We start from the raw sequence: 230,686 nt of genomic DNA, 5'->3' as shown, positions 1-230,686 counted from the left end.
ATTGATTGGCTAGAAAATGAAACTACAGAAAAGGTAGTTTATGATGCTAAAAAGACATACGTTGTTGCGCATAGATTAGACATTGATATTAAAAATATTGTGTTTGATGTTATGTTAGCTAGTTATATTATCGATCCATCAAGAACAATTGAAGATGTTAATTCGGTTGTAAGTAACTATAAACAAAACTATGTTCAAGATGATGTGTCAATCTATGGAAAAGGAAAAAAACGACACATTCCAGAAGATTCGGTTTTAGATAAGCATATTGCATCCATTACTGAGGCAATTTATGCTTGTAAACCTGAAATGGTTGATGAACTAAAATTTCATCAACAAATAGAGTTATTGTTAAACTTAGAACTTCCATTAGCGCGCATCTTGAGTGAAATGGAAGAAACTGGCATTTACACTGATGTAAATGATTTGAAAGAAATGCAGTCTGAAATACAAGGGAAATTAGATTTATTAATCAGTAATATACATGAGGCAGCTGGAGAAGAATTTAATATTAATTCTCCTAAACAACTAGGTGTAGTCCTATTTGAAACATTGGAATTACCAGTCATTAAGAAAACTAAAACAGGTTATTCTACTGCGGTTGATGTGTTAGAACAACTACAAGGTCAACATCCTATCATTGATTACATTTTAGAATATCGTCAATTATCTAAATTACAATCTACCTATGTTGAAGGATTACAAAAAGTGATTAGTGATGATAATCGCATTCATACCCGCTTCAACCAAACGTTAGCACAAACGGGACGTTTATCAAGTGTAGATCCAAACTTACAAAATATACCTGTTCGTCTTGAAGAAGGACGTAAAATTAGAAGAGCCTTCAAACCCACTTCTAATGACAGTGTGATTTTATCAGCAGACTATTCTCAAATTGAATTACGTGTGCTTGCGCATATCACTCAGGATGAAAGTATGAAGGAGGCATTTATTCACGAAAGAGATGTCCATACTGCAACTGCAATGAAAGTATTTGGAGTAGAAGCGGAAGAGGTTGATGCGCTAATGCGTAGACAAGCCAAAGCTGTTAACTTTGGCATCGTTTACGGTATTAGTGATTATGGTTTAAGTCAAAGCTTGAATATTACGCGAAAAAAAGCGAAAGCATTTATCGATGATTATTTAGCTAGTTTTCCAGGTGTAAAACAATATATGTCTGACATCGTTAAAGATGCTAAAGCCGATGGATTTGTGGAAACATTATTGCATCGTCGTAGATATATTCCTGATATTAATAGTCGAAACTTTAATTTAAGAGGATTTGCTGAACGTACAGCTATGAATACGCCAATACAAGGTAGCGCAGCAGATATTATTAAGTTAGCAATGGTTGAATTTGATAAACAAATAAAACAAACGTCATACCATGCGCAATTGTTATTACAAGTACACGATGAGTTGATTTTCGAGGTGCCAGCAAATGAAGTAGAGGATTTCAGTTTGTTTGTTGAAGAAATTATGGAACACGCACTACAATTAGACGTACCGCTAAAAGTAGACTCTAATTACGGAGCTACATGGTATGATGCAAAATAGAAAGAGGAATTAGAAATGCCAGAATTACCAGAGGTTGAACATGTAAAGAGAGGGATTGAACCTTATATCTTAAATACGACAATTAAAAGTGTGACATTTTCGAGTAAAGTGATAGAAGGAAAACAACAAGGAAAAGAGACCATCATTAAAGGTATCAACTTGGATGGGTTCCGATTGAATAGCGAAGGGTATGCTATACAATCTGTTGAACGTAGAAGTAAATATATTGTTTTCACAATTCAAAAAAACCAAACGCAACGTATTATATTAAGTCATTTAGGTATGGCGGGAGGCTTTTTTATCGTTGATAAATTATCAGATATTAGTACACCAAATTATCGAAAACATTGGCATGTTGTATTTCACTTAGATAATGGTAAACAACTAGTATATTCGGATATCAGACGATTTGGTGAGTTAAGAAATTTGGCGTCTTTCCAAGATTACCCTGCTTTTCTTGATATTGCACCTGAACCATTTAATGATGATGCATTAAATCACTTTTTAAATCGTATTAAACTTAAAAAATATCAAAATAAACCCATTAAACAAATGCTACTTGATCATAAGATGGTAGCAGGATGTGGCAATATTTATGCGTGTGAAGCTTTGTTTAGAGCAGGTGTATTACCAGATCGGAAAGTTAAACAAACTTCAGACCAAGAACGTCAAATGTTGTTTTACTATGTTCAAGAAGTGTTAAAAGAGGGTATAAACAACGGTGGTACTAGCATTTCAGATTATCGTCATGCAGATGGTAAAACAGGAGAAATGCAATTACATTTAAATGTATATAAACAAAAGACATGTAACGTTTGTGGGCATGATATTGAGCAAAAGGTAGTGGCTACACGTAATAGTCATTTCTGCCCACATTGTCAGAAATAAAGGTGAGTGAATATTTATGCCAAAAGTAATAGGATTAACAGGTGGTATTGCCACAGGTAAATCAACAGTTTCTGAATTATTGACAGCATATGGTTTTAAGGTTGTAGATGCTGACATTGCTTCAAGGCAAGCTGTTGCAAAAGGAACGAAAGGTTTAGAACAAGTGCGTACTGCTTTTGGTGAACGTGCTATCACAGATGAAGGTGAAATGGATCGTCAATACGTAGGAGAAATTGTGTTTAATCATCCAGAAAAGCGCATCGAGTTAAATGATATCGTGCATCCAATAGTTAGAGAAATAATGGAAAAAGAGAAACAAAACTATCTTAATCAAGGTTATGATGTCATTATGGATATTCCACTCCTTTTTGAAAATGAATTACAGGATACAGTGGATGAAGTATGGTTAGTTTATACATCTGAAAGCATTCAAATAGAGAGATTGATGGAACGTAATCAATTGTCACTTGAAGATGCTAAAGCGCGTGTATATAGCCAAATTTCAATTGATAAAAAAAGCAGAATGGCAGATCATGTTATAGATAACCTAGGAGATAAGTTAGAACTTAAACAAAATTTAGAACAACTATTAACTGAAAAAGGGTTTATCAATAGAGAAATATAAATTCTATGTGACTCAATTTATAAATTATAGCTCTAGTAGGCGAAACGTGCTTAAACTTTAATTTTTGCATTATTACGTTTATTAGAGCTTTTTGCTAATTTAAAATAATCAGCTTAAAAAAATTTTTTAAAATCATCAGAAAACGCTTTCAAATTTCCGTTATTATGTTACACTAATTTTATAAAGTATAACATATAAACAAACAATCAAGGGGTGCTTTAAATGTCAACAAATATAGCAATTAATGGTATGGGTAGAATTGGTAGAATGGTGTTAAGAATCGCTTTACATAAAGAAGACTTAAATATTGTAGCGATTAACGCAAGCTATCCACCTGAAACAATTGCGCATCTAATTAATTATGATACTACTCATGGTAGATTCGATAAGAAGGTTGAACCTATTGAGAATGGTATCCGTGTCGATGGACATGATATTAAACTTGTGTCTGACCGTAACCCTGAAAATTTACCTTGGGAAGCGTTAGATATTGATATCGTTATTGAAGCTACGGGTAAATTTAATCATGGTGACAAAGCGATTGGACATATCAAAGCTGGGGCCAAAAAAGTATTATTAACTGGACCATCTAAAGGTGGACATGTACAAATGGTTGTTAAAGGGGTAAATGATAATCAATTAGATGTTGAAGCGTATGACATTTTTAGTAATGCGTCATGTACAACAAACTGTATTGGACCGGTAGCTAAAGTTTTAAATAATCAATTTGGTATTGTTAATGGACTTATGACAACAGTTCATGCAATTACAAATGATCAAAATAATATAGATAATCCACATAAAGACTTACGTCGCGCACGTTCTTGTAACGAAAGTATTATACCAACGTCAACTGGTGCTGCTAAAGCTTTAAAAGAAGTACTACCAGAATTAGAAGGTAAACTTCATGGTTTAGCTTTACGTGTACCAACTAAAAACGTTTCACTTGTTGATTTAGTGGTTGATTTAAAAGAAAACGTAACAGCAGAACAAGTTAATGATGCATTCCGTAATGCAGGTTTAGATGGTATTCTTGATGTGGAAGATGCACCTTTAGTTTCAATGGACTTTAATACTAACCCTAATTCAGCAGTCATCGATGCTCAAAACACAATTGTAATGGGTGATAATAAAGTAAAAGTGATTGCATGGTATGATAACGAGTGGGGTTATTCAAATAGAGTAGTTGAAGTTGCTCAACAAATTGCCAAATTAATTGGTTCTGAAAATGTTGCGACTGCGAAATAATAAATTTTAACAGTCGAATATCGCGAGACTATTAAATCTTTTAACTAAGATTAAATAGTCTCGCTTTTTGTTTTATATCATTTAGTTACAAACCTTTTACATAGTATTAGAAATTAAGGTATAGGTTATACGTGAATTAGAATTTTTATTAATTTTTTTTAATTTTAGTGTTTTTTTAATGCGCATTGGACTTCTTTTGTCTAGAATGCTTTTATAGTATAATGAATCATAATCTATTCAAGAGGGTGAAAGAAATGAAATGCCCAAAATGTAGTTCAACGCATTCGCGTGTTGTTGATTCAAGACATGCAGATGATGCTAATGCAATTAGACGTAGAAGAGAATGTGAAAATTGTGGCACTCGATTTACGACATTTGAACATATAGAAGTAAGTCCATTAATTGTGGTTAAGAAGGATGGGACGCGAGAACAATTTTTAAGAGAGAAAATATTGAATGGACTTGTTAGATCATGTGAGAAGCGACCTGTACGTTATCAGCAATTAGAGGATATTACGAATAAGGTTGAATGGCAATTACGTGATAGCGGCCAAACAGAAATTTCTTCTAGAGATATCGGAGAACATGTAATGAATTTATTAATGCATGTTGATCAAGTATCTTATGTAAGATTTGCTTCAGTATATAAAGAATTTAAAGATGTTGATCAATTATTAGCATCAATGCAAGGCATCTTGAATGATAATAAACGGAGTGATATATAAATGAGTTTGCACTCATATGAATATGGTTTAAGCCCGCATGACGGTTATAAAGTGTATCGTCAATTCCAATTTAATCATAATCATTTGGAGATACTTAATCGATTGTACATGCCCTTAATAGGCGCACAAGCTATAGGTACATATCACTTTATGAACCAATTTGTGAACAGTGATGAAACATTAACGCATTATACAATCATGAATGAATTAAAATTGAATTTGGCAGAATTTCGTCAATATATGGATTTATTAGAAGCAATTGGTTTGATTAAAACATATGTAAATCACGATGAACAACAATCATTTTTCATTTATGAATTAGTACAGCCACCTACGGCATATCAATTTTTTAATGATCCTATGTTATCTGTTTACTTATATAATCAAGTTGATAAACAACGTTATAAAAGCCTAAAAAATTATTTTAAAAAGCAAGAACCTGATTTAAATGGCTTTCAACAAGTTACGCGCAAATTCACTGATGTATTTAAAGTACCTCATGCTAATGTTCCTGTAGATGCATCATCAATAAAAAAAGAAAAGTCGTACAATGGTATTGATTTATCTAATGTGTCATTTGATTTTGAAATTTTAAAAGAGATGCTACGTAACCATTTTATTAGCGATGAAATTATTACTAAAGAAACCAAAGATTTAATAGTTCAATTAGCGACATTATATGGTTTAACAGAAGATGCTATGAAGCGTATTATTTTAAATTCAATTACAAGTAATCAACAGTTATCGCATGAAGAAATTAGAAAACATGCCCGTTCGTACTATTTGATTGAACATAATCAACAATTACCTAAGTTGGAACCAAAAGGTAGCAGTGAAAGCGAAAGTGAAGCTACTCATATTCGTCAAGCTACATCGTCAGAACAAGTCACTACAGATAATAATTGGTTGCAATTGTTAGAAGAAACGAGCCCGATTGATATGTTGACATCTTGGTCTGGGTCAGAGCCAACATTCCAACAAAAGAAAATGGTTGAAGAATTAATTGAAAGAGAAAAGTTAAACTATGGTGTTATAAATATTTTGCTTCAATTTGTCATGTTAAAAAATGATATGAAATTACCAAAGACATACATTTTAGAAATTGCATCAAACTGGAAGAAATTGGGCATTAAGTCTGCAAAAGAGGCATATGACTACGCATTAAAAGCTAGTGAGCAAAAAGCCGATTACAAAGGCAACGATAAATCTCAATCAAGAAAACGATATGCTAAATCTCGAGAAATCGTATCTAGAGAGAAAACGCCAAAATGGTTGAAAAATAGAGGACAGGAAAAACAGGAAAAAGCACTAACCAAAGAAGAACAGGAACGTTTTGAAAAAGAACGCGCTGCATTCCGTGAACAACTCATACGTGATTGGGAGGAGGATTAAATGAAGTCATTTAATAGTATTATCAAGGCAAATGGAGATTTAGAGAAACGAATTGCTAAGATCAAGCAGCAAGTCATAAATGACCCTGCTGTAAAAGCATTCTTAAATCAGCATCAATCTGAATTGACGAACGACATCATTGATAATGATCTGAATGTATTACAAGAGTATAAAGATCAACAAAAGATTTATGATGGTCATGATTACGAACACTGTCCGAATTTTGTAAAAGGACATGTTCCTGAATTATATGTGGAGAATCATAGAATAAAAATTCGTTATAATATGTGTCCATGTAAAATTAAACATGATGAAGAAAAATTCAATGCGCATTTAATAACTTCACACCATATGCAACGCGATACATTAAACGCTAAGATGAAAGATATCTACGATTCAGATATACATCGACTAGCTATCGCTAAACATGCGAATGATATGTGCAAGCAATTAGTTAATGGCGAGAAGGTAAAAGGTATGTATATTCATGGTCCATTTGGAACAGGTAAGTCTTTTATCTTAGGTGCAATTGCAAACCAACTTAAAGCTAAAAGTATTGCCTCTACGATTGTTTATTTACCTGAATATATTCGTACGCTTAAAAGTGGTTTCAAAGATGGTAGTTACGAAACTAAGTTACAACGCATAAGAGAAGCAAATATATTAATGATAGATGATATTGGCGCAGAAGAAGTGACACCATGGGTGAGAGATGAAGTGATTGGTCCACTGTTACACTATCGAATGGTCCAAGAACTTCCGACATTTTTCTCATCAAATTTAAATTTTGACGAGTTAGAGCATCATTTATCGATTACGCGTGAAGGAGCAGAAGAAACGAAAGCGGCTAGAATTATAGAAAGAATTAAAACATTGTCAACACCATATTATTTAGATGGTAAAAATTTAAGAAATAATTGAAATTTAAAATAACTATTGTATAATTAAGATAAATCTTAATCGTTGAAATAGTTGAAGATATGATAATTTAATCCATGTTATACAGCGAGCTAATATTTAGGATGAGAATTTAGCTAACATATTAAGTTATTACTCCTTCATTATTAGGTATTGGTAATCAATGCCCGGCTCAAGACCGTTATCTTAAGCAGAGATGTTTAGCAATTGCTAAATAACTAGGGTGGTACCACGATAAACTCGTCCCTTTTTTAGGGGGCGAGTTTTTTTATTTCAACGAAAATAGAATTTAATTACGGAGGTTTTATAAATGGATCAAATCAATGTTCAATTTCCAGATGGTAATTCGAAAGCGTTTGATAAAGGAACAACAACTGAAGATATAGCGCAATCAATTAGCCCAGGATTAAGAAAAAAAGCTGTGGCTGGTAAATTTAATAATCAAATGGTGGATTTAACAAGACCATTAGAAGAAGATGGAAGTATTGAAATTGTAACACCTGGTAGTGATGAAGCACTTGAAGTTTTACGCCATTCTACTGCACATTTAATGGCTCAAGCTTTAAAACGTTTATACGGTGATGTGAAATTTGGTGTTGGACCGGTTATAGATGGCGGTTTTTATTATGATTTTGATATGGACGAAAAAGTTTCATCAGATGACTTTGAAAAAATTGAAAAAACAATGAAACAAATTGTTAATGAAAATCATAAAATTGAACGCAAAGTTGTATCTAGAGATGAAGCCAAAGCTTTCTTCAAAGATGATCCATATAAATTAGAATTAATCGATGCTATTCCCGAAGATGAGAGTGTAACGTTATATTCTCAAGGTGAATTTACGGATTTATGTCGCGGTGTGCACGTTCCTTCAACTTCTAAAATCAAAGAATTCAAGTTACTTTCAACTGCTGGTGCCTATTGGCGTGGAGACAGTAATAATAAAATGTTACAACGTATTTATGGTACAGCCTTTTTCGATAAAAAAGATTTAAAAGCACATTTAGAAATGCTTGAAGAACGTCGTGAACGAGATCATCGCCGAATTGGTAAAGATTTAGAACTATTCACTAATAACCAATTAGTAGGGGCTGGATTACCATTATGGTTACCAAACGGTGCTACAATCCGTCGTGAAATTGAACGCTACATTGTTGATAAAGAGGTAAGTATGGGATATGACCATGTTTATACACCTGTATTAGCAAATGTGGAGTTATATAAAACGTCTGGACACTGGGACCATTATAGAGATGATATGTTCCCACCAATGAAATTAGATGAAACAGAAGAGATGGTATTACGACCTATGAACTGTCCGCATCATATGATGGTTTATAACAATCGTCCACATTCTTATCGTGAATTACCTATTCGTATTGCTGAGTTAGGTACTATGCATAGATATGAAGCGAGTGGTGCTGTATCAGGATTACAACGTGTACGTGGAATGACTTTAAATGACTCTCACATTTTTGTAAGACCTGATCAAATCAAAGATGAGTTTAAACGTGTTGTAAATATGATTCAAGAAGTATATAGAGACTTTGGCTTTGAAGATTATACATTTAGATTAAGTTACAGAGATCCTGAAGACAAAGAGAAATATATGGATGACGATGAAATGTGGAATAAAGCTGAAACTATGCTAAAAGAAGCGGTTGATGAGATGGGATTACCATACGTTGAAGCGATTGGCGAAGCGGCATTCTACGGTCCAAAACTAGACGTACAGGTTAAAACTGCTATGGGTAAAGAAGAAACATTATCTACTGCGCAAATTGATTTCTTATTACCAGAAAGATTTGAATTAACTTACATCGGTAGTGATGGTGAAAATCATCGACCAGTCGTTATTCATCGTGGTGTCGTTTCAACTATGGAACGTTTCGTAGCCTTCTTAACTGAGGAAACAAAAGGTGCCTTCCCAACATGGTTAGCACCAAAACAAGTTGAAATTATCCCAGTTAATGTAGACTTACATTATGATTATGCTAGAAATTTACAAGATGAATTAAAATCACAAGGTGTGCGTGTAGAAATTGATGACCGTAATGAAAAAATGGGTTACAAAATACGTGAAGCCCAAATGCAAAAAATACCTTATCAAATTGTAGTAGGCGATAAAGAAGTTGAAAATAACGAGGTTAATGTACGTAAGTATGGTTCTCAAGATCAAGACACAGTTGAAAAAGATGAATTCATTTGGAATTTAGTTGATGAAATTCGTTTGAAAAAACGCAGATAGTCTTGATAAAAAAGACAGCATAATGTATATTACTATATAGTTAAATAAAAAAGAGTTAGAGGTTGCGTCTTTAATGAGTAACACTTCAGAAGTTGTTAGGGAACGTATGTTGAAAGTGTGAAAGGTAAAGATGCCGAAATGAATGATATCCTTAAAGATCATTTGTTGGGACAGTTATCGAACAGAAACTGTACTGTCACAATTTGTGATGTGCTACCGAAATAGATTAAGCAAATGGTTGCATATCTTAAGGTATGCAACCATTTTTATGTGCTTTAAATAGTATGAAAAATGGTTTGAAAGTATTGATTGAATGCGTTCATAATCATCGCATAACACAACAAAACGATTTTAGTTAGCCTCTACTGTAAGAAAGGGAGCTTCTATGAGAAAAGTAGAAAGTCAAAATGACGGTATCAAAAGAGGATTGAAAGATCGCCATATTTCTATGATCGCTATGGGAGGTTGTATAGGAACTGGATTATTCATGACATCTGGTGGTGCAATACATGATGCTGGTGCATTAGGTGCTTTAATTGCGTATGCCATTATAGGTGCGATGGTGTTTTTCCTAATGACATCTCTTGGTGAAATGGCAACTTATCTACCGGTTTCTGGATCATTCAGTACTTATGCAACACGATTCGTAGATCCATCTTTAGGATTTGCGTTAGGATGGAATTATTGGTTTAACTGGGTTATTACAGTTGCAGCGGATGTTACAATTGCTGCTCAAGTTATTCAATATTGGACACCAATGGCTGGCATTCCAGCTTGGATATGGAGTTGTATTTTCTTAGTCATTATATTCGCTTTGAATTCTTTATCAGTGAGAGTTTATGGAGAAAGTGAATATTGGTTCGCATTAATCAAAGTTGTAACAGTTATCATCTTTATCGTCATTGGTTTGTTAACGATATTAGGTATCATGGGTGGCGAATTTGTAGGCTTTGATACATTTACTAAGGGTGAAGGACCTATTTTAGGTGGCAACCTAGGCGGCAGTTTACTATCAATTCTAGGTGTATTCTTAGTTGCTGGATTCTCATTCCAAGGTACTGAATTAATTGGTATAACTGCTGGAGAATCTGAAAATCCAGAGCGCGCAGTACCAAAAGCCATTAAACAAGTGTTTTGGAGAATATTACTATTCTATATTTTAGCGATATTTGTTATTGGTATGTTAATTCCTTATGATAGCAATGCTTTGATGGGTGGCGATGACAATATTGCTACGTCACCTTTTACATTAGTATTCAAAAATGCTGGTTTAGCCTTTGCAGCATCATTTATGAATGCAGTTATTTTAACTTCTGTATTATCTGCAGGTAACTCAGGTATGTATGCATCAACACGAATGTTATATTCTATGAGTAAAGATAAATTAGCTTTCCATTCATTTGGTAAAACGAATAAATATGGTGTGCCATACTTATCATTATTTGCGACAGCAATTTTAGTTGTTATTATTTTCTTAGTCCAAAAACTAAGTGGTGACGCATATGAATATATTGTTGCTGCAAGTGGTATGACAGGCTTTATCGCATGGGTTGGTATTGCGATTAGTCATTATAGATTTAGACGCGCATTTGAAAAACAACATCACAGTAAGAGAGAATTAAAATATAAAGCAAAATGGTTCCCATTCGGTCCAATTTTTGCAGGGATACTTTGTGTGATTGTTATCATTGGCCAAGATGTTGATTTCATTAAAACAGGTCATTTTGATTTAAATCGATTTGTTATCACATACATGGGTATTCCAGTATTCTTAGTGTTCTTTATTTATCATAAATTGAGATATAAAACTAAGATGATTCCATTGGATAAAGTAGACTTAAGACAAGATGTATCAATGGATGAAGTAAAACATCATTAAATTAAAAATATTTGTTGACTTATACCACATACACTGATATGATTAATAACGTTGAATACGAAACGTACCAAGTAGAAACACCCGTTTCTCACCTGTAGCGACGCATCAAGCAGTTGGCAGGTTAATCATGTCACACATTATATGTGTATGAGAGAAGAGCGGGCATTCTATGTTCGCTCTTTTTGCTTGGAAAATTTCGTAAAATTTTGGGAGGTGTCAACCATAGCAAAAGATCAAACGCAAGTTAACGAAAAGATTCGCGCTAAAGAATTACGTTTAATTGGCCAAAATGGTGACCAAATTGGTGTTAAATCAAAACGAGAAGCATTAGAAATGGCTGAACGTGTTGAATTAGATTTAGTAGTTGTAGCACCAAATGCTAAACCACCTGTTGCAAGAATCATGGATTATGGTAAATATAAATTCGAACAACAGAAAAAAGAAAAAGAAATGAAAAAGAAACAAAAAGTTATCAATGTTAAAGAAATACGCTTAAGTCCAACTATTGAGGAACACGATTTCCAAACTAAGTTGAAAAATGGTCGTAAATTCTTATCTAAAGGCGATAAATGTAAAGTTTCTATTCGTTTTAGAGGTCGTGCAATTACGCATAAAGAAATTGGTCAACGCGTATTAGAAAAATTCGCTGACGAATGTAAAGATATTGCCACTGTTGAACAGAAACCTAAAATGGAAGGGCGTCAAATGTTTATCATGTTAGCGCCTGTTAACGAAAAATAATTCATTATTATTAGGAGGAAATGAATCATGCCAAAAATGAAAACTCACCGTGGAGCAGCTAAACGTGTTAAAAGAACTGGTTCAGGTCAATTAAAACGTTCAAGAGCTTTCACATCTCACTTATTCGCAAATAAAAACACTAAACAAAAACGTAAATTACGTAAAGCTAAATTAGTTTCTAAAAGCGATATGAAACGCGTAAAACAATTATTAGCTTATAAAAAATAATTGTCATTAATAAACGAACGATAAATCATTGTTATATCTAAGGAGGAATTTAATATGCCACGAGTTAAAGGTGGAACAGTAACAAGAGCACGTCGTAAAAAAACGATTAAATTAGCTAAAGGTTACTTCGGTGCTAAACACACATTATATAAAGTAGCAAAACAACAAGTAATGAAATCAGGTCAATACGCTTTCCGTGACCGTCGTCAACGTAAACGTGACTTCCGTAAATTATGGATTACACGTATCAATGCAGCTGCACGTCAACATGACATGAGCTATTCAAGATTAATGAACGGCTTGAAAAAAGCAGACATCAATATTAACCGTAAAATGCTTTCTGAAGTAGCTATTTCAGATGAAAAAGCATTCGCTGAATTAGTATCTAAAGCTAAAGAAGCTTTAAAATAATTGATTTATTAAAGATGACTTTAAAGTCATCTTTTTTGTTTTCAAATAATTAATAATTGAAATTATAAATCGTTCATGCACCTTTATTTGTTCTTTGGTGATTGAGTTTGATAAAATGCTAATTAAGAAATTATTGTAAGGAGAACACTATGTCTAAATATGATGAGCAAATTATAGTAGTACCAAGAGATATTCTTTTTGAAGAAGAATCAAATGCCTTTAATGGGTTTTTAACTAAAAATGATCCACAAGGCAAAGCAATATTTAATACTTTTTCTAAATATGAAGTTAAACGACGTGGAGATATGGAAGAGGACCCTTCATATAAACAATTAATTTCATATTGCTTACTAGAAAATGAAAAAAATGAATTGCTAATTTATAAAAGGTTAAGCGGTGGTGGAGAATCACGTTTACACGGTCAATCATCTATTGGTGTGGGTGGACACATGAATGATGTAATAGGCGCGAGTTCGATTAATGAAATTTTAAGAGAAAATGCTCAAAGAGAACTTGAAGAGGAAGTAGGATTAACTGAAGCCAATTCTCAAAACATGGAATATATCGGATTTATAAATGATGATACAAATGATGTTGGCAAAGTACATATTGGTGTAGTTTTTAAAATTAAAGTTAACTCAAATGATATTGAAGTTCGTGAAACAGATACATTAAAAATTCAATGGTTGGAGAAAGAAAGCATTGACAATTATGATGATTTTGAAACATGGAGTGCATTGATTTTAAAAGAGTTATAGGAGGGAGATGAAATGTCTGATATTATCCCTTTTCCGAAATTGCAACAAAAACTATATAAAGATATTAAAGTAGCACATAACAAGCAACAATATGAAATGCTATACCAATTATTTGAAAATTATGAGACACAATTTGAATTAGACCAAACACTAGCTTTAATTAAATGTAATATGCTGTATCATTTAAATTCTTTTTTGGAGTTAAGAGAAGAGGCTATTGTACTCTTGAAAAGAGGGATTCAACAATATGATGAGTTAATGTTATATTACATCAAAGCGTTAAATGGTCTTGGACAGTACTATGAATCCGTCAATGTTATTAATCAGATCATAGATGAAGTTCAAAGTCATAAAACTAGAATGGCGCTATTCCCACTAAAAGAATATGCGCAATCACAGTTGAATGAAGATAAACATATAACTAGTCAAATGTTGACTAAATTCAACACCTTGAACCTAAACGAACAAATTCAATTAATACTTAAATTGATTGATAATGGCCATTATGAATTTAAAGAAACCATTGCCTTTTTGCTAGCCAATGAGGTAGAAGCAGATAATTTAAAGAGTTTAATGATCGAATTCTTAAGGTTTGCTGGATATCATTCAGCGATTTCGATAAATAAGATGGGTCACGCCATTAAAGTTATTCCATCTGAACTTAATGGCCTAGAACATACTGAACTTAAAACTCAAGTCATTCCTAAAGTCATTGATCGATTAGAAAATGGCGCACTAAACATCATAGATGAAGCCATACATGCAATGAATAACCATGCTATATTATTATATCCACTTAATATATATGAATTATTTGATTATGAAGATTGGATTGTGGGATATGATGTTTATTTTAAATCAATGATTGGTATAAAAAGTAAGGAAGCTAATTTAGACGTATTAAGTTTTATTCATCAACTTGATGGTCAACTTTGAGCAAATTATTTTATAATATTAAATGAATTCGTTAAAGTTAGATTATTGAAATTTAAAAGTGTTTTAAAGCCCTATAAAAGACTGTTTGTGTCCGTATTGGACGTGTGCTATAATAGGGAAGTTGAAAAAATAAAAATGTAATCATGGAGGTATTTATACATGACAGCAACTTGGGAAAAAAAGGAAGGTAACGAAGGATTATTAAAAGTTACAGTTCCAGCAGAAAAAGTAGACAAAGCATTAGATCAAGCATTTAAAAAAGTAGTTAAACAAATTAACGTGCCTGGTTTCCGTAAAGGTAAAGTGCCTCGTCCTATCTTTGAACAACGTTTCGGTGTAGAAGCATTATATCAAGATGCAGTAGACATTCTATTACCTGAAGCTTATGGTGAAGCGATTGATGAAACTGGTATTAACCCAGTAGCGCAACCTGAAATTAATGTTACACAAATTGAAAAAGGTAAAGATTTCGAATTTGAAGCTACTGTAACGGTTGAACCAGAAGTTCAATTAGGTGATTACAAAGGTTTAGAAATTGAAAAACAAGATTCAGAATTAACTGACGAAGATTTACAAGAAGCAATTGACCACAGCTTAGGTCACTTAGCTGATATGGTAGTTAAAGAAGATGGCGCTGTTGAAAATGGTGATACAGTGAATATCGACTTTGATGGCTATGTTGACGGTGAACAATTTGAAGGTGGACAAGCTGACGGTTACGATCTTGAAATCGGTTCAGGTTCATTTATCCCTGGATTTGAAGATCAATTAGTAGGCGTTAAAACAGGTGAAGAAAAAGACGTAGTTGTTACATTCCCTGAAGAATATCATGCTGAAGAATTAGCTGGTAAAGAAGCTACTTTCAAAACAAAAGTAAATGAAATTAAATATAAAGAAGTACCAGAATTAGATGACGAAATCGCTAATGAATTAGATTCTGAAGCTAATAGTGTTGATGAATACAAAGAAAACTTACGTAAACGTTTATCAGAACAAAAAGCTGAAGAAGCTAAAAATGTAGAAAAAGAAGAAGCAATTAACAAAGCGACTGATAATGTAACAATTGATATTCCTCAAGCAATGATTGACACTGAATTAGATCGTATGGTTCAAGAATTTGGTCAAAGAATTCAACAACAAGGATTAGACTTACAAACTTATTTCCAAATTTCAGGTCAAGATGAGTCTCAATTAAGAGAACAAATGAAAGATGATGCTGAACAACGCATTAAAACAAACTTAACACTTTCAGCAATTGCAGATAAAGAAAATATTGAAGCAACTGATGAAGATATCGATAAAGAATTAGAAAAAATGAGTAAACAATTTAATATCTCTGTAGAAGATATTAAAAACACTTTAGGTAATACAGACATCATTAAAAATGATGTACGTATTCAAAAAGTTATTGACTTACTTAGAGACAATGCTAAATACGTTGAATCTACAAAAGAAGACAAATAATAATTCATTGTTAAATTAATAATTAAAATTTAAAGTAGCAGGTGCATCAATATATGTAACCTGCTACTCTATGTTTTAAGCATTTTAGTTGTTAACCATGAATTTGCATTGTAGAATGCTATCTAGTATAGTCGTTTAAGAATAGAGGTGTAAATGAATGTTTAAATTCAATGAAGATGAAGAAAATTTAAAATGTTCTTTCTGTGGTAAGGACCAAGACCAAGTTAAGAAATTAGTCGCAGGAAGTGGCGTATATATCTGTAATGAGTGTATCGAATTATGTTCAGAAATTGTGGAAGAAGAGTTGGCTCAAACGACTTCTGAAGAATTTACTGAACTGCCTACACCGAAAGAAATTATGGATCATTTAAATGAGTATGTTATTGGTCAAGAAAAAGCTAAAAAATCTTTAGCAGTAGCTGTATACAATCACTACAAACGTATTCAACAATTAGGACCTAATGAAGACGAAGTCGAGTTACAAAAAAGTAACATTGCGTTAATAGGACCAACTGGTAGCGGTAAAACTTTACTCGCACAAACATTAGCCAAAACGTTAAACGTTCCATTTGCAATTGCAGATGCTACAAGTTTAACAGAAGCTGGCTACGTTGGTGATGACGTAGAGAATATTCTATTACGATTAATTCAAGCAGCCGACTTTGATATTGATAAAGCTGAAAAAGGTATTATCTATGTTGATGAGATTGATAAGATTGCTCGAAAATCTGAAAATACGTCTATTACACGTGATGTATCTGGTGAAGGTGTTCAACAAGCTTTACTTAAAATTCTTGAAGGCACGACTGCTAGCGTGCCACCACAGGGCGGACGTAAACATCCAAACCAAGAATTAATCCAAATTGATACAACGAATATCTTATTCATTTTAGGTGGTGCGTTTGATGGTATCGATGAAGTTATTAAACGTCGCTTAGGTGAAAAAGTAATTGGATTTGCAAGTAATGAGGCGGATAAATATGATGAAGAAGCATTGTTAGAACAAATTCGACCAGAAGATTTACAATCATATGGTTTAATTCCTGAGTTTATCGGACGTGTGCCAATTGTTGCTAACTTGGAAACATTAGATGTAGAGGCGCTTAAAAATATTTTAACGCAACCTAAGAACGCTTTAGTAAAACAATATACTAAAATGTTAGAACTTGATAATGTCGAGTTAGAATTTACAGAAGAAGCATTAGCTGCTGTAAGTGAAAAAGCAATAGAACGTAAAACAGGTGCACGTGGCTTACGTTCTATTATTGAAGAAGCATTAATTGATATCATGTATGATGTGCCATCATCAGAAGATGTAGCTAAAGTCGTAATTACAGATAAAACAATTAATGATGAAGTTGAACCAGAACTATATGACGCTGAAGGCAATTTATTGAATGATAGTAAAACATCTGCTTAATTAAATATATTGCTTAATATGCTTTAATGATTCACAGTTACCAGTGTTAAAGAAATTCAAGACAATTATTAATTGGAGTGGGACCTGGAATTCAATTTGAATTCCGTTCCACTCTTTTTTATTTTGAGTAATTGTTTGTTTAGAAATATCACAATATATATTATAATGAAACAGTTAAAATTAATTCTAAAAGAGAGGATAATCTATGAATATTAATCCTAATAATATTGATTTAATTATTAGTGCAGTTCAAGAAGCACAGTATCCAGATTCAGGTTTATCTGAAGTAGCGTTAAGCGGACGTTCAAATGTCGGTAAATCCTCATTTATAAATAGTATGATAGGTAGAAAGAATATGGCACGTACGTCACAACAACCAGGGAAAACACAAACATTAAATTTCTTTAATATTGATGATCAATTAATATTTGTTGATGTACCTGGATATGGATATGCAAAAGTAAGTAAATCTCAACGTGAGAAATTTGGTAAAATGATAGAAGAGTATCTAACTAAAAGAGAAAGTTTAAAGTTAGTTATTCAATTAGTTGACTTACGCCACAATCCTACGGAAGATGATGTTTTAATGTATAATTATTTAAAACATTTTGATATTCCTACTTTAGTCATCTGTACTAAAGAGGACAAGATTGCTAAAGGCAAAGTTCAAAAGCACATCAAAAATATCAAAGAAAAATTAGATTTAGATCCTGATGACACGATCATTAGTTACTCATCAATTCAAAATACTAAACAACAACAAATATGGGATTTAATTGCTAATTATTTATAATCATTACAATCTAAACAAAGTTGAAACTTTTGTTTAGATTGTTTTATGTTTAAAGTGTCAAAATTTTGACTTTAAATTAGAATCTTTCTAATTTGTTTGAGCAATCAACTTAAAATCGTTAAATTATGTGTTATACTAACAGTATTGTTAGTATTTGGAGGGCGTTATAAATGCATTTTATTGCTTTAAGTATAAATCATCGCACTGCCGATGTAGCACTTAGAGAGCAAGTCGCTTTTAGAGATGATGCCTTACGATTAGCCCATGAAGATTTGTTCGAAACTAAATCTATTTTAGAGAACGTTATTCTATCTACATGTAATCGTACTGAAGTATATGCCATAGTTGATCAAATCCATACAGGTCGTTATTATATACAAAGATTTTTAGCGCGTTCATTTGGATTTGAAGTAGATGATATAAAACACATGTCAGAAGTTAAAGTGGGGGACGAAGCAGTTGAACATTTACTGCGTGTCACTTCTGGCTTAGATTCTATTGTACTGGGTGAAACACAAATTCTTGGACAAATGAGAGACGCATTCTTTTTAGCTCAAGATCTTCAAACAACTGGTACAATGTTCAATCATTTATTTAAGCAGGCTATTACATTTGCTAAAAAAGCGCATAATGAAACTGATATAGCAGATAATGCTGTTAGTGTTTCATATGCTGCGGTTGAATTAGCTAAAAAGGTATTTGGTAAACTAAAAGGTAAACAAGCTATCATCATAGGTGCAGGGGAAATGAGTGAGTTATCACTTTTAAATTTGTTAGGTTCAGGTATTGATGATATTACTGTTGTAAATCGAACTGAAACTAATGCGTATAAATTAGCAAACAAGCACGGCGTGAATTATAATACACTTGAGTCATTACCAACTCTATTGACTGATGCGGATATTGTTATCAGTTCAACAAGTTCACCAGATTTTATTGTTACAAAATCTATGATAGAAGATGTCAATCTTCAAAGAAAAGCTTCATCATTACTGTTAATTGATATTGCAGTTCCTAGAGATATTGAACCAGATGTTAACATTAGTGAGAATATATTCAGTTATGATGTGGATGACCTTAAAGGTTTAGTTGATGCAAACTTACGAGAACGTCAAATGGCTGCAGATTTTATAGCTAGTCAGATTCCTGATGAAGTACAAGCACATAACGATTGGGTGAATATGTTAGGTGTTGTACCTGTTATTAGAGCGTTACGTGAAAAAGCAATGACAATCCAATCAGAAACGATGGATAGTATCGACAGAAAGCTTCCTAATCTTACAGATAGAGAACGTACAATAATTTCGAAACACACTAAAAGTATTATCAATCAAATGTTGAAAGATCCAATAAAACAGGCCAAAGAATTGAGTAATGATAAGAGAAGTAATGAAAAATTAGAGCTATTTCAAAACATATTTGATATTGATGCTGAAGATCCTTACGAACATATTAAAGCGCGTAAAGTACAAAAAGAAAAAGAAATGTCTATCCGTCATATCTTTAGTTTTGAATAAGCATATTTATATGGTGATAATATGCAAGAGACCCTGTTTATTAGATTTCATGAAATAATATTAATTATATATTTAATTAGTATTCTCTGTTATTTTATTGACTTCGTTAAAAAGAGTCATAAAATTAGACAATTGGGAATTTATACATTAGGGATTGTTTGGATATTACAAACAATCTCTTTGTCTGTTTATATCACTTCACATAATAGAATTCCTTTAAGTTCGTTATTTGATGTATTTTTCTTTTTATCGTGGATAATCATATGTATTGCATTGATTTTAAATGTTGTCAAAGTATTAAGTTTTTCTGTGTTTTTTCTTAATGTAATAGGATTTATCTTATTAATGATGAATACGTTTCAACCTGAACATTATTCAACAAACGTGCAACGGGTCGCAGTTATTAATGAATTATTGTTAGTGCACATTGGATTAGCAGTATTAAGTTATGCATTTTTTGCTTTATCTTTTGTTAATTCGTTGCTTTATATTATTCAGTACCGAAATTTGAGGGAGAAGAATTTTGATCAAAAGTATTTTAGGATTGGTAGCGTAGCTACACTTGAAACCGTTGTGTTCTACTCATCTTTAGGTGGATTCATCATCTTAATTTTAAGTGTTATCCTAGGTGCTCAGTGGGGCGTGTATGCCATAGGTCATAGTATCTTTGCTGACCCTAAAGTGGTATTATCGTCAATTATTACCATTTTCTACGCTATTTATTTAATAAGTCGTATTAATCACTGGTTTAAAACAATTTATTTAATCTACTTTAACATTGTGTTATTTTGCTTATGTATGGTTAATTTATTTTTTACAACGCATTTCACTTAAATTTTTTAAATGTCATTAGGAGGCAACAAGTATGCGCAAATTAGTTGTAGGCTCACGTAGAAGTAAACTTGCTTTAACACAGAGCCAACAATTTATCGATAAGTTAAAAGAAGTGGATCCAACTCTAGAAATTGAAATTAAAGAGATTGTCACAAAAGGTGATCGCATTGTAAACAAACAACTATCTAAAGTTGGTGGTAAAGGGCTATTCGTCAAAGAGATTCAGCAAGAACTTTTTGATAAAGATATCGACATGGCGATTCACTCACTTAAAGATGTGCCGAGCATCATACCTGAAGGTTTAACCTTAGGTTGTATTCCAGATAGGGAAGTACCGTTTGATGCTTATATTTCAAAAAATCATGTTCCATTACATGAATTACCAGACGGTAGTATAATTGGAACAAGTTCGTTAAGACGTGGTGCTCAAATTTTATCTAAATATCCCAATTTAGAAATAAAATGGATAAGAGGTAATATTGACACGCGCCTTCACAAACTTGAAACTGAAGATTATGATGCCATTATTTTAGCTGCTGCTGGATTGAGACGCATGGGTTGGTCAGATGACATCGTTACAACGTATTTAGATAAAGATGTTTTATTACCAGCTATCGGCCAAGGTGCATTAGGTATTGAATGTCGTAGTGATGATACCGAGTTATTAGAATTATTGCAGAAAGTCCATAATCAATCAGTAGCAGACTGTGTTACTGCTGAAAGAACATTCCTTTCGGCTATGGATGGAAGTTGCCAAGTACCTATTGGTGGTTATGCCACAAACAAAGAAAATGGGGAAATTGAATTTACTGGGCTCATTATGACGCCAGATGGCTCAGAAAGATATGAACATACAGAAGTTGGTAGCAATCCAATTGATTTAGGTGAAAAAGTCAGTCGTGTATTAAAAGAGCAAGGCGCTTATGACATCATAAAAAAATTAAACGAAGAACAATCGCATTAAACCAAATTATAGAGGTGCAATGAATTATGAAACCAGTTGTAGTTATGACGCAATCGAGTGAATTTAATAGTGATTTAGTTGAAATAGTGCATAAGCCATTTATTGAAATTCAATCACTTGAATTTGACACTCAAGTTTTGCATCATAATTATGACTGGATTATTTTTTCCTCTAAAAATGCGGTTCGATTATTTTATCAATATTTAAATCAAGTAGATGTTAACTATGTAGCAGTTATTGGTAAGAAAACAGCAGAGCTATGTGAAACGTTAAATATTAATTTGGACTTTGTTCCTGATGATTACTCTCAAGAAGGGTTGTTAGAACAGTTTAAACAAGAAAATCAATCTATTTTAATACCAAGTAGTGCTATGGCGCGACCTAAACTTCATCAAACGTTAGCACTAACTAATAGTGTGACCAAAATCGATTTATATGAACCTATTGCGAATGATAGACATATTAGTGAAGTGATTCAACAAGTCGAAAGTCATAAGATTGATGCTATAACGTTTTCAAGTTCTTCTGCTGTAAACGCATATGTAAAGCATAATGTGCCGAAACAGTTTAATAACTATTTTGCAATAGGAAAGCAAACTGCGAACACATTACATCAACATGGTTTAAATTCATTGGTAGCAGATAAACAAACTTCAGAATCGCTTATAAATAAAATTATTGAAAGTTGGTATAATAATGAAATTTGATAGACATAGACGATTACGTTCATCAGAATCAATGCGTAATTTAGTTAGAGAAAATCATGTTAGAAAAGAAGATTTAATTTACCCAATATTTGTAGTTGAAAAAGATGATGTAAAAAGTGAAATAAAATCACTTCCTGGCGTTTATCAAATCAGTTTAAATTTGTTAGATGATGAAATTAATGAGGCATATGACTTAGGTATAAGAGCGATTATGTTCTTTGGTGTGCCGAATGCTAAAGATGATGTAGGTTCAGGTGCATATGATCATAATGGCATTATTCAAGAAGCGACTAGAAAAGCGAAAGCATTGCATCAAGATTTATTAATCGTTGCAGATACATGTTTATGTGAATATACAGACCACGGTCATTGTGGTGTAATCGATGAGCATACGCATGATGTAGATAATGATAAATCCTTACCATTGCTTGTTAGAACGGCTCTTTCACAAGTTGAAGCAGGTGCTGATATTATTGCACCAAGTAATATGATGGACGGTTTTGTCGCTGAAATTCGAAGAGGCTTGGATGACGCAGGTTATTATAATGTTCCAATTATGAGTTATGGCATTAAATACGCATCAAGCTTCTTTGGACCATTCAGAGATGCGGCAGACTCTGCACCGTCATTTGGAGATAGAAAAACATATCAAATGGATCCTGCAAATCGTTTAGAAGCATTCCGTGAACTTGAAAGTGACTTAAAAGAAGGCGCAGATATGATGATCGTAAAACCTGCGTTAAGTTACTTAGATATTGTTAGAGATGTTAAAAATAATACAAATATTCCTGTTATCGCTTATAACGTTAGTGGTGAATATGCGATGACGAAAGCTGCAGCTCAAAATGGTTGGATTGATGAAGAACGTGTTGTTATGGAACAAATGGTTTCTATGAAACGCGCTGGCGCAGATATGATTATTACTTACTTTGCTAAAGACATTTGTCGTTATTTAGATAAATAAAATAACTAGTAGGAGGACTTTGATATGGGTTACGAGAAATCGATAGAGGCTATGCAAGTTGCTGAAAATCTAATGCCAGGTGGTGTTAATAGCCCTGTAAGAGCATTTAAATCTGTAGATACACCAGCAATTTTTATGGATCATGCTAAAGGATCAAGAATTTATGATATTGATGGCAATGAATATATTGATTATGTATTAAGTTGGGGGCCATTAATTTTAGGACATAAGAATGAACAAGTCATTAAAAAACTTCATGAAGCTGTAGATAGAGGCACAAGTTTTGGTGCATCTACATTAGAGGAAAATAAACTTGCTGAATTAGTTATCGAACGCGTGCCATCAATTGAAAAGGTACGTATGGTTTCGTCTGGAACTGAAGCAACATTAGCAGCTTTACGATTGGCTCGTGGTTATACAGGACGTAATAAGATCGTTAAATTTGAAGGATGTTATCACGGCCATAGTGATTCATTATTAATTAAAGCGGGTTCTGGTGTTGCAACACTTGGCTTACCTGATTCACCTGGTGTACCTGAAGGCACTGCTAAAAATACAATCACCGTTCCTTATAATGATCTTGATGCAATTAAAGTTGCATTTGAGAATTACGGGGATGATATAGCTGGTATTATTGTAGAGCCTGTTGCAGGTAATATGGGGGTTGTTCCACCTAAAGATGGATTTTTACAAGGATTACGTGATATTACAAATGATTATGGTGCACTTCTTATTTTTGATGAGGTTATGACAGGTTTCCGAGTAGGATACAATTGTGCACAAGGTTACTTTGGTATTACGCCAGATCTTACTTGCTTAGGTAAAGTTATCGGTGGCGGACTACCAGTAGGTGCTTTTGGTGGTAAAAAAGAAATAATGGATAAAATTGCGCCAGTAGGTAATATTTATCAAGCAGGAACACTTTCAGGTAACCCGTTAGCGATGACAAGTGGTTATGAAACACTAAGTCAATTAACACCTGAGTCATATGAATATTTCCAAGAATTAGGTGATATGTTAGAAGAGGGACTTAAAAAAGTCTTCAGTAAACATAACGTCCCAATCACTATAAATAGAGCTGGTTCTATGATTGGATACTTCCTAAATGAAGGACCTGTCACTAATTTTGAAGAAGCAAATAAAAGTGATTTAGAACGATTTAGTCAAATGTATCGTGAAATGGCAAAAGAAGGGGTATTCTTACCACCATCTCAATTTGAAGGTACTTTCTTATCTACAGCACATAGTAAAGAAGACATTGAAAAAACCATCCAAGCATTTGATACTGCTCTAAGTCGTATTGTATAATGTTATGAAATAGAATGAGGTTAGGACTTTCAACTCGATGATGTCTTAACCTCATTTTTAATGAAAGAAGTGGATGCATAATGAAAAAAATATGGATCAATAACTTTATTCTTTTAGTGACAGCAATTGTAATAAGCTTGATACTGCATGTTGCACACATTCTTTTACCATTTATGTTTGGTCCTATTATTGCATCAATAATTGTCATTAAAGTATTTAAATTAGAGGTTAAATGGCCTTTTTGGTTCAGTCAGATTGGTCTTATTTTATTAGGTGTTCAAATCGGATCGACATTCACAACTGAAGTGCTTCATGATATCAATGATGATTGGCTGACAATTATTATTGTTACACTATTACTCATCATTTTATCGCTACTGATAGCATTCTTTTTTAAGAAAATAGCAAATGTTAACACTGAAACGGCGATATTAAGTGTTATACCCGGTGCATTAAGTCAAATGTTAATCATGGCTGAGGAAAATAAAAATGCAAATATACTCGTGGTGAGTTTAACGCAAACGTCTCGAGTCATTTTTGTAGTGATATTAGTACCAATGATTTCATATTTCTTTAGTAGCCATGGTGATAATGGCGTAACGCCTCTAAAAGCACCACCATTAACAGAAGTACTTAACTTATCGCAAGTTATATTACTCGTGTGTTGTATTGCCATTGTTTATAGTTTTATGGCGAAAATTAATTTTCCTACTAAACAATTATTAGCGCCTATATTAGTTTTGGTTATTTGGAATTTGACGACACAACACATATTTACACTGGATAACTATATCCTTGCTTCTGCACAAGTGATCTATATGATTAGAATCGGCCTACAGATTGCCAATTTACTCTCAGATTTAAAAGGTCGTATTGCCGTAGCTATAATTTATCAAAATGTCTTTTTAATCATTGGATCATTTATCATGGTATACGTTGTGCATCTGTTTACAAATAATAATATTAATGAATTATTTTTAGGTGGGGCGCCGGGAGGTATGAGTCAAATAGTTTTAGTCGCAATGGCAACTGGGGCAGATGTGGCAATGATTTCTAGTTTCCATATATTTAGAATCTTTTTTATTTTATTTGTAGTAGCACCTATCATTGGCTTTTTCTTACGTGGTGGTATATCGAAATTTCTGAAAAAAAGATGAGGTTGGAGCAAAATAGTTAGATAATATTACTTGGTAAATTTACAGTAGCCGATTGAACTAAGAAGATGCTTAAATCAAACGTTTAACAAACCTAGTTATCTTTGCTAGCCGGGTCCTAGCTAAGTGAATGTCATCATAAAAAGCTACAAGCTAAGCAAGCTGGGGCGGGACAACGAATGTACTTTATTTCTGTTCCGCCCCCATATTAATTTTATGAAGGTTTAGATGGGCATCCTTTTAAATGAGCGTCATATAACCCAGCCGCTTCTAAAAATGAAAATACAGTTACTGGACCAAGAAACTTAAAGCCATATTTTTTAAAGTCTTTAGACAATTGCTTAGCACGATCATCTACGGTTAATCTTTCCGAAGCATTTGTGTAGTTTAAATCAATGGGTTTGTGATTTACATAAGACCATAGAAAGTGGCTAAAGCTACCATAGTCTTTTTCTATTTCGAAATAGCCCTTGGCTTGTGACACAATGGCTTCTAACTTTTTACGATTATGAACAATATTTGGAAATTCCATTAATGCATCAATATCACTTGGTGTCATTTGTGCAATTTTGCTTGGTTCGAAGTTGTAAAATGCTTCTTCATATGAGTGCTTCTTTTTTAATATAGTGAGCCATGATAGCCCAGCATGTTGAGATTCTAAAGCCATTAGTTTAAATAAGGCTTTACTATCATATATAGGTTGTCCCCAGACATTGTCATGATAATCTAAGTAAGTCGGGTCTATTGTGCTAAATGCACATTCATTCATAAATATACCTCCAAGAGATTGACTTATCACGATTTCCATTATACTATAATTAAGTAATGAAATATATTATTGGGAAGAGTAAGTTTGAATGATAGCACAGAGAGCATATGGTCGGTGTAAATATGTATAACATTCAATCTGAAGGTAGCCCACTAGAACTTTTATTGAACAATTAATAAGTAGATAAAAGCGTGTTTGAGCGTTAATCAAATTAAGTGCAAGTATATGGATATATGCTTGAATTTAGGTGGTACCACGGAACATCCGTCCTATGTTATTTAGGAGGATGTTTTTTTAATTATTAGGAGGTTTTTAATCGATGAACATGGAGCCTAAGTATAATCCACGCGAAGTTGAGGCTGGGCGTTATGAAGAATGGGTAAAGAATGGTTATTTCAAACCCTCAGAAGACAAATCAAAAGAAACATATACAATTGTAATTCCACCACCCAATGTAACAGGTAAATTACATCTTGGACATGCATGGGATACAACGTTACAAGATATCATTACGCGAATGAAACGTATGCAAGGTTATGACACTTTATATTTACCTGGTATGGACCATGCTGGTATTGCTACTCAAGCTAAGGTAGATGCTAAATTAAAAGAACAAGGCATTTCGCGTCACGATATTGGGCGTGAAAAGTTCTTAGAACATGCATGGTCATGGAAAGAGGAGTACGCATCATTTATTCGCCAACAATGGGCTAAATTAGGATTAGGACTTGATTATAGTCGAGAACGATTTACTTTGGATGACGGATTAAGTAAAGCAGTGAGAAAAGTCTTTGTTGACTTATACAATAAAGGTATCATCTATCGTGGAGAACGTATTATTAACTGGGATCCCGAAGCTCGAACTGCGCTATCAGATATTGAAGTCATTCATGAAGATGTTCAAGGTCATTTTTATCATTTTAAATATCCTTATGCTGATGGTGAAGGGTATATTGAAATCGCAACAACAAGACCTGAAACAATGTTAGGAGATACTGCTATAGTAGTAAATCCAAATGATGACCGCTATAAAGATGTAATTGGAAAGACAGTTATATTACCTATTGTTGGTCGTGAATTACCAATATTAGCTGATGAATATGTTGATATTGATTTTGGTAGTGGGGCAATGAAAGTTACACCTGCACACGATCCAAATGACTTTGAAATTGGGCAACGACATGATTTAGAAAATATTATAGTCATGGATGAAAATGGTAAAATGAACGATAAAGCTGGTAAATATGCTGGTTTAGATCGCTTCGAATGCCGTAAACAGTTAGTTGAAGACTTAAAAGCGCAAGATTTAGTTATTAAAATTGAAGAGCACGTTCACTCTGTTGGGCATTCTGAACGTTCTGGTGCTATTGTTGAGCCGTACTTATCTACGCAATGGTTTGTAAAAATGAAACCACTAGCACAACGTTCACTTGATAATCAAAAAACGGATGATCGCATTGATTTTTATCCACCACGTTTTGAGAATACTTTCAATCGCTGGATGGAAGAAATTAGAGACTGGACGATTTCTAGACAATTATGGTGGGGACACCAAATTCCTGCATGGTATCATAAAGAAACAGGAGATATTTATGTTGGAGAAGAAGCACCTAAAGACATTGATAATTGGGAACAAGATGAAGATGTATTAGATACTTGGTTCTCAAGTGCGTTATGGCCGTTCTCAACTTTAGGTTGGCCAAACATCGAAGCCGACGATTACAAACGCTACTATCCTACGAATGCGTTAGTAACGGGTTATGACATTATCTTTTTCTGGGTTGCGAGAATGATATTCCAAGGTCTGGAATTTACAGATAGAAGACCATTCAATGATGTTTTACTTCATGGATTAGTTCGAGCTGAAGACGGTCGAAAAATGAGTAAGTCTTTAGGTAATGGTGTAGACCCTATGGATGTTATTGAAGAATATGGGGCAGACAGTCTCAGATACTTCCTAGCAACAGGATCATCACCTGGTCATGATTTACGTTACTCTACTGAAAAAGTAGAATCCGTTTGGAATTTCATTAATAAAATTTGGAACGGTGCACGTTTCAGTTTAATGAATATTGGAGAAGAATTTAAATTCGAAGATATCGACTTAAGTGGTAATTTATCACTTGCAGATAAATGGATACTAACTCGCTTAAACGAAACAATAGAAACAGTTACAAACTTAAGCGAGAAATATGAATTTGGTGAAGTTGGTCGAGCATTATATAACTTCATTTGGGATGAATTCTGTGATTGGTATATTGAAATGAGTAAAATCCCAATGAATGGTGATGATGAGGTACAAAAACAAACAACACGTTCTGTTTTAAGTTACACACTTGATCAAACGATGAGAATGTTACATCCATTCATGCCATTTGTCACTGAGAAGATATGGCAAAGTCTTCCGCATGAAGGAGAAACAATTGTAAAAGCATCTTGGCCAACTGTTAAAGAAGAATATATCTTTGAAGATAGTAAACAAACGATGCAACAATTAGTTGAAATCATCAAATCTGTAAGACAATCACGTGTTGAAGTGAATACACCACTTTCAAAAGCTATTCCTATTTTCATTCAAGCTAAAGATGAAAATATTAAAGCAACACTTATTGAAAATGCAGATTATATTCATAAATTCTGTAATCCAAGTGAATTAACGATAGATACACATATTGATATACCAGAAAAAGCGATGACTGCAGTAGTAGTTGCTGGTAAAGTTGTATTGCCTTTAGAAGGTTTAATCGATATGGATAAAGAAATTGCACGCTTAGAAAAAGAATTAGATAAATTACAAAAAGAACTAGATCGTGTTGATAAAAAATTATCTAATGAAAATTTTGTTAATAAAGCGCCTGAAAAAATCATCAACGAAGAAAAAGAAAAACAGCAACGTTATCAAGAAAAATATGATGGTGTGAAAAACAGAATTGAACAATTAAAAGCATAGGAGAATCGCCAATGAATTACCTAGAGAGTTTGTATTGGATACATGAGAGAACTAAATTTGGTATCAAACCCGGTGTAAAACGTATGGAATGGATGCTAGATCGTTTGAATAATCCTCAATTAAATATCAGAGGCATACATGTTGGTGGTACAAATGGTAAAGGCTCAACTGTCGCTTATATAAGAGCCGCTTTAGTTGAAAATGGTTATGAAGTAGGAACGTTCACTTCTCCATTTATTGAAACGTTCAACGAAAGAATCAGTTTAAATGGACTTCCAATTACAAATGATGAAATTGTTGAATTAGTTGAAATAGTTAAACCAATTAGTGAAGCTTTAGAACAAGAAACAGAATTAGGTGGCGCTACTGAATTTGAAATCATCACAACGATGATGTTCGTTTACTTTGGTCAAATCCATCCAGTTGATTTCGTTGTTGTTGAAGCGGGATTAGGTATAAAAAATGATTCCACTAATGTGTTTAATCCAATTCTCTCAGTACTTACAAGTATAGGATTAGATCATACAGATATATTAGGTAACACATATTTAGACATTGCAAAAGATAAAGGTGCAATTATCAAGCCGAATACACCTGTCATTTATGCTGTTAAGAATGAGGAAGCACTTAAATATATCCGTGATCTTGCAGAGAGTACTGAAGCAAAACCTATTGAACTTGATCGTGAAATCGTTGTGGTTTCACAGGATGATGAATTTACTTACCGATATAAAGATTATGAGCTCGAAACAATTATTCTAAATATGCTTGGAGAACATCAAAAAGAAAACGCATCTCTTGCCATTACTGCACTGATAGAACTTTACGAGCAAGATGTTATCACTTTGGATTTTAATAAGATGATTGATGCAATTGAGAGTGTTACATGGACCGGTCGCATTGAACAAGTCAAAGAGAATCCACTAATGATTATCGATGGTGCGCATAATAATGAAAGTATTGAAGCGCTAATTGATACTATCAAAAATTATTATGACAATGAAAAAATGGATATTCTTTTCTCAGCCATAAAAGGTAAACCGGTTCACGGTATGCTTAATAAACTTGAAGAAATATCAAATCACTTATATTTCACTGAATTTGATTTCCCTAAAGCACTAACTAAAGAGGAATTGTCCGAACAAGTAAATCTAGAAAATATTGAATTCATCGATGACTATGTGTCGTTCATAAAGAATTACGATGGTGACGGGCTATTAATTACCGGTAGTTTGTATTTTATAAGTGAAGTAAAAAGTAATACTGAGTTTTAAATTTATAGTAGTTTATTCCCAAGTTGTCTAGGTGACTAAAAATACCTAGTTGACTTGGGAATTTTAGTTATAACGATAATTTGAAAAACCGCTTCAATTTTTCCCTGTTTTTTAAATACTATATATTATTTATAATATAAATCACACAACTTATTTACTTTTATAGGGGAAGCGTTATACTTATTATAGGTGATGCTAGTGCTAATAACGTCTTTTGTTTGCAGTGTTCTATTTAGTTTTTTATATCAACTGACAAATATGACGCAATTAAAATTCAATTATCTAATAATGCGTTCTAAATGCGATTATTGTGACTCGAAATTACAATGGTTTGTTCTAATACCTATACTTAGCTTTTTTATTTTAAGAGGGAACACCGCTTGTTGTCACAATAAGTTAAAACGTCATTATATTATAGGAGAATGCTTATCGTTTATACTGATTCCGATAATTATTTATTTCGACGTCCAAGTGCATTTACCGCTTTTCATTTCCACGTATTTATTTTTACTGACCATGGCACTTTATGATATAGAAACATTATCCATTAATGTATTTATGTTAATTCTCTTCGCGATAGTGTGTACGGCACACTCAATATTTTATTTTTCCACATTTATTATTTTTTTCTTCATATTACATGTATTTTATTTTTTATCCCCTAAACACATAGGCTATGGTGATATACTACTTTTAACCATTTTATCCTGCTTTTTCCCTTATCATTTTTACGTAATATTTTTACTCTTTACGCTTTTTATTGCTATTATCGTATCTTCAGTTTTACTCATCACGAAACAGCAAACGTATATTCCATTTGTACCATTTATGTTTATTGGATTTATATTTGCAAGCTGTTTATACCATTCCACACTAATGTATTTATAGAAAGGTTGATAATTATTGAGAATTAAAAGTATGGCAAAGTCTGAATTACCTAGAGAGCGACTCATACATAATGGAGAGAAAAGCTTATCTAATAGTGAGTTGTTGGCAATTCTTATTAATACAGGAAGGCAAGGATTTTCAAGTATAGATATTGCCAATGAATTAATCATACGTTTTGATGGTTTAAAAGCGCTCAAACATTTATCAATAAATGACTTTACAAAAATTAAAGGAATAGGATTATATAAAGCAGTCATTCTTAAAGCTGCTTTTGAACTTGGTGAGAGAATGTATGCTAGAGACCTCAGTGAAAAGATTAAAATAACATCTCCAAGTGACGTTGCAGATATTATGATGTCAAAGATGAAAGATTTGACTCAAGAACATTTTGTTGTACTCTTATTAAATTCTAAAAATATTGTGATTAAAGAAGAAACAATTTATAAAGGAACATTGAATGCATCCGTTATTCATCCACGAGAAGTCTTTAAAGCAGCTATTAGAGCATCTAGTAATGCCATTATCGTATTACATAACCATCCTTCTGGCGATGTCACACCTTCTAAAGAAGATATAGCAACTACTATAAGATTAAAAGATTGCGGTGAATTATTAGGGATTCAAGTCCTTGATCATATTATTATTGGAGATCAGAAATATGCAAGTTTAGTGGAAGAAGGTTATTTTGAATAAGTCAATTTAAAGAATGATTTGTTTTAATGATTAATCATCTTGTATAATTGTGTTTGAAAAATTTTATAGAGGTGCTTTATGACATTATTTTTAATCATTGGGATTTTGATACCAGTTATATATGTATTAAGACTTACAATTAAAGAATACACCATTGGACTTAAAGAAATGCTTGTTACAGTTGTTCTTTCTATGATAGGCATTGCGATATTTACCGTGCTAGGCGTGTTGATTAGTGGCCAAGATATAAATATTGCTACATTAATTTTAGCTTCGTTAATTACAGGGGCTATATGGGGGATATTACTATCTAGCATTTATAAATTATTTAACTATCTAAGACATACATTTCGTAAATAAAAACTAGCCATTGCAATATCAATTATGATAAGTGATAATGCATGGCTAGTTTCCAATTTATTGAATATAGGCGGATAATACTTGGAAATTTTCCATAATCCAAAGTATACCTTGATATCCTAAATATAATCCTAATAGTATTAAGGCTGCAGATATTACAAATCTAAGAATTGCAAAACCAACCCTAAATAGCAATATCACAAGTAATGCAATTAAAATGATACTCACAATACTCATTATCAACACTCCTCATGAATATCCATAAACAATAATATAGTTATATTATAAAACATTCTTGATTAATTTGGTATCATACTTTAGTGCATACCATTTTCATGCTTAAGACTGATGATGTTGTGACAACGGTCATTTATAATAATATGGAATACTATTGGAGGGTATTTAATGCGATTTTTACTTAGTATTATTAAAAATATCATTGCAGTCATAGCTATTATTTGTATTATATATTTTGCATTAAAATACGCACCATTTTTAAGAGATCAAGATTGGAATCCAATTAATCATCCTATTAATAATGAGCAAGTCAGTAACGCACCAAATAATTTGAATCGTCCACAAAATATTCCGGCTAATGGTAAGCATTATGAAATCCAAGATAATGATATTTTACAAAATATACCAGCAAGTCAAACTAGAAATGTATTTAAATATTTGGATAAAAAAGAGTTTATGGCGGTTTCTGGTCTAGGTAGAATGGGATATAATGACAATTATTTAGCAGGTCAACGTGATGATGAATTCATTATTTATAAATTTGGTAGTGATCATATTAAAGTATATCGAACTGAAATAGAAATGGAACAAGATTTAAATGCGCTCGGTCAATATATTGAATTAAGACCTTTTGATGCATATTAATTAAGTTTTCATAATTGAACTCGCTTATTTTCTGCGTTATGGTTATGTTATAAACTAAATTTCGAAGGTTGGTGTGATGAATGTCTGAACAATCTAAAGAAAAACAAGCAAATGAACAAGCTAAAGCGCAAAATCTTTTCGCGAAATGGAGAAAAGATGAAAAACTTTATAGTGATGATGATAAAAAAGATAAAGACAAAAAGTAAAATTAATTTCAAAATGAGTTTGATGAGTAAGATTAGATAATATAGGCTATGTAACACGTTTCGCATTAGTCTAGTTATCTAATCTCTTTTTTATTTTAAGATGATACTATAGAATAAACTTAGTGCTTTATTTAAGACTCCGAGTAATATAAAATAATATAGGATGATTAAAATTAGAATTTATAGAGGTGTTATGAGTGCAAAAGTTTTTCAAAAATAACAAATTAATTGTTGTTTTTTGTGCGGTTATTATTTTTATTGCACTGATTGGTTTGTCATTAAAATCGCAGACGCAATCACCTCCTGAACAATATGTAGGGGATTCCGTTTCTCTTGGACAAAGAGTCGTGAGCTATCCTGTCAATTTTGTTACTGGAGCGATTAATAATCTTTTTAGCTCAAATAAAACAACTGATAATAATAAAGTGAAACAGCTAGAGGCTAAAAATGAAAAGCTAGAAGCGGAAAATAAAGATTTAAAAAAAGAATTAGATATGACTGACATTTCTAAATATGATCCTATTTCTGGTGCAGTAATCGCTAGAAATGCAGATCAGTGGATGAATACAGTTATTATCGATAAAGGTAAAAAAGATGGTGTTAAATCTAATATGGCTGTTATGACCGCTGAAGGTTTAGTTGGAAGGGTAACGAAAGTCAACCAATTTTCAGCTCAAGTAGACTTATTATCAACGAATACAAGAACAGGTAAATTGTCTGTTAATATTCAACATGATTCTAAAAATGTGTTTGGCTTAATTGACCATTACGATAAAAAGAATCAGGAACTTGTGATTGGAAATATTAATAATAAAGATAAGATTTCAAAAGGCGATAAAGTTGTTACAAGCGGATTAGCCGATCAATTGCCAAGTGATTTATACATAGGTGAAGTTACCAAAGTTGAGAATGATGAGTATGGATTAGCAAAAGAAGTGAGCGTTAAGACGGGTGCCAATTTATCAGATATTAGCCACGTTTATATTGCCAAAAAAGATCCTGACAATGGTACGGATGAAAGCAGGGACAATTGATGAGAGTAATGTGGTACTTAATTGTTGGCGTTGTGTTGTTTTACATCGACAGCATCATTGGACTTGTGATACCGATGCATTTTGGTCATTTTGAGTTTAATCTTATCCCACACTTAATGTTATTATACATTTTGTTGTTAACAATTTATCGTGGCTTCGGTATAGGATTAATCTTTGCAGTATTATTTGGAATTGTAACGGATGTTTATACCGGTAGTGTATATGGTTTATATATGTTTGGTTACTTAGCACTCGTGGTTATTTTCGATAAATTCCTTAACGTTTTTTATCGAGATTATACTATGGTTTTTGTACTAAGTATTGCAAGTATCATTGTGTTTGAGATTTATATAGCAATGATATATGGTGTGATTGGGTTCGCAAATATTGATATCATTAATCTTATTTTATTGAGATTAATACCAACAGTCATAATGAATATCTTATTGTTAATGATTCTATTTCCTATATTTATGAAATTAATGAAAAAAACACAAAATCAAGATTGACACATAGATGTAGTAATGGTAAGATGCAGTAGTTGAGTAGTTTTATAGCTACATACAACCGCTCAAATATAGGTTTAAGAACATTTCGATGTCACCTATATATGGCGTGACTTATAATTATAGGAGGTGCAAAGTATGTTTGCTATTATCGAAACAGGCGGTAAACAAATTAAAGTAGAAGAAGGTCAAGAAATCTTCGTTGAAAAATTAGATGTTAATGAAGGTGACTCATTCACATTTGATAAAGTTTTATTTGTAGGTGGCGATTCAGTTAAAGTTGGTGCGCCAACTGTTGAAGGTGCTACAGTTACTGCTACAGTTAATAAACAAGGACGCGGTAAAAAAATCACTGTATTTACGTACAAACGTCGTAAAGACTCTAAACGTAAAAAAGGCCATCGTCAACCATACACTAAATTAACTATTGATAAAATCAACGCTTAATCTATGATTACGGTTGATATTACTATTAATGATAGTGGAAAAGTAACTGACGTTATCATGGATGGTCATGCTAATCATGGTGAATATGGTCATGATATTGTTTGTGCAGGTGCATCAGCGGTTATATTTGGAAGTGTTAATGCGATTCTAGGTTTAACGACTGAGAAACCAGACATTGATTATGAAGATGACGGAGGTCATTTTCATATCAGAAGTGTAGATACAAACAATGAACAAGCGCAACTAATTCTTCAAGCGATGTTAGTTTCTTTACAAACGATTGAAGATGAATATAATGAAAATATCAGATTAAATTACAAGTGAGGTGTATCCCGATGTTAAAATTAAACTTACAGTTCTTCGCATCTAAAAAAGGGGTAAGTTCTACTAAAAACGGTCGTGACTCTGAATCTAAACGTTTAGGTGCTAAACGTGCTGACGGTCAATACGTTACAGGCGGTTCAATTTTATACCGTCAACGTGGTACTAAAATTTATCCTGGTGAAAATGTAGGTCGTGGTGGCGATGATACATTATTCGCTAAAATCGACGGCGTTGTTCGTTTCGAACGTAAAGGTCGTGACAAAAAACAAGTTTCTGTTTATGCAGTAGCTGAATAATTTTGTCTAGTTAACACCAGAAGTGAATGCTTCTGGTGTTTTATTTTGCTTTTATAGAATTTAACTAACTTTATTGTGTTAGTTTTTTATACTTTAATGGATAATGATATAATATTGTCATTGAAGAACAAATCGTAAAAGAGGTGAGATATATGTTTGTCGATCAAGTTACAATATCTCTTAAAGCCGGTGATGGTGGTAATGGTATCACAGCTTATAGAAGAGAGAAGTATGTCCCATTTGGTGGACCTGCTGGTGGTGACGGTGGTAAAGGCGCATCAGTAGTTTTTGAAGTAGATGAAGGTTTAAGAACATTATTAGATTTTAGATATCAACGTCACTTTAAAGCTAAAAAAGGTGAAAATGGACAAAGTAGTAACATGCATGGTAGAGGTGCCGAAGATTTAGTATTAAAAGTACCACCTGGCACGATAATAAAAAGTGTTGAAACGGATGAAGTTTTAGCAGACTTAGTTGAAGATGGCCAACGCGCTATAGTTGCTCGAGGTGGACGAGGCGGACGTGGTAATTCTCGATTCGCAACGCCTAGAAATCCGGCGCCTGATTTTAGTGAAAATGGTGAACCTGGTGAGGAATTAGATGTTACATTAGAACTGAAATTACTTGCTGATGTTGGATTAGTAGGATTCCCTAGTGTAGGAAAATCAACGTTGTTATCAATCGTTTCCAAAGCTAAACCCAAAATTGGTGCCTATCATTTCACTACGATTAAACCGAATTTAGGTGTTGTTTCAACACCAGACAATAGAAGTTTTGTAATGGCTGATTTACCAGGTTTGATTGAAGGTGCTTCCGACGGTGTTGGATTAGGACATCAATTTTTAAGACATGTTGAACGTACAAAAGTAATTGTGCATATGATAGATATGAGTGGATCAGAAGGCAGAGATCCATATGAAGATTATCAAATCATTAATAAGGAATTAGTTAATTATAAGCAAAGATTAGAGGATAGACCTCAAATCGTTGTAGCTAACAAAATGGATATGCCTAACGCAGAAGACAATCTAACGCTATTTAAAGAAGAAGTAGATAAGGATGTTGTAATCATTCCTGTCTCAACGATTACACGTGATAATATTGATCAATTGTTATATGCGATAGCGGATAAATTGGATGAAGTTAAAGATATTGACTTCAGCGTCGATAATGACGAAGAAGTAGGTGTTAACCGCGTACTTTATAAACATACGCCTTCACAAGATAAATTTACTATTACGCGAGATGATGATGGCGCTTATGTTGTCAGTGGTAATGCTATTGAAAGAATGTTCAAAATGACAGACTTCAATAGTGATCCTGCAGTTAGAAGATTTGCTCGACAAATGCGCTCAATGGGTATTGATGATGCATTGAGAGAGCGTGGTTGTAGTAATGGAGACATCGTTAGAATTTTAGGTGGAGAATTTGAATTTGTAGAATAGGAGTGCTAACAGTGGACAACAAAGATTATAAAAAGTTTTATTTGATACGAGAAGATGTTTTACCTGAATCAGTGGTTAAGACATTAAAAATTAAAGATGCTTTAAAAAATAATCCGGAATTGTCCATTTATGAAGCAGTTAAATTATTCGATCTTTCCCGGAGTGCATTTTACAAATATAGAGAAACCATATTTCCTGTAGATGAGAAAATGCTAGACCATCGTGAATTTACACTCATCCTTTATGTAAATGACATTGTAGGAATGCTAGCACAAGTACTGAATACTATTTCTAAACTACAATTATCTGTACTTACAATTCATCAAAGTGTACCTATGGAAGAGAAAGCTACGATAACGCTATCTTTAAGCGCCCAAAATACTACGATTTCAATTGACGAAATAATTAAAGCTTTACGAAATATTGATCATGTTTCTAAAATCGAATTAATCAGTATGAGTATGTAAGGAAGGTTAATAATGTACGCTTATATTAAAGGGAAATTAACACAATTATTTCCAACTCACGTAGTTGTTGAAACATCGAATGGAGTAGGGTACGAAATTCAAACACCTAATTCTTATCGTTTTCAAAAATATTTGGACCAAGAAGTAGTCATATATACTTCTTTGATTGTTAGAGAAGATGCAGAGTTACTTTATGGCTTCATCAATGAAGAAGAAAAAGATATGTTTTTAAGTTTGATTAAAGTAACAGGGATAGGCCCTAAATCTGCATTAGCAATTTTAGCGACAAGCACTCCAAATGAAGTTAAACTAGCCATTGAGAATGAAAATGACGCTTATTTAACGAAGTTTCCAGGTATAGGGAAGAAAACTGCGCGTCAAATTGTGCTTGATTTAAAAGGAAAAGTACAAATTACAACAGAAACAACTGAATCACTACTCAGTATCAATGAAAATAGTTCAAATAATGAGCAACTAGTGAAAGAAGCTTTACTTGCGCTTGAAGCTTTAGGATATTCAAAACGTGAAATAGCTAAAGTTGAAAAAGTATTGAACAAATCATCATTTGATTCAGTTGATGAAGCAGTGAAACTCGGCTTAAAAACACTGGTATCTTGATTTTTTAAAAGCAGAGACGAAACATTAACTAATGTAACTGGGGGAGAAAATATGGATGACAGAATGGTTGATCAATCTTTGCATAATGAAGAAACGTCTTTCGAGCTGTCACTTAGACCAACAAGATTAAAACAGTATATAGGACAATCTTCAATTAAGAATAATCTCGAAGTATTCATTAAAGCGGCTAAACTTCGTGAAGAACCATTAGATCATGTACTTTTATTCGGACCACCAGGACTTGGTAAAACAACACTATCTAATATTATTGCAAATGAAATGGATGTTAATATCAGAACTGTTTCAGGACCATCATTAGATAGACCTGGTGACCTAGCTGCGATACTTTCTGGCTTACAACCTGGCGATGTATTATTTATCGACGAAATTCACCGTTTAAGTAGTACTGTAGAAGAAGTGTTATATTCTGCAATGGAAGATTTCTTCATTGATATTATTATTGGTAAAGGTGACGAGGCGAGAAGTATTAGAATAGACTTACCTCCATTTACGTTAGTTGGTGCAACTACACGAGCTGGAAGTTTAACAGGCCCATTGAGAGATAGATTTGGTGTTCATCTAAGATTGGAATATTATAACGAAAATGATTTAAAAGAAATCATTATCCGTACAGCAGAAGTTTTAAATACTAAAATTGACGATGAAAGTGCGACTGAATTAGCGAAACGTTCGCGAGGTACACCACGTGTTGCCAATCGTTTATTAAAACGTGTCAGAGACTTTCAACAAGTTAATGAAGATGAACAAATTTATATTGAAACAACGAAACAAGCTTTACAATTACTACAAGTAGATGCAGAAGGTTTAGATTATATTGATCATAAAATGATGAGATGTATTATAAATCAATACAATGGAGGACCTGTAGGACTGGATACAATAGCGGTATCTATAGGCGAAGAACGTGTAACCATTGAGGATGTCTACGAGCCTTTTTTAATTCAAAAAGGCTTTATAGAACGTACACCTAGAGGTAGAAAAGCCACTGCATATGCGTATGAACATTTCAAAAATTTTAATAAATGAGGGAATAAAAATGAATGTTGAGGAATTTGATTATGACTTGCCTGAATCATTAATTGCTCAGACCCCTTTGAAAGATAGAGACCAAAGTAAATTATTGGTGTTAGGTAGAAAAGATGGTCACATCACACATAAACATTTCAAGGATGTGATTGATTATTTAGAAGCTGGTGATACGCTTGTCTTAAATGATACGCGTGTTATGCCTGCACGATTATTTGGTTTGAAAGAAGAAACTGGCGCAAAAGTTGAAATGCTAATGCTTACCCGAATTGAGGATAACGATTGGGAAGTATTACTTAAACCTGCAAAACGAATTAAAGTGGGTAATAAATTATCTTTCGGAGACGGTAAGATTGTAGCTGAATGCATCAAAGAATTAGATCAAGGTGGACGTATCATGCGTTTACATTATGAAGGAATATTAGAAGAAAGATTGAATGAACTTGGTGAAATGCCACTACCGCCATATATTAAAGAACGTTTAGATGATCCTGATCGTTATCAAACTGTATATGCCAAAGAAAGCGGCTCAGCAGCAGCGCCAACAGCTGGGCTACATTTTACAGATGAATTGTTAGATGATATTAGAGCTAAAGGAATAAATATTGCATTTATAACCTTACATGTTGGATTAGGTACATTTAGACCTGTGAGTGTTGAAGACATCAATGACCATGAAATGCACAGTGAATATTACCAAATGACACAAGAAACAGCGGACTTATTAAATCAAACTAAAAAAGAAGGCCACAGAATCATTTCTGTAGGTACAACATCTACTAGAACCTTAGAGACGATTCGTAGAGATTATAGTGAATTTGTAGCTGTCAGTGGCTGGACTGATATTTTTATCTATCCAGGATTTACGTACAAAGCGATAGATGGTTTGATTACTAATTTCCATTTACCTAAATCAACGCTTGTCATGCTTGTTTCCGCATTTAGTAGTCGAGAAAACATTTTAAACGCATATAAAGAAGCTGTTAACTTGGAATATAGATTCTTCAGTTTCGGTGATGCGATGTTAATTATTTAATGAATGAGAGGTATTAAATATGCCAGCAGTAACTTATGAACATATAAAGACTTGTAAACAATCAGGCGCACGCTTAGGTATTGTTCACACACCACATGGTTCTTTTGAAACGCCGATGTTTATGCCAGTAGGTACAAAAGCAACCGTTAAAACAATGAGTCCTGAAGAATTACGCCAAATTGAAGCTAAAATTATACTTGGAAATACGTATCATTTGTGGTTACAACCTGGAAATGATATTATCAAACAAGCTGGGGGTCTACATAAGTTTATGAATTGGGATGGCCCAATTCTTACTGACTCAGGTGGTTTCCAAGTATTTAGTTTAAGTAATCTTCGTAAGATCAGTGAAGAAGGCGTTGAGTTTAGACATCATACGAATGGATCGAAATTATTTTTAAGTCCTGAGAAATCGATGGAGATTCAAAATGATTTAGGTTCAGATATTATGATGGCGTTCGATGAATGTCCACCTATGCCTTCAGAATATAAATATGTAAAAGACTCAATTGAACGTACGACACGATGGGCTGAACGTTGCTTAAAAGCGCATAAGCGTCCTGATGATCAAGCGCTCTTTGGTATTATCCAAGGTGGAGAATACAAAGATTTAAGAGAACAAAGTGCGAAAGAATTAGTTGCACTAGATTTCCCTGGATATGCAATCGGTGGCTTATCTGTAGGTGAACCCAAACCAGTAATGTACGAAATGGTTGAACATACTGTGCAATATATGCCAGAAGATAAACCACGTTACCTTATGGGTGTAGGGTCTCCAGATGCGTTAATTGAGTGTAGTATACGTGGAATGGATATGTTTGACTGTGTTTTACCGACGCGTATCGCTAGAAATGGTACATGTATGACATCGAACGGAAGATTAGTGATTAAGAATGCTAAATATGCCAACGATTTTAAACCACTAGATGAAAATTGTGATTGCTACACATGTAAGAATTATTCACGCGCTTATATCAGACATCTGATTAAAGCTGAAGAAACTTTCGGTATCCGTCTTACTACTATTCATAATTTACATTTTCTGCTAAAAATGATGGAAGATATTAGACAAGCGATTCGAGAAGATCGTCTTTTAGATTTTAAAGATGAATTCTTTGAACAATATGGGCTTAATGTAGAGAACCCTAAAAATTTCTAAATAAGGAGACAACATAATGAACGTTTCAGCGTTAATTTTACCTATAATTTTAATTATAGTATTTTATTTCTTTTTAATTCGACCTCAACAAAAACGTGCGAAAGAGCATCGTGAAATGATTAGTCGAATTGAATCAGGTCAACGTATTACTACAATTGGTGGTTTAAAAGGAACTGTTAAAGCTGTGGATGAAACTACAGTTGTTATTACAGTTAATGGTCATGGTACTGAAATGACTTTCGAAAAACCAGCGATTAAACAAGTAGACCCTTCTTAATATTAAGGGAGATAAGAAATGAATTATCTAAAACTGTCGACAGAGATGATCTTTGTTGACAGTTTTTTCAGTTTTAAAGGGTTAGGTGCAATGATCTTAATTTCACTAATAGATGTGGTATGTTAATATAGATAGGTCATGTAATAACTATGTAATTTTTTATTAACTTGCACATGGTTTATTAAAAGATTATTCTTAGTACATAAGTAAACAATGAGGTGTTCATGTGAAGAAATTTAGTAGGATAATTGCATTCATACTAATCGTAGCCGTTCTATTTGTTGGAATGGGGATGACTTACAAAAATGTAGTTAAAAATGTAAATCTCGGACTAGATTTACAAGGTGGATTCGAAGTGCTTTATCAAGTTAAACCACTTGATGGGGATAAAAAAATCGATGAAAAAGCCTTGCAATCTACTGCTAGAACTTTGGAAAACCGTGTCAACGTGCTAGGTGTTTCTGAACCTCACATTCAAGTTGAGGATCCAGATCGTATCAGAGTTCAACTAGCAGGTGTAAAAGATCCTGATGAGGCACGTAAAATATTATCTTCTCAGGCTAATTTAACGATTCGTGATGCTAATGACAAAGTTAAATTAACAGGTAAAGATATTGTACAAGGCTCAGCTAAGCAAGAATTCAAGCAAGGTACAAATGAGCCGGCAGTTACGTTTAAATTAAAAGACCGCGCAAAATTTAAAAAAGTAACAGAAGAAATTTCAAAAAAACAAGAAAACATGATGGTAGTTTGGCTTGATTTTAAAAAAGGAGATAGCTACCATAAAGAATTAGAAAAACCTGAAGACAAACGTAAGTTCGTTTCAGCAGCGTCTGTTGATCAACCAATTAATTCTGATAGCGTTGAAATTTCAGGTGGCTTCCATGGTCAAGAAGGTGTGGAACGTGCTAAACAAATTGCAGAATTGCTTAACGCAGGTTCTTTACCAGTTGACTTAAAAGAAATTTACTCTAATTCAGTAGGTGCACAATTTGGTCAAGACGCACTTGATAAAACTATATTTGCATCTGCAATTGGAGTAGCAATTATATACTTATTTATGGTAGGCTTCTACAGACTTCCAGGTATCGTTGCTATTATCGCATTAACAGTATATATTTACCTTACTTTAGTAGCATTTAACTTTATTTCTGGTGTGCTTACATTACCGGGATTAGCGGCACTTGTGCTTGGTGTAGGTATGGCGGTAGATGCGAATATTATCATGTATGAGCGGATAAAAGATGAATTGCGAATCGGTAGGACATTAAAACAGGCTTACTCTAAAGCAAATAAAAGTTCATTCTTAACTATCTTTGACTCGAACTTAACAACAGTAATTGCAGCAGGTGTGTTATTCTTCTTCGGTGAAAGCTCAGTTAAAGGTTTCGCAACAATGTTACTTTTAGGTATCTTGATGATATTTGTAACAGCCGTATTCTTATCAAGAGGTTTATTATCATTACTCGTATCTTCTAACTACTTTAAGAAGAAATTCTGGTTATTTGGTGTTAGTAAGAAGGATCGACATGATATTAATGAAGGCGTAGATGTTCATGATCTTAAAACCTCATATGAAAAATGGAATTTTGTAAAATTAGCAAAACCATTAATTGGATTTAGTATTTTAATCTTAATCGTTGGTATTGTTATATTGAGTATCTTCAAATTAAACCTAGGTATTGATTTTTCAGCAGGTACTAGAGTAGACATTGATTCTAATATGAAACTATCACAACCTAAAGTTGAACGTACGATGAAAGATTTAGGATTATCACCAGATCAAGTTCAAATTAATGGTAATGACAACAAACAAGCGACTGTTCAATTCAAAAAAGACTTATCTAAAAATAAAGTCGTAGAGTTAAATAAAAAAGTAAATGACGAGTATGGTCATAAACCAACAGTCAATACTGTATCACCTATGATTGGTCAAGAATTAGCTAAAAATGCAATGAAAGCACTTATATACGCTGCAATAGGTATTATTATCTATGTATCACTAAGATTCGAATGGAGAATGGGATTATCATCTGTTTTAGCATTGCTCCATGACGTCTTTATGATTGTTGCTTTATTCAGTTTATTCCGATTAGAAGTTGATATTACATTTATCGCAGCTGTACTAACCATTGTAGGTTATTCAATTAATGATACGATTGTTACATTCGACCGTGTAAGGGAGAACCTTCATAAAATTAAGGTTATTACTAAACCTGAACAAATCGATGAAATCGTCAATCGATCTATACGTCAAACAATGACACGTTCTATCAATACGGTATTAACTGTTATTGTGGTCGTAGTAGCGATTTTAATTTTTGGTGCATCAAGTTTATTTAACTTCTCATTAGCACTATTAATCGGATTAGTTTCTGGTGTGTTCTCTTCAGTATTTATCGCTGTGCCATTATGGGGTATTATGAAAAAACGACAACTTAAGAAATCAGATAATGGTAAGTTAACGGTATACAAAGAGAAAAAATCAAATGATGAAAAAATATTAGTATAGATTATAAGAGTAGAATGTTGAATTCAATTAGAATTCCGTTCTACTCTTTTTTATTGCTTTTAATAACTTAACGTTGATTACTTTTTATTTAGCTCAATTTTCGGTATAATTGCTTTTGGAAAAAGGGAGGATAATGACATGATTAAATCAAAATATAATTGGCTATATGAACCTCCAACACAATACATAGATGAAACATTAGCAAATAAATATCAATTAACACCTATTATAAAAAAAGTACTTGAAAGTAAATCCATTACTGAAGATGCGTCTATTAAAGCGATTTTAAATCAAACAGCCGTCAACCATGAACCTTGGTTATTAAGTGATATGGAAAAAGCGGTCAATCGAATTAATGAAGCTATAGATAAAAATGAACGCATTTTAGTATATGGTGATTATGATGCTGATGGTGTCACGTCTACGACTATATTGGTTAATACGTTAAAGACATTAGGTGCTGAGGTAGGTTGGTATATTCCGAATCGCTTCACAGAAGGTTATGGACCTAATGAACTTGCATTTAGAAATGCACATGACGAAGGTGTATCCCTAATCATAACTGTCGATAATGGTATACAAGGTCATAAAGAGATTGAAATGATACAAGAACTAGGCGTTGACGTTATTGTTACTGACCATCATGAAATTGGTCGAACGTTACCTTCAGCATATTCAATCGTGCACCCAATGCACCCGGAATATGACTATCCATTTCATTATTTGTGTGGTGCTGGTGTGGCGTATAAATTATCTCAAGTATTATTGGATAATCCACCTAATTATTTTATAGGCTTAGCTGCAATAGGAACGATTGCAGATTTAGTTTCATTGACTGACGAAAATCGTTCGATTGTAAAACAAGGATTAGCTTTGTTAAACGAAAGCTGTCCGATACAAATTAAAGCTTTACTTAACCAAGCGGGTTATAATGACACGATTAACGAAGAAACGATAGGTTTCATTATAGGACCCAGACTAAATGCAGTAGGCCGATTAGAAGATGCTTCGTTAGCAGCAGAATTATTAATGACAGAAGATGAAGAAGAAGCGGAATTTCTAGCGGAACAAGTTGAACATTTTAATATTGAACGTAAAGAGATAGTTGCTAAGATTACTGAAGAAGCATTAGCCATAGCCGAGGATAAAGTGAACAAGGGCAAACAATTTTTGTTATTAGCTAAAGAAGATTGGCATGAAGGTGTCCTTGGTATCGTAGCATCTAGAATAGTTGAAACCTATGGACTACCGACTTTGATGCTTAATATTGATTTAGAACAAAACCATGCTAAAGGGTCAGCACGAAGTATAGAGCAAGTATCTATGTTTGAAATTTTAAGTGCACATCAAGATTTAATTTCAAAATTCGGTGGTCACCATATGGCGGCTGGAATGACAATGGAAATTGATTATATTGAGTCGTTAGAGCAAGGATTAAATGAATGGATGCACCAATTATCAGAACATACGTCATTAGAGCCAAACAAACGTGTCGCAGTTAAATTAGAAGAGAATGATATTACGATTAACAATATTCGTGATATTCAAAGACTCAGTCCATTTGGTACGGATTTTGAGAAACCGTTATTAGAATTAGATGACAATGAAGTTGTAGATGTTAAAGCCATTGGCAAAGATAAAAACCACTTAAAATTAATAACTGGGCAATTGAAACTGCAAAGTTTATTTTGGCAAAATGGTGATTTAGCTACGCAAATAGAACTTGGTCAACCAATTAATCTTCTGGGTAATTTGCAAATCAACGAATGGAATGGTAATCAATCACCACAATTTATTATTCAAGATATTGCAACAAATAATGAACAAATATTAGACTATCGAAGTAAACGTAAACAATTGAATTTGGACCCTAGTGATACTAATATTGCATTCTTGATTCATCCTAAAAAAGAAAAATTACATGATAATTACTATTATTATGGTGATAAAATAGATGGGGACCATGAAGTCGTTGTCTTAAGAGATTTACCACTTGATTTAGAGAGTTTAAAAATGAGTCTCGAAGAATTAAATTATTCTCAACTTTATTTAGTGTTACAACATCAACAATCAATCTATTTTGATGGTATGCCGACGACGACGCAATTCAAAAACTGTTATAAAGCACTAATAACTAAAAAAGAAACAAATTTAGAACAAGAAGGCATGTTATTGTGTCAGTTTCTAGATGTAAAGCCTAACATTTTAAAATTTATGTTAAAAGTATTTTTTGAGTTAGGTTTTGTAACAGAGGAAAATGGTATAATTAAAATTAAAGATAATCCTAATAAACAAAATATTGAAACAAGTCGTGTTTATCAACTAAGACAATCAAGAATGGAAGTTGAGAAACTTCTTCTTTATGATGATTTTACGCAACTAAAAACTTGGATTAAATCACAAAAGGGTTAGATTATAGGAGGAAATAGATAAATGGATTTAAAGCAATATGTTTCGGAAGTGCAAGATTGGCCAAAACCGGGAGTAAGTTTCAAAGATATAACTACAATCATGGATAATGGAGAAGCTTATGGTTATGCTACCGATCAAATTGTAAAATATGCTAAAGACAGAGATGTAGATGTTGTTGTAGGTCCTGAAGCTAGAGGATTTATCATTGGATGTCCAGTAGCGTATTCAATGGGTATTGGTTTTGCGCCAGTTAGAAAAGAAGGTAAGTTACCTCGTGAGGTCATTCGCTACGAATATGACTTAGAGTACGGAACAAATGTTTTAACGATGCATAATGATGCAATTAAACCAGGTCAACGTGTGCTTATCACAGATGATTTGTTAGCAACTGGAGGTACGATTGAAGCTGCAATTAAATTAGTTGAAAAGCTTGGCGGTATCGTTGTTGGAATTGCATTTATTATTGAACTTAAATATTTAAATGGTATTGAAAAAATTAAAGATTATGACGTTATGAGCTTAATTTCATACGATGAATAATTGACTAGCGTACGACATAAGCGTTGCGCATGTTGATTAATTCTTGCGTAATAAGTGGGAGTGAGATAATGAATTCGAAAGGAATTCTATCTTATTCCCACTTTTTGTTACTAAAATAAACGACTTGTTTTTGTTTTAGTGTAACACCATTTATTTATTTAAAAACTTGTAGTATCATAGAACTATTATTTATATAATTGTTAAAGCTTTTATAGTTCTTTTAACATTTGATAAAATTAAAGTAATACTCGCATTTCTATATCGAAATAGATGATATACTCGGATTAAAGAAGGACAATGTATGTTTTCTTAATTTTCAAAAATTCGAATATTGGTTGAGTATTTGAAATACAAATGAGTTGGGGTGTCATATATTGAATAACGAGTATCCATATAGCGCTGACGAGGTGCTAAATAAAGCTAAATCATATTTATCAACTGATGATTATCAATATGTCTTAAAAAGTTACCATATCGCTTATGAAGCTCATCAAGGCCAGTTTCGTAAAAATGGTCTTCCGTATATCATGCATCCTATTCAAGTAGCGGGCATACTTACAGAAATGCGTTTAGATGGTCCAACGATTGTTGCTGGATTTCTTCATGATGTTATAGAGGATACACCATATACATTTGATGATGTGAAGGATATGTTTAATGAGGAAATCGCACGAATTGTGGATGGCGTAACTAAACTAAAAAAAGTAAAATATCGTTCTAAAGAAGAACAACAAGCAGAAAATCATCGTAAATTATTTATTGCAATCGCAAAAGATGTTCGAGTCATACTTGTTAAACTAGCAGATAGATTACACAATATGAGAACATTAAAAGCGATGGCCCGAGAAAAACAAGTGCGTATTTCTAAAGAAACATTAGAAATTTATGCACCATTAGCGCATCGTTTAGGAATTAATACAATTAAATGGGAATTAGAAGATACTGCGTTACGATACATAGATAGTGTTCAGTATTTCCGTATTGTTAATTTAATGAAAAAGAAACGTAGCGAAAGAGAAGCATATATCGCAAACGCTATAGATAAAATTCAAACAGAAATGGTGAAAATGGATATCACTGGTGACATTAGTGGTAGACCGAAACATATTTATAGTATTTATCGTAAAATGATGAAACAGAAAAAGCAGTTTGATCAAATATTCGATTTATTAGCTATTCGCGTAATAGTTAATTCAATTAATGATTGTTATGCAATATTAGGATTAGTTCATACGTTATGGAAACCAATGCCTGGACGATTTAAAGATTATATTGCAATGCCTAAACAAAATATGTATCAATCGCTTCATACAACAGTAGTTGGACCAAATGGAGACCCATTGGAAATTCAAATTAGAACGTATGAAATGCATGAAATTGCAGAACATGGTGTTGCTGCGCATTGGGCATATAAAGAGGGTAAAACCGTCAATGAAAAGAACCAAGATTTCCAAAATAAATTGAATTGGTTAAAAGAATTAGCTGAAGCCGACCATACTTCATCTGATGCACAAGAATTTATGGAATCATTGAAGTATGATTTGCAAAGCGATAAAGTATATGCGTTTACACCTGCAAGTGATGTTATCGAATTACCTTATGGTGCTGTTCCAATTGATTTCGCCTATGCCATTCATAGTGAAGTCGGTAATAAAATGATTGGTGCTAAAGTAAACGGTAAAATTGTCCCAATTGATTATGTCCTACAAACTGGAGATATTATTGAAATTCGCACCAGCAAGCATTCGTATGGGCCAAGTAGAGATTGGCTCAAAATAGTTAAATCATCAAGTGCTAAAAGTAAAATTAAAGGATTCTTTAAAAAGCAAGACCGTTCCTCTAATATTGAAAAAGGTAAATTTATGGTTGAAGCTGAAATTAAGGAACAAGGCTTTAGAGTAGATGATATTTTAACGGATAAAAATATTGAAGTCGTCAATGAAAAATATAATTTTGCTAATGACGACGATTTATTTGCTGCTGTTGGTTTTGGTGGTGTAACAGCACTTCAAGTTGTGAATAAATTAACGGAAAGACAACGGATACAAGACAAGCAAAAAGCACTTAACGAAGCACAAGAAGTGATTAAGTCATTACCAATCAAAGAAGATATCATTACGGATAGTGGTGTTTATGTTGAAGGTATTGAGAACGTATTAATCAAACTCTCAAAATGTTGTAATCCAATCCCAGGAGATGATATTGTAGGATATATCACTAAGGGACATGGCATTAAAGTACATCGTACGGATTGTCCAAATGTTAAAAATGAAACAGAGCGATTAATCGCAGTTGAATGGGTTAAATCTAAAGATTCAACACAACGATACCAAGTTGACCTAGAGGTAAGTGCTTATGATCGTAATGGTTTATTAAATGAAGTAATACAAGCTGTTAATTCTACAGTTGGAAGTATTATCAAAATTAATGGACGTTCTGATACAGATAAAAATGCAATTATCACAATTAGTGTTATGGTACGTAACGTTAATGATGTCTTCCGTGTTGTGGAGAAACTTAAACAACTAAGTGATGTATACACTGTAAGTAGAGTATGGAATTAATGAGGTGCTATTAATATGAGAGTAGTTGTACAAAGAGTAAAAAGAGCAGCAGTTACAAATGACAGCATTCATAATGAAATAGACAAAGGTTATTGCTTGCTAGTTGGTATAGGTAAGGAAACAACTGAAGCCGACATAGAAGCAGTTGCTAAAAAAATCATAAATGCACGTTTGTTTGAAGATGATAATGGCAAACTTAATTTAAATATTCAACAGGTGGATGGTCAAATTTTATCTATTTCACAATTTACGTTATATGCTGACGTCCGCAAGGGTAATCGACCTGGATTTTCAAATTCAAAGAACCCTGAAGAAGCCAATGTGTTATATGAAAAATTTAACACTGCCTTAAGATCGTACGATGTTGAAGTGCAAACTGGTGAATTTGGCACGGACATGGAAGTTGAAATTATAAATGATGGTCCAGTTACGATTATTTATGAAAGTCAGGATGGCAAAATAATATGAATAAAATAGATGCATGGTTATCTAAACATGATCTTAAAAATCTAACAACATTGGTTGTTGTATGCGCATTTATATTATTTTTAATTTTATTATATATGCTTATGAATCATAGTGATCAAGGAAGCAATAGAATTACAGTTTCTGAAGATGCTGAATTACGTACTGGTCCAAATGCCGCCTATCCTGTGATTTATCATGTCGATAAAGGCGACACATTCACAAGATTAGGTAAATCTGGTAAATGGATAGAAGTTGAAAGTAGAGATGGCACTGAAAAGGGATGGATAGCTGGATGGCATACAAGCTTAAATATTGAAGCGGATGCTAACAAGAATGAAAACCCTTTGAAAAATAAGGTCATTGTCTTAGACCCTGGACATGGAGGCAATGACCAAGGTGCATCCAGTAATACTACAAAAAAGAGTTTAGAGAAGAATTATACTTTGAAAACTGCAAAAGAATTGAAGCGTGCACTTGAAAAAGCAGGTGCAACAGTAAAGTTAACGAGATCAGATGATACTTATGTTAGTCTAGATGATAGAAAAATGAATGGTGATGTTTTTATCAGTATACATAATGATTCTCTTGATAGTCCTAATGCAAATGGTGCAACGGTTTATTGGTATAAAGATAATCAGGAAACATTAGCAGAGACGTTGAATGCTAATATACAAAAGAAAGCATTATTGTCTAATAGGGGCACACGACAAGAGAACTTCCAAGTACTTAGACAAACGAATAAGCCAGCTGTATTATTAGAGCTTGGTTATATTAGTAATCCAACTGATGAAGTAATGATCAGAGATCAAATCCATAGACAAGTTGTAGAAGAAGCTGTTGTTGATGGATTAAAACAATATTTTGCATCTTAAAGCTTGCAAACTATACATAAACTCGTTATCATAGTTATTGAACTTTATAATTAATACCGATATGATTCTTGAAAGTATAAATGAAAGAGACAACAATTCATATAATTGTGTAGAGATATAATCCTTGGCTGGAAGATTATACTGAGTAATTTATAACTTTGAACACAAGAACAGGTGCTTTAATAGATTAAGCCGATTGACGTACGTTACGCGTTTTGAGTGGTAACTTAGTTTAAGAAATTGACTTCGTTACAATTAGGGTGGCAACACGGCGATTCGTCCCTTGTATAGTAGTTATACTATATAAGGGGCTTTTTTTATTAAAGAGAGTTTAAAAAAGAAAATGAAGGAGTGATTGTGTGATTAGAATTCCTAGAGGTACACAAGACATCTTACCTGAAGAGTCTAGTAAGTGGCGCTATATAGAAAACCAATTAGACGAATTAATGAAATTATACAATTATAAAGAAATACGCACACCTATTTTTGAAAGTACAGATTTATTCGCTCGTGGCGTCGGCGATTCTACAGATGTCGTACAAAAAGAAATGTACACGTTCAAAGATAAAGGTGATAGAAGTATAACATTAAGACCAGAAGGAACAGCAGCAGTTGTGCGTTCTTATATTGAAAATAAAATGCAAGGGTTACCAAATCAACCTGTCAAATTATACTATAATGGCCCAATGTTTAGATACGAACGTAAGCAAAAAGGGCGTTATCGTCAATTTAATCAATTTGGTGTTGAAGCAATTGGTGCTGAAAATCCAAGTATGGATGCCGAAGTTTTAGCAATGGTGATGCATATATATGAATCATTTGGCTTAAAACATCTAAAATTAGTTATCAATAGTATTGGTGATGCTGATTCACGTAAAGAATATAATGAAGCACTTATTCGTCATTTCGAACCAGTTATTGATACGTTTTGTGATGATTGTAAATCAAGACTGCATACTAATCCGATGAGAATATTGGATTGTAAAATAGATAGAGATAAAGAAGCGGTTAAAAATGCGCCGAGAATCACTGACTATTTAAACGAAGAGTCAAAAGCTTATTATAATGAGGTCAAAAGTCATTTGGATCGTTTAGGTATTTCATATGTAGAAGATCCAAATCTTGTACGTGGACTTGATTATTATACACACACTGCTTTTGAATTAATGATGGACAATCCTAATTATGACGGTGCTATAACTACTTTATGTGGCGGTGGTCGTTATAATGGATTACTTGAACTATTAGATGGACCAAGTCAAACAGGTATTGGTTTCGCATTAAGTATCGAAAGATTGTTGTTAGCACTTGAAGAAGAAGGTATTGAACTTAACGTTGAGGATGAGTTTGATTTATTTATTGTTACAATGGGCGAAGAAGCTGAAAGATATAGTGTTAAGCTTTTAAATCAATTGAGAAAAGCCGGTGTAAGAGCCGATAAAGACTATTTGCAACGTAAAATAAAAGGCCAAATGAAACAAGCCGATCGTTTAAATGCTAAATATACAGTTGTCATTGGTGATCAAGAACTCGAGAATGAAACGATTGACGTTAAAGACATGACCACTGGTGAATCTGAAACAATTAAGTTAACAAACTTAGTGAATTATTTTCAAAACAAAAAATAAATGATTATAAAAGGAGAATATAAATGAGTAAAAGAACAACATATTGTGGTTTGGTTACAGAAGAACTTTTAGATCAAAAAGTTACTTTAAAAGGTTGGGTTCATAATCGTCGTGATTTAGGCGGTTTAATCTTTGTAGACTTACGTGACCGTGAAGGTATTGTGCAAATTGTATTTAATCCTGATTTCTCTGAGGAAGCATTGAGTATTGCTGAGACAGTTAGATCTGAATATGTCGTTGAAGTTGAAGGTACAGTAACTAAAAGAGATGAAGATACTGTAAATCCTAAAATTAAAACGGGACAGGTAGAAGTTCAAGTTTCAAAAATTACAATTATTAATAAATCAGACACACCACCATTTTCAATCAATGAAGAAAATCAAAATGTCGATGAAAATATTCGTTTAAAATATCGCTATTTAGATCTTAGACGTCCAGAGTTAGCACAAACATTTAAAATGAGACATCAAACAACACGTTCTATTCGCGAATATTTAGATAATAATGGCTTTTTCGATATCGAAACGCCTGTTTTAACGAAATCTACGCCAGAAGGTGCGAGAGATTATTTAGTACCTTCTCGTGTACATGAAGGTGAATTTTATGCTTTACCACAATCACCACAATTGTTTAAACAATTATTAATGATTAGTGGCTTTGATAAATACTATCAAATCGTTAAATGTTTCCGAGATGAAGATTTACGTGCTGATCGTCAGCCAGAATTCACTCAAGTCGATATTGAAATGAGTTTCGTTGATCAAGAAGACATCATCGAGATGGGTGAAGAGATGTTACGTAAAGTTGTAAAAGATGTTAAAGGTATTGATGTTCAAGGTCCTTTCCCTAGAATGACTTACGAAGAAGCAATGAGACGTTATGGCTCAGATAAGCCAGATACACGTTTTGACATGGAACTTAAAGATGTATCACAATTAGGTCGAGAAATGGACTTTAAAGTATTTAAAGATACTGTTGAAAATAATGGTGAAGTAAAAGCAATAGTAGCAAAAGGTGCTGCTGATAACTATACTCGTAAAGATATGGATGCATTAACAGAGTTTGTTAATATTTATGGTGCAAAAGGGCTCGCATGGGTGAAAGTTGTTGAGGAAGGATTAAGTGGTCCTATTGCGCGTTTCTTTGAAGATGCGAATGTATCAACATTAAAAGAACTTACACAAGCTGAACCAGGAGACTTAGTAATGTTTGTTGCTGATAAGCCAAATGTAGTAGCTCAAAGTTTAGGCGCTTTACGTATTAAAATTGCTAAAGAGCTAAATCTAATTGATGAAACAAAACTTAATTTCCTATGGGTAACAGATTGGCCATTACTAGAATACGATGAAGATGCTAAACGTTATGTTGCAGCGCATCATCCATTTACATCTCCTAAACAAGAGGATATTAGCAAATTAGATTCAGAGCCTGAAAATGCACAAGCGAATGCATATGATATTGTCTTAAATGGTTATGAATTAGGTGGCGGTTCAATCAGAATTGCTGATGGTGAATTACAAGAAAAAATGTTCGAAGTACTAGGATTTACTAAAGAACAAGCAAGAGAACAATTTGGTTTCCTATTAGATGCATTTAAATATGGTGCACCGCCACATGGTGGTATTGCTTTAGGTTTAGACCGTTTAGTTATGTTATTAACGAATCGTACAAACTTACGTGATACAATTGCATTCCCTAAAACTGCGTCTGCAACATGCTTACTAACAGACGCACCAGGTGAAGTTTCTGACAAGCAATTAGAAGAATTATCATTACGTATTCGTCATTAAACTAAATAGTGTTTATTATAGTCATCAAAATCGTTAGCGATTTTGGTGGCTTTTTTAAAATTTAAATTATTTGAGATATACGTTTATTGATTTATAACAACTATAATTATATTATGTAAACTTATAATGTTTAAATTTTTAGGTTCACAAAAAATACATTTCTACACAAGCAATAAGGATTTCCTTATCTTGGTCTCTGTGGTAATATATTCATATAAGGTAGTCATCTGTATTGTTCGTATGTTTGCTTTTTATTTGGGCCTAACACTTTTTGATCAGGGAGCCCAATAGGTTTTCTTGCAGCGCACACGCCTCAATTGGAGGACTTGCAAAACAAGAAACAGGGCACCCACCTGTATATAGCAGGCCGAATGATCAAGCTTTTTATAACTACGGCAATTACGGACTCTACCGGTACGCAAGGCTTTTTAAGTCTTGCGTATTTTTATTTGTCTTTTTCTGTTAATATTAAATTATCGTATTGTTTTTATAAAGGAGTTTAAAATGAAACATCAATTTTCAAGAAATGAATTAGCATATGGACAAGAAGGTTTAGATTTATTAAAAGAGAAAACAGTAGTTGTCCTTGGTGTAGGTGGTGTAGGCTCATTTGCTGCAGAAGCATTAGCACGAACTAATATTGGTCATATCATTTTAATCGACAAAGATGATGTAGATATTACTAATGTCAATCGTCAAATACATGCACTTACAACAACCATTGGACAAAGTAAAGTCACATTGATGGAAGAACGGATTAAATTAATTAATCCTGAATGTAAAGTGACACCACTTCATATGTTTTATACTGAAGAGACATATGAAGAACTGTTCAATAACTATGATATTGATTACTTTATCGATGCGAGTGATACAATTATTTATAAAGTGCATTTAATGAAAGAATGTTTAGAGAGAAATATTAAAGTGATTTCAAGTATGGGTGCAGCTAATAAAACGGATCCTACACGTTTCCGAATTGCTGATATTTCGAAAACATTTATGGATCCTATGGCTAAAATTATTCGAAATAAATTAAAACGTCAAGGGATAAAAAAAGGCGTGCCGGTTGTATTTTCTGATGAAAGTCCAATTGTAATTCGTGAAGATGTTAAGGCTACAGTTGGAGATGCTAACGCTATTAATCGTAAAGGACAAATGCCACCGTCATCTAACGCATTTGTACCTAGCACGGTTGGATTAATTTGTGCTAGTTATGTTGTGAATGATATTTTAAAAAACATTCCTGTTCGACGTATTAAGGATAAAGGTAACTTATAAATATAAAGACTATGAATCAAACGAAATGCCAGTAATACATTGCATTGGCTTCGTGTAATTCATAGTCTTTTGTTATTTTTGATTTCTTAAATTATCATATATAGTTTTAAATTGTTGTTCACTTTTAGAGGTTGTTTTAGGTTGATAATAGATTTTATCTTTCAGTTTATCAGGTAAATACTGTTGGACGACATGCCCATTCTCATAGTTGTGAGGATACTTATAACCAGTGGCGCGACCTAACGCTTTAGCACCAGTATAATGGCCATCTCGTAAATGATTCGGTATTTGACCTATATTTCCTTGGCGGATGTCGCTTAGTGCATTATCAATTGATGTAATAGCTGAATTTGATTTAGGCGATAACGAGAGCTCAATAACTGCTTGACTAAGTGGAATTCTCGCTTCTGGAAATCCTAATCGCTCTGCTGATTGAATAGCTGCAAGGGTTCGTTGTCCTGCATTAGGGGAAGCTAAGCCTACATCTTCGTAACTAATGACTAATAAGCGTCTAACAATTGTTGGTAAATCTCCAGCTTCAATTAACCTTGCCAAATAATGAAGTGCGGCATTAACATCACTACCTCTAATCGATTTTTGAAACGCACTCATAACATCATAATGCATATCTCCATCTTTATCACTGACAAACGCACCTTTTTGAAGACAATCTTTAGCATCCTCAAGTGTGATATGTCTATTTTCATCAACTATTGGTGAGCTTAAGACAGCCAACTCAAGCGCATTCAATGCACTTCTAACATCACCTTGGCTTTGAGTAGCAAAATAGTCTAATGCATCTTCATCAACTACAGGTTTATAGTCAGCTAATCCACGTTCTGAATCACTAAGTGCTCTCTCAATAGCAAGTCGCACATCATTGTGATTTAAAGCGTATAACTCAAATATTTGAGCTCTAGAACGAATAGCGGGATTAATCGCATGGTAAGGGTTAGAGGTTGTCGCTCCAATTAAAACGATTTTGCCATTCTCTAAATGAGGTAATAAAAAATCTTGCTTAGCTTTATCTAATCGGTGAATTTCATCTAATAAAAGAATGACTTGTCCGGACATCTTGGCTTCTTCAACAACCATTTGCATATCTTTTTTTGAATTAGTAACCGCATTTAATTGTCTAAATTTATATTCAGTACTACCAGAAATTGCTTTCGCGATACTTGTTTTACCAATTCCTGGTGGTCCGTAAAATATCATTGAAGATAATCTCTTAGTTTCAACCATACGTCTAATGATGCCTCTAGGTCCCACTAGATGTTGTTGAGAGATTATCTCATCGATATTAGTAGGTCTCATTCTTGAGGCTAAAGGTTCAGTAGTCACGATTTTCACACCTTTCTATTACTATCTTAACTGAAAAAATGCTAGAATGGTATTATATATTATTCGAATTAAGTGAGGTTATGTTATGAAGATATCAACGAAAGGGAGATATGGCTTAACTTTAATGATTTCCCTTGCTAAAAGAGAAGGGCAAGGATGCGTATCTTTAAAGTCAATTGCTGAAGAGAATAGTTTGAGTGATTTATATCTCGAACAATTAGTTGGCCCTTTAAGAAATGCTGGTTTAATTCGAAGTGTTCGTGGTGCTAAAGGTGGTTATCAACTAAGAGTACCAGCTGACGAAATTAAAGCAGGCGATATTATTCGCTTATTAGAAGGTCCTATAACAATAGTAGAAAGTATTGAATCAGAACCACCTGCACAAAAACAGTTATGGTTACGTATGAGAGATGCAGTTAGAGAAGTATTAGATAATACCACTTTAAAATATTTAGCAGATTATGTTGAAACTGATGATAAACTTGATGGTTACATGTTTTATATTTAATTTTAAATAAATGTTTATAATAAGTTGTAAGTGGTAAACAGATATTACAACAGTATAGATACATTGATTTTTTGTATCTCAGAATGCACGCAATACTTGATCGATAATTATTCTTAAATTTGAAAGGAGAATTTCATTATGGGATTCATGGATAAAGCGAAAGATGCAGCAGAAAAATTTAAAAATAGCGATAACGAACAAGTTAATAAAGCTAAAGATAAAATCAATGAATATACTGAAAAAGGCAACGATGATAAAAAAGAAGATAAATAATTAAATTTTTCAAGTACTGGATAACATTCCTAAAAATATAGCCAGTAAAAGCGACATTGTGATGTGCTTTTACTGGCTTATTTATATATGCTACTACGTTTTTGGCATACTTTTTGATAAGGATTTACTTAACGATGTTTCATGATTTATCTTTCGATGCCACACTTTAATCAATTATTTTGGGTTACCTAAAAACATATAAAGAGGGGCACTGAATCCAAATTGATTATTGTCCCACTCGCAAATTACATTCTATATGCCCATAATGATTTTAATTACTTTACGTTACTTTATATACCAACTATTGGTTTAATTTTTCGATTACATTGTGTAAACGTTTAAAGGATTCAAATTGTTTATCCTGATCATAAATATAACTAATGCCCATTAATTCATCAATATCTCCATATTCCTCAATAAATGATTCTAATTTTTCTTTTACAGTTTCTTCAGAACCTATTAATGAATCGTTGAATCTTTGTTGAGCCATTTCATATTCTCTAGGTGTTAAAAGTGCTTGTAAATCATTTGTCGGTGGTTGTACTGGCTGCATTCTACCACGCGCAATGCCAATAAATACTTGTGCTAAAGTACTTGCTAAGTATTCGGCTTCTTCATCGGTTTCGGCTACAATCGCATTTAAACATACAATCATATATGGTTGATCTAACACATCTGAAGGTTCGAACAACTCTTTGTAAATTTGCATAGCTTCTTTCATTTGTTGCGGTGCAAAATGACCTGCAAAAACATAAGGTAATCCTTTACGTGCAGCTAAATGCGCTGAATCTGTAGAAGAACCCAAAATATACAATGGTACATTTTTACCTACTGCAGGATACGCTCTTACATAAGCTTGTTTGTTACCAGGTCCGAAATAAGTTTGTAATTGTTCAACTTCTTCAGGGAATTCGTAAACACCATTATGTTGATCACGTCGTAACGCACTTGCAGTCATCATATCTGTACCTGGTGCTCTTCCTAAACCTAGATCAACTCTATCTGGAAAGAGTGTCTCCATTGTTCCAAATTGTTCAGCAACAATCAATGGCGCATGGTTTGGCAACATGATACCTCCAGATCCAACTTTGATACGGTGTGTGTGTTCAAGTGCATGTTGAATTAATAGAGAAGTAGCAGAACTTACTAAATTAGGTGCATTATGATGTTCTGCAATCCAATAACGTTCATAATTAAGTGAATCTAGTTCTTGAGCTAAACTAACCATGTCCTCAATGGCCTCTTTATCACTTTGACCTTCTCTAATTGGAACTAAATTTAATGCAGATACCTTAATATTACCCACAAATTTCATCTCCTCAAATATATTTAGTATGCTTAAGTTTAACAAGAGCAATGATAGAGTGATATTGAAATGCTCAAAGTTGTAAAAAATTATAAAATTAAGTTAACTTTCGTTAACCACAATACAGAGGCTGGGACATAAATAGTATAAAGAAGCTATTTTGTAAATTCGCAGTAGCTGACTGAACTGAGAAGGCGCTTTAATCAAACTTTTCTCAGTTCTAGTCATCCTTGCGGGCGGGGCCCCAACAAAGAGAATTTTATCAAGAAATTCTACAAGCAAAGTAAGCTGGGAGTCGGAGCCCCAACACAAAAAATCACGAAAGTGATTTTACAAGCTAAGCAAGTTGGGGTCGGGACCCCAGCAAAGAGAATTTTATCAAGAAATTCTACAAGCTAAGCAAGTTGGGAGTCGGGGCCCCAACAAAGAGAATTTCATCAAGAAATTCTACAAGCAAAGTAAGCTGGGGTTACGACGAATAAAATAAATTCTGTTCACTCCCATCTCACTTTATATATTTAAAACGCGTATAGAATATAATTGTTGCGTCTATTCGTATTATTAATTCCATTTTTACAAATTTATTATTGAATGGGTTAAATTTGTTTCTAATTGAATGTTAAAATGAAAATTAATAAAACGTTATATGTTTATAAACAACTATATAGAAAAAATTGTTTACAGGTGCTATTATAGGAACATTGATAATATTGTGAGGAGTGTACTTAATAATGGAAGTATATGCAGATTATGCTGCAACTACACCGGTAAAACCAGAGGTTGTAGAAGAAATGATGGCAATTTACAAGTCGCATTTCGGAAATCCATCATCTATTCATTCAATTGGAAGAGACGCACGTCGTTATTTAGATGAATCAAGAAGAACAGTTGCTAACTTACTCAATGCAAAGCCAAGTGAAGTTATATTTACAAGTGGCGCTACTGAATCAAATAATACCGCTATCAAAGGGTTAGTCTATGCAAATCAACATCTTGGAAATCACATTATCACTACTAAAATCGAGCATCATTCTGTTTTACACGTCTTTGAACAATTAGAAAAAGAAGGCTTTGATGTGACTTATCTAGATGTCGATGATACAGGTACAGTGGATTTAGATCAACTTAAAGAAGCATTAACGAGTGATACAATCTTAGTTTCGATAATGTTTGTTAATAATGAAGTTGGAACTGTAGAACCAATGTATGATATTGAAGATATCGTTAGCGAATCGAATGCTTTGTTGCATGTTGACGCTGTCCAAGCAATTGGACATTTAGATGTCAGCTTTGAAGATTTTAAAATGGATACTTTGAGTTTAACGGCGCATAAATTTGGTGGTCCAAAAGGCGTGGGTGTACTATTAGTTAGAGACCAAACACCAATTGTGTATTCACAGTTAGGTGGGGAACAAGAAACTAAAAGACGTGCCGGCACAGAAAATGTGGCACAAATTGTAGGCTTAACTAAAGCGTTAGCACTAGCAAACGATAATAGAGATCAAAATAATTTACATTTAATGCAGTTAAAGGAATTATTTCTAGTTAGTTTGCAAGAACGAGCAATACCGTTTGAGGTCAATGGTTCAATGGTAGACACAACTGGTCATATACTCAATTTGTATTTCCCATTTATAGATGTGGAAACGATGTTAACACTTCTGGATTTAGCAAATATTTATGTATCGTCGGGTTCAGCTTGTACAGCTGGCTCAACTACACCTTCACATGTTCTAGCAGCAATGTATGAAGATGAAGAGCGTGCGAAACACTCTGTAAGATTTAGTTTTAACGAATTAACAACTGAACAAGAAATAAAATATATCGTTGCTGAAATTCATAAAATATATCATAAATTTAAGGAGGAATAAATGTGTCAAACAAAGATATACGTGTAGTTGTTGGTATGTCTGGTGGAGTTGATAGTTCAGTCACTGCCCATGTTTTAAAAGAACAAGGGTATGATGTTATTGGAATATTTATGAAAAACTGGGACGACACTGATGAGAATGGTGTTTGTACAGCAACTGAAGATTATAATGATGTCATCGCAGTATGTAACCAAATTGGCATCCCATATTATGCGGTTAATTTCGAACAGGAATATTGGGATAAAGTCTTCACTTATTTCCTAGATGAATATAAAAAAGGACGCACACCTAATCCGGATGTTATGTGTAATAAAGAAATTAAATTTAAAGCATTTTTAGAGCATGCACTTAAATTAGGTGCTGATTATGTGGCAACTGGACATTATGCTAGAATACGTCGTCATGACGATGGTCATGTGGAAATGTTAAGAGGTATTGATAATAATAAAGATCAAACCTATTTCTTAAATCAATTGTCACAACAACAATTATCAAAAGTGATGTTCCCAATTGGTGATATTGAGAAAAAAGAAGTTCGAAAAATTGCTGAGGAACAAGATTTAGCAACGGCTAAGAAGAAAGATTCAACAGGCATATGTTTTATTGGAGAACGTAATTTTAAAACATTCCTATCACAATATTTACCGGCTCAATCTGGAGAAATGCGTACATTGGACGGAGAAAAGAAAGGTATGCATAGTGGATTAATGTATTACACAATTGGTCAAAGACATGGTCTTGGAATTGGCGGAGACGGTGATCCATGGTTCGTAGTTGGCAAGAATTTAAAAGATAATATTTTATATGTTGAACAAGGTTTCCATCATGATGCACTCTATAGTGATTATCTTATTGCATCTGATTTCTCATTCGTTAATCCAGTTGATTTAGAAAATGGATTTGAATGTACTGCCAAATTTAGATATCGCCAAAAAGATACTAAGGTGTTTGTTAAACGTGAAAGTCAGGATGCTTTACGTGTAACATTTGATGAACCAGTACGTGCGATAACGCCAGGACAAGCGGTTGTATTTTACGATGAGGAAGTTTGTTTAGGTGGCGCAACAATCGATGATGTATTTAAAACAACAGGTCAATTGAGTTATGTTGTTTAATTAAAAAACAGAGGGTGGAGTGTAATGAAATCGTCTAAGATTTCACATACTACTCCATCTTTATTTTTACGTTTTAAATTAATACAAACGATGATTAAAGAATTGGGTGAAAATATGATAACGAAGCAAGAAACAATTTATAAATGGATTCAGAACGGTCAACTTGAAGATGCATTAAAAGCACTATTCGAAAACATAGAAGAAGAACCGAATACAATTGAAAATTATATTAATGCAGGAATCGTACTCGCTGACGTTAATGAAGTGCAAAAGGCTGAAAGATTTTTCCAAAGAGCACTTGCAATTGATGATAAAAATGGACCTGTATATTATAATTTAGCTAATCTATACTATGATCAAGGTAAATACCGCGATGCCATTAAGCTATATCAATTGGCATCTAAATACGATATGGATAAAATAGATACGAATTACATGATTGGGATGTCATTTAATCAATTAGATGCACCAAAAGAATCGTTACCTTTCTTTATGACTGCAGCAGAACTAGAACCTAATCGTGATGCTGAAGTTCAGTTTCAATATGGTTTAGCATTATGTCATTTAGAAATGTTTGAACAAGCGATTCAACAATTAAAGTTAGTGCTATCAATTGACTTACAACATGTAGATGCACTATATAATCTTGGTTTAGCTATATATATGCATACAGAAGATATTGAATTAGCCATATCATATTTTGATAAGGCTATATCTATTGATCCAGAACATTTATTAAGCCAACATGCTAAGAAGACCTTTGAAGCAATAAAGAAAGAGGAGGACTAATATGTCAGACCCTACACTATTTGATTATTCAATGATTAAAGGTACTGTAGATGCTATTTTATTTCAGAATAATGATAATTTTTATACAGTCATTAAAGTGGATACAATTGAAACAAATGAATCATTTGGTAATTTACCAACAGTTGTAGGGTTCTTTCCAAATATTGTTGAAGGAGACGTCTACACTTTTAAAGGTCAAGTTGTAGAGCATCCACGTTACGGTAAGCAACTGAAGGCTGATACGTTTGAGAAAGAAGTACCACAAACTAAAGATGCAATAATTACATATCTATCAAGTGATTTATTTAAAGGTATAGGAAAAAAGACTGCTCAAAATATAGTGAACACGCTTGGTGAAAATGCGATCAATGATATTATGTCTGATGCATCTGTTTTAGAAAAAGTTTCCAATTTACCTAAAAAGAAACAAAAGCAGATTGCTGATCAAATCAATGCCAATCAAGAGTCTGAAAAAATTATGATTCGACTACATGATTTAGGCTTTGGACCTAAATTATCAATGGCGATTTATCAATTTTATCAATCTGACACCCTTCAAGTACTTGAGAATAATCCATATCAACTCGTATATGATGTTAAAGGAATTGGTTTTCAAAAGGCTGACATTTTAGCGCGTAATAATGGGATTGCCTTTAATGATCAAGAAAGATTAAAAGCAGGATTGTTATATACACTTGAAGAAGAATGCATTAAGCAAGGTCACACGTATTTATCAAACGACTATATCATCGACGTAACGCAACAAATTCTAAGTAACAAACAGCAAGGTGAGGCCATAGAGCAACAACAATTAGAAGATGTTCTACAACAATTATCAGAAGAAAGCAAATTAATTCTCGATAATCATCGTGTTGCTATTCCTAGTTTATATTATTCTGAATTGAAAAGTGTTCAAAATTTATATCGCATTCAAACCTATAAGAACAAGTTAAAAGAAATAGAACAATCTGATTTACAATTGCATATAGGGGAAATAGAAGATAACAATAATGTCAATTATGCACCATCTCAAAAAGAAGCTTTACAAACAGCTATTAATTCTAAAATTATGCTGTTGACAGGAGGTCCTGGTACAGGAAAGACAACGGTGATCAAAGGAATCGTTGAATTATATGCTGAAATACATGGCCTATCGTTAAATTATTCTGATTATCAAGATGATGATTATCCAGTCGTTTTAGCTGCACCAACTGGTCGTGCATCTAAGCGTTTACAAGAGTCAACAGGACTTGAAGCGATGACAATACATCGCTTAATTGGGTGGAATCAGGATACTCAACCTGAAGATATATTAGATAATGAAATAAAAGCTAAACTTATCATTATTGACGAAATGTCGATGGTGGATACTTGGTTATTTCATCAGTTTCTAAGTGCAGTGCCATTAGATGCACAGGTGGTATTTGTTGGTGACGAAGATCAATTGCCATCAGTTGGACCAGGCCAAGTATTTAAAGATCTAATCGATTCTAAAGCAATTCCACGTGTAAATTTAACTGAAGTTTACCGTCAACAAGATGGCTCTAGTATCATTGATTTAGCACATCGAATGAAGCATGGGGAACCTATCGATATTTCACAACGTTATCATGATAGAAGTTTTATTAATTGTGGGGTAGAACAAATACCTTCAGTTGTTGAGAAAGTAGTATCAAGTGCTGTAAATAAAGGATATGACATGAGTGATATTCAGGTGTTAGCACCGATGTATAAAGGTAGTGCAGGTATAAAACGATTAAATCAAGTGTTACAGGATATATTAAACCCTAAGGAAAATGATACGCGAGAAATAGAGTTCGGTGATATCAAATTTCGTAAAGGGGATAAAGTATTACAATTAGTCAATCGACCTAACGATAATATATTTAATGGTGATATTGGTGTTATAGTTGGAATCTTTTGGGCAAAAGAAAATGCACTTAACAAAGATGTGCTTGTAGTAGACTTTGAGGGGAATGAAATCACCTTCACAAGACAGGATTTACTTGAATTAACACATGCTTATTGTACATCTATCCATAAATCACAGGGTTCTGAATTTCCGATAGTCATCATGCCAATTGTAAAGCAATATTTTAGAATGTTGCAGAGACCTATTTTGTATACAGGACTCACTAGGGCAAAACAATCACTTGTTTTACTCGGTGATCCTAAAGCATTTGATATAGGTTTAAACACCCAAGGTCAAATTCGTCAGACGCAACTTTGCCAATTAATTTTAAGCTATTTTGAAATTGAAAATAATAATGCTAACCGTCATCAAAATAACGATAATTCATCAATAGATACAGATGTAAAGTTTAATTTAGAAGTTGAGGAAAAAGAAATTATTTTAAGCGAATCTACAATATATCAAATTAATCCAATGATCAATATGGGTGATGTATCCCCATACGATTTTGCTGAGCGTTGACATTTAGCTTGAAAATACTTAAAATAATCTTAAGTTCGCATGAAGATGAGTAGACAATACATACTTATATAGAGATGTACTGGTTGGTGTAAAGTGCAATGTATATTGTTGAACGCTACTTCATGTTATTTTCATATTGAATTTGAGTGATAATTGTCTTCTGCCTAACGATATTTTATCGGTTAAGGGTAGACCATTTATAACTAGGGTGGTACCGCGAGAACGTTCGTCCCTTTTTGAGGATGAACGTTTTTTGTTTTATTTTCTTAATAAATTGATGAAATAGGAGTGTAAATAATGAAAAATTTAAAGGCTAGTGAAATTCGTCAAAAATATATTGATTTCTTTGTTGAAAAAGGACATATGGTTGAACCTTCAGCACCATTAGTACCGATTGATGATGATTCATTATTATGGATTAATTCAGGTGTAGCAACGTTAAAAAAATATTTTGATGGCAGAGAAACACCTAGAAAGCCTAGAATTGTTAACTCTCAAAAAGCAATCAGAACCAACGATATCGAAAATGTTGGATTTACTGCAAGACATCATACATTTTTTGAAATGCTAGGTAACTTTTCAATCGGCGATTATTTCAAAAAAGAAGCTATTCATTTTGCATGGGAGTTTCTAACAAGTGAAAAATGGATGGGAATGGAACCAGAAAAATTATATGTCACTATTCATCCAGAAGATACAGAAGCTTATCGTATTTGGAATGAAGAAATTGGATTAGAAGAAAGTCGTATTATCAGAATTGAGGGTAACTTCTGGGATATTGGTGAAGGTCCTTCTGGTCCAAATACTGAAATTTTCTATGACCGTGGAGACGACTATGGACAAGATGATCCAGCCGAAGAAATGTATCCAGGTGGAGAAAATGAAAGATATTTAGAAGTATGGAATTTAGTCTTTAGTGAATTTAATCATAATAAAGACAATACGTATACACCACTTCCAAATAAAAACATTGATACTGGTATGGGTCTTGAACGTATGGCATCAGTGTCTCAAAATGTACGTACTAATTACGAAACAGACTTATTCATGCCAATTATTAATGAAGTTGAAAATGTCGCTGGCAAAACGTATTTAGAAAATAGTGAGCATGATATAGCATTTAAAGTCATCGCAGACCATATTCGTACGATTGCATTTGCAATAGCTGATGGCGCATTACCTGCAAACGAAGGAAGAGGCTATGTTTTACGTCGACTTCTACGTAGAGCGGTTCGATTCAGTCAAACATTAGACATTAATGAACCATTTATGTATAAATTGGTTGATATTGTTGCAGACATTATGGAACCTTATTACCCTAATGTTAAAGAAAAAGCAGATTTTATTAAACGTGTAATTAAATCTGAAGAAGAACGTTTCCACGAAACACTTCAAGAAGGTTTAGCAATTTTAAATCATTTACTAGCTAAAGCCAAAGATTCAACAAACGAAATTAACGGATCAGATGCTTTTAAATTATATGATACGTATGGTTTCCCAATTGAATTAACTGAAGAATTAGCTAGTCAAGAAGGCATTTCTGTAGATATGGCTACATTTGAAGTAGAAATGGAGCAACAACGTACACGAGCTCGAGAAGCACGTCAAAGTTCACAATCAATGCAAATTCAAAGTGAAGTGCTCAAAAATATTACTACAAATAGTAAATTCGTTGGCTATGAAACGACAGATTATCAAACAACATTAACAGATTTAATTTATAATGGTGAATCAGTTGAAAGTGCTGATCCTGGAGAAACAGTTTACTTCATTTTGGAAGAAACACCATTTTATGCAGTTAGTGGTGGACAAGTAGCTGATAAAGGAACCGTAGGCAATGAAAACTTTGAAATAGAAGTAACCGAAGTAACTAAAGCACCTAATGGTCAAAACTTACATCAAGGTGTAGTCCAATTCGGCCAAGTTACTATTAATAGTAATGTAGATGCAAGTGTAAATAGAGATGAAAGAAAAGATATTCAAAAAAATCACAGTGCCACTCACTTACTTCACGCTGCTTTAAAAGAGGTACTAGGAGAACATGTTAACCAAGCTGGTTCTTTAGTCGAAAGTGAACGTTTACGCTTTGACTTCTCACATTTTGGTCCTATGAGTCAAGAAGAAATAGATCGTGTTGAGAGACGTGTTAACGAAGAAATTTGGAGAGGTATTTCAGTTAATATTCAAGAAATGCCAATTGATGAAGCTAAACAAATGGGTGCTATGGCTTTATTCGGTGAAAAATACGGTGATATTGTACGCGTTGTAAATATGGCGCCATTTTCAATAGAACTATGTGGTGGAATTCACGTAAGTAACACTGCTGAAATTGGTCTTTTCAAAATTGTTAGCGAGTCAGGAACAGGTGCGGGTGTTAGACGTATTGAAGCATTGACTGGTAAGTCAGCATTCCTTTATTTAGAGGATATTCAAACGAAATTTAATGCTGTTAAAGATCAAGTTAAAGTAAAATCTGACAATCAAGTTTTTGATAAAATTGTGCAGTTACAAGAAGAAGAAAAACAACTTCATAAACAATTAGAGCAACGCAACAAAGAAATTACAGCACTTAAGATGGGTAATATTGAGGAACAAATTGACGATATAAATGGATTTAAAGTATTAGCTACAGAAGTCGAGGTATCAAATGCTAAAGAAATCCGACAAACAATGGATGATTTTAAATCTAAACAACAAGATGCTATCATTATCTTAGCAAGTAATTTAGGAGATAAAGTGTCATTAATCGCAACTGTACCTAAAGAACAAACTGACAGCATCAAAGCTGGGGATATTATTAAAAACATGGCACCTATCGTTGGTGGTAAAGGTGGCGGTCGCCCTGATATGGCTCAAGGTGGCGGTACGCAACCTGAAAATATCTCAGAAGCATTACGCTTTATTAAAGATTACATTAAAAAACTATAACTTTGTAATCAACTAGTGTAAAATTGGTGTATGTAAGATAAACCGTTAAAGAGGAGTGTCGCACCTATGGATAATATTGATAAAACTATGAAGTTTGACTATGAAGAAATTCCTAAAGATAATGTCGAAACTGTGTTAAATAATGTACACCGAACATTAGAAGAACGTGGTTACAATGCTGTCAATCAAATCGTTGGGTATTTACTCTCTGGAGATCCAGCCTATATACCTCGTCAAAATGATGCTAGAAATCAGATTCGACACATTGATCGTGACGTTATTATGGAAGAACTCGTATCAAATTACTTAAAAGAGAACAAGAAATAGTCCATGTTAACGCATAAAATTTTAGGTTTAGATGTAGGTAGTAAAACAGTTGGCATTGCTATTAGCGATTTAATGGGTTGGACTGCCCAAGGATTGGACACTCTGAGAATTAACGAGGAACAAGAAGATTTCGGTATAGACCAATTAGTAGCTATCATTAAAGAACATAATGTTGGTTCTGTAGTGATTGGTTTACCAAAGAATATGAATAATTCTATTGGCTTTCGTGGAGAAGCTTCGTTAAAATACAAGGAGTTACTTCAAGAAAGCTTACCTGATATAGAGATTATCATGTGGGATGAACGATTAAGTACTATGGCAGCAGAGCGTTCATTACTTGAAGCAGATGTTTCAAGACAAAAAAGAAAAAAAGTAATTGATAAAATGGCAGCAGTATTTATATTGCAAGGCTATTTAGACTCAATCCAATAAAGGAGATATAAAGATGACTGAACATAATCATGACCACAACCATGACGTAGAATTAGATATTAGCAATGAAGAAGAATTATTAACTTTATTTGATGAAAATGGTAATGAAGTTTTATATCGCAAAATGTTAGAATTTTACCATCCAGAATTCAAAAAGGAATATGTTATTTTAGCAGAAGAGGGCGCACAATCAGACGACGATGATATGATTGAACTTATTCCAATGATAAATGAACCTGATGAATCAGGCGATGGTGGTAAATTAGTACCAATCGAAACTGATGAAGAATGGGACATGATTGAAGAAGTAGTAAATACAAATATGGAAGAGTAAATGATGCATTCATTCATCACATTTATAGATGAATGGAAGTTAAATTGTCAATTCGAAATTATGAATTAACGGACTTAGCGCATATGTTTAGCTGAGTTAACACAATAATTTTGTAGTGGGAGTGGACAAAGAATTCAAAACGAATTCTTTTCTGCTCCTTTTTGATTGACAAAATCATGTTTTTTTACTTGTTACACCTTAATTTACAATCAAATATGTGATAAAATATTTAAAGTTAAATTCTTATAACTAGACAAGTATTTTAATAAATATTTAAATCAGTCATACAATTATACATATAAGTTGACGTCATTTGATTTAGGTTATTTATAAGTCATCGGTGATTAAAACTTAATTAATAGAGACTGGTTTATTTTTTAATGTCATTTTGTCTTAAAAAAGGAAGTAAGTAAATGGAAGCTAATCAGCAATATTTATTGGAGATACAATCTAAAACAGATAATCAGATTGAATCATTAAGAAGCTATGCAGAAGAGAATGCTGTACCAATTGTAGACAGATTATCTCTAGAAATGATTAAACAATTAATTCGAATCCATGGTGCAAAAAATATATTGGAAATTGGTACTGCGATAGGGTATAGTTCAATGCATTTTGCATCCGTATCAGATGACATTCAAATTACAACAATAGAACGTGATGAGAAAATGATTACGCAAGCTAAAACAAATTTTGAAACTTTTGGCTATTCATCACAAATACGATTAATAGAAGGCAATGCCTTAGAGAAATATAGTCAAGTCGATGACAAAGTATATGATATTATCTTTATTGATGCAGCTAAAGCGCAATCTAAGAAATTTTTTGAATATTATACACCATTATTAAAAAAAGGTGGACTAGTGATTACAGATAATGTTTTATATCACGGTTTTGTATCGAACATAGATATTGTTCGTTCCAGAAATGTTAAGCAAATGGTGAAAAAAGTCCAAAAATTTAATGAATGGTTAATGAATCAAGAAAATTACAGTACAAATTTTATCAATATGGATGATGGGTTAGCTATTTCAATTAAAGGAGAATAATTATGACGGAATTACTCGTTACTCCTAAATCTTTAACACATTTAGAAACACTAATCGATATTGGCGCGGATGCCTTTGTCATTGGTGAGCAAAAATTTGGGTTACGATTACCGGGAGAATTTAATCGAGAAGATATAAAAAAAGCAATTAAATTAGCACATGAACATGATAAAAAAATCTATGTCGCTGTAAATGGTATTTTCCACAACTATCATTTAAACGCATTGGAAGACTACATTAATTTCTTGCACGAAATCAATGTGGATCGTATTATCTTTGGCGATCCTGCAGTTGTTATGTACGTAAAAAATCAACAAAATCCAATACCTTTAAATTGGGATGCCGAAACAATTGTTACCAACTATTTCCAATGTAACTATTGGGGTAAACGCGGTGCGAAACGTGCACTTCTTGCCAGAGAATTAAACTTAGATGAAATTATAAATATTAAAGAGAATGCAAATGTTGAAATTGAAGTTCAAGTCCACGGGATGACATGTATGTTCCAATCTAAACGTATGTTACTTGGAAACTATTATACATTTCAAGATAGACAAATGAAGATTAAACGTGAAAATGATGAACGTGAACTATTACTCTATGACGAAGAACGTAATAATAAATATCCTGTATTTGAGGATTTTAATGGCACACATATCATGTCTCCGAATGACATTTGTTTAATCGAAGAGCTTGAACCATTGTTTGAAGCTGGTATTGATTCATTTAAGATTGACGGTATATTACAGAGTGAAGAATATATCAACGTTGTTACAGCTCAATACAGAGAAGCGATTGATTTATACAATGAAGATCCTGAAGCATATGAAGATGAAAAATTTATGCTAGTAGACCCAATTGAAGACATTCAACCAGAACATCGTCCATTTGACGAAGGATTCTTGTATAAACAAACCGTATATTAAAAGGAGGCGCTAAACTTGAAAACTTTAACTGACGTTCAATCTCAAGTAAAAAGTAAAATCAAAAAACCTGAATTATTAGCGCCTGCTGGTAATTTAGAGAAATTAAAAATTGCTGTTCATTATGGTGCAGATGCCGTATTTTTAGGTGGCCAAGAATATGGTCTACGTTCTAACGCTGATAATTTTACAATGGCTGAAATTAAAGAGGGCGTTGAATTTGCAAATCAATATAATGCTAAAATTTACGTGACTACTAACATTATTGCACATGATGAAAATATTGATGGATTGGAATCGTATCTAATTGAATTAGAAAAAACTGGAGCTACAGGTATTATTGTAGCAGACCCTTTAATCATAGAAACTTGTAAGCAAGTTGCACCAAAATTAGAAATACACTTATCAACACAACAATCATTATCTAATACTAAAGCTGTAGAATTCTGGAAAGAAGAAGGATTAGACCGAGTGGTATTAGCACGTGAAACAGGCGCTATGGAAATGAAGGAAATGAAAGAGAACGTAGATATTGAAATTGAGGCTTTCATCCATGGTGCTATGTGTATTGCCTATTCAGGTCGTTGTACACTTAGTAATCACATGACAGCGAGAGACTCTAATAGAGGAGGATGTTGTCAAAGTTGTCGTTGGGATTATGATTTGTTAGAGGTTGACAATGATGGTGATTTAGATCTTTATTATCAAGAGGACGACGTTATCCCATTCGCTATGAGTCCTAAAGATTTAAAATTAATCGAATCAATACCGCAAATGATGGATATTGGCATTGACTCGCTTAAAATAGAAGGTCGTATGAAATCGATACATTATATTGCTACTGTGGTTTCAGTTTATCGAAAAGTAATTGATGCCTATGCTGAAGATCCAGAACACTTTAAAATAAATCCTGAATGGTTAATCAAATTAGATAAATGTGCTAATAGAGATACAGCGCCAGCTTTCTTTGAAGGTACACCAGGTTATGAAGAGCAAATGTTTGGTGTTCAGCAAAATAAAAAATCACCTTATGATTTTTGTGGATTAGTATTAGATTATGATGAGGCAACGCATATTGCTACTATTCAACAAAGAAATCACTTTAAACCTGGTCAAGAAATTGAATTCTTTGGACCTGAAATAGAAAGCTTTAGACAAGTGATTGATGCCATATACGATGAGGAAGGCAATCAATTAGATGCTGCACGTCATCCACTTCAAATTGTACAAATTAAGGTAGATCATCCAATTTACCCTAAGAACATGATGAGAAAGGAAATTAGATAATGGCAAACACAACAATTATTGGTATTGCCGGTGGCTCTGGATCTGGTAAGACAACAGTTACTAATGAAATCATGAAAAATTTAGAAGGACATAGTGTTGCACTTCTTGCTCAAGATTATTATTATAAAGACCAATCACATTTAACTTTTGAAGAGCGTCTTGAAACAAATTATGACCATCCCTTTGCCTTTGATAATGATTTGCTAATTGAAAATTTAAAGGATTTACGTAATGGTCATGCAGTTGAAGTTCCAACGTACGATTACACAAATCATACACGAAGTAATGAAACCATTGCATTTGAACCTAAAGATGTTATTATCGTAGAAGGTATATTTGCTTTAGAAAATAAAACACTTCGTGATATGATGGATGTCAAAATATACGTTGATACTGATGCAGACTTAAGAATTCTAAGACGACTCGTACGTGATACTAAAGAGCGTGGTCGATCAATGGAATCGGTCATTAACCAATATTTAAATGTTGTTAAACCAATGCACAATCAATTCATTGAACCAACAAAGAAATATGCTGACATTATTATTCCAGAAGGTGGAAGTAATAAAGTAGCAATAGATATTATGACAACAAAAATTCAAACATTGGTTAGTAAACAATAAGTAAGTTACAATGTATATTAAAAATAAATGTATTCAATAAATTTTAATTGACTCAAACATATTAACTGAAAAAGGAAGATGACATAATGGAAAATCAAAAACAATATCCAATGACTCAAGAGGGTTATGAACAATTAGAAAAAGAATTAGAAGAATTAAAAACGGTTAAACGTCCTGAAGTTGTAGAAAAAATTAAAGTGGCACGTTCTTTTGGTGACCTTTCTGAGAACTCTGAGTATGATGCTGCTAAAGATGAACAAGGATTCATTGAACAAGACATTCAACGTATCGAGCATATGCTTAGATATGCATTAATTATTGAAGATACAGGTGATAACAATGTTGTTCAAATTGGTAAAACTGTAACTTTTATTGAATTACCTGGAGATGAAGAAGAAAGTTACCAAATCGTTGGTTCTGCTGAAGCAGATGCCTTTAACGGCAAAATCTCAAACGAATCACCTATGGCTAAAGCACTAATTGGTAAAAGTTTAAAAGATGAAGTACGTGTGCCTTTACCAAACGGTGGAGAAATTAACGTTAAAATCGTAGATATCAAATAATCTCTCTTTATAACAATGATTAATTTGAGTCTGAGACAATAATATACAACTGCTTTTTTCAAAAAGTGCAGTAATTAACTAAACTGGGAGGATGCTTAAATTAAGCTTTTCTCAGTTTTAGTCATTTACCGGGAGTGGGACAATGAATTCAAGAAAAAATTCTGTTCCAGTCCCATTTTTAATGTCAAATTCTGTATCATTTTTGGTTAAGTTCAACTTATTTTTGACAACTAAATGGTTTATCCGGCCGTACTTGCTATCTTGGTTACATTTTAATCTTTTTAATATATAAGTATCATTAAAGTAACGAATATCTATTTATATTTTATCAAATTAATTTGAAAATCTGAACTTTTTCATGACAAATTTTGTTTTATATGCTTAAATAACATTGTGAATACAATTGAATGAATTGTTAAGTATACACAAAAGTAAGCGATTACATCATGCCTTACTTTTTTTATTATTCACAATTTGAAATACTTATTAAACAACTAAGATATGAAAATGTTATAATTTTTTATACATAATAGTAAAATTTGAAAGTTGATACTTTTGTTAAATCAATACTTTTAGAAATACAATATAATCAAATGAAAGTATAAAAGGGAGGCAATGGGTTGGAAGTTAAAGTTATAAATGAGCAATCGCTATTGCTATATTTCAAAGAAGAGATTAGCGAAGATAATTATCAAGAAGTTAATCTAACTACTCAATATATTCTGTCTAAAAATATACCAGACATTAAGGATGTAATCCCGTCTTATCGAGCAATTATGATAAATTTTAATAATGATTTAATTGATTACAAGCAATTAATTGAAAAATTAGAATTAGATAATCTAAAACTTTCAAAAGTTGATTCAACTTCAAATAAGAATATTATACATATTCCTGTACTATATAATACTGAGATGGGCCCAGATTTAGAAGAGGTAGCAAGTCATAATCATTTATCTGTAGAGGAAGTTATCCAAATTCATACAGAAAATGAATATCTTGTTTATATGCTTGGTTTTATGCCAGGTTTCCCATTCTTAGGTGGGTTAGATGAAAGTGTTCATACACCTAGAAGAGCTGAACCACGAGTTAAGATAAATGCCGGTTCTGTAGGAATCGCTAATAATCAAACGGGATTATATCCATCAGATTCACCAGGTGGTTGGCAAATTATTGGTAGAACACCATTAAAAGTGTTCGATCAATATGCTGAACCTATGACATTGTACGAAGCTGGTGATTATATTAAATTTTATGCAATTGACGAGCAAACGTATAGCCAAATTAAAAAAGAAATTAACGACGGTCAATTTAATAAAGAAAAGTGGGTGACGTGTAATGGGCATTAAAATTATAAAACCAGGACTGTTCACCACGGTACAAGACAAAGGACGTTTTGGATTTCAACATTTAGGTTTTTCAGGTTCTGGTGCTATGGATCAATTTAGTTATGATCTAGGACGACAATTGATTGCTAACGATGGTCCAAGTCTGGAATTTACAATTATCGGACCAACAATACAATTCACTCAAAATAACACGTTTGTATTGACAGGCGGTCAGTTCAATGCAAAATTAAACAACGATAAAATAACAAATAACAGTGTTGTCTTGGCAAATAAAGGCGATATCCTTGAGTTAGGACCTGTAATACGTGGTGCACGTGGCTATATTTTCTTTGGTCATTCACTTGATATTGAAAAAGTTGCAGATAGCTATTCAACGCATACTAGAAGTGGCGTGGGTGGTTTTTACGGCAGAGCATTGAAAAAAGATGATCATATTCAAGTCGTCCAAAATAGTAATTATAAAGTAAATCTTGGCAAATCAATTGATTATGATGCAGTTGAACAAGACAATATAATTCACATTATAGAAGGTCCGCAAGTTGATGCCTTTTCTGAAGAGAAACGAAAAAATTTAGTTGAATCTGAATATAAAATATCTGATCAATCTGATCGCATGGGATATAGACTTATAGGCAATCAAATTCCACCTGAAAATGGTGCGGATATCATTTCTGAACCAGTAGGGTTAGGAAGTATTCAAGTACCTAACGATGGGAATCCAATCATTCTATTAAATGACAAACAAACAGTCGGTGGTTATACAAAAATAGCTACAGTAAGTCAATTGGACCTTAAAAAATTAGCACAATTCAAGCCAGGAGATATGATACAGTTCAAATGGACTTCTGTAGATGAAGCAAATGAGATGTTACAGTCATTTAATCAAAAGTTCAGTGACAAATTGGACTCTGTGACAAATGCACCAATATTTAATATGCATTCAATGCGACCAACATCACAAAAATTGGCAAAATTAATTGAAGAGGAGTAATAACAAAATGAATATTAAAAAAATTGAAGAAGTTATTAACTTAGTTAAATCAAATGGCGTAAAACGCTTTAAATTTAAAGATAATAAAAGTGAACTAGAATTAGACTTCACAGAGGGCGCTCAAGTAATCAGTGAATCTGCTAATCAAAGTGTAGCAAGTACAAGTGCTGTGAATAATGATAATCAACAACAAGCGGAATCTAGTTCGAATGAAGATGCTTCTAAAGAAATAGCTTCACCAATGGTTGGTACATTCTTTTTACAAGATAGTAAAGAATTAACTGATCCTCAAATTAAAGTTGGAGATAAAGTTAAATCTGGAGATATCATCGGTTATGTTGAAGCAATGAAAGTTATGAATGAAATTACAAGCGATGTAGATGGAGAAGTCGTTGAAATAGTAGCAGATCATGGTACAAATGTTGAATATGATCAAGTACTAGTTAAACTTAAATAAAGGGGGACAGCTAAATGTACCGTTGTTTAGTAGCAAATAGAGGAGAAATTGCAGTCCGTATTATTAGAGCCTGTCGTGAAATGGGCATAGAGACTGTTGCGATATATGCTAAAGGAGATGAGCAAAGTTTACATGTTAGCTTAGCTGATCAAGCAGTTTGTATTGGAGAAGCCAATCCTTTAGATAGTTATTTAAATATTGAACGTATCATTGGCGCAGCTGAAATAACAGGTGCGAATGCGATCCATCCAGGGTACGGGTTTTTATCAGAAAGTACAACTTTTGCTGAAAAGGTAGAAGAAAATGATATTCATTTCATAGGTCCAAGTAAAAAAACAATGGAGCTGATGGGTGATAAAATAACTGCGCGTCAAACAGTAGACGCTGCAGGAGTACCTGTCATTCCTGGATCAACAGGTGCTATCAATTCAGTGGAAGAAATTAAACAACTTACTGATGAAATTGGTTACCCTGTCGTTTTAAAAGCAGCTAGTGGCGGTGGCGGTAAAGGTATCCGTATCGTTAAAGAACCTGAACAACTTGAAAAATCATTAAAAGAAGCAAAAAGCGAAGGGCAGAAGTACTTTAATGATGACAGAGTATATGTCGAAGCTTTTATACCTGTAGCCAAACACGTGGAAGTTCAAATTATTGGTGATGGAAAAGGTAACTATGTACATTTAGGAGAACGAGATTGCTCTGTACAACGCAAAAATCAAAAGTTAATTGAAGAGTCTCCTTGTGCAGCATTAACAGAGGAAAGACGAAAACAAATTTGTGCAGATGCAGTTGCCGTTGCCAAAGCTTCAAATTATCGAAGTGCAGGTACAATAGAATTTTTAGTTACAAAAGATGCACATTACTTTATAGAAATGAATGCACGTATACAAGTAGAACATACTGTTACAGAAATGCGTGCTGATAGAGACTTATTACAAGCACAACTGTATTTAATGCAACATGGTAAACTTCCATTCGGTCAAGATGACATCGTATTCAATGGTCACGTAATCGAAGCGCGTATCAATGCTGAAAATCCAGAGAAGAAATTCCAACCTACGCCTGGTAAAGTAAAAAAATTACATTTACCTCAAGGATTCAATATTCGTGTTGATTCTTTACTATATCCAGGATACCAAGTATCACCATATTATGACTCACTTGTCGCAAAGGTTATAGTTAAAGATACGGATCGACAAACTGCGATTAACAAATTAAAAGTAGCACTTGATGAAATGGTAATTGAAGGCTTTACAACAACTGCTGACTTTTTATACGCAGTTTTAAATTACCCATTATATGCAGATGATGATGCTAGTGAAGTAGATATTAAATTCCTTGAAAAACATCAAATTATTGAAGGAGTGGAGCTATAATGCGCATAGACTTGAATTGTGACTTAGGCGAAGCATTTGGAAATTATTCATTTGGCGGTGACAATCAAATCATTCCATTAATCACTTCAGCTAATATTGCTTGTGGCTTCCATGCAGGTGATGAAAATGTGATGTATGACACTATTAAACTCGCTAAAGACAATGGTGTAGGAATAGGTGCGCATCCAGGATTACCAGATTTAAAGGGATTTGGTCGCCGAAATATGGATATTTTACCTAAAGAAATTTATAATTTAGTTATCTATCAACTAGGTGCTTTAGATGGTTTCTGTAAAGTACATCAAACGCGCATTAATCATGTAAAACCACATGGCGCACTGTATAACATGGGGGCTAAAGATCAAAATATTGCGCGTGCTATTGCACAAGCAGTTTATGATTTTGATGCTTCACTTGTCTTAGTAGGATTGTCAAATACATTACTAATTACTGAGGCCGAAGCTTTAGGTTTACGCACTGCATCTGAAGTGTTTGCTGATAGACGATATGAAGATAATGGTCAACTCGTTAGTCGTAAAGAGGCAGATGCAGTCATCACTAACACTGAAGAAGCGTTAGATCAAGTTTTAAAAATGGTTATTGAAAACAAAGTGGTTAGCAAAAACGGAAAAGAAATCAATCTAAAAGCGGATACGATTTGTGTGCATGGTGATGGTGCTCATGCTTTAGAATTTGTATCACAAATTAGAGAAAAATTAACGAAAGAAGGCATTGATATTCAATCCTTATAAGGGGGACCAATTATGGGAGAAAACTTTAACCAAAATCCAAATCAAGAAATAAATCCGAATGAGAAGGAATTTAAATTCACGAAGAATCACAGACGATTATTATATGGTTCTGTATTCCTAATGGCAACTTCTGCTATTGGCCCAGCATTCCTTACTCAAACAGCTGTATTCACAGCTGAATTTTATGCTAGTTTTGCATTTGCAATATTAATTTCAATTATCATTGATATAGGCGCACAAATTAATATTTGGCGTGTCCTTGTAGTTACTGGTTTACGTGGACAAGAAGTGTCAAATAAGGTGATGCCTGGTTTAGGAACATTAATTTCAATATTAATTGCATTTGGGGGTCTTGCATTTAATATAGGTAATATTGCTGGTGCAGGCTTAGGTTTAAACGCCATGTTTGGATTAGATATCAAATGGGGTGCTGCAATTACAGCTATTTTCTCTATTTTAATTTTTGTTAGTAGAAGTGGTCAAAAGATCATGGACGTTGTTTCAATGATTTTAGGGGTTGTAATGATACTCGTAGTTGCATATGTTATGGTAGTTTCAAACCCGCCATATGGTGATGCATTAGTACACACATTCGCGCCAGAACAGCCGGTTAAATTAATTTTACCTATTATTACATTAGTCGGAGGTACTGTAGGCGGTTATATTACTTTCGCAGGTGCACATAGACTTTTAGATTCTGGTATGAAAGGTAAAGAGTTCTTACCATTTGTAAACCGCTCTGCAATTGCAGGTATATTAACAACAGGTATTATGAGAACTTTATTATTCTTAGCAGTATTAGGTGTAGTTGTAACTGGTGTAACATTAAGTGCCGATAATCCACCTGCTTCAGTATTTGAACATGCAATTGGACCAATTGGTAAGAATATTTTCGGTGTCGTTATCTTTGCGGCTGCCATGTCTTCTGTTATTGGCTCAGCATACACAAGTGCTACATTCTTAAGAACATTACATAAATCTTTATTAACTAAAAATAATCTAATTGTAATCGTCTTTATCGTAATTTCTACATTAATTTTCCTATTTATTGGTAAACCTATTAGTTTACTTATTATTGCTGGTGCAATTAATGGTTGGATTTTACCTATCACACTTGGAGCGATACTTATTGCAAGTCGTAAAAAAGATATTGTTGGAGATTACAAACATCCAACATGGATGCTAATCTTTGGTGTTGTAGCAGTCATTGTAACTATTGTAACAGGTATCTTCTCATTACAAGATTTAGCTGCACTTTGGAAAGGATAAATAGCTTTTCTACGGTATAAGACATATAGCATTAGATTTGCTTAAAATTCTGAGTTATAGATTAATACTTTTATAAAAATATCTGATTAAATTCACTATGAAATATTGAGCTGAGAAGTTAGTGGTAGTACGCTTTTCTCAATTTAATATACACATAAGAAGGGTGAGATTTTGAATTCAAATTGAATTCCATCTCACTCTTTTTTTGTAGAATTCACTCTCTTTTTCACTAGTAAAATTTATAAAAAGAGATGAATGTGTAACGAATTTATTATTTTAAATACGGAGTGATGAAACATTGTCGTGATGAATGAAATTATATGATAAAATAGCAATTGCTAAGATAAAGACTGAGGTGTAAATATGATAGGAATTATAGGAGCTATGGAAGAAGAAGTAGCTATTTTAAAAGATAAATTAACAGAGATGAATGAAATTTCTGTTGCACATGTTAAATTTTATAGAGGGAAATTAAATACAACAGAAGTTGTTTTAACGCAAAGTGGGATTGGTAAAGTGAATGCCGCTATTTCAACAACATTATTAATTGAGAAATTTAATCCTAGACTCATTATCAATACTGGATCGGCAGGTGCGCTAGATGAAAGCTTATCTGTAGGAGATATGTTGATTAGTAATGATGTACAATATCATGATGTTGATGCAACTGCATTTGGTTACGAATTTGGACAAGTACCTCAAATGCCTTCTAAATTTGAGTCAAATCACGAACTATTAAACTTAGCTGAACAAGTTATTAAACAACAAAATTATACTGCTAAAATAGGCCAAATTGTGAGTGGTGATAGTTTTATTGGAAGTGTTGAGCAACGTTTAACGATTAAACGACAATTTCCAAATGCTATGGCTGTTGAAATGGAGGCAACTGCAATTGCACAGACATGCTATCAATTCCATGTTCCATTTATCGTGACACGTGCAGTATCCGATTTAGCGAATGGTAAAGCAGATATATCTTTCGAGGAATTCCTCGGTAAAGCTGCTAAATCATCAAGTTCAATAGTTGAAGCACTAATTAAAGTTTTATAAATATTAATAAAGGTGATAAATAAATGGGATTAATAAAGAAATATTTTATGCCAAATGATTACGTTAAGTCTGTATTTCAAATCGATATTGAAAAATTAGCTAAGGCTGGTTTTAAAGGTATTATTACAGACTTAGATAATACATTAGTTGGGTGGGATGTAAAATCGCCAACTATAGAAATACAACAATGGTTTAAAAAAGCAAATGAATTAGGTATTACAATAACTATTGTATCTAATAATAATGAAGATAGAGTTTCAAGCTTTTCTAAAGACTTAAATGTAGATTTCATTTTTAGAGCAAGAAAACCTATGGGCAAAGCATTTAAAAAAGCCATCAAACAAATGAATATCAAACCTGAGGAAACCATCGTAATTGGAGACCAAATGTTAACGGATGTTTTTGGTGGTAATCGTAATGGCTTATATACAATTATGGTTGTGCCTGTGAAACGTACAGATGGATTTATTACTAAATTCAACCGTATTATTGAGCGTCGATTATTAAATTACTTTAAAAATAAAGGCTATATCACATGGGAGGAAAATTGATTGGATGACACATTAAAATGTATTGGATGCGGTGCACCACTTCAATCTGATGATAAAAGTGCACCTGGATATGTTCCAGAACATAACCTTTTTAGAGAGGACGTTATTTGTCAACGTTGTTTCAGATTGAAAAATTATAACGAAATTCAAGATGTCGGAATGGATAGTGAAGATTTTTTAAATTTACTCAATGAATTATCTGACCGACAAGGAATAATTGTGAATGTTGTTGACATTTTCGATTTTGAAGGTTCATTTATCAATGCCTTGAAACGAATTGTAGGCAATAAAAAAATAATATTAGCCGCTAATAAATTAGATCTTTTACCTAAGCAAATTAATAAACGTCGTGTAAAAGAGTGGCTCAAAAAAACTGCTAGAAAATATGGTTTAGAAGCTGACGACGTTATACTTATTTCTGCACAAAAAGGTTGGGGAATCGAAGATTTATTAGCATCGATTGATAAGCATAGACATAATCAAGATGTGTATATTGTCGGTACTACGAATGTAGGTAAATCAACACTTATAAATAAATTGATTGAACAAAGTGTGGGCGAAAAAGATGTTGTAACCACTTCTAGATTTCCAGGAACTACATTAGATTTAATCGATATACCTCTAGATGAAAAAACATTCATGTACGATACGCCGGGTATTATTCAGTCTCATCAAATGACACACTATGTATCTGAGAAAGAATTAAAAATAATCGTGCCTAAAAATGAAATAAAACAAAGAGTTTTTCAACTTAATGAAGGACAAACGTTATTCTTTGGTGGACTGTCTAGAATTGATTATGTTTCAGGTGGAAAAAGACCACTCGTTTGTTATTTTTCAAATGATTTGAATATACATCGAACTAAAACGGAAAAGGCAAATGATTTATGGCGTAATCAAATTGGTAATGTTTTGACACCACCAAATAATCCTGACCACTTCGACATGAGTGAAACAAAAGCTGTACGTCTTGAAACTGGTAAGGAAAAGAAAGACATAATGATATCAGGACTAGGATTTATAACGATTGAAGCAGGTGCAAAAGTTATTGTACGTGTCCCTAAAAATGTTGATGTAATCCTAAGAAATTCAATAATGTAAGGTGGGTTATTTATGAAGTATGCAGTAATAGGTGATCCCGTATCGCATTCATTATCTCCAGTCATGCATCAAGTTAATTTTGAATCATTAAATATGGAAGACACATACGAAGCGTTGCACATTCCCACGCAAGACTTCCATGATATTAGACAAATTATTGAAGATAACCATATTAATGGATTCAATGTTACGATTCCGCATAAGGAAAGAATTATTCCTTATCTGGATGAAATTGATGACCAAGCAAAAGCTGTTGGAGCCGTTAATACTGTGAAAATTATTAATAATAAATGGATAGGTTATAATACAGATGGTATTGGTTATGTGATGGGCTTGAAACAAGTTTATCCCGATTTAGAAAATGCTTATGTTTTAATCCTTGGTGCTGGTGGTGCTAGTAAGGGAATTGCAAATGAACTCAGTAAAATTGTACAACCCAAATTAACAATCGCTAACAGAACAATGCGTAGATTTGAGACGTGGGATATGGATATTAATGCAATTTCATTAGAACAAGCAGAACAATATTTAGATGAATTTGATATTATAATCAATACGACATCTGCTGGATTAAATAATAACGAGGATATTGTTATTAGCTTAGATAATTTATCATCAAGTACACTCGTTAGTGATATTATTTATATTCCATATAAGACTAAATTTTTAAAAGAAGCAGAACTCAAAGGCAATACGGTTTATAATGGCTTGGATATGTTCATAAACCAAGGCGCTGAAAGTTTTAAAATTTGGACCGGCAAACAGCCTAATATATTAGAAATGAAATATGCAGTACTAAACAAATTAAAAGGAGTTTAATATGTTAACTGGAAAACAAAAAAGATATTTAAGAAGTTTAGCTCACAATATAGATCCTATTTTTCAAATTGGTAAAGCAGGCATTAATGACAATATGATTGCTCAGATTGATGATACACTTGAAAATCGCGAGTTAATTAAAATACATGTGTTACAAAATAACTTTGATGATAAAAATGAATTAGCGTCAACATTAAGTGATGCAACTAATAGTGAAGTTGTTCAAGTGATTGGTTCGATGATTGTCATTTATAGAGAATCAGTTGATAATAAAGAAATCACATTACCATAAATGATGAATAAGAAATCAATAGTGCTTTATGGTGGTCAATTCAACCCAATTCACACTGCACACTTATTAGTTGCAAATGAAGTCTATCATCAACTTAAACCTGACAAATTTTATTTTTTACCAAGTTATATGGCACCTTTGAAAACGCATGATGACTATTTAGATGCTAAATATCGAATCAAAATGATTCAACTTGCTATTGAAGAATTAGGTTTTGGTGAAATATGTGAAATTGAACTTGAGAGAAAAGGTCAAAGTTACACTTATGAAACGCTAAAAGATATCGTTAATAATGAAAAAGATGCGGATATCTATTTCATTATCGGAACAGATCAGTATAAACAATTAGATAAATGGTATAAAATTGAAAAGTTAAAACAACTCATTACGTTTGTAATTGTGAACAGAGATGTTAATTATCAAGAGGTCGACGAGTCAATGATATCGGTTAATATACCGCGAATGGATATTAGTTCATCATTGATTCGAAATCGTGTAAAAAATAAACAACCAATAAATATCTTGGTTCCTCGTAGTATTCACGACTATATAAGAGAGGAAGGATTTTATGAAAATTGATAAAGCGATTGAACTCGTTAAAGATAAACTACCGGAGAAACGTTTTAAGCACTCATTGAGAGTAGCTGAAACCGCAGTAAAACTTGCAGAAATTTATGATGGTGATAAAGATAAAGCTAACTTAGCGGGTGTATTGCATGATTATTGCAAGTATGATGACCTAAGCACAATGTACCAAATTGTGAGACAACACGATTTAGATAGTGAACTATTAAGTTATGGTGGAGAAATCTTACACGGACCAGTCTGTGCTGCTATCATGCAATCAGAATTTGGTATTGAAGACGAGGAAGTGCTTCTTGCAATCAAGAATCACACAACTGGTCGAAAAGAAATGACTAAAACTGAAAAACTTGTGTTTATTGCTGATTATATCGAGCCTGGAAGAAAAACCCCAGGAGTTGAAGAAATTAGAGATATGGCATACAATCAAGGTAGCTTAGATAAAACAATTTATGAAATTTCTAAGCGAACAGTACTGTTCCTAATTAGTAAGGATATAACCGTTTATGGCACAACGATTTCATGTTTAAACTATTATAATTATAGTGATCAAAGGATAAAGGATGATTAAATGAATTCAGAAGAATTATTAAATATTGCTGTCGATGCGACAGAAAATAAAAAAGCAGAAGATATTGTTTCTCTTAATATGAAAGGTATCAGTGACATGACAGACTATTTCGTTGTTTGTCACGGTAATAATGAGCGTCAAGTTCAATCAATTGCTAGAGCAGTTAAAGAGGCAGCACATGAACAAGCTATTGATGTAAAACGTATGGAAGGGTATCAAAGTGCTAGATGGGTTTTAATTGATTTAGCAGATGTTGTGGTCCACATCTTCCATAAAGATGAACGTAATTATTATAATATTGAGAAGCTATATCAAGATGCGCCAATAGAATCATATGGGCAGGTTGCATATTAGATGGCTCAATATGGTGAAATGAGCTTAGTTTATGATCAACTTACGCAAGATCAACCTTATGACAAGTGGTTTGAAATCGTGAACCATTATACGCAAGATCTCAGTCATAAGCCGAAAATTCTTGATATTGGTTGTGGAACTGGCAGTTTAACTGCTCAACTAAGTACTATTGGTTCGGTTACAGGAATGGATTTAAGCTCAGAGATGCTCTCCATTGCTGCTAATAAATCTAATCAAGTAACATGGTTAGAAGGCGATATGACCGATTTTTCATTCAATACTAAATTTGATGTAATAACAATATTTTGTGATTCACTGAATTATTTACCTGATATCGAAGATGTAAATGAAACATTTATCAATGTTTTTAATCATTTATCAGAAACTGGTGTTTTTATATTTGATGTCCATACTATTCAAAAGATGAATACGTTGTTTCATAATCAATGTTACATTGATGAAAATGAGTCAATCTTTTTAGCATGGGAAGCTATTGTTGGTGATGAACCTTATAGTGTGTATCACGACATGAGTTTCTTTGTAAAAAATACTGATGATACTTATCAGCGATTTGATGAATCGCACTATCAAAGAACCTTTGAAAAAGATACTTACATTAGTTTATTAAAGACAATTGGATTTAAAGCATTCGAAACATTTATCGACTTTAATCGCAATAATCACGATGAAAACGGCGATCGTTTATTTATCGTAGCTTATAAATAAATAAAGTAAACTCATCTCCTTAAACGTTTATATATATAAGGAGATGAATTTTTTGTTTAAAGATAAAATAGAATTATTGGCATTTATCAAGCAATGGAAATTTCAACTGATGATCACTTTGACCATTATAATAGCTATCGCATGTACACTAATGTTTCTTAAACCTGTTAAAGAAACAAGCAATGACATGCCAATCGTTTCATCGCAAAGCAATTCAAAAGAAAAAAATAATACACATCAATCATCTAGACATATTAATGATGCAACTAAGAAAGATGGGTTGAATACTGGTATTGATGAAAATAAAACGGTAATTGTAGATATCAAAGGCGCTGTTGAGCACCCTGATGTATATAAAATGAAAGGGTCAGATAGAATTAAAGATGTATTAGAAAAAGCTAAATTACAAAAAGATGCTGATTTGACACAAGTCAATTTATCTGAAAAATTAACAGATCAAAAATTGATTTACATACCATCCACCAGTGAAATGAAAAATACTATAACGCATAGTGATGATATTAATAAGCGTAGTAATACAAAACCTTTAAATTCATTAACTACTGACAAAATAAATTTGAATACTGCGAGTGAAACTGATTTGCTTAAGATCCCAGGCGTAGGACCGACAAAAGTCAAAGAAATTTTAGATTACAGGTCAAAGAATAACCAGTTTCATTCAATAGAAGATATAAAAAATATCAAGGGCATCGGTGACAAAACTTTCGAAAAGATTAAAGATTATATTACAATCTAACTTTGTTGATTGGCTTAAATATAAAGATATTCTATAATAATGATAATAAATTTGAATCGGAGTGAATTTAATGGAAAGATTAAAATGGGACGAATATTTCATGGCGCAAAGCCATTTACTTGCTCTAAGATCAACTTGCCAAAGATTGTCAGTAGGGGCAACTATAGTAAAAGACAATAGAATTATAGCAGGGGGATATAATGGATCTGTTGCTGGTGAGGTGCATTGTATTGATGAAGGATGCTTAATTGAAGATGGCCATTGTATCAGAACCATACATGCCGAAATGAATGCTTTATTACAATGTGCTAAGCAGGGTGTTTCAACAGATGGTGCTACTATCTATGTCACTCACTTTCCATGTCTTAATTGCACAAAATCTATTATACAAGCAGGCATTAAACAAATATATTATGCTGAAGATTATCACAATCACGAATATGCGCTGCAATTATTAAACCAAGCTGGTATTGAATACAAAAAAATACCTTTTTCAGCTCGAAATGTGGCTCAATATTTAACTAACTAATATATGATTTATTTTGCATTGTCCTTTCTCATAGGTATTCTATGGATACATTTAAAATTAATGTCGTGTTTGATTATTATTTTATTAGTTATCATTTCAACGCAAAGAAGATTTAAAATGCATCATATATTAATAATGATTATTTGTGTATTTTGTGGTGTGAGTTTTGAACATTTTCACTATGAAAACAGTATAAGTAAAGATGATTTCTTCAAGAAAAACCCTAATATATTTACCAAAGTCGAATTTGGATCTAATATCAATCGTCAAGGAAAACAATTAAAAGGTAAATTTACTATCAAAGATCAATCGTACGTCTTTCACTTAAATACCAATCAATTAAGTGAAAAAGACATTGAAAATAAATCATGTGTTATTAAAGGTAAAATTGTTAATGTTTTAAATCACATCCCTTATGTTTCTGTTAACAAAGTAGTCACGAATACGTGCCAAATCACTAAAAATTCAAATGTATTTGAAAAGCATTCGTCGTATATTACTCAAAAATTGGCTCACTCAAGCCTATCGCATCCTGAATATATTACTGCTTTGATTAGTGATGATATCCATGGCATTAGTACTGAATTTATTGATAAGGTCAAGGACATAGGCATTTATCATTTATTAGCAGTGAGTGGGTCGCATATTGCTACTATTTCTTATCTTATATATCAACCTCTAGTTAGACTTAATATACCCAAAGTGATTATTGACGGTTTAATTATCATATTTCTAATTATATTCGCATATTATACCGATTTTGCACCAAGTGCATTGAGAGCAATTTTAGCTACGATAACCGTCATTCTCATTTCTAATAAGTCTAAAATGTCGACCATTGATATTTTAGGTCTAATCTTTATCATTATGATTTTAATAACACCTGACTATTTGTATGATATAGGCTTTCAATTTTCATTTGTTATTTCATTTTTTATTCTAGTTTCCTTTCCACTTATAAGACAGTTATCTTTCTTTAATAATATTATTATCCTTACTTTAATAGCTCAGCTTTCTTCTTCAATCATCTCAATTTTTCATTTTAACCAATTACAATGGATAGGCTTATTTTCTAATATACTATTTGTTCCTTTATATAGTTTTATTATTTTCCCATTAGCAATATTATTATTTTTTACTTATCATTTTGTTAATGATATACCTTTATTTGGTGCAATATTCAATAAAATATATATCTTACACGATTATCTCTTAGAATTATTTTTGAAATTTAAATTTTATCAAGTTTTTATTGCACCAAAATCATCTTTTGAATATGTGCTTTTTGTAGTATTGATAATACTCATATTCATCTTTTTATGCCATAAAAAAATAAAATCACTCGTATTACTATGTGTCTTGTTTATATCTTTATGCATTTTTAATATCCAACCTAACACGAGTACAATTACTTTTTTTAATGTTGGGCAAGGGGATAGTTTAATATTTCAAACAAGTACGAAAGAAACTGTTATGGTTGATACTGGTGGTAAGGAAATTAGAGAAGGTACGATAGATAATCATAATATAGCCAAATATCATATTTTACCTACATTAAAACGTAAAAGGATTACCTCAATAGATCATTTAATTATTACGCATCCACATGCAGATCATATTGGCGAGCTACCTTACATCATTCAACACATAAGAATCAAAAAGTTATATATTCATGTATATAGCTATTCAGAAGTAGAACTAACAAGACTCATACGTTTGTGTAAAAATAACAATATCCAATTAGTAGATGCTAAAGAAATAGATTCTATCCAATTCAATAACGGTAAAATTTCATTCCTTCACGGAGATATTCCTTCAAGTGATGATAAAAATGAGCATAGCATTATCTTACTTATTGAATATCAAAACTACAAAATGCTTTTATTGGGTGACGCGACGAAAAATAATGAAGCTAAATTGATGAAATTATATCAACTTCCTACCGTGGATATATTGAAAGTAGGACATCACGGAAGTAAAACAAGTAGTTCGGAAGTATTTATAAAGTCTATTAAACCGACAATTAGTATTATTTCAAGTGGTAAAAACAATAAATATCATTTGCCAAATAAAGAAACGTTGCAGACGTTAACGTCGGTAAACAGTAAAATTTTGAACACTCAAGACGTTGGAGAAATAACGATAGATTTGGATCACAATATGAATATTACATCTAATCAAATTGATTGAACTGGTGACGCTTTACCCAAGCATGATATAATTATCAATGTTTGATATTTTAAAAGGGAGTTCACAATTATGACAAACAATATTATGGCTATATATGGTGAAGTGCCTGAATTAGTAGAAAAGAAAAGTAATGAACTGACAAATGCATTCTTAAATGAGGACAGAGATGACTTTAATTTTATAAAATTTAACCTTTATGAAACTAATATTTCGACAATTATTGAAGAGGCGTTAACAATGCCATTTATATCTGAAAAGAAAGTAATTGTTGTTAAAAATTCATTTATATTTACTGGCGAAAAAGTTAATAAAGATTTACAGCCGAACAATGAACAAGTTATAGAATTTTTAGAGAAGTATGATGGTGATAATTTAGTCATTTTTGAAATCTATAGCAATAAATTAGATGAAAGAAAGAAATTAACTAAATCATTAAAAAAAACCAGTAAGCTAACCAAAGTAGAACAAATGTCAGAACAAGAAATTAAGTCCTGGATTCAAAATCAACTACATGAGAATTTCAAAGATATAAAGCAAGATGCGCTAAACCTATTTATTGAATTAACTGGTGTGAATTTCAATATCGTTTCTCAAGAGCTAGATAAACTCATTTTATTCTTAGGTGACAGATCTACTATTAATAAAAATGATGTAAGTTTAATTATTAACAGAAGCTTAGAACAAAATGTTTTTCTATTAACAGAATATATTCAAAAAAATGAAAAAGACAAAGCTATACAACTTGTAAAAGATTTAATCGTTATGAAAGAGGAACCTATTAAATTACTTGCACTTATTACAAGTAACTATAGATTGTATTACCAATGTAAAATATTAGCTCAAAAAGGATATAGTGGGCAACAGATTGCTAAAACAATTAATGTTCATCCATATAGAGTTAAGTTAGCATTAAATCAAGTCCGTTATTATGAGTTAAAAGAATTATTAAATATAATAGATAACTGCGCAGAAACAGATTATAAACTAAAGTCGTCATATATGGACAAACAACTAATACTTGAGTTATTTATTCTATCCCTTTAAATTTGTAATCAATCCCTAGTTATATATTTAAATGCAAAAAAGCACGGAACATAGTTCCGCGCTTTTTTACACATTATTTACTTGATGACATTAATTGTGATTTAATGCGATCAGCTTTGTTTGAGTGAATTAAGTTACTTTGTGAAGCTTTATCAACTGATTTGATTGCGAAGTTAACTAATTCAGCTTTGTTATCAGCGTTATTGTTGATTGCTGTTTTAGCATTTTTCACAGCAGTACGCATAGCGTTTTTTTGTGAAATATTACGAGCTTCTGCGTTTTCAGTTGTTTTAACACGTTTAATAGCAGATTTAATATTTGGCATTACTGTCACCTCCTAAAAGTGATCTTAAGCATATCAAATTTTATTTTGATTACAACAAGAAATATTTTATCAAAACTAACATATTTGTGCAATCATTAATTAAATATAGCATAATTAAAATCTCAATTAAATCATAATTACTGTTGGAATGCGCACTTTAACACTTTATAATGAGTATATATTCTAAAATTATATACGACTAACGCAAGTGATTTTATAATCATGTTTTAACATTTAATAGTAAGGATACGTTTGCAATTAATCATTAAAAACGATATCATATCAAAGATGTATACATATACGGGCTAATTTTATGAAAGCGAGAATGATAGGCTATGGATATGCAAGAACGCTATAACAGAAGAGAAAATATACGAAATTTTTCTATTATTGCTCATATTGATCATGGTAAATCAACATTAGCAGATAGAATATTAGAAAATACTAAATCTGTAGAAACAAGAGAAATGCAAGATCAATTATTAGATTCAATGGATCTTGAAAGAGAACGTGGTATTACAATCAAATTAAATGCCGTACGATTAAAATATGAAGCTAGTGATGGACAAACTTATACTTTCCATTTAATTGATACACCAGGACACGTAGACTTTTCATATGAGGTCTCTAGATCCCTAGCTGCATGTGAAGGTGCAATTTTAGTAGTAGATGCAGCACAGGGTATTGAAGCACAAACATTGGCAAATGTCTATCTAGCACTTGATAACGATTTAGAATTATTACCAGTCGTTAACAAAATCGATCTCCCTGCCGCTGAACCTGAAAGGGTTAAACAAGAATTAGAAGATGTGATTGGTTTAGATCAAGATGATGTCGTACTTGCTAGTGCTAAATCAAATATTGGTATCGAAGATATTTTAGAGAAAATTGTAGAAGTAGTGCCACCACCTGAAGGTGACCCAAGCGCCCCATTAAAAGCTTTAATTTTCGATTCAGAATATGATCCTTATAGAGGCGTTATTTCATCAATTCGCGTGATGGAAGGCGTTGTTAAAGCTGGAGATAGAATTAAAATGATGGCAACAGGTAAAGAATTTGAAGTTAGTGAGGTAGGTATCAACACACCTAAACAATTACCTATTGAAGAACTAACTGTAGGTGATGTTGGTTATATTATTGCAAGTATCAAAAATGTCGATGATTCACGTGTAGGTGATACGATAACACATGCAAACAGACCAGCTGAAGCACCGCTAAAAGGATATAAAAAAATGAACCCAATGGTTTATTGTGGTTTGTTCCCAATTGAAAACAAAGACTATAATGATTTAAGAGAAGCTCTTGAAAAGTTACAATTAAATGATGCGTCATTAGAGTTTGAACCAGAATCTTCTCAAGCACTCGGTTTTGGTTTTAGAACTGGATTTTTAGGCATGCTTCACATGGAAATTATTCAAGAGCGCATTGAAAGAGAATTTGGCATTGAATTAATTGCTACTGCGCCATCAGTTATTTATCAATGTGTAATGAAAGATGGTTCAGAAGTCACAGTAGATAATCCCGCACAAATGCCAGAAAGAGACAAAATTGATGCGATTTATGAACCTTATGTGAAAGCGACCATGATGGTTCCGAATGACTATGTAGGAGCAGTAATGGAGTTGTGTCAACGTAAACGTGGTCAATTTATTAATATGGATTATTTAGATGATATTCGAGTGAATATCGTTTATGAAATACCACTTTCTGAAGTTGTTTTTGATTTCTTCGATCAACTTAAATCTAATACTAAAGGATACGCTTCGTTTGATTATGAGTTTATTGAAAATAAAGAAAGTAATTTAGTGAAGATGGATATTTTATTAAATGGTGATAAAGTAGATGCACTAAGCCTTATCGTTCATAAAGATTTTGCTTATGAACGAGGCAAAGCATTAGTTGAAAAATTAAAAACACTTATTCCGCGTCAACAATTTGAAGTTCCAGTGCAAGCTGCAATTGGACAAAAAATCGTTGCAAGAACTAATATTAAATCAATGGGTAAAAATGTTTTATCTAAATGTTATGGTGGGGATATTAGTCGTAAGCGTAAATTACTCGAAAAACAAAAAGCAGGTAAAGCGAAAATGAAAGCAGTTGGTAGTGTTGAAATTCCACAAGATGCATTCCTAGCTGTACTAAAAATGGATGATGAATAGAACATAAAAGAGGTCGAGACGAATATAAATTGGTAGATACCATAACAATAATGAATATTATTGATGAAGAAACTACTAACTTATATTACTAAGTCTCAATCTCTTTTTTTAAGTTATAGAAGGGGTGTAACATTGGAAGTTAAAAGTGCGTACATACACATACCTTTTTGTGTCAGAATTTGTACTTATTGTGATTTTAATAAATATTATATTGATAAACAGCCAGTAGATGAATATTTATCCGCATTAATAAAAGAAATGTCGTTTAGTAAAACAAAACACCTTGAGACAATGTACGTTGGAGGAGGTACGCCAACAGCACTGAATGACATGCAACTTGAAAGATTATTACAAGCTATTACTTCAACTTTTTCAATCAATGGAGAGTTCAGTTTTGAAGCAAATCCAGATGAACTAACTTTTAATAAAGTAAAGTTACTTAAACAGTATGGTGTTAATCGTATTTCAATGGGTGTTCAAACATTTAAACCAGAGCTATTAAAAATATTAGGCCGAACACATAACACTCAAGATATCTATAATGCAGTAAATAATGCTAGGAAAGCTGGTATCAACTCTATAAGCCTTGATTTAATGTATCATTTACCTGAACAAACGATAGAGGATTTTGCAGACAGTTTAAATCAAGCAATCAATATGGATATTGACCATATTTCAAGTTACGGTTTAATACTTGAACCTAAGACACAGTTTTATAATATGTATCGAAAAGGGAAACTAAAATTACCAAATGAAGATTTAGGTGCTGAAATGTACCAATATCTAATGAAAGCATTAAGTCAAACCGACTTTAAGCAATATGAAATTTCTAACTTTGCTAAAACGAATCATGAATCTGAACATAATAAAGTGTATTGGTTAAACGAAGAATATTACGGTTTTGGAGCAGGTGCAAGTGGATACGTTGAAGGCGAACGCTATACAAATTTAAATCCGGTTCAACATTATATTAATGCAATTAATGATGGCAAACGGCCTATACTAACTTCTAATCGACCAACCTTGAATGAAAAGATGGAAGAAGAAATGTTTTTAGGTCTGAGAATGAATCAAGGTGTAAATCGCGAACGTTTCGAGTTGAAATTTGGTCAATCACTTGATGCAATATTTGGAGAAACGGTTAAAGATTTAAAATCAAGACACCTTCTAATTGAAACGAATGGAAATATCTCACTTACCCCAAGAGGAAAGGTTATAGGAAACGAAGTATTTGAGGCTTTCTTACTAAACTAATAAAAAATTAAAAAAGTAAGGCTTTAACGTTGACTTACTTTGACCAATTTGATAAATTATAATTAGCACTTAGGACAAAAGAGTGCTAATGAGGTGAAAACATGATTACACAAAGACAATTAAGCATTTTAAATGCAATTGTTGAAGATTATGTTGATTTAGGACAACCTATAGGTTCTAAAGCTTTAATTGATAGACATCATTTAGATGTCAGTCCTGCAACAATAAGGAATGAGATGAAGCAACTTGAAGATTTGAACTTTTTAGAGAAGACGCATTCTTCTTCAGGGCGTTCACCTTCCGAAGAAGGGTTTAGACTTTATGTCGATCAATTGTTAAAACAAACCTCTCGTCATAACAAAAATAAAATACAACGTTTAAATCAACTATTGATTGAGAATCACTATGATATTTCTTCAGCATTAAGTTACTTTGCAAATGAGTTATCAATGAAATCTCATTATGCAACATTAGTTGTTCGTCCAAAACATAGTGAAGAAATGATTAATAATGTTCATTTAATTAAGGCAAATGATTTAATCATGATTTTAGTAATTATTTATAATTCTGGTCATGTTGAGCATTTTCACTTGAATTCTTCACTTGAGTTATCATCCGATAGATTAATCGCCATTTCTAATTTTATTAGTAATAATAATATAGAAATAAGCGCTAAACTATCAGATAAAATTCGTTCTTTCGCCAACTCAAATGAAGAAAATCAATTCATTAATGACATTGTTAAGATGATAAATTCTCATATTAGCAAACAAAGTAATAGCATTTTCTTAGGTGGAAAGGTTAAACTAATTGATGCGTTAAATGAATCTAATGTTTCGTCAATTCAACCAATTTTGCAATATCTAGAATCTGAAAGAATCACTGAATTACTACAGACAATTTCAACTAATGATATTAACGTTAAGATTGGAAAAGAGATTGATGAAAGCCTTAGTGATATATCGATTGTAACGAGTCAATATCACTTCGACAATTCATTGAAAGGTCAAATTGCGGTTATTGGACCTACAGCAATGCGTTATCAGAATGTGATTCAATTACTTAACCAAATATGGTGATTTTAATTGTAATTATATTGGAGGGTAAAAAATGACAGAAAAAGATGAATCAGTAAAAAGTAATTCTGAATATACTGAAGAACAAGAAGTAAAGAACGAAGAAACATCAACAGTTGAAAATGTTGAAGATACTACTTCTGATAGTGATAATTCATCTAACGACAGTTCGAACGAAGAAAGTTCTGAAGAAACTGCAGTTGATCCTAAAGATGAAGAAATTCAGCAATTACAATTAAAAGCTAATGAAAATGAAGAAAAATATTTAAGATTATACGCTGAATTCGAAAATTATAAAAGACGAATTCAGAAAGAAAATGAAACAAATAAAACTTATCAATCTCAACGTGTTTTAACGGATATTTTACCAACGATTGATAATATTGAACGTGCACTACAAATTGAAGGTGATGATGAATCATTTAAATCACTTCAAAAAGGTGTTCAAATGGTACACGAAAGTTTACTAAGAGCACTTAAAGATAATGGTTTAGAAGAAATTGAAACAGAAGGTCAAGCTTTTGACCCTAACTTCCACCAAGCAGTAGTTCAAGATGATAATCCAGATTTCAAATCTGGTGATATTACTCAAGAATTACAAAAAGGTTATAAGTTAAAAGATAGAGTATTAAGACCATCAATGGTAAAAGTAAATCAATAAATTGACGAAAATACCATATATCAAAATTTTTAAAATTGGAGGAATTTTATTATGAGTAAAGTAATCGGTATTGACTTAGGTACAACAAATTCATGTGTAGCTGTATTAGAAGGCGATGAACCAAAAGTAATTCAAAACCCAGAAGGTGCTAGAACAACACCATCAGTTGTAGCATTTAAAAATGGTGAAACACAAGTTGGTGAAGTAGCAAAACGTCAAGCTATCACTAATCCAAACACTGTTCAATCAATTAAACGTCATATGGGTACTGACTATAAAGTAGATATTGAAGGTAAATCTTATACACCTCAAGAAATTTCAGCTATGGTATTACAAAACCTTAAAAACACTGCTGAAAGTTATTTAGGAGATAAAGTAGATAAAGCTGTTATTACAGTTCCTGCATATTTCAATGATGCTGAACGTCAAGCAACTAAAGATGCTGGTAAAATTGCTGGTTTAGAAGTTGAACGTATTATTAACGAACCTACTGCTGCAGCATTAGCATATGGTTTAGATAAAACTGATCAAGACCAAAAAGTATTAGTATTCGACTTAGGTGGCGGTACGTTTGACGTATCTATCCTTGAATTAGGTGACGGTGTATTCGAAGTACTATCAACTGCTGGTGATAATAAACTTGGCGGTGATGACTTTGACCAAGTAATTATTGACTACCTAGTGTCTGAATTCAAAAAAGAAAATGGCGTAGATTTATCTCAAGATAAAATGGCATTACAACGTTTGAAAGACGCTGCTGAAAAAGCTAAAAAAGACTTATCTGGCGTTTCACAAACTCAAATTTCATTACCATTTATTTCAGCTGGTGAAAGTGGTCCATTACATTTAGAAATTAGCCTAACTCGTTCTAAATTTGAAGAATTAGCTGATTCATTAATCAGAAGAACTATGGAACCAACTCGTCAAGCATTAAAAGACGCTGGTTTATCAACTTCTGAAATTGATGAAGTTATTCTTGTTGGTGGTTCAACACGTATCCCAGCAGTTCAAGAGGCTGTTAAAAAAGAAATCGGTAAAGATCCTCATAAAGGTGTAAACCCAGACGAAGTTGTAGCAATGGGTGCTGCGATTCAAGGTGGCGTTATCACTGGTGATGTTAAAGATGTTGTATTATTAGACGTAACACCATTATCATTAGGTATTGAAATTATGGGTGGACGTATGAATACGTTAATTGAACGTAATACTACAATCCCAACTTCAAAATCTCAAGTTTATTCAACTGCAGCTGATAACCAACCAGCAGTAGATATTCACGTATTACAAGGTGAACGTCCAATGGCAGCTGATAACAAAACATTAGGAAGATTCCAATTAACTGATATTCCACCAGCTCCACGTGGTGTTCCACAAATCGAAGTAACATTTGATATTGATAAAAATGGTATCGTAAATGTTACTGCGAAAGACTTAGGTACTAATAAAGAACAAAATATTACTATTCAATCAAGCTCTGCGCTTTCTGATGAAGAAATCGATCGTATGGTTAAAGATGCCGAAGAAAACGCTGAAGCAGATAAAAAACGTCGTGAAGAAGTAGATTTAAGAAATGAAGCAGATAGCTTAGTATTCCAAGTTGAAAAAACAATTACTGACCTTGGCGACAATATTAGTGAAGAAGATAAATCTAATGCGGAAAGCAAAAAAGATGCTTTAAAATCTGCGCTTGAAGGACAAGACATCGAAGATATTAAAGCGAAAAAAGAAGAACTTGAAAAAGTAATTCAAGATTTATCAGCAAAAGTATATCAACAAGCTCAACAAGCTCAGCAACAAGCACAAGATGGTGCTCAACAAACTCAAAACGATAGTAATGTTGAAGATGCTGAATTTAAAGAAGTTAAAGATGATGAAGATAAAAAATAATTGCTAAGCGTTTATAGTGTATGCTTATATTAGCAAACTATTATGAATGTAAGCCAAAAAGTCAAAGTCAATTGAACATTGGCTTTGACTTTTTCTTTTATAACTTCGTTCTTTTAAACATATTAAATAATTAAGTTAAGGAGAGATGGTCGTGGCTAAAAGAGACTATTATGAAGTCTTAGGTGTAAGTAAAAGCGCATCTAAAGATGAAATCAAAAAAGCATATCGCAAATTATCAAAAAAATATCACCCTGATATCAATAAAGAAGAGGGTGCAGATGAAAAATTCAAAGAGATTTCAGAAGCTTACGAAGTTCTAAGCGACGATAATAAAAGAGCAAATTATGACCAATTTGGCCATGATGGACCTCAAGGTGGTTTTGGTGGCCAAGGATTTAGCGGCCAAGACTTTAATGGATTTGGCGGAGGTGGATTTGAAGACATCTTTAGCTCATTCTTTGGTGGTTCACGTCAAAGAGATCCTAATGCACCTAGAAAAGGTGACGATTTACAATATACGATGACTCTAGAATTTGAAGAAGCTGTCTTTGGAACTAAGAAAGAAATCTCAATTCGTAAAGATGTGACATGCCATACATGTAATGGTGATGGTGCTAAACCAGGTACTAGTAAAAAAACATGTAGTTATTGTAACGGCGCAGGTCACGTATCAGTTGAACAAAATACAATTTTAGGCCGTGTACGCACGCAACAAACATGTCCAAAATGTGATGGAACAGGTCAAGAATTCGAAGAACCATGCCCAACTTGTCATGGTAAAGGTACCGAAAATAAAACAGTTAAATTAGAAGTAACTGTGCCTGAAGGTGTAGATAATGACCAACAAATCAGACTTGCCGGTGAAGGAACACCAGGAGAAAACGGCGGACCTCATGGTGACTTATATGTCGTATTTAGAGTAAAACCGTCTGACAAATTTGAACGTGATGGTGACGATCTTTATTACAAACTTAATGTTAGTTTCCCACAAGCAGCACTTGGTGATGAAATAAAAGTTCCAACACTTAACGGAAACGTAATGTTAACTATTCCTTCTGGCACTCAAACTGGTAAGCAATTCCGCTTAAAAGATAAAGGTGTTAAAAATGTTCATGGATATGGTCATGGTGATTTATTTGTTAATATTAAAGTAGTTACACCTACAAAATTAACAGATAGACAAAAAGAAATTATGAGAGAGTTTGCTGAATTAAATGGTGAGTCAATTGAAGAACAGCCATCTAATTTTAAAGATAGAGCACGCAAATTCTTTAAAGGAGAATAACTAAATGAACTGGACAGAACTTTCGATTGTTGTAAACCATGAAGTTGAACCTTTAGTGACTGATATATTAGAAAGTTATGGATCAAACGGCGTTGTAATTGAAGATTCTAATGATTTAATTAATCAGCCTGCCGATAAATTCGGCGAAATTTATGAACTAAAACAAGAAGATTATCCTGAAAAAGGTGTTCGATTAAAGGCTTATTTCAACGAATTAAAGTTTGATGAATCTCTAAGAAATAAAATTAAAACAGATGTTACAAAACTTGAAAATATTGATTCATCTGTATTGAATTTTTCTGAAAAAACAATAGCTGAAGTAGATTGGGAAAATGAATGGAAAAATTATTTCCATCCCTTTAGAGCATCAGAAAAATTCACAATTGTTCCAAGTTGGGAACAATACACTAAAGAAGATACTTCTGAAATGTGTATTGAATTAGACCCAGGCATGGCATTTGGAACTGGAGATCATCCAACAACAAGCATGTGTCTTAAAGCAATTGAAACCTATGTTAAACCAGAGCATTCCGTTATCGATGTTGGAACAGGTTCAGGTATTTTAAGTATTGCCAGTCATTTACTTGGAGTAAAACGGATTAAAGCTCTGGATATTGATGAGTTAGCTGTTAACGTTGCTAAAGAAAACTTTGCTAAAAATCATTGTGAAGATGCAATTGAAGCTGTACCAGGAAACTTATTAAAAAATGAAACAGAAAAATTTGATATTGTTATTGCAAACATTTTAGCTCATATTATTGAAGATATGATTGAAGATGCTTATAATACTCTAAATGAAGATGGTTATTTTATAACATCAGGAATTATAGAGGAAAAACATGAACAAATATTAAATCAAATGAAACATGTAGGATTTGATATTATATCAGTAAATCATGACAATGGTTGGGTATGTATTGTAGGTCAGAAAGTGAGTGAATAATTTGCAAAGATACTTTATCGATCAAAACGCTGATGACAGTCAGCGTTTTTTTATAACAAATAAGGAAGATATACATCATATTACTAATGTGATGAGAAATACAGTTGGTAACCAGATTATTGTAACGTTTAAAGATAAAACCGTGTTTAAATCGGAAATCATTACTGTTGAGAATGAATCAATTGAAATTAAATTGATTGAGCACATTGATATCAATTCAGAGTTACCTGTACAAGTTACTATATGTAGTGGCTTAATCAAAGCAGACAAATATGAATGGTTAATTCAAAAAGCAACAGAATTAGGTGCTGATAGTTTCATAGCTGTAGAAATGGACAGATCTGTAGTCAAACTTAATTCAAATAAAGTTCAAAAAAAATTAGAACGTTGGCAAAAGATAATTAAAGAAGCAGCTGAACAAAGCTACCGTTTAATTATTCCTAAAATCAATTTTAAGTCGAATTTAAATGAAATTTGTGATACTATAAATCATTATGACTATATTTTGTTAGCATATGAAGATGAAGCAAAACGTGGTGAAGTTAGTCTTTTTAAAGAAACCTTGAAAAAATTTAAGACTAACGATCGTATTTTATTAATATTTGGTCCTGAAGGTGGCTTTTCAGAGAAAGAAATCTCTCTGCTTAAAGAAACGAGTGTTAATGTTGGTTTAGGACCTCGAATTTTACGGGCAGAAACGGCGCCACTTTATGCTTTAAGTGCTATCAGTTATGAAAATGAATTAATGGGGTGAATATTATGTCAACAGTTGCGTTTCACACATTAGGTTGCAAAGTAAACCATTATGAAACTGAAGCAATTTGGCAATTATTTAAAGACGCTGATTACGATAGAGTTGATTTTGAAACGAATGCAGACGTCTTCGTAATCAACACTTGTACAGTAACAAATACTGGAGATAAAAAAAGTAGACAAATCATTAGAAGAGCAATTCGACAAAATCCTGATGCAGTAGTATGTGTGACTGGATGTTATGCGCAAACATCTTCTGCAGAAATTATGGAAATTCCTGGCGTAGACGTAGTGGTAGGTACGCAAGATAGACACAAATTATTAGACTACATCCAACAATTTAGAGAAGAACGCCAACCAATTAATGGTGTTGGTAATATTATGAAAAACCGTACATATGAAGAATTAGATGTACCATATTTTACAGATCGAACAAGAGCTTCACTAAAAATCCAAGAAGGGTGCAATAATTTCTGTACATTTTGTATCATACCATGGGCTCGTGGATTAATGCGTTCACGTGATCCTGAAAAAGTGGTTGAACAAGCTACACAATTAGTTAATGCTGGCTATAAAGAAATTGTTTTAACTGGAATTCATACTGGTGGTTATGGTCAAGATTTAAAAGATTATAATTTAGCACAGTTACTTCGTGATTTAGAAGAAATTGATGGTCTTGAACGAATTAGAATTTCATCTATTGAAGCTAGCCAATTAACTGATGAAGTTATTGATGTTTTAAAACGATCAAATAAAGTTGTTAGACATTTACATGTTCCATTACAATCCGGTTCTGATACTGTATTAAAACGAATGAGACGTAAATATACTATGGAACATTTTTCAGAGAGAATCACAAAATTACATGATGCGTTACCAGACTTAGCTGTTACAAGTGATGTAATTGTAGGATTCCCAGGAGAAACAGAAGAGGAATTCCAAGAAACTTATGACTTTATTGTTAAACATAAATTCTCTGAATTACACGTTTTTCCATATTCAGCTAGAATTGGTACGCCTGCTGCGCGTATGGATGATCAAATTGACGAATCTATCAAAAATGACCGTGTGCACAAATTAATCGCGTTAAGTGATCAATTAGCTAAAGAATATGCATCTAAATTTGAAGACGAAGTTTTAGAAGTGATTCCTGAAGAAGCTGGCGAAGTAGAAGGCACATTAGTTGGTTACGCTGACAACTATATGAAAGTTCAATTTGAGGGTAATGATTCTTTAATCGGACAAATTGTAAAAGTAAAAATCGTTAAAGCTGATTATCCTATTAATACAGGTAAAGTTGTTAGAATTGTAGAACACGCAACAAACAAGTCTGAAGAAGGCGTATTATTATAATTTTTAAAAATTATAATAATTTGGAATTGACCATAATAAATTCATATATTATACTAAGTAAAGCATAGTTGTATATTACTATGTATTGACTTTAAAGTTCCGTTGATATTTGGAGGGAGGGAAATACAGATGTCTAAAACAGTAGTACGTAAAAATGAATCACTTGAAGATGCATTACGTAGATTTAAACGTTCAGTATCTAAAAGTGGTACTATCCAAGAAGTACGTAAACGTGAATTTTACGAAAAACCAAGCGTAAAACGTAAAAAGAAATCAGAAGCTGCACGTAAACGTAAATTCAAATAATTAATAACTCTGTTGACTCCCTCAACAAGAATATTAATTATATATATGCTCTCGATTAGTTAAACTAGTCGAGAGTTTTTTTATATTAAAGCGTCTACTATCACTATTATAACGAAGTGTATTCATGTATAATCGGAATTGAGAGCGAGGTGAAATTGTGAACTATTTCAATGCGATACATACAGTTATCAATTCCATTTTAACTACTAATCATTTATTCAATAATCTATCTCAGATTGTAACGAGTCCATTAATATCACTTATATTAACGTGTATCATTTTTTTAGGCTTTTTATATCAATTGTATTCGAAGCGTATTAATTTTGCAGGAATTATCGCAATGCTTGCACTTTTAATTCTCTTCCTCGGCTTTTTAATTAACGGTGATGTTAATCTTATTTCTGTATTGCTATTCTTCGTTGGAGCAATACTCGTTATTATCGAATTATTTGTCATTGGCGCAGTCATAGGTATTATTGGTATATCATTGATTATACTTAGCATCATTATGTTAGGAGATAACATTCTTTTAATGCTATTAAATGTTGTGATTGCATCAATATTGGCAATTATTGAATGGGTGATATTAGTGAAATGGTTTAAAAGGAAAATTCCATTTTTAGATAAAGTTGTGTTAAAAGATTCTACTAATTCAGAAGCAGGATATAGATCTCACGATGATCGTTCTCATTTAGTTGGTCAAACAGCTCGTACTGTGACAGATTTAAGACCTGCAGGAATTATAACGCTTGATAATGAAAGAATAGATGCCGTATCAGATGGCGCTTTCATTTTAAGAAATAAAGAAGTTAAAATTCTTGAGGTAGAAGGATCTAGAGTTGTTGTTAGAGAAATTGAAAACACATAAAGGAGTGGTTAAATGTTTGGATTAGGCATTATAGTGATTGCAGTTATTATTGTTATTGCATTATTAGTGCTATTCTCATTTGTACCAGTAGGACTTTGGATATCTGCAATTGCTGCTGGAGTTAAAGTAGGTATTGGAACATTGGTAGGTATGAGATTACGTCGAGTATCTCCACGTAAGGTAATTGGTCCATTAATTAAAGCACATAAAGCTGGTTTAAACCTTACAACAAATCAATTAGAATCACATTATTTAGCGGGTGGTAACGTCGATAGAGTCGTTGATGCGAATATAGCTGCTCAACGTGCAGACATTAACTTACCATTCGAACGTGGTGCAGCGATTGACTTGGCTGGACGTGACGTATTAGAAGCTGTTCAAATGTCTGTTAATCCTAAAGTAATTGAAACACCGTTTATAACTGGTGTAGCAATGAATGGTATAGAAGTAAAAGCGAAAGCTAGAATTACAGTACGCGCCAACATCTCTCGTTTAGTTGGTGGTGCAGGAGAAGAAACAATCATTGCTCGTGTAGGTGAAGGTATTGTTTCTACTATTGGTTCAAGTGAGCATCATACACAAGTACTAGAGAACCCTGATAACATTTCTAAGACTGTCTTAAGTAAAGGTCTTGATTCAGGTACTGCGTTCGAAATTTTATCTATCGATATAGCTGACGTAGATATTGGTAAAAATATTGGTGCTGACTTACAAACAGAACAAGCACTTGCAGATAAGAATATTGCGCAAGCGAAAGCCGAAGAACGCCGTGCTATGGCCGTAGCTTCAGAACAAGAAATGAAAGCGCGTGTTCAAGAAATGCGTGCTAAAGTGGTTGAAGCTGAATCTGAAGTTCCACTTGCAATGGCAGAAGCTTTACGTGAAGGTAATATGGGTGTCAAAGATTACTACAACCTAAAAAATGTAGAAGCTGACACTGGTATGAGAAATGCGATAAATAAACGTACTGAACAAAATGAAGATGAATCACCAAAGTAAATGTTAAGGGGTGATTAGATGAATATTGGTATTATAATTTTTATAATATCCATTATTGTAACAGGTATTAGTGCGATGAGGGATAAGAGTCATGAGCAAAGAAAAAATCAGAGACCACCACAACATAAGCCAACAACGTCTGATAAAAAAGAGACGCAAGGGAAAGGTTTCTTTGAGCAAATAGAAGAAGCATTTAGTGAATTAGAAAAAGAATTTACTAATGATGATGAACCCTCTAAACAACAAAAGAAAACCGCACAACAAGAATCAAAACGCGTTTATCAAGATAAAGAACTTGAAAAAGAAATTATTGAGGAAAGTGTACCTGAAGAATTAGAGCGTTCTACTAGGCAACGTAATAGATTTGAAAGGGAAGCGCGCCAATCAACCAATACACGTGAGCGTACTAGAGATGTTAATCATCTGAAAAAAGAACTTGAAAAACAACTCGTAGACGACTTATATAATGTACGCTCAGAAATTGATCGTGAAAAAGAAAAGCAACTTACAAGAATTGAAAATAAAGCAAGAGCGATTATTAATGATAAAAATCTATCTGAACGTACTAAACGTTATAGATTGAAGCAATTGTTAAATAGTAAGTTAATTGAACAAGATATGACACATCAAAAATTTCAATTCGATAATGATCCAGTCGTCAATGGTATTCTTTGGCAAGAAATTCTCAATAAACCTAAGCAATTATAATTAATATTTTAACCCGAAATTCATTTTCACATGATTTTCGGGTTATTTTTCTAATAAGTATTAAAAGCTTATACTACAATTTAATAAAAAAAGCACACTAAGCCAAATAAATTTGTATACTTTAACAGACTTTAGTAAAATTTAAATGAAAGTTAATTTACTAAAGTAACTTAAATCTTAGCTTTTTAAAGATTTAGACATCATGTTTTATTTTTAAAACATAAGTGAACTAATATAATCTAAATATATACATTGTTTTAGTGAAAAGGAGCGCTTATATGCCAGGAATAATTCAAATAGACGACATTAATCATTCTCAAGCACTGTTAGGTAATAATGATGAACATATTAATGCGATTGAGGAAGCGTTTGATGTCGAAATACATGCTCGTGGCCAAGAAGTAGCAGTTAAAGGTCAAAAATTAGAGCTTGTAGAAAAATCAGAATTAGTTCTTAAAAATTTATTAAAAGTCATTGAAATGGGCAACACCATAACTTTAAAAGATGTTGAAGCTGCTATAAAAATGGCTGAAAATGATACGATACATCATCTCATCGATTTATATGATGAAGAGATTACAAAAGATGCTTTTGGAAAGACGATAAGAGCAAAAACGATGGGCCAAAGATTATACATTAATGCTATGAAAAACAATGACCTAGTCTTTGGAATTGGGCCTGCAGGTACGGGTAAAACATTTTTAGCGGTGGTGTATGCAGCTAAACAACTTAGAAAAGGTGCAGTTAAACGTATTGTATTAACAAGACCTGCTGTAGAAGCTGGGGAGTCTCTAGGATTTTTACCTGGTGATTTAAAAGAAAAAGTAGATCCTTATTTGAGACCTCTTTATGATGGATTAAATACAGTATTGGGTAGAGAACAAACTGCAAGATTTATCGAGAGAGGCACAATCGAAATTGCACCATTAGCCTATATGCGTGGCCGTACACTTGATGATGCTTTTGTCATTTTAGATGAAGCTCAAAATACAACGCATGCGCAAATGAAAATGTTCTTAACACGATTAGGATTTGGCTCTAAAATGGTAGTTACAGGAGATCAAACCCAAATTGATTTACCTAAAGGCGTCAAAAGTGGATTAAAAGAAGCAGTCAAAAAATTACATGGGGTTAAAGGAATTAATATTATGCAATTAGATCAAAGTGATGTTGTAAGACACCCATTAGTAAGTAAAATAATTGATCGCTATGAAGGAGACAATTAAATGTTTACAATTGATTTTAATGATCATACAGACCTTGTAGAAGAAACTTGGTATCAACAAATTGATGACTTACTTAATTTTGCTAAAGAACAAGAACAAATCGAAGAAGACGCTGAGCTTTCTGTTACTTTTGTTGATAAGAGTGAAATTCAAGTAATCAATAAAACATATCGAGATAAAGATAAAGTAACTGATGTAATTTCGTTTGCACTTGAAGAAGATGAGCCTGAAATTATTGGTTTAGACATGCCAAGGGTTCTTGGAGATATCATCATCTGTACAGATGTAGCTAAAGACCAAGCTGATTCATATGGCCATTCTTTTGAAAGAGAATTAGGTTTTCTAGCACTACATGGTTTTTTACATTTACTAGGTTATGATCATATGAACGAAGAAGATGAAAAAGAAATGTTTGGACGCCAAGAGACAATATTAAATGCATACGGATTGACTAGAGATTAAGCAATTAAAACGTTTCAAATATACGTTTGATGGGTTTAAGACACTTCTTCTCAAAGATCATAATTATTTACTACATATTGTAATTGCGATTATAACTATCATTTTAGGTTATATCTGCCAATTAAGTGCAACTGAATGGTTATTTATAATATTGGCTATCTTCTTAGTACTTACGATAGAAGCAGTTAATACTGCAATAGAATGTGTAGTTGATTTAGTCACAAGTGACTATCATGAACTTGCTAAGCAAGCTAAAGATATTGCTGCGTTTAGTGTTATGTTAGCATCAATTTTCGCATTAATAACTGGATTAGTTATTTTTTTACCACACATTTTTTAATATTAAAGGGGATGTTTTGATGAGTTATCAATCACATTATTTTCAAGAGGCACGAGAAGCACAAAGTCGGGCATACGTGCCATATAGTCAATTTAAAGTAGGTGCTTATTTAAAGACTAAAGATGGTCGAACATTTTATGGTGCCAACGTTGAAAATGCTGCCTATCCTGCTACAATTTGTGCCGAACGTTCAAGTTTAGTAGCAGCCATATCTGAAGGTTATCGACCTGGTGACTTTGAATCAATAACTGTAACGGTTGATGCTGAAAAGCCATCATCACCTTGTGGAACATGTAGACAAGTTCTTAAAGAATTATGTGATGATGATATGCCAGTATATATGACGTATCATAAAGGGGAATTACTTGAGTCAACTGTGGTCGAACTGTTACCACATGGCTTTTCAGGAAAGGATTTAGAATAGATGACAGAACATAAGTCGGGATTTGTATCAATTATAGGAAGACCCAATGTAGGTAAATCTACATTTATGAATAGAGTAATCGGACATAAAATTGCAATTATGTCTGATAAAGCTCAAACTACACGTAATAAAATCCAAGGTGTAATGACTCGAGACGATGCGCAAATCATCTTCTTAGATACACCTGGCATTCATAAACCTAAACACAAATTAGGTGATTATATGATGCGTGTTGCTAAAAATACATTATCTGAAATTGATGCAATCATGTTCATGGTTAATGTAAATGAAGAAATTGGGCGTGGCGATGAATATATCATGGAAATGCTAAAAAACGTTAAAACGCCAGTTTTCTTAGTGCTAAATAAAATTGATTTAGTACACCCAGATGCTTTAATGCCTAGAATAGAACAATATCAACAATATATGGATTTCACTGAAATCGTGCCAATCTCCGCATTAGAAGGATTGAATGTCGATCACTTTATAGATGTACTGAAACGTTATTTACCTGAAGGTCCAAAGTATTATCCGGACGATCAAATTTCAGATCACCCTGAACAGTTTGTTGTAAGTGAAATTATACGTGAAAAGATTTTACATTTAACGAGTGAAGAAATTCCTCATGCAATCGGCGTTAATGTAGATAGAATGATTAAAGAAAGTGAAGAACGTGTCAGAGTAGAAGCTACTATTTTCGTTGAGAGAGATTCACAAAAAGGTATAGTCATCGGAAAGGGTGGCAAAAAATTAAAAGAAGTAGGTAAAAGAGCAAGACATGATATCGAAATGTTATTAGGCTCAAAAGTGTATTTAGAACTTTGGGTAAAAGTTCAGAAAGATTGGCGTAATAAAGTTAATTTCATCCGTCAAATGGGATATATCGAAGATCAAGATTAATGGATCGAAGTTAGAAGGGTCGTGATACTATGCTCGAAAAACAAAAGGGAATCATTATAAAATCCGTAGATTACGGAGAATCTGATAAAATTATTACAATTTTAAACGAGCATGGTGCCAAAATACCATTGATGGTTAGACGAGCCAAAAAATCAAAAACAGGTTTACAAGCCCATACGCAACTCTTTGTGTATGGCTTATTTATTTATAATAAATGGAAAGGTATGGGGACTTTAAGTTCAGTGGATGTAATTAATCAATATTACGATTTACGGTTGGATATATTTAATAGTAGTTATGCAACATTGTGTGTTGAGGCCATTGAGCGTTCAATGGATAGTGATGACATTTCTCCATTCCATTATAAACTGTTACACTTTGTACTCGAAAAAATTTCATCTGGAAATTCAGCGCAACTTATGTCCATTATAGTAATGTTAAAATGTATGAATCGCTTCGGTTTTACAGCATTTTTTAATCATTCAGCTATTTCAGGTAGTTATGATCAATCACAATTAGCTGCATATAGTTTTGTTTATGATGGAACGATTCTTGAATCAGAATTATATAAAGATCCACATGCTTTACGTATATCTAACAAAACATTATATTTATTAGATGTCTTACAGAAATTACCTATAGATAAAATGAATCAATTTAATATTAGTCAAGGTATTCTGGATGAAATGTCGGAACTGCTTCTATTAATATACAAAGAATATGCAGGTATGTACTTTAAAGGTCAAAAGTTAATCAATCAATTGAAACGAATTGAATATTGATAAATCTTCCAATATAAATACAAAAACCCACCTCAAAAAAATGATTTGAGGTGGGTTTTGTACTTTATATAATTATAGTTAGAAAGCAACTTTTTCGGCTAAGAACGTTTCCAATTCAGAAATAGGCATACGTACTTGTTCCATAGAGTCACGGTCACGCACTGTTACTTGATTATCTTCTAATGAATCAAAGTCAAATGTAATACAATATGGCGTACCAATTTCATCTTGTCTACGGTAACGTTTACCAATTGATTGAGATTCATCGAAGTCTATTGCAAATTTAGAACTTAATTGTTCGAAGATTTTAATTGCATCTTCAGATAATTTTTTGCTTAATGGTAAAACTGCAGCTTTATATGGTGCAAGGGCAGGGTGGAAGTGCAATACTGTTCGTGAATCTTTACTTCCTTCAACGCCTTCTTCTTCATATGCGTCACATAAGAATGCTAATGTAACACGGTCTGCACCTAATGATGGTTCAATACAATATGGCACATATTTTTCATTTGTTTCAGGATCATGGTATTTGAAATCTTCGCCTGAATGTTCACTGTGTTTTTTCAAGTCAAAATCAGTACGGCTTGCGATACCCCATAATTCACCCCAACCAAATGGGAAGCGATATTCAATATCTGTAGTTGCGTTTGAATAGTGTGATAATTCTTCTTCATCATGATCACGTAGACGCATATTATCTTCGTTAATATTTAAATCTTTTAACCATTGGCTAGCAAATGTTTTCCAATAATTTTGCCATTCAATTTCTTCACCTGGTTTACAGAAGAATTCCAATTCCATTTGTTCAAATTCTCTAGTTCTGAAGATGAAGTTACCTGGTGTAATTTCATTACGGAATGATTTACCAATTTGACCAATACCAAATGGTAGTTTTTTACGCATTGAACGTTGAACATTTTTGTAATTTACAAAAATACCTTGTGCAGTTTCAGGTCGTAAGAAAATTTCATTTGTAGAATCTTCGGTAACACCTTGGAAAGTTTTGAACATAAGATTGAATTGACGAATATCTGTCCAATTAGCAGTACCACTTACAGGACAAACTATACCTTCATCGTCAATAATACGTTTCATTTCATCAAAACTTAAACCATCGGCGATAAAGTTTTCATCACCTTTTTCTTTTTGCATGTAATCTTCAATTAACTTATCGGCACGATAACGGATTTTACTATCTTTATTATCAATCATAGGATCATTAAAGTTACCTAAATGACCTGATGCTTCCCATGTTTTTGGGTTCATTAAAATCGCTGCATCAATACCTACGTTAAATGGTGATTGTGTGATGAACTTTTGCCACCATGCTTTTTTAACATTATTTTTTAATTCAACACCTAATGGGCCATAATCCCACGTGTTTGATAATCCACCATAAATATCACTACCAGGAAAAACAAATCCTCTGTGTTTTGCTAATGATACAATTGTTTCCATATCTTTAACCATATAATCTCTCCTTATTAAATACATAAAAACGCCCCAAGACAATAAATAAATGAAAATATCACATTTATCATTATCTTGGGACGAGTTAATTTATTTCACTATATCAATTAAATATAGTTGATAACTTAATAACCCGCGGTTCCACCCAATTTAGTGTAGCCACTCACTTTTATCAAATTTTACGATTAGCCAAATTGAATTTGTTAAGCTTACACCATCCTTAACTCGCTTACCATTAGTTTAATAGATTGATTATTTAATAGCAAGAAATTATATGTATTTGTAGGTACAATAATAAATAGGTATAATAGACGTGAACAATAAAGGGGTGAAGACCTATAGAACTTAGTAAAAGACAAGAACAAATTATTGAGATAGTCAAAAGTGGAGGACCTATTACCGGGGAACACATTGCCGAAAAACTAGACTTAACACGTGCTACTTTGAGACCTGATTTAGCAATTTTAACAATGTCAGGATTTTTAGAGGCTAGACCTCGAGTGGGGTATTATTATTCTGGCAAATCTAAAAACAAGTTAATGACTGATAAATTACGTCAATATGTTGTTAAAGACTATATGTCTCCACCAGTCATTGTAAAAGAGGATATGTCTGTTTATGATGCTATTTGTACGATCTTCTTAGAAGATGCTAGTACATTATTTATTATTAATGAACACAATGATTTTATTGGTGTTTGTTCTAGAAAAGACTTGTTACGTGCTTCTATGATTGGTGAAGATATTCATACCATGCCAATCAGTGTTAACATGTCGAGAATGCCAAATTTAACTTATCTTGAAGAAGATGAACTTATCATTTATGCAGCAGATCAAATGATAGAAAAAGAAATTGATTCAATACCAATTGTTAAAAGTAAAGGTAATCATAAATATCAAGTAACAGGTAGAGTATCAAAAACAACAATCGCAAATTTATTTGTATCATTATTTAAAGAATAGGTGGTAAAACGATGGAAAATATAAAGATAATCATCGCATCTGATTCAATTGGAGAAACTGCTGAATTAGTAGCTAGAGCGTGTATTTCACAATTTAATCCAAAAGAATGCAAACATGATTTTTTAAGATATCCATATATTGAAACTAAGGAAGATATAGATGAGGTTATTCAAGTAGCGAATGATAGAGAAGCAATTATCGTTTATACATTAGTAAAACCAGAAATGAAAACATATATGGAAAGCAAAATCGATTCCAATCAGTTACGCTCTATTGATATTATGGGACCATTAATGGAATATTTGAAAGAAGCATTTGAAGAAAATCCATATAATCAACCTGGTAGAGTACATCGTTTGGATGATGCTTACTTCAAAAAAATTGATGCGATTGAATTTGCCGTAAAGTATGACGATGGCAAAGATCCTAAGGGTCTACCTAAAGCTGATATCGTATTAATTGGTGTTTCTAGAACCTCAAAAACGCCGTTATCACAATACTTAGCCCATAAGAGTTATAAAGTGATGAATGTCCCAATAGTACCTGAAATAACACCTCCAGACATGTTATTTGAGATAGATCCAGCGAAATGTATCGCGTTAAGAATTAGCGAAGAAAAGTTAAATCGTATAAGAAAACAACGTTTAAAACAACTGGGACTAGGAGATTCAGCGAGATATGCAAATGAGTTGCGTATTAAAGAAGAGATTAAATATTTCGAAGATATCGTCAACAAAATCGGATGCACTGTGATTGATGTTTCCGATAAAGCAATTGAAGAAACTGCCAATGACGTTATTAATATAATAGAACGTCAATCAAAATAGTTTCAATTTAAACTTTAAAAATGTATAATATTATGATAAATATTTATGGGTGATGTACTTTGCGCATTGAACAATCAGTAATTAATGAAATTAAAGATAAAACAGATATTTTGGATTTAGTAAGTGAATATGTAAAATTAGAAAAAAGAGGACGCAATTACATCGGTTTGTGTCCTTTTCATGATGAAAAGACCCCTTCATTCACTGTTTCTGAAGATAAACAAATTTGCCATTGTTTTGGGTGTAAAAAAGGTGGTAACGTCTTTCAATTTACACAAGAAATTAAAGATTTATCATTCGTAGAGGCTGTTAAAGAACTAGGTGAACGTCTAAATATATCTGTTGACATTGGTAATTCAAGTGACTATACAAGTCAAATTGCGTCTGATGACTTAGCTATGATAGAGATGCATGAATTAATGAATGAGTATTATCAGTATGCTCTACTTAAAACGGTTGAAGGTGAAGACGCCTTAAGCTATTTGACAAATAGAGGCTTTACTGAAGAACTTATTAAAGCGCGTGGAATAGGTTATGCACCGAATCACACGCATTTCTGTCATGACTTTTTACAACAAAAAAGTTATGATATTGAACTCGCATATGAAGCAGGCCTTCTATCTCGAAACGAAGAAAATTTCAGCTATTTTGATCGTTTTAGAGATCGCATTATGTTTCCATTAAAAAATGCGCAAGGTCGTATCGTTGGCTATTCTGGCAGAACTCACAATAATCAAGAACCTAAATATTTAAACAGTCCGGAAACACCGATATTTCAAAAAAGACGATTATTGTATAATCTTGATCAAGCTAGAAAATATATACGTAAAAATGACGAAGCCATTTTACTTGAAGGGTTTATGGATGTTATAAAATCTGATTCCTCCGGCTTAAAACCTGTTATTGCTAGTATGGGTACAGCGCTATCAGATGAACACATTACCGTTCTCAAGAAATTAACATCTCATATAACACTAATGTTTGATGGTGATTTCGCAGGGCAAGAAGCAACGATTAAAACAGGACAACACCTTCTTCAACAAGGGTTAAATGTTTTTGTGGTTCAATTACCTAAAGACATGGACCCAGATGAATATATTACAAAATATGGTAATGAAAAATTTCTAGAATATGTTAATAATGAAAAGAAATCATTTATTTTATATAAAGTAAATAGACATAAAGATGAAATTACTAATAATGATTTAGCTTATGAACGTTACCTTAAAGAAGTTACACAAGACATTGCAATGATGAATTCACAAATATTACAAAATAAAGTCATCAGAGATGTTGCTAATATATTTAACGTAGATCCTAGTACATTAAATGGTAATGTATTAGGCCAACAGCAATATGTTCATAATGATCCTTATTTTAACGATTATCAATCGTATAATAGTGAGATTCAACAAAACGTAAATGCAATGTTCTCAAATTTATCGAAGCAAGAGAGTGCTGAGAGAGCGCTACTTAAACATTTTATGCACGATAAAGATTTGTTTTTAAATTATCATAAGCAACTTGAAAGCGACGATTTTAGCAATCAATTTTTCAAGCGCATCTATAGTATTTTAGAAGAATTTTACGCAGAAAATGACAAATATTCGATAAGTGATATGATATTATACACAGACAACGATGATTTAAGAGATGCAATTATTGCATTAGACAATTATGATTTAAATGAAGAACCATATGATAGCGAAATTGAAGATTATATGAATGTTATAAATGAAGCTAAATATGGTGACACCATTGAAGAATTAAATCATAAGTTGCGCGAAGCATCGCGACTAGGTGATGTAGAATTACAAAAATATTATTTAGAGCAAATCGTTAATAAAAATAAAGCAAGAATGTAACATCATTATTAAAATAAATACGTATTTGAAGCATACAGGTTTTAACAAATCATATAAATTGTATTTCTATTTAATAACCATTATTGTATAATGGTTATTATGCGTTTTTAACGGGTAGAAATGGAACATAAGTAATATTTAACGAATGTAGTAGTTTTGAAAACAAATTAGTATTTAACATTCAAATATTGAATATGAAATGTTACCATTGTTATGAATTTTTATTAATACTTTTCTTATTATATTGAAATATTATATAATTAAATATCTTGTTTGAAAGCATATATTACTATTGGGAGGCCTTTTCATGTCTGATAACCAAGTTAAAATTAAAAAACAAACAATAGATCCGACATTAACATTAGAAGATGTTAAAAAACAATTAATTGAAAAAGGGAAAAAGGAAGGTCACCTTAGCCATGAAGAAATAGCCGAAAAATTGCAAAATTTCGACATGGATTCTGATCAAATGGACGATTTCTTTGACCAATTAAATGATAATGATATCAGTTTAGTAAATGAGAAAGATAGCTCAGATACTGATGAGAAATTAAATCCTAATGATTTAAGTGCCCCTCCTGGCGTTAAAATAAATGACCCTGTCAGAATGTATCTAAAAGAAATCGGGCGAGTAAATCTACTTAGTGCTCAAGAAGAAATTGAACTCGCGAAACGTATTGAGCAAGGTGATGAAATTGCTAAGTCTCGTTTAGCAGAAGCTAACCTACGTCTTGTTGTAAGTATTGCAAAAAGATATGTAGGCCGTGGCATGTTATTCCTTGATTTAATTCAGGAAGGTAATATGGGATTAATCAAAGCAGTAGAGAAATTCGACTTTAGTAAAGGGTTTAAATTCTCAACATATGCTACTTGGTGGATTAGACAAGCAATTACTAGAGCGATTGCTGACCAAGCCCGTACAATCAGAATTCCAGTACACATGGTTGAAACTATCAATAAATTAATTCGTGTTCAAAGACAATTATTACAAGATTTAGGTCGTGATCCAGCACCTGAAGAAATTGGGGAAGAAATGGACTTACCACCAGAAAAGGTACGCGAAATTCTTAAAATTGCTCAAGAACCGGTATCTCTTGAAACACCAATTGGCGAAGAAGATGATAGTCATTTAGGTGATTTCATCGAAGACCAAGAAGCGCAAAGTCCATCTGATCATGCTGCATATGAACTATTAAAAGAACAACTTGAAGATGTATTAGATACACTTACTGATCGTGAAGAGAATGTTCTACGATTACGTTTCGGCTTAGATGATGGTAGAACGCGAACACTTGAAGAAGTTGGTAAAGTCTTTGGAGTTACGCGTGAAAGAATTCGTCAAATTGAAGCGAAAGCTTTAAGAAAGCTTAGACACCCAAGTCGTAGCAAGCGACTAAAAGACTTTATGGATTAATAAATAAAATAATTCGAGTTTAAATTGATTTATTTTTCATTGCTCATTATAGATTGAACACTTATAAACGCGTTGGATTAGTAATGATTACACTTTGTTATAGGTGTTACTATAATGTGCTTTAGAAAAATGCTAGACTGAGACACTTAACTTTGTCCCAGTCTCTTTTTATAGTAAAGGAGATATCTATGATAACTTTAAACCAAAGATTAACTACTGTGTGCAACTATCTTGTTCCAGGAAACTTAGCCGACATTGGTTCAGACCATGCCTATCTTCCTATCTATGCGATTCAACATGGTCTAATTACACATGCTATTGCTGGTGAAGTCATAAAAGGGCCTTTTGAAGCAGCGAAAAAGAATGTGTCAGAAAATCAGCTCAATGATGTTATCGATGTTCGATTAGGGGACGGATTAAGTGTACTTCGTCAGAATGAATCTATTCAAAATATAACCATTTGTGGCATGGGTGGTCCGCTTATAGCAAGAATATTGAATGAAGGGCGCATTCATTTAGCAAATGGTCCTAGATTAATCTTACAAAGTAATATTCAAACTGAAGTATTAAGATACACGCTCATGACACTGAATTACCAAATCATAGAAGAAGTCATTATGGAAGAGAAAGGACATATCTATGAAATTGTGGTTGCAGCGCATATGGGTCATCAGGATCATTTAGACAAAAAAGAATTAAAATTTGGGCCGAAATTATTACAAAATAAAAATGAAATATTTTATAAAAAATGGCGTCATGAATTAGAAGCTTTAAATCACATTCGTAATCAATTGAATTCAGAGTTACATCATGAGAGACTTAAAGAGATAGATAAGGATATATCATTAATTACAGAGGTGTTAAATAATGAAAATTAAACAATTAATGTCTATTATCGATACACATGTGCCATTAGAGACAGCTGAGAATTGGGATAATGTTGGATTACTAATAGGTAATCATGAATCTGAAATCAATGGTATATTAACGACGTTGGATTGTACAGATGCAATCGTTAACCAAGCTATCGACAAAGGCTATAATACGATTATCGCTCACCATCCTTTGATTTTTAAAGGGGTAAAATCAATCATTGATGATGGCTATGGTCAATTAATTCAAAAAATAATTCGTCACAATATCAACCTTATTGCGTTGCACACAAATCTTGACAATTACGTTTACGGTGTTAACCAAATGTTGGCTAATAAATTAAAATTGCAAGATATACAATTTTTAAATCAAGAGAATGAAACGTATTATAAAGTTCAAACATATATACCTAAGGATAATGTAGAAAACTTTAAAGATCGTCTTGATCAACATGGACTTGCCAAAGAAGGTAATTATGAGTATTGTTTTTATGAAACTGAAGGTAAAGGCCAATTTAAACCTGTAGGAAATGCTAATCCACATCTAGGTCAGCTGAATAACATAGAATATGTGAATGAAGTTAAAATTGAATTCATGATTAAAGCTAGCCAATATGCATTAGCTGAAAAAGCAATTATCGACAATCATCCTTATGAAACGCCTGTCTATGATTTTATTAAAATGACTAAAACGGCAAATTATGGTCTTGGCAAAATTGGCATTTTAGAAGATGCGATGTCATTAACAGACTTTGTAAAATTTGTAAAACATGAACTTGATATCCCAAGTGTTCGATACACAGGCGATGCTAATAAACGTATCCAAAAAGTAGCTATCATCGGCGGTGCGGGAATTGGTTATGAGGCACTTGCATTTAACAAAGGCGCAGACATCTTTATAACTGGAGATGTTAAACACCACGATGCACTTGATGCACAAACGTATGGTATGACCATTTTAGATATCAATCATTACAGTGAGTATGTGATGAGAGAGGGACTTAAAGAATTATTAGAACAATGGCTATATGATGAAAGTATAGATTTTCCAATTGATGCTTCTAATATCAATACCGATCCATTCAACTACATGTAAATTGGACTAAAACAACTTCAACTGAATATTTTAAGGAGGCCAAATCGATGGCAACTCACCCATTTGAATTATTTAATTTAGACTCAAAACTTATAGAAGCAATTAAAGACTTGAAATTTGATAAACCAACTGAAATACAAAATAGAATAATTCCAAGAATTAAAAAAGGCGTCAATTTAATAGGTCAATCCCAAACAGGTACAGGAAAATCACATGCATTTTTATTACCACTTATGGATAAAATAGACGAAGAAAACAAAGAACCTCAATCTATTGTGGTAGCGCCAACTAGAGAATTAGCGCAGCAATTATATCAAGCAGCTAGTCATTTAGCTCGTTTTAAACAAGGGGTTAAGGTAAGCCTTTTTATAGGTGGTACAGATATTGAAAAAGATAGACAACGAACTAATAATCAACCTCAATTAGTCATTGGAACACCGACTAGAATTAATGATTTAGCTCAAAGTGGTCATTTACATGCGCATTTGGCATCATACCTCGTTGTTGACGAGGCTGATTTAATGATTGACTTAGGCCTTATCGAAGATGTAGATTTAATTGCTTCACGCCTAGATGAAAATGCACATATAGCAGTTTTCAGTGCTACGATTCCTAAATCATTACAACCATTTTTAAATAAATATCTAAGTAATCCGGAATATGTAGAAGTGGATTCCAAGTCTCAAAATAAAAAAAATATTGAATTCTATTTAATTCCAACTAAAGGAACTGAAAAAGTAGATAAAACACTTCAATTAATCGATATTTTAAATCCATACCTATGTATCGTTTTCTGTAATAGTAGAGATAATGCGGATGAACTGGCAAATTCACTCAATGCTGCTGGAATTAAAGTTGGCATGATACACGGAGGTTTAACACCAAGAGAGCGTAAGCAACAAATGAAACGTATACGTAATTTAGAGTTTCAATTTGTAATCGCAAGTGATTTAGCTTCTCGAGGTATAGACATTGAAGGCGTTAGTCATGTTATTAATTTTGACGTACCTAAAGATATTGACTTTTTCACTCACCGTGTTGGTAGAACAGGTAGAGGTAACTATAAAGGTGTAGCAATCACACTTTATAGTCCTGATGAAGAGAATCTAATTACGTTAATTGAGGATAAAGGCTACCATTTTGAAAATGTTGATGTAAAACATAATGAATTAACACCAATTAAAGCGCATAACACACGACGTAAACGTGAAAGAAAAGATGACCACTTAACAAACGAAGTCAAACATAAAGTACGTAGTAAGACTAAAAATAAAGTAAAACCAGGTTATAAGAAGAAATTTAAACAAGAAGTTGAACGAGTGAAAAGACAAGAAAGAAAACAATTTAGTAAGAGACAAAATAGACAGCAACGAAAAAATAATAAAAAAGGTTAGGTGAACATCATGTTAATTGGATCACATGTATCAATGAGTGGGAAAAAAATGTTAGAAGGCTCTGCTGAAGAAGCGCATAAATTAGGTGAATCAACATTTATGATTTATACAGGTGCACCTCAAAACACGCGACGAAAAAGCATTGAAGATCTAAATATTGAAAAAGGCCACGAAGTTATGAATAAATATGGTTTATCTAATCTAGTGGTTCATGCACCATACATTATCAACATTGCAAACACTACAAAGCCCGAAGTTTTTCAGTTAGGTGTAGACTTCCTTCAAAATGAAATAGAACGTACACAAGCACTTGGTGCCAAAGACATCGTTCTGCATCCAGGTGCCCATGTTGGTGCTGGTGCTGAGAAGGGCATTCAACAAATTATCAAAGGGTTAAATGAAGTTTTAACTCATGATAATGATGTGCGTATTGCATTAGAAACTATGGCTGGAAAAGGTTCTGAAGTAGGACGCACGTTCGAAGAAATTGCTCAAATCATTGATGGTGTCACACATAATGATCGATTATCAATCTGTTTTGATACATGTCATACTCATGATGCAGGGTATAATATCAAAGATGATTTTGATGGCGTATTAAATGAATTTGATAAAATTATTGGTTTAGACCGAATAAAAGTGGTTCATGTCAATGACAGTAAAAATGAACAAGGTGCGCATAAAGATAGACATGAAAATATCGGTTTCGGACACATTGGTTTCGATGCACTTAATTATGTAGTGCATCATGATGCTTTTAAAGATATTCCTAAAATTTTAGAAACGCCTTATGTCGGTGAAGATAAGAAAAATAAGAAAGCACCTTATAAATTTGAAATTGAAATGTTAAAGGCACAACAATTCGATTCTGAGTTAAAAAATAAAATTCTTCAGCAATAGTTGATTTTACTGATTTGTAGTTAGCGATAGTATTAAGCATATACTTTGTCATTGCTTTATACCTAACTAACTCTAAAAATAAAACTTTATTGCTCTAGTTAGCCATATGGGTGGTACAATCAATTCTAAATGAATTTTGTATCACCCTTTTATAAACAACAAAAACAAGTCGTAAACATTACTATTTACAATATATGAAGTTAATTGTATAGTATTAAACGAGGTGAAATAATGAGCCAACCTGTATTTGAATTAAAAAACATAGATTATTATTTTGAAAATAAGCAAGTATTAGATAACATCAACATTCACATAAATAAAGGTGAATTTTTGGCAATTGTCGGCCCTAATGGCGCTGGTAAGTCAACTTTACTTAAAATCATATTAGGATTACTGCCTTTACAAAAAGGCGAAATATATATTGATGGCAAATCATATAAGAAGCAAAATCAATCGGAATTAAAAATTAGTTATGTTTCACAAAAAGCTACAGCTTTCAATGCTGGATTTCCAGCTAGCGTTAAAGAAGTTGTTCTCAGTGGACTTACAAAAACGAAGAAGTTATTTCAAAGATTCAATAAAAAGGATGAAGCATTAGTTGATACCGTATTAACGAGATTGAATATTCAACATCTTATCAATAAAAATATTGCAGAACTTTCAGGTGGACAACAACAACGTGTATTAATTGCTAGGGCATTAATATCTAATCCCTCCGTACTTGTATTAGATGAACCTACAAATGGTATCGATGCTAAACATGTTAGTGAATTCTATGAAACACTTGAGCAATTAAAGCATGAGGGCATTACAATTATACTAGTTACTCATGATATTGGTGTTGTAGCAGATACAGCAACAGAAGTAGCATGCTTAAATAAACATTTACATTTCCATGGATCGACTGAAGAATTTAAAAAGTTAGATGAAGTTGAAATTTCGAAAATATATGGTCATCCCGTTAAATTTGTAGATCATCAACACAATAGAGAATGTTGCGAAGCTTAAAATTTAATATATTAGGAGTTTAAAAATGAACAGTTTTATCAAACAAGTTAGTGGTGATATCCATGATTGATGTGTTATTAAATTTTGACTTCATGAGATATTCATTACTTAGTGGGATTTTAATAGGGTTTATTGCACCTTTGATTGGTGCTTTTATTGTTGTAAGAAGATTATCTTTGATTGCAGACGCATTAAGTCATGTCACATTAGGCGGCATTTCCTTTGGTATGTTTGTATTGACTTTATCACCTGCACTCGCTATTATCAATCCAATGTGGTTTGGAATATTATTTGCCATTATAGGTGCAATACTAATCGAAAAGTTAAGAACATCATACTCTAATTATCAAGAGATTGCTATTCCTATTATTATGAGTGCTGGGATAGCGCTCAGTGCCATTTTCATCTCCCTTGCTGACGGATTCAACCAAGAGATCGTAGGCTTATTATTTGGTTCAATAAGTGCAGTAAGTCTTAGCGATTTATTAACGGTTGTCGTTATTGCTATAGTTGTCGTGTTATTCATCGTATTATTCTATAAAGAACTATTTATTCTTTCATTTGATGAAGAGTATAGCAAAGTTATAAATATTCCCAAATGGATTCAATTCCTATTTATAGTTATCGTTGCTATGGTTATTTCAGCTTCAATGAGAGTCGTTGGGATTTTATTAGTCAGTGCTTTAATAACATTACCAATTGCTATAGCTATGCGAATTACTAAAGGTTTCAAACAATTAATCATTTTAAGTGTTATAATTGGTGAATTCTCAGTAATTTTAGGACTTATACTTGCATTTTATATGAATATTTCACCTGGTGGTGTTATTGTAGTACTATTAGTTTTATTATTAGGACTTACAATGTTATTCCAAAAATCAACCGTAAGACTTAAAAAGGGGAAATAACTTATGAATACAAATGATGCAATTAAAATTTTAAAAGATAACGGTTTGAAATATACAAAAAAACGTGAAGATATGATAAATATTTTTGTTAATGAAGATAAATATATCAATGCTAAGCATATCCAAAAACAATTAGATAAAAATTATCCAGGCATATCTTTTGATACTATTTACCGTAACTTACACTTATTTAAAGATTTGAAAATTATTGAAAGTACTGAATTAGATGGAGAAATGAAATTTAGAATCGCTTGCATGAATCATCATCATCATCATTTTATTTGTGAAAATTGTGGTGACACTAAAGTTATTGACTATTGCCCAATCGATCAAATTAAATCTTATTTACCAAATGTTGATATTCATACGCATAAGTTAGAAGTTTATGGTGTGTGTGAAGCATGTCAAAAATCAAAATAAATTTTAAATTAATACATTCTATAAACTAAGCAAGCCGTGAGTGGACGACGAATTGAAAAATTCTGTCCACTCCGTTTTTTTAATCTATTTAAGTGGGAAACCAATTGAAATATAGGTCAAAAGTAGGATTTATCTAAAAATGACGAAATATTGACTCGTATTATGCTTAAAAGCTACCTTTTTGAGATATATTATATAAGTAAGTTGATAATAAGCGTATTAATATTAGTTGCAAGCAAATATTTTGTTGCTTTGTTAATAACTTGTTATTATAAATGTAACGAATTTTTAGGAGGATGATTAAATATGGCTTTTGAATTACCAAATTTACCATATGCAGCAGATGCATTAGAACCACACATTGACAAACAAACTATGGAAATCCATCATGACAAACACCACAACACTTATGTTACTAAATTAAATTCTGCAGTTGAGGGTACAGATCTTGAATCTAAATCAATTGAAGAAATTGTTGCTAACTTAGATAGTGTACCTGAAGATATTCAAACAGCTGTTCGTAATAATGGTGGCGGACACTTAAATCACTCATTATTCTGGGAATTATTAACTCCTAATTCTGAAGAAAAAGGTACTGTTGTTGATAAAATTAAAGAACAATGGGGCTCTTTAGACGAATTCAAAAAAGAATTTGCTGATAAAGCAGCAGCTCGTTTCGGTTCAGGTTGGGCTTGGTTAGTAGTTAATAATGGTCAATTAGAAATTGTTACTACACCAAACCAAGATAACCCATTAACTGAAGGTAAAACACCTATCTTAGGCTTAGATGTTTGGGAACACGCTTATTACCTTAAATATCAAAACAAACGTCCAGATTATATCAGTGCTTTCTGGAATGTTGTTAACTGGGAAAAAGTTGACGAATTATATAATGCAACAAAATAATTCTGCTTTTTCAATTTAGCAAGTGGTCTCTTTATGAGGCCACTTTTTTTATGAAAATGATGGTAATATGTCTCATTTTCATATATCATTTATGAGTAAACATGTTTAATAATTGAGGTAGGTTATCTTGCTTAAAAGATTAAAAGAAAAGTCAAATGATGAAAAAATAAAGCACACAATGAATAAACGAATTAGCTTCGTATTTGGTGCTATTATAGTTATATTTGGAATTATAGTTTTAAGATTAGGATATTTACAGATTGCACAAGGTTCACATTACAGTCAATTAGTTAAAAATGACGAGAACATAACTGTAAATGAATCCGTACCTAGAGGGCGAATTCTAGATAGAAATGGAAAAGTCTTAGTAGATAACGCATCTAAACTAACGATTACATACACTAGATCTCGAAAAACAAGTCAAAAAGATATGTTAGATACTGCTAAAAAATTGTCATCTTTAATTTCTATGAAGACAAATAAAATCACTGAAAGAGATAAACAAGATTTTTGGATTCAGAAACATCCTGATGAAGTTGATACATTGATGAAAAAAGAAATGTCGATGCTAAATGAAGGTAGTATCACTCAAGATCAATATGATAAACAGTTATATAAGAAAGTCGGCGATAAACAAATTGAAAGTTTATCAAAAAAAGACTTACAGATTTTAGCAATTTATCGTGAAATGGCTGCTGGTTCTACAATGAATCCACAAACAATTAAAAACGAAGATGTAAGTGAAAAAGAATATGCTGCAGTATCACAACAGTTAGATAATCTTCCAGGTGTCAATACAACAATGGATTGGGATCGTCGCTATCCATATGGAGATACTTTGAGAAGTATATTTGGAAGCGTCTCTACGTCAAGTGAAGGTATTCCTAAAGAATTAACTGAACAATATTTAGCTAAAGGCTATTCTAGAAATGACAGAGTCGGAAAATCTTATTTAGAGTATCAATATGAAGATATTTTACGTGGTAAAAAGAAAGAAATGAAATATACAACTGATAAATCTGGCAAAGTTATCAATTCTGAAGTCATCAATCCTGGATCTAGAGGTGATGATTTACAATTAACAATCGATATAGATTTACAGAAAAAAGTTGAATCATTATTAGAAAATCAAATTAAAACGTTACGTAGCCAAGGTGCTAAAGATATGGATAATGCGCTAATTGTGGTCCAAAATCCTAAAAATGGTGATATTTTAGCAATGGCAGGAAAACAAATTGATAAAAATGGTAATCTTACTGATTATGATTTAGGTAACTTTACCGGCCAATTTGCAGTTGGATCTTCTGTCAAAGGTGGAACTTTACTAGCAGGATATCAAAATAACGCTATAAAAGTAGGCGAAGAAATGATAGATGAGCCATTGCATTTCAAAGGCGGATTAACTAAGCGTTCATACTTTAATAAAAATGATAAAGTTAGAATTAATGATAAAGAGGCTTTAATGCATTCATCTAACGTTTATATGTTTAAAACCGCACTGAAATTAGCTGGTGATCCTTATTATAGTGGTATGGGCTTACCTTCAGATATAAAGGAAGCTGGTCAGAAATTAAGAAAAGGGTTAAACCAAGTTGGATTAGGTGTTAAGACAGGTATTGATTTACCGAATGAAACAATAGGTCAAATTGAACCCTTAACCAATAATTCAGGAAATTACCTTGATTTGTCAATTGGACAATATGATACGTATAGTCCAATCCAGTTATCACAATACGTTTCTACAATTGCAAATGATGGATATAGAATCCAACCACATATAGGTTTGGCAATTCATGATGCTACAAATAGTGATGATATCGGTCCAGTTAAACAAAAAATTAAAGGCAATGTCTTAAACAAAGTAAATAATTCAGAAGATGAAATTAAAGAAGTACAAAAAGGATTTGAAATGGCATTCAATGAAAAAGATGGAACAGGCTATTCAAGTTTCCACAAAACAAAAGTACCTTCTGCAGGGAAAACTGGTACTGCCGAAGTATTCCAAGATGGTGAATCAAGAGTTAATTCAACTTATATAGGTTATGCACCAATCAAAAATCCTAAACTATCATTTTCAATTGTTTACACGAATCAACCCGTTCCACCACCATGGTTAAATGGTGGAGATTTAGGTAGAGACGTCATTAATTATTATTTTGATGATAAAAAGTAACTCATTCACTTTTAATTGATTGAAATTATTAATGTATAAAAAATAATACTTTTCAATTATTGTACTAAGTGGTATGATAATAAAGTCGTATTTAGAAAAGGTAAGGAGGATTTAACATGCGCGTAAATGTAACATTAGCTTGTACAGAATGTGGAGATAGAAACTATATTTCTACTAAAAACAAAAGAACTAATCCTGAACGTGTTGAAATGAAAAAATATTGTTCACGTGATAATAAACACACTTTACACCGTGAAACTAAATAATAGCTAACAAAAGCTTTATTAAAATAATTTAAGGCTACAATGCAAATTTGTAGTAGCTAACTAAGCTGATAAGAACTTGTTTAGAGTTTTTATCAGCTTTTATTACTTTAAGGAGGCAAGACAATCATTCATAAGAATGCCGTCTAGCTCCTTTTTTATTTCATCTAAATGACATCACCTTTTAATAACGTTATAATATATATAGTGTTAAAAGGGTGGGGATTTTATGAGTAAAAAAGAGATTAGAAAAGATATATTATCTCGAATGAAACAATTAAACAAAGAACACAAACAACATGCAGACACTTGGTTAAAAAATCAATTGATTAATAGTCAAGTATATAAAAATGCTAATAGGATAGGTATTGTCTTATCTATGCCTCATGAGGTTGATACATACCCAATTATCGAATCAATGTTAGCTGAAAATAAACATGTCTTCGTTCCTGACACAAACTATAAGTTGAAAGAAATGAAGTTTAAAGAAATATTATCTTTTAATAGTCTTGAAAAAGATGAAAAAGGCTTATTATATGTTAATGAAGATACTGAAATCACTGATAACCTAGATTTGATAGTTGTTCCTGGTGTAGCATTTAGAAATGATGGCTATCGTATAGGCTATGGTGGGGGATATTATGATCGGTTTTTAAGTCAGTCTGAAGCTAGTACTGTTAGCTTACTCTATGACTTGCAACTATCACAGTTCGATATTGAGTCTCATGACCAACCTGTTGACGAACTAATCATCTTTAATACTTAATTATATTTGGAGGAATTAATGGATACAGAAAAATACTTCTGGAAGTCTATCTATTATTTTATTAAATATTATAACTTTGACTTTGTTAATATTGATAAAAATGATAGTGAAGTCTGGCTAATACATAAAAAAAAGAATACGCTAGCGATATTTAGAAAAGAGATCGTCTCTAACCAAGAAATTCAGTTTGATAAAGCGAAAATGATTGATAATTACAAGCAATTTGAAAATGAGCTTAATTGCAAACTAAAAAACATTAATTACTATTATTTTACTGAACAAGCATTTCAGTATGATGAATTCGCTGAATCTAGTCCAATTAAAATAGATTGTGTACGCATCGCTAATAACAATGATTTACACAAATTGATTCATCAACACTTATTAACTAAGTTATTATTCAAAAAAGATAACAAGCTTTCTACTTATTATAAAAGGCGCGTATTATCAAATAATCCAATTGATAAACATATGTTACGTTTCACCCCAATGACATATGGCTTAATCACAGTCAATGTATTGATATGGTTAATTATGATACTCTATTTAAACCATTTTTCAGACGTTAAATTATTAGATTTAGGTGGTTTAGTACACTTTAATGTCGTTCATGGCGAATGGTATCGACTGATTACCTCCATGTTTTTACATTTTAATTTTGAACATATTTTAATGAATATGTTGTCATTATTTATTTTCGGGAAAATTGTTGAATCAATCGTTGGTCCATTGAAAATGTTAGGCATATATATTATTTCTGGTTTACTTGGTAATTTTATATCCCTATCATTTAATATTCATACTGTTTCAGTTGGAGCGAGTGGCGCAATTTTTGGTCTAATAGGCGCTATTTTCGCGATGATGTTTGTTAGTAAGACGTTTACTCGAAAGGTAATTGGCCAAATGTTAATCGCCTTATTAGTGTTGATAGTCTTATCATTATTTATGTCTAATATTAATATAATGGCACATCTTGGCGGATTTATTGGTGGCGTTTTAATTACCTTAATTGGCTATTATTTTTGGACAAATCGAAATTTATTTTGGGTTTTCTTAATTATATTACTTGTTTTATTTGTAGCTTTACAAGTAAGAATTTTTACTATTAAAGAACAAAATATATATGATAAATTAATCGAAGATGCCATCTTAGATTATGATTATAAAGAGGCTAGTTCAATCGTTAATCATACGATTGATAAAGGTTATGATGATGATCGAACTTATTATTTAAAAGGATTAATAACCGCTACAACAAGTTCAAGAGCAGAAGGAATGGCAGATTGGGAACGCGGACTAAAAAATCATCCTAATTCCGGTCTTTTAAATTATGAATTGGCAATAGCTAATAGAGCGCTTGATGATAATGAAAAAGCACTCACTTATGTAAAAAAAGCTTTAGCTATTGATTCGAATAATAATAATTATCAAAATTTAAAAAAAGAGTTGGAAAAGACAAATGAATCGAGAAATTAATAATTTCTATGATGTATTACAACTTCTGAAACGTTATGGTTTTATAATTTATTTTAAAAATCCAAACGATATGTATGAAATGATGTTACAAGAAATCAAATCATTACATCATTACGAATTATTATCTAAAGATGAATATCTAAAATGTATTTTACTAATTAACCAAAGAAGGAATGAGCATAAATGAAAAATATTATTTTAGCAGCTGATATTGGTGGGACAACTTGTAAACTTGGTATATTCGACGGTGAGCTTGAGCAACTACACAAATGGTCAATCAAAACAGATACGTCTGACCATACGGGTAAAACCTTATTAAAGAATATCTATGATTCATTTATAGAAACACTTGCAACACATCAATTAAATATCGATGATGTGATCGGTGTCGGGATAGGTGTGCCTGGTCCTGTTGATTTCGAAACAGGTATTGTTAATGGGGCAGTCAATTTACATTGGCCTGGAAATGTTAATGTTCGTCAAATATTTAGTGAATTTGTTAACTGTCCAGTTTATGTAGATAATGATGCTAACGTAGCAGCCTTAGGAGAAAAGCATAAAGGTGCAGGTCAAGGTGCTGATGACGTCGTTGCAATCACTTTAGGTACAGGTTTAGGTGGCGGTATTATCTCAAACGGTGAACTTGTACATGGTCATAATGGTTCTGGCGCAGAAATAGGTCATATCCGAACTGATTTTGACCAACGCTTTAATTGTAATTGTGGTAAATCTGGTTGTATAGAGACCGTTGCCTCAGCTACGGGAGTTGTTAATTTAATTGATTTCTATTATCCTAAATTAACATTTAAATCATCAATATTACCGTTAATTAAAGAAAATAAAGTGACAGCTAAAGCTGTATTTGATGCAGCTAAAGCAGGAGACCAATTCTGTATTTTTATTACTGAAAAAGTTGCAAATCATATTGCATACTTATGTAGTATTATTAGCGCAACAAGTAATCCAAAATATATTGTTTTAGGTGGTGGTATGTCTACTGCTGGATTAATTTTAATTGAAAATATTAAAACAGAGTATCACAACTTAACATTCACTCCTGCTCAGAAGGATACAGAAATTGTACAAGCACAACTAGGTAACGACGCTGGCATCACTGGTGCAGCAGGACTTATTAAAACATATATACTAGAAAAGGATGGTGTTAAATAATGGCAATTGTCGATGTTGTTATTATTCCAGTTGGAACTGAAGGTCCAAGTGTTAGTAAATATATTGCAGAAATACAAATGAAGCTTGAATCATTTAAGCAAGAAGGTAAAATTGATTATCAATTAACACCTATGAATACACTTATTGAAGGTGATCTAAAAGACTTGTTTGAAGTAGTACAAGCAATTCATGAATTACCATTCAACAAAGGTATAGATAGAGTATGCACAAACTTGCGAATAGACGATAGACGAGACAAAACACGTAAAATGAACGACAAATTAAAGTCTGTGCAGAAACATATCGATAAACAAGGAGAATAATATGAGAATCTCAAGCTTGAGTTTAGGATTAGTAGATACTAATGCGTACTTTGTCGAGAATGAAGACAGCGTTATTTTAATTGATCCGGCTGGTGAATCAGATAAAATCTTTAAAAAATTAAATCAAATTAACAAGCCATTAAAAGCAATTTTATTAACACATGCGCACTTTGATCATATTGCAGCTTTAGATGAAGTAATTAATAAATATGATGTTCCATTGTACATGCATAAAGAAGAATTCAGTTTTCTGACTGATTCTGAAAAAAATGGTTCTGCTAAGTTTAAACAGTATGGTATGCCTTTAATCACTAGCGAAGCCAAACCATTAGAATTAGACGAAGGAAAACATCACATTGCTGATTTTGAGTTTAATGTACTTCATACACCTGGTCATTCTCCAGGAAGTTTGACGTATGTGTTTAAGGAATTCGCAGTAGTTGGTGATACTTTGTTCAATAATGGAATTGGACGTACAGATTTATATCGTGGCGATTATGAAACACTTGTTGATTCAATTAAAGATAAATTATTTGAATTAGAAGGTGATTTACCATTATTCCCTGGTCATGGCCCGTATACAACTGTGGATGATGAACAGTTAAATCCATTTTTAGATGGACAATAAAATAAAGTAATTTCTTTTCCTCCTACGTTTATATATGTAGGAGGTGTTTTTTTGAAGTTACTATTCAGAGAAATTGTAAATAAGGCCATTTCAAAAAATGCGAGTGATATACATTTCATCCCTTCAGTAGATGAAGTACATATTAAATTTAGAATTAATGACTCACTTGAACTATATGAAACCTTTAACTTAGATGTATATCAGAAATTACTCGTATTTATGAAATTCAGATCTGGTTTAGATGTTTCTTCACAACAAATTGCTCAAAGTGGTCGATATACCTATCAAGCTAAATCTACTTACTATTTAAGAATTTCAACTTTACCATTATCATTAGGGCTAGAAAGCTGTGTAATAAGGATAATCCCTCAATATTTTAAAGCTAAGAAAGAATATAAAGCGTTTGAAGATTTTAAGCATTTAGTAAATAAGAAGCAAGGTTTAATTTTATTCACTGGTCCAACAGGATCTGGTAAAAGTACATTGATGTATCAGATGGTGCTACACGCTTATAAAGAACTAAATTTGAACGTCATCACTATTGAAAACCCGGTAGAACAATTACTTAAAGGCATTACTCAAGTATCCATTAATAAAAAAGCAGGAATTGATTATGTTAGTTCATTCAAAGCAATATTGAGGTGTGATCCAGATATAATTTTAATAGGGGAAATACGAGATGCTGAAGTAGCTAAATGTGTAATTCAAGCAAGTTTAAGCGGTCACCTAGTTCTATCGACAATGCATTCTGCTAATTGCAAAGGCGCTCTATTAAGGTTAATTGAAATGGGAATTTCAAAACAAGAATTAACGCAATCTATCAATATTATTTCAAATCAAAGGTTAATTACAACAACACAGAACGAACGACGTCTAATTTGTGAAACGATTGATAGGCATCAAATTGAATATTTTTTTGATCATAAACAAACTTTACCGCATAATTTTAATGATTTAGAACATCAATTAAATTTACTATCCAAAGAAGGAACGATTTGTGAAGATACTGCAAACAAATATTTTTAATTTTCCATCAAAGAATTTAACTAGTGCTCAAATGATACATTTACTAGAAACGCTGACGAACTTATTAAAAAGTGGGTTTACATTACTTGAAAGTTTTGAATTTATCAATCTATATTTTAAATACAGCGATAAAGAATTAAATAATAAAATTATGACATCTATTAAAACAGGTAAAACATGCTATGATATTTTACAATTAATAGGTTATCCTAATTCAATCACCACTCAAGTATATTTTTCACAAAAATATGGAACTCTAGAAGATGCTTTAGAAGAGTCTATAAAATATATGAAAACGAACTTATCTGCAAAACAAAAAGTGATTAAAGCTGTTCAATATCCATTGTTATTATGCGCCGTTTTCATGTGTATGGTTGTTGTTTTGAATTATACTGTAATCCCTCAATTTGAACAATTATACGTATCTATGGATGTCAATTTATCATTTTATCAAAGATTTTTAACATCTATGATTACCTCTTTACCAACAATTATCTTTATAAGTTTCATCATCTTACTTATAACGATTTCATCGTTCATCATCATTCTATTTCGCTTGAATACCTCCAAAAAAGTACTTATTTTATCGTCATTACCATTAATCAACAATTATTATAAAATTTTTAAAACGTATCAACTCTCTAATGATTTAAGTTTATTTTATAAGAACGGTGTGAGTTTACAGGACATCGTTACAACTTACTTAGCTCAAAAAGAGAATGACTATTTAACTTATCTTGGAGGGTTTCTAATGGATAAAACTAATAATGGCGTTTCTTTAGCAAATAGCTTGGCTATGATGCCTTGCTTTCAAGATGACTTGATTAAATTTATACAGCAGGGAGAAAAAAGTGGCAAATTAGATGTTGAACTAAAAATTTACGCAACTATACTAATTGACCGATTTCAGGAAAAATCTGTCCAACATACTAAAGTGATTCAACCCATTATTTTTCTATTCTTAGGCATATTCATTGTTAGTTTGTACTTAGTTATAATGCTACCTATGTTTCAATTAATGCAAAATATTAAATAATAAGGAGTTTTATATGAAGAGAACCGTTAAAAATATGAAGAAGTTAAAAGCCTTTACACTTATTGAAATGTTATTAGTATTGCTCATTATTAGCGTTCTATTAATATTAATCATTCCCAATATTGCTAAACAAACTGCTCATATACAGTCCACAGGCTGTGAAGCACAAGTAAAAATGGTAAATAGTCAGATAGAAGCCTATACTCTAAAGCATAATCGTGCCCCAACTAATATAAATGAACTTGTTGCAGAAGGTTTAATAAAAGACGGACAAAAACAATGTCGCTCTGGAGAAACTATATCTATATCAAATGGTGAGGCAATTGCGAATTAATAAATTGCCTGGATTTACACTACTTGAAACATTACTCACTTTAATTATTTTAATCATTTTCTTAAACATTTCCCCATATATTTATAAAACAAATCATTTAAATTTATTTGAGAGTAGATTAAAAATCAATAATATTATTGCTCAATTTGAATATCTTAAATCAAAAGCAATTGCCGAAAATCAATCTATCACAATAGTACTTAATAAGAATGCTTCAGAAATGAAAGTGATAGAACAGAACGGAAAAAAGTACACATTAAGTTTATTTGGAGCAAAGATAACCTCTGTTGCAAAAGTACAAACACTCACATTTAATAATGAAGGGAAAATAAATCATTTTGGATCAATTATTTTGAAGTATAAAACACACTTTTACAGAATAATTTTCCATATAGATAAAGGAAGGATACGTTTTGTCAAATTATCAAGTTAAAGGAAGTCTATTAATTGATAGTTTATTTAGTTTTATGGTGATGTCAGTCATCACTTTAACTTTTTTGCCACTATTGCAACAATTCAATGTCAATTTGCGAAACCAATACGATATGCTAGATATGAAACATGCAATCATGACTAGTCATAAATATTACAGCCTTAATGAACTAAAAAAAGGAATTAACATAGGGAAATATGAAATTAAACTTTACAAAAATACGATATGTAATAACAATAATTCAGCAAAGAGAAAAGTTTGCATCCGACTTAGTAATTAAAGGTTTTACATTTATTGAAATGCTTATTTCTTTATTCATTACGATCCTCATTTTAACTGTAATGCCAAATTTAATTCGTTTGACCGATACATATTTAATTAACGCTTATGAATTTGATCAGTCAGAATATTCTTTTTTTCAAGTAGACCTAAATAAAATGACTAATTCTAAAACAATTACTATGAAATTGATAAACAATCATACTATTATGATTCAACGACAACATCAAAATGACTATATTAAGTTCCACAATCATAAGATTATTTTTGAAAGCAATAGTAAAGGAAATATCACGCTCTTAAATAATGTACTAGACGCGAATTTTATATCTAGGCAACGAGGAATTATAGAAGTAATTTTAAGAATTGGAAATGAGGTGAATTATTATGACAAAACACTCTTTATATAAGTTTAGAGGGTTCATGAGCACTTACACTTTGCTAATTTTTATTATTTATTTGTCAGTCATCACTTTTTATACAACTCAATATAGTTTAAAATCGAAGACAATTCATAACATGAGTAGTTATTATGACCAACAAATTAATCAACTATTTGACAAAAGGTGAGGCTATTGAATAAGAAAAATTCACCAATAATACTTATTGGCTTTATGGGTACAGGTAAAAGCACTATAGGAGAATATTTATCATTAGAGGAACAATTGAGTTTCATAGATTTAGATATTTACATTGAAATCAGAGAAAATAAAACAATTCCTGACATTTTTAAAGAAGTCGGAGAAATAGGATTTAGAGAATTAGAGTATAAATATTTATCGGAATGTACACAAAAATATGATGTCATTGCTACTGGTGGTGGTATTATCGAATACTCTAAATCATTAAATTATTTAAAACAGTATAAATACATTTTTTGGCTAGATTGTGACATAGATATTATCTTCAAAAGAGTTTTGAACGATAAACATAGACCAAATGCAATTGATAAATCTAAAAAACAGTTAAATAACTTGTATTTATCAAGGATTTCAAGATATAATGAAATCGCATTCATGAAAGTGAATAGTGATAAAACAATCAAAGAAATTTATAATGATATTATAAATTATCTATCTTGCGGTTGATCAGTATTAGAGAGAATAAAAATATTTTACTTAATTTAAAGTATCATCATTTTTATCGCCGAAGGTGCAAGTTAACTACTAAACTCTCAGGCAAAAGGATAATACTGTTACGCATTCCTGGATTAAGTGTATAAACAGGGTAGCTATTTGCTACTCTGTTTTTTATAAAAAATATAGGGGGTTTTCTAATGACAAGCGAATTAAAAAAAACACCATTGTATCAAAATTATGTAGATAGTGGTGCAAAAATTGTAGAATTCGGTGGATGGGCAATGCCTGTTCAATTTACAAGTATCAAAGAAGAACATAACGCAGTTAGATATGAAATAGGTATGTTCGATGTAAGCCACATGGGAGAAATCTCTATTAAAGGCAATGATGCTAGTAAATTTGTCCAATACTTACTTTCAAACGATACTAATAACCTAACTGACACTAAAGCTCAATATACTGCTTTATGTAATGAAGAGGGTGGTATTATTGATGATTTAGTAACATATAAAGTTGGCGATAATGATTATTTATTAATCGTTAATGCTGCTAACACAGATAAAGACTTTGCTTGGGTTGAAAAACATGCATCAAAATTCGATGTTGAAGTGTCAAATGTTTCTGATCAATTTGGTCAATTAGCAGTTCAAGGACCTAAAGCAAGAGATTTAGTTAGTGAATTAGTCGATATTGATGTAAGTGAAATGAAACCATTTGATTTCCAACAAGATGTTACTTTATTTGGAAAAAATGTTATTTTATCTCAATCTGGTTATACAGGTGAAGACGGATTCGAAATCTACTGTGATGCAAAAGATACTGTAGATATTTGGAACGGCTTTATTGAACATAAAGTAGTACCATGTGGTCTTGGTGCACGTGATACTTTAAGATTAGAAGCTGGCTTACCTTTACATGGTCAAGATTTAACTGAATCTATTACACCTTATGAAGGCGGAATTGCCTTTGCTGCTAAACCATTAATCGAAGAAGATTTCATTGGTAAATCAGTATTAAAAGACCAAAAAGAAAATGGTTCAGAACGTAGAACTGTTGGTTTAGAATTGCTTGATAAAGGTATTGCTAGAACTGGCTATCCAGTATTAGACCTTGACGGTAATGAAATTGGTGAAGTTACTTCAGGTACACAAGCACCATCTTCAGGTAAATCTATCGCAATGGCAATCATTAAGCGAGATGAGTTTGAAATGGGTCGTGAACTATTAGTTCAAGTACGTAAAAGACAACTCAAAGCTAAAATTGTTAAGAAAAACCAAATTGAAAAATAATTAAGGGGTGTGTATTGTGAGTCATCGTTATATACCATTAACAGAAAAAGATAAAAAAGAAATGTTAGATAAAATTGGTGCAAGTTCAATTAATGAATTATTTGGAGATGTGCCAGAGGATATCTTATTAAATAGAGACTTAAATATTGCTAGTGGTGAAGCTGAAACTTCACTTTTAAGAAGATTGAATACAATTGCTAATAAAAACGTAACAAAAGAAACTCATACGTCTTTCTTAGGTGCAGGTGTGTATGACCACTATGCTCCAGCAGTTGTAGATGCTATGATTTCTCGTTCAGAATTCTATACAGCTTATACGCCGTATCAACCTGAAATATCTCAAGGTGAGTTACAAGCTATTTTTGAATTCCAAACATTAATTTGTGAATTAACAGATATGGATGTAGCAAACTCATCTATGTATGACGGCATCACAAGTTTTGCTGAGGCTTGTATCTTAGCATTTAATCACACTAAGAAAAATAAAATCGTAGTTTCTAAAGGACTTCATTATCAAGCACTTCAAGTACTAAAAACTTACGTTAAAGTTAGAGAAGAATTTGAAATAGTAGAAGTTGACTTAGATGGTACAATTACAGACTTAGAAAAATTAGAACAAGCAGTAGATGATGAAACTGCAGCAGTTGCAGTTCAATATCCAAACTTCTATGGTTCTATTGAAGATTTAGAAAAAATCCAATCATTTATCGAAGGTAAAAAAGCATTATTTATCGTTTATGCTAATCCATTAGCTTTAGGATTATTAACACCTCCAGGTTCATTCGGAGCAGATATCGTAGTCGGAGACACACAACCATTTGGTATCCCAACACAATTTGGTGGACCTCATTGTGGTTACTTTGCTACAACTAAAAAATTAATGCGTAAAGTTCCTGGTAGATTAGTAGGACAAACTCAAGATGATGAAGGTAACCGCGGATTTGTTCTTACTTTACAAGCTCGTGAACAACATATCCGTCGTGATAAAGCTACTTCAAATATTTGTTCTAACCAAGCCTTAAACGCACTTGCATCATCAATTGCTATGTCAGCACTTGGTAAACAAGGTATTTATGATATTGCAGTTCAAAACTTAGAACACGCAAATTATGCTAAAAAACAATTTAAAGACAACGGTTTTGAAGTTCTTGATGGTACTTCATTCAATGAATTTGTTGTTAAATTCGACCAACCAATCAAAGAGATAAATAAAAAGCTAGCTGAGGAAGGTTTCATTGGAGGCTTTGACTTAGGAGAAGCTTCAACAGACTTCGAAAACCATATGCTAATTGCTGTTACTGAATTAAGAACTAAAGATGAAATTGATACATTTGTTAAGAAAGCTGGTGAGCTAAATGGTAGTAAGTAAATCAAGTCCATTAATTTTTGAAAGATCAAGAGCAGGTAGATATGCATACTCATTACCTCAAAGCGATATTAAAACAGATTCAGTTGAGAGTATTCTTGACGATAAATTTATCCGTAAAAATAAAGCGGAATTCCCTGAAGTTGCTGAATTAGATTTAGTACGTCACTATACTGAATTATCTAATAAAAACTTCGGTGTTGATTCAGGTTTCTACCCATTAGGATCATGTACTATGAAATATAATCCAAAAATCAACGAGAAAGTAGCTCGTATTCCTGGATTTGCTGAATCACATCCATTACAAGAAGAAGATCAAGTTCAAGGTTCTTTAGAAGTTGTATACAGTTTACAAGAAGAACTTAAAGAAATTACTGGTATGGATGAAGTGACATTACAACCAGCTGCAGGTGCGCATGGTGAATGGACGGCTTTAATGATTTTCAAAGCATACCATTTAGATAATGGTGAAGGTCACCGTGATGAAGTAATCGTTCCTGACTCAGCACACGGTACAAACCCTGCATCTGCGTCATTTGCTGGATTTAAAGCTGTTACTGTTAAATCAAATGAACGTGGCGAAGTTGATATCGAAGACTTAAAACGTGTTGTTAACGAAAACACTGCTGCGATCATGTTAACAAACCCAAATACACTAGGTATTTTCGAGAAAAACATCATGGAAATCCGAGAAATTGTGCATGAAGCTGGCGGATTATTATACTATGATGGTGCAAACTTAAATGCCATCATGGATAAAGTACGTCCAGGAGACATGGGATTTGACGCAGTACACTTAAACTTACACAAAACATTCACTGGCCCTCACGGTGGCGGTGGCCCTGGTTCAGGACCAGTTGGTGTAAAAAAAGAATTAGCTAGTTATTTACCAAAACCAATGGTAATCAAAGATGGAGATACATTCAAATATGATAATGATATTAAAAACTCTATCGGAAGAGTTAAACCATTCTATGGTAACTTTGGTATCTATTTAAGAGCATACACATATATTAGAACAATGGGTGCGGAAGGTTTAAGAGAGGTTTCTGAAGCAGCAGTTCTAAATGCTAACTATATTAAAGCTAGCTTAAAAGACCACTATGAAATTCCATATGAACAATATTGTAAACATGAATTCGTATTAAGTGGATCTAAACAAAAAGAACATGGTGTTCGTACTTTAGATATGGCTAAACGTTTATTAGACTTCGGCGTACATCCACCAACAATTTACTTCCCATTAAATGTAGAGGAAGGTATGATGATTGAACCAACTGAGACAGAATCTAAAGAAACATTAGATTACTTTATTGATTCAATGATTCAAATTGCTGAAGAAGCTAAAAATGAACCTGATACAGTCTTAGAAGCACCACACAGTACAATCATTGATAGATTAGATGAAACTACTGCTGCACGTAAGCCTGTATTGAAATTTGAAAACCTTCACGAAGAAAAAGAATAATATTCAATTCTTGTCCCTGTAACCTTATAAATGGTTATAGGGACTATTTATATACATAAATTTGTACTTTGAAATTATACGTATTGTTAACACAATTTAAGAGAAATTATTATAATACGCATAGATTTGTTCAATTAAAGGCGTAAAAAAACTCTTAAAGATTTTATCTTTAAGAGTTCATAACAGACATACGATTATTTTTTTGTTTTAATCTTACCAGTCCATTTTTTGTATCCGCCTTTTAACATATAAATATCTTTATAGCCATTCTTTTTAAGAATACGGGCTGCACGATAACCTGCAACACCATTTGCATCACAAAGATAAATTGGTTGATCTTTACGTAAACCTTGATATCTTTGACTAAACATTGATATTGGAATGTTACGAGCGCCGTTTATATGGCCGTAATCATAGTCTACTTTTTCACGAACATCAATCACTTGAGCTTTTCTTAAACCTTTATGAAATTCATTTTGCTCAAGTTCAGTTACTGCTCGTTTATTCATAAACCAATTTCCAAGCATATATAAAATAATAATGACTATAATAGCTAAAGCTATAATCAAAGATACATTCATATTGCATCCTCCCTAATTAACCGATATTATAATTATAAGACTGTTAGCTAAATTTATCAAAATTTTTTATTAGCTATTTTTATCAAAGTTTTATATGTAAAATTTAATATTTTCTTTAGTTAATTATATATTGTGATTGGAGTTTGTTTTATGACAGAGACATGGAATTTTATAAATACAGGAAGTCACGATCCATATTATAATATGGCAATGGATGAAGCGCTTTTAAACTTTGTATCAAGAGGGGAAATCGATCCTGTTGTTAGATTTTACACTTGGAATCCCGCAACATTATCAGTGGGATATTTTCAAAGATTAAAAAAAGAAATCGACATTGATAAAGTAAAAGAAAAAGGATTCGGATTAGTTCGAAGACAAACGGGTGGTAGAGGTGTACTTCATGATAAAGAATTAACATATAGTGTTATTGTGTCAGAAGAACATCCTAATATGCCTTCTACTGTAACTGAAGCGTATCGTGTTATTTCTGAAGGGTTACTTGAAGGATTTAAATTGCTAGGATTTGAAGCATATTTTGCGATTCCGCGGTCAAAAGAAGAACGAGAAAAATTAAAACAACCAAGAAGTGCCGTATGTTTTGACGCGCCAAGTTGGTATGAATTAGTTGTTGAGGGTAGAAAAATTGCAGGAAGTGCTCAAACTAGACAAAAAGGCGTCATTTTACAGCATGGTTCTTTATTACAAGATGTTGATGTTGATGAACTTTTCGACATGTTCACTTTTAAAAATGATCGTCTTAAAGATAAAATGAAAAAAGCATTTGTAGATAAAGCAGTGGCAATCAACGATATTGCTGATAGACATATAACAATTGAGGAAATGGAAAAAGCATTTGAAGAAGGCTTTAAAAAAGGATTAAATATTGAATTTAAACCACTTATTTTATCTGATAAGCAAATGGAAGAAGTAAAAGAATTAGAAGAAAAATATCGTTCTGATGAATGGTTATATAAAAAATAAAAAGCCAGTAAATATGTTTTTAAATTGATGTGCACTCTAAAAATTGGAATTTAATTCTGACTTTATAGGGTGCACTTTTATTTTAGTCAACCACTGCCAATATATATTTATAGGGAGTGGGACAGAATTCATTTTAAATTCGTCGTCCCACTCCCAGCTTGCTTTGCTTGTGGAATTTCTTAATGAAATTCTCTCTGCTGTGGCCCCGACTCCCAACTTGCTTTGCTTGTAGAATTTCTTAGTGAAATTCTCTTTGCTGGGGCCCCAAGGATGACTAGATCTGAGAAAAGCTTGAATTAAGTGCCTTCTCAGTACAGTCAGCTACTGCGAATGTGCAAAATAGCATTATGATATTATTTATGTCCCAGCCTCGTATTATTTACGATGTTTCTTTTTATATTTTCTTGCAGCTCTTCTATATTTACGTTGATCTTCAGTCAAGAAGAAGAAATAGTATATTAAATAAATTATGATTGCGATGATTATAAAAGTAAAAATAGTTTTAGCAAATGACATCATAAACGCATTCAGATTTAAGATTAAGCCAATTGCTGCAATAATTAATACTAAATAAAACAATATATTTTTCAAAACAAAAACTCCTATATTTATGAATTATTGGACATGTTAACTTGAGATAGCTTTGTCTTACCTTTATTTAATTTATTAGAATTGTTAGTTTCATATCCACTCTTTATATCTTTAAATGCTGATTGTAATTCTTTATTCATTTGTCTGATATTCTTATCTTCGTTTTTATTGGCACTTGATAAATCTTTAGTTGAAATCGTGCCTTTATATTTACTATACGCATCATCAATATCGTTTGTTATAGTATTTAATTTTTCAAGATTTTGCTTTTTATCCTCTTTTTTCTTTTTAGTTAAATCTAGTTGATTATAATTACTAATCACTTTAGTAATATCCTGATAATATTTTGAAGAAGCATCTAGAAATTTAGCTTCTTTATTGTTATCAACAGTTTTAGATACATTCTTTTTATCTTTATTAAGAGCTTCAACTTGTGCTTTTTGATTACTAATATCTTGATTTAGCTGTTGGATATCTAACTTCAAGTTATGGTTTTCATCTCTTAATTTGGTTGTCTTGTCTTCCAAAGGTCCTAAATTTTGAGAGCCACAACCAACCAATAAACATGAAGCTCCTAGAATAACGATTAATTTTTTCATTAAAATCTCCCTAAACCAAAATCTCTTTATTTCTAAAATAATTATGCTATTATTTTAATGTAAATAGAGCAAATGTACAAACGTTATACTAGGAGTGATTTGTATGAATAAATTAGCAAAAGTTCAAGAACTACTCAATCATCATCAAATAGATGCTTTAGTTATCTTATCAGATTATAATCGAAGATATTTATCTGATTTTACTGGTACAAGTGGTGCATTAGTTATTTCAAAAGATCGTTATCAATTAATAACAGACTTCCGTTATATTGAACAAGCTACCGAACAGGCTACTCATTTCGAAATTATCAAGCGTAGTGGTGGATTAATTGAAGAAATCGTTGAAATTATCAATCATAACCAATTTAAGTCAATTGGGTTTGAAGGTCACTTAGTAAGTTACGATACTTACCAAACGTTAAATCAATCAAGCGCAAATTTAGTTTCAATTGGTGACGACATTGAAAAAATAAGAGAAGTAAAAACACCTGAGGAAATTGAGAAAATTAAATTTGCTGCTAAAATAGTTGATGATACATATAATTATATCTTAGAAATTGCCGAAGCTGGCATGACTGAAAGAACATTAAAGGCGAAATTAGAGAGCAAAATGTTAGAATTAGGTGCAGATGGACCTTCATTCGACACAATTGTAGCATCGGGTTATAGAGGCGCCTTACCACACGGCGTAGCAAGTGATAAAGTTATTGAACAAGGGGATATGATCACGTTAGACTTTGGTGCATACTACAGAGGATATTGCTCTGATATTACAAGAACATTTGCTATAGGTGAACCTGATCCAAAGATGAAAGACATTTATAATATTGTTCTTGAATCCCAAATAAAAGCCATCAATGAAATTAAAGCTGGCATGACTGTGGCAGAAGCAGACGCTTTATCAAGAGATTATATTGCTTCTCATGGATATGGTGAAGCATTTGGTCATTCACTTGGTCATGGTATTGGATTAGATATACACGAAGGGCCATTATTGTCTAAAAATGCAAAGGGTACGATTCAAGTAAATAATTGTGTTACTATTGAACCAGGTATTTATGTAGATGGTCTTGGCGGTGTACGTATAGAAGATGATATTTTAATCACTGAAAATGGCTGCGAAGTCTTTACTAAATGTACAAAAGACCTTATTATTTTATAGAAAGCGCATATTTGAGGAGGAAACTGAATGATTTCGGTTAATGATTTTAAAACAGGTTTAACAATTTCTGTAGATAATGGCATTTGGAAAGTAATTGATTTCCAACATGTAAAACCAGGTAAAGGTTCTGCCTTTGTTCGTTCTAAATTACGTAATTTAAGAACAGGTGCAATCCAAGAAAAAACATTTAGAGCTGGAGAAAAAGTTGAACAAGCAATGATTGAAAATCGTCGTATGCAATATTTATATGCAGATGGTGATAATCATGTGTTCATGGATAATGAAACGTTTGATCAAACTGAATTATCAGCAGATTATTTAAAAGATGAATTAAAATTCTTAAAAGCAAACATGGAAGTTCAAATTCAATCATATGAAGGTGAAACAATCGGTGTTGAATTGCCTAAGACAGTTGAATTAGAAGTTACTGAAACTGAACCTGGTATTAAAGGTGATACTGCTACTGGTGCAACTAAATCAGCTACAGTTGAAACTGGTTATACATTAAATGTACCTTTATTTGTTAATGAAGGTGATGTATTAGTAATTAATACTGGTGATGGAAGCTATATTTCAAGAGCCTAATTTATTATGAACGATAACTAGAGTCTTTCTGATTACCAATTAGAAAGACTTTTTTTAATACTCAAATCATGCAAACAAAAAATTATAAAATATTAGGAGGCTGGGACATAAATAATATAATGGAGCTATTTTGCAAATTCGCAGTAGCTGACTGAACTGAGAAGGCGCTTAATTCAAGCTTTTCTCAGTTCTAGTCACCCTTGCGGGGGTGTGACGACGAATTCAAAAAGAATTCTGTCCCACTCCCAACTATTTGCCATAAAATGACACATGCTTGAATTGGCAAGTTGAGTCAAGTAAAATAGATTGGTAGATGAAAACTAAGTCGAGGAGTCAGTAACTTATGAATTTTAAAGAAATAAAAGAATTAATCGAAATTCTTGATCAATCAAGTTTAACTGAAATTAATATTGAAGATAATAAAGGTAGTGTAGTTAATCTAAAAAAACAAAAAGAAACTGAAATAATTACACCACAATATACACAACAAGCACCTTTAGCATCTGCTGCACCAACAATGTCAACACCAAATCAAAGTGTGTCAGAAGCACCTGTTGAAGAAAATAAAAGTCATGATGATGAATCATCATATCAAACGATTAATGCACCAATGGTTGGTACATTTTATAAATCTCCATCACCTGAGGAAGATGCTTATGTTCAAGTTGGTGATAAAGTTACAAATGAATCAACTGTATGTATTTTAGAAGCAATGAAATTATTTAATGAAATTCAAGCAGAAGTTTCTGGAGAAATCGTTGAAATATTAGTAGAAGACGGACAAATGGTAGAGTATGGCCAACCGTTATTTAAGGTGAAATAATGAAAAAAATCTTAATCGCTAACCGTGGAGAAATAGCGGTTAGAATTATCAGAGCTTGCCATGATTTAGGCATACAAACCGTTGCTATTTATTCTGAGGGAGATAAAGACGCATTACATACTCAAATTGCTGATGAAGCATATTGCGTTGGTCCTACTCAGTCTAAAGATTCATATTTAAATATTCCTAATATCTTATCTATAGCAACATCAACAGGGTGTGATGGCATTCATCCGGGTTATGGCTTTTTAGCTGAGAACGGTGACTTTGCGGAACTATGCGAAGCTTGCCAATTGAAATTCATTGGTCCTAGCTATGAATCTATTCAAAAAATGGGTATTAAAGACGTTGCAAAAGCTGAAATGATTGCTGCCAATGTACCAGTTGTACCAGGAAGCGATGGTCTTGTCACATCTATAGAGGATGCTAAACAAATCGCTGAAGAAATCGGCTATCCTGTAATTATTAAAGCGACAGCAGGCGGTGGCGGTAAAGGGATTCGAGTAGCCAGAACAGAGAAAGAACTTGAAAATGGCTATCGAATGACCCAACAAGAGGCAGAAACTGCTTTCGGTAATGGGGGACTTTATCTTGAAAAATTTATCGAGAACTTCCGCCATATAGAAATTCAAATCATTGGTGACCAATACGGAAATGTAATTCATCTCGGAGAAAGGGATTGCACGATTCAGAGACGTATGCAAAAGTTAGTTGAAGAATCACCATCACCTATATTAACGAATGAACAACGTGAAGAAATGGGAAATGCTGCAATTAGAGCTGCTAAAGCAGTAAATTATGAGAACGCAGGTACAATTGAATTTATTTATGACTTAAATGACAATCAATTTTACTTTATGGAAATGAACACGCGTATCCAAGTTGAACATCCGGTTACTGAAATGGTTACGGGAATAGACTTAGTTAAATTGCAATTAAAAGTTGCGATGGGTGAAACATTACCATATACGCAAGATGATATTACGATTAATGGGCATGCGATTGAATATCGTATAAATGCTGAAAATCCATATAAGAATTTCATGCCTTCTCCTGGTAAAATTACCCAATACCTTGCGCCTGGAGGTTATGGTGTGAGAATCGAATCAGCTTGCTATACGAATTATACAATCCCTCCATATTACGATTCTATGGTTGCTAAGTTAATTGTACATGAACCTACTCGTGAAGAAGCGATTATGACTGGAATCAGAGCATTAAGCGAGTATTTAATTTTAGGAATCGACACAACAATTCCGTTCCACTTGAAATTAATGAATAATGATATTTTTAGAAGTGGATCATTTAATACAAATTTCTTAGAGCAATATAATATTATGAATGATAATGAGTAGGAGGTAGTCTAAATGGTTAAAGTGGCAGATTATTCAAATTCAAATTTAGGTAAAATTGAAATTGCACCAGAAGTTATCTCTGTAGTTGCAAGTATTGCAGTATCAGAGGTAAACGGTGTTACCGGACATTTTGCAGAATTAAAAAATAGTAATATTGAGAAAATGAGTCGAAAAAATCTCAATAGAAATTTAAAAATTGATGTTAAAGAAGATGGCATTCAAATCGATGTATATTGCTCTATTAAACATGGTATCAATATTTCTAAATTTGCGAGCAAAATTCAAACATCCATTTTCAACTCAATTAAAACAATGACTGCAATTGAGCCTAAAGAAATTAACGTTCATATCATGCATATCACTGTCGAATAATATAAAGATTACATTAACAAGGAGTTATTTATGAGTCGAAAAGAATCAAGAAAGCAATCATTTCAAACTTTGTTTCAGTTAGAAATGAAAGATACAGAATTAACTATCAATGAAGCAATCAATTTTATTAAAGATGATGAGCCAGATTTAGACTTTGAATTTATACACTGGTTAGTGACTGGTGTAAAAGATCATGAACCAGTTTTAGATGATACGATCAAACCATATCTTAAAGATTGGTCACTTCAACGTTTGCTAAAAACAGACCGTATTATACTACGTATGGCTACATTTGAATTATTACACAGTGATACACCACCGAAAGTAATCATCAATGAAGCTGTAGAATTGGCAAAACAGTTTAGTGACGATGAACATTATAAATTTATTAACGGTGTGCTAAGTAACATAAAATAATTAATTTGAGTGATGACTATGTCTGAATACTTAAGTGTAACAACATTAACAAAATATATTAAATACAAATTTGACCAAGACCCACATTTACAGTCTATTTTGCTTAAAGGCGAACTATCTAACTTTAAAAGGCATTCTAGCGGACACCTTTATTTCAATGTTAAAGATAAAGATAGCGTCATTAGTGCAATGATGTTTAAAGGCAATGCTAGCAAACTTACTTTTGATCCTAAAGAAGGTGACGAAGTTCACTTAGAAGCACGTGTTTCTGTATATGAGCGACGTGGAAACTATCAAATTTATGTAAATAAGATGGAATTAGATGGTATAGGGAACTTGTATCAAAAGTTAGAACAATTAAAGATAAAATTAAAAAAAGAAGGCTATTTTAGTAATGAATATAAAAAGCCTATTCCTCGATTTCCTAAAAAAATTGCAATTTTAACTGCAAGTACCGGTGCAGCAATTAGGGATATTGTGTCTACAATGAATAGCAGATATCCTTTAGTTGAAAAAATTCAATTAAGTACTTTGGTGCAAGGAACTCAAGCAAAAGAAGATATTATCGAAAAAATAAAACACGCTGACGCGCTTGGCGTCGATACCATTATAGTTGGTCGTGGTGGTGGTTCTATAGAAGACTTATGGAACTTTAACGAAGAGGATGTTGTGAAAGCCATCTTTGAATGTCAAACACCTATTATTTCAGCTGTCGGACATGAAACTGATTTTACTTTGAGTGATTTTGTCGCTGATGTAAGGGCAGCAACACCTACTCAAGCTGCGGTCATCGCTACACCCGATCAGTACGAATTGATGCAACAAATTAAACAATATCAATTTTCGCTTTCAAGATATATAAAGCAATATCTTGAAAAACAACATAAACAGCTCGACCATTTATCATCGTATTATAAATTTAAACAACCTTCATTATTATATGATCAACAAATTCAACGAAAAGATGATTTAGAAAAGCAATTATCTCAATTAATATCATCTAAAATTGAAAGTAAAAAGTATCAAATTAAAGTACTTCGTCAAAATTTTAATTTAAAAGCTTTAAAGCAATCCATTACGCAAAATAATAAACACTTAATGAACATTAATAGTCGATTAACAAACTTAACCAAGAAAAGTATTCAAAATAATCAATTAGAGCTCAAAAATAAAATTGAACTATTAAATAACTTAAGTCCGACTAATACAATGCTAAGAGGCTATACTATTATTAATAAGAACGACCAAGTGGTTACAAGTACACAAGACTTAAATGAAAATGATGAAATTACATTATCAATGAAAGATGGTAGCGTTGATGCTATTGTTAAAAAGGTTAGGTGTGAACATGAGTAAAGATCAACAAAGTTTTGAAGAAATGATGCAAGAATTGGAAAAAATCGTTCAAAAGTTAGATAATGAAACTGTATCTCTTGAAGAATCACTAGAGTTATATCAGCGAGGTATGAAACTTTCAGCCACATGTGATGCAACGCTGAAAGATGCAGAAAATAAAGTTAATCAACTTATTAAAGATGAAGCAGAGGATGAAGATAATGACAAAGATGTCAATGAATGAGTTAATTGAACAAATTAATAACGCTCTTGACGGTGTAATTAAACCTTCACCATTAAATACCAATCTTGAAGAAAGTATGCAGTATTCACTTAATGCAGGTGGTAAAAGAATAAGACCACTACTTGTTTTCTTAACGTTGGATGTATTAAATCAAGATTATACCAAAGGTAAACAAACGGCTTTAGCATTGGAAATGATTCACACATATTCTTTAATACATGATGATTTACCTCCTATGGATAATGATGATTATCGTCGTGGAAAATTAACAAATCATAAAGTTTATGGTGAATGGAAAGCTATTTTAGCTGGAGACGCACTTTTAACGAAGGCTTTTGAAATCGTTGCTGACGATGATTTATTAGAACCAGAGGTTAAAGTGAAGGTGCTTTCAAGATTAGCTCACAATAGCGGTCACTTAGGTATGGTGGGTGGCCAAACATTAGACATGCAAAGCGAGGATAAACCTGTTGATTTGGAAACCCTCGAACAAATACATAAGGCTAAAACAGGTGCATTATTAAAATTTGCGATATTAAGTGCTGCCGATATTGCAAAAGTCGATCAATCGACGTCACAATTACTTGAATCATTTAGCGATCATCTAGGTTTAATGTTCCAGATTAAAGATGATTTACTAGATGTGTATGGTGATGAATCTAAGTTAGGTAAAAAAGTAGGTAGTGATATTGAAAACCACAAAAGCACTTATGTTTCATTATTAGGAAAACAAGGTGCAGAAGACAAACTTGATTTTCATAAAAATGCTGCCACTGAATCAATTGAAAAGCTCTCTAAGCAATACGATATTAAGCCTTTACTAGATGTCATTGATTTATTTTACACTCGTGATCATTAAGTTGAACGAATAAGAACCCTTTAAAGTTATTGTTTTAAACAGCAGCTTTGAAGGGTGTTTTAATACTTTATTTTAATGACTAGGTGCTCGTGATCATTATTATTAAAAATTTACATAATTATTTATAAATATATACATTTTTTCAAACAAAATCATTCAATAATAGCGCTATGTCATTAATTTAAACAATTTACGATTATTGAGTTATCAGTTACTTATGCATAATAGCAATAGTAGTAGTAAAAATTATGTTGTGTTAAAATCATTGTATAATTATTCGAAACTAGGAGTGTTCATAATGGCAAAAAAATCAGTGAGACACATAAAAATAAGAGAAATTATCTCAAGCGAAAAGATAGAAACGCAAGACGAACTCGTCAAACGTCTAAATGAATACGACCTTAATGTGACTCAAGCAACCGTATCTCGTGATATTAAAGAATTACAATTAATCAAAGTACCCGCACCAACAGGTCAATATGTTTATAGCTTGCCGAATGATCGAAAATATCATCCACTTGAAAAATTGGGACGTTATCTTATGGACTCATTTGTTAACATTGAAGGAACTGGAAATTTATTAGTCTTAAAAACATTACCAGGTAACGCTCAATCTATAGGTGCTATACTAGACCAAATCGATTGGGACGAAGTGCTCGGTACTATTTGTGGAGATGACACTTGTCTTTTAATTTGTAAAGATGAAGAAGCAAGTAATACAATTAAAACTAGAATTTTCAATTTATTATAAGGATGCGATGAATTCATGTTACAAACCTTATCAATAAAACAATTTGCAATTATTGATGAATTAGAAATTCATTTTTCAGATGGCCTTACAGTACTGAGTGGTGAAACTGGTTCAGGTAAGTCAATCATCATAGATGCTATTGGCCAGTTAATTGGAGTGCGTGCTTCATCAGACTATGTTAGACATGGTGAAAAAAAGGCAATTATTGAAGGTATCTTTGACATAGACGAAAGTAAAGATGTTATTCATATCCTTCAGGACCTAGATATAGATATTGATGAAGACTTTTTATTAGTAAAAAGAGAAATTTTTAGTACTGGTAAGAGTATTTGTAGATTAAACAATCAAATCGTAACACTTCAAGATTTACGTAAAGTCATGCAAGAGTTATTAGATATTCATGGTCAACATGAAACTCAAACACTTCTTAAACAAAAGTACCATTTAAAATTATTAGATGACTATGCAGAGGATAAATATTCAACTACAAAAGAACAATATCAAAACGTGTTTAACCAATATAAAAGTAAAACAAAGGAATTAGAAGAATTAGAGTCTGCAGATCAAGCGTTACTTCAACGTTTAGATTTAATGAAATTTCAATATGAAGAACTAGAAGAAGCTTCTTTAAAAGAAGGCGAAATTGAACAATTAGAAGTTGATATTCGTAGAATTCAAAATTCTGAGAAGCTAAGCTTAGCGCTCAATAATGCCCATGTTACTTTAACCGATGAACACGCGATTACAGATAGACTTTACGAATTAAGTAATCATTTACAATCCATTGATGAAATTCTGCCGGATAAATATAGTAAACTTAAAGAGGATATCGACCAATTTTATTATACGCTTGAGGATGCTAAACACGAGATATATGACGAAATGTCGAACAACGAATTTGATGAACAAATGCTCAATGAATTAGAATCCCGAATGAATTTATTAAATAATCTCAAAAGAAAATATGGCAAAGATATTAATGAATTAATGACTTACAAAGACAAGCTCCAAAATGAAATTGCTAAAATTGAAAATTATGAGGAAAGTACATCTCAATTACGTGAGGAAATTAATCGATTATATGAAGAAGTCATGTCTCAAGGCAAGTTATTATCTAAGGCGCGTCGTACCGTAGCACGCACATTAAGAGACCATATCGTTTCCGAAATTCAAAATTTACAAATGAAAGATGCTAATTTAGAAATTTCTTTCCAATTATTAGAAAAGCCAACGATTGATGGTATAGAATTCGTTGAGTTCCTAATTAGTCCAAATAAAGGAGAACCACTTAAGAGTTTAAATAAAATCGCCTCTGGTGGTGAACTATCTCGTATTATGCTCGCTTTAAAAAGTATATTTGTACAATCACGAGGACAAACAGCAATTCTATTTGATGAGGTTGATTCGGGCGTGTCTGGTCAAGCTGCCCAAAAAATGGCTGAAAAAATGAGAGATATCGCAGAATATATCCAAGTTATTTGTATCTCTCACTTACCACAAGTCGCATCAATGAGCGATCATCATTTATTAATAAGCAAAGCTTCCAATGATGACCGTACAACAACTCAAGTTAAAGAATTAAAAGATGATGATAAAATTGATGAAATTGCACGTATGATTTCTGGCGCTAGTGTGACGGAATTAACTAGAGAAAATGCAAAAGAAATGATTAGCCAAAACCAAAGAAAAAAATAGGGTGCGGTACAGCAATTAAAGTTAATCGTTGTCCCGCCCCAGCATGCTTAGCTTGTAGAATTTTTTGATAAAATTCTCTTTGCTTGGCAACGCATAGGTAAGAATGACTAGGTTTGAAAAAAAGCTTGATTTAAGCGCGTTTTCAAACGAGTCGGCTACTGCTAAAATAATAAATTAGGCTGAGACTTATATTTTGTCCCAACCTCTTATGTAATTTATTAGTTTTATTACTATTAAATTTTGATGTAAAATGTATAATAAATCACTAATTTAAATAAATTGATTTTTATGAGCTATGCTCATTGCGTTATAAATGACATTAGACATTTAAAATCTATTTATATTGAATATTGTTGCACCATACTATTGATAAATAAATTGTAAATGCGTTAGGAGTAAAAAAATGAGTGAAAAGCAATATGACCTAGTCGTTTTAGGTGGAGGAACCGCTGGATATGTGGCGGCCATACGAGCATCTCAACTGGGTAAAAAGGTAGCTATTGTAGAGAAATCATTATTAGGTGGAACTTGTTTACATAAAGGATGTATCCCTACAAAAGCATTATTAAAATCTGCTGAAGTATTAAGAACGGTGAAAGAATCCGCTGACTTTGGGGTGAATATAGATCATTTTTCATTTGACTTAAAAACAATGATGGAACGTAAAGACAATATTGTTAGCCAAATGCATCATGGTATAGATAGTTTAATGCAAAAAAATCACATTGATGTTTTTAATGGTACTGGAAGAATAATGGGTACATCTATTTTTTCACCACAAAGTGGTACAATCTCAGTTGAATACGAAGATGGTGAATCTGATCTTTTACCTAATCAATATGTCTTAATTGCTACAGGATCATACCCAACACAATTACCATTTTTACCTTTCAATCATAAAACCGTATTATCTAGCAGTGACATGCTTGAACTCACTGATTTACCCACAAAGATAGCAATCATAGGCGGTGGCGTGATTGGACTTGAATTCGCTTCTTTATTAATAGACTTAGGTGTAGAGGTTAGTGTAATTGAGGCTGGCGAACGAATTCTACCTGCTGAAAGTGCTCAAATTGCAAAATGTCTTAAAACCGCTCTTAGCGAAAGAGGCGTTGCATTTTATGAAAATTGTGCCTTAAGTGATGCATCAGTAACCGTTAATGCTAATTCCGTAACCATTCAAGTCAATGAGGAAAAAACATTAGAATTAGACAAAGTTTTAGTAGCGATTGGACGTACTCCTAACACCAATGATATTGGGTTAAACAATACTAAAATTCAAACAGATCAATTAGGTAACATTTTAGTTAATGAATGCTTACAAACAGAAGATAAACATATCTATGCTGCTGGTGATTGTATAGGCAAATTACAATTAGCTCATGTGTCTTCAAAAGAAGGTATTTTAGCTGTCGAACATATGTTTAATGAATCTAGCTTACCTTTAAACTATAACAAAATGCCTAAATGTATATATACACATCCTGAAGTTGCTTCCATTGGTTATAATAAGGAGTCTGCCAAAGCACAAAATATTAAATCTAAATCATTTAAAGTAGGGTTTAATGCAATTGGTAAAGCTGTGATAGAGACTAATGCTAAGGATAAAGGCTTTTGCGAAATGGTGATTGATCAAGAAACAAATGAAATTATCGGTATTAGCATGATAGGACCACAGGTTACTGAATTAATCAATGAAGCGTCATTATTACAATTTATGAATGGCTCAGCAATTGAATTAGGTCTGACAACACACGCACATCCTTCAATATCTGAAGTATTAATGGAATTGGGATTGAAAGTAGAAAATAGAGCGATACATGTTTAATAGGAGGAATATTTAAAATGATTGATTATAAATCTGTCGGACTTTTAGAAGATGACCTCAAAGAAATCTATAAATGGATGGATTTAGGCAGAAAAGTAGATGAACGATTATGGTTACTAAACCGTGCGGGTAAAATTCCCTTTGTCGTAAGTGGACAAGGACAGGAAGCCACTCAAATAGGAATGGCTTATGCTATGAAAGAAGGAGATATTTCATCTCCATATTATAGAGATTTAGCATTTGTAACTTATATGGGTATTTCTCCTTATGATACAATGCTAGCTTCATTCGGTAAAAAGGATGATATTAATTCTGGTGGCAAGCAGATGCCATCTCACTTCAGTCATCGTGAAAAAGGTATATTATCTCAAAGTTCTCCTGTTGCAACTCAAATACCTCATTCAGTAGGTGCTGCTTTAGCATTGAAAATGGATAAAAAACCTAATATCGCTACAGCCACTGTAGGTGAAGGAAGTTCAAATCAAGGAGATTTTCACGAAGGCTTAAACTTTGCAGGTGTACACAAACTACCATTTGTTTGCGTCATTATTAATAATAAATACGCGATATCAGTTCCAAATTCACTACAATATGCCGCCGAAAAACTTTCTGATAGAGCTTTAGGCTATGGTATCCACGGTGAAACTGTAGATGGTAACGATCCTATTGCTATGTATAAAGCGATGAAAGAAGCTAGAACGCGTGCATTAAATGGTGAAGGTGCTACCTTAATTGAGGCCGTTACAAATCGTATGACACCACATTCATCAGATGATGATGATACATATCGTACTAAAGAAGAACGAGAAGCTTTAAAAACGTATGATTGCAATCTTAAATTTAAAGATTATTTACTCGAACAAGGTATCATCGATCAAGCATGGTTAGATCAGTTAGAGCAAGCACATAAAGAAATTATTACTAAAGCCACAAAAGACGCAGAACAAGCGCCATATCCATCTGTAGATGAAACATATCAATTTGTGTATGATCCAGAAGGAGGTATTGGCAATGAGTAAAATGACGTATATTGAAGCGATACAACAAGCACAAGATTTAGCCATGGAACAAGATAACAATGTATTTATACTTGGTGAAGATGTTGGGAAAAAAGGTGGCGTATTTGGCGCTACACGTGGTTTACAAGAAAAATACGGTGTTGAAAGAGTAATTGATACCCCGTTAGCCGAATCTAATATCGTTGGTACTGCTATTGGCGCTGCAATGATTGGCAAACGACCAATTGCAGAAATTCAATTTGCAGATTTTATCTTGCCAGCAGTTAATCAAATTATAAGTGAAGCAGCAAAAATGCGTTATCGTTCAAATAATGACTGGCAATGCCCGATTACAATAAGAGCACCTTTTGGTGGTGGTGTTCATGGTGGTTTATATCATTCTCAAAGTATCGAAAGTATTTTCGCTTCTACACCTGGACTTACAATCGTCATTCCATCATCACCTTATGATGCTAAAGGGTTATTATTATCTTCTATTGAATCTAATGATCCAGTACTATTTTTTGAACATAAAAAGGCCTATCGTTTCTTAAAAGAAGAAGTACCAGAGGAATATTATACTGTTCCTCTTGGAAAAGCTGATGTTAAACGAGAAGGCAACGATATTGCAGTATTTACATATGGATTATGTGTAAATTATTGTATGCAAGCTGCTGATATTTTAGCCGCTGATGGTATCAGTGTAGAAATTGTCGATTTAAGAACAGTTTACCCTTTAGATAAAGAGACAATTATTGAACGCGCCAAAATCAATGGCAAGATTTTACTCGTTACTGAAGATAATCTTGAAGGTAGTATCATGTCAGAAGTTTCAGCAATTATTGCTGAAAACTGTTTATTTGAACTTGATGCACCGATTATGAGGTTAGCTGGACCAGATGTACCTTCAATGCCATTTTCTCCGAATTTAGAAAATGAAGTTATGATGAATCCTGATAAAATCTTAGAAAAAATGAGAGAGCTTGCACAATTTTAAGGAGGCAAAATTATGGATGTTAAAATGCCTAAACTAGGCGAAAGTGTTCATGAAGGTACAATCGAGCAATGGCTTATTTCTGTAGGAGACTATGTAGACGAATATGAACCCTTATGTGAAGTCGTTACTGATAAAGTAACCGCTGAGGTACCTTCAACGGTTTCTGGTACTATTACTGAAATCTTAGTTTCTGAAGGAGAAACAGTTCAAATAGATCATGTTATATGTAAAATTGAATCTTCTGAGTCAAATCAATCAACGAACACGCATAATCATAAACAAGGAACAGATGATAATAAGAATGAAACAACTGTTAATACAAACAATATGGATGTCTTAACTGATAAAACGTCAAAATCAGACTCAAGTGTTCACACTGATCAGAACGTTCGTCAAAATGAACAATCAAATACAGAATCAGCATCGTCACCACTAAATAATGGTCGCTATTCTCCTGTCGTATTTAAAATTGCTTCTGAAAATAATGTTGATTTATCACGTGTACGTGGCACAGGTTTCGAAGGAAGAGTAACTAAAAAAGATATTGAATCTTATGTGGATTCTGAGAAACAAATTTCTAAACTTAATAACAAAACAGAGCCATCTTTTGAAAATCAAGTGGCCAGCACTGATTCAAATCACACGCAATCAGGTCAGTCTATTCCAGTAAAAGGCGTACGAAAAGCAATTGCCCAAAACATGGTAACAAGTGTTACTGAAATTCCACATGGATGGATGTTGGTTGAAGTTGATGCAACTAACTTGGTTAAAACGAGAAACCATCATAAAAACACATTCAAAGAAAATGAAGGATATAATTTAACCTTCTTTGCATTCTTTGTAAAAGCAGTTGCAGAAGCGCTCAAATCAAACCCACTCTTAAATAGTAGTTGGGACGGTGAGGAAATTATCCTTCATAAAGACATTAATATTTCGATTGCAGTTGCAGATGAAGATAAATTATATGTTCCAGTTATCAAACATGCTGATGAGAAATCTATTAAAGGCATTGCTAGAGAAATCAATGAATTAGCACGAAAAGCTAGAAATAAACAATTAACTCAAGAGGACATGTCAGGTGGAACGTTTACGGTTAATAACACTGGTACATTCGGTTCTGTTTCGTCAATGGGTATTATTAACCATCCACAAGCTGCAATATTACAAGTAGAATCAATTGTAAAAAAACCTGTCGTGATTGATGACATGATAGCAATTAGAAGCATGGTTAATTTATGTATTTCGATTGATCACCGTATATTAGATGGTGTCCAAACAGGTCGCTTCATGTCGCAAGTAAAACAACGAATTGAGCAATTTACAGTTGAAAATACAAGTATTTATTAGTATTTAATAAGATGGCATAGCCTTGGACAACCTATTTGAACTCTATCGTTTAAATTAGTAGAATAAAATTGAATAAATAAAAGATTGAAAGGTGATTCAAAATGGATTTAAATTTTGATTTATATATGAATGGTGTGGTTGAACAAGCTCGTAACGAAATTGAAAGTGCAGGTTACGAGCAATTAAGATCAGCAGAAGACGTTGATAAAGTATTACAACAAAATGGTACATCATTAGTAATGGTTAATTCTGTATGTGGGTGTGCAGGTGGAATTGCGCGTCCAGCAGCATCACATGCATTACATTATGATAAGTTACCAGATCGATTAGTTACTGTATTTGCTGGTCAAGATAAAGAAGCTACGCAACAGGCTAGAGATTACTTTGAAGGATATGCACCTTCAAGCCCATCTTTTGCTCTAATTAAAGATGGTAAAATTACCGAAATGATCGAACGTCATCAAATAGAAGGCCATGATGTAATGGATGTTATTAATCAATTACAAAGCCTATTTGATAAGTATTGCGACGAGAGATAAGAGGATTTACCGATGCTAAAGTTAAATCCGTATAAGATTGGATTTAGAACACTTAAAACTGCGGTAGGTATAACGCTAGGTGTCATTTTAGCCAAATGGATAGGACTTGATAATTATGCATCAAGTGCTATCCTCATTGTATTGTGTATCAAACATACAAAAGTTCATTCAGTACAAGCTATCGTATCACGATTTGTATCTTGTATTTTAATTCTACTATTCGGTTCACTTGTATTTAGCCTATTAGGCCAGAGTGCACTTGTTCTAGGATTAATTGTTTTATTATTTATTCCTATAACTGTCATGCTCAAGGTTCAAGAGGGTGTTGTAACGAGTTGCGTTATATTATTACATGTTTTTAATGCAACAACGATTAATTTACATTTAATCATCAACGAACTACTCTTATTAACTATTGGGCTAGGAATTGCATTCATTATGAATTTAATTATGCCGAGTTTAGATAAAACACTCGTTTCTTTCAAGAAAGAAATTGAAAAAGGATTTAAAGACATATTTATGGCATACAGTGAAGCGTGCTCGGATTATAGTAATGATTTGTCATTATCTTTCGAGAAACTTCAATTGGATATTCGTAAAGCGAAATCAATTGCATTTAGAGATGTTAAAAACCATTTTATTCGAAATGAAAACTCTTATTATCACTACTTTGATATGAGACAAGAACAACTTGAATTACTTCGTAGAATTAAACCTTTATTAAATCAAGTTACTGTCGACGATCCTCTATTGGCAGATGTATCACATTTAATGACAGAAATTGGTAATAATGTAAATAGTAACGACTATACTGCACTCCGTTTACATTCATTATATGAAATCCGTTTGTCATTAGATGAATTACCACTTCCTAAATCTCATCAATCTTTAAAATCACGTTCAAGTATGATGCAAATATTAAATGAGTTAGAAGAATATCTAAATATTAAATCTCAGTTTGGTTCATTAAGATTGCATAATGAATTATAATAAGTTATTAAATAGAAAAGAGGGTAAGACGAGATGTTCGTCTTACCCTCTTTTCTTTAAAGATTAATGCATCAATGGCACTAAACTTGTGAGTAGTAATGCTGCTATAATAGCGACTAACATTACAATAATTATAATTCTTAGTACTTTATTATTCACTATTTGACGCTCCTTATTAAAGTACTTAATAACATGTACTTTACCAAATATATAAATTAACCATAAATGATTTTAATACAAATGGCAATCAATTTATTTTTGATATTGTAGAAAGTTAGTTAAAATAGAAATTAAATAAGAAAGGGGTTTTATCACAATGATAAACAGTCAACGATTACTTGAAACATTTCTAGAATTAGTGAAAATAAATTCTGAAACAGGTCATGAGGAAGTCATCCAACCCATTCTAAAAAAGAAATTTGAAGCATTAGGTTTACATGTTGCTGAAGACAGAGCTTCAGAAAAGTCATGGTTAGGTGCTAATAATCTTATATGTACATTGCCCGCAACAAGTGATAACCAAGACGTAGCTAAAATTTATTTCACGAGCCATATGGATACCGTAGTGCCAGGTTTAAATATTCAACCTCAAATTAATGATGATGGCTATATATACTCAGATGGAACAACCATCTTAGGTGCGGATGACAAAGCAGGATTAGCAGCAATTATTGAGACAATACAGTATCTTAATGACAATAAAATACCACATGGTCAAATTCAATTCATAATTACTGTTGGTGAAGAGTCAGGTCTTAAAGGTGTAAAAGAATTAGATAAATCACTCATAGACGCTGAATTTGGTTATGCTGTCGATGCTAGTCAACCTGTTGGTACAACAGTCGTAGGTGCACCAACTCAAATGGTCATCAATTCGACTATTTTAGGGAAAACTGCTCATGCTAGTACGCCTTCAGAAGGGATTAGTGCAATTAATATTGCCGCAAAAGCAATAAGTCGTATGAAATTAGGTCAAATTGATCAATATACAACTGCAAATATAGGTAAATTTCACGGTGGTTCTGCAACTAATATTGTTGCAGATGAAGTCGTGCTAGAAGCTGAAGCACGTTCTCATAATGATCAAAGTATTGAGCAACAAGTAGCACATATGAAAGAAATATTTGAGTCAACTGCACAAGAATTTGGTGGAGAAGCCAAAGTAATAATTGAGAAAAGCTATCCTGGCTTTAAATTAAATGATGAAGATAAAGTTACGCAATATGCTATAAATAGTGCGAAAGAATTAGGATTAACTGGTGATACTGTTATTGCTGGAGGTGGCTCAGATGGTAGTATTATTAATACATTTGGAATCCCTACAGTCATTTTAGGTGTTGGCTATGAACACATTCACACTACATCAGAACGCATTTCAATTAAGTCTCTCAACGACTTAGCAACACAAATTGTCAAAATTATTGAATTAGTAGCTAAATCGTAATTTAGTTTAGTGAAGTACATTCTAGTTTTATGATACAATACTATTGAAAAATTGAATGAGAGAGGTAAGTAATATGACTCAACAAATAGGTGTAGTAGGTTTAGCTGTAATGGGAAAAAACCTGGCTTGGAATATCGAATCACGTGGGTATAGCGTATCTGTATTCAACCGTTCAAGTGAAAAAACAGATGAGATGGTGAATGAATCTAAAGGTAAACAAATTCACCCAACATATTCTTTGGAAGAATTTGTGAATTCATTAGAAAAACCACGTAAAATTTTATTAATGGTCAAAGCTGGTCCTGCAACAGATGCAACAATTGACAGTTTACTGCCATTATTAGATGATGATGACATTTTAATTGATGGTGGTAACACTAATTATCAAGATACAATCCGTCGAAATAAAGCCTTAGCTGAAAGTGGTATTAACTTTATCGGTATGGGCGTATCTGGTGGTGAAGTAGGTGCCCTTACTGGTCCTTCATTAATGCCAGGCGGTCAAGAAGCAGCTTACAATAAAGTAAGTGATATATTAGATGCCATAGCTGCAAAAGCTAAAGATGGTGCATCATGTGTAGAATATATAGGACCAAATGGTGCAGGCCACTATGTTAAAATGGTTCATAATGGTATTGAATATGCAGATATGCAACTTATCGCAGAAAGTTATGCAATGATGAAAGATTTATTAGGCATGTCACATGAAGACATCTCTAAAACGTTTAAAGAATGGAATGCCGGTGAGTTAGAAAGTTATTTAATTGAAATCACAGGTGATATCTTTACTAAATTAGACGATGACAATGAAGCACTTGTTGAAAAAATCTTAGATACTGCAGGTCAAAAAGGCACAGGTAAATGGACTTCTATCAATGCTTTAGAATTAGGTATTCCTTTAACAATTATTACTGAATCTGTATTTGCGCGTTTCATTTCATCAATTAAACAAGAACGTGTAATTGCTTCTAAAGAATTAAATGGCCCTAAAGCAGAATTTACTGGTGATAAAGAAGCATTCTTAGAAAAAATCCGCAAAGCTTTATACATGAGTAAAATTTGTTCATACGCACAAGGATTTGCGCAAATGCGTAAAGCTAGCGAAGAAAATGAATGGAATTTAAAACTGGGCGATTTAGCAATGATATGGCGTGAAGGTTGTATTATTCGTGCTCAATTCTTACAAAAAATTAAAGACGCTTATGATAATAACTCAGAATTACAAAACCTTTTATTAGATCCTTATTTCAAAGGTATTGTCACAGAATATCAAGATGCGTTGAGAGACGTAGTAGCAACAGGTGTGCGTAACGGTGTACCAACACCCGGATTCTCTGCCAGCGTAAACTACTATGATAGTTATCGTTCTGAAGATTTACCAGCAAACTTAATTCAAGCGCAACGTGATTACTTCGGGGCACATACGTATGAACGTAAAGATAAAGAAGGTATCTTCCATACACAATGGGTTGAGGAATAATCACTAATACTTTAGAGAAGCGCCTAAGACTTAAATAATATATTGATGCTATTTTGCAAAATCAAAGTAGCTGACTGTATTAAAAATGAACTTGTAACAAGCTTCTTTCAAACCAACTCGAGGCTCTTGAAAACAGCATTTCATCAAGAAATGCGACAAGCTAAGCAAGCTGGGAGTGAGACAGAAATATATTTTGAAACAATACTATTTCTGTTTCACTCCTCTTTTTTTGCATTTAGTGCAAACGATTGCACAAAATGATTGACTTACAATAATGAATTCTATACGATAAAAATATAGATGAATATGAAAGCGTTTACTATAAAATCTTAGTGAGGTGATATACGACGGTTACAATTAAAGATGTTGCAAAAGAGGCTAATGTAGCTACATCTACAGTATCAAGAGTCATACAAAACAATCCGAAAATTAGTGATTCGACTACTATTAAAGTCAAAACAGCTATGGCCAAATTAGGATACATTCCTAATCAAGCGGCGAGAACATTAATAACAAATAAAACATTGACTATTGGATTAATACAAAAAAGTTCTGCACCTGAAATACGTCAAAATCCGTTTAATAGCGATGTTCTCAACGGTATCAATCAGGCATGTAATCGAAGAGGCTATTCAACTAGAATGACTGTATCAGAGAAAAGCGCTGACCTATACGAAGAAGTAAAGACAATGATTCAATCTAAAAGTGTAGATGGCTTTATTCTTTTGTATTCTTTGCAAGATGATCCTGTAGAACGACTACTTCATGAGTTTAATGTGCCTTATCTTATCATTGGGAAATCTTTAAACTATGATCAAGTCATACACATCGATAATGATAATGTCGATGCAGCTTATCAATTAGCAAAGTATTTGTATCAATTAGGTCATCGGTCAATGTTATTTTTACAAGAATCTGGACATTATGCAGTTACAGAAGATCGTACAGAAGGATTTAAACAATACTGTAACAACGTTAACATTCCTATTAACTACGCCGTAATAGCGTCTATCAAAGATTTGCGTGATTGTATAAAACACTTTTGTATTAATGTTCGTCATAAGCCTACAGTGATTATAACGTCTGATGCTATGTTGAATATGCAATTATTGAATGTGCTGTATGAATATCAAATCCGCATTCCAGATGATATACAAACTGCTACATTTAATACATCTTTTCTCACTGAAAACGCAACGCCATCACAAACAAGTGTAAATATTAACCCAGATATACTAGGCCTAACAGCAGGTAATACAATCATTGATGTATTAGGGAATAAAGCTATTTCTTTTACTGCAAAAATGATTTCAACTCAAATAGTAGAGAGGGTATCAACTACAAAACGATAAAGGAGCATACTTATGACAAAAAATTGGTGGAAAGAAGCAGTAGCGTATCAAGTTTATCCAAGAAGTTTTAATGATAGTAATAATGATGGTATTGGTGATTTACCAGGTGTAATCGAAAAATTAGATTATCTCAAAGAATTAGGTATAGATGTTATTTGGCTAAGTCCAATGTATAAATCGCCTAACGATGATAATGGTTATGACATCAGTGATTATCAAGATATTATGGATGAATTTGGTACAATGGAAGATTTTGACCGCTTATTAAAAGGGGTACATGATCGTGGTATGAAACTCATATTAGATTTAGTCGTTAACCATACATCTGATGAGCATCCATGGTTTATTGAATCTAAATCTAGTAAAGATAATCCAAAAAGAGACTGGTACATTTGGGCAGACCCTAAAGAGGATGGTTCTGAACCTAATAATTGGGAAAGTATCTTTAATGGGTCAACTTGGCAATTTGATGAGACAACGAACCAATATTACTTCCATTTATTTAGTAAAAAACAACCAGACTTAAATTGGGATAACCCAGATGTACGTGAAGCAGTATTTAACATGATGAACTGGTGGTTTGAAAAAGGTATTGACGGCTTCCGTGTCGATGCTATAACCCATATTAAGAAAACATTTGAAGCTGGCGACTTACCTGTACCAGAAGGAAAGACATATGCTCCAGCCTTTGATGTAGATATGAATCAACCAGGTATTCAGAATTGGTTACAAGAAATGAAAGATGCGTCACTTAGTAAATATGACATTATGACTGTTGGAGAAGCGAATGGTGTTAATCCAGATAATGCAGAAGACTGGGTAGGCGAAGATAAAGGGAAATTCAATATGATTTTCCAATTTGAACATTTAGGCTTGTGGAGTACTGGTGATTCTCAATTTGATGTTAAATCATATAAAACGGTTTTAAATCGTTGGCAAAAGAGACTAGAAGGAATTGGTTGGAATGCACTCTTCATAGAAAACCATGATCAACCTCGACGTGTGTCTACTTGGGGTAATGATAAAGATTACTGGTTTGAATCCGCTACAAGTCATGCAGTTGTCTATTTCTTACAACAAGGTACACCGTTTATCTATCAAGGACAAGAAATCGGTATGACTAATTATCCTTTCGAAAGTATTGAAACATTTAATGATGTTGCTGTTAGAAATGAATATCAAATTGTCAAAGCGCAAGGTGGAGATGTTGATCAATTACTAGATAAGTATAAAATGGAAAATCGAGATAACTCACGTACACCTATGCAATGGGATGATAGTCCAAATGGTGGATTCACGGAAGGTGAACCTTGGTTCCCAGTTAACCCGAATTATAAAAAAATCAATGTTGCTCAGCAATTAGAAGATTCGGACTCTGTACTTAACTTCTACAAACAATTAATACAATTAAAAAAATCTCATGATATCTATACGTATGGCCAATTTGATTTGATTGATGCTGATAATGAAAATGTATTTGCATATACAAGACAATTAGATGGCAAAACTGTAGTAGTTGCAGGTAATTTAACTGATAAACAAAGTTCATTAACATTACCTTTTGCTATCGATGATGAAGCAATCAAACTACACAATTACACAAGTCAATTAGACGTAGCAGCACTCAAACCATTTGAAGCATTTGTCGCAGAAATTTAATTTAATAAAGACGAGGCTGTGACATAAATAATATCATAATGCTATTTAGCAAATTCGCAGTAGCTGACTGAACTGAGAAGGCGCTTAAATCAAGCTTTTCTCAGTTCTAGTCATCCTTGCGGGGGTGGGACGACGAATTCAAAAAGAATTCTGTCCCACTCCCGTCTTTTTAATTAGACTATATTCCTCGTTATTTAAGAAATGTAAGTAGATAAAAAGTACTCATTAATACTTATTATCGCATGACTTACATGTCATAAGTTTCTTGTTCAATAGGCAACCATAATTGAATTTTAGTGAATGGGTCCTCAAATGAGATATCAAAAGGATAAATCTCTACATATAAGCTATCTCTTTCATATGGTAAAGTGAGTTGTAGACTGGATTCAATATAATACCAAGCTTCATTTACAGCATAATCGATTTCGCCTTGAAGATTAAATTTTGCATAATGTCTACCAGGCAACACTCTACTTTCTAAATGAGAAGGGTATCTATCACTTGGAACACCTATGAATAATTCTAAACCACGATCTAATGGGCAAGTAATTACAAATAACTCATATGGACTTATATTATTATACCTTTTCAAATCTTTAATTTTACCATCAAGAATTAAATCTTCTAAAAAATCGGGAACTTTATAAGGATTAGATAAATCGTTTGCTTCAATATAACGAACATAACCTACTAATGCTATATCTTCTGTAGTATCTAGTCTATATGGATAAGGCGCTCGTTCAGTCGTTGTTAACTTTATATATAAACGTTCTTGTAATTTTAATTCATCTTTTTTGGTAGATGCTTGAATTGGTGAAATGCCATGGAAATCACTAAAGTCATTCGCAAAATCATTAGAACTATTGTAGTTATACTTTTTTGCGACATCTACTAACCTTGAAGAACTTTGAACCATTTCTTTAGCAGCTGCAGTCATTTTTCTAGCATGCGCATAGTGTTCAGGTGATTGTCCAACAATCATTTTAAATGATTGATCAAGATGGTAAGGAGAAAGACCAACGTAATCACTCAAATCTTGCAAATTAAACGGCTCTAACAAACGATCTTCGATAAATACAATTGCCTGTTGTATCTGCTTGATAACGTCCAAAACTCTCACTCCAATAAATATACAATCATTAACTTTTATTTTACCTTATTTTTTGAAAATATACATCTTAACATGTGCTATATAAAAAATTTTTTGAGAAGAATAGAAAAGGGGAGTGGACAGAATTCTAGAAAAATTCATTCATCCACTCCCAACTTGCTTATTAAAGAAATGTCTTTATGCCGTAACTCTCGCGCTCACAGTTGCTGAGAACCAAGTAAAAGCCTAATTTAAGTACATTCTCAACTCTGTGTACTTGCTCAGAAATCTCAAAATATTATCTTTGCTCCAGACGCATAGTCATAGTTATAAATTGATGATTTATTGAATATCATCCCACCAGTGATTACCGTCTCTACTTAACAATAAATCACTTTCTAATGGGCCATTTGTACCAGACGCATAGTTAGGGAAATTAGGTTCATTCATTGTCCATTCATCTTGAATAACATCCACAAATTTCCAAGTTGATTTTAATTCTTCCCAATGTGTAAAGTTTGTTGCATCACCTTTTAAACAGTCAAAAAGTAAATTTTCATAGGCGTCTACTGTGTTCATTTTATCTTGAGCACTCATAGCATAAGATAGTTGTACAGGTTCAGTATCAATACCTTGAATATTCTTTTTCGCGTTTAAATGTAAAGATATGCCTTCATTAGGTTGAATATTGATAACTAATAAGTTCGAGTCTAATAATTTATCTGTTTGATAATACAGGTTCATTGGCACTTCTTTAAATTCAACTACAACTTGAATCGATTTCGACTTCATTCGTTTACCAGTTCTAATATAGAATGGTACGCCTGCCCAACGGAAATTATCAATAGTTAATCTGCCTGAAACAAATGTAGGTGTGTTTGAATCTTCAGCAACACGATCTTCATCTCGATAAGCGATGACTTTTTGACCATCAATAAATCCTTCATCGTATTGACCGCGTACAAAATTTTGTTTTACTTCTTGTGGGTCTAGTTGTCTAAGTGACTTCAATACTTTAACTTTTTCAGCACGAATATCTTCACTGTTCAAACTAATTGGCGCTTCCATCGCAAGAAGTGCAACCATTTGTAACATATGGTTTTGAACCATGTCCTTCAATGCACCACTAGATTCATAATAACCTCCACGATCCTCAACTCCGAGCACCTCTGAAGACGTTACTTGAATATTTGAAATATATTTGTTGTTCCATAACGGTTCAAACATCGCATTTGAAAAACGTAAAACTTCAATATTTTGCACCATATCTTTACCTAAGTAATGGTCTATTCTATATATTTCTTCTTCTTTAAATGATCGTCTTAATTGATTATTTAATTGCTCCGCTGATTTCAAATCACTGCCAAATGGTTTTTCTATGACTAATCGTTTAAATCCATTTGTATCAGTTAAACCTGATGATTTTAAGTAATCTGAAATAATACCGAAGAATTGAGGTGCCATTGCTAAGTAAAATAAGCGATTACCTTTTAATTGATATTTTGAATCTAATTCATTAGAGAAGTTCAATAATGAATTATAACTTTGTTCATCACTTACGTCATGTTTAAAATAGTATACGTGTTCCATAAACGCATCGATCTGTGATGTATCTTTAACATGCTTTTGAATAGAACTTTTAACTTGTTCACGAAATACTTCATTCGTGTAATCTCTACGTCCAATTCCTATGATAGCGATATGTTCGTCTAAATTATCTTGTTGAAATAAGTGAAATAATGATGGAAATAGCTTTCTATGACTTAAATCTCCGGTTGCACCGAAAATAGTAATTAAACAAGGAATATGTTTAGAATGTTTACTCAAGTTCAAAACCTCAATTCTTTTAATACTATGATTGTATTATTATAAAATATATTTGCACCGCTTCAAACTTATTTGCCTAATTTTATTGTTTCTACAAAGGCACTTGAATTATGGAATGATGCACAATTTAATATCATTATAACTCAAAATGAAACACATGCATTTATTTTATGACTTTTTATAGCAAAATAAATCACATATGATAAAATATAATGAAAGAAAAGGAGGCATATGCATGGAAGTTACATTCTTCGGAACAAGTGCGGGGTTACCTACCAAAGAGAGAAATACGCAAGCGATTGCTTTAAACCTTGAACCTTTTTCGAATAGTATATGGCTATTTGATGTCGGAGAGGGCACACAACATCAAATTTTACATCATTCAATTAAACTTGGAAAAGTTGACCACATTTTTATAACGCATATGCACGGAGATCACATTTTCGGATTACCTGGTTTATTAACGAGTCGTTCTTTTCAAGGTGGGGAAGATAAACCATTAACAGTTATTGGCCCTAAAGGATTACAACAATACATTGAGACTTCTTTAAGATTATCCGAATCTCATCTAAATTATCCAATCACATATATTGAAATTGATAATCAGTTTACATATCATCATAAAGGCTTTACAGTTAGTGCCAAATTATTAAATCATGGTATTCCTTCTTATGGTTATCGCATTGAATCACCAACAACGCCAGGGACTATTGATGTCGAAGCACTCAAATCAATAGGTTTATATCCTGGGCCTAAGTACCAAGAAGTAAAGGCTTATGATAATTTTGAACATGAAGGCCAAATTTACAATTCTGAAGATTTCAAAGGACCAGCTAAACCTGGACCAATCATCTCTATCTTTGGAGATACGAAACCTTGTCAATCAGAGTTAAGCATTGCAAGAGATTCTGATGTAATGATTCATGAGGCTACTTATATTGAAGGCGAAAAAACATTAGCCAATAACTATCACCATAGTCATATTGAAGATGTATTTTGTTTGATAAAGCAAGCTAATGTTAAGAGAAGTTTAATTACGCATTTGAGTAATCGTTATAATTATGATGAGATAGATACTATTAGACATCAATTAAAAGCTAATGAAAATGTTCCTCACTTTGAATTTGTTAAGGATTTTGATACATTTAAAATTTAAAACAATATATTTTTAAAATACTAGGTGCAATTTTATTTCATATAAAAGACTGGGGCAATGTAACGCCTCAGTCTTTTCTCTATATATTAATTTAATTATCTTCATTTTTTGATAATTCAACACTACGTTGAACTGCTGCATTTAAACAATCTTTAAATATTGCCTCAATATCATGTTGTGATAGGGCATTTAAACCTGCTTGTGTCGTTCCACCTTTAGAGGTAATATTTTTACGCAATTGTTCCATACTTAAATCTGATCTTTCAATCATTTTACTTGTACCGATAATTAAATTTTTAATTGATTCTTCAACTTGATCCTTTCCAAGCCCTAAATCTGTTCCTGCTTTAACATACTGTTCAAAAACATGATATAAGAAAGCTGGACCGCTTCCTGTAATGGCTGTTACTTGGTGTAAATGGTCTTCGTTTACTTCAATTACCGAACCAAACGCGTTAACTAAATCAATAACTTCTTCCTTTGATTTTGGTCCGAAATTTCCAGAAAAACTAATACCTGTCACTGAATGACCCACTTGGGCATTCGTATTAGGCATGATTCGAGCGATTGGATTTTCAACTTGTAATTGTTCTTGGATATAGTTAATAGGTAAACCAGCCATGATAGAAATAAAACGATTGTTTTCACTAATAAACGGTTGAATACGTTGAGCTACTTTTTCGAAATCATAAGGTTTAGATCCTAAAAATACATAATCGGCATCTTGGAGTAACTTTTCATCATCATAACTATATTCAACACCTAATTCTTCAGCGAAATTTTTCAAAGCTTCCTCATTAGATTTATTCGTTAAGTAGATATCATGTGACTTCAATTTTTTAGAATTAATAATTCCTTTAAAAATTGCTTGTGCCATATTACCTGCACCATAAAAAACTAATTTCATTGACAACATCATCCTCACTCTTTAATTTATAAACCCATAGTAACATATAAGTAGCACTTCTTTTTGAAAAAAAGTTAGTGCTACTATACGCATGAGCTTTAGCTCAGGTGATCCTTATGGCACTTCTTTTTGAAACAAAGTTAGTGCTACTATACGCATAAGCTTTAGCTTAGGTGATCCTTTGGGGAATTTTTTACAATTCGTCGTCCGCTCCCAGCTTGCTTTGCTTGTAGAATTTCTTAATGAAATTCTCTCTGCTGGGGCCCCGCCCGCAAGGATGACTAGGACTGAAAAAAGCTTGATTTAAGCGCCTTTTCAGTTCAGTCAGCTACTGCGAATATCAAAATAGTATCATTGTATCATTTATATCTTCATTTTTTACGCATGAGCTTTAGCTCAGGTGATCCTTATGGCACTTCTTTTTATAAAAGTTAGTGCCACTATACGCATAAGCTTTAGCTTAGATGATTCTTTGGATGATTTGTTATAAAAGTTAGTGCATGCAATTAGATTTAAACTCAATTACTAGAAAACTTTATACACTAAATAGTTTAAGGTAATATAAAATTATTCAAAGTTAGAGAGGAAATGTCTATGATAGGTAAACACTATGTGGTAACTGGTGGTACAAGTGGCTTAGGTCTCGAAATCACTAAACAGCTTATTCAAAAGGGCGCGCATGTTACATTAATTGCTAGAAGCAAACAAAAATATAAACACATTGACTTCTCACCATATGAACATAATGTTCAAATGATTCCGTGTGATATGCAAGACAAACATGCAATTAGCCAATTACCTCAATATATCGATACGCAAATAGATGGCATTATTTATAGTTCTGGTTTAGGGTATTTTAAATCAATCAACCAACACACACCTGATGAAATGACTGAAACGTATGAAGTTAATATTATCGGGTTTAATTTATTATTACATGCTTTAATGAACCAATTGTCTCCACACGCGAGTATTGTTGGAATCTCTAGTCAAGCTGCTTTTGTCACACAAGCTAATGCCGCGCATTACGGTGCGTCTAAAGCGGCTCTGAATGCGGTATTAAATGCACTACGACTGGAACATCCATTTTTTCATGTAATGTCTGTGAATACTGGTCCGATTAGAACAGCATTTCATAAAAAGGCAGACCCAAGTCTCGCTTATGCACACAAGTATGACGCAATGATGTTAGATCCAACTTTATTAGCTAATGATATTATTAATGGGATAATTAAACATAAATGTGAAATCAATCAACCTAAATGGATGCACACCACTTTAAAATTTTATCAATTATTCCCTAGGTTGCTTGAATCACTTTTTCCATTTTTATTCAAAAACAAACAATAGATCGGAGTGATTGTATGTTATGTTGTGTGAACCATAACGTTAAACAATGTATTGAGAATATGAATGCATTACCACCACATTCCATTTTTACAATTGTAGATTTAATAGGGGAGAATAATTATGACTTACTAAATGCTGACGAACAATCATTCATAGATTTCAAATTTCATGAATTAATTTTGAGAGGTGAGATCATGAATGTGACGATCAAAGACGAAAATCACAATGGTCATTACACTTACTATAAGCAGTATTAAAGTTAGATTTGAGTTGTAATAAAAAGGCGGGAGTGGGTCAAAATTCTTTTATAAATTCTTAGTCCCATCCCGCACTGTGGTTTAGCAAAACAGTATTTATACATCATTTATGTCTCAAAAGCTTCTGTATTATAACAACATTATTTTAAATGCTGTGTGTATTCTAAGTTTTTCACTCTGTCACGAGCTGCTTTTACTTGATCTAGGCTTACATGTTTATTGTAATTATTAACATTTTCTTCTAATTGTTGTGGTGAGCTAGCACCAACGATGATTGCACCAAGTGCATCGTGAGATTTTAAATATTCAAATGATAAAGCACTAAGATTACTTTCTATTTCTTTAACTGAAGCAATCGTTTCGCCTAAATCATGATGTGTATAATCAAATATGCCCTCACTGAATTTATGATCTAGGGCATCAATACTATTAGAAGTTAATAGCCCTTTAAACACAGGGCCACGTGCTAATACTTTAACACCATTGGCATGTATGTCATTTAATAATTGTTCTGGTCGATTATCAATTAAATTGAATTGAGACATAATTGTCTCGATTTCACTATGTTTTAAATAATAATCGATAACATTAGGACGGATTGAAGAAATACCATAGGCTTTAATAATACCTTCTTGTTTTAACTCATTAAATGCACTGATTGTTTCATCTAATGGATCATCTATCGTTCCACCATGTAATTGATATAAATCGATATGGTCCAATCCTAATCGTTGTAAAGAACCTTTAACACTTTCCTTAATATATTGTTTAGATGGATCCCATGTAGTCCCGCCATCTTCAGTAGGACGATTTCCTACCTTCGTTCCAATTATAATATCATCCCGATTTTGATATTTTTTTAAAGCTTTGCCTACAATTTCTTCGTTAATGCCTCTGTCATAAATATCTGCAGTATCAAAATACGTAATACCACTTTCAATTGCTTTTTCAATGATAGGTTCAGCCTTGGCAAAATCTGTGCCTAGACTCATACATCCTAATCCTAATTCTGAAATTTCGATGCCACTCTTTAAAATATTCTTTTGCATGTCCAATCTCCTTTCGATACACTTTAAGTAACGCATTCATCTTACCAATTTATATACTGAATTAAAAGGGACGTGAATTTTTTGGAATTTAATGAGAAAACTTTCGATAGAACTGTTATTTACAATGGTAAAATTATTGATTTAGAAATACATGATGTAGAATTGCCTGATGGGAATACATCTAGAAGAGAATTAGTTTATCATAACGGTGCGGTAGCAGTTTGTGCAATAACGCCAAATGATGAGGTATTACTTGTTAAACAATTTCGTAAACCAGTTGAAAAAGCATTATTAGAAATTCCAGCTGGAAAATTAGAACAAGATGAAATACGTGAAGAAGCTGCTAAACGCGAATTAGAAGAAGAGACAGGTTATGTTGCAAATAACTTAGAATTTGTTACTGACATGTATGGTTGCCCTGGGTTCACCAATGAGAAACTTACGATTTATTTCAGCAGTAACCTAAGTGAAGGTCAACTCAATTTAGATGAAGATGAGTTTGTAGAATTGCATAAAGTGCCTATTTCAGAAATAAAAGCATTACTTGATAATCATGAAATCGAGGATGCTAAAACAATCATTGGGTTGCAGCATATATTATTAAATTATAATCATTCTAATTAAGTACTGTAAATAGCTTGCATTTAATTGAAAATATTGGTAATTTAGTAATTGAAATGTTTTCAATTTAAAATGATTATAATTATTAATAGAGGAGTGTCGCTCCCATGGAAGAACGATTAAATCGCGTAAAACAACAATTACAACAATCTTCATATAAATTAACACCACAAAGAGAAGCTACTGTCCGTGTTCTAATTGAAAATGAAAAAGACCATCTTAGTGCTGAAGATGTATATTTGAAAGTAAAAGACAAAGCACCTGAAATAGGTTTAGCTACTGTCTATAGAACGTTAGAACTTCTAGCCGAAATAAAAGTCGTCGATAAAATTAATTTTGGTGATGGTGTTGCTCGTTTCGATTTAAGAAAAGAGGGCGCTAAACATTTCCATCACCATTTAGTGTGCATGGAATGTGGTAAAGTAGATGAAATCCATGAAGATTTACTACCACAAGTTGAAGAAAGAGTCGAAACAGAATATAACTTCAAAATTTTAGATCACAGATTAACGTTTCACGGTGTTTGTGATGAATGCCAAGCAAAAGGAAAATAAACAAATAATAGGCTAGGACAATTTCAAATGATTGTCTTAGTCTTTCTTAATATCACATCATAGTTTAATGTGAGTCTATTCAAATAGAGGTGTTGTAATGGAAACAATTATTGAAGAATATTTAAAATTTATACAAATCGAAAAAGGCTTAAGCGAAAATACGATAGGTGCCTATCGCCGAGACTTAAAAAAATATCAAATATATATGCAAGAAAACAAAATTGCGCATATTGATTTTATTGATAGACAAACGATTCAAGAATGTCTAGGTCATTTAATAGATCAGGGGGCTTCTGCTAAATCTATTGCGCGATTTATTTCAACGATTCGCAGTTTCCATCAATTTGCGCTACGTGAGAAATATGCAGCGAAAGATCCTACAGTTCTTATTGAAACGCCTAAGTACGAGAAGAAACTTCCAGATGTATTAGATGTTGAAGAAGTGATTCAGTTACTTGAAACACCAGATTTAAATAAAAATAATGGATACCGTGACCGTACAATTCTCGAATTATTATATGCGACTGGAATGCGTGTGACTGAATTAATACAAATCGAGATAGACGATGTTAATTTAATTATGGGGTTTGTAAAAGTGTTTGGTAAAGGGAACAAAGAACGTATCATCCCATTAGGCGATACTGTAATCGAATATCTAGACTCATATATCAATTCTGTTAGACCTCAATTACTTAAAAAAACAGTCACTAACGTGCTTTTTTTAAATATGCATGGACGACCATTGACACGTCAGGGTATTTGGAAACTAATTAAACAGTATGGTTTAAAGGCAAATATCAATAAAACATTGACACCTCATACGTTAAGACACTCATTTGCAACACACCTATTGGAGAATGGTGCAGATTTACGTGCAGTTCAAGAAATGTTAGGTCATTCTGATATTTCGACTACACAATTATATACACATGTTTCTAAAACTCAGATTAGACAGATGTATAATCAATTCCACCCAAGAGCTTAAAAGAATTAAGTATTTATGGTTATGATTAATATTAGATAGAGGATTACTCAAAAGGAGATTGGTTTATATTAAGGAATGAGGAGAGGGGCGTAGAGACTGACTATTTCTGTATCCCCAGCTTGCTTTGATTGTAGAATTTCTTTTTGAAATTCTCTTTGCTAGGGGCTCTACCTTAAATGACGACTAGAACTAAAAGCAACTTAACTTAAGTGTATTCATCAATCAGTCAACTATTGGGAAAATCCCAAATAGTATTACTTTATTATTTTTGACTCAGACTTTAATAGAATACGCTTTATTTCTACAGTAAAGCGAGTTATTTAGTGGCAGTTTGAATTTTAACTAATCATCCATCCAACTCCTCATCCTCTTTTTATACATCAATGCTTGTTGTCTGGCATTGATCACATCGCTTCTATCTCTAAGTTTGTGATAATTAACAATATAATTATCTTCAGTAGAAAGAAATGTAAATGAATAATCTGGATACCTATCTATTATTTGTTTTTCAAAGGTTGAATTGATAGGCAAATATACCGGTTTGAATGGTTTCAAGTCATCTATAGCTTTAATCTCATTCACAATTAATGTTTGAAATGCGTGTTCACTAAGATTTAGCACAGTTTTATCATATGCGCCATTAAAAGTATTTAATGACTTCTCAAAAGTTATCCGCGCACCTTTGGTATTTCCTCTTCTATAATGATACATGGCAGTAGAAAATAAAATTAGGCTTACAATGCCATCCTTTTTAGAAAACTGACTATTTGCTTTCCATGCATCCTCTAAAATATCATGACATAAGAAATAATGTTGCTGTTTATGAAAATAATAATAAAAATCGATTAAGGCTTTTTCCAATCCGACTCATCCTTAATTTAATGTTTGTAATATTCATGCTATAATACTTTAGTAAATTATGCACGATTTAGATTCAGTATAAGGACGATTAACATGTATGAAGTAAAATTAGATGCCTTCAATGGCCCCTTAGATTTATTACTACACCTAATTCAAAAATATGAAATTGATATTTATGATATACCTATGAAATCATTAACAGAACAATATATGCAATATGTTCACGCTATGAAACAATTAGAAATCAATATAGCGAGTGAATATTTAGTTATGGCATCTGAGTTATTAATGATAAAAAGCAAATTATTGCTACCGCAACATGATGTTGATGAATATTTAGAGGAAGATCCACGAGAAGATTTAGTAGGTCGACTTATTGAATATCAAAATTATAAAGAATATACAGAATTATTAGCCGAAAAGAAAGAAGAACGCGAGCACTATTTCACTAAGCACCCAACTGATTTATCCCATCTTGAAAAAGACGTCACATGGGATCAAAGTCAAACATTAGATTTAACTGATTTAATTGTTGCTTATCAACGTGTTAAAAATAGACTAGCACTTAATACACCTAAGACTGTTGACATCGTTAAAGAAAGCTTTACGATTCAACAAGCAACTGAAAAAGTAACGACACAATTAAAACATCATACATCGTTTAACTTCTTTAGTTTGTTTACTTTTAGTGAACCATTAGAACAAGTGGTTACTCACTTCTTAGCAATATTAGAAATGTCTAAATCTGGACAAATCAATATTGAACAAGTTAAAAATTTTGATGATATACGTATCGTTAGAGGAGTGAATTTTAATCTTGGATAAACATGGAATCATAGAGGCATTGCTATATACAGCGGGAGATGAGGGTCTTGAAGAAAAGCAAATTTTAGAGATTCTAGATATTAATCAAGCAAAATTAGCTGAATTAGTGTCATCGTATACTTCAAGTGGTTTAATGATTCAAAAATTTGGTTCAACTTATATCTTAACTTCAAAGAAAGAAGCATCACCTTATATTGAACAACTCATTGAACAAAAATCAAATATGAAGTTATCACAGGCAGCAATGGAAACATTATCGATTATTGCATATAATCAACCATTAACGCGGAGTGATATCGAATTAATTAGAGGCATTAATTCCGATGGTGCAGTTAGAACTTTAATTGCCCGTGGTTTAATTGAAGCAAAAGATGTTGAAAATTCTCGTAGTCATGCTTTACAAACAACAGATTTATTTTTAAATGTATTCGGAATAGAAAAAATTGAAGATTTACCAACGACTGAAGAAGATGAAGAAGAGATGGAAGATTTCTTTAGTAATTTAGTAAATCAAAAAGGAGATACGAAATGAGCAAAGAATTAGAAAGGCTTCAAAAACGCATTGCTAATAGTGGGTATACGTCACGCAGAAAAGCTGAAACTTTAATTTCAGAAGGAAAAGTAAAAGTCAACGGTGAAACTGTGACTGAACTAGGTACTAAAGTTAAAAGTTCTGATACTGTTGAAGTAGAAGGCATTAAAATAGAACAAGAAGACAAAATGTATATATTATTCTACAAACCAACGCAAGTGATCACAAGTGTGTCTGATGATAGAGGACGTACAGTAGTCACAGACTATTTTAAAGATTTAGAGACTAGAATTTATCCAGTTGGCAGATTGGATTATGATACTTCAGGCCTATTACTACTAACAAATGATGGTGAATTTACGAATTTAATGACACACCCTAGATACCACATTCAGAAAAAGTATGTTGCTAAATTAAAAGGATATCTCATGCGAGAGGAAGTCAAAGCTTTAGAAAAAGGAATCGAACTGGAAGATGGGTTTACGCAACCAGCACAAGTGAAAGTAAAAAAACAAGATAAAGATAAAAACACTACACTTGTAGAAATTACTATAAGTGAAGGTAGAAATCGTCAAGTTCGTCGTATGTTTGAACACTTTGGTCACCAAGTTGATAAATTAACAAGAATTGAGTTCGGTAACTTAAATCTTAAAGGTTTAAATGCAGGTGAAGGTAGAGTCCTAACACCACATGAAGTTAAAGTATTAAGACACATGGCAGAAAATGGAAAATAAATAAATAATATTTTACAATAGTAAGAGAATTTAATTTAACTTAATTTCTCTTGCTATTTTTTTCACAAAGTTAACTTTAAAGTAAAGCTTTCAATCATGCTATATGCTATAATATTGAGTGTATTCAGCATGTGTAGGAGGTATAAACAAAATGACAAACGAAATTTTAATTGTAGACGATGAGGATAGAATTAGAAGATTACTTAAACTCTACCTAGAGAGAGAATCGTTTACGATTCATGAAGCAAGTGATGGTAAAGAAGCCTATGATCTTGCAATGGAGAATGACTATGCGTGCATACTTTTAGACTTGATGCTACCAGAGATGGATGGAATTGAAGTGGCATCTAAATTACGTGAACATAAAGACACACCTATTATTATGCTTACTGCTAAAGGTGAAGAAACAAATAGGGTTGAGGGGTTTGAATCAGGCGCTGATGACTATATCGTTAAACCATTCTCTCCAAGAGAAGTTGTATTAAGAGTTAAAGCATTATTGCGTAGAACGCAATCTTCTAAACCTGAACAAAGTGAACCTCACGCAAGAGATGTTATAGAATTTAATCATTTAATCATTGATAATGATGCGCATCGCGTTTTAGCTGATAATCAACAAGTGAATTTAACGCCTAAAGAATATGAGTTACTTATTTATTTAGCTAAGACACCTAATAAAGTTTTTGATCGTGAACAACTATTAAAAGAAGTATGGCATTATGAGTTTTACGGAGACTTAAGAACGGTAGACACTCATGTAAAACGCCTTCGTGAGAAACTTAATCGTGTATCTGAAGATGCTGCACATATGATTCAAACTGTATGGGGTGTTGGTTACAAATTCGAGGTAAAGTCTAATGACGAACCGACTAAATAGTGTGGTAATAAAACTGTGGTTAACTATACTTTTCATAGTAACGACAGTTTTAATTTTATTAAGTGCAGCTTTAATTACATTTATACAGTATTATTACACTCAACAAACTGAAAATGCTATAAGGGAAGACGCGTCTAGAATTAGTCACTTAGTTGAACAAGCTGATAATAAGACGTTAGCCATTCAACATAGCCAACAATTAATTGATGGCTCAGGTGGCGTGATTATTATGGCAAATAAATCTTCAAGTCTTAATCATTCTAATAGTGAAACTAAAAATAAAATGCTTGAAGCAATACACAATAATGCCAAATTCCAACAAGTCTTTTCAAAGGGTAAATCTACTACCCAAAATATAACCATTAGTAATAATGGTAACTCGCACTCTTATATTCTATTGGGCTATCCAATGAAAGCACAAGACAATGCAAACTCAAAGTATAGTGCTGTATTTATATATCAAGATTTAAAATCTATTGAAGATACGAATAATGCAATTACAATTATCATACTAATTACTGCGATTATCTTTATTGCTATTTCAACTGTATTTGCTTTCTTTTTATCAAATAGAATTACGAAACCTTTGAGACAACTTAGAACGCAAGCATTAAATATATCTAAAGGGGACTATTCTAAACAGACAAGCGTCTCAACTAAAGATGAAATAGGTGAATTATCACATACTTTCAATCATATGAGTTCTGAAATACAAGAGAATATTGAAGCACTTTCAACTCAAAAAAATATTAGAGATAGTCTAATCAATTCTATGATAGAAGGTGTACTAGGCCTAAATGACAAAAGAGAAGTTATTCTTTCAAATAAAATGGCTGATGATATTACTAAATCACTTAGTGCACCTGTATATAAAGATATTGAAAAGCAAATCGAAAAAACATTTGTTTCAAAGAATACAGAATTCCAAGAATACGAAATTAATAACAAATATTATGTCATTATCATGAGTTATATCGAGCGAATCCAACAAGATGGCCGTAGTGGTCTAGTAGTCATTATTAGAGATATGACCAACGAACATAATCTTGATCAAATGAAAAAAGACTTCATTGCTAACGTTTCACATGAATTAAGAACTCCTATTTCTTTACTACAAGGGTATACAGAGTCCATTGTAGATGGCATTGTAACAGAGCCCGATGAAATTCGAGACTCTTTATCTATCGTGCTTGATGAAACAAAACGTTTAAATCGTCTAGTCAATGAATTATTGAATGTAGCGCGTATGGATGCAGAAGGTTTAACTGTTAATAAAGAGAAACAACCCATTAAACCTTTATTAACTAAAATGCAAATGAAGTATAAACAACAGGCACAAGATTTAGAGTTAGACATGTCACTCGCGCCAGAAATGACTGATGAATTGTGGGATTATGATGCCGATCGTATTGATCAAGTACTTACAAATCTGATTGATAATGCCACACGTTATACTCAACCAGGTGATTCAATTACAATCACTTCATCATCTGTTGACACATATCAGACACTGTACATTAGCGATACCGGAAGTGGTATATCTCCGGAACATCTTGAACTTGTTTTTGATAGATTTTATAAAGTCGAAGCATCAAGAACGAGAGGGAAACAAGGTACTGGTTTAGGATTATTTATTTGCAAAATGATTATCGAAGAACATGGTGGTTCTATTCAAGTAGAAAGCGAAGTAAACAAAGGTACAACATTTATCATTAAATTACCTAAACCTAAGTGCTAATATGATTACAATCTTACGCCTTATCTATCAAGCGCTTTAATTTAAGTTACATTAGAAACTCGTACATCACGAGGTTTTACTTAACGTACTAGCTTTTATTCTAAAAAATGAAATTGCTAGACCAAGAGTGGGTCAGAATTCATGTTGAATCTGATTTCACTCTTTTTTTATCTAATCAGTTTAAGCACCATTATTGCGCAATGTGATCACTTAAGGTAATATAAAAATTAAATTAATATATAGTTATAATTCATCTTCGGGGTAGGGTGTAAGTCCCAACCGGCAGTAATTCAAGCCTGCGACCCGCTTCTTATGAAGTGGCTGATTCAGTGAAAGTCTGAAGCCGACAGTATAGTCTGGATGGGAGAAGATGGAGATTTTTTGTTGTGCAAAATTATCTCCTATTCTAAGTAAGATGAATGGAAGGAGATAATTCAATATGCAACAAAACAAACGTCTTATCACGATAAGTATGTTAAGTGCGATAGCGTTCATTTTAACATTTATCAAATTTCCGCTACCATTTTTACCGCCATACTTAACATTAGACTTTAGTGATGTACCAACATTATTAGCAACATTCCTTTTGGGTCCCGTTGCTGGTATTATCGTAGCACTCATAAAAAATATACTTAACTTTTTATTTAACATGGGCGATCCAGTGGGCCCAGTTGCTAACTTTTTAGCAGGTGTAAGTTTCTTATTATCCGCTTACTATGTTACAAAACGTCAAAGAAAACATGCACATACGCCACGTACTTTAGTTATAGGACTCGCAATCGGTACTATAGTTATGACGATTGTGTTAAGTGTATTAAACTACTTTGTGTTGCTTCCATTATATGGGATGATTTTTAATTTAGGAGATGTATTTAATAATTTAAAAATTGTCATTTTATCTGGTGTTATACCTTTTAATATTATTAAAGGTGTTGTGATTTCAATTATATTTGTACTATTATACAATCGATTAAAACGCGTTTTATCATAAAAAATCTCCTATTGTTGGATTAAGTACTCAGCAATAGGAGATTTAACATTTATTTGATTGTGCCATAAACTATTCAAATTTAAGGGCATCACCATCAAATGGTTCTTCTTCAATTTTAATTGAATCAGTTGGACAACCTTCAAGCGCATCTTCCATATCTTCATATAATTCTTCTGGTACTTCTGCAGTACCTTGATTATCATCAAGGATTACGAAAGCAATACCTTCGTCGTCATAATCGTAAATGTCTGGCGCCGCAGCACCACATGCGCCACAAGCAATACATGTATCCATATCAACGATTGTATACTTTGCCAAATTCTTCGCCTCCTTTGATAAAAATGCTACACTAGTATAACAAATGTTAACTAACACTTCGATTAATTTATTTACTATTTTATTAGTTACATAAAGTGAGGAATCATTAATGCATTCTATTATTACCTATGCATCAAATCATTCATTCGAATATAAAACCAATAAAAGTATCTATAATATTTTAATTGGGAAAAAATCACATCAAACTTTTTTTGATGCATGTTCCCAACAACTTTTATCATTATATCACAGTTTACCTAAATTAAAATATCCGTCTTTTGAGCGATTTTTGAATAGTAATGATGACCAAGATATCACCATTACTATTCATCCAAGGTTTACATACGATAGTATCATTCAAACATTTAGTTGTATTCAATTACTTATACAAACGATGACGCATTACAAAAATAATCATTTAGACTTTATACCTATTACGCAACAAGTCACAGTTCAAAATAAAGTAAAGCAATTATATTCAACTATCATCGAGAGTGACTTAATTAATGATTTAGAAAATGAAATTGAGCAACTTTTTCATATCATTAATGAAACGTGCAATGGCAACTGTTTGATTCATTATTATCTACAAGGATATGAAGAACCAATGTATACGCGTCAACAAGTTTCTCTCATTGAAGACATACCAGTAACCGAATTATTTGTCCATGAATTGAATAATTTAGTTCAAATGATGTTTGCATTAGAGCATAAAGAACAATTTCCAATATTATCTCAAACCATTATTTTACCCACATTACTAAATAAAACTACAATTACATATCATCAATTACTCAAAGGACTTTCAATGAATGAAGCTGCAGTGACTCAAAATGTTAAAATCAATACGATTGAAGACCATGTACTTGAATTATTTATTAAAGGTTATTTTACAGCGTATCAACAATATGTAAGTACGACAGATTATAATTCGTTCATAGAATTTTATCACCAGAATAGAGGACATCGATTAAAAATATATAAAGAGCAATTCAATCAATTGTCTTATTTTCAAATCAAATTATTAATTATTGGAATTGAAAGAGGTGAGTTAAGTGCTTGAAGATAAATTAAAAGAATGGTTCGGTTTCTCCTCATTTAATCCGGGTCAGAAAGAAATTATTGAAAGCGTATTGAGTGATAAAGATACGTTAGGAATTCTTCCAACAGGTAGTGGCAAAAGTTTATGTTATCAAATGCCAACTTATATAAAAGAAAAGCCAACTCTCATCATTTCACCTTTAATCTCTCTTATGGATGACCAAGTCATGCAATTGAAATCTCAAGGAGAGAAATTAGTTGCTTCTATTCACTCAGGTATGGATGAAAATGAAAAAAGGCAAAATATAAATTTACTACAAAAAAGTCGATTTGTGTTTTTAAGTCCAGAATTTATGTTACAATCTCAAAATTTCAAATTAATTAAGAACATAGATTTCGGTTTAATAGTACTCGATGAGGCACATTGTCTATCAGAATGGGGATATGATTTTCGACCACACTATGCAATTATTGGAGAAATTACATCTTATTACAAGAATGCAACCATATTAGCCCTAACGGCGACAGCGCCACCTCATCTCGAAAAAGATTTAAATCTTATTTTATCTAAGGAATTAACTGTTATTAAGACTTCTATGAATCGACAAAATATTGCTTTTTCACATCTCAATTTTGATGATGATGATAGTAAAATCCAGTGGTTATTAAACTTTTTAGAACAATCTGGACCTACAATCATTTATGTTTCATCCAAAAAAGTATGCTTAGAATTAGCGACCATGATCTATCACCATGGTTATTTAACTGGTATATACCACGGTGATCTATCTTATCAAGAACGCCATACCGTTCAAAATCAATTTATGGAAAACTTTATACCCGTTATTGTGGCCACAAGCGCTTTCGGTATGGGGGTCAATAAAAAAGATATTAGAACAGTGATTCACTTTCATTTATCGACAAGTCCATCAAACTATTTACAAGAAATAGGTAGAGCAGGTAGAGATAATTTACCAAGCCAAGCGATAAGCCTATATCAACCTGATGATAGCTTCATTTTGGAAACATTACTTTTTAGTGATGCGATTACAACTGAAGATATCGACGCTTATGATATTGGCGCATTTCTACCACCACAAAAGGAAGAAATTCTATCCATTTTAAGCCAAAGGTATTCATCCAAAGTGCTTAAATCAATTTTCAACAACGCTTTAATACGTAAAAAATTAGGTTATCAAAGGATGATTGGATATACATCTTTAGATCAATGTAGACGCCGCTATTTATTAGAATTTTTTGGCGATACACCACTTCAACCTAAACAATGCTGTGACATTGATTCGGATTTAGAATCCATTCACGTTACAAACCGAAAAAAAGTTAAAAGAAAATTAAATTATAGCGAAAAGTTAAAATATTTATTTAAAGTATAGTTGCTTTTCTTTACTAAAATTATTTTAAGAGGATATAATTAAAATACTTAAAGTTTTTTCAAGAAATATCGTGATACTATACATATTTCACACTTTGTGGGGTATATGGTATGTGATATTAAAATATTTAATTAAGAGAGGATGATGACCGTGTCTAAAAATAATTTTAGAGATGATTTCGAAAAAAATCGTCAGTCTATCAATTCTGATGACCAATTCGAAGAAAACACAAATGAGTTTGATGATAACTTAAATCATTCAGATGAATTTGAGAATCAATCAGATCAACAATTCCCACCTAGAAATGCACAAAGACGTCAAAGAAGACGTAATCAAGCTACAAATAAAAACAGAAAATTCGATAATCAAACTTCTGATTCAAATGCTACTGGTTCACTTGATGATCGACACGATGAAGACTCTTTAAATGAGTTACAACACAACCAAAAAGAGAATCAATTAGATAAAGCATCAATACATAAGGATGATGAACACTCACCCGATAGAGACTTTAATAATCAATCGTCTCGAGAAAATCATCGTCATGAAGCATCAAGCAGAAAGCATGATAAAGACTATGATAATGAAAGTTTAAATGATGATGATCGTCACCGTCGTGATCAACAAGAGCATATCGATGCAAATAAACATGATAAGTCAAAACATGGTAAAGATGCTGCACTTGCTGGTGGTGCTGGTGTCGCTGGTGCTGCTGGTGCCAAAGCTGCTAAGGATAAACGAAATAAAGACACAAATCATCGTTCAAATCATAATGAACATAAAGATGACGATCATTTAAATCATGATCATAAGCGTGATCGCAATAAAAAACATAACAATGAAAAGCAACTAGATGACAATCAAGAACATCTTTCTAAAGATGAATCAAAAAAAGGTAATAAAGGGAAAAAAGCTGCAGTCGGTGCTGGTGCTGCAGGTGCCGCTGGTGCTACTGGTGTAGCAGCCGCAAAACATAAAAAAGATAATAAAGACCATCACAATCATAAAGATAATCATACGAATGAAGAGCACGATGATAAAAAATATCAAGAGGATAATGATGGATTCCAAGCTCACAATGGTAAAAAGAAACGTGGTTTAGCAGGTCTTTTACTTCCATTAATTGCGTTATTACTAATTCTAGCAGCACTTGCTATCTTTATTGGTATGTATTTAAACAATGATAAAAAAGATAGCGACCAAGCTGATAATAACAAAACTGAACAAACTGCAAACAAAGATAATGACAAAGATAGCAAAGACAAAGCTAGCGACGACAGTGACAAGAATAAAGATAATGCCACTAAAGATGATGACTCAAGTGACAAAGCTACAACTGATAATGAATCATCAAGTAATTCAAGCGATGATAATAGTAGTACTTCTGACAACAATGATTCATCAAACGCATCTGACAACAGTTCATCATCAGATAGCGATGCTTATAATTCAAATAGCAACAGTGATAATGCTAATTCACAAGCCACTCAGAACAGTGGTAACCAAAATAATAGTAATAACAATCAATCAAATAATACTAATTCAGGACAACAAACGCATGTCGTATCAGGTAACGAGAACCTATATCGCATCGCGATTCAATACTACGGAGAAGGTACTGTTGAAAATGTTAACAAACTGAAACAAGCGAACGGCTTATCTAGTAATAACATTTCAAATGGCCAAAGATTAGTAATTCCACAATAAGTACATTAAAAAAAGACCATAGGATAAAAATTAGAAAATAATGCTACGTTATTCATTCATCGTAGCTGACTAAAATTGAAAGGGCGCTTAAATTAAGCAGATTTCTCATTTAGTTAACCTTGCAGGGGTAGGACAATGGATTCAAAAAGAATTCAGTCCTATCCCTGTTTTCTTTATAAAACTTATAATCTCATTAAATTGTAAATAATATAGGTGCGATTCTATTTAGAAATCATGTTACAACTGCTATAATTAATGGGTGATTAAAGGAGGCCAATGACATGCAAAGCATAGAAAGTATTATAATCGGCGGAGGCCCATGCGGTTTAAGTGCTGCTATCGAACAAAAAAGAAAGGGTATTGAAACATTAGTCATCGAAAAAGGGAATGTTGTAGATGCTATATATAAATATCCAACACACCAAACATTCTTCTCATCTAGTGATAAATTGAGTATTGGCGATATACCATTTATCGTTGAAGAAAGTAAACCTCGACGTAATCAAGCGTTAGTTTATTATAGAGAAGTTGTTAAACATCACCAATTAAATGTTCATGCATTTGAAGAAGTGTTAACTGTAAAAAAGATTGATAATAAATTCACTATAACAACTACCAAAGATGTATATGAATGTAAATTCTTAACTGTTGCAACTGGATATTATGGTCAACATAATACATTAGAGGTTAAAGGTGCAGAACTTCCTAAAGTACAACATTACTTCAAAGAAGCACATCCTTATTTCAATTTAAATGTAACTGTAATTGGTGGTAAAAACTCTGCAGTCGACGCAGCATTAGAATTAGAAAAAGCTGGCGCAAATGTAACTGTATTATATAGAGGCGATCGTTATTCATCTGCTATTAAACCATGGATTTTACCTAACTTTGAATCATTAGTTAATCATGAAAAAATCAAAATGGAATTTAATGCTAATGTAACTGAAATTACTGAAAATAGTGTGGTTTATGAAAAAGAAGGTAAATTGATTGAAATACCTAATGATCATGTATTCGCGATGATAGGATACCATCCTGATTATGACTTTTTAGAATCAATTGGAATAGAAATCAATACAAATGAATTCGGTACTGCACCCGTTCATAATAAAGAAACGTTTGAGACAAATGTAGAGAATTGTTATATTGCTGGCGTCATTGCTGCTGGTAATGATAATAATGCAATCTTCATTGAAAACGGTAAATATCATGGAGGCATTATTACCCAAAGCATTTTAAGTAAAAAGCAAACACCTCTCGAAAGTTAAGGTGTAATCATAAAATGCTAAACGCAACGAGATAAATATTTCAAAGCTACAATGTACTTTCATAGTAGCTAAATAGAAGAGTCTGGAACAAAAATAATCTAATGAAGCTATTTTGCAAATTCGCAGTAGCTGACTGAACTGAGAAGGCGCTTTAATCAAGCTTTTCTCAGTTTTAGTCATCCTTGCGGGCGGGGCCCCAGCAAAGAGAATTTCACTAAGAAATTCTACAAGCAAAGCAAGTTGGGAGTCGGGGCCCCAACAAAGAGAATTTCATCAAGAAATTCTACAAGCAAAGCAAGCTGGGAGTCGGGGCCCCAGCAAAGAGAATTTCATCAAGAAATTCTACAAGCAAAGCAAGTTGGGAGTGGGACGACGAATTTAAAAAGAATTCTGTCCCACTCCCTTATCATCTTATTTTATGCTCATCAGATTCAATTCAATACGTCTTTTTTCGGCCCTTGCTAATTTTGCTTTTCAAAATAATGCTTCAATTCTGACGTATTAAGATGATTACTTAAACCGATTAATAATTTTAGTCTCGCTTTCGGACCATTTAATCCATTCGAAAATATTAAACCTTTATTTGATAATTGGAATCCACCGCCATCATAGGCATATACAGGGCTTACAATACCATTAAAGGATCTTGAAACTAACACAATTGGTATATTATTGTCCAAGCATGATTGAACGCCATTTAAGCAACTTGGTGGCAAGTTACCTTGACCCAAAGCTTCAATGACAATACCATCTACATGCTGTTGTGAATAGAAATTAAATATGTCACTGTCCATCCCCATATAGGCTTTAATCAATGGCACGCTTAACTCATGATTGACTGTATCAAAAGACTGTTGTTGATAGGGCTGATTATAAAATTGAACATTATCTTTGGTTAAAATACCTAATGGACCTTGATTAGGACTTTGGAAGGTATTAATGTTAGACGTATGCGTCTTAGTGACATTTCTGGCAGTATGTATTTCATCATTGAATACGACCATTACACCTTTGTCTTGCGCATCACTGGATGAAGCTACACGAATGGCCGAAATAAAATTATATAAACCATCGGAACCAATTTCATTTGAAGATCTCATCGCTCCAGTAATCACAACTGGATATCGAATATCTATTAATAAATCAAGAAGATATGCAGTTTCTTCAAGCGTGTCTGTTCCGTGTGTAATCACATAACCATCGTATTGATTTGTCTTATTTGCATCAATAATGATATCTCTCAATTGTTCAACGTTTTGAATTGTTATGTGTGGAGACGGAATGTTAAATGGATGTATTTCATCTACGTCAGCGTATTGACCAATAATGTCTGTATGTAAAGATATTGGATTTACATCATTTGTTACTACTTGATTGGATTGATTTTGAGACATGCTAATCGTTCCACCAGTATGTATAACTAATAATCGCTTCATTGCGTTCCTCCTATTTTTAATTTACATATTTATGATAAAATAATACAAACAAAACAACAAGGAAGGATAAAATAATATGGACTTAATAAATATTGCCTTGGATGGTCCTGCAGCAGCAGGTAAAAGTACAATTGCTCGACAAGTTGCTAGTAAATTATCAATGATATACGTTGATACTGGTGCAATGTATCGCGCAATAACTTATAAATATCTTCAAAATAATAAACCTGAAGATTTTAAGGCACTCGTTGATCAAACTACTTTAGAATTAACTTATGATAAAAGTAAAGGACAACGTATCTTACTAGATGATCAAGACGTTACCGATTTTTTAAGAGAAAATGATGTGACTCAAAATGTATCCTATGTCGCTTCTAAAGCGCCTGTTAGAACATTTGCAGTTGAAAAACAAAAAGACCTAGCAGCAAAAAAAGGGATCGTCATGGATGGACGCGATATTGGCACAGTAGTGCTACCAAATGCAGAATTAAAGGTGTACATGATTGCTTCAGTTGAGGAGAGAGCTGAAAGACGACAAAAAGAAAATGAACAATGTGGTATTCCTTCAACATTATCGCAACTAAAAAAAGAAATCGAAGAAAGAGACCACTATGATATGAATCGTGACATTTCACCTTTAAAAAAAGCAGACGATGCGATTACAGTGGATACAACTGGCAAAACGATTGAAGAAGTAACTGAAGAAATAATGAACTTAGTTAACAATTTATAAATGAGCAATAATAGCTATATAGAATAATTTGTACTTAATTTAGAATAAAGTGCGAATTATTTTAAATAGCTATTTTTATTCTATATAATTAAAAGTGGTAATAATTAATCACTGTTTAAATCGTATAACATTTATTAAGGTTCATTAAAATTATAAATCTTTAAAAGTTACAAATCAGTTAAATTTCTATTTAATAATTTTGATAATTGATAATTTTTTTAAGAACTTATGAAACTAAAGGGGAATTTCTTGACAATTCTACTGGTTTATAAGATGTTATATGTATGTAGTGTATAAGGAGGCAAATAAGATGACTGAAGAATTCAATGAATCAATGATTAATGATATTAAAGAAGGTGACAAAGTCACTGGTGAGGTTCAACAAGTTGAAGACAAACAAGTCGTAGTTCATATTAATGGTGGCAAATTCAATGGAATTATTCCAATTAGCCAACTTTCAACTCATCATATTGAAAACCCTAGTGAGGTTGTTAAACAAGGTGATGAAATAGAAGCATATGTTACTAAAATAGAAGTTGATGAAGAAAATGACTCAGGTGCGTATATTCTTTCTAAACGTCAACTTGAAACTGAAAAATCATATGAATATTTACAAGAAAAATTAGATAATGATGAAATAATTGAAGCAAAAGTTACAGAAGTAGTTAAAGGGGGCCTAGTTGTAGATGTAGGTCAACGTGGTTTCGTACCTGCTTCACTCATTTCAACTGATTTCATTGAAGATTTCTCTGTATTTGAAGGACAAACTATTCGTATCAAAGTAGAAGAATTAGATCCTGAAAATAATAGAGTCATTTTAAGCCGTAAAGCAGTAGAGCAAGCTGAAAATGATGTTAAAAAAGCTTCTTTACTAGAATCATTAAATGCAGGCGATGTTATTAAAGGTAAAGTAGCTCGTCTAACTAACTTTGGTGCTTTCGTTGATATCGGTGGCGTAGATGGCTTAGTCCACGTTTCAGAACTTTCACACGAACATGTTGATTCTCCAGAAGATGTTGTTTCTGTAGGACAAGAAGTAGATGTGAAAGTTAAATCTGTAGAGAAAGATGCAGAACGTATCTCACTCTCTATTAAAGACACTTTACCAACACCATTTGAAAGTATAAAAGGACAATTCCACGAAGATGATGTTGTCGAAGGTAAAGTTGTACGTTTAGCTAACTTTGGTGCTTTCGTTGAAATCGCACCAGGTGTACAAGGCTTAGTTCATATTTCAGAAATTGCACATGAACATATCGGTACACCAGGTGAAAAGCTTGAGCCAGGTCAACAAGTTAATGTTAAAATTTTAGGTATTGATGAAGAAAATGAACGTATTTCACTTTCAATCAAAGCTACTTTACCTAAAGAAGATGTCGTTGAAAGCGATGATGCTACAACTCAATCTTATTTAAGTAATGATTCAAACGAAGATAATCCAACACTTGGCGATGTCTTTGGTGATAAATTCAAAAACTTAAAATTCTAATCTAAAGTTAGGATAGAAATACATGAGGCTGGGACAAAATAAAATGTCTCAGTCTATTTTATTGTTCTGGCAGTAACTGACAGATGTGAATCAATTTGATTTAAGCGTGCTATCAACGTGATAGGTTGCATGGATTTTGATGATTGACCTTAACAAAATAGTGATGCCAACCTGATTACCAATCTTAGTATTATCTTTTAAGCAAAACATTTAATGAATCGTTCTCTATTTAATTAAGGTGTTATCATTCAAATTTAAATTATCAATTCATTATAATGTAACTTAACTTATATACTTTGTTTGAAATAAATAGGTCATATGATAAAATTATAGAGATTTTAGAAAGAGAGGAAGTTAGCTTATGACGAAACCTATTGTAGCGATTGTAGGAAGACCAAATGTAGGGAAATCTACAATCTTTAATAGAGTAGTAGGTGAACGTGTTTCAATAGTCGAAGACACATCTGGTGTTACTCGTGATAGAATTTATTCATCAGGCGAATGGTTAACACATGAATTTAACATTATTGATACTGGTGGAATTGAAATCGGTGACGCGCCATTCCAAACACAAATTAGAGCACAAGCTGAAATTGCAATAGATGAAGCAGATGTTATTATTTTTATGGTAAATGTGCGTGAAGGTTTAACTCAAAGTGATGAAATGGTTGCACAGATGTTATATAAATCTAAAAAACCCGTTGTGTTAGCCGTTAATAAAGTAGATAATCCTGAAATGCGAAACGACATTTTTGATTTTTACGCATTAGGTTTTGGAGATCCATATCCTATCTCAGGCTCCCATGGCTTAGGATTAGGTGATTTGTTAGATGAAGTAGTTAAACATTTTCCAGAGGATTATGAAGACCCTTACGACGAAGACACAATACGATTATCAATCATCGGACGTCCTAATGTTGGAAAATCTAGTTTAGTAAATGCCATTCTTGGCGAGGACCGTGTTATTGTATCGAATGTTGCTGGAACGACTAGGGATGCCATTGATACTGAATATAGTTATGATGGTCAAGATTATGTTTTAATCGACACTGCCGGAATGCGTAAAAAGGGTAAAGTGTATGAGTCTACTGAGAAATATTCCGTATTACGTGCGCTTAAAGCCATCGAACGTTCTAATGTAGTACTAATCGTTATAGATGCAGAGGAAGGTATAATAGAACAAGATAAACGTGTAGCAGGTTATGCTCATGAAGAAGGTAAAGCCGTAGTAATTGTAGTGAATAAGTGGGACACAGTCGATAAAGATAGTAACACAATGAAGAAATTTGCAGATGATGTTAGAAACCAATTTCAATTTTTAGATTATGCTCAAATCGCTTTCGTTTCTGCCAAAGAAGGTACACGCCTACGCACGCTATTCCCTTATATTAATGAAGCAAGCGAAAATCATAAGAAACGTGTTCAAAGTTCTACATTAAATGAAGTAGTGACAGACGCTATATCTATGAATCCTACGCCAACAGATAAGGGTCGTCGTTTAAATGTATTTTATACTACACAAGTAGCTATCGAACCTCCTACGTTTGTTGTATTCGTAAATGATGTCGAATTAATGCACTTTTCTTATAAACGTTACCTTGAGAATCAAATTCGTCATGCATTTGGTTTTGAAGGAACACCCATTCACATCATTCCGAGAAGAAGAAACTAAAAAGGAGATAATACTATGACTAAAATTACTGTTTTTGGTATGGGAAGTTTTGGTACTGCATTAGCCAATGTGTTAGCAGAAAATGGACATACTGTTCTAATGTGGGGTAAAAACGAAGATAGTGTCAAAGAATTAAATGATCACCATCAAAATAACCGTTATTTAAAAGATGTCGTACTCAATAGTAGTATTAAAGCCACTAGCGATATCAATGAGGCTGTGAATTTTACCGATATTTATTTAATGGCTTTACCTACTAAAGCTATGCGTGAAGTAACTAGTCAAATTGATGGTTTGATCAACACAAAGAAAACCTTCATCCATGTAGCTAAAGGTATTGAAAATGATACATTCAAACGTGTTTCAGAAATGATTGAAGATTCTATATCTGAAGAACATAATGGTGGCATAGGTGTATTATCAGGTCCTAGCCATGCTGAGGAAGTAGTAATTAAACAACCAACAACTGTGGCTGCATCATCAAAAGATGAAAAAGTTAGTGAACTCATTCAAGATTTATTTATGAATGATTATTTACGTGTCTATACTAATAACGATTTAGTTGGTGTTGAATTAGGTGGCGCGTTAAAAAATATAATAGCAGTCGCAAGTGGTATTGTGGCAGGTATGGGCTATGGAGATAACGCTAAAGCTGCTTTAATGACACGTGGTTTAGCTGAAATAAGCAGATTAGGTGAAAAATTAGGTGCTGATCCTATGACGTTTTTAGGACTTGGCGGAATTGGTGACTTAATTGTTACGTGTACATCTACACATTCCCGTAACTACACATTGGGATATAAGTTAGGACAGGGCCAAACTATGGATGAAGCATTAAATGAGATGAATATGGTTGTAGAAGGTATTTACACTACTAATTCTGTATATCATTTAGCCAAACAACAAAATGTGGATATGCCTATAACAAATGCACTTTACAAGGTTTTATTCGAAGATAAACCAGTTAAAGATAGTGTTAAAGACTTGATGGGAAGAGATAAAAAATCTGAATAGAGTGTAATATTACTCTATTTCAAAAAATTTTCGCAGATTTGCACTTAAAATACTGATATTTCAGTGTTTTAAGTGCATAAATTATTGCGGTAACATTAATTGTTGTGTTAAAGTCATAGCATAATGATATAAAGATATCATTATCATTCATCTGGAGGTGAACTCGTAATGAATAAAACTGACTTAATTAACGCAGTTGCAGAACAAGCTGATTTAACTAAAAAAGAAGCTGGTTCAGCTGTAGATGCTGTTTTCGAATCAATCCAACAATCACTTTCTAAAGGTGAAAAAGTACAATTAATTGGTTTCGGAAACTTCGAGGTACGTGAACGTGCTGCACGTAAAGGACGTAACCCTCAAACAGGTAAAGAAATCGAAATTCCTGCAAGTAAAGTTCCAGCATTTAAAGCTGGTAAAGCATTAAAAGATGCTGTTAAATAATTTACTTAAAAGCCCTATAAAGGGCTTTTTTTATACATATATCATTTTAATAGACTTAATTTGTCCTATGTAATTTAACTTGACTATTACAAATGTCTCATTAGTGCATATATTCAAATAAGTAAAGTAACATCCACTTAAGTCACTGTATTTTATTTTTATTCATATAATGTTAAGATGTATAGTGATAATAACGTGAGGTGTGAACATGGAAACAACAATAAGCAAATTAAATAGACAAATTAATCAAAAGCTTACAGGAATTCATGACTATGAAACGATTCATATAAATGCTAATTTGAGTGCATTACTCGATACTTATGACATTCCTGAAAATGCTAAACTTGCTTGCCTCACTATCGATACTTCAATGAAACATCTTGATGAGATAACACAAAACCAAAAGTCAAAAAAATCTATTTTAATTGGTGATTTACTAAGCGCTCATTTTTATACGCTTTTAGCTGAAATAAATGATCCAACGTTTCAATTAGCAATGAGCAAAGCGATAGTCAAATCGAATGAATTAAAATCATCATTACATCATCAAGTATTAGAGTCTGAAGCTATCTATGATGCAATTATTGAAATTGAAACAATCTTCCCATATATAACTTTGTCTCATTTCAGTAAAGAACAAGTAACGCCTTTAGATTTATATCAACAATTAATCTCCGAGGGTGATGACTATTATCCATCTTACCTTAAGATGTACCAACCATCTGATGTACGTCAGTTTTTACAAAATATCAATCAAAGTTATATAGAGAAAAGTAGAGGTAATATTAATGACTGAAAATAATGCAAAAAAAGAACAAGTTCATACAGTCTTCCAAAATATTTCAAGTAAGTATGATCGTTTAAACAACATTATTAGTTTTGAGCAACACAAAGTGTGGCGAAAACATGTAATGAAAGATATGCACGTTAAAGTTGATAGTAAAGCACTTGACGTGTGTTGCGGTACTGCTGACTGGACTATTGCACTTAGTAAAGCAGTAGGTGCGCATGGTGAAGTAACTGGTTTAGACTTCAGTGAAAACATGCTAGAAGTGGGTAAAGAGAAAACAAAGCATATGGATAATATTCATTTAGTTCATGGAGATGCAATGAATTTACCGTTCGAAGATAATTCATTTGATTATGTTACAATTGGTTTCGGTCTCCGTAATGTACCTGATTATTTAGTTGCATTAAAAGAAATGAATAGAGTCTTAAAACCAGGTGGAATGGTCGTTTGTCTTGAAACAAGTCAACCAACAATGCCGGTATTTAAACAAATTTATAAGTTATACTTTAAATTCATAATGCCAATTTTCGGTAAATTATTCGCTAAATCTAAGGAAGAATATGAGTGGTTACAACAATCTACGTTCGATTTTCCAGATAAAGACAAATTAAAACAATTATTTGAACAAGCTGGCTTCACTAAAATTAAAATCCGTAGCTTTACAGGTGGCGTTGCTGCAATGCATCTAGGCTATAAACAAAAAAGTTAGACAAAATAAAAGGTGATTAACGTGGCAAAGTTAAACATGAATAGCGAAATTAAGAACGTAGAAAAACGCCTTCAAAAAGCTATCGAAAGCAATGATCCAATTTTACATGAAGCATCATCTCATTTGCTTTCTTCAGGAGGCAAAAGAGTTAGACCTGCATTCGTTATCTTGAGTAGTCAGTTCGGACCACAAAAGCAAACTGAAGATACGTATCGTGTTGCAGTTGCCCTTGAATTAATTCATATGGCAACACTAGTACATGATGATGTTATCGATAAAAGCGACAAACGACGTGGACGTTTAACCATAGTTAAAAAGTGGGACGTTACTACCGCAATATTAACTGGAAACTTCTTACTTGCATTGGGTCTTGAACATTTATCTGAAATTCGTGATAACCGAATTCATCATATTATTTCAAATTCGATTGTAAACGTAGGACTTGGTGAATTATTCCAGTTTCAAGACCAATTCAATAGTGCGCAAAGTATTACCAATTATTTGAGACGCATCAATAGAAAGACCGCTTTGTTAATTCAATTAGCAACTGAAGTCGGTGCGATTACTTCTGAGGCTGATGATGAAACTATTCGAAAGCTTAAAATGATAGGCCACTATATTGGCATGAGTTTCCAAATTGTTGATGATATTTTGGACTTCACTAGCACTGAAAAGAAATTGGGCAAACCTGTAGGTAGTGATTTAATGAATGGACATATTACATTACCAGTGCTACTTGAAATGAAAAAAGATATATCATTCAAGCGTCAAATTGCTTCACTCAACCATCAATCTAAATCTCAAGACTTTGAACCTTTGATTGAGCAGATTAGAAACTCTAATAGCATTAAAGAATCTAAAGCAATTAGTGATAAATATTTAGCTAAAGCACTCAAGTTAATTAATGAACTTGATGAACCCAATGCTCAAAGTCTTTTTATTAAATTAATAAAGAAAATGGGATCACGTAACGTTTAAAACGAAAAAATATTGAAAGCGCTTTAACAACCTGTTACTATTGAATAGTAGCAGGTTTTTTGTTACGCCAAAGTACGATACATATTTAAATATTCATCATTTAAGTCTTATGTTTATATCATTGAGACTTCACACACAGGGGGATAATTTACGATGGAAAGAACATTTTTAATGATTAAACCAGATGCAGTTCAACGTAATTTAGTGGGAGAAATTATTTCACGCATTGAGAGAAAAGGTTTAAAACTAGTAGGTGGTAAATTGATGACTGTTCCTCAATCATTAGCTGAAGAACATTATTCTGAACACACAGATAAACCATTCTACGGCAAATTAATTTCATTTATTACTTCTGCACCTGTTTTTGCAATGGTTGTTGAAGGCGAAGATGCCGTTGATGTATCAAGACACATTATAGGTAAAACAAACCCATCTGAAGCAACACCAGGTTCTATTAGAGGCGATCTCGGCTTAACTGTAGGACGAAATGTAATTCATGGTTCAGATTCAGTTGAATCAGCACAACGTGAAATTGCACTATGGTTTAATGAAGACGAATTAAGTAGCTATGCGTCACCTAGAGATGCTTGGTTATACGAATAGAAATTTAATACACATATTGTACTGATAAGGGTAGTCTAGACAATTACGTTGAGGCTTACCTTTTAGATAAATCACAAAGACTGACAAAATAGTGAAGCCGTTAATAATACGTTGCCCATCACTTGTCATCCTTTAGAGGGCGAACTAGAATGCATTATGAATACTAGTTCGCTCTCTTTCTATTTTTTTTAAGATGAAATATCATCATTTCGTTTTTCACTCTTTAATTATTGAAATATTCTAATAAATTCAAATTTACTATTGCACACTAGTTATGTTATACGGTTGAATGTGATATGATAACACATATCACAATTTAACGTAGTAAAGGGAAAGGAGCGTATTCTCATGAGATATTTAACGTCAGGAGAATCACATGGTCCTCAATTAACAGTAATTATTGAAGGTGTACCTGCGAATTTAGAAATTAAAGCAGAAGATATTAATACGGAAATGTTTAAGCGTCAAGGTGGCTACGGTAGAGGGCGACGTATGCAAATTGAGAAAGATGCTGTAGAAATTGTATCAGGTGTCAGAAATGGCTATACACTTGGCAGTCCAATCACACTTGTTGTCACAAACGATGATTTCACACATTGGAGAAACATTATGGGTGTTGCGCCTATTACAGATGAAGAAAGAGAGAATATGAAACGTACTATTACAAAACCACGTCCGGGACATGCGGATTTAATTGGTGGTATGAAGTACAATCATAGAGATTTAAGAAACGTTTTAGAACGTTCTTCTGCTCGCGAAACAGCAGCGCGTGTTGCAGTTGGGGCAGTATCTAAAATACTGTTAGAACAATTAGATATTCATATGTATAGTCGTGTAGTTGAAATTGGCGGTATTAAAGACGAGGGGTTATATGATACTGAAACTTTCAAACAAAATATAGATAAGAATGATGTACGTGTTATCGATGAATCTATCGCACAGAAAATGAGAGATAAGATAGATGCCTCTAAAAAAGAAGGCGATTCAATTGGTGGCGTTGTTCAGGTAATGGTCGAGAATATGCCTGTGGCTGTTGGTAGTTACGTACAATATGATCGTAAACTAGATGGTCGTATTGCTCAAGGTGTTGTTAGTATTAATGCATTTAAAGGAGTTAGCTTCGGTGAAGGTTTTAAAGCTGCAGAAAAACCAGGAAGCGAAATACAAGATGAAATCTTATATAATAGCGAATCAGGCTTCTACCGTGGTTCTAATCACCTAGGTGGCTTTGAAGGTGGTATGACAAATGGTATGCCAATTATCGTAAATGGCGTTATGAAACCAATCCCAACTTTATACAAACCGCTTAATTCTGTTGATATCAACACTAAAGAGGACTTCAAAGCTACGATTGAACGTTCTGATAGTTGTGCTGTACCTGCAGCAAGTGTAGTTTGTGAACATGTTGTTGCTTTTGAAGTAGCCAAAGCGATTACAGAAGAGTTTCAATCCAACCATATTGATCAATTAAAAGCCCAAATTGAGGAACGAAGACGTCTGAACATTGAATTTTAAATCAATGTACGTTTAGAAACGAGGTATTTTGAATGCAATTACAAACAACGTATCCAAATAATAATTATCCAATTATCGTCGAACATAATGCGTTTGAAACATTATCTGACTATATACAAGACTATGATAAAGTCTTTCTCATCGTTGATGAATTTGTTGATTTTAATTTTAAACATAAGTTCACTTCACTACTTAACGCATCAAACACTTATAAGATCGTTGTACCTGCCGGTGAGAAAATGAAAACATTTGAGCACTATCAACAAACATTAGAACAATTACTTGAATATAACTTAACGCGCAACACGTGTTTAGTTGCGATAGGTGGCGGTGCTACAGGTGATTTTACTGGATTTCTAGCTTCATCTTTATTAAGAGGTGTTGATTTCATACAAGTACCTACGACGATACTTGCGCATGATTCAAGTGTTGGAGGCAAAGTGGGTATTAATTCTATTCATGGAAAGAATTTAATCGGTGCATTTTATCGACCAAAAGCTGTCATATATGATTTGAACTTTTTAAATACTTTACCTTATGAAGAAATTTTAAGTGGCTATGCTGAAGTTTATAAACATGCTTTATTAACAGGACAAGTCGCTACAGATGATATTGAGAAGCACTTTTCTACTAGAGAAAAGCTGAATTCTCTAAAAGATATGGATCAGTTTATCTTCAAAGGCATTAAGACGAAATTGAACGTCATCGTTAAAGATGAAAAAGAGCATAATATGCGAAAATATTTGAATTTAGGGCATACGTTCGGCCATGCTGTTGAGTATAAGACTAAAATACCACATGGTCACGCCATAATGATTGGTATTATCTATCAATTTATTATCGCCAACAGACTGTTTGAATCACAATTTGATGTTTCACATTATGCTAATTATTTAAAAACATTATGTTATCCAGTTGAATTGGTTCAACAATTAAACTTTAATGATATGTATCAATATATGTTAACGGATAAAAAGAATAATGGTGAAGGTATTCAAATGGTCTTACTAGAAGAGCTTGGTAAACCACGTGTCTGCCACGTTGAAAAAGACATATTAATTCAAGCATTTGAGGATTTGCAATTCGTATTGAAGTAGGTGGATGATAGCATGTCAAATGAACAAATGATCGATATTAAGGGACCATTAGTTGGTGAAATTGAAGTACCTGGAGATAAATCCATGACGCACAGAGCCATCATGTTGGCTTCTTTAGCAACTGGCCAATCAACGATATTTAAACCGTTATTAGGCGAAGATTGTTTACGTACAATCGAAATATTTAAATTATTGGGTGTTGACATACAAATTGCGGATGACAAAATCGTTGTTAATTCACCAGGCTATAATAAATTTAAAACACCACATCAAACTTTATACACAGGTAATTCGGGAACTACGACACGCTTATTAGCAGGTTTGCTAAGTGGTCTCAACCTTAATTGTGTGTTATCTGGTGATGCGTCAATAGGTAAGCGGCCTATGGATAGAGTGATGAAACCACTCAGATTGATGGGTGCTAATATTTCAGGAATAGATGATAACTATACGCCTTTAATTATTGAACCCGCTTCACTAAAAGGTATTACCTATGAAATGGAAGTAGCGAGTGCACAAGTTAAAAGTGCGTTATTGTTTGCTAGTCTATTTTCAAATGAAGTTTCAGAAATTACTGAGTTAGATATAAGTCGAAATCATACCGAAACAATGTTTGAACATTATGGCATTCCAATTAGCATTTCTGGTAAGGTAATTACTACGCAGGCAAACGCTATCCAACATATCAAAGCTACAGACTTTAATGTTCCGGGAGATATTTCTTCAGCAGCATTCTTTATTGTAGCAGCACTTATTACGCCTGGAAGCGATATAATAATTCATAATGTTGGCATCAATCCAACTCGTTCAGGTATTATAGATATCGTTGAACAAATGGGAGGGCGTATTGAGTGCTTTAATGTCACGCAAACGTCAGAACCAACTGCATCGATTCGTGTAAAATATACACCAAACTTAAAACCAGTCCATATTGAAGGCGATTTAGTACCGAAAGCGATTGACGAATTACCTATCATTGCACTATTGTGTACACAAGCAACTGGTACAAGTATCATTAAAGATGCAGAAGAATTAAAAGTGAAAGAAACAAATCGAATTGATACAACTGCAGACATGCTTGGGTTATTAGGCTTCGAATTACAACCAACTGAAGATGGATTAATCATTCATCCTTCAGAATTCAAAAAATCAGCAACCGTAGATAGTTTAACTGACCATAGAATTGGGATGATGTTAGCTATAGCTTCATTATTGAGTGATGAACCGCTTAATATCCGACAATTTGATGCTGTTAATGTATCATTCCCTGGTTTCCTTCCTAAATTAAAGCTTTTAGAAAATGAGGGATAAAATAAAATGGAAGATATCTATAAATTAATAGACGATATCAATCTTCAAAAACTAGATCATTTAGATACACGCGTAAATGATGCATTGAACTCTAATAATGATGATGCATTATTTATTCTTGGTGAAACCTTATATAATTTTGGATTAACACCTCAAGGACTAGAGGTGTTTAGAACTTTATATCATAAGTATCCAGATGAGAGTGAATTACTAATATACTTTATTGAAGGCTTAATGTCAGAGAACCAAACTGATGAAGCGTTAGAATATTTAAGTCAAGTTGCAATATCAACTGAAAAACTAATGTTAGAAGCTGATTTATATCAACAAATTAATATGAATGAAGTTGCTATTGATAAATTATTAGAAGCAAGAGAATTAGAACCTAACGACCCAATCATCCATTTTGCATTAGCTGAATTGTTGTATTTTGATGGTCAATACTTACGTGCGACTCGTGAATATGAAGTCGTATTAGATACAGGTGAGTACGAAGTAAATGGCATCAATTTGTTTGCTCGAATGGCAGATTGCGCATTACAAAGTGGTAACTATAGTGATGCGATTAATTTATATGATGAAATTAATGAAGATGAAATGACTTCTGAAGATTTCTTCAAAAAAGCCATCGCATATGAAAAAAATGATATCACTCAAGAAGCCATTAAAATCACGAAAAATCTTCTATCTAAAGATCCTGACTTTATACAAGGATACTTCTATTTACAATCACTTTATGAAAATGAAAAAAATTATCCTGATGCAATTGAAACTGGTAAAGAAGGCTTACGCTTAAATCAATTTTATAAAGAATTGATGGTTTCAACAGGAAGTTTAGAAATTGAGCATGGCGATGCTAATGAAGGTGTTGAATTACTCAAACAAGCGCTTGAAGTGGACAACGCTTATCATGAGCCATTATTAATTTTGAGTGATTTATTCCGAAACGAAGAAGACTATGAAGCAATTATTGCATTGTTATCATATGTTGATGAAGATGATTTAGATCCTGTTTTCATGTGGCATTTAGCGCATGCATTTGGTCAAGAAGAACGTGATAAAGAAGCACAACATTTCTTTGAACTTGCTTATCCAACAATGAAAACGCAAAGCGCATTCTTAAGTGACTATTACTATTATTTAATTGAAATCGGTAATAAAGAGAAGGCAATGACACTCTTACAACAATTACTAGAAATGGATCCTAGTAATGAGACTTGGCAAGAAGAAGCCAATCGTCTTGATTATTAATGAAGGTGATTTACTTGAATCAAACCCTTAATCAGATGAAACAAAGTTATATTGAATATGCTTTGTTTCATTATCATTTTAAATCGCGTATTAGTGTATGGATTTTAAACTATATTAAATCTCATTACGATCTACTTGAACACGTTCATTTTGTTAATCAAAAAATATCTAATCATAAAACGCTAGAAACGAGTTTAAGTAATGCAGATGCTCCAGCAATTAAGTTGGTTAATAATCATCACATACTCATAAACACAAATGAGATTTTCAATTATATTATATCTCATCATTGTGAATTTGATATTCTGATTCATTTTTCAGACGAACACACTACCGATTTTAAATTAAATGACTTGATGATTCATCAATTAATGTATTCAACTCAATATATGGCTTATCTAAATACGATTTACAATTTAACTCTTGATTCGACAAGTGTCTACTCACTCATTGAGCACTTGCGCCATAATATTGATTTAAGCCTTCAATTTAATGATCGAGAACAATTCTATCAATTAACTCAAATTTTAGAGGTGCTTGAAAATCGATAAAAGTCATTAAAGGAAATAAAACGTATGCTAACATTTAAACAAATGTGGGAGTTAACATTATATCGTCAATCCTGCTTAATCTTTTTACTTGTTTGTAACTTACTTGGCACGTTGTATGGGTTCATTTGGTATGGTGATCAATTAGTTCAAACACCTTGGTATTTCTTACCTTTTATACCTGATAGTCCAATTGCTTCGCTTTTTTTATGTATTGTTATTTTTTGTTTAATTATCAATAAACACATTCCGTTTATTGAAGCCCTTGCTTTCGTTACTTTATTAAAATATGGGCTATGGGCTGTAATAATGAATCTTCAAATGATTCATTTAAATCATAATATAACAATCATGAATATATTTTTAATTTTGAGTCATGGTATTATGGCGATACAAGCAATTTACTTTTATCCTCGCTTAAAGATTAGAATAAGTAGTTTGCTAATTGCGATGGTGTGGGTGTTTCATAATGATTTCATTGATTATGTTTTAAATAAGTATCCGTACTATGACATTATTGAGCAACATAAAGTTATGGTTGGCTATATCGCGTTTTGGTTAAGTTCATTGGCATTATGCTTATATTATTATTTACAAAAGATAATACCAATTAAATTATTTGATTAAATCAAGGATTCTCAGTAGAATATGGATAAAGGAGAGTGGAATTATTGTCTATAATGTCTTATATAATATATATCGTCATTATTATGCTCATTCCAATGTGGGCACAACACAAAGTAAAATCGAATTATGAAAAATATGCACAAGTGAGATCAACAAGTGGTAAGACTGGCCGTGAGGTAGCTGAAGAAATCCTTCATGCGAATGGCATCTATGATGTTGACGTTGTTAAAGGTGAAGGTTTCCTAACTGACCATTATGATCCTAAAAAGAAAGTTGTTTGTTTATCTCCTGCAAACTTCGATAGACCTTCAGTAGCTGGTACAGCTATTGCTGCACACGAAGTTGGACACGCGATTCAACATCAACAAGGTTATGTATTTTTAAGATTCAGAAGTGCGTTAGTACCATTTGCCAATTTAGGTAGTTCTTTAAGTTACATGATTATCATGTTAGGAATTATCCTTACAGCTATGGGAAGTGCATTTGGGTCAACAGCATTATGGATTGGCGCTGGATTAATGTCACTCGCTGTCCTGTTCTCGATTGTAACGTTACCTGTTGAGTTCGACGCAAGTTCAAGAGCAATGAAACAAATAACTGCTTTGAATATTGTCAATGAAAAAGAATATAAACATGCTAAAAAAGTTCTTTCAGCAGCTGCAATGACGTATGTTGCCGCAACTGCAACAGCTGTCGCAGAATTAGTAAGAATTATTCTTATCGCTAAAGCGAGTGATAATTAATTGAGCTTATAAATATTTAGCATAAAACAACATCATTTTTATGCTACTAGCATTAATCGCTCACTAAAGTTGAGTAAGTAATTATAATATGCTTTTCAATCTTAGATAGCGACGTGGGAGTAGGACATTGAATTCGTATAGAATTCTGTTCTACTCCCAATTTTTTATTTTATTTTTCTTGAAAATTTAATTAAAATATAATCCGTTCTTTTCATATTCATAAAATGCATGATTGTTTAATATGATATATACTTATTAAGTATCAATAATAAAGGAGAAAGTGAACACAATGAAATCTATGAAAGAGATGCAAAATGAAGTGGATGCATACATTGGACAATTCAAAGCTGGGTATTTTTCTCCACTTGCAAATTTAGCACGTTTGACAGAAGAAGTCGGAGAACTTGCTAGAGAAATCAATCATTATCACGGTGAAAAGAAAAAGAAAGAAACTGAAGATGAAAATACAATTAAAGCCGAATTAGGAGACAATTTATTTGTTTTACTTTGCTTAGCAAACTCACTCGATATCGACATGACTGAAAGCTTTAATGAAACAATGGAAAAATTCAACACTAGAGATAAAAATCGTTTTGAACGAAAATAATCATTTTTAAAAAGGAGGATAGTGTAACATGAAAATAGGTATTACATGTTATCCATCAATGGGCGGTTCTGGTATCATCGCTACTGAGTTAGGCATTAAAATGGCTGAGAGAGGTCATGAAGTACATTTTATAACGTCGAATATTCCTTTTAGAATTCGCAAACCTTTACCTAATATTACGTTTCATCAAGTTGAAGTAAATCAGTATGCCGTCTTTCAATATCCTCCATATGATATCACTTTGAGTACTAAAATTTCTGAAGTGATAAAAGAATATGATTTAGATGTATTGCACATGCACTATGCCGTGCCTCATGCTGTTTGTGGCATTTTAGCACGTCAAATGTCTGGTAAAGATATTAAAATAATGACGACGTTACACGGCACTGATATTACCGTATTAGGTTACGATCACTCACTTAAAGGTGCTATCAAATTCGGAATTGAGCAAAGTGATATTGTTACAAGCGTGAGTCATTCATTAGCACGTCAAACAAAGTCCATCATTGAAACTGAGAAAGAAATTATCCCTATTTATAATTTTGTTCGTGAAAATGAATTTCCAACACGTCATGATGAAAAACTTAAAGAAGTCTATGGCATCAAACCAAATGAAAAGGTACTGATTCACGTATCTAATTTCAGAAAAGTAAAACGTATTGATACTATTTTAGAAACGTTTGCGAAAGTTCATCATCATATACCAAGTAAACTCATTTTATTAGGAGACGGTCCAGAATTATTAGATATGCGAAAGTTAGCACGTCAATTAGATATCGAAAATGATGTGTTATTTTTAGGCAAACAAGATCAAGTGAGTGAATTCTATCAAATGTCTGATTTAGTGCTTCTATTAAGTGAAAAAGAGAGCTTTGGATTGACATTACTAGAAGCAATGAAAACAGGTGTTGTGCCTATCGGTTCTAATGCAGGTGGTATAAAAGAGGTTATCAAGCATAATGAGACAGGTTATATCGTAGATATTGGTGATAGTACTAGCGCAAGTGATTATGCCATACAACTTCTTACTAACCCTGATTTATACCAACACATGCAAACTGCTATGTTAAATGACATAGAAGAACGATTTGGTTCAGAATTAATTACAGATCAATACGAACACTACTATAGAAAAATGTTAAATCAAAAAGAGGATTAGTATGGGAACAAAACTATTTACTCAAGCAAAACCTATTTTAGAAAAAATAGAACACCATGGCTTTGAAGCATACTTCGTCGGAGGGTCTGTGCGTGATTATTTAATGGATAGACCCATCCATGATATCGATATTACAACCAGCGCAACACCAGATGAAATAGAATCGATATTTGATAAAACAATCCCAATTGGAAAAGAGCACGGAACGATTAATGTCGTGTACGAAGGAACGAATTACGAAGTGACAACTTTCAGAGCTGAATCAGATTATGTTGATCATCGCAGACCTAATGAAGTGTATTTTGTACGTGATTTAAAAGAAGATTTACAACGTCGTGACTTTACAATTAATGCTATTGCTATGGATAAAGATTTTAAAATTTATGACTATTTTGATGGTCAAACGGCATTACAGCAACAGATTATAACTACCGTTGGTACACCACACGAGCGTTTCGATGAAGATGCTTTACGCATTTTGAGAGGCGTACGCTTTCAATCACAATTAAATTTCACGATCTCACATCATACGTTTGAGGCAATGCAACATCATATTGCAGATATCGAATTTTTATCTATAGAACGTATCGTTGTAGAACTTAAAAAATTAATACAAGGTCAAAATGTTAGTGAAAGCTACACAACTTTATTGACATTGAACTTCTTTAATTATGTTCCATTTTTTAAAGATCTAGATATGAAAGCAACAAGGATTAATGCACCGATAAGCTTTGAATTATGGCTAGCAATCTTAAAGACCATTGAGCAATCAGACACGCCGCTTTCAAGCTTGAAAATAAGCAATAAAGAGAAAGCTAAAATAAATCAATATCATAAACTATTATTAGAGATGCCAAAAATCTCAACTAAAAATCAATTACAGTTATTTGTTTATGATTATGGCGCAAGTAATATTTTGGACATCATTGACATCATTCCTTTACTTAAAGAAAATAATATTAAAGTAGCGTCACCTCTAATCTTCAATTATCAATCGATTAAAGAAATTAATCATCAATTACCAATTGAAAGTCGTAAAGCGCTTAATATCAATGGTGGCGATATACTCAAAGTTGTGCCTAAAAAAAGTGGTCCTTGGTTAAAAGAGGTGTTACGACAAATCGAAAGTGAAGTTGTTACACATAAAGTTTCAAATTCTAAAGATGAATTATTGAAGTGGGTGAAAGAGAATGTCAAAATATAGTCAAGACGTTATTCGTATACTATATAAGCATCAATCTGAATATATTTCAGGACAATATATTGCTGATCAATTAAATATTTCTAGAGCAGCTGTAAAAAAAGTCATCGATCAACTTAAAAAAGATGGGTGTAAAATAGACTCCATCAATCATAAAGGCCATCAATTAAATGAACTACCAGATTGTTGGTATCAAGGTATCGTAGCTTATATTTTAAAAGATTCGCAATTAGCCTCAGAAATAAAGGTATTCGAGAGTGTTGCGTCAACTCAAACGATTGCTAAGCAAGAATTAGTTGGCAATAGTGCATCAATGATTATTTTAAGTGATGAACAAACACAAGGACGTGGGCGATTTAATCGTAATTGGGCATCTTCAAAAGGTAAAGGTTTATGGATGTCATTAGTATTACGTCCTAATGTACCTTTTTCAATGATTCCAAAATTCAATTTGTTTGCTGCTTTAGGAATTAGAGATGCTATACAGTCATTTACAAATGACAAAGTAGAAATTAAATGGCCGAATGATGTTTATATCGCTGACAAAAAAGTATGCGGTTTTTTGACTGAAATGATAGCAAATTATGATTCAATTGACGCCATCATTTGTGGTATTGGCATCAATTTAAACCATGAAGATAGTGATTTCTCAGATGAGATTAAACATAGCGCGACAAGTGTCGGTTTACATAGTGATACTAAAATCAATCGATATACATTTTTAGAAGCGCTCATTTCATCAATTGAAAAACGTTATACTCAATTTTTAACTCAGCCATTTGCAGAAATTAGAAATGAGTATATTCAAGCTTCTAATATTTGGCAACGCCAATTACGTTTCACTGAGAATAATACACAATTTATTGGTGAAGCGATTGATATTGACCGTGATGGTTTCTTAATTGTAAAAGATGAGAATAATGAAGTTAGACGCCTTATTAGTGCGGATATAGATATATAAAGCGTATGACAAGAAGATAAGGAGAGTTAGTTATGGGACACACAAGTTATGCAGTTGTCGACTTAGAAACAACTGGCAATCAACTTGATTATGATGAAATTATACAAATTGGTATAACCTTTGTAAGTAATAATAAAATATCTGGGACTTATCATTCTATGATTCGTACTGATTTGGAAATTCCACCATTCATCCAAGCATTGACCTCAATTGAAGATACAATGTTAGAACAAGCCCCTTATTTTCATGAAATCGCAAAAGATATTTATCAACAACTAAAAGATTGTGTATTTGTGGCGCATAACGTAGATTTTGACTTGAATTTTATTAAGAAGGCTTTTAAAAACTGTAATATACATTTCGAACCTAAAAAAGTCATCGATACATTAGAGTTATTTAAAATTGCTTATCCAACAGATAAAAGTTATCAACTTAGTGAATTAGCGGAGTCTCATGATATCCCTTTAGATAATGCACATAGAGCTGATGAGGATGCTACAACAACTGCATTATTAATGATTAAAGCCTTTCAAAAATTCGAACAACTTCCAATAGATACGTTAAAACAACTCTATTATTTAAGTAAAAATTTAAAATACGATTTATATAATATCTTGTTTGAAATGGTTCGTCAGCATCCATCAATACCTTTAGATAATACGCTTGGACAATTTGAACAAATTATTTATAAAAAGCAAGTGGATTTAAAAGCACCAAAAACTCAATTTAATGGATCACTTAAAGATCTGTATCGTGATGCAGTTAAAGCACTCAATCTTACATATCGTCCTCAACAATTATATTTATCTGAAATTATATTAGAACAATTGATGCACAACGATAAAGCAATGATAGAAGCACCTTTAGGTAGTGGGAAGTCATTAGCATATCTATTAGCAGCGCTAATGTATAATATTGAAACAGGACGTCATGTCATGATTTCAACAAATACTAAATTATTGCAGAATCAGCTTTTATTAAAAGACATACCTAGTTTAAATCAAGCGCTAAACTTTAAAATTAATGCAACACTTATTAAAAGTAAAACAGAATATATTTCACTTGGTCTAATTAGTCAAATATTAAAAGATGAAACTACTAACTATGAAGTTAATATTTTAAAAATGCAATTATTGACATGGATTATCGAAACTGAAACAGGGGATATTCAAGATTTAAATCTAAAAGGTGGTCAAAAAATGTATTTTGACCAAAAAGTTGAAACCTATGTGCCCGTTAGACATGATATTCATTATTACAATTACATCAAACGAAATGCACAACACATCCAAATCGGTATCACTAATCATGCGCATCTTATACATTCAGATCAAGAGAACTCAATTTACCAACTGTTCGATGATTGTATCATTGATGAGGCCCATCGTTTGCCTGATTATGCATTAAATCAAGTTACAAATGAACTTGATTACTCAGATTTAAAATATCAACTTGGCTTAATAGGGAAGAATGAAAATGAAAAATTGTTGAAAGCAATCGATCATCTTGAACAACAACGTATATTAGAACGTTTAGATATTGCACCAATTGATGTATTTGGACTGAAGATGAACATCTCAGAAATACATGATTTAAATGAGCGTTTATTCAATCATATATTTGAAATAATTCAAAATTCGGACGTTCACGATGATGACATTCATCGACACCATTATGTATTTGAATTTGATTCAACACAGATACTTAAAGATTTACATTTAATTGTTGATAAAATAAATAAAACATTAGAAATATTTAATGGCATGACGCATAAAACGATTAAGACTTTACGTAAACAATTGCTATATATTAACGATACTTATCGAAACATAGAACAAAGCCTTAAAGATCATCATACAGCTTATTTATCTATTAGAAATTTGACTCAGAAATCAACAATTAAATTAATTGTTAAAGATTACGCTGTCCGAGATATACTTACAACACGCGTCTTAGATAAATTTAACTCATTAACCTTTATTTCAGGGACGTTAACTTTTAATCATAAGTTCGATGCCTTCAAAAATTGGTTCAAAGAGGATGTGCAATTTAACACTTATCAAGTTCCTTCGACATTATCAAATCGTATGAATACAAATGTGTATATTCCTAGCGATGTAAGTGCTTATAACTTCAAAAATATCGATGATTATGTAGCATCTATTGTCGATTATATACAGGAATATGTCACAATCACGCAGTCGAAATGTTTAGTACTATTTACAAGTTATCGCATGATGCATATGGTTCAAGAGTTATTAAATGAACTACCCGCATTTGAGGACTATGTTGTGCTCACACAACAGCAAAATCAAAATTATAAAATCGTTCAACAATTTAATAGTTTCGATAAAACGATATTGCTTGGTACGTCTACCTTTTTTGAAGGCTTTGATTATCAATCAAATGGAATTAAATGTGTCATGATTGCCAAACTACCATTTATGAATAAATATAATACAAAACATTGGCTCATGGATTCAGAGTTTGAGTCCACCTTTAAAGACTATGTATTACCTGATGCAGTTACACGTTTTAGACAGGGACTCGGTCGATTAATTCGAAATGAGGATGATCAAGGACTTATTGTTTCATTTGATGACCGTTTAATTAGCAGTAACTATAAGAACTTTTTTGCTCAAACGCTAGAAAATTATAAACAGAAAAAAGGGGATATCAAACAGTTTGGTAAACTCATTAAAAAAATCCAGCAAAATATTGATAAGAAACAATAATTTATACGATTCAACGATGAAACAACATCGTCACATGCTAGAACTTCACAATTTATTTTGTTAAAATAAATAAGTATTGACTATATAGAATGACAATTAGGAGATTGGTTATGAAAACAACGATTAAACAAGCTAAACAACACCTTAACCAAGAAGTGACTATTGGTGCTTGGTTAACGAATAAACGTTCAAGTGGCAAGATTGCCTTTTTACAATTACGTGATGGTAGTGGCTTTATGCAAGGCGTGGTAGTTAAATCAGAAGTGGATGAAGAAACTTTCCAACTTGCAAAAGAAATCACACAAGAATCATCACTTTATGTGACTGGAGTTATTACTGAAGATAACCGCTCAGATTTAGGATATGAAATGCAAGTGAAATCAATCGAAGTTATACACGAAGCACATGATTATCCAATTACACCTAAAAATCACGGTACTGAATTTTTAATGGATCACCGTCATTTATGGTTACGTTCTAAAAAACAACATGCTGTTATGAAAATTAGAAATGAAATTATTAGAGCAACATATGAATTCTTCAATGAGAATGGATTTACTAAGATTGATCCACCAATTTTAACTGCAAGTGCGCCAGAGGGAACAAGTGAACTATTCCATACGAAATACTTTGATGAAGATGCTTTCCTCTCTCAAAGTGGCCAATTATATATGGAAGCAGCTGCAATGGCTCATGGTCGCGTATTCTCATTTGGTCCAACTTTTAGAGCAGAGAAATCTAAAACAAGACGCCATTTAATTGAATTTTGGATGATTGAACCAGAAATGGCATTTACTAATCATGCTGAAAGTTTAGAAGTACAAGAACAATACGTTACACATGTCGTTCAATCTGTACTTAAAAATTGTCAATTAGACCTTAAAGCATTGGATAGAGATACAAGTAAACTTGAAAAAGTATCAACACCTTTCCCAAGAATTTCATATGATGACGCAATTAAATTCTTAAAAGAAGAAGGTTTCGATGATATCGAGTGGGGCGAAGATTTTGGTGCACCACATGAAACTGCAATTGCAAATCATTATGATTTACCTGTATTTATTACAAATTATCCAACTAAAATTAAGCCATTCTATATGCAACCAAATCCAGATAATGAAGACACTGTACTCTGTGCTGATTTAATTGCACCAGAGGGTTATGGTGAAATCATCGGCGGTTCTGAACGTATTAATGACTTAGAATTATTAGAACAACGTATTGATGAACATCAATTGGACGCAGAAAGTTACAATTATTATTTAGATTTACGTCGTTATGGTAGTGTGCCACATAGTGGATTTGGATTGGGCTTAGAAAGAACAGTTGCTTGGATTTCAGGTGTAGAACACGTAAGAGAAACTGCACCATTCCCACGATTATTAAATCGTTTATATCCATAGGTTTTATGATTACTTTTCATACACAGTTATTTACTAGAGCCTGGGACATAATAATATGATGGTGCTATTTTGCAAATTCGCAGTAGCTGACTGAACTGAAAATGCGCTTAAATCAAGCTTTTTTCAGTTCTAGTCATCCTTGCGGGGGTGGGACGACGAATTTAAAAAGAATTCTGTCCCACTCCCGCTTTTTCAACTTTAAAGAGGGAGGAATATCAATTTGAATAAATTTCAACTTAAAAAACGTCCTGTCGTCATTAGAAGAGAATTATTTGATCATTATAGTGAATTAGGACTAACTGAAAAAGATTTAATCATTTTAATTAAATTGATTTATGCCTCTGAATCATCAAATAAGCAACCATCCGTCGATGAATTAAAATTAGGGTCTAACATGGAGCCAAGGGAAATTACTAGTATTATTCAACATTTAATTCAAAAAGATTTGTTACAACTTCAAGTGAAAAAGGATGAAGAAGGTAAATTTACTGAATATATGGATTTGGATGGCTTTTTTGAGAAATTAAGTACTATTTTATCTCAGGAACAAACAAATCAAAAAACGAATCAAACGCAGCAAGATTTCAAAGATTTGTTTCAATACATTGAAACTTTGTTCGCTAGACCTATTTCTCCTTATGAAATCGAAACGCTTAATCAATGGATTGATGTAGACCAACATGATTTTGCTTTAATACGAGCTGCATTAGATGAAGCATATAGCCATGATAAGCTTAGCTTTAAATATGTTGACCGTATTTTATTGAACTGGAAAAAGAACAACGTAACAACGACTGAAGAATCTAAGAAAGTTAGAGAACAATTTAACAAACCAACTATGACACATACGGTTAAACATATACCAAAGTTTGATTGGTTAAATGGGGAGAAATTAGATGATAAGTAAAAAGAAAGCACTTGAAATGATTGATGTCATAGCTGAAATGTTTCCAGATGCAGAATGTGAACTTAAACATGATAATGCTTTTGAATTAACGATTGCGGTATTATTATCTGCACAGTGTACAGACAACTTAGTGAATAAGGTCACGCGTACACTTTTTCAGAAATATAAAACGCCTCAAGATTATTTAAACGTTGATATCGAAGAATTGCAAAATGACATACGTTCCATTGGTTTGTATCGTAATAAAGCTAAAAACATTCAAAAGCTATGTCAGTCACTTATCGACCAATTTAATGGTGACATTCCTAATACGCATAAAGCGTTAGAAAGTTTAGCGGGTGTTGGACGTAAAACAGCAAATGTTGTAATGAGCGTAGCATTTGACGAACCTTCATTAGCAGTTGATACACATGTTGAGCGTGTTTCTAAGCGACTTGGTATCAATAGATGGAAAGATAATGTTACCCAAGTGGAAGAGCGATTATGCAGTATTATTCCTAGGGAAAGATGGAGTAAAAGTCATCACCAACTTATTTTCTTTGGTCGTTATCATTGCTTAGCTAGAAAGCCTAAGTGTGACATTTGTCCTTTACTAGATGATTGTAGAGAAGGGCAAAAACGTATGAAAGCACAAACAAAATAATAATTTAGAAAGCTTGATTAAATGATTAATAAACAGGATTTTATAGAAATTGAAGAACAACTTGATGAATTTGCTAATCAGCGCAGATTAAATTCAAATGAAGCTAAAAAGTTTATTGATAAATATTTTGACTTAATCATTCAATTCTTTAAAGAGATAAATGAAATTGAGACGATTGATTTCAAATTATTAGATCAATATCCAGTGGTACCTATGAACTTTGAGGAACGCTATCAGTATATGTTAGCTAGAAAGTATCATTTTATGGGCTATAGTCAAATGAAGACGCTAAAAAGTGAGTTAATTAAAATGAATGCTTCGTATCAAATTAGAAGGAAGCGTTTGGACTAAAGTTAAGATAATAGCCGTTGAGATTGAGACGTTATTTTAAGATATAGGTCATAAAATATGGTCATAATTTAATGTTCTCAATTTCTTGCAATACGCTTTTTTTAAAGGCCCTTAAAATAAACGCGTCTCAGTTCTAGTCATTCTTGCGGCCGGGCCTCAACAAAAAGCATTTCATTAAGAAATTTTACAAGCAAAATAAGTTGGGCAAGCACTCCAACAATACTAATTATTATAAATAAACAAGCCAGTAAATGAATTTATCAAAACTCATTTACTGGCTATTTTACTAGGAATGATGTCCCAGTCTTTCATTTAAATATTTAACACTTCAAAAACACTATGAAGCTTTTTTAAAGTCGAAAATACTATTTAAATTAAAAATATTTGAAAGGGTACTTCCGAAACTATTTGAACTTTGTGTTGATGAATTGTTATTCGTATTTCCTGAATTAGTGTTACTACTATTGTTACTATTACTACTATTTGAACTGTTAGCGTTAGTTGATGTACTTGAGCCACTGCTTCCGTTTACTTCACGATTAGTCGTGTTGTTATCAGGATGACCACTAACTGATAAATTATCAGGACTAGAACCGTTAACTGAATCTGGTTTTTCAAAGTCACCATCATTACTAGAAGATATGTCTGACATCACATCTTCATATAAGAATTGTGGATATTCTTGTTCTGTGTGACCTAAGAATGAGTTAACGCCACCTTCTTTAATTTCACTGAAGCCCATCCAGATAGACATCGTATATTTAGGTGTAAAGCCATTAATCCAAACGTCTTTCGCAGCGTTATCAGGTAGGTTATATTGCTGGTTAATTTCCGTACCATAAGTACTTGTACCAGTTTTAGCACCCATTGTAACGCCTGAAACGCCGTGTCCATAAGCTGAACCATAGGCTTTAAATGTACCTGTGAGCATTTCAGCTAACATGTAAGCTGTGTAGTCTTCCATCGCTTTATGACTCGTATGATCAAACTCAATTGTATCATCGTCAGCTGTTACAACTTTCTGAATCGAATGCGCATTATTATAAGTACCACCATTAGCAATTGCTGCGAATGCAGATGCTAATTGAGTAGGTGAGAACTCAGAAGCGCCACCACCAAGTACTTCAGAAGGACCAATATCACTTTGATAATCTAATCCAACTTTGGATGCAAATTTCTTAACTGCATTGTCACCAGCTTGTGCATTCACTTGTTGCCAAGTTTTAAGTGCTGGGATATTGAAACTTTGTCTTAATGCATCATACGCAGTTACAGTTCCATGACCACTTCCATCATAGTTTTGGAATGTACCGCCATCAATTGAATAACTAGATTCATCTTGAATTGCATGATTTGTAGCCCATTGCATATTTTCGATTGCTGGACCATAAGATAAGAATGGTTTCAATGATGAACCAGTTAAGTGTGCATCTGTTGCAGCATTATTATCTACAACGTCTTTGAAGTTACGTCCTCCAGAGATTGCAACTAGACCACCCGTTTTACTATCAAGAATTGTTGAACCAACTCGTTGGTCATCATTTTTGTAGTAATTACCATTATCTATACGATTTTGTAATGTTTGTTGAACATCTTTATCCATATTAGTGTAAATTTTGATTCCACTTTGAAGAACATCAGCCAAGTTTTTATCCTTGAATTCTTTGTTGTTCATCAATTCAGATTTAACAAAGTTTACATATGAATCGTATTCTGAATCAGAATCATCTGTGCCAATTTGACGTTCCTTAGCTGTACGATCAACTAAATTAGCTTTTAAGTTAATTTTCTTAGCATCATTATATTCTTTATCAGAAATTCTATTATGATAATGCATTAAGTAAAGTACAGTGTTCTTACGATTTTCTGCCTGTTTAGGATTATCGTAAATGTTATAAAGGTTAGGCACCTGTGGTAAACCTGCTAAATATGCTTCTTCAGCAAGATTTAAATCTTTCAAATCTTTATCGAAGTAATATTTAGCTGCAGCTTTAACACCGTATACACCGTCTGAGTAATAAATTTTATTTAAGTACATTTCAAAAATTTCATCTTTACTGTACTCTTGCTCTAGACGATAAGATAGGTAAGCTTCTTGGGCTTTACGTCCGATAGATTTCTCTTCACTTAGAAATGCTCGCTTAACTACTTGTTGCGTTAAGGTAGATGCACCTTGTGAACCAAATCCACCAGTTAAGTTTTTACCAATAGCACCAAATAAACGTTTATAGTCAATTGCACCATGTTCATAGAATCGATTATCTTCAGTTGCTAGCACGGCATTTCTCATATTTTTAGGAACATCTTTTAATTCAACATGTTCTCGTCTTGCGCCATTATCTAATTTTTTAACCAAGTCACCATTTTTGTCGTAAATTTCTGCCGGTTTAGGATCTTGTAATTTAGATTCGGTAAATGCAGGTGCTTTCCATGCATAGTACGCAAATAATAAAATGCCTAGTAGAACTAAAACGATAAAGGCGATTAATAAAAAGCCAATAATCTTAATAATCGTTCTTTTCACATTCTTATTCTTTTTTGCTTTGGACTTCCCATTTTTACCATTTTTAGGTTGAGAAGATCCTTTATTTTCCGTCATACGCGGTCCTCACTTTCATCTAATATCAACTTATCAACTGCATTGAGGTAATTTAATCTTGGTTGATACTGATAAGGAATATAGTAACTATTTTTTCTTATTTCTTCAACTGTTATTGATTTTTTTATTTCATTTTTATATCTTTCCCAAAATTTTTGGAATTTGGAAAATGGCAATAGATATACTTCATCAAGTATTTTAAATCTTATAATTAAAAATACAATTCCTTTTTGAAGAAATGCTTTTTTCATATGTTCTACTTGATGATCATGAATGTTATTCAAAGGAAAAGAAGTTTTATTCTTAGTCTCCTTTGCTTCAAAATCAATATAATGACCATTATACACGCCATTATAATCCGTAGTTGAAGGTGTACGAAAGTAAGCTTCATTAATAACTGCTTTACTTCGTTTCGGATAATGAACATTAACGATTTGAACCGGTGTCGGCTTTTTATGTATAACCGCTTTGCCATGGTTTAAATAATAATCGTTAGAACGTTCAATATCTTTTTCAAGAGTCATACCACGGCCACCATATTCTATATTACTAGAATTCGATTTGCCATTTCTTCCGACCTTAGTCGTATTTCCCTTAAAAGGTTTGCCATTAGGGTAATTCATTAGATTCACCACACAAGTTTGAATACATTTAATAGTGGATATGTAACACTAATACCAACTAATCCTTAAGTGATTACGGATTGTAATTTCAAACTAGGATAGATAATAATGAAGCATAAACAAATAAGCACTTATACTCATAAGTGACTTCATTATTAATCTTCTTCATTTTAACGTTATTTATCTGGTAAAACAATATTTCAATGTATTTATCCTATTAATGAAGCTATCAATTAAATGACGGTCGGTTTAAATTATGATAAATTAAATTGGATATAAGGAGGGCGTCTTCATGGATACAAAAACAATAAATGACTTACTCAATGAACTAGAAACAATTGAAGAACGCTTTAATAACGTGAAAGTTTCACAAAATGATTATGATTTTTACAATGTGGTTTATCCATACACACAAATGATAGATGCTAAATTAGAAAGCCTAATCAAATTAAAATCACAGATTATTCAACTAAGTTATATGAACGCCAACAAATTTGATTTACTTATCAAGTCTTATAAAGAATTATCTGTCGACTGCCATTTTCATAGAACGAGTAAAAAGTTGTTCACTGAAAAGGTAAAAGCAGTCAATTACGATTTAAAATATATTTATCAAACTATTGAAGGGTGATGTCGCACAAATGAAAACTGTGTATGTTACAGGATATAAATCATTTGAGTTAAATATATTTAAAGATGATGCACATGAAGTCTATTATTTAAAAGCATTTCTCAAGCACAAATTAGTACAATATATTGATGAAGGCCTTGAATGGGTCCTCATACAAGGTCAACTTGGCATTGAATTATGGACTGCTGAGGTTGTTATCGATTTACGTTCTGATTATCCAGAATTGAAATTAGGCATTATAACACCGTTTTACGGACATACGTCGAAGTGGAATGAACAAAATCAAATGAAGTATAATAAGATTGCGCAAGAAGCTGATTTTATGGAAAGTGTTCATCATTCAGAATATGAGGGGCCGTATCAGTTCAAACAAACAGATCAATTTATGCTAGATCACTCTGATATGTCTTTACTTATATATGATGATGAGCAAGAAGGAAGCCCGAAATTCTTTAAAAGGATGTTAGTTGATTTTATAGATAAAACAAACTATACTTGTGATATTGTGGCATTTGATGAACTCACTGATTTTATTAATGACATGCAGTGGGAGCAAGATCAAAGTTTCGAATGAGGTGGAAAAAATGGCAGATGTTTCTTTAAAGCTTTCAGCAAAAGATATCTATGAAAAAGATTTCGAAAAAACTATGGCCCGTGGTTATCGTCGTGAGGAAGTAGATGCTTTCCTAGATGATATCATTACAGACTATCAAAAAATGGCTGATATGAATAATGAAGTTGTAAAATTGTCTGAAGAAAATAACAAACTAAAAAAAGAAGTTGAAGAATTAAGACTAAGAGTGGCAACATCAAGACCTTCTGACAATAAATCATTTTCTTCAAACAACGCTAATTCATCAAACAATAATGTTGATATTTTAAAACGAATTTCTAACTTAGAAAAAGCTGTATTTGGAAAGTAATGTAAGCGTCTTTAGATTTAATGAATGTAATAATAGATAACTATTGTGTAGCGTCATTTTCACTAAACAATAGTCAATCTACAAAAATATCTGTAATAGTATAGATAATTATGATATAATCGCAAAAGTGATATTTTGGGTAATCGCTATAGCAATATAGAGGAAAGTCCATGCTCACACAATCTGAGATGATTGTAGTGTTCGTGCTTGATGAAACAATAAATCAAGGCATTAATTTGACGGCAACGAAATAACCTAAGTCTAATGATACGGTTAAAGTAGTTTGAAAGTGCCACAGTGACGTAGCCTTCTTAGAAATAAGAAGGGTGGAACGCGGTAAACCCCTCGAGTGAGCAATCCAAATTTGGTAGGAGCACTTGTTTAGCGGAATTCAACGTATAAACGAGACGTCTTTATTCGAAATATAAAGATATGTAGACAGATGGTTACCACCGACGTACCAGTACAACTAGTGTACGATATGAGTACAACGGTACAGAACATGGCTTACAGAAATATCATGAACTAGTTTAGCTCTCCCATTGATTGGAGAGCTTTTATTTTTTTCTAATCATACATAAAATTTTAAATATTTGTTAACATATAAATGTAATTATAAAAAAGGAGATCACGTCATGTTCCAATTATTAGCAGTTTGTCCTATGGGATTAGAGGCTGTTGTTGCCAAAGAAATTCAAGAACTCGGATATGAAACACAAGTTGAAAATGGGCGCATCTTTTTCGAAGGTGATGCTAAAGCGATTGTAAAATGTAATTTATGGTTACGTACAGCTGATCGTATTAAAATCGTAGTGGGCCGCTTCAATGCCAAAACATTTGATGAACTTTTTGAGAAGACGAAATCATTACCTTGGGAAGACATTATTGATAAAGAAGGTCAATTTCCTGTTCAAGGTAGAAGTGTTAAATCTACACTTTATAGCGTGCCAGACTGCCAAGCAATCACAAAAAAAGCAATTGTGGAACGCTTAAAGAAAGCATACGATGAAAAAGGTTGGTTAAACGAAAGTGGTGCGAAATATCCTGTTGAAGTAGCTATTTTAAAAGATAACGTCTTACTAACCATTGATACATCAGGCTCTGGTTTGAATCGACGTGGCTACCGAATTGCTCAAGGGGAAGCACCTATTAAAGAAACATTAGCTGCAAGTTTAGTTCGATTAGCAAATTGGAAAGGAGATACACCTTTCATTGATCCATTCTGTGGTTCAGGTACCATTGCGATAGAAGCTTGTTTAATTGCGCAAAATATCGCACCTGGATTCAATCGTGATTTCGTTTCTGAAGAATGGAATATTATGCCACCTAATATATATGATGAAATGAGAGACGAAGCTGATCAGCAAGCAGATTATGATAAAGATATTCAAGTATTTGCATCCGATATAGATCCTGAAATGGTTGAAATTGCTAAACGTAATGCTGAAGAAGTCGGCTTAGCAGATATTATTCAATTTAGTGTGAAAGATGTTAATACATTAACGATTGATACGGATAGCCCTGTTGCTTTAGTTGGGAACCCTCCGTATGGCGAACGTATTGGGGATAGAGAAGAAGTTGAAGAAATGTATCGCTATATTGGTAAGTTGATGAATCAACATGCACATCTATCAACCTACATTCTTACTAGCAACAAAGAATTCGAATTCTTAGTTAATCGAAAAGCGACTAAGAGAAGAAAATTATTCAATGGTTATATTGAATGTACGTATTATCAATATTGGGGTAAAAAACCAACTACTATATAATTTTTATTAAATTTGTAAATTTTTCTTGATGTATCTAATAATATTTAATTAATTTAATCAATTCATTAGCGCTCTTATTATTACTGATGTAAAGTGATAGTAAGAGTGTTAAATTTAGATACAACTACATATATTTTAAACATCATAGTTAGGAGAGAAATCATATGCAAACAGTTTTAATTATTGGCGCAAACGGTAAGGTCTCTATCGAGGCTACTAAAATATTTTTAGAGGATTCAAATTTTAATGTTGATTTATTTTTAAGAAATGCACATCGAATTCCTGATTATGCATCAAATCGAGTGACAGTATATGAAGGCGATGCAAAAAATGCGGAAGATTTAGAACAAGCATTAGATAAAGTTGATGTTGTCTTTGCGAGCCTATCTGGTTCATTAGATGTTGAAGCACAAGCGATTGTAGATGCAATGTCTAAAAAAGATGTAAAACGTCTAATCTTTGTAGCTGCCCCTGGGATTTATGATGAATTACCACCTAAATTTAATGCATTTAATAAATCTCAATTTGGAGAAAAATTAACTAAATATCGTAAAGCAGCAGACATTATTGAAGCGTCAACACTAGATTATACAATTATACGTCCTGCTTGGCTTACATTTAAGAATGAAACAGATTACGAAGTTACTTCAAAAGACGCTCAATTTAAAGGAACAGAAGTTTCACGTCGAAGTGTTGCAAGTTTAGCTGTCCGCATTGCTAAAAACCCAGAACTGTACTCAAAAGAAAATATTGGTGTTAATAAACCAAACACTGGTGGGGATAAACCTGCTTGGTTTAATTAACAATTCTTTATATTTGTTTCAAACTAGTGTTGTGATAAAATTTAATAAATAGGTAGCTTGGCAGAATTGATATTGTAATGCCGTTCATTCTATTCTATAGAATACTACCACTTTTAAAATAGCCTGTTACATTTAGTATGTCTCAGGCTCTTACTTTTTTTATTAGAATGTTTGAAATAAAGGGGACTTAGCATGGCTAATAATGAACAACTGGATATTTTATATAAATTAAAAAAAGAAGTTGAAAAATCTAAAAACTCAACTTTAGTACATACCATTAATCAAGTCATTAAAAAAGTATATTTAAATCAATATACCGCTTCGTTTGTAGGGCACTTTTCAGCGGGTAAATCAACTTTAATCAACTTATTATTAGAACAAGATATTCTTCCAAGTTCACCAGTACCAACAACAAGTAATACTGCAATTGTATCTGTTTCAGATAAACAAGGTATTATAGCTAATTTAGAAAATCAACAATATTCTAAATTAAAAACTTATGATGAAGTTAAAAAAATGAACCGTTTAAATGTAGATGTAGAATCTGTTGAGATTAATTTTCCATCTACAAAATTTAAAAACGGCTTTACTTTGCAAGATACACCTGGCGTAGATTCAAACGTTGCTACACATCAATCCACTACTGAACAATTCATGTACACAAGTAATATTCTATTCTATACAGTAGATTATAATCATGTACAATCGGCGTTAAATTTTCAATTTATTAAACGAATGAATGATGTAGGCATTCCTGTCATCTTTATCATTAATCAAATTGATAAACATAATGAAGATGAAATTACATTTGAAACTTTTAAAGAGAGAGTCAATAAGTCAATTGAGGATTGGGAGATTAATCTAACAGATATCTTTTATGTATCTAAATTCGATCACCCTGAAAATGAACTATCACGCCTCTCTCAGTATTTAGTAGAGAAAGATAATAACAGAGAAGCTATTGAAGATTATGTCAATCGTACAGTGAAATTCATTACAGAAGCACAATTAGGATATATTCAAAATGAGCTACAAGATATATTGGAACAACTTAACATTAATGAAGATGAATTTGAACAAGCTTATGCCAAGTTTCAACAAAATCAAGCTGTTAGCGAAGAAGCTAGACTATTGAATAATCCTGATCAATTATTAAGCTTTTTAAAACAAAAGCGTAAAGATGTATTAGATAATGCATATATAATGACGCATGACATGCGTGAAGAAATTAGACAATACCTTGAAAGTATGAGCGATGATTTTAAAGTTGGAGGCTTCTTAAACAAAAAGAAGAAAAAGCAAGAAGAACAAGAAGCGCGCCTACAAAATGTTGTAACTAAATTACAAGATAAGATGAATCAACAAATTCGACAACCTCTAAGAGAGGATATGTCGTTCTTAACTCGCTTTATTAATAATTCCGAGGTGAATCATGACATTCTAAATCAGCATTATGATATTGATTCAAGTTTAATCTCAAATTTATATCAACCTCAAACGAGTATAAGTAATACGTATGTACTTACTTTCAGTGATGACGTGCTAAAAGCAATCAGAAATGATGTAGAAAAACAATCTAATCCATTGTTTGATAAAGCAATTAAGTATACACAAGCGCAAGATCTAACTGAGGAGACGACTGATGACTTACAAATCTATGAGCATTATCTAGAGTTACAAAATTTAAAATCATCTCTAACTACTAAGAATTATTTACATTATTATATCCATATGGAAGATTCTTTAGATAAATTAATAGGTAGAACTGAGGCAAATTATGTTCTCGAGGATACCGAACAGGTTATCACAAACGATGAGGACGCATCTAATCATCATTCGAATGTTAATCACATTAATGAAGTTAATATTCAAGCAGCATTGGATATTATTAATCCTGTACCTTTATTTGAAAGAACGAAAAAAGATATTAAAGATACATTAGAGCGATTAGACAATAAGTTAGTTAAAATTGGTGTGTTCGGCACATTCAGCGCAGGTAAAAGTAGTTTAATTAACGCTTTATTAGGTGGACAATATTTAGTAAGTTCACCAAATCCAACTACAGCAGCGACGACTGAATTATCATATGGAGAGAATAGTCAGATTACACTTAAAACTGAAGAACAATTATTAAACGAACTTAATCAACTAATTGAATATCACGATGTTTCTTTTGAAACACTTGACTCATTTATCCATTCTGATATTCAACGTTTAAAGCGTAAATTAGAAAAGAACCAACTTGCCTTTGTAAGCGCAGTTCAAAAACATTATTCGATGTATAAAGATATGTTAGCAGAAGGTACCAAACATGTGATTTCTCGAGAAGAAATTAAGAAATGGAGTGCCGAAGATGAATTCGCTACATTTGTTAAGACTGTCCATATCAATTTACCGATAGAATGGCTTAAAGGTAAAATCATTGTTGATTCTCTAGGTCTACATTCTAATAATCAACGACATACAAATGAAACTGAACAAATTTTAACTTCATCTGACTTAATTTTATATGTGAGTTATTTTAATCATTCCTTTACTGATAACGATAAGCATTTTATTGAACATATGAAAGAAATGAATCAACTTAATGAAAATCAAGCGTTTAAAATGGTCATCAATGCGGTAGACTTAGCAGAAAGCTCTGATGATTTAAACGCTGTGAAACATTATGTTAAAGATGCACTCACTCAAGTCAACCTAAAATCGGATATCTTTGGCGTTTCAAGTAGACAAGCACTGAAACAAAGCGATGAAGGCATTGATCAATTGCGACAAAGTATTGATCAATTTGTAGAAATAGATTCAAATCGTATATTAGAACAACAAATGGTTAAGCAGCTTGAACAAATCAATCTTTCTTTTGAAGAAATGATTCATGACTATCAAACAAACCAATCTCATATTGAGCAACGTCAACAGCAATTAAAGCACTATCAAAATAAGCAAAGATTATCAAATCAATTGTTAATGACTACGGAACAACATACTAATAATGAGGTTGAAGATCAGATTTATCATTTAAATGGAAGATTAAAGTTACAATTATTAGATGATGTTAAACGTGTTTATAATAGTCAAATGACTCAAAATAGTGATTTTAATGATGAAAAGAAAATTTCTTCTAAAACATTTTTAGACCAAATTCACCAACGCCTGTATTTGGAACAAAGTCTATTAGTTGAGCGTATAAAAAAATATTATAATCATCAACTTAGCGATCAAGTCGCACCAATACTACAAAAATTAAACCAATTGCATGTGTTTATTAATCCTGAGTTTAATGTCACGCCTGAATTTACTGAGAAAGCATTTTTACGTATAGATTTAAATGATATGCTTGCTGCATTACCTAAACAATTAACTAAACGAAGAATTCTTAATCCTAATACTCAAAGAGCATTGCAAGAACAAATTAGTATAAGCACACTTGAATTATTACAAAATCAAATGAGTGAATTCAGACAAGCATTAATTCAATTTGTTGCCTCAATGAATGAGGAGGCAGAAGATAAATTTGCGCAACTTGAAGGTGCGATTCAAAGCCAAATTGATGAATTAGTATCATTTAATTTGGACAATACTTTAATTGAACAATTACAAACAGCGCATCAAAAATTAAATGCACTATTAAAATAGAAAGAAGGCACAATCTATGGAAAATCGTGTCCTATTAGTGGATGGAATGGCTTTACTTTTTAGACATTTCTATGCAACTAGTTTACACAAACAATTTATGTATAATTCAAAAGGGGTACCAACCAATGGTATCCAAGGATTTGTCAGACATATTTTTACAGCAATTAATGAGATTAAACCTAGCCATGTTGCAGTTTGCTGGGATATGGGACAATCAACATTTAGAAATGAGATGTATAGCGCTTATAAGCAAAACCGTCCAGAGCCTCCAGAAGAACTCATACCTCAATTTGATTATGTCAAAGACATTTCAGATCAATTTGGTTTCATTAATGTAGGTATGACAAATTATGAAGCTGATGATGTTATAGGTACGCTTGCAAAATCTTTTTCAAAAAATAATGAAGTTCACATCATCACTGGAGACAAAGACATCTTACAATGCATCAATGAAAAAGTAGAAGTATGGCTCATTAAAAAAGGATTTAACATATATAATCGCTATACCTTAACACGTTTCAATGATGAATATCAGCTAAATCCGCAACAACTGATTGATATTAAAGCATTTATGGGTGATAGTGCAGACGGATATCCCGGTGTAAAAGGGATAGGCGAGAAAACAGCTCTCAAATTAATTCAAACCTATGGAAGTGTCGAAAATGTGCTTTCTAATATTGATAAATTAACACCTGCACAACGCAAGAAAATTGAAAGTGATAAAGATAACTTAACTTTATCCAAACGCCTAGCCGAAATATATACTGAAGTACCACTTAATAGTATAGAAATATATAAAGATATGGCTTACGCACATTCAATTAATCACATACTTTCAATTTGTAATGAACATGAACTATATGTATCAGGTAAATATATTTCATCGAAGTTATAACGGACGCAATGAGTCTGGAACATATATAAAATAATGATGTATTTTGGAAATTTGCAGTAGCTGACTGAACTGAGAAGGCGCTTAAATCGAGCTTTTCTCAGTTCTAGGCATCCTTGCGGGCGGGGGGCCCAACAAAGAGAATTTCACTAAGAAATTCTACTAGCAAAGCAAGTTGGGCGTCGGGGTCCCAGCAAAGCGTATTTTACTAAGACATTTTATAAACAAAGCAAGATAGGAGTGGATGACGAATTTAAAAAGAATTCTGTCCCACTCTTTATTTTTTATTAATTTTAAATGCCACTCAATTCATAAATTAATTTATTTTATTGATAAAAATTCTAATTCACAGTGAATTGAATTAGTGCTACAATTAAAGAGAACAACAATTGAATTGTTCATTTCATAATGATAATTGAAATTTAATACCCGAGAGGAGTTGTAAAACTTTTGTCGAGTAATTTTTTTGTGTTAAAGTGACACTTAAAATTTTGACAATAATAACGGTAACTTAATTATCAACCTTTTTGATATTGAGCTATGTGTTATCGGAATTACTTTTCAATCATGCTCATAACATCAACATCAAGAATATACAACATAGAATAGGAGAGACGCGCATCAATGAATCATCGAGATAAATTGCAGAAATTCAGTATCCGAAAGTATGCAGTGGGAACATTCTCAACTTTAATTGCCACGCTCGTATTTCTAGGGACGCATACGGATCAAGCGCATGCAAGTGAGAATGCTAATGCTACCGTAGAAAAAGCTAAGACAAATACTGATACACAAGCAACCCGAGACATAAATAGTTCTCAAAATGATGCAATAACAATTCAAAATGATCAAACTTCTGATCAAGCTGCAGAAATCAATAAGCAGTCAAAACAAGATGACAAGATAACGACAGAAAAAAATACTTTAGAAACTCAAACAAGCAAAAAAGAAATTACTAATTCGACATCTTCACCAATTAAAGAAAAGATAGAGGAATCTCCGACAGTCGGTAAAGATGAAAAAAATAAAGAGCTGGAGAAAAAATCTTCATTAAACGTTGAGAAAGAATCATCGAATCAAAGTAAACAATCAGTTGAATACTCTAACTCAAAATCATCTAAACAATTAGCAGACAATCCGGACATGCTTAAAGCATCTAAGGTGGATAACGTACAGAAGAGTGATAGTAAAAACGTATCTAAATTGACTAACCTGACAAATGAAATTCAAAGTAAATTGCCAGAAGTTGAAAGTTTAGAACCTTCAAATCCTCATATTGAAGAAGCTAAAAAGTTAATAGTTGAAAGTCATCATATTATTCAATCTAGCGATGTATCACAACAATCACTTTTAGATTTAGCTAAGAGATTAGAGCGAACTCGCAATTCATTAGCCAATGTGATTACTCGATCACATTCAGGTAAACGTGACCCAAGAAATGGTCAACAAATCGATAAAGGAACGAACTTTAGATTCACTACATTGAATAGCCGTTGGAATGCTGGAAGAAACGTTATTGTATATCAACGAAACTATGCTTCTTTACCTGATGGTAGAGCGCTTGGTACTGGTCAACAAAGAAACGGTGTGGAAAGTATTACTTCTAGAAAGACCGTAATGCGTGCTTATTATAAAAATGAAGGTAATTCAAAATACTTAGTTTATGATGTATTCTTCAATAATGACGGCGTTAACTTTATATCACCTGGGTCACAACAACGTTTAGGGATGGCCTTACTATTACCATATAAAGTAATGAAATTGAACTCAGATGGTTCATTTGCGAGCGATTCAGTTAGAAATCTATCTTACGCAGCTTATGAAAAAAGAAGTGGTAGAAATAGTCTATTAAGTGAATCACCTAGCGATTTTATTATCGATCCAGATAATAGTACACAAATGATTGATATGTTAAGAAGTAATCAACGCGATTTTGGTCATACAACATTTTATCTTAGTTTCGGTGTTCGTCCAGGCAGAAGCTTTAATAGTGATGCAAACGAATATTTCCATTCAAATAGAAATAATCCTGACTTGAGAAGAGCAGTTGAAGATCAACGAGGCATTTACAGTGGATGGAACTATGGTATTGGTATTCAAGTAGATCCTAACCATCCAGAAGGCGCAAATCGTGCGTATCATATGCATCTTGAAGTTAAATTAAGAGATAATGTTACAAATGCCGAACTAGAAAATGCTTGGTCATATGCTAATACAGCTGCTATGGGTGGTGTAAGTAAATCTGCTTATACAGTTTTATCAGGTCGTATATTACCTGAAGATAGTGCACTGCCATCTATCGAGAACCAACCACCAGTGAAACCAACAATTAACTCTGATTTAGTAGGTAAAGCAACAACGACAACAGTTATTGATGTATCTACTGATCCGAATACTAAAGTAGAAATTTTCGATAAAAACGGTAATAAAATTGGTACAGGTACGACAGGTTCTAATGGACATGCTTACATTACGCCAACTAGTCCTATACCTGAAGGTAATGTCACTGCAAAAGCATATAATCACAGTGATGAATCAAAAGTTTCAACATCTGATCCTAAATTTGCAACTGACACAACACCACCTACAACACCTGTAATTAACACACGACTAGTTTACAAAGCTGGTACATTAACACCGATTGATGTTTCTACTGATCCAAATACGCATGTTGCATTAATAGATAAAAATGGCCGTATTTTTGGTGCTGGTACAACAGATAGTAGTGGTCACGTAGTAATTACTCCAGATCGTGTTATCCCAGAAGGTAATGTTACTGCGAAAGCAACTGATAATGCTTTACATCCAAATAGTTCGGTTTCAATACCTGTTCAAGCGACAACGCTTATTCCTGTAATGAAACCAGTAATTAATACAAATGTTGCGGGTAAAGCTTTCTCTACACCAGTTATCGACATTACATCTACTCCAAATACGCGAGTTGAACTATTAGATAAAAATAATAATGTCATTGGACGTGGTATTACAGGCTCTAACGGACATGTTAATATTACCCCTGATCATTATCTTTTCGAGGGTAATATCACTGCGAAAGCATATGATCAAACTGATGAAACTAATAATGCAACATCTGATCCTAGACATGTTACCGATACAACACCACCTAGAAAACCAGTAATTAATACAAATTTAGTTAATAAAGTAGGTACAAGAACGCCTATTGATGTTTCTACGGATGTATTGACTAGAGTAGAGATCTTTGATGAAAATGGTAAAAGTTATGGTGTAGTTCTTACTGGAATGGACGGTCACGGTATAATTACGCCAAGAGAGCCACTACCTTTAGGAAAAATCTATGCACGTGCTACAGATGGTGCAGAAACACCAAACTCAATCGATTCTGATCATGTACCAGTAACAGATACCATTCCACCAACTGTTCCAACTGTAGATACAGATTTAACAGGAAAAGCAACAACCTTAACGCCAATTACCGTTACAACGGATCCGAATACGAGAGTTGATTTAATCGACAAAAATGGGCGTGTTATAGGTACTGGTACAACTGACGGAAATGGGCATGTAATTATCACTCCTACAACTCCTATTGTAGAGGGTAATGTCATTGCGAAAGCTTATGACCCAGCTAACAATGTTTCAACGTCTGCACCTAGAAAAGCGACGGATACGACGCCACCAACTAAACCTAGAGTTACTTCACCTTTAGGTGGAAAAGCAGGTACGACTGACCCTGTTACAGTTACAACAGATCCGAATACGAATGTTCAATTATTAGATAAAAATGGGCAAATCATAGGAACTGGAACTACGGATAGTTCAGGTCGTGTCAATATTACACCGACAAGACCTATTCCAGAAGGTAATGTTACAGCTAAAGCAATTGATAATGCGGAACATCCTAATAGCTCTACATCTGATCCAGTCAAAGCAACCGATACGACGCCACCGACTAAACCTAGGGTCACTACACCTTTAGGTGGAAAGGCGACTACTTTAACACCGGTTGAAGTAACTACGGATCCAAATACAAACGTACAACTTTTAGACAAAGATGGTAATGTCATTGGTTCAGGTACGACTGGTGCTAATGGACGTGTTACAATCACACCAACTCGTCCTATTCCGGAAGGTAATGTCACTGCCAAGGCTATAGATAATGCAGAACATCCAAATAGTTCTACGTCTGATCCAGTCAAAGCGACGGATACGACGCCACCAACTAAACCTAGAGTTACTACACCTTTAGGTGGAAAGGCGACTACTTTAACACCGGTTGAAGTAATTACGGATCCAAATACAAACGTACAACTTTTAGACAAAGATGGTAATGTCATTGGAACTGGAACTACGGCAGCGAATGGTCATGTTACAATCACACCAACTCGTCCTATTCCGGAAGGTAATGTCACTGCCAAGGCAACAGATAATGCAGAACATCCGAATAGTTCTATGTCTGATCCAGTCAAAGCAACCGATACGACGCCACCAACTAAACCTAGAGTTACTACACCTTTAGGTGGAAAGGCGACTACTTTAACACCGGTTGAAGTAATTACGGATCCAAATACAAACGTACAACTTTTAGACAAAGATGGTAATGTCATTGGTTCGGGTACGACTGGTACTAATGGACGTGTTACAATCACACCAACTCGTCCTATTCCAGAAGGGAATGTTACTGCCAAGGCTATTGATAATGCGGAACATCCGAATAGTTCTATGTCTGATCCAGTCAAAGCAACCGATACTACGCCACCTAGGGAACCAGTTGTTACGAATGATTTAACTGGTAAAGCAACGACTAAAACGCCAATTACAGTAACGACAGACCCGAATACACGTGTTGAGTTACTTGATAAAGATAATCATGTAATTGGTTCGGGTACGACAGATAGTAATGGTCGAGTTACAATTACACCAACAGTGCCTATCCCTGAAGGTAATGTACGTGCTAAAGCGACTGATAATGCAGAACATCCGAACAGTTCACTTTCTCAACCAAAGAAAGCGACTGATACAACGCCTCCAGGTAGTCCAATCGTTAATACTGATTTAACTGGTAAGGCGACTACTCGAACACCTGTTGATGTGTCTTCTGATCCAAATACTCGTATTGAGTTATTAGATAAAGATAATCACGTAATTGGAACAGGGACTACTGGTGCTAATGGTCATGTCATCATTACGCCAACTCAACCTATACCGGAAGGTAATGTAACTGCGAAAGCTTACGATAATGCGGAACATCCAAATGTCTCAACTTCTGCACCTAAGAAAGCAACAGATACTACACCTCCGACGGAACCAGTTGTGACAAATGATTTAACTGGTAAAGCAACGACTAAAACACCAATTACAGTAACGACAGACCCGAATACACGTGTTGAGTTACTTGATAAAGATAACAACGTGATTGGTTCGGGTACGACAGATAGTACTGGTCGAGTTACAATTACACCAACGGTGCCTATCCCTGAAGGTAATGTACGTGCTAAAGCGACTGATAATGCAGAACATCCAAATAGTTCTATGTCACAACCGAAAAAAGCGACTGACACCACACCTCCAGGTAGCCCAATCGTTAATACTGACTTAACTGGTAAGGCGACTACTCGAACACCTGTTGATGTGTCTTCTGATCCGAATACTCGTATTGAGTTATTAGATAAAGATAATCACGTAATTGGAA

222 protein-coding genes, 2 other RNA genes, 1 pseudogene, 3 riboswitches and 3 other annotated features (1 of these 231 cut by a window edge) are annotated in these 230,686 nt (G+C 32.7%); of the genes and pseudogenes, 206 read left to right on the top strand and 19 right to left on the bottom strand.

Going from position 1 to position 230,686, the window contains the following annotated elements; translation table 11 throughout:
- The 24 genes from polA to AK212_RS05345 all read left to right on the top strand — a co-directional run.
- Nucleotides 1–1,557, top strand: partial view of a DNA polymerase I gene (gene polA, locus AK212_RS05460; protein ID WP_053029605.1) — the 3' portion only. 1,074 nt of this gene lie to the left of the window's left edge; the window shows 1,557 of its 2,631 coding nt (coding positions 1,075–2,631); its start codon lies off the left edge, out of view; its stop codon occupies nucleotides 1,555–1,557.
- 15 nt (nucleotides 1,558–1,572) lie between these two features.
- On the top strand, nucleotides 1,573–2,445 hold the full coding sequence (mutM, locus tag AK212_RS05455; RefSeq protein ID WP_053029604.1) for a bifunctional DNA-formamidopyrimidine glycosylase/DNA-(apurinic or apyrimidinic site) lyase: 873 nt from the start codon (nucleotides 1,573–1,575) through the stop codon (nucleotides 2,443–2,445).
- Between the two features lie 16 nt (nucleotides 2,446–2,461).
- Entirely contained in the window at nucleotides 2,462–3,070 is a 609-nt protein-coding gene (gene coaE / locus AK212_RS05450) for a dephospho-CoA kinase (protein WP_053029603.1), read from the top strand.
- Nucleotides 3,071–3,292: 222 nt separating this feature from the next.
- Complete coding sequence (gene gap, locus AK212_RS05445; protein ID WP_053029602.1) at nucleotides 3,293–4,318, top strand: type I glyceraldehyde-3-phosphate dehydrogenase; 1,026 nt, start codon at nucleotides 3,293–3,295, stop codon at nucleotides 4,316–4,318.
- Between the two features lie 254 nt (nucleotides 4,319–4,572).
- Nucleotides 4,573–5,043, top strand: a complete 471-nt coding sequence (gene nrdR / locus AK212_RS05440) for a transcriptional regulator NrdR (protein WP_037551021.1) — start codon at nucleotides 4,573–4,575, stop codon at nucleotides 5,041–5,043.
- A complete protein-coding gene (locus tag AK212_RS05435; RefSeq protein WP_053029601.1) occupies nucleotides 5,044–6,435 on the top strand; it encodes a replicative helicase loading/DNA remodeling protein DnaB in 1,392 nt (463 codons plus the stop codon).
- The gene (dnaI, locus tag AK212_RS05430; protein ID WP_053029600.1) at nucleotides 6,436–7,356 is read left to right on the top strand and encodes a primosomal protein DnaI; all 921 of its coding nucleotides are present in this window, start codon (nucleotides 6,436–6,438) and stop codon (nucleotides 7,354–7,356) included.
- A gap of 307 nt (nucleotides 7,357–7,663) precedes the next feature.
- The gene (gene thrS / locus AK212_RS05425; RefSeq protein WP_053029599.1) at nucleotides 7,664–9,601 is read left to right on the top strand and encodes a threonine--tRNA ligase; all 1,938 of its coding nucleotides are present in this window, start codon (nucleotides 7,664–7,666) and stop codon (nucleotides 9,599–9,601) included.
- A 48-nt stretch (nucleotides 9,602–9,649) separates the two neighbouring features.
- A riboswitch (Lysine riboswitch) is annotated at nucleotides 9,650–9,825 on the top strand.
- Between the two features lie 161 nt (nucleotides 9,826–9,986).
- Entirely contained in the window at nucleotides 9,987–11,480 is a 1,494-nt protein-coding gene (locus AK212_RS05420) for an amino acid permease (RefSeq protein WP_053029598.1), read from the top strand.
- Between the two features lie 63 nt (nucleotides 11,481–11,543).
- Nucleotides 11,544–11,671: a sequence feature (ribosomal protein L20 leader region), on the top strand.
- A 22-nt stretch (nucleotides 11,672–11,693) separates the two neighbouring features.
- Nucleotides 11,694–12,221 carry a translation initiation factor IF-3 gene (infC, locus tag AK212_RS05415; RefSeq protein ID WP_053029651.1) on the top strand — a complete coding sequence of 176 codons (528 nt, stop codon included), beginning with the start codon at nucleotides 11,694–11,696 and terminating at the stop codon, nucleotides 12,219–12,221.
- 27 nt (nucleotides 12,222–12,248) lie between these two features.
- Entirely contained in the window at nucleotides 12,249–12,449 is a 201-nt protein-coding gene (gene rpmI / locus AK212_RS05410; protein ID WP_002448990.1) for a 50S ribosomal protein L35, read from the top strand.
- 54 nt (nucleotides 12,450–12,503) lie between these two features.
- Entirely contained in the window at nucleotides 12,504–12,860 is a 357-nt protein-coding gene (gene rplT / locus AK212_RS05405; RefSeq protein ID WP_011275545.1) for a 50S ribosomal protein L20, read from the top strand.
- Between the two features lie 149 nt (nucleotides 12,861–13,009).
- Nucleotides 13,010–13,618 (top strand): NUDIX domain-containing protein, encoded by a 609-nt coding sequence (locus AK212_RS05400; RefSeq protein ID WP_053029597.1) that lies wholly within the window; start codon nucleotides 13,010–13,012, stop codon nucleotides 13,616–13,618.
- Between the two features lie 12 nt (nucleotides 13,619–13,630).
- A complete protein-coding gene (locus AK212_RS05395) occupies nucleotides 13,631–14,554 on the top strand; it encodes a hypothetical protein (RefSeq protein ID WP_053029596.1) in 924 nt (307 codons plus the stop codon).
- A 159-nt stretch (nucleotides 14,555–14,713) separates the two neighbouring features.
- Nucleotides 14,714–16,018, top strand: a complete 1,305-nt coding sequence (gene tig / locus AK212_RS05390; RefSeq protein ID WP_053029595.1) for a trigger factor — start codon at nucleotides 14,714–14,716, stop codon at nucleotides 16,016–16,018.
- A 157-nt stretch (nucleotides 16,019–16,175) separates the two neighbouring features.
- Nucleotides 16,176–17,438, top strand: a complete 1,263-nt coding sequence (clpX, locus tag AK212_RS05385; RefSeq protein ID WP_053029594.1) for an ATP-dependent Clp protease ATP-binding subunit ClpX — start codon at nucleotides 16,176–16,178, stop codon at nucleotides 17,436–17,438.
- A 205-nt stretch (nucleotides 17,439–17,643) separates the two neighbouring features.
- A complete protein-coding gene (gene yihA, locus AK212_RS05380) occupies nucleotides 17,644–18,231 on the top strand; it encodes a ribosome biogenesis GTP-binding protein YihA/YsxC (protein WP_053029593.1) in 588 nt (195 codons plus the stop codon).
- Nucleotides 18,232–18,401: 170 nt separating this feature from the next.
- Nucleotides 18,402–19,748, top strand: a complete 1,347-nt coding sequence (gene hemA, locus AK212_RS05375) for a glutamyl-tRNA reductase (RefSeq protein ID WP_053029592.1) — start codon at nucleotides 18,402–18,404, stop codon at nucleotides 19,746–19,748.
- Nucleotides 19,749–19,769: 21 nt separating this feature from the next.
- Entirely contained in the window at nucleotides 19,770–20,582 is an 813-nt protein-coding gene (locus tag AK212_RS05370) for a cytochrome C assembly family protein (protein ID WP_053029591.1), read from the top strand.
- A gap of 31 nt (nucleotides 20,583–20,613) precedes the next feature.
- Nucleotides 20,614–21,546, top strand: coding sequence for a hydroxymethylbilane synthase (hemC, locus tag AK212_RS05365; RefSeq protein ID WP_053029590.1), 933 nt, complete (start codon nucleotides 20,614–20,616; stop codon nucleotides 21,544–21,546).
- Between the two features lie 26 nt (nucleotides 21,547–21,572).
- Nucleotides 21,573–22,253 (top strand): uroporphyrinogen-III synthase, encoded by a 681-nt coding sequence (locus AK212_RS05360; RefSeq protein ID WP_053029589.1) that lies wholly within the window; start codon nucleotides 21,573–21,575, stop codon nucleotides 22,251–22,253.
- A complete protein-coding gene (gene hemB / locus AK212_RS05355; RefSeq protein WP_053029588.1) occupies nucleotides 22,243–23,217 on the top strand; it encodes a porphobilinogen synthase in 975 nt (324 codons plus the stop codon). The genes AK212_RS05360 and hemB overlap by 11 nt, the downstream gene beginning before the upstream one ends.
- A 24-nt stretch (nucleotides 23,218–23,241) precedes the next feature.
- Nucleotides 23,242–24,525: a glutamate-1-semialdehyde 2,1-aminomutase gene (gene hemL, locus AK212_RS05350; RefSeq protein ID WP_053029587.1), complete on the top strand. Its 1,284-nt coding sequence runs from the start codon at nucleotides 23,242–23,244 to the stop codon at nucleotides 24,523–24,525.
- An 80-nt stretch (nucleotides 24,526–24,605) separates the two neighbouring features.
- Entirely contained in the window at nucleotides 24,606–25,682 is a 1,077-nt protein-coding gene (locus tag AK212_RS05345; RefSeq protein WP_053029586.1) for an AbrB family transcriptional regulator, read from the top strand.
- 211 nt (nucleotides 25,683–25,893) lie between these two features.
- Here the strand turns inward: AK212_RS05345 and AK212_RS05340 are convergent, their stop codons facing one another.
- Entirely contained in the window at nucleotides 25,894–26,448 is a 555-nt protein-coding gene (locus AK212_RS05340; protein WP_053029585.1) for a DNA-3-methyladenine glycosylase I, read from the bottom strand.
- 56 nt (nucleotides 26,449–26,504) lie between these two features.
- Nucleotides 26,505–26,723 (top strand) — a binding site (T-box leader).
- Between the two features lie 44 nt (nucleotides 26,724–26,767).
- Between AK212_RS05340 and AK212_RS05335 the strand changes: the two genes are divergently transcribed.
- From AK212_RS05335 to AK212_RS05320, 5 genes are all read left to right on the top strand, one after another.
- Nucleotides 26,768–29,398 (top strand): valine--tRNA ligase, encoded by a 2,631-nt coding sequence (locus AK212_RS05335; RefSeq protein WP_053029584.1) that lies wholly within the window; start codon nucleotides 26,768–26,770, stop codon nucleotides 29,396–29,398.
- An 11-nt stretch (nucleotides 29,399–29,409) separates the two neighbouring features.
- Nucleotides 29,410–30,672 carry a bifunctional folylpolyglutamate synthase/dihydrofolate synthase gene (locus tag AK212_RS05330; protein ID WP_053029583.1) on the top strand — a complete coding sequence of 421 codons (1,263 nt, stop codon included), beginning with the start codon at nucleotides 29,410–29,412 and terminating at the stop codon, nucleotides 30,670–30,672.
- A 192-nt stretch (nucleotides 30,673–30,864) separates the two neighbouring features.
- Nucleotides 30,865–31,560, top strand: coding sequence for a prepilin peptidase (locus tag AK212_RS14005; protein ID WP_080365526.1), 696 nt, complete (start codon nucleotides 30,865–30,867; stop codon nucleotides 31,558–31,560).
- A gap of 15 nt (nucleotides 31,561–31,575) precedes the next feature.
- Nucleotides 31,576–32,253 (top strand): RadC family protein, encoded by a 678-nt coding sequence (gene radC, locus AK212_RS05325; RefSeq protein WP_053029582.1) that lies wholly within the window; start codon nucleotides 31,576–31,578, stop codon nucleotides 32,251–32,253.
- Nucleotides 32,254–32,331: 78 nt separating this feature from the next.
- Nucleotides 32,332–32,613 carry a hypothetical protein gene (locus tag AK212_RS05320; RefSeq protein ID WP_053029581.1) on the top strand — a complete coding sequence of 94 codons (282 nt, stop codon included), beginning with the start codon at nucleotides 32,332–32,334 and terminating at the stop codon, nucleotides 32,611–32,613.
- Nucleotides 32,614–32,670: 57 nt separating this feature from the next.
- Here the strand turns inward: AK212_RS05320 and AK212_RS05315 are convergent, their stop codons facing one another.
- Nucleotides 32,671–32,850 (bottom strand): hypothetical protein, encoded by a 180-nt coding sequence (locus AK212_RS05315; protein ID WP_053029580.1) that lies wholly within the window; start codon nucleotides 32,848–32,850, stop codon nucleotides 32,671–32,673.
- A 168-nt stretch (nucleotides 32,851–33,018) separates the two neighbouring features.
- Here AK212_RS05315 and AK212_RS05310 point away from each other — a divergent pair, with 168 nt between their 5' ends.
- The 24 genes from AK212_RS05310 (at nucleotide 33,019) to AK212_RS05205 (ending at nucleotide 56,424) form a co-directional block, all read left to right on the top strand.
- On the top strand, nucleotides 33,019–33,495 hold the full coding sequence (locus AK212_RS05310) for a DUF4930 family protein (RefSeq protein WP_053029579.1): 477 nt from the start codon (nucleotides 33,019–33,021) through the stop codon (nucleotides 33,493–33,495).
- Nucleotides 33,496–33,575: 80 nt separating this feature from the next.
- Nucleotides 33,576–33,701: a hypothetical protein gene (locus AK212_RS13810; protein ID WP_107629785.1), complete on the top strand. Its 126-nt coding sequence runs from the start codon at nucleotides 33,576–33,578 to the stop codon at nucleotides 33,699–33,701.
- A gap of 197 nt (nucleotides 33,702–33,898) precedes the next feature.
- Nucleotides 33,899–34,735: a rod shape-determining protein MreC gene (mreC, locus tag AK212_RS05305; RefSeq protein ID WP_053029578.1), complete on the top strand. Its 837-nt coding sequence runs from the start codon at nucleotides 33,899–33,901 to the stop codon at nucleotides 34,733–34,735.
- Nucleotides 34,735–35,244, top strand: coding sequence for a rod shape-determining protein MreD (mreD, locus tag AK212_RS05300; RefSeq protein ID WP_053029577.1), 510 nt, complete (start codon nucleotides 34,735–34,737; stop codon nucleotides 35,242–35,244). Before mreC ends, mreD begins: the two co-directional genes overlap by 1 nt.
- 46 nt (nucleotides 35,245–35,290) lie before the next feature.
- Nucleotides 35,291–35,366, top strand: a sequence feature (ribosomal protein L21 leader region).
- Between the two features lie 13 nt (nucleotides 35,367–35,379).
- The gene (gene rplU / locus AK212_RS05295; RefSeq protein ID WP_002448968.1) at nucleotides 35,380–35,688 is read left to right on the top strand and encodes a 50S ribosomal protein L21; all 309 of its coding nucleotides are present in this window, start codon (nucleotides 35,380–35,382) and stop codon (nucleotides 35,686–35,688) included.
- 3 nt (nucleotides 35,689–35,691) lie between these two features.
- A complete protein-coding gene (locus AK212_RS05290) occupies nucleotides 35,692–36,012 on the top strand; it encodes a ribosomal-processing cysteine protease Prp (RefSeq protein WP_053029576.1) in 321 nt (106 codons plus the stop codon).
- Nucleotides 36,013–36,023: 11 nt separating this feature from the next.
- Nucleotides 36,024–36,308, top strand: a complete 285-nt coding sequence (rpmA, locus tag AK212_RS05285; RefSeq protein ID WP_011275573.1) for a 50S ribosomal protein L27 — start codon at nucleotides 36,024–36,026, stop codon at nucleotides 36,306–36,308.
- Between the two features lie 152 nt (nucleotides 36,309–36,460).
- The gene (obgE, locus tag AK212_RS05280) at nucleotides 36,461–37,753 is read left to right on the top strand and encodes a GTPase ObgE (RefSeq protein WP_053029575.1); all 1,293 of its coding nucleotides are present in this window, start codon (nucleotides 36,461–36,463) and stop codon (nucleotides 37,751–37,753) included.
- 11 nt (nucleotides 37,754–37,764) lie between these two features.
- Nucleotides 37,765–38,220 (top strand): ACT domain-containing protein, encoded by a 456-nt coding sequence (locus AK212_RS05275; protein ID WP_053029574.1) that lies wholly within the window; start codon nucleotides 37,765–37,767, stop codon nucleotides 38,218–38,220.
- 12 nt (nucleotides 38,221–38,232) lie between these two features.
- Nucleotides 38,233–38,838: a Holliday junction branch migration protein RuvA gene (gene ruvA / locus AK212_RS05270; protein WP_053029573.1), complete on the top strand. Its 606-nt coding sequence runs from the start codon at nucleotides 38,233–38,235 to the stop codon at nucleotides 38,836–38,838.
- Nucleotides 38,839–38,889: 51 nt separating this feature from the next.
- Entirely contained in the window at nucleotides 38,890–39,885 is a 996-nt protein-coding gene (gene ruvB / locus AK212_RS05265) for a Holliday junction branch migration DNA helicase RuvB (protein WP_053029572.1), read from the top strand.
- Between the two features lie 10 nt (nucleotides 39,886–39,895).
- On the top strand, nucleotides 39,896–40,921 hold the full coding sequence (gene queA / locus AK212_RS05260) for a tRNA preQ1(34) S-adenosylmethionine ribosyltransferase-isomerase QueA (protein WP_053029650.1): 1,026 nt from the start codon (nucleotides 39,896–39,898) through the stop codon (nucleotides 40,919–40,921).
- Nucleotides 40,922–40,940: 19 nt separating this feature from the next.
- Nucleotides 40,941–42,080 (top strand): tRNA guanosine(34) transglycosylase Tgt, encoded by a 1,140-nt coding sequence (tgt, locus tag AK212_RS05255; protein ID WP_053029571.1) that lies wholly within the window; start codon nucleotides 40,941–40,943, stop codon nucleotides 42,078–42,080.
- Between the two features lie 16 nt (nucleotides 42,081–42,096).
- Nucleotides 42,097–42,357, top strand: a complete 261-nt coding sequence (gene yajC, locus AK212_RS05250) for a preprotein translocase subunit YajC (protein WP_011275581.1) — start codon at nucleotides 42,097–42,099, stop codon at nucleotides 42,355–42,357.
- A gap of 226 nt (nucleotides 42,358–42,583) precedes the next feature.
- Nucleotides 42,584–44,869: a protein translocase subunit SecDF gene (secDF, locus tag AK212_RS05245; protein WP_053029570.1), complete on the top strand. Its 2,286-nt coding sequence runs from the start codon at nucleotides 42,584–42,586 to the stop codon at nucleotides 44,867–44,869.
- Nucleotides 44,870–45,007: 138 nt separating this feature from the next.
- A complete protein-coding gene (gene recJ / locus AK212_RS05240; RefSeq protein ID WP_053029569.1) occupies nucleotides 45,008–47,281 on the top strand; it encodes a single-stranded-DNA-specific exonuclease RecJ in 2,274 nt (757 codons plus the stop codon).
- 21 nt (nucleotides 47,282–47,302) lie between these two features.
- On the top strand, nucleotides 47,303–47,821 hold the full coding sequence (locus AK212_RS05235) for an adenine phosphoribosyltransferase (protein ID WP_053029568.1): 519 nt from the start codon (nucleotides 47,303–47,305) through the stop codon (nucleotides 47,819–47,821).
- A 374-nt stretch (nucleotides 47,822–48,195) separates the two neighbouring features.
- Nucleotides 48,196–50,385, top strand: a complete 2,190-nt coding sequence (locus AK212_RS05230; protein ID WP_053029567.1) for a RelA/SpoT family protein — start codon at nucleotides 48,196–48,198, stop codon at nucleotides 50,383–50,385.
- A 15-nt stretch (nucleotides 50,386–50,400) separates the two neighbouring features.
- Nucleotides 50,401–50,853 carry a D-aminoacyl-tRNA deacylase gene (gene dtd / locus AK212_RS05225; protein WP_053029566.1) on the top strand — a complete coding sequence of 151 codons (453 nt, stop codon included), beginning with the start codon at nucleotides 50,401–50,403 and terminating at the stop codon, nucleotides 50,851–50,853.
- Entirely contained in the window at nucleotides 50,850–51,725 is an 876-nt protein-coding gene (locus AK212_RS05220; RefSeq protein WP_053029565.1) for an N-acetylmuramoyl-L-alanine amidase family protein, read from the top strand. Before dtd ends, AK212_RS05220 begins: the two co-directional genes overlap by 4 nt.
- Nucleotides 51,726–52,084: 359 nt before the next feature.
- Nucleotides 52,085–53,353 (top strand): histidine--tRNA ligase, encoded by a 1,269-nt coding sequence (hisS, locus tag AK212_RS05215; RefSeq protein ID WP_053029564.1) that lies wholly within the window; start codon nucleotides 52,085–52,087, stop codon nucleotides 53,351–53,353.
- Between the two features lie 23 nt (nucleotides 53,354–53,376).
- The gene (aspS, locus tag AK212_RS05210) at nucleotides 53,377–55,143 is read left to right on the top strand and encodes an aspartate--tRNA ligase (RefSeq protein WP_053029563.1); all 1,767 of its coding nucleotides are present in this window, start codon (nucleotides 53,377–53,379) and stop codon (nucleotides 55,141–55,143) included.
- A gap of 221 nt (nucleotides 55,144–55,364) precedes the next feature.
- Nucleotides 55,365–55,555: non-coding RNA, 6S RNA (gene ssrS / locus AK212_RS12960), on the top strand.
- A 92-nt stretch (nucleotides 55,556–55,647) separates the two neighbouring features.
- Entirely contained in the window at nucleotides 55,648–56,424 is a 777-nt protein-coding gene (locus AK212_RS05205) for a tRNA threonylcarbamoyladenosine dehydratase (protein ID WP_053029562.1), read from the top strand.
- Between the two features lie 72 nt (nucleotides 56,425–56,496).
- Here the strand turns inward: AK212_RS05205 and AK212_RS05200 are convergent, their stop codons facing one another.
- Nucleotides 56,497–57,765 (bottom strand): replication-associated recombination protein A, encoded by a 1,269-nt coding sequence (locus tag AK212_RS05200; RefSeq protein WP_053029561.1) that lies wholly within the window; start codon nucleotides 57,763–57,765, stop codon nucleotides 56,497–56,499.
- 85 nt (nucleotides 57,766–57,850) lie between these two features.
- Between AK212_RS05200 and cymR the strand changes: the two genes are divergently transcribed.
- Together cymR and AK212_RS13930 are read left to right on the top strand one after the other, a co-directional pair.
- A complete protein-coding gene (gene cymR / locus AK212_RS05195; protein ID WP_033080142.1) occupies nucleotides 57,851–58,273 on the top strand; it encodes a cysteine metabolism transcriptional regulator CymR in 423 nt (140 codons plus the stop codon).
- A 138-nt stretch (nucleotides 58,274–58,411) separates the two neighbouring features.
- Nucleotides 58,412–58,546: an SAS049 family protein gene (locus tag AK212_RS13930; protein WP_254613586.1), complete on the top strand. Its 135-nt coding sequence runs from the start codon at nucleotides 58,412–58,414 to the stop codon at nucleotides 58,544–58,546.
- A gap of 301 nt (nucleotides 58,547–58,847) precedes the next feature.
- On the opposite strand, the gene AK212_RS05190 is transcribed toward AK212_RS13930, so the two are convergent.
- Nucleotides 58,848–59,861, bottom strand: a complete 1,014-nt coding sequence (locus AK212_RS05190) for an LLM class flavin-dependent oxidoreductase (RefSeq protein ID WP_156304851.1) — start codon at nucleotides 59,859–59,861, stop codon at nucleotides 58,848–58,850.
- A gap of 722 nt (nucleotides 59,862–60,583) precedes the next feature.
- Between AK212_RS05190 and AK212_RS05185 the strand changes: the two genes are divergently transcribed.
- The 32 genes from AK212_RS05185 to holA all read left to right on the top strand — a co-directional run bounded on the left by AK212_RS05185 (nucleotide 60,584) and on the right by holA (nucleotide 91,287).
- Nucleotides 60,584–61,723, top strand: a complete 1,140-nt coding sequence (locus tag AK212_RS05185) for a cysteine desulfurase family protein (RefSeq protein WP_053029559.1) — start codon at nucleotides 60,584–60,586, stop codon at nucleotides 61,721–61,723.
- A gap of 2 nt (nucleotides 61,724–61,725) precedes the next feature.
- The gene (gene mnmA, locus AK212_RS05180) at nucleotides 61,726–62,838 is read left to right on the top strand and encodes a tRNA 2-thiouridine(34) synthase MnmA (protein ID WP_053029558.1); all 1,113 of its coding nucleotides are present in this window, start codon (nucleotides 61,726–61,728) and stop codon (nucleotides 62,836–62,838) included.
- 117 nt (nucleotides 62,839–62,955) lie between these two features.
- A complete protein-coding gene (locus tag AK212_RS05175) occupies nucleotides 62,956–63,627 on the top strand; it encodes a tetratricopeptide repeat protein (protein WP_174841322.1) in 672 nt (223 codons plus the stop codon).
- Nucleotide 63,628: 1 nt separating this feature from the next.
- On the top strand, nucleotides 63,629–66,061 hold the full coding sequence (gene recD2, locus AK212_RS05170) for an SF1B family DNA helicase RecD2 (protein ID WP_053029557.1): 2,433 nt from the start codon (nucleotides 63,629–63,631) through the stop codon (nucleotides 66,059–66,061).
- A gap of 297 nt (nucleotides 66,062–66,358) precedes the next feature.
- Complete coding sequence (alaS, locus tag AK212_RS05165) at nucleotides 66,359–68,989, top strand: alanine--tRNA ligase (RefSeq protein WP_053029556.1); 2,631 nt, start codon at nucleotides 66,359–66,361, stop codon at nucleotides 68,987–68,989.
- Between the two features lie 66 nt (nucleotides 68,990–69,055).
- Nucleotides 69,056–69,316 (top strand): IreB family regulatory phosphoprotein, encoded by a 261-nt coding sequence (locus tag AK212_RS05160; RefSeq protein WP_011275600.1) that lies wholly within the window; start codon nucleotides 69,056–69,058, stop codon nucleotides 69,314–69,316.
- Between the two features lie 3 nt (nucleotides 69,317–69,319).
- Nucleotides 69,320–69,748 (top strand): Holliday junction resolvase RuvX, encoded by a 429-nt coding sequence (gene ruvX / locus AK212_RS05155; RefSeq protein ID WP_053029555.1) that lies wholly within the window; start codon nucleotides 69,320–69,322, stop codon nucleotides 69,746–69,748.
- A gap of 13 nt (nucleotides 69,749–69,761) precedes the next feature.
- Complete coding sequence (locus tag AK212_RS05150; RefSeq protein WP_053029554.1) at nucleotides 69,762–70,082, top strand: DUF1292 domain-containing protein; 321 nt, start codon at nucleotides 69,762–69,764, stop codon at nucleotides 70,080–70,082.
- Nucleotides 70,083–70,495: 413 nt separating this feature from the next.
- Entirely contained in the window at nucleotides 70,496–71,131 is a 636-nt protein-coding gene (locus AK212_RS05145; protein WP_053029553.1) for an O-methyltransferase, read from the top strand.
- 2 nt (nucleotides 71,132–71,133) lie between these two features.
- Entirely contained in the window at nucleotides 71,134–72,057 is a 924-nt protein-coding gene (locus AK212_RS05140; RefSeq protein ID WP_053029552.1) for a peptidase U32 family protein, read from the top strand.
- Between the two features lie 15 nt (nucleotides 72,058–72,072).
- Nucleotides 72,073–73,341 (top strand): peptidase U32 family protein, encoded by a 1,269-nt coding sequence (locus tag AK212_RS05135; RefSeq protein WP_053029551.1) that lies wholly within the window; start codon nucleotides 72,073–72,075, stop codon nucleotides 73,339–73,341.
- Nucleotides 73,341–73,964 (top strand): uridine kinase, encoded by a 624-nt coding sequence (udk, locus tag AK212_RS05130; protein WP_011275606.1) that lies wholly within the window; start codon nucleotides 73,341–73,343, stop codon nucleotides 73,962–73,964. The genes AK212_RS05135 and udk overlap by 1 nt, the downstream gene beginning before the upstream one ends.
- An 86-nt stretch (nucleotides 73,965–74,050) precedes the next feature.
- Complete coding sequence (greA, locus tag AK212_RS05125; protein WP_053029550.1) at nucleotides 74,051–74,527, top strand: transcription elongation factor GreA; 477 nt, start codon at nucleotides 74,051–74,053, stop codon at nucleotides 74,525–74,527.
- A 620-nt stretch (nucleotides 74,528–75,147) separates the two neighbouring features.
- Nucleotides 75,148–75,876 carry a 5-oxoprolinase subunit PxpB gene (gene pxpB / locus AK212_RS05120; protein ID WP_053029549.1) on the top strand — a complete coding sequence of 243 codons (729 nt, stop codon included), beginning with the start codon at nucleotides 75,148–75,150 and terminating at the stop codon, nucleotides 75,874–75,876.
- Nucleotides 75,866–76,867, top strand: a complete 1,002-nt coding sequence (locus AK212_RS05115) for a 5-oxoprolinase subunit C family protein (RefSeq protein WP_053029548.1) — start codon at nucleotides 75,866–75,868, stop codon at nucleotides 76,865–76,867. Before pxpB ends, AK212_RS05115 begins: the two co-directional genes overlap by 11 nt.
- 7 nt (nucleotides 76,868–76,874) lie before the next feature.
- Nucleotides 76,875–77,324 (top strand): acetyl-CoA carboxylase biotin carboxyl carrier protein, encoded by a 450-nt coding sequence (locus tag AK212_RS05110; protein WP_053029547.1) that lies wholly within the window; start codon nucleotides 76,875–76,877, stop codon nucleotides 77,322–77,324.
- A 14-nt stretch (nucleotides 77,325–77,338) separates the two neighbouring features.
- Nucleotides 77,339–78,700 carry an acetyl-CoA carboxylase biotin carboxylase subunit gene (locus AK212_RS05105; RefSeq protein WP_053029546.1) on the top strand — a complete coding sequence of 454 codons (1,362 nt, stop codon included), beginning with the start codon at nucleotides 77,339–77,341 and terminating at the stop codon, nucleotides 78,698–78,700.
- A complete protein-coding gene (pxpA, locus tag AK212_RS05100) occupies nucleotides 78,700–79,452 on the top strand; it encodes a 5-oxoprolinase subunit PxpA (protein ID WP_053029545.1) in 753 nt (250 codons plus the stop codon). Before AK212_RS05105 ends, pxpA begins: the two co-directional genes overlap by 1 nt.
- Nucleotides 79,453–79,464: 12 nt before the next feature.
- Nucleotides 79,465–80,721 (top strand): NRAMP family divalent metal transporter, encoded by a 1,257-nt coding sequence (locus AK212_RS05095; protein ID WP_053029544.1) that lies wholly within the window; start codon nucleotides 79,465–79,467, stop codon nucleotides 80,719–80,721.
- A gap of 363 nt (nucleotides 80,722–81,084) precedes the next feature.
- Nucleotides 81,085–81,771 carry a 5'-methylthioadenosine/S-adenosylhomocysteine nucleosidase gene (gene mtnN, locus AK212_RS05090; protein ID WP_053029543.1) on the top strand — a complete coding sequence of 229 codons (687 nt, stop codon included), beginning with the start codon at nucleotides 81,085–81,087 and terminating at the stop codon, nucleotides 81,769–81,771.
- A gap of 23 nt (nucleotides 81,772–81,794) precedes the next feature.
- Nucleotides 81,795–82,322, top strand: a complete 528-nt coding sequence (locus AK212_RS05085) for a YqeG family HAD IIIA-type phosphatase (protein ID WP_053029542.1) — start codon at nucleotides 81,795–81,797, stop codon at nucleotides 82,320–82,322.
- Nucleotides 82,323–83,423, top strand: a complete 1,101-nt coding sequence (gene yqeH / locus AK212_RS05080; RefSeq protein ID WP_053029541.1) for a ribosome biogenesis GTPase YqeH — start codon at nucleotides 82,323–82,325, stop codon at nucleotides 83,421–83,423.
- 12 nt (nucleotides 83,424–83,435) lie between these two features.
- On the top strand, nucleotides 83,436–84,242 hold the full coding sequence (aroE, locus tag AK212_RS05075; protein WP_053029540.1) for a shikimate dehydrogenase: 807 nt from the start codon (nucleotides 83,436–83,438) through the stop codon (nucleotides 84,240–84,242).
- Between the two features lies 1 nt (nucleotide 84,243).
- Nucleotides 84,244–84,534 (top strand): ribosome assembly RNA-binding protein YhbY, encoded by a 291-nt coding sequence (gene yhbY, locus AK212_RS05070; protein ID WP_016930857.1) that lies wholly within the window; start codon nucleotides 84,244–84,246, stop codon nucleotides 84,532–84,534.
- Complete coding sequence (locus AK212_RS05065; protein ID WP_053029539.1) at nucleotides 84,535–85,113, top strand: nicotinate-nucleotide adenylyltransferase; 579 nt, start codon at nucleotides 84,535–84,537, stop codon at nucleotides 85,111–85,113. It begins immediately after the preceding gene.
- The gene (gene yqeK / locus AK212_RS05060; protein ID WP_011275620.1) at nucleotides 85,103–85,687 is read left to right on the top strand and encodes a bis(5'-nucleosyl)-tetraphosphatase (symmetrical) YqeK; all 585 of its coding nucleotides are present in this window, start codon (nucleotides 85,103–85,105) and stop codon (nucleotides 85,685–85,687) included. Before AK212_RS05065 ends, yqeK begins: the two co-directional genes overlap by 11 nt.
- The gene (gene rsfS, locus AK212_RS05055) at nucleotides 85,688–86,041 is read left to right on the top strand and encodes a ribosome silencing factor (protein ID WP_053029538.1); all 354 of its coding nucleotides are present in this window, start codon (nucleotides 85,688–85,690) and stop codon (nucleotides 86,039–86,041) included.
- On the top strand, nucleotides 86,042–86,767 hold the full coding sequence (locus AK212_RS05050; protein WP_053029537.1) for a class I SAM-dependent DNA methyltransferase: 726 nt from the start codon (nucleotides 86,042–86,044) through the stop codon (nucleotides 86,765–86,767).
- Between the two features lie 52 nt (nucleotides 86,768–86,819).
- Entirely contained in the window at nucleotides 86,820–87,524 is a 705-nt protein-coding gene (locus tag AK212_RS05045; RefSeq protein WP_053029536.1) for a helix-hairpin-helix domain-containing protein, read from the top strand.
- A gap of 70 nt (nucleotides 87,525–87,594) precedes the next feature.
- Nucleotides 87,595–88,053 (top strand): ComE operon protein 2, encoded by a 459-nt coding sequence (locus tag AK212_RS05040; RefSeq protein WP_053029535.1) that lies wholly within the window; start codon nucleotides 87,595–87,597, stop codon nucleotides 88,051–88,053.
- Nucleotides 88,054–88,170: 117 nt separating this feature from the next.
- A complete protein-coding gene (locus AK212_RS05035; protein WP_244881410.1) occupies nucleotides 88,171–90,243 on the top strand; it encodes a DNA internalization-related competence protein ComEC/Rec2 in 2,073 nt (690 codons plus the stop codon).
- A gap of 69 nt (nucleotides 90,244–90,312) precedes the next feature.
- Nucleotides 90,313–91,287 carry a DNA polymerase III subunit delta gene (gene holA, locus AK212_RS05030; protein ID WP_053029534.1) on the top strand — a complete coding sequence of 325 codons (975 nt, stop codon included), beginning with the start codon at nucleotides 90,313–90,315 and terminating at the stop codon, nucleotides 91,285–91,287.
- 73 nt (nucleotides 91,288–91,360) lie between these two features.
- Here holA and rpsT read toward each other — a convergent pair whose 3' ends face one another.
- Complete coding sequence (gene rpsT, locus AK212_RS05025) at nucleotides 91,361–91,612, bottom strand: 30S ribosomal protein S20 (protein ID WP_053029533.1); 252 nt, start codon at nucleotides 91,610–91,612, stop codon at nucleotides 91,361–91,363.
- Nucleotides 91,613–91,947: 335 nt separating this feature from the next.
- On the opposite strand from rpsT, the gene lepA reads away from it, so the two are divergent.
- From lepA to recO, 19 genes are all read left to right on the top strand, one after another.
- Entirely contained in the window at nucleotides 91,948–93,771 is a 1,824-nt protein-coding gene (lepA, locus tag AK212_RS05020; protein WP_053029532.1) for a translation elongation factor 4, read from the top strand.
- 132 nt (nucleotides 93,772–93,903) lie between these two features.
- Nucleotides 93,904–95,025 carry a radical SAM family heme chaperone HemW gene (gene hemW, locus AK212_RS05015; RefSeq protein WP_053029531.1) on the top strand — a complete coding sequence of 374 codons (1,122 nt, stop codon included), beginning with the start codon at nucleotides 93,904–93,906 and terminating at the stop codon, nucleotides 95,023–95,025.
- Nucleotides 95,026–95,126: 101 nt separating this feature from the next.
- Complete coding sequence (gene hrcA, locus AK212_RS05010; protein WP_053029530.1) at nucleotides 95,127–96,104, top strand: heat-inducible transcriptional repressor HrcA; 978 nt, start codon at nucleotides 95,127–95,129, stop codon at nucleotides 96,102–96,104.
- A 31-nt stretch (nucleotides 96,105–96,135) separates the two neighbouring features.
- Nucleotides 96,136–96,762 carry a nucleotide exchange factor GrpE gene (gene grpE / locus AK212_RS05005; RefSeq protein ID WP_053029529.1) on the top strand — a complete coding sequence of 209 codons (627 nt, stop codon included), beginning with the start codon at nucleotides 96,136–96,138 and terminating at the stop codon, nucleotides 96,760–96,762.
- A 51-nt stretch (nucleotides 96,763–96,813) separates the two neighbouring features.
- Nucleotides 96,814–98,649: a molecular chaperone DnaK gene (gene dnaK, locus AK212_RS05000; protein WP_053029528.1), complete on the top strand. Its 1,836-nt coding sequence runs from the start codon at nucleotides 96,814–96,816 to the stop codon at nucleotides 98,647–98,649.
- A gap of 151 nt (nucleotides 98,650–98,800) precedes the next feature.
- Entirely contained in the window at nucleotides 98,801–99,934 is a 1,134-nt protein-coding gene (dnaJ, locus tag AK212_RS04995) for a molecular chaperone DnaJ (protein WP_053029527.1), read from the top strand.
- Nucleotides 99,935–99,938: 4 nt separating this feature from the next.
- Entirely contained in the window at nucleotides 99,939–100,877 is a 939-nt protein-coding gene (gene prmA, locus AK212_RS04990) for a 50S ribosomal protein L11 methyltransferase (RefSeq protein WP_053029526.1), read from the top strand.
- A 1-nt stretch (nucleotide 100,878) separates the two neighbouring features.
- Nucleotides 100,879–101,631, top strand: a complete 753-nt coding sequence (locus AK212_RS04985) for a 16S rRNA (uracil(1498)-N(3))-methyltransferase (protein WP_053029525.1) — start codon at nucleotides 100,879–100,881, stop codon at nucleotides 101,629–101,631.
- Nucleotides 101,632–101,636: 5 nt separating this feature from the next.
- Nucleotides 101,637–102,983, top strand: coding sequence for a tRNA (N(6)-L-threonylcarbamoyladenosine(37)-C(2))-methylthiotransferase MtaB (mtaB, locus tag AK212_RS04980; protein ID WP_053029524.1), 1,347 nt, complete (start codon nucleotides 101,637–101,639; stop codon nucleotides 102,981–102,983).
- Between the two features lie 129 nt (nucleotides 102,984–103,112).
- Complete coding sequence (gene rpsU, locus AK212_RS04975) at nucleotides 103,113–103,289, top strand: 30S ribosomal protein S21 (RefSeq protein WP_000048060.1); 177 nt, start codon at nucleotides 103,113–103,115, stop codon at nucleotides 103,287–103,289.
- Nucleotides 103,290–103,485: 196 nt separating this feature from the next.
- Nucleotides 103,486–104,157 (top strand): NfeD family protein, encoded by a 672-nt coding sequence (locus tag AK212_RS04970; RefSeq protein WP_371106760.1) that lies wholly within the window; start codon nucleotides 103,486–103,488, stop codon nucleotides 104,155–104,157.
- Between the two features lie 12 nt (nucleotides 104,158–104,169).
- Entirely contained in the window at nucleotides 104,170–105,156 is a 987-nt protein-coding gene (gene floA, locus AK212_RS04965) for a flotillin-like protein FloA (RefSeq protein WP_053029522.1), read from the top strand.
- Nucleotides 105,157–105,174: 18 nt separating this feature from the next.
- The gene (locus tag AK212_RS04960; RefSeq protein WP_053029521.1) at nucleotides 105,175–105,864 is read left to right on the top strand and encodes a hypothetical protein; all 690 of its coding nucleotides are present in this window, start codon (nucleotides 105,175–105,177) and stop codon (nucleotides 105,862–105,864) included.
- A gap of 278 nt (nucleotides 105,865–106,142) precedes the next feature.
- On the top strand, nucleotides 106,143–107,090 hold the full coding sequence (locus AK212_RS04955) for a PhoH family protein (protein WP_053029520.1): 948 nt from the start codon (nucleotides 106,143–106,145) through the stop codon (nucleotides 107,088–107,090).
- A complete protein-coding gene (gene ybeY / locus AK212_RS04950) occupies nucleotides 107,091–107,552 on the top strand; it encodes an rRNA maturation RNase YbeY (RefSeq protein ID WP_053029519.1) in 462 nt (153 codons plus the stop codon).
- Nucleotides 107,548–107,892 carry a diacylglycerol kinase family protein gene (locus AK212_RS04945; protein ID WP_053029518.1) on the top strand — a complete coding sequence of 115 codons (345 nt, stop codon included), beginning with the start codon at nucleotides 107,548–107,550 and terminating at the stop codon, nucleotides 107,890–107,892. The genes ybeY and AK212_RS04945 overlap by 5 nt, the downstream gene beginning before the upstream one ends.
- Nucleotides 107,893–107,911: 19 nt before the next feature.
- The gene (gene cdd, locus AK212_RS04940; RefSeq protein WP_053029517.1) at nucleotides 107,912–108,316 is read left to right on the top strand and encodes a cytidine deaminase; all 405 of its coding nucleotides are present in this window, start codon (nucleotides 107,912–107,914) and stop codon (nucleotides 108,314–108,316) included.
- Nucleotides 108,317–109,216, top strand: a complete 900-nt coding sequence (gene era / locus AK212_RS04935) for a GTPase Era (RefSeq protein ID WP_053029516.1) — start codon at nucleotides 108,317–108,319, stop codon at nucleotides 109,214–109,216.
- 29 nt (nucleotides 109,217–109,245) lie between these two features.
- Complete coding sequence (gene recO, locus AK212_RS04930) at nucleotides 109,246–109,998, top strand: DNA repair protein RecO (RefSeq protein WP_053029515.1); 753 nt, start codon at nucleotides 109,246–109,248, stop codon at nucleotides 109,996–109,998.
- Nucleotides 109,999–110,076: 78 nt separating this feature from the next.
- Here the strand turns inward: recO and AK212_RS04925 are convergent, their stop codons facing one another.
- Nucleotides 110,077–111,468, bottom strand: a complete 1,392-nt coding sequence (locus tag AK212_RS04925; protein WP_053029514.1) for a glycine--tRNA ligase — start codon at nucleotides 111,466–111,468, stop codon at nucleotides 110,077–110,079.
- A 338-nt stretch (nucleotides 111,469–111,806) separates the two neighbouring features.
- On the opposite strand from AK212_RS04925, the gene ccpN reads away from it, so the two are divergent.
- From ccpN to gcvPB, 28 genes and pseudogenes are all read left to right on the top strand, one after another.
- The gene (gene ccpN / locus AK212_RS04920; protein ID WP_080365524.1) at nucleotides 111,807–112,430 is read left to right on the top strand and encodes a transcriptional regulator CcpN; all 624 of its coding nucleotides are present in this window, start codon (nucleotides 111,807–111,809) and stop codon (nucleotides 112,428–112,430) included.
- Between the two features lie 11 nt (nucleotides 112,431–112,441).
- Nucleotides 112,442–113,257, top strand: a complete 816-nt coding sequence (locus AK212_RS04915; protein ID WP_053029513.1) for a pyruvate, water dikinase regulatory protein — start codon at nucleotides 112,442–112,444, stop codon at nucleotides 113,255–113,257.
- Nucleotides 113,258–113,316: 59 nt separating this feature from the next.
- Complete coding sequence (gene dnaG / locus AK212_RS04910) at nucleotides 113,317–115,122, top strand: DNA primase (RefSeq protein ID WP_053029512.1); 1,806 nt, start codon at nucleotides 113,317–113,319, stop codon at nucleotides 115,120–115,122.
- A gap of 307 nt (nucleotides 115,123–115,429) precedes the next feature.
- Nucleotides 115,430–116,536, top strand: a complete 1,107-nt coding sequence (gene rpoD / locus AK212_RS04905) for an RNA polymerase sigma factor RpoD (protein WP_053029511.1) — start codon at nucleotides 115,430–115,432, stop codon at nucleotides 116,534–116,536.
- A 188-nt stretch (nucleotides 116,537–116,724) separates the two neighbouring features.
- Nucleotides 116,725–117,414: a tRNA (adenine(22)-N(1))-methyltransferase gene (locus AK212_RS04900; RefSeq protein WP_053029510.1), complete on the top strand. Its 690-nt coding sequence runs from the start codon at nucleotides 116,725–116,727 to the stop codon at nucleotides 117,412–117,414.
- On the top strand, nucleotides 117,404–118,504 hold the full coding sequence (locus AK212_RS04895) for a Nif3-like dinuclear metal center hexameric protein (protein ID WP_053029509.1): 1,101 nt from the start codon (nucleotides 117,404–117,406) through the stop codon (nucleotides 118,502–118,504). Before AK212_RS04900 ends, AK212_RS04895 begins: the two co-directional genes overlap by 11 nt.
- 47 nt (nucleotides 118,505–118,551) lie before the next feature.
- Nucleotides 118,552–119,898, top strand: coding sequence for a DEAD/DEAH box helicase (locus AK212_RS04890; protein ID WP_053029508.1), 1,347 nt, complete (start codon nucleotides 118,552–118,554; stop codon nucleotides 119,896–119,898).
- Nucleotides 119,899–119,907: 9 nt separating this feature from the next.
- The gene (locus AK212_RS04885) at nucleotides 119,908–120,798 is read left to right on the top strand and encodes a deoxyribonuclease IV (protein WP_053029507.1); all 891 of its coding nucleotides are present in this window, start codon (nucleotides 119,908–119,910) and stop codon (nucleotides 120,796–120,798) included.
- 231 nt (nucleotides 120,799–121,029) lie between these two features.
- On the top strand, nucleotides 121,030–121,806 hold the full coding sequence (locus AK212_RS04880) for a metal ABC transporter ATP-binding protein (RefSeq protein ID WP_053029506.1): 777 nt from the start codon (nucleotides 121,030–121,032) through the stop codon (nucleotides 121,804–121,806).
- 62 nt (nucleotides 121,807–121,868) lie between these two features.
- Nucleotides 121,869–122,731 (top strand): annotated as a pseudogene (locus AK212_RS04875) (metal ABC transporter permease).
- On the top strand, nucleotides 122,718–123,134 hold the full coding sequence (locus AK212_RS04870; RefSeq protein WP_053029504.1) for a Fur family transcriptional regulator: 417 nt from the start codon (nucleotides 122,718–122,720) through the stop codon (nucleotides 123,132–123,134). Before AK212_RS04875 ends, AK212_RS04870 begins: the two are co-directional and overlap by 14 nt.
- A gap of 306 nt (nucleotides 123,135–123,440) precedes the next feature.
- Nucleotides 123,441–124,040: a superoxide dismutase gene (locus tag AK212_RS04865; RefSeq protein WP_037558187.1), complete on the top strand. Its 600-nt coding sequence runs from the start codon at nucleotides 123,441–123,443 to the stop codon at nucleotides 124,038–124,040.
- A 127-nt stretch (nucleotides 124,041–124,167) separates the two neighbouring features.
- The gene (locus AK212_RS04860) at nucleotides 124,168–126,213 is read left to right on the top strand and encodes a peptidoglycan D,D-transpeptidase FtsI family protein (protein WP_053029503.1); all 2,046 of its coding nucleotides are present in this window, start codon (nucleotides 124,168–124,170) and stop codon (nucleotides 126,211–126,213) included.
- A 116-nt stretch (nucleotides 126,214–126,329) separates the two neighbouring features.
- Nucleotides 126,330–126,479: a 50S ribosomal protein L33 gene (gene rpmG, locus AK212_RS04855; RefSeq protein WP_011275661.1), complete on the top strand. Its 150-nt coding sequence runs from the start codon at nucleotides 126,330–126,332 to the stop codon at nucleotides 126,477–126,479.
- Between the two features lie 226 nt (nucleotides 126,480–126,705).
- Complete coding sequence (locus tag AK212_RS04850; protein ID WP_053029502.1) at nucleotides 126,706–127,242, top strand: 5-formyltetrahydrofolate cyclo-ligase; 537 nt, start codon at nucleotides 126,706–126,708, stop codon at nucleotides 127,240–127,242.
- 18 nt (nucleotides 127,243–127,260) lie between these two features.
- Nucleotides 127,261–128,718, top strand: a complete 1,458-nt coding sequence (locus tag AK212_RS04845) for a rhomboid family protein (protein ID WP_053029501.1) — start codon at nucleotides 127,261–127,263, stop codon at nucleotides 128,716–128,718.
- Complete coding sequence (locus AK212_RS04840) at nucleotides 128,702–128,905, top strand: YqgQ family protein (protein WP_053029500.1); 204 nt, start codon at nucleotides 128,702–128,704, stop codon at nucleotides 128,903–128,905. Before AK212_RS04845 ends, AK212_RS04840 begins: the two co-directional genes overlap by 17 nt.
- Nucleotides 128,902–129,888 carry an ROK family glucokinase gene (locus AK212_RS04835; RefSeq protein ID WP_053029499.1) on the top strand — a complete coding sequence of 329 codons (987 nt, stop codon included), beginning with the start codon at nucleotides 128,902–128,904 and terminating at the stop codon, nucleotides 129,886–129,888. The genes AK212_RS04840 and AK212_RS04835 overlap by 4 nt, the downstream gene beginning before the upstream one ends.
- Complete coding sequence (locus tag AK212_RS04830; RefSeq protein ID WP_053029498.1) at nucleotides 129,888–130,211, top strand: MTH1187 family thiamine-binding protein; 324 nt, start codon at nucleotides 129,888–129,890, stop codon at nucleotides 130,209–130,211. The genes AK212_RS04835 and AK212_RS04830 overlap by 1 nt, the downstream gene beginning before the upstream one ends.
- 1 nt (nucleotide 130,212) lies before the next feature.
- Nucleotides 130,213–130,839, top strand: coding sequence for an MBL fold metallo-hydrolase (locus AK212_RS04825; protein ID WP_053029497.1), 627 nt, complete (start codon nucleotides 130,213–130,215; stop codon nucleotides 130,837–130,839).
- 51 nt (nucleotides 130,840–130,890) lie between these two features.
- Nucleotides 130,891–131,865, top strand: coding sequence for a competence type IV pilus ATPase ComGA (gene comGA / locus AK212_RS04820; RefSeq protein WP_053029496.1), 975 nt, complete (start codon nucleotides 130,891–130,893; stop codon nucleotides 131,863–131,865).
- Entirely contained in the window at nucleotides 131,837–132,901 is a 1,065-nt protein-coding gene (gene comGB / locus AK212_RS04815) for a competence type IV pilus assembly protein ComGB (protein ID WP_053029495.1), read from the top strand. The genes comGA and comGB overlap by 29 nt, the downstream gene beginning before the upstream one ends.
- A gap of 13 nt (nucleotides 132,902–132,914) precedes the next feature.
- Nucleotides 132,915–133,235 (top strand): competence type IV pilus major pilin ComGC, encoded by a 321-nt coding sequence (gene comGC / locus AK212_RS04810; protein ID WP_053029494.1) that lies wholly within the window; start codon nucleotides 132,915–132,917, stop codon nucleotides 133,233–133,235.
- Nucleotides 133,216–133,668, top strand: a complete 453-nt coding sequence (gene comGD / locus AK212_RS04805; protein WP_244881412.1) for a competence type IV pilus minor pilin ComGD — start codon at nucleotides 133,216–133,218, stop codon at nucleotides 133,666–133,668. The genes comGC and comGD overlap by 20 nt, the downstream gene beginning before the upstream one ends.
- An 893-nt stretch (nucleotides 133,669–134,561) precedes the next feature.
- On the top strand, nucleotides 134,562–135,035 hold the full coding sequence (locus tag AK212_RS04795; RefSeq protein WP_053029646.1) for a shikimate kinase: 474 nt from the start codon (nucleotides 134,562–134,564) through the stop codon (nucleotides 135,033–135,035).
- Nucleotides 135,032–135,147, top strand: a riboswitch (glycine riboswitch). (Overlaps the previous gene by 4 nt.)
- A gap of 76 nt (nucleotides 135,148–135,223) precedes the next feature.
- Nucleotides 135,224–136,315, top strand: coding sequence for a glycine cleavage system aminomethyltransferase GcvT (gene gcvT / locus AK212_RS04790; protein WP_053029491.1), 1,092 nt, complete (start codon nucleotides 135,224–135,226; stop codon nucleotides 136,313–136,315).
- A 16-nt stretch (nucleotides 136,316–136,331) separates the two neighbouring features.
- On the top strand, nucleotides 136,332–137,684 hold the full coding sequence (gene gcvPA, locus AK212_RS04785; RefSeq protein ID WP_053029490.1) for an aminomethyl-transferring glycine dehydrogenase subunit GcvPA: 1,353 nt from the start codon (nucleotides 136,332–136,334) through the stop codon (nucleotides 137,682–137,684).
- Nucleotides 137,671–139,149, top strand: a complete 1,479-nt coding sequence (gene gcvPB / locus AK212_RS04780; protein ID WP_053029489.1) for an aminomethyl-transferring glycine dehydrogenase subunit GcvPB — start codon at nucleotides 137,671–137,673, stop codon at nucleotides 139,147–139,149. Before gcvPA ends, gcvPB begins: the two co-directional genes overlap by 14 nt.
- Before the next feature lie 194 nt (nucleotides 139,150–139,343).
- Here the strand turns inward: gcvPB and AK212_RS04775 are convergent, their stop codons facing one another.
- On the bottom strand, nucleotides 139,344–139,730 hold the full coding sequence (locus AK212_RS04775; RefSeq protein WP_011275678.1) for a rhodanese-like domain-containing protein: 387 nt from the start codon (nucleotides 139,728–139,730) through the stop codon (nucleotides 139,344–139,346).
- 150 nt (nucleotides 139,731–139,880) lie between these two features.
- Here AK212_RS04775 and AK212_RS04770 point away from each other — a divergent pair, with 150 nt between their 5' ends.
- Entirely contained in the window at nucleotides 139,881–140,711 is an 831-nt protein-coding gene (locus AK212_RS04770) for a lipoate--protein ligase family protein (protein ID WP_053029488.1), read from the top strand.
- 375 nt (nucleotides 140,712–141,086) lie between these two features.
- On the opposite strand, the gene AK212_RS04765 is transcribed toward AK212_RS04770, so the two are convergent.
- Complete coding sequence (locus AK212_RS04765; RefSeq protein WP_053029487.1) at nucleotides 141,087–141,302, bottom strand: SA1362 family protein; 216 nt, start codon at nucleotides 141,300–141,302, stop codon at nucleotides 141,087–141,089.
- 17 nt (nucleotides 141,303–141,319) lie between these two features.
- Nucleotides 141,320–141,901: a putative periplasmic lipoprotein gene (locus tag AK212_RS04760; RefSeq protein WP_053029486.1), complete on the bottom strand. Its 582-nt coding sequence runs from the start codon at nucleotides 141,899–141,901 to the stop codon at nucleotides 141,320–141,322.
- 103 nt (nucleotides 141,902–142,004) lie between these two features.
- Here AK212_RS04760 and AK212_RS04755 point away from each other — a divergent pair, with 103 nt between their 5' ends.
- The 17 genes from AK212_RS04755 (at nucleotide 142,005) to AK212_RS04675 (ending at nucleotide 158,198) form a co-directional block, all read left to right on the top strand.
- Nucleotides 142,005–143,063: a M24 family metallopeptidase gene (locus AK212_RS04755; RefSeq protein WP_053029485.1), complete on the top strand. Its 1,059-nt coding sequence runs from the start codon at nucleotides 142,005–142,007 to the stop codon at nucleotides 143,061–143,063.
- A 27-nt stretch (nucleotides 143,064–143,090) separates the two neighbouring features.
- Complete coding sequence (gene efp / locus AK212_RS04750) at nucleotides 143,091–143,648, top strand: elongation factor P (protein ID WP_053029484.1); 558 nt, start codon at nucleotides 143,091–143,093, stop codon at nucleotides 143,646–143,648.
- Between the two features lie 343 nt (nucleotides 143,649–143,991).
- A complete protein-coding gene (gene accB / locus AK212_RS04745) occupies nucleotides 143,992–144,471 on the top strand; it encodes an acetyl-CoA carboxylase biotin carboxyl carrier protein (RefSeq protein ID WP_053029483.1) in 480 nt (159 codons plus the stop codon).
- A complete protein-coding gene (gene accC, locus AK212_RS04740) occupies nucleotides 144,471–145,826 on the top strand; it encodes an acetyl-CoA carboxylase biotin carboxylase subunit (protein ID WP_053029482.1) in 1,356 nt (451 codons plus the stop codon). The genes accB and accC overlap by 1 nt, the downstream gene beginning before the upstream one ends.
- 12 nt (nucleotides 145,827–145,838) lie before the next feature.
- Nucleotides 145,839–146,198, top strand: a complete 360-nt coding sequence (locus AK212_RS04735) for an Asp23/Gls24 family envelope stress response protein (RefSeq protein ID WP_053029481.1) — start codon at nucleotides 145,839–145,841, stop codon at nucleotides 146,196–146,198.
- A gap of 30 nt (nucleotides 146,199–146,228) precedes the next feature.
- Entirely contained in the window at nucleotides 146,229–146,615 is a 387-nt protein-coding gene (gene nusB, locus AK212_RS04730) for a transcription antitermination factor NusB (protein WP_053029480.1), read from the top strand.
- A gap of 18 nt (nucleotides 146,616–146,633) precedes the next feature.
- Nucleotides 146,634–147,971 (top strand): exodeoxyribonuclease VII large subunit, encoded by a 1,338-nt coding sequence (xseA, locus tag AK212_RS04725; RefSeq protein ID WP_053029479.1) that lies wholly within the window; start codon nucleotides 146,634–146,636, stop codon nucleotides 147,969–147,971.
- Nucleotides 147,964–148,194 (top strand): exodeoxyribonuclease VII small subunit, encoded by a 231-nt coding sequence (locus AK212_RS04720; protein ID WP_053029478.1) that lies wholly within the window; start codon nucleotides 147,964–147,966, stop codon nucleotides 148,192–148,194. The genes xseA and AK212_RS04720 overlap by 8 nt, the downstream gene beginning before the upstream one ends.
- Nucleotides 148,172–149,053, top strand: a complete 882-nt coding sequence (locus AK212_RS04715) for a polyprenyl synthetase family protein (protein ID WP_053029477.1) — start codon at nucleotides 148,172–148,174, stop codon at nucleotides 149,051–149,053. The genes AK212_RS04720 and AK212_RS04715 overlap by 23 nt, the downstream gene beginning before the upstream one ends.
- Before the next feature lie 298 nt (nucleotides 149,054–149,351).
- Nucleotides 149,352–149,804: a transcriptional regulator AhrC/ArgR gene (gene ahrC, locus AK212_RS04710; protein WP_053029476.1), complete on the top strand. Its 453-nt coding sequence runs from the start codon at nucleotides 149,352–149,354 to the stop codon at nucleotides 149,802–149,804.
- Between the two features lie 15 nt (nucleotides 149,805–149,819).
- The gene (gene recN, locus AK212_RS04705; protein ID WP_053029475.1) at nucleotides 149,820–151,499 is read left to right on the top strand and encodes a DNA repair protein RecN; all 1,680 of its coding nucleotides are present in this window, start codon (nucleotides 149,820–149,822) and stop codon (nucleotides 151,497–151,499) included.
- A 403-nt stretch (nucleotides 151,500–151,902) separates the two neighbouring features.
- Complete coding sequence (gene lpdA, locus AK212_RS04700) at nucleotides 151,903–153,327, top strand: dihydrolipoyl dehydrogenase (RefSeq protein ID WP_053029474.1); 1,425 nt, start codon at nucleotides 151,903–151,905, stop codon at nucleotides 153,325–153,327.
- 17 nt (nucleotides 153,328–153,344) lie between these two features.
- Nucleotides 153,345–154,346 carry a thiamine pyrophosphate-dependent dehydrogenase E1 component subunit alpha gene (locus AK212_RS04695; protein WP_053029473.1) on the top strand — a complete coding sequence of 334 codons (1,002 nt, stop codon included), beginning with the start codon at nucleotides 153,345–153,347 and terminating at the stop codon, nucleotides 154,344–154,346.
- The gene (locus tag AK212_RS04690; protein ID WP_053029472.1) at nucleotides 154,339–155,322 is read left to right on the top strand and encodes an alpha-ketoacid dehydrogenase subunit beta; all 984 of its coding nucleotides are present in this window, start codon (nucleotides 154,339–154,341) and stop codon (nucleotides 155,320–155,322) included. Before AK212_RS04695 ends, AK212_RS04690 begins: the two co-directional genes overlap by 8 nt.
- A 12-nt stretch (nucleotides 155,323–155,334) precedes the next feature.
- Nucleotides 155,335–156,669 (top strand): dihydrolipoamide acetyltransferase family protein, encoded by a 1,335-nt coding sequence (locus AK212_RS04685; protein WP_053029471.1) that lies wholly within the window; start codon nucleotides 155,335–155,337, stop codon nucleotides 156,667–156,669.
- A gap of 101 nt (nucleotides 156,670–156,770) precedes the next feature.
- A complete protein-coding gene (gene brxB, locus AK212_RS04680; protein ID WP_053029470.1) occupies nucleotides 156,771–157,208 on the top strand; it encodes a bacilliredoxin BrxB in 438 nt (145 codons plus the stop codon).
- A gap of 12 nt (nucleotides 157,209–157,220) precedes the next feature.
- Nucleotides 157,221–158,198, top strand: coding sequence for an aromatic acid exporter family protein (locus AK212_RS04675; RefSeq protein WP_053029469.1), 978 nt, complete (start codon nucleotides 157,221–157,223; stop codon nucleotides 158,196–158,198).
- A gap of 63 nt (nucleotides 158,199–158,261) precedes the next feature.
- On the opposite strand, the gene prli42 is transcribed toward AK212_RS04675, so the two are convergent.
- Nucleotides 158,262–158,357 (bottom strand): stressosome-associated protein Prli42, encoded by a 96-nt coding sequence (gene prli42, locus AK212_RS13340; protein WP_154392014.1) that lies wholly within the window; start codon nucleotides 158,355–158,357, stop codon nucleotides 158,262–158,264.
- Between the two features lie 157 nt (nucleotides 158,358–158,514).
- Between prli42 and AK212_RS04670 the strand changes: the two genes are divergently transcribed.
- From AK212_RS04670 to AK212_RS04655, 4 genes are all read left to right on the top strand, one after another.
- The gene (locus tag AK212_RS04670; protein WP_053029468.1) at nucleotides 158,515–159,642 is read left to right on the top strand and encodes a M20/M25/M40 family metallo-hydrolase; all 1,128 of its coding nucleotides are present in this window, start codon (nucleotides 158,515–158,517) and stop codon (nucleotides 159,640–159,642) included.
- A 73-nt stretch (nucleotides 159,643–159,715) separates the two neighbouring features.
- Entirely contained in the window at nucleotides 159,716–161,122 is a 1,407-nt protein-coding gene (gndA, locus tag AK212_RS04665) for an NADP-dependent phosphogluconate dehydrogenase (RefSeq protein ID WP_053029467.1), read from the top strand.
- 356 nt (nucleotides 161,123–161,478) lie between these two features.
- The gene (locus AK212_RS04660; RefSeq protein WP_053029466.1) at nucleotides 161,479–162,474 is read left to right on the top strand and encodes a LacI family DNA-binding transcriptional regulator; all 996 of its coding nucleotides are present in this window, start codon (nucleotides 161,479–161,481) and stop codon (nucleotides 162,472–162,474) included.
- Between the two features lie 12 nt (nucleotides 162,475–162,486).
- Nucleotides 162,487–164,133, top strand: a complete 1,647-nt coding sequence (locus AK212_RS04655) for a glycoside hydrolase family 13 protein (protein WP_053029465.1) — start codon at nucleotides 162,487–162,489, stop codon at nucleotides 164,131–164,133.
- Nucleotides 164,134–164,380: 247 nt separating this feature from the next.
- On the opposite strand, the gene AK212_RS04650 is transcribed toward AK212_RS04655, so the two are convergent.
- The gene (locus AK212_RS04650; RefSeq protein WP_053029464.1) at nucleotides 164,381–165,244 is read right to left on the bottom strand and encodes an AraC family transcriptional regulator; all 864 of its coding nucleotides are present in this window, start codon (nucleotides 165,242–165,244) and stop codon (nucleotides 164,381–164,383) included.
- A gap of 321 nt (nucleotides 165,245–165,565) precedes the next feature.
- On the bottom strand, nucleotides 165,566–167,050 hold the full coding sequence (zwf, locus tag AK212_RS04645; RefSeq protein ID WP_053029463.1) for a glucose-6-phosphate dehydrogenase: 1,485 nt from the start codon (nucleotides 167,048–167,050) through the stop codon (nucleotides 165,566–165,568).
- 235 nt (nucleotides 167,051–167,285) lie between these two features.
- Here zwf and rnz point away from each other — a divergent pair, with 235 nt between their 5' ends.
- Nucleotides 167,286–168,206, top strand: a complete 921-nt coding sequence (gene rnz / locus AK212_RS04640; protein ID WP_053029462.1) for a ribonuclease Z — start codon at nucleotides 167,286–167,288, stop codon at nucleotides 168,204–168,206.
- A 91-nt stretch (nucleotides 168,207–168,297) separates the two neighbouring features.
- Here the strand turns inward: rnz and proC are convergent, their stop codons facing one another.
- Nucleotides 168,298–169,113, bottom strand: coding sequence for a pyrroline-5-carboxylate reductase (gene proC / locus AK212_RS04635; protein ID WP_053029645.1), 816 nt, complete (start codon nucleotides 169,111–169,113; stop codon nucleotides 168,298–168,300).
- 594 nt (nucleotides 169,114–169,707) lie between these two features.
- Here proC and AK212_RS04630 point away from each other — a divergent pair.
- Entirely contained in the window at nucleotides 169,708–170,463 is a 756-nt protein-coding gene (locus AK212_RS04630) for an SDR family NAD(P)-dependent oxidoreductase (protein ID WP_053029461.1), read from the top strand.
- 14 nt (nucleotides 170,464–170,477) lie between these two features.
- Entirely contained in the window at nucleotides 170,478–170,720 is a 243-nt protein-coding gene (locus tag AK212_RS04625; protein WP_053029460.1) for a hypothetical protein, read from the top strand.
- 140 nt (nucleotides 170,721–170,860) lie between these two features.
- Here the strand turns inward: AK212_RS04625 and AK212_RS04620 are convergent, their stop codons facing one another.
- Nucleotides 170,861–171,769, bottom strand: a complete 909-nt coding sequence (locus AK212_RS04620) for an aldo/keto reductase (RefSeq protein ID WP_053029459.1) — start codon at nucleotides 171,767–171,769, stop codon at nucleotides 170,861–170,863.
- Nucleotides 171,770–171,850: 81 nt separating this feature from the next.
- Here AK212_RS04620 and AK212_RS04615 point away from each other — a divergent pair, with 81 nt between their 5' ends.
- The 3 genes from AK212_RS04615 to xerD all read left to right on the top strand — a co-directional run bounded on the left by AK212_RS04615 (nucleotide 171,851) and on the right by xerD (nucleotide 173,929).
- Nucleotides 171,851–172,393 (top strand): NUDIX domain-containing protein, encoded by a 543-nt coding sequence (locus tag AK212_RS04615; RefSeq protein WP_053029458.1) that lies wholly within the window; start codon nucleotides 171,851–171,853, stop codon nucleotides 172,391–172,393.
- A gap of 104 nt (nucleotides 172,394–172,497) precedes the next feature.
- Nucleotides 172,498–172,944 (top strand): ferric iron uptake transcriptional regulator, encoded by a 447-nt coding sequence (fur, locus tag AK212_RS04610; protein ID WP_053029457.1) that lies wholly within the window; start codon nucleotides 172,498–172,500, stop codon nucleotides 172,942–172,944.
- Nucleotides 172,945–173,041: 97 nt separating this feature from the next.
- The gene (gene xerD, locus AK212_RS04605) at nucleotides 173,042–173,929 is read left to right on the top strand and encodes a site-specific tyrosine recombinase XerD (RefSeq protein WP_053029456.1); all 888 of its coding nucleotides are present in this window, start codon (nucleotides 173,042–173,044) and stop codon (nucleotides 173,927–173,929) included.
- Between the two features lie 342 nt (nucleotides 173,930–174,271).
- Here the strand turns inward: xerD and AK212_RS04600 are convergent, their stop codons facing one another.
- The gene (locus tag AK212_RS04600) at nucleotides 174,272–174,790 is read right to left on the bottom strand and encodes a DUF309 domain-containing protein (RefSeq protein ID WP_053029455.1); all 519 of its coding nucleotides are present in this window, start codon (nucleotides 174,788–174,790) and stop codon (nucleotides 174,272–174,274) included.
- 93 nt (nucleotides 174,791–174,883) lie between these two features.
- Here AK212_RS04600 and AK212_RS04595 point away from each other — a divergent pair, with 93 nt between their 5' ends.
- The 6 genes from AK212_RS04595 (at nucleotide 174,884) to AK212_RS04570 (ending at nucleotide 180,487) form a co-directional block, all read left to right on the top strand.
- Nucleotides 174,884–175,615 (top strand): segregation and condensation protein A, encoded by a 732-nt coding sequence (locus AK212_RS04595; protein WP_053029454.1) that lies wholly within the window; start codon nucleotides 174,884–174,886, stop codon nucleotides 175,613–175,615.
- Nucleotides 175,608–176,147 (top strand): SMC-Scp complex subunit ScpB, encoded by a 540-nt coding sequence (scpB, locus tag AK212_RS04590; RefSeq protein ID WP_053029453.1) that lies wholly within the window; start codon nucleotides 175,608–175,610, stop codon nucleotides 176,145–176,147. Before AK212_RS04595 ends, scpB begins: the two co-directional genes overlap by 8 nt.
- Complete coding sequence (locus AK212_RS04585) at nucleotides 176,144–176,881, top strand: pseudouridine synthase (RefSeq protein ID WP_053029452.1); 738 nt, start codon at nucleotides 176,144–176,146, stop codon at nucleotides 176,879–176,881. The genes scpB and AK212_RS04585 overlap by 4 nt, the downstream gene beginning before the upstream one ends.
- A gap of 151 nt (nucleotides 176,882–177,032) precedes the next feature.
- Nucleotides 177,033–177,758, top strand: coding sequence for a response regulator (locus AK212_RS04580; protein WP_053029451.1), 726 nt, complete (start codon nucleotides 177,033–177,035; stop codon nucleotides 177,756–177,758).
- Nucleotides 177,739–179,496, top strand: coding sequence for an ATP-binding protein (locus AK212_RS04575; RefSeq protein ID WP_053029450.1), 1,758 nt, complete (start codon nucleotides 177,739–177,741; stop codon nucleotides 179,494–179,496). Before AK212_RS04580 ends, AK212_RS04575 begins: the two co-directional genes overlap by 20 nt.
- A gap of 248 nt (nucleotides 179,497–179,744) precedes the next feature.
- A riboswitch (FMN riboswitch) is annotated at nucleotides 179,745–179,872 on the top strand.
- A 63-nt stretch (nucleotides 179,873–179,935) separates the two neighbouring features.
- The gene (locus tag AK212_RS04570) at nucleotides 179,936–180,487 is read left to right on the top strand and encodes an ECF transporter S component (RefSeq protein WP_053029449.1); all 552 of its coding nucleotides are present in this window, start codon (nucleotides 179,936–179,938) and stop codon (nucleotides 180,485–180,487) included.
- A 69-nt stretch (nucleotides 180,488–180,556) separates the two neighbouring features.
- Here the strand turns inward: AK212_RS04570 and AK212_RS04565 are convergent, their stop codons facing one another.
- Entirely contained in the window at nucleotides 180,557–180,805 is a 249-nt protein-coding gene (locus tag AK212_RS04565; protein WP_002449743.1) for a ferredoxin, read from the bottom strand.
- 109 nt (nucleotides 180,806–180,914) lie between these two features.
- On the opposite strand from AK212_RS04565, the gene AK212_RS04560 reads away from it, so the two are divergent.
- The 4 genes from AK212_RS04560 (at nucleotide 180,915) to ypdA (ending at nucleotide 186,215) form a co-directional block, all read left to right on the top strand.
- Nucleotides 180,915–181,868, top strand: coding sequence for a YpbB family protein (locus AK212_RS04560; protein ID WP_053029448.1), 954 nt, complete (start codon nucleotides 180,915–180,917; stop codon nucleotides 181,866–181,868).
- Entirely contained in the window at nucleotides 181,861–183,240 is a 1,380-nt protein-coding gene (locus tag AK212_RS04555; RefSeq protein ID WP_053029447.1) for a RecQ family ATP-dependent DNA helicase, read from the top strand. Before AK212_RS04560 ends, AK212_RS04555 begins: the two co-directional genes overlap by 8 nt.
- A gap of 144 nt (nucleotides 183,241–183,384) precedes the next feature.
- Nucleotides 183,385–184,947 (top strand): elastin-binding protein EbpS, encoded by a 1,563-nt coding sequence (gene ebpS / locus AK212_RS04550; protein WP_156304841.1) that lies wholly within the window; start codon nucleotides 183,385–183,387, stop codon nucleotides 184,945–184,947.
- A gap of 281 nt (nucleotides 184,948–185,228) precedes the next feature.
- The gene (ypdA, locus tag AK212_RS04545) at nucleotides 185,229–186,215 is read left to right on the top strand and encodes a bacillithiol disulfide reductase YpdA (protein ID WP_053029446.1); all 987 of its coding nucleotides are present in this window, start codon (nucleotides 185,229–185,231) and stop codon (nucleotides 186,213–186,215) included.
- Between the two features lie 461 nt (nucleotides 186,216–186,676).
- Here ypdA and AK212_RS04540 read toward each other — a convergent pair whose 3' ends face one another.
- A complete protein-coding gene (locus tag AK212_RS04540) occupies nucleotides 186,677–187,651 on the bottom strand; it encodes an asparaginase (RefSeq protein WP_053029445.1) in 975 nt (324 codons plus the stop codon).
- A gap of 76 nt (nucleotides 187,652–187,727) precedes the next feature.
- On the opposite strand from AK212_RS04540, the gene cmk reads away from it, so the two are divergent.
- From cmk to AK212_RS04415, 25 genes are all read left to right on the top strand, one after another.
- The gene (cmk, locus tag AK212_RS04535) at nucleotides 187,728–188,384 is read left to right on the top strand and encodes a (d)CMP kinase (RefSeq protein WP_053029444.1); all 657 of its coding nucleotides are present in this window, start codon (nucleotides 187,728–187,730) and stop codon (nucleotides 188,382–188,384) included.
- Nucleotides 188,385–188,694: 310 nt separating this feature from the next.
- On the top strand, nucleotides 188,695–189,873 hold the full coding sequence (rpsA, locus tag AK212_RS04530) for a 30S ribosomal protein S1 (protein WP_053029443.1): 1,179 nt from the start codon (nucleotides 188,695–188,697) through the stop codon (nucleotides 189,871–189,873).
- Between the two features lie 361 nt (nucleotides 189,874–190,234).
- Nucleotides 190,235–191,545 (top strand): ribosome biogenesis GTPase Der, encoded by a 1,311-nt coding sequence (der, locus tag AK212_RS04525; protein ID WP_053029442.1) that lies wholly within the window; start codon nucleotides 190,235–190,237, stop codon nucleotides 191,543–191,545.
- A 15-nt stretch (nucleotides 191,546–191,560) separates the two neighbouring features.
- Nucleotides 191,561–192,559 carry an NAD(P)H-dependent glycerol-3-phosphate dehydrogenase gene (locus AK212_RS04520; protein WP_053029441.1) on the top strand — a complete coding sequence of 333 codons (999 nt, stop codon included), beginning with the start codon at nucleotides 191,561–191,563 and terminating at the stop codon, nucleotides 192,557–192,559.
- Nucleotides 192,560–192,727: 168 nt separating this feature from the next.
- Complete coding sequence (locus AK212_RS04515; protein WP_011275733.1) at nucleotides 192,728–193,000, top strand: HU family DNA-binding protein; 273 nt, start codon at nucleotides 192,728–192,730, stop codon at nucleotides 192,998–193,000.
- Between the two features lie 208 nt (nucleotides 193,001–193,208).
- Nucleotides 193,209–193,796 (top strand): heptaprenyl pyrophosphate synthase subunit A, encoded by a 588-nt coding sequence (locus tag AK212_RS04510; RefSeq protein ID WP_053029440.1) that lies wholly within the window; start codon nucleotides 193,209–193,211, stop codon nucleotides 193,794–193,796.
- Nucleotides 193,789–194,499: a demethylmenaquinone methyltransferase gene (locus tag AK212_RS04505; protein ID WP_053029439.1), complete on the top strand. Its 711-nt coding sequence runs from the start codon at nucleotides 193,789–193,791 to the stop codon at nucleotides 194,497–194,499. The genes AK212_RS04510 and AK212_RS04505 overlap by 8 nt, the downstream gene beginning before the upstream one ends.
- Before the next feature lie 21 nt (nucleotides 194,500–194,520).
- The gene (locus tag AK212_RS04500; protein ID WP_053029438.1) at nucleotides 194,521–195,477 is read left to right on the top strand and encodes a polyprenyl synthetase family protein; all 957 of its coding nucleotides are present in this window, start codon (nucleotides 194,521–194,523) and stop codon (nucleotides 195,475–195,477) included.
- A 153-nt stretch (nucleotides 195,478–195,630) separates the two neighbouring features.
- Nucleotides 195,631–196,080: a nucleoside-diphosphate kinase gene (ndk, locus tag AK212_RS04495; RefSeq protein WP_053029437.1), complete on the top strand. Its 450-nt coding sequence runs from the start codon at nucleotides 195,631–195,633 to the stop codon at nucleotides 196,078–196,080.
- Between the two features lie 348 nt (nucleotides 196,081–196,428).
- Nucleotides 196,429–197,595 carry a chorismate synthase gene (aroC, locus tag AK212_RS04490; protein WP_053029436.1) on the top strand — a complete coding sequence of 389 codons (1,167 nt, stop codon included), beginning with the start codon at nucleotides 196,429–196,431 and terminating at the stop codon, nucleotides 197,593–197,595.
- Between the two features lie 32 nt (nucleotides 197,596–197,627).
- Nucleotides 197,628–198,692, top strand: a complete 1,065-nt coding sequence (gene aroB / locus AK212_RS04485) for a 3-dehydroquinate synthase (protein WP_053029435.1) — start codon at nucleotides 197,628–197,630, stop codon at nucleotides 198,690–198,692.
- A gap of 12 nt (nucleotides 198,693–198,704) precedes the next feature.
- On the top strand, nucleotides 198,705–200,003 hold the full coding sequence (aroA, locus tag AK212_RS04480; protein ID WP_053029434.1) for a 3-phosphoshikimate 1-carboxyvinyltransferase: 1,299 nt from the start codon (nucleotides 198,705–198,707) through the stop codon (nucleotides 200,001–200,003).
- A gap of 6 nt (nucleotides 200,004–200,009) precedes the next feature.
- Nucleotides 200,010–201,254, top strand: coding sequence for a tetratricopeptide repeat protein (locus AK212_RS04475; protein ID WP_053029433.1), 1,245 nt, complete (start codon nucleotides 200,010–200,012; stop codon nucleotides 201,252–201,254).
- A gap of 14 nt (nucleotides 201,255–201,268) precedes the next feature.
- Nucleotides 201,269–201,805, top strand: coding sequence for a YpiB family protein (locus AK212_RS04470; RefSeq protein ID WP_053029432.1), 537 nt, complete (start codon nucleotides 201,269–201,271; stop codon nucleotides 201,803–201,805).
- Between the two features lie 24 nt (nucleotides 201,806–201,829).
- Nucleotides 201,830–202,429 (top strand): DUF1405 domain-containing protein, encoded by a 600-nt coding sequence (locus AK212_RS04465; RefSeq protein WP_053029431.1) that lies wholly within the window; start codon nucleotides 201,830–201,832, stop codon nucleotides 202,427–202,429.
- 44 nt (nucleotides 202,430–202,473) lie between these two features.
- Nucleotides 202,474–203,172 carry a zinc metallopeptidase gene (locus AK212_RS04460; RefSeq protein ID WP_053029430.1) on the top strand — a complete coding sequence of 233 codons (699 nt, stop codon included), beginning with the start codon at nucleotides 202,474–202,476 and terminating at the stop codon, nucleotides 203,170–203,172.
- A gap of 289 nt (nucleotides 203,173–203,461) precedes the next feature.
- Nucleotides 203,462–203,779: a nucleotide pyrophosphohydrolase gene (locus AK212_RS04455; protein WP_053029429.1), complete on the top strand. Its 318-nt coding sequence runs from the start codon at nucleotides 203,462–203,464 to the stop codon at nucleotides 203,777–203,779.
- A gap of 28 nt (nucleotides 203,780–203,807) precedes the next feature.
- Complete coding sequence (gene bshA, locus AK212_RS04450; RefSeq protein WP_053029428.1) at nucleotides 203,808–204,938, top strand: N-acetyl-alpha-D-glucosaminyl L-malate synthase BshA; 1,131 nt, start codon at nucleotides 203,808–203,810, stop codon at nucleotides 204,936–204,938.
- A gap of 1 nt (nucleotide 204,939) precedes the next feature.
- A complete protein-coding gene (locus AK212_RS04445; RefSeq protein ID WP_053029427.1) occupies nucleotides 204,940–206,142 on the top strand; it encodes a CCA tRNA nucleotidyltransferase in 1,203 nt (400 codons plus the stop codon).
- A complete protein-coding gene (locus tag AK212_RS04440; RefSeq protein ID WP_053029426.1) occupies nucleotides 206,129–207,100 on the top strand; it encodes a biotin--[acetyl-CoA-carboxylase] ligase in 972 nt (323 codons plus the stop codon). Before AK212_RS04445 ends, AK212_RS04440 begins: the two co-directional genes overlap by 14 nt.
- A 32-nt stretch (nucleotides 207,101–207,132) precedes the next feature.
- Nucleotides 207,133–209,835: a helicase C-terminal domain-containing protein gene (locus tag AK212_RS04435; RefSeq protein WP_053029425.1), complete on the top strand. Its 2,703-nt coding sequence runs from the start codon at nucleotides 207,133–207,135 to the stop codon at nucleotides 209,833–209,835.
- A 110-nt stretch (nucleotides 209,836–209,945) separates the two neighbouring features.
- Nucleotides 209,946–211,238 (top strand): asparagine--tRNA ligase, encoded by a 1,293-nt coding sequence (gene asnS / locus AK212_RS04430; protein WP_053029424.1) that lies wholly within the window; start codon nucleotides 209,946–209,948, stop codon nucleotides 211,236–211,238.
- A 220-nt stretch (nucleotides 211,239–211,458) separates the two neighbouring features.
- Complete coding sequence (locus AK212_RS04425; RefSeq protein WP_053029423.1) at nucleotides 211,459–212,145, top strand: DnaD domain-containing protein; 687 nt, start codon at nucleotides 211,459–211,461, stop codon at nucleotides 212,143–212,145.
- Nucleotides 212,135–212,788: an endonuclease III gene (nth, locus tag AK212_RS04420; protein ID WP_053029422.1), complete on the top strand. Its 654-nt coding sequence runs from the start codon at nucleotides 212,135–212,137 to the stop codon at nucleotides 212,786–212,788. Before AK212_RS04425 ends, nth begins: the two co-directional genes overlap by 11 nt.
- 21 nt (nucleotides 212,789–212,809) lie before the next feature.
- Complete coding sequence (locus AK212_RS04415; RefSeq protein ID WP_053029421.1) at nucleotides 212,810–213,139, top strand: YpoC family protein; 330 nt, start codon at nucleotides 212,810–212,812, stop codon at nucleotides 213,137–213,139.
- 337 nt (nucleotides 213,140–213,476) lie between these two features.
- On the opposite strand, the gene AK212_RS04410 is transcribed toward AK212_RS04415, so the two are convergent.
- Both AK212_RS04410 and recU read right to left on the bottom strand, forming a co-directional pair.
- On the bottom strand, nucleotides 213,477–215,738 hold the full coding sequence (locus AK212_RS04410) for a transglycosylase domain-containing protein (protein WP_053029420.1): 2,262 nt from the start codon (nucleotides 215,736–215,738) through the stop codon (nucleotides 213,477–213,479).
- Nucleotides 215,735–216,361 carry a Holliday junction resolvase RecU gene (gene recU, locus AK212_RS04405; protein ID WP_053029419.1) on the bottom strand — a complete coding sequence of 209 codons (627 nt, stop codon included), beginning with the start codon at nucleotides 216,359–216,361 and terminating at the stop codon, nucleotides 215,735–215,737. The genes AK212_RS04410 and recU overlap by 4 nt, the downstream gene beginning before the upstream one ends.
- A 292-nt stretch (nucleotides 216,362–216,653) precedes the next feature.
- Between recU and AK212_RS04400 the strand changes: the two genes are divergently transcribed.
- The 9 genes from AK212_RS04400 to AK212_RS13805 all read left to right on the top strand — a co-directional run.
- Nucleotides 216,654–216,992, top strand: coding sequence for a DUF1798 family protein (locus AK212_RS04400; RefSeq protein ID WP_053029418.1), 339 nt, complete (start codon nucleotides 216,654–216,656; stop codon nucleotides 216,990–216,992).
- Nucleotides 216,993–217,002: 10 nt separating this feature from the next.
- Complete coding sequence (locus tag AK212_RS04395) at nucleotides 217,003–217,566, top strand: SLOG family protein (RefSeq protein WP_053029417.1); 564 nt, start codon at nucleotides 217,003–217,005, stop codon at nucleotides 217,564–217,566.
- 10 nt (nucleotides 217,567–217,576) lie between these two features.
- Entirely contained in the window at nucleotides 217,577–217,915 is a 339-nt protein-coding gene (gene gpsB / locus AK212_RS04390; RefSeq protein WP_053029416.1) for a cell division regulator GpsB, read from the top strand.
- 131 nt (nucleotides 217,916–218,046) lie between these two features.
- Nucleotides 218,047–218,430: RNase P RNA component class B (rnpB, locus tag AK212_RS12935), an RNA gene on the top strand.
- Nucleotides 218,431–218,550: 120 nt separating this feature from the next.
- A complete protein-coding gene (locus tag AK212_RS04385; RefSeq protein ID WP_053029415.1) occupies nucleotides 218,551–219,684 on the top strand; it encodes a THUMP domain-containing class I SAM-dependent RNA methyltransferase in 1,134 nt (377 codons plus the stop codon).
- Between the two features lie 164 nt (nucleotides 219,685–219,848).
- The gene (locus tag AK212_RS04380; RefSeq protein WP_053029414.1) at nucleotides 219,849–220,487 is read left to right on the top strand and encodes an SDR family oxidoreductase; all 639 of its coding nucleotides are present in this window, start codon (nucleotides 219,849–219,851) and stop codon (nucleotides 220,485–220,487) included.
- A gap of 192 nt (nucleotides 220,488–220,679) precedes the next feature.
- Entirely contained in the window at nucleotides 220,680–224,123 is a 3,444-nt protein-coding gene (locus AK212_RS04375; protein WP_053029413.1) for a dynamin family protein, read from the top strand.
- Nucleotides 224,124–224,139: 16 nt separating this feature from the next.
- A complete protein-coding gene (locus AK212_RS04370; protein ID WP_053029412.1) occupies nucleotides 224,140–225,018 on the top strand; it encodes a 5'-3' exonuclease in 879 nt (292 codons plus the stop codon).
- A gap of 621 nt (nucleotides 225,019–225,639) precedes the next feature.
- Nucleotides 225,640–230,686, top strand: a 5,047-nt coding sequence (locus tag AK212_RS13805) for a YSIRK-type signal peptide-containing protein (RefSeq protein WP_053029411.1), incomplete at its 3' end; no start/stop codon positions are given.

It is taken from the genome of Staphylococcus borealis (assembly GCF_001224225.1).
GTDB classification, from domain to species: Bacteria; Bacillota; Bacilli; order Staphylococcales; family Staphylococcaceae; genus Staphylococcus; species Staphylococcus borealis.
This window is presented reverse-complemented; position numbering and strand designations above follow the sequence as displayed.

Coding starts and splice junctions, on each gene's coding strand:
- gpsB (WP_053029416.1), top strand. CDS start 217,577: ATGGCAGATGTTTCTTTAAAGCTTTCAGCAAAAGATATCTATGAAAAA.
- AK212_RS04685 (WP_053029471.1), top strand. CDS start 155,335: ATGGATGTTAAAATGCCTAAACTAGGCGAAAGTGTTCATGAAGGTACA.
- AK212_RS04630 (WP_053029461.1), top strand. CDS start 169,708: ATGATAGGTAAACACTATGTGGTAACTGGTGGTACAAGTGGCTTAGGT.
- AK212_RS04895 (WP_053029509.1), top strand. CDS start 117,404: ATGAAAATTAAACAATTAATGTCTATTATCGATACACATGTGCCATTA.
- aspS (WP_053029563.1), top strand. CDS start 53,377: ATGAGTAAAAGAACAACATATTGTGGTTTGGTTACAGAAGAACTTTTA.
- xerD (WP_053029456.1), top strand. CDS start 173,042: ATGGAAACAATTATTGAAGAATATTTAAAATTTATACAAATCGAAAAA.
- AK212_RS04960 (WP_053029521.1), top strand. CDS start 105,175: ATGAATATTGGTATTATAATTTTTATAATATCCATTATTGTAACAGGT.
- AK212_RS04690 (WP_053029472.1), top strand. CDS start 154,339: ATGAGTAAAATGACGTATATTGAAGCGATACAACAAGCACAAGATTTA.
- accB (WP_053029483.1), top strand. CDS start 143,992: ATGAATTTTAAAGAAATAAAAGAATTAATCGAAATTCTTGATCAATCA.
- AK212_RS04595 (WP_053029454.1), top strand. CDS start 174,884: ATGTATGAAGTAAAATTAGATGCCTTCAATGGCCCCTTAGATTTATTA.
- AK212_RS04955 (WP_053029520.1), top strand. CDS start 106,143: ATGCCAGGAATAATTCAAATAGACGACATTAATCATTCTCAAGCACTG.
- lpdA (WP_053029474.1), top strand. CDS start 151,903: ATGAGTGAAAAGCAATATGACCTAGTCGTTTTAGGTGGAGGAACCGCT.
- AK212_RS05360 (WP_053029589.1), top strand. CDS start 21,573: ATGAAACCAGTTGTAGTTATGACGCAATCGAGTGAATTTAATAGTGAT.
- gndA (WP_053029467.1), top strand. CDS start 159,716: ATGACTCAACAAATAGGTGTAGTAGGTTTAGCTGTAATGGGAAAAAAC.
- holA (WP_053029534.1), top strand. CDS start 90,313: ATGACAAACAATATTATGGCTATATATGGTGAAGTGCCTGAATTAGTA.
- mtnN (WP_053029543.1), top strand. CDS start 81,085: ATGATAGGAATTATAGGAGCTATGGAAGAAGAAGTAGCTATTTTAAAA.
- AK212_RS05095 (WP_053029544.1), top strand. CDS start 79,465: ATGGGAGAAAACTTTAACCAAAATCCAAATCAAGAAATAAATCCGAAT.
- AK212_RS04570 (WP_053029449.1), top strand. CDS start 179,936: ATGCAACAAAACAAACGTCTTATCACGATAAGTATGTTAAGTGCGATA.
- clpX (WP_053029594.1), top strand. CDS start 16,176: ATGTTTAAATTCAATGAAGATGAAGAAAATTTAAAATGTTCTTTCTGT.
- AK212_RS05065 (WP_053029539.1), top strand. CDS start 84,535: ATGATGAATAAGAAATCAATAGTGCTTTATGGTGGTCAATTCAACCCA.
- AK212_RS04880 (WP_053029506.1), top strand. CDS start 121,030: ATGAGCCAACCTGTATTTGAATTAAAAAACATAGATTATTATTTTGAA.
- AK212_RS04655 (WP_053029465.1), top strand. CDS start 162,487: ATGACAAAAAATTGGTGGAAAGAAGCAGTAGCGTATCAAGTTTATCCA.
- ahrC (WP_053029476.1), top strand. CDS start 149,352: ATGGCAAAAAAATCAGTGAGACACATAAAAATAAGAGAAATTATCTCA.
- der (WP_053029442.1), top strand. CDS start 190,235: ATGACGAAACCTATTGTAGCGATTGTAGGAAGACCAAATGTAGGGAAA.
- gcvPB (WP_053029489.1), top strand. CDS start 137,671: ATGGTAGTAAGTAAATCAAGTCCATTAATTTTTGAAAGATCAAGAGCA.
- rnz (WP_053029462.1), top strand. CDS start 167,286: ATGGAAGTTACATTCTTCGGAACAAGTGCGGGGTTACCTACCAAAGAG.
- nrdR (WP_037551021.1), top strand. CDS start 4,573: ATGAAATGCCCAAAATGTAGTTCAACGCATTCGCGTGTTGTTGATTCA.
- ruvA (WP_053029573.1), top strand. CDS start 38,233: ATGTACGCTTATATTAAAGGGAAATTAACACAATTATTTCCAACTCAC.
- AK212_RS04845 (WP_053029501.1), top strand. CDS start 127,261: ATGGATACAGAAAAATACTTCTGGAAGTCTATCTATTATTTTATTAAA.
- AK212_RS04770 (WP_053029488.1), top strand. CDS start 139,881: ATGACAGAGACATGGAATTTTATAAATACAGGAAGTCACGATCCATAT.
- AK212_RS04870 (WP_053029504.1), top strand. CDS start 122,718: ATGAATACAAATGATGCAATTAAAATTTTAAAAGATAACGGTTTGAAA.
- AK212_RS04670 (WP_053029468.1), top strand. CDS start 158,515: ATGATAAACAGTCAACGATTACTTGAAACATTTCTAGAATTAGTGAAA.
- tgt (WP_053029571.1), top strand. CDS start 40,941: ATGCCAGCAGTAACTTATGAACATATAAAGACTTGTAAACAATCAGGC.
- AK212_RS04475 (WP_053029433.1), top strand. CDS start 200,010: ATGGAAGATATCTATAAATTAATAGACGATATCAATCTTCAAAAACTA.
- floA (WP_053029522.1), top strand. CDS start 104,170: ATGTTTGGATTAGGCATTATAGTGATTGCAGTTATTATTGTTATTGCA.
- rsfS (WP_053029538.1), top strand. CDS start 85,688: ATGAATTCAGAAGAATTATTAAATATTGCTGTCGATGCGACAGAAAAT.
- AK212_RS04825 (WP_053029497.1), top strand. CDS start 130,213: ATGAGAATCTCAAGCTTGAGTTTAGGATTAGTAGATACTAATGCGTAC.
- AK212_RS04885 (WP_053029507.1), top strand. CDS start 119,908: ATGTTAATTGGATCACATGTATCAATGAGTGGGAAAAAAATGTTAGAA.
- rpmA (WP_011275573.1), top strand. CDS start 36,024: ATGTTAAAATTAAACTTACAGTTCTTCGCATCTAAAAAAGGGGTAAGT.
- AK212_RS05345 (WP_053029586.1), top strand. CDS start 24,606: ATGAAAAAAATATGGATCAATAACTTTATTCTTTTAGTGACAGCAATT.
- AK212_RS04440 (WP_053029426.1), top strand. CDS start 206,129: ATGTCAAAATATAGTCAAGACGTTATTCGTATACTATATAAGCATCAA.
- AK212_RS04395 (WP_053029417.1), top strand. CDS start 217,003: ATGAAAACTGTGTATGTTACAGGATATAAATCATTTGAGTTAAATATA.
- AK212_RS05035 (WP_244881410.1), top strand. CDS start 88,171: ATGCATCATATATTAATAATGATTATTTGTGTATTTTGTGGTGTGAGT.
- AK212_RS04415 (WP_053029421.1), top strand. CDS start 212,810: ATGATTAATAAACAGGATTTTATAGAAATTGAAGAACAACTTGATGAA.
- yhbY (WP_016930857.1), top strand. CDS start 84,244: ATGTTAACTGGAAAACAAAAAAGATATTTAAGAAGTTTAGCTCACAAT.
- AK212_RS04515 (WP_011275733.1), top strand. CDS start 192,728: ATGAATAAAACTGACTTAATTAACGCAGTTGCAGAACAAGCTGATTTA.
- rpsA (WP_053029443.1), top strand. CDS start 188,695: ATGACTGAAGAATTCAATGAATCAATGATTAATGATATTAAAGAAGGT.
- recD2 (WP_053029557.1), top strand. CDS start 63,629: ATGTCAGACCCTACACTATTTGATTATTCAATGATTAAAGGTACTGTA.
- AK212_RS05190 (WP_156304851.1), bottom strand. CDS start 59,861: ATGAAATTTGTGGGTAATATTAAGGTATCTGCATTAAATTTAGTTCCA.
- AK212_RS05220 (WP_053029565.1), top strand. CDS start 50,850: ATGAATAAAATAGATGCATGGTTATCTAAACATGATCTTAAAAATCTA.
- AK212_RS04695 (WP_053029473.1), top strand. CDS start 153,345: ATGATTGATTATAAATCTGTCGGACTTTTAGAAGATGACCTCAAAGAA.
- rplU (WP_002448968.1), top strand. CDS start 35,380: ATGTTTGCTATTATCGAAACAGGCGGTAAACAAATTAAAGTAGAAGAA.
- AK212_RS04380 (WP_053029414.1), top strand. CDS start 219,849: ATGCAAACAGTTTTAATTATTGGCGCAAACGGTAAGGTCTCTATCGAG.
- yqeK (WP_011275620.1), top strand. CDS start 85,103: ATGAAAATTGATAAAGCGATTGAACTCGTTAAAGATAAACTACCGGAG.
- AK212_RS13930 (WP_254613586.1), top strand. CDS start 58,412: ATGGGATTCATGGATAAAGCGAAAGATGCAGCAGAAAAATTTAAAAAT.
- xseA (WP_053029479.1), top strand. CDS start 146,634: ATGTCTGAATACTTAAGTGTAACAACATTAACAAAATATATTAAATAC.
- grpE (WP_053029529.1), top strand. CDS start 96,136: ATGACAGAAAAAGATGAATCAGTAAAAAGTAATTCTGAATATACTGAA.
- ruvX (WP_053029555.1), top strand. CDS start 69,320: ATGTTAACGCATAAAATTTTAGGTTTAGATGTAGGTAGTAAAACAGTT.
- rpsU (WP_000048060.1), top strand. CDS start 103,113: ATGTCTAAAACAGTAGTACGTAAAAATGAATCACTTGAAGATGCATTA.
- dtd (WP_053029566.1), top strand. CDS start 50,401: ATGAGAGTAGTTGTACAAAGAGTAAAAAGAGCAGCAGTTACAAATGAC.
- AK212_RS05040 (WP_053029535.1), top strand. CDS start 87,595: ATGGAAAGATTAAAATGGGACGAATATTTCATGGCGCAAAGCCATTTA.
- dnaK (WP_053029528.1), top strand. CDS start 96,814: ATGAGTAAAGTAATCGGTATTGACTTAGGTACAACAAATTCATGTGTA.
- hemA (WP_053029592.1), top strand. CDS start 18,402: ATGCATTTTATTGCTTTAAGTATAAATCATCGCACTGCCGATGTAGCA.
- nusB (WP_053029480.1), top strand. CDS start 146,229: ATGAGTCGAAAAGAATCAAGAAAGCAATCATTTCAAACTTTGTTTCAG.
- gcvT (WP_053029491.1), top strand. CDS start 135,224: ATGACAAGCGAATTAAAAAAAACACCATTGTATCAAAATTATGTAGAT.
- AK212_RS05205 (WP_053029562.1), top strand. CDS start 55,648: ATGAAACATCAATTTTCAAGAAATGAATTAGCATATGGACAAGAAGGT.
- rplT (WP_011275545.1), top strand. CDS start 12,504: ATGCCACGAGTTAAAGGTGGAACAGTAACAAGAGCACGTCGTAAAAAA.
- AK212_RS04755 (WP_053029485.1), top strand. CDS start 142,005: ATGAATAAATTAGCAAAAGTTCAAGAACTACTCAATCATCATCAAATA.
- bshA (WP_053029428.1), top strand. CDS start 203,808: ATGAAAATAGGTATTACATGTTATCCATCAATGGGCGGTTCTGGTATC.
- brxB (WP_053029470.1), top strand. CDS start 156,771: ATGGATTTAAATTTTGATTTATATATGAATGGTGTGGTTGAACAAGCT.
- AK212_RS05105 (WP_053029546.1), top strand. CDS start 77,339: ATGTACCGTTGTTTAGTAGCAAATAGAGGAGAAATTGCAGTCCGTATT.
- ypdA (WP_053029446.1), top strand. CDS start 185,229: ATGCAAAGCATAGAAAGTATTATAATCGGCGGAGGCCCATGCGGTTTA.
- AK212_RS04540 (WP_053029445.1), bottom strand. CDS start 187,651: ATGAAGCGATTATTAGTTATACATACTGGTGGAACGATTAGCATGTCT.
- AK212_RS04625 (WP_053029460.1), top strand. CDS start 170,478: ATGTTATGTTGTGTGAACCATAACGTTAAACAATGTATTGAGAATATG.
- AK212_RS04760 (WP_053029486.1), bottom strand. CDS start 141,901: ATGAAAAAATTAATCGTTATTCTAGGAGCTTCATGTTTATTGGTTGGT.
- AK212_RS04830 (WP_053029498.1), top strand. CDS start 129,888: ATGGCAATTGTCGATGTTGTTATTATTCCAGTTGGAACTGAAGGTCCA.
- AK212_RS04370 (WP_053029412.1), top strand. CDS start 224,140: ATGGAAAATCGTGTCCTATTAGTGGATGGAATGGCTTTACTTTTTAGA.
- AK212_RS05085 (WP_053029542.1), top strand. CDS start 81,795: ATGGGATTAATAAAGAAATATTTTATGCCAAATGATTACGTTAAGTCT.
- aroB (WP_053029435.1), top strand. CDS start 197,628: ATGCAATTACAAACAACGTATCCAAATAATAATTATCCAATTATCGTC.
- rpmG (WP_011275661.1), top strand. CDS start 126,330: ATGCGCGTAAATGTAACATTAGCTTGTACAGAATGTGGAGATAGAAAC.
- AK212_RS04520 (WP_053029441.1), top strand. CDS start 191,561: ATGACTAAAATTACTGTTTTTGGTATGGGAAGTTTTGGTACTGCATTA.
- yihA (WP_053029593.1), top strand. CDS start 17,644: ATGAATATTAATCCTAATAATATTGATTTAATTATTAGTGCAGTTCAA.
- tig (WP_053029595.1), top strand. CDS start 14,714: ATGACAGCAACTTGGGAAAAAAAGGAAGGTAACGAAGGATTATTAAAA.
- AK212_RS05335 (WP_053029584.1), top strand. CDS start 26,768: ATGAACATGGAGCCTAAGTATAATCCACGCGAAGTTGAGGCTGGGCGT.
- pxpA (WP_053029545.1), top strand. CDS start 78,700: ATGCGCATAGACTTGAATTGTGACTTAGGCGAAGCATTTGGAAATTAT.
- nth (WP_053029422.1), top strand. CDS start 212,135: ATGATAAGTAAAAAGAAAGCACTTGAAATGATTGATGTCATAGCTGAA.
- alaS (WP_053029556.1), top strand. CDS start 66,359: ATGAAAAATTTAAAGGCTAGTGAAATTCGTCAAAAATATATTGATTTC.
- fur (WP_053029457.1), top strand. CDS start 172,498: ATGGAAGAACGATTAAATCGCGTAAAACAACAATTACAACAATCTTCA.
- AK212_RS05160 (WP_011275600.1), top strand. CDS start 69,056: ATGGATAATATTGATAAAACTATGAAGTTTGACTATGAAGAAATTCCT.
- AK212_RS05290 (WP_053029576.1), top strand. CDS start 35,692: ATGATTACGGTTGATATTACTATTAATGATAGTGGAAAAGTAACTGAC.
- proC (WP_053029645.1), bottom strand. CDS start 169,113: ATGAAATTAGTTTTTTATGGTGCAGGTAATATGGCACAAGCAATTTTT.
- rpmI (WP_002448990.1), top strand. CDS start 12,249: ATGCCAAAAATGAAAACTCACCGTGGAGCAGCTAAACGTGTTAAAAGA.
- recU (WP_053029419.1), bottom strand. CDS start 216,361: ATGAATTACCCTAATGGCAAACCTTTTAAGGGAAATACGACTAAGGTC.
- coaE (WP_053029603.1), top strand. CDS start 2,462: ATGCCAAAAGTAATAGGATTAACAGGTGGTATTGCCACAGGTAAATCA.
- AK212_RS04720 (WP_053029478.1), top strand. CDS start 147,964: ATGAGTAAAGATCAACAAAGTTTTGAAGAAATGATGCAAGAATTGGAA.
- AK212_RS04775 (WP_011275678.1), bottom strand. CDS start 139,730: ATGAATGTATCTTTGATTATAGCTTTAGCTATTATAGTCATTATTATT.
- AK212_RS05420 (WP_053029598.1), top strand. CDS start 9,987: ATGAGAAAAGTAGAAAGTCAAAATGACGGTATCAAAAGAGGATTGAAA.
- AK212_RS04835 (WP_053029499.1), top strand. CDS start 128,902: ATGAAAAATATTATTTTAGCAGCTGATATTGGTGGGACAACTTGTAAA.
- yajC (WP_011275581.1), top strand. CDS start 42,097: ATGAACGTTTCAGCGTTAATTTTACCTATAATTTTAATTATAGTATTT.
- AK212_RS14005 (WP_080365526.1), top strand. CDS start 30,865: ATGCTAGTGCTAATAACGTCTTTTGTTTGCAGTGTTCTATTTAGTTTT.
- cdd (WP_053029517.1), top strand. CDS start 107,912: ATGAGTTATCAATCACATTATTTTCAAGAGGCACGAGAAGCACAAAGT.
- mreD (WP_053029577.1), top strand. CDS start 34,735: ATGAGAGTAATGTGGTACTTAATTGTTGGCGTTGTGTTGTTTTACATC.
- AK212_RS05370 (WP_053029591.1), top strand. CDS start 19,770: ATGCAAGAGACCCTGTTTATTAGATTTCATGAAATAATATTAATTATA.
- aroE (WP_053029540.1), top strand. CDS start 83,436: ATGAAGTATGCAGTAATAGGTGATCCCGTATCGCATTCATTATCTCCA.
- AK212_RS04410 (WP_053029420.1), bottom strand. CDS start 215,738: ATGACGGAAAATAAAGGATCTTCTCAACCTAAAAATGGTAAAAATGGG.
- AK212_RS05400 (WP_053029597.1), top strand. CDS start 13,010: ATGTCTAAATATGATGAGCAAATTATAGTAGTACCAAGAGATATTCTT.
- AK212_RS05395 (WP_053029596.1), top strand. CDS start 13,631: ATGTCTGATATTATCCCTTTTCCGAAATTGCAACAAAAACTATATAAA.
- hrcA (WP_053029530.1), top strand. CDS start 95,127: ATGATTACACAAAGACAATTAAGCATTTTAAATGCAATTGTTGAAGAT.
- AK212_RS04435 (WP_053029425.1), top strand. CDS start 207,133: ATGGGACACACAAGTTATGCAGTTGTCGACTTAGAAACAACTGGCAAT.
- AK212_RS05050 (WP_053029537.1), top strand. CDS start 86,042: ATGGCTCAATATGGTGAAATGAGCTTAGTTTATGATCAACTTACGCAA.
- AK212_RS04850 (WP_053029502.1), top strand. CDS start 126,706: ATGAGTAAAAAAGAGATTAGAAAAGATATATTATCTCGAATGAAACAA.
- AK212_RS05340 (WP_053029585.1), bottom strand. CDS start 26,448: ATGAATGAATGTGCATTTAGCACAATAGACCCGACTTACTTAGATTAT.
- AK212_RS05235 (WP_053029568.1), top strand. CDS start 47,303: ATGGATTTAAAGCAATATGTTTCGGAAGTGCAAGATTGGCCAAAACCG.
- AK212_RS04575 (WP_053029450.1), top strand. CDS start 177,739: ATGACGAACCGACTAAATAGTGTGGTAATAAAACTGTGGTTAACTATA.
- dnaI (WP_053029600.1), top strand. CDS start 6,436: ATGAAGTCATTTAATAGTATTATCAAGGCAAATGGAGATTTAGAGAAA.
- cymR (WP_033080142.1), top strand. CDS start 57,851: ATGAAGATATCAACGAAAGGGAGATATGGCTTAACTTTAATGATTTCC.
- ybeY (WP_053029519.1), top strand. CDS start 107,091: ATGTTTACAATTGATTTTAATGATCATACAGACCTTGTAGAAGAAACT.
- hemB (WP_053029588.1), top strand. CDS start 22,243: ATGAAATTTGATAGACATAGACGATTACGTTCATCAGAATCAATGCGT.
- rpsT (WP_053029533.1), bottom strand. CDS start 91,612: ATGCCAAATATTAAATCTGCTATTAAACGTGTTAAAACAACTGAAAAC.
- greA (WP_053029550.1), top strand. CDS start 74,051: ATGGAAAATCAAAAACAATATCCAATGACTCAAGAGGGTTATGAACAA.
- AK212_RS04925 (WP_053029514.1), bottom strand. CDS start 111,468: ATGGTTAAAGATATGGAAACAATTGTATCATTAGCAAAACACAGAGGA.
- prmA (WP_053029526.1), top strand. CDS start 99,939: ATGAACTGGACAGAACTTTCGATTGTTGTAAACCATGAAGTTGAACCT.
- recJ (WP_053029569.1), top strand. CDS start 45,008: ATGATTAAATCAAAATATAATTGGCTATATGAACCTCCAACACAATAC.
- AK212_RS13810 (WP_107629785.1), top strand. CDS start 33,576: ATGTCTGAACAATCTAAAGAAAAACAAGCAAATGAACAAGCTAAAGCG.
- ndk (WP_053029437.1), top strand. CDS start 195,631: ATGGAAAGAACATTTTTAATGATTAAACCAGATGCAGTTCAACGTAAT.
- hemL (WP_053029587.1), top strand. CDS start 23,242: ATGGGTTACGAGAAATCGATAGAGGCTATGCAAGTTGCTGAAAATCTA.
- era (WP_053029516.1), top strand. CDS start 108,317: ATGACAGAACATAAGTCGGGATTTGTATCAATTATAGGAAGACCCAAT.
- queA (WP_053029650.1), top strand. CDS start 39,896: ATGAATGTTGAGGAATTTGATTATGACTTGCCTGAATCATTAATTGCT.
- AK212_RS04675 (WP_053029469.1), top strand. CDS start 157,221: ATGCTAAAGTTAAATCCGTATAAGATTGGATTTAGAACACTTAAAACT.
- comGC (WP_053029494.1), top strand. CDS start 132,915: ATGAAGAGAACCGTTAAAAATATGAAGAAGTTAAAAGCCTTTACACTT.
- AK212_RS04580 (WP_053029451.1), top strand. CDS start 177,033: ATGACAAACGAAATTTTAATTGTAGACGATGAGGATAGAATTAGAAGA.
- aroC (WP_053029436.1), top strand. CDS start 196,429: ATGAGATATTTAACGTCAGGAGAATCACATGGTCCTCAATTAACAGTA.
- AK212_RS04585 (WP_053029452.1), top strand. CDS start 176,144: ATGAGCAAAGAATTAGAAAGGCTTCAAAAACGCATTGCTAATAGTGGG.
- AK212_RS04400 (WP_053029418.1), top strand. CDS start 216,654: ATGGATACAAAAACAATAAATGACTTACTCAATGAACTAGAAACAATT.
- AK212_RS04915 (WP_053029513.1), top strand. CDS start 112,442: ATGGAAAATATAAAGATAATCATCGCATCTGATTCAATTGGAGAAACT.
- AK212_RS04505 (WP_053029439.1), top strand. CDS start 193,789: ATGACTGAAAATAATGCAAAAAAAGAACAAGTTCATACAGTCTTCCAA.
- AK212_RS04455 (WP_053029429.1), top strand. CDS start 203,462: ATGAAATCTATGAAAGAGATGCAAAATGAAGTGGATGCATACATTGGA.
- AK212_RS05310 (WP_053029579.1), top strand. CDS start 33,019: ATGCGATTTTTACTTAGTATTATTAAAAATATCATTGCAGTCATAGCT.
- ruvB (WP_053029572.1), top strand. CDS start 38,890: ATGGATGACAGAATGGTTGATCAATCTTTGCATAATGAAGAAACGTCT.
- AK212_RS04445 (WP_053029427.1), top strand. CDS start 204,940: ATGGGAACAAAACTATTTACTCAAGCAAAACCTATTTTAGAAAAAATA.
- AK212_RS05330 (WP_053029583.1), top strand. CDS start 29,410: ATGAATTACCTAGAGAGTTTGTATTGGATACATGAGAGAACTAAATTT.
- obgE (WP_053029575.1), top strand. CDS start 36,461: ATGTTTGTCGATCAAGTTACAATATCTCTTAAAGCCGGTGATGGTGGT.
- rpoD (WP_053029511.1), top strand. CDS start 115,430: ATGTCTGATAACCAAGTTAAAATTAAAAAACAAACAATAGATCCGACA.
- AK212_RS04375 (WP_053029413.1), top strand. CDS start 220,680: ATGGCTAATAATGAACAACTGGATATTTTATATAAATTAAAAAAAGAA.
- AK212_RS04900 (WP_053029510.1), top strand. CDS start 116,725: ATGATAACTTTAAACCAAAGATTAACTACTGTGTGCAACTATCTTGTT.
- AK212_RS04795 (WP_053029646.1), top strand. CDS start 134,562: ATGGGTACAGGTAAAAGCACTATAGGAGAATATTTATCATTAGAGGAA.
- mtaB (WP_053029524.1), top strand. CDS start 101,637: ATGTCAACAGTTGCGTTTCACACATTAGGTTGCAAAGTAAACCATTAT.
- AK212_RS05110 (WP_053029547.1), top strand. CDS start 76,875: ATGAATATTAAAAAAATTGAAGAAGTTATTAACTTAGTTAAATCAAAT.
- aroA (WP_053029434.1), top strand. CDS start 198,705: ATGTCAAATGAACAAATGATCGATATTAAGGGACCATTAGTTGGTGAA.
- efp (WP_053029484.1), top strand. CDS start 143,091: ATGATTTCGGTTAATGATTTTAAAACAGGTTTAACAATTTCTGTAGAT.
- asnS (WP_053029424.1), top strand. CDS start 209,946: ATGAAAACAACGATTAAACAAGCTAAACAACACCTTAACCAAGAAGTG.
- AK212_RS04560 (WP_053029448.1), top strand. CDS start 180,915: ATGCATTCTATTATTACCTATGCATCAAATCATTCATTCGAATATAAA.
- gap (WP_053029602.1), top strand. CDS start 3,293: ATGTCAACAAATATAGCAATTAATGGTATGGGTAGAATTGGTAGAATG.
- AK212_RS04840 (WP_053029500.1), top strand. CDS start 128,702: ATGAATCGAGAAATTAATAATTTCTATGATGTATTACAACTTCTGAAA.
- AK212_RS04465 (WP_053029431.1), top strand. CDS start 201,830: ATGCTAACATTTAAACAAATGTGGGAGTTAACATTATATCGTCAATCC.
- AK212_RS04620 (WP_053029459.1), bottom strand. CDS start 171,769: ATGCAAAAGAATATTTTAAAGAGTGGCATCGAAATTTCAGAATTAGGA.
- hemC (WP_053029590.1), top strand. CDS start 20,614: ATGCGCAAATTAGTTGTAGGCTCACGTAGAAGTAAACTTGCTTTAACA.
- AK212_RS05435 (WP_053029601.1), top strand. CDS start 5,044: ATGAGTTTGCACTCATATGAATATGGTTTAAGCCCGCATGACGGTTAT.
- thrS (WP_053029599.1), top strand. CDS start 7,664: ATGGATCAAATCAATGTTCAATTTCCAGATGGTAATTCGAAAGCGTTT.
- accC (WP_053029482.1), top strand. CDS start 144,471: ATGAAAAAAATCTTAATCGCTAACCGTGGAGAAATAGCGGTTAGAATT.
- AK212_RS04510 (WP_053029440.1), top strand. CDS start 193,209: ATGGAAACAACAATAAGCAAATTAAATAGACAAATTAATCAAAAGCTT.
- AK212_RS05185 (WP_053029559.1), top strand. CDS start 60,584: ATGGAAGTATATGCAGATTATGCTGCAACTACACCGGTAAAACCAGAG.
- AK212_RS05320 (WP_053029581.1), top strand. CDS start 32,332: ATGACATTATTTTTAATCATTGGGATTTTGATACCAGTTATATATGTA.
- AK212_RS04735 (WP_053029481.1), top strand. CDS start 145,839: ATGGTTAAAGTGGCAGATTATTCAAATTCAAATTTAGGTAAAATTGAA.
- mutM (WP_053029604.1), top strand. CDS start 1,573: ATGCCAGAATTACCAGAGGTTGAACATGTAAAGAGAGGGATTGAACCT.
- cmk (WP_053029444.1), top strand. CDS start 187,728: ATGGACTTAATAAATATTGCCTTGGATGGTCCTGCAGCAGCAGGTAAA.
- udk (WP_011275606.1), top strand. CDS start 73,341: ATGGCAAACACAACAATTATTGGTATTGCCGGTGGCTCTGGATCTGGT.
- AK212_RS04385 (WP_053029415.1), top strand. CDS start 218,551: ATGTTCCAATTATTAGCAGTTTGTCCTATGGGATTAGAGGCTGTTGTT.
- recO (WP_053029515.1), top strand. CDS start 109,246: ATGCTCGAAAAACAAAAGGGAATCATTATAAAATCCGTAGATTACGGA.
- AK212_RS05315 (WP_053029580.1), bottom strand. CDS start 32,850: ATGAGTATTGTGAGTATCATTTTAATTGCATTACTTGTGATATTGCTA.
- AK212_RS04715 (WP_053029477.1), top strand. CDS start 148,172: ATGACAAAGATGTCAATGAATGAGTTAATTGAACAAATTAATAACGCT.
- AK212_RS05140 (WP_053029552.1), top strand. CDS start 71,134: ATGACGGAATTACTCGTTACTCCTAAATCTTTAACACATTTAGAAACA.
- AK212_RS04890 (WP_053029508.1), top strand. CDS start 118,552: ATGGCAACTCACCCATTTGAATTATTTAATTTAGACTCAAAACTTATA.
- lepA (WP_053029532.1), top strand. CDS start 91,948: ATGGATATGCAAGAACGCTATAACAGAAGAGAAAATATACGAAATTTT.
- AK212_RS05145 (WP_053029553.1), top strand. CDS start 70,496: ATGGAAGCTAATCAGCAATATTTATTGGAGATACAATCTAAAACAGAT.
- ebpS (WP_156304841.1), top strand. CDS start 183,385: ATGACCGTGTCTAAAAATAATTTTAGAGATGATTTCGAAAAAAATCGT.
- AK212_RS05115 (WP_053029548.1), top strand. CDS start 75,866: ATGGGCATTAAAATTATAAAACCAGGACTGTTCACCACGGTACAAGAC.
- recN (WP_053029475.1), top strand. CDS start 149,820: ATGTTACAAACCTTATCAATAAAACAATTTGCAATTATTGATGAATTA.
- AK212_RS04865 (WP_037558187.1), top strand. CDS start 123,441: ATGGCTTTTGAATTACCAAATTTACCATATGCAGCAGATGCATTAGAA.
- AK212_RS05150 (WP_053029554.1), top strand. CDS start 69,762: ATGACTGAACATAATCATGACCACAACCATGACGTAGAATTAGATATT.